The following is a 229635-nucleotide window of genomic DNA, read 5'->3' as shown; positions in this document are numbered from 1 at the left end:
AGCGAGTGGTTGCTCGACCATCTCAGGGGAAGGGACGTCACGTTGTGTTCCAGGAACCGGGCGCCCGACGGCCCTTTCTGGGAATTCCTGCCCCAGGTCCGTCCGGCCCCGTGTCAGTAGGAGCAGTGGGGTCAGCCGAAAGACTGCTCGACCGAAGAGGTCCTGTGCATGGACACTGCCGTGCTGCGTAGCCCCGGAGGCTGCTCGGTGGTGACCGCTGCCGTCTTCACCAGCGTGTGCTGGGGACTCACTGCGCTGCTGTCCGAGAACTTCGGGAACGACTGCCTCCTCTCCTTCGGTGACACCGGACCACACCCCACGGCGCCCGCCGGCGGCGAGGCGCTCGCACCGCGCGCCGGGTCAGAAGAGCGCCGTCGTCCCGCCCACGCGCCGGCCGATCGGAGCCCCGTCCGGCGGCCGCGCCGCTCCATGTCAGTGGGCGGCCCTAGGATCACGCCGATCCATGACGGAGGGGGGCGACCGTGGGCGCCAGTGGGTGGGAGTACGTCACCGCGTACGAAGGCAGTGTCGAGAAGTCGCTGGAGGCATTGCACCGGCGGGTTTTCGACGAGTTGTACGGCCACGACGACATGTACGGCTGTCTGGACGACCTCTGGGCCGACGAGGAGTTCATGGGCGAGGAGGGAACGCACTCCGTCCTCGACATCCAGCGGGTCGTCCACTCCACCGCAGCACCGACACCGCTCGCCGTCGAGGACTACGGGACGCTGCGTCCCCTGAGGCACGAGCGCGTCCTGCACCACTTCGGCACCGTCCGGCCGACACCGGCTCGCTTCTCGGAACTCCTCGACCACGCCCGCACGGCCGCCCGGTTCCCTCCCGGCCCCGGGGAGACGCTGCTGGACGAGTGCCGGATGCGGTGGACGGGTGTGTACGTCCTCCTCCACGCCGATGACCAGCCCGAGCCGACCCACCTGGGCATCTTCGGATACTCGGGTGACTGAGCCGTCCCGCGGCGCCCCCGTCGCCTCCCCGCCCTCGACAACCGACCGGAGAACACCTTGTCCTCGATACACGACCTCACGACCTGGGAGCCGCTGCTGCGGCTGGTGCGGGACGCCAACGCGGAGCAGCTCGCCGCGCCGGGTGGTTGCTTCACGGGGCAGATCACTCTCGGCAGTTGGACCCTGCCCGCGCCGCAGCCGCACCCGGTGCCGGGGCGAGCCCTCCAGGTGGCGGACATGCAGGACCAGTTCACCGCCGTGGAACGGGTCCAGGACGCCCTCAGGGCCGACGGCGCGAGCAGCGTTTCGTACATGGTCGAGACGGCGCCGGACGGGAGGACGCTGCTTCACGTCGTCGACTTGGGCCCTGCCGTGGAGCACGGCGTGATCAGCCCCTTCGTGGGAGCCCTGCTCCTGGTCGAGGGCGCCGTTCCCGAGCCCTGGCGGCGCCTGCCCGAGGAGGTCCCGGGCGCGGCGCCGGCGCCGTCGGCGGACCCGGCGCTGCTGGAGCGGACCCTGCGCGAGCGGCTCCCCGACGCCATCGGTGCCACCGAGGAGGAGATCGCGGAAACGGAGGCGCGTCTCGGTGTCGCGCTGCCCGAGGAGCTCAAGGCGCTCTACCGCGTCACCCGTGCGCAGTGGCAGGACTGGGGCGACGACTACGAGGCGGCGGGGCGCGTCGCCGACGCCGTCGGCTGCGAGCTCTTCTCCCTGGACGGGCTGTACATCGCGGACGCGGCCTCCCGTCCCTGCCCCTGGCAGTTCGCTGCCAACGACGCGGTCGTCACCGCGCCGGACGCCGCCGTGCAGGGCCTCGTCGGCTCGCCCGGCTGGATCGTCTTCGGCGACAACGGCGGTGGCGACCGGGTGGCCCTCGACCTGACGCCCGGCCCGGGCGGGCACCGCGGGCAGGTCGTCATGATCGACCACGAGCGGACCATCGGCGCCTCCTTGCGTGCCGACTCCCTCACCGACATGGTGGTCAACCGCCGTGACGCCTGGTACACGGGGCGTGAGGACAACCCGGCCGTGGCCCACGTGAACATCCGCGCCCTGCGGAGTGTGAAGGCCGCCGCCCGTCCCGAGCTGGAAGTGCTCCGCATCGGCGTGTGGGAGGGCGAGCCGATCGGCCTCGCCCCGGTCGCCGGACTTCCCCGTCTGCGGACCCTCACCGCCTACCCGGGCACGCTCGCCGATCCCCTGGAGATCGCCGGGCTGACGGGTCTGGAGTACCTGAGCCTCGGCCCCGAGGAGTGGCGCGTCCTGCTCGACGCGGGCGCGGTCCCGCGGAGCCTGTCGGCGGCCGGCATCGAGGTGCAGGGCGCACGACCCCCGCTTCCGATCCTGGACCTCGCGAACGAGCTCCTCGCCCTGTGGGACCGGCCCCTGATCACCCGGACGGTCCTCGAAGGCCGACCGGACACCGACCGGTGAGCGAGGACGCACTGGAGGAGGGGTGGGCGGCGCCGCCCGAGTACCTGGTCGAGATCGGTACCGAGCCGCTGGACCGGCCGGCCCGGAACTCGGTCGGCGGGTGGCCCTGTTTCGACGACGACCAGGAGTGGCCGCGGTGTTTCTGCGGCGAGCGGATGGCGCTGTTCTTCCAACTGGATCTGCCGGACGACATCGAGTTCTTCGGCGGAGAACACCTGTCGGTCTTCCACTGCGCCCGCCACCACGACGCGTCCGACCCGGTCACGGCCGACGGACGCCTCGTGCCACGGTTCTGGGAGGCTCCGCAGCCGCCGTTCCCGGGCTCGTTCTGGCGGGTGCTGCTCCAGCGTGACCCGGGGACACCGGAGGCGGAGCCCGAACCGGCCGTGCGGGCCCTGCCCCTGACCCTGCGGCCCTTCGTGGACGCGCACGGGCCGTTCGACATGCACTTCAAGGTGGGGGGCACGGCAGCCTGGGCGCAGGAACCCGAGTACTACCGGTGCGCGTGCGGTGCGGAGATGGCGTTCGTCTGCCAGGTACCGGAGTACCTGGAGTTCGGTGTCCGCCCCGGGGCCCCGGTGCAGCCCTACAGCATCCGGGACGATGCCTACCTTCTGTTCCTCGGCAACGAGGTCTACCTGCTCGCCTGCCCGAAGCGTTGCGACCCGGCGGCCGTCTTCCCCGTGAACCAGCACTGACCCCGGATCACTCGAGGGAGGCGACGAACGACGTCCAGGCCGGGGCCGTGAAGGTGAGGACCGGGCCGTGGGGGACCTTGGAGTCGCGGACGGGGACCACGGCGGTGTGGGCGTCGCAGACCTCCACGCAGTCGCCGCCGTCGCCGTTGCTGTAGGTGCTCTTGCGCCAGCGGGCTGCGCCGGGGAAGGCTTCGGCCACCTCGACGCAGTCGCCGCCGCTACCGTTGCTGTACGTGCTCTTGCGCCAGACGGCTGTGCTCAAGTCAATCCCGTTGCTCGCCATTTCTGCCATCCTCAGCCGCTTGCTCGATCAGGGCGAGGGACGCCTCCGGAGGTAGCGCGGCGGCCCTGAGCAGATCGTACGACCTGCGGTACTCCCTCACGAGGCCCGGATCGTCGATGGTGTCCCCGCTGTGCAGCGCCTCCGTGTAGACCAGCGGTGGCGCATCAGCAAAGGTCATGATTTTGGCTGTGCCCAACATGAACGGGTGCGCACCGCAGTTCCACGGAAGGATCTGTGGAACGATTCGATGCCGCCGGGTCAACCCTGCAATGTGATCCCACTGTTCGGCTGCCTGGTCCGGTGGAACGATCGGCTGGCGGAGCAGGGACTCGGACAGGATGGCCCAGTACACCGGAGTCTTGTGGTTCTCCTTGAAGAGAAGAGCCCGTGCCAGTCGGGCGGTGGCCTTCTCCTCCACCTCCTCGACCGGTGCCAGCGGGTGGGTCGCCCTCACCACCGCCCGCGCGTACGCCTCCGTCTGCAGCAACCCCGGGATCAGCGTCGGGCACCACTCCTCGATGGTCTCCGCGTGCTTCTCCGCCTCCAGCACCCGCTCGAAGTAGCTCGCGTGCCCCCGCCGTTTCGCCCGTCGCACGTCCTCGCAGCGCCGTCGGAAGAACCCGTCCGTGCCGAGCACCTTGTCCACGTGCTCGGCCAGTTCCGCCGGCATCCGGCGCGTGCCGCGTTCGATCTCGCTGAGGTGGCTCGGGCCGTAGAAGCTGCCCTCGACGAGCTGCTGGAGGGTGAGCCCCGCCTCCTCCCGTTTCCAGCGCAGTTCGCTGCCGTAGAAGGTCGGGACGCCCGTCGAACCGTCGATGTCCTTGCGCTGCCCCATCGTTCACCGTCCTTGGTGTGCCGTTACCGCCCGCTTCCCGGTGTTTCCCGGCCGCTACCGCCTCCCGTACCGCATCCGTGCAGTTCAGGGCCGGGATGCCGAAGGGCTGTCACGCTACGCCGACCGGCGGCAGAGTGTGAGCGGTTCGTGACACAGCGCACTGGAAGGTGTGAACCCCATGCACAGCCCCACCGAAGCCGACGCCTGCGCCGAGGAGTTGCGGGCGGCGCTCGCCGCGCACGGCATCACCCTGCCGTCCCTCGGCGTCGACCTGCCGGCCTTCGCCTCCCGCTGCCCCACCCGGCCCCTGATCGTGCTCGGCACCTGCAACCTCCTCACCGCCCGGGCCCTGACCGCCGCCCTCCGCGAGGGGGCCGAGTGATGCGGCCGACGACGACGCTGGAACTGCTCGCGACCCCGGCCGGGGTGTCCGGCGTGCGCCGGGCGCTGCGCGCCTACGGGGCCGACGTCCAGCTCTGCGCGAGCGAGCTGGTCACCAACGTGATCCGGCACCTCGGCGAGGGCGTTCCCGTCACCGTGCGGGCGGGGTGCGGCGACGGCGGACGCACGCGGCTGGAGGTCACCGATCCCGACCCGCGTGCGCTGCCCCTGCTGCGGGTGGCGGTGGGCGCCGACGAGGAGTCGGGGCGGGGGCTCGCGCTGCTCGACGCGCTGGCGGTGAGGTGGGGCGTGGCGCAGGGGCCCGGCGGCAAGACCGTGTGGTGCGAGCTGGGGGCGGGGTTGCCGGAGGACGGTGACGTCCCGGGCCGGGGTGCGGTGTCAGTGGTGTCCGTTTGAATGACGGCCATGGACGTGGTGGAGGAGTTGCTGTCGACCGTCCACCGGTTGACCGCTCAGCGTGCGGACAGGCCGGTGTGCGGGACGCACGGGCATGCGGCGGGGCACGTGTGCCTGGTCCCGCCGGCGGAGGTCGGTCTCGCGGAGCTCCAGGAAGCGATCAGTTCGCGGTTCGGGAGCCCGCGCGGCCTCGCCGGACGAGGCACCGCCGACCCCGCGGCGAGCGCGCGGACCGGGCTGCCGCTCCTGACGCCGTTCGGGGAGCGGGTCGTCGAGATGCGGGCGTGGGCGTACGGGGACCGGTGGATCGGCTGCGGTACGACCCGGACCGGGGACGGCGACGTCCGGCTCGTGGTGCTCGTCGCCGAACGGGAGGACCCGGCGGCGGGCATGCCCGAGCCGGCGTCCTGGGTGGACGGGATCGTCGCGGTCACCGGGTGGGACACGAACCGGGCGCGGACCGTCGACTGGGCGGCGGTCGAGGCCCGGCTCGGGACCGGGCTGCCGAGCGACTACAAGCGGCTCGCCGAGATGTTCGGCGGGGCGGGCGCCTTCGACGGGTACCTGCGACTCCAGGTTCCCGACGCGCCCTTCGACAGCTCGGACATCGTCCGGCACACCGAGTGGCTCGGTGAGTGGGCCCGTACGCACGGCAGCGACCTGTGGGAGCCGTACCCGGTGTACCCGGCCCCCGGGGGGCTGTTGCAGTGGGCGAGCAGCGAGCAGTCGGACGGGTTCTACTGGCTCACCGGGGACCCCGACCCGGACAGGTGGCCCGTGCTGGCGAAGGAGGACGTCCCCGACTCGTGGGAGCGGTTCGACGGCACGACCGGGGAGTTCGTCCACCGCCTGCTCACGGACCCGCAGCACCCGTTCTCGACGGCCCGCCACTTCGACGTCCACTGGTTCCAGGACTACGGCCCGGCGGCCTCGGACCAGGACCGGGCGTGACGGCACAGGACCGGCGCCAGGTAGGACACGTGCGGGCCGGTGAGGTCCGCCAGGTCGGCGTGGGAGCGGACGAGGGCCAGCCGGTCGAGTTCCGGGGTGCGGCCGAGGGCGCGTTCGGCCGCCGTGAGGGTCGCGTGGCGTTCGTGCAGCCGTGCCGCCGGACGGGGCGGGGCCTGGAACAGGACGCCGACGCTGCCGTTCGCGCCCCGGGTGACCTGCCAGGGGGTGAGGTCGTCGGCCGGGGTGTCGGCACCGGTCTCCTCGGCCAGTTCCCGGGCCGCGTGGCGGCGCAGGGCGGCCAGGTCGAGGGGTTCGCCGTCCGGCGGGGGCTCGACCGAGCCGCCCGGGAGCTGCCAGCGGCCGGGTGAGGTCGTCCAGGACGCCATCCGGCCCACGAGCAGCCGCCCGTCGTCCGCCGGCTGCGCGACCGACACGAACAGGGACGGCAGCCGTACGGTCGCGCCGGGCACCTTGCGCAGGACGTAGTACCGGTACGTCGCGCGGACCCAGGTCAGGACGAGGCCGTGGCGTTCGTCGTGTTCCAGGCCGGTGCACCCGGCCACCGGCCCGTCGAACAGGGCCGGGTTGGCCCGGACCGCGGCGTCCCAGGCGTCGTCCATGGCGCGCCGGTCCCGCGGGGACAGCCGGGGCGGCGGGGCTTCGACCAGCCGCAGCCGGTCGGCGGCGAAGAGATCCATGCCGGGACCGTATCCGTGGCCGGGAGCCGGACGCCGCACGCGGCGCCCGGTACGGCCGGTGCCTGCCGTGACTTCGGGGGGACGGCCGTCCGCGGACGCCTCCGGGAGGGAGCCGGCGTCGGCCCGGGGGACCGCCTCGCGTTCGGGGTGCGGGTCGCGGACGGCGAGGTCCGGGCGGAGCGGGGTCCGGAGTGGCTGGTTCCCGTTGCGTACCGGTATCGCCCGGACACCGCCCGTTCACCGGGGCCGCCGGGGAACGTTGGATTCCGGCGGGATGCTCCGGGCGTGAGACGGATTATGGGAATCGTCCTCGCGGTCCTGCTGGTCGGTGGCGTGGTGGCAGCCGTCGTCGCGGGCCGGGACAGCGGGGGGACGGGCACGGCAACGAAGACCGTGCGCATGGTGATCGGATCGGAGAAGGCGGAGTTCTTCGCCGATCCGGACGTGGTGGAGGCCCTCGCCGCCGAGGGCTACACCGTCGAGGCCGAGACCTCCGGGTCCTGGGCCATGGAGGGGCTGGACCTCGAGGGGTACGACCTGGCGTTCCCGTCCAGCCGTGCGCCCGCCGCCGAGCTGGCCGAGAAGTACGGGGTCCGGGGGATGCTCCCGCGCCCGTTCTACTCGCCCCTCGTCGTCGTGTCCCGCCGCGGGGCCGCCGAGGTGCTGGCCGGCAACGGGCTGGCGGTGCTCGACGGGAAGAACCCGGGCACGCTGAGGATGGACGCCTTCCTCGACGCGGCCGAGCGCGACCGCACCTGGCAGCAGCTCGAGGGGGCCGAGAAGTACGGGGAGCTGACCGGCACCCTCTACGTCTCCAGCACCGACCCGGAGAGCTCCAACTCCGGCGCGCTGTACCTGGCCGCCGCCTCCTACGTCGCCAACGGCGGCAAGGTGGTCGCGAGCGACGCCGAGGTCGAGCGCACCGCTCCCCTGCTGCGCAAGCTGGTCGGCGTCCAGGGCGCCCAGCAGTCCAGCACGGACGCGGCGTTCCGGGACTTCGTCAGCGGGGCCGGCAACCCGCTCGTCCTCGTCTACGAGTCCCAGGTGGCCGCGCTCCTCGACGAGCAGCAGAACGCCGACGACCTCGTCGTCCTCTACCCGGACACCACGGTCAACAGTGACCACACCGTCGTCCCGCTCACCGGGAACGGCCGGAAACTCGCCGAACTCCTGGGCGAGGACAGGGCGCTGCGGAAGCTGGCCGTCCGGCACGGCTTCCGCCCCCAGGGCGACGTCACCGAGTTCGCGGCGGCCACCGTGGGCCGCACCGCCTACCTCAAGCAGCGACTGACCGGCGTCCGCCAGGCGCCCGTGCCCACCTCCGCGGTGCTGCACGAACTGGCGCGACGGGCGCGCGGATAAGGGGGACCACACCAAGTGAGCACCACTGACGGCGACTTCATACTCACCCCGCCCGAGGCCGTCGCTCCCGTGCCGCGGGAGAAGGCCGGCGGACTCGTCCCGGTCGACGACGGCGTCCGCGCCGACATGGCCGCCAAGGCCGCCGCGTACGTCGAGGGCCTGGCCGCGCTGGACGCCCGCTCGCCCGAGTTCGCCGGGAAGGTCGGCGAGATCACCGCGCTGGGCGCCGGCGAGATGCGCACCGCGACCGCGCAGTCCAACCGCATGCTGGAGCGCACGGTCCGCAGCCTGCCCGGCAAGGGCGGGGACGCCCAGTCCAAGGTCGCGGGCTCGCTCGTCGAACTGCGGCGCGTGGTCGAGGACCTGGACCCGCGGGACCTGCCCGCGGGCAAGGGCCGCAGGTTCCTCTCCCGGCTGCCCGGCGGCAACAAACTGCGCGACCACGTCGCCAGGTACGCCTCCGCGCAGGGCACCCTGAACCGGATCGTGGGCTCCCTGCGGGGCGGGCAGGACGAACTGCGCCGCGACAACGCCGCGCTGCAGACGGAGCGGGTCCGCCTGTGGGAGACCATGGGCAAGCTCCAGGAGTACGTCGTGCTGGCGGAGGCCCTGGACACGGCCGTGGAGCAGCACGTCGCGGGCGTGGAGGCCACCGACCCGGCGCGGGCCGACTCGCTCCGTGCCGACGTGCTCTTCCCGGTCCGGCAGAAGCACCAGGACCTGCTCACCCAGCTCGCGGTGTGCGCGCAGGGCTACCTCGCCATGGACGTCGTGCGCCGCAACAACGACGAGCTGATCAAGGGCGTGGACCGGGCGGCCACGACCACCGTGTCGGCGCTGCGGATCTCCGTGATGCTGGCGTCCGCGCTGGACCACCAGAAGAAGGTGGTCGAGCAGGTCGACGCCCTGCGCGGCACCACCGAGGAGCTGATCCGGGGCAACGCGGAGATGCTGGCGACGCAGAGCGGGGAGGTCCAGCGCATCGCCGCCGACCCGGCGGTCGGGGCGGAGACCCTGCGGACCGCGTTCCAGCAGATCTACCGGACCCTCGACGCCATCGACACCTACAAGGTGCAGGCGACCGAGGCGATGGCGGCGACGGTGGAGAACCTGACCTCCGAACTGCGGCACGCGAGCACGTACCTGGAGCGCAGCCGGGCGCAGGGCGCGCTGGAAGGGGGCCTCGGATGAGACGGCGCTCCCTGGCCGGCCTCCTCGCCGCCGGCGTCCTGCTGACCGCGTGCACGGCCGCCCCGGACACCCGGGAGGACCCGGACCCGTACGCCGCCGAGCCGGGCACCCTGCGGGTCCTCGCCTCCAGCGAACTCGGCGACATGGCACCGGTCCTCGAACGGGTCGAGAAGGACACCGGGATCACCCTCCGGCCGACCTACATCGGCACCCTCGACGCCGTGGACATGCTGGCCGAGGGGGAGACGGACGGCAGGTACGACGCCGTGTGGCTGTCCTCCAACGACTACCTGCGGCTGCGCCCGGACGCGGCGAAGAGGATCGTCTCGGAGACGCCCGTCATGTCCAGCCCCGTCGCCGTCGGCGTCAGGCCCGCGACCGTGGAGGAGCTGGGCTGGACGCCGGAGGAGGTCACCTGGGCGCAGGTCGAGCGGGCCGTGCGGGACGGGCGGCTCAGCTACGGCATGACCGATCCCGCCCGCTCCAACTCCGGCTTCTCCACCCTGGTCTCGGTCGCCTCGGCGCTCTCCGGGGCGCAGTCCGCGCTCACCGACGCGGACGTGGCGAAGGCGGGGCCGCGGATGAAGGAGTTCTTCCGGGGGCAGAAGCTGACCTCGGGTTCCTCGGGCTGGCTGGCGAGCGCGTACGCCCGCCGCGGCGACGTCGACGCGCTCCTCAACTACGAGTCCGTCCTGAAGGGCTTCAAGAACCTGACGGTGATCCGCCCGAAGGACGGCGTCGTCACCGCCGACTACCCGCTCTCCTCCCTCGCCGCCACCGGCACCGCGACCCGCGAGGACGTGCGCCGGGTGGCCGAGGCGCTGCGCACGGACGCCGTCCAGCGGCTGATCACCGATCACACGCGCCGCCGTCCGGTCGTCGCCTCGGTGCCGCCGGCGGCCGGACTGGACACGACGAGGCGGCGCGAGCTGCCCTTCCCGGGCAGCCGTTCCGTCGCCGACGGCCTGCTCGACGCGTACGAGAACGAGCTGCGCCGCCCCTCGCGGACGGTGTACGTCCTCGACACCTCCGGCTCGATGGAGGGCGAACGCCTCAGCCGGCTGAAGCAGGCCCTCACCGACCTGACCAGCGACTTCCGCGACCGCGAGGAGGTCACGCTGATGCCGTTCGGCTCGGCGGTGAAGAGCGTGCGCACCCATGTCGTCGGCCCCGCCGATCCCGAGCGGGGGCTCGCCGCGATCCGGCGCGACACCGGGGCGCTGCGGGCCGAGGGCGAGACCGCGATCTACACCTCCCTCCGGAGGGCCTACGACCATCTGGGCGCCGATGAGGACACGTTCACCTCGATCGTGCTGATGACGGACGGCGAGAACACCGCGGGCGCCGGGGCCGGCGACTTCGACGCCTTCTACCGGGAGCTGTCCGGCGCCCGGCGGGACATCCCCGTCTTCCCCATCCTGTTCGGCGACTCCGACCGCGCGGAGCTGGAGCACATCGCCGAGCTGACCGGCGGCCGGCTGTTCGACGGGCAGGGCTCGCTCGACGGAGCGTTCGAGGAGATCCGTGGCTACCAGTAGGGCGATGGCGTACCTGGAGTCCCGCAAGAACCTGGCCGGGAGCGCGGGCGGGCTGGCGGGGCTGGTGCTGACCTTCACGGGCGTGGCCGGTCCGTACTGGCCGGTGGTGGTGGCGGGGCTGTACGGGGCGGGCGCGCTGATCGCCCCGCCGGAGCGGCCGGCGCCGCCGGACTTCCCGGACCCGTCCGCGCAGCTGGACGCGGTCCGCGCCGACTTCGCGACCCTGCGGACCTATCTGGAGGACGTCGACCTGCCGTCCGCCGCGGCCGGCGAGCTCGGCGGCCTGACGGAGCTGCTGGGCGCCCTGCTCGACCCCGGGTGGAGCGGTGAGCTGCTCGCCCAGGACCCGGAGGGCGTGCACGTCCTGGCCCGGACGGTGCGCCGGGACCTCCCGGAGGCCGTCGACAGCTACGTGCGGACGCGGTGGTGGACCCGGATGGCGCCGGGGAGCGAGTCGCCCGAGCACCATCTCGAGCGCCAGCTCGGCCTCCTGCGGGCGGAGGCGGAACGGCTGGCCCGGGTACTGCGCGAGGCGGAGGCGCGGCGGCAGGAGTCGCACACCCGGTACCTGGAGGACCGGCCGAAGTGAACGGGCGGGCGGGCCTGCCGTCGCCCGTCCCGTCGGGGCGGACGGGGTGGCGGCGGCAGGCCCGGACCCCGCACGCCGTTGTGCGGGGCCCCGCCGGTGTGTTCCGCGGCCGGCTGTGACGATCGCTGGTCAGGGCATCCTCGAACCGGCCGCGGAGTCTGTGTGCGCCGGGCGGTTCAGCCCAGGCGCTTCACCAGGGCGTGGTACTGGTCCCACAGCTCCCTGGGTGTGTGGTCGCCGAAGGTGTTGAGGTGGTCGGGGACCAGGGACGCCTCCTCGCGCCACACGTCCTTGTCGACGGTGAGCAGGAAGTCCAGGTCGGAGTCCGACAGTTCGAGGCCGTCGGTGTCCAGGGCCTCCTTGGTCGGCAGGACGCCGATCGGGGTCTCGACGCCCTCCGCCCGGCCCTCCAGGCGCTCCACGATCCACTTCAGGACGCGGGAGTTCTCGCCGAAGCCGGGCCAGACGAACTGGCCCTCGTCGTTCTTGCGGAACCAGTTGACGTAGTAGATCTTCGGCAGCTTGGACTGGTCCTTGTCCTTGGCCACGTCGATCCAGTGCGCCATGTAGTCGCCCATGTTGTAGCCGCAGAACGGCAGCATGGCGAACGGGTCGCGGCGCAGCTCGCCGACCTTGCCCTCGGCGGCGGCGGTCTTCTCGGAGGCCACGTTGGCACCGAGGAAGACACCGTGGTTCCAGTCGAAGGACTCCGTCACCAGCGGTACGGCGCTGGCGCGGCGGCCGCCGAAGAGGATCGCGGAGATCGGCACGCCCTTGGGGTCCTCCCACTCGGGCGCGATGATCGGGCACTGCGCGGCGGGGGTGGTGAAGCGGGCGTTGGGGTGGGCGGCGGGGGTGCCGGACCCGGGGGTCCAGTCGTTGCCCTTCCAGTCCGTCAGGTGGGCCGGGGTCTCCTCGGTCATGCCCTCCCACCACACGTCGTTGTCGTCGGTGAGGGCGACGTTGGTGAAGACGGAGTTGCCCCACAGGGTCTTCATGGCGTTGGCGTTGGTGTGCTCGCCGGTGCCGGGCGCGACGCCGAAGAAGCCGGCCTCGGGGTTGATCGCGTAGAGGCGGCCGTCCTCGCCGAAGCGCATCCAGGCGATGTCGTCGCCGATCGTCTCGACCGTCCAGCCGGAGATGGTGGGCTCCAGCATGGCCAGGTTGGTCTTGCCGCAGGCGGACGGGAAGGCGGCGGCGACGTACCTGGACTCGCCCTGCGGCGGCGTCAGCTTGAGGATGAGCATGTGCTCGGCGAGCCAGCCCTCGTCGCGGGCCATGACGGAGGCGATGCGCAGGGCGTAGCACTTCTTGCCGAGCAGGGCGTTGCCGCCGTAGCCGGAGCCGTAGGACCAGATCTCGCGGTCCTCGGGGAAGTGCGAGATGTACTTGGTCCGGTTGCAGGGCCAGGGGACGTCCTCCTGGCCCTCCTCCAGCGGGGCGCCGAGGGAGTGCACGGCCTTGACGAAGAAGCCCTCGTCGCCGAGCTCGTCCAGGACGGCCCGGCCCATGCGGGTCATGGTGCGCATGGAGACGGCGACGTACGCGGAGTCGGTGATCTCGACGCCGATGGCGGACAGCGGCGAGCCGAGCGGGCCCATGCAGAAGGGCACGACGTACATGGTGCGGCCGCGCATGGAGCCGCGGAACAGGCCCTTCTCACCGGTGAAGACCTCCCGCATCTCGGCGGGGGCCTTCCAGTGGTTGGTGGGGCCGGCGTCCTCCTCCTTCTCGGAGCAGATGAAGGTCCGGTCCTCGACGCGGGCGACGTCGGTGGGGTCGGAGGCCGCGTAGTAGGAGTTCGGGCGCTTGATCGGGTCGAGTTTCCTGAAGGTGCCCTTGGCGACGAGCTCCTCGCACAGACGTTCGTACTCGGCCTCTGAGCCGTCGCACCAGACCACCTGGTCCGGCTGTGTCAGGTCTGCGATCTCGTTGACCCAGGAGATCAGTCCCTGGTGGGTGGTGGGGACGCTGGGAGCCGCGATGTCGCTCGCCACGATTGCTCCTAAATGAGGGGTTTTCGGTTTGGAGGCCCCGTGGGGGCTGCGACCCGGATGCTTCCCGGTGGGATCTTCGGCGCTCATCCGGTGCCGACCGCACTCATTTGATCATCCGACGTCCGCGCCCATCTGTCCAGAGGAGCGCACAAGTGAGCAACGTGACGATGACCACGGTTTCTCCTGCCGCTTTACACGCGCGTTGGGCCGTCCTGACCGTTTCTTTGCGTGACGATTTCGTGGAGCGCTGTGAGACGATGACCACGTCGCGCGTCCAACGCGATGCCCCGAGGCATAACTTACGGTTCCGTAGGTACCATGCGACCATGACTGAGCTTGTCCCCGACGCGCCCACGGACCCGTCGGCCGAAGGCCGCGGCCCGGTGGCGACCTCCCTGCCGCATCCGGTCAAGCCCAAGCTCCGCGGCTGGCTGCACCTGGGCATGTTCCCCGCCGCCCTGGTGGCCGGACTGGTCCTGACCGCCTTCGCCGACTCACCCCGGGGCCGTCTCGCCTGCGGGATCTACGCCCTGACCGCCTGCCTGCTGTTCGGCGTGAGCGCGCTGTACCACCGGGGCGACTGGAGCCCCCGCATGGACGGCGTGCTGCGCCGGCTCGACCACGCCAACATCTTCCTGATCATCGCGGGCACCTACACCCCGCTGACCATCCTGCTGCTGCCGGACTCCAAGGGGCGGTGGCTGCTGTGGGGCATCTGGGCGGCCGCCGCCGCGGGGATCGTCTTCCGGGTCTTCTGGGTCGGCGCCCCGCGCTGGCTCTACACGCCCTGCTACATCGCCATGGGCTGGGCCGCCGTCTTCTTCCTCCCGGACTTCCTGCGCGCCGGCGGCATCGCCGTGCTCGTCCTGGTGGTCGTCGGCGGCCTGCTCTACAGCGTGGGCGGGGTCGTCTACGGCATCAAGAAGCCCAACCCGTCACCGCGCTGGTTCGGCTTCCACGAGGTCTTCCACTCCCTCACCCTGGCCGCCTTCATCGCGCACTACATCGGCATCTCCCTGGTGGCCTACCAGCACGCGTAGGCACCCCCTCCCCCCACCCCAGCCGAATCCGGGCCGCGGCGTCGACGCCGCGGCCTTTTCCGTGCCCGGCGCGCGACCGCCGCCCCGTGATCGCCGCCCCGCGGCCGCGCACGGCCGCACGCAGCCCCGATGACCGGCACGTACTCTCTTTTGAGAGTTACCTTCATTTCATGGCCACCGTCATTCCGTCGAACGCGCGCACGCCGACCCCCGCCGCTGGTGACCGCGGCCCTGACCGCGCTGTTCCTGCCGGACCCGCGCCCCGCCGCCCCGTCGGCCGGACGGACACCGCAGGAGCCGGACAGCGCCGCCCGGGCCGCCCAGGACCGCCCCGGACCGGAAGCGGGTCCCTCCCCGGCCATGGCCCGGCGGAAGGCGGATGACGGACAATGACGGCATGACCACGGCACGAACCCCCGTTCCCGAGGCGGCCCGCCACCTGGGTCTTCGTGAACGGAAGAAGATCAAGACCCGCATGGCGATCAGGGAGGCCACCTACTCCCTGATCAAGGAGCAGGGGTACGAGGCCACCACCGTCGAGCAGATCGCGGACCGCGCCGAGGTCTCGCAGAGCACCGTCTTCCGCTACTTCCCCGCCAAGGAGGACATCGTCCTGACGGACGAGTACGACCCCCTCCTGGAGAAGCTGCTGCGGCGGCGCCCGGCCGACGAACCGGTGCTGGAGTCGCTGCGCTGGGCGGTCCACGAGGCGATGGCGATGGCGCTCACCGACAACCCGGCCCACGAGCGGGACGAGATGATCCTGCGGGCCCGGCTGATGGTCGAGGTCCCCCAGGTGCGCTCGCGGCTGGTGGAGAGCATGTCCGTCACGGGCCGCCTCGTGTGCCGGATCGTCGCCGAGCGCACCGGTCGCCACGAGAACGACCTCGAGGTGCGGGTCTACGCCATGGGACTGATGGGCGCCCTGATGGAGACGCTGATCTACTGGGTCGAGGGCGACTGCCGCGACGACCTGCCGGAGCTGATCGACCGCACCCTGGCCACCTTCGAGGACCTGCCCCGCCGCTGAGGCCCGGCCGCCGGTGCCGGACGGCACGGGCCGGGCACGCGGTCCCCATGACATCCTTGGCCGGGTGAACGGTCCCGAGATCCACGTCGAGTTCGCCCCCGAGCTGCTCCTCTTCGTCCCCCAGGCACGGCCCACGGGCACCACGAAGACCGCCACCGACGGCGTCTCCAGCCTCGGCCACGTCGTCGAGTCCCTCGGTGTCCCGCTGACCGAGGTCGGCGCGCTGCTCGTGGACGGCCGCGAGGTGCTCGCCGGCCACGTCCCGGCCGCCGGCGAGTCGGTGACCGTGCGCGCCGTCGCCCACCCGCAACGGGTGCCGGGATCGCCGCTGCGGTTCCTGCTCGACGTGCACCTGGGCACCCTCGCCCGCCGGCTGCGGCTGCTGGGCGTGGACACCGCGTACGAGGCGACGGACATCGGCGACCCGGCGCTGGCCGCCCGGTCGGCGGCCGAGAAGCGGGTCATGCTCAGCCGCGACCGCGGACTGCTGCGCCGCCGCGAGCTGTGGGCGGGCGCGTTCGTCTACAGCACCCGGCCCGACGAGCAACTCCAGTACGTACTGGACCGGTTCCGTCCCGAGCTGCGGCCCTGGACGCGCTGCACCGCCTGCAACGGCCTGCTGCGCGAGGCCACCAAGGAGCAGGTCGCCGACCAGCTGAAGGGCGGCACCCACCGCACGTACGACGTGTTCGCGCAGTGCGGCGAGTGCGGGCGCGCCTACTGGAGGGGCGCGCACCACGAGCAGTTGGAGGCGATCGTGGAGCGCGCGCTGAGCCGGAACGCCCAGGACGGCTGAGCGGCCGGGCCGGTCACCGCCGGGCGGGGGCGTCCCGGGCCCGGCCCGCGGGAACCCCCGCGCCGGTGCTCCTTCCGCCGGGCGGGCCCGCCGGACCCGGGCCCCGCGCCGTCCGGGCGGCCCGGAGCGCCCGGTCCGTCCGCCCCCTCAGCCGCCCAGTGCCGCGTGCAGCCGGTCGGGATCGGTCGTCGGCGCCTCGCACGTGAAGTTGCGGCAGACGTACGCGGCCGGTTCGTCCCGGACCAGCGGCCGCCCGGCGAGCAACGGGAACTCGTCGCTGTCCGGAGTCCCGACGGCGACCACCGCTCCCGGCGCCGCGCCCAGGAGCGCCGTACGGTGCAGGGCCCTCGTCGCCGGATCGTCCGGAGCGGGACCGACCACCGCGACCTCCCGCGGCCCGTCCAGCGCCGCCTCGGCGACCGCGAGCCCCCACCCGATGAACCGCGGCACCCGCGGCCCGAGCGCCTTCACCACGCCCAACGCCCGCTCGGCGGCGGTGCGGTGGGGCTCGGAACCGGTGTGGGCGGCGTAGCTCAGCAGGGCGCCCGCGGCGGCGCTCCAGCCGGACGGGACGGCGTTGTCGGTCGGGTCCTGCGGACGCCTGATGAGCTGCTCCGCGTCGGCCGCGGTGTCGTACAGGGAGCCCGAGGCGGGGTCGGTGAAACGGGCGAGCACGTGGTCGAGCAGCAGCCCGGCGAACTCCAGCCACACCCCCTCACCGGTCACCGACGCCAGCGCCAGGAAGCCCTCGGCGACGTCGGCGTAGTCCTCCAGCACACCGGCGTTGGCGCCGACGCGGCCGTCCTTGCTGGTGCGGGCGATCCGGGCGCGGTCGTCGAGGTGCAGCCGCACCAGCAGGTCACCGGCGGCGACGGCGGCCTCGATCAGGTCCGGCCGGTCGAAGTAGGCCCCGGTCTCGGCGAGCGCGGCGATCGCGAGCCCGTTCCAGGCGGCGACGACCTTGTCGTCCCGGCCGGGCGCGGGCCGGGCGGCGCGCGCCGCGAGCAGCCGCTCCCGGACGCCGTCGATCCGCGCCGCGTCGAACACCTCGTCGCGCTGCGGCAGTTGCAGCACCGACGCGCCCTCCTCGAAGGTGCCCTCCTCGGTCACCCCGAAGTACCGCGCGGCGAGGTCGGCGTCGTCCTCGCCCAGCACCTCCCGCAGCTGCGCGGGCGTCCACACGTAGTACGCGCCCTCGACGTGCCTGCCGGTGCCGTCGTCGCTGTCCGCGTCCAGCGCGGAGGCGAAACCGCCCTCGGGCGTGCGCAGTTCGCGGACCATGAAGTCGGCGGTCCGCAGCGCCACCCGGCGTGCGAGGTCGGAGCCGGTGGCCCGCCACAGGTGGGCGTAGACGCGGCACAGCAGCGCGTTGTCGTAGAGCATCTTCTCGAAGTGCGGCACGACCCAGTCGCGGTCCACCGAGTACCGCGCGAAGCCGCCGCCGAGCTGGTCGTGGATCCCGCCGCGCGCCATGCGCTCGCAGGTGTCGACGGCCATCTGCAGCGCGCCCTCGGCGCCGGTGCGGGCGTGGTGCCGCAGCAGGAACTCGATCACCATGGACGGCGGGAACTTCGGCGCCCCGCCGAATCCGCCGCGCTGCGGGTCGTACTCCCTGGTCAGCCCGAGCAGCGCCTGCGCGAGCTCCTGCTCGCCCGGCACCTTCGCGTCCCCGTAGGAGATCTCCCGCCCGGCCAGGTCCCGCACGATCTTCCCGGCCACGTCGGTGACCTCGTCCCGCCGCTCCTCCCACGCCTGGTGGACCCCCTGGAGCACCTGGAGGAAGGACGGCATGCCGTGCCGCGGCTCGGGCGGGAAGTACGTGCCGAAGTAGAACGGCTCGGCGTCCGGCGTGAGGAACACGGTCATGGGCCACCCGCCGTGCCCGGTCGCCGCCTGCACGGCCTCCATGTAGACGGCGTCCACGTCGGGGCGCTCCTCGCGGTCCACCTTGACGCTCACGAAGTGCCCGTTCAGGTAGTCGGCGGTCGCCTCGTCCTCGAAGGACTCGTGCGCCATGACGTGGCACCAGTGGCAGCTGGAGTACCCGACGCTGAGCAGCACGGGCACGTTCCGCTCGCGCGCCTCCGCGAAGGCCTCGTCCGACCACGGCCACCAGTCGACCGGGTTGTCGGCGTGCTGAAGGAGGTAGGGGGACGTCTCGTGCGCCAGTCGGTTCGGCATGGTTCCAGTCTCACTCACCCGAGCCCCGGAAGTACGCAGGCGATCACCTGTCGTCCCGAAGCAGCGCAATCCGCTGTCGGTGGACGCAGCCGTCGCTAAGCTCGCCACGGCGGTTGCACGTTCACACGCGGGACGGTGGGGGATGAGGGTTCACATTCTGGCGGACGGCGACGAGGAATCCCTGGCCGACCTTCAGTCGTGGCTGGCCGACGATCCGGGTACCGCCGGGGTGCCGGTCACCACGGTCGGCGGCGACGGCCCCACGATGGGGGTACTGGAGTCGCTGGACATCGTCCTGGGCAACGCGGTGGACATCGCGAGCTTCGCCCTCGCCTACGTGACCTGGCGTTCCGTGAAGCACGACGAGTCGCCCGGGTCCGCCCAGGACGGAGGGGCGGGTGGCCGGCGCCTGGTGCACGGGGACAGCACGGTGGACATCGGCCACCTCTCCACTGAGGAACTGGCCGACCTGCTGCGCCGCCTGGACGACACCCCGTCCACGGAAGCGGACGAGTGACCTCCGGTACCGGGCGGTCACGGGCGGTCCTGTTCGGCGTCCACGACTTCAGCGAGCTGACCCGACTCGACGGCGTCCGGCACAACGTGCCGGCCCTGCGCGAGCTGCTCACCAGCGCGGACATCGGCGGCCTGGCGGAGGAGGACTGCACCGTCGTACCGCACGACGGGACACAGCAGCAGCTGCTGGACGCCCTGCACGACGCCGCGCAGGAGGCCACCGACCTGCTGCTGGTCTACTACGCGGGGCACGGGCACTTCGGCGGCCGGGACCGCTCGTTCCTCCTCGCCACACGTGACTCCAGCGGGCGGCGCCCCTATCACTCGGTGAAGTACAACGACATCCGGGATCTCGTCTCGGGATCGGCCGCCCGGCGGAAAGTGGTCGTCATCGACTGCTGCTTCAGCGGCCGGGCACTGTCCATGGCGGACGAGCAGACCCCGACGCAGCTGGACATGGAGATCACCGGTGCCTGCGTCCTCACCTCGGCCGCGGAGACGGAACGCTCCCTGTGCCTGCCGGACGGCAGTGTCTTCACCCTGGAACTGACCAGGCTGCTGCGGGAGGGGCTCAGCGGCGAGCTGACCGGCGGGCGCCGGGGCGAGCACATGCCCGACCTCACCATGACCGACGTCTTCAACACGCTGCACCTCAGACTGCACGGCAGGACAGTCGACGGCCTGCGTGTTCCGCAGCCCAGGATGAGCACTCGCGACCTCGGTCACCAGATCGTGCTCGCCCGGAACCGCGCGTACACGGGAGAGCCGGACGGCACCCCCGGGCACGGGACGGTGGAGCCGTCCGAGGAGCACGAGTGGGTGGCAGCGGCGCGCGATCACCCCTTGTGGAACTACGTGGCCGACGAACGCGGACTGCCCCTCCTGCGCGACACCGCGACCGCGCTCGTCGGCCGGGCCGCCGCCGCGACGGCGCCAGACGACGGGGGACTCGCCGGTGATCCCTGGCACTCGCCGTCCTTCACCGACCGACTGGCGGAGTGGACCGACAGCCTGCTGCTCGACAGCAGCCTGCGCCCGGAGGAACTGGAGCTCTCCGCCGCCGAGGTCTTCCTGCTCGTCACGCATCCCTACCTGCACGCCGCGTTCTGGCAGCACAACGCGAGCCAGTACCACGGGATCGAACCCACGAACCTGGCCGACGCGCAGAGCACGTCCCCGGCGCGGCGGGGCTACGAGTTGTTCCTCCAGAACCAGCCCCGACTGGTGCGCCGGGCCCTGCGGTGCAAGGACACCGACGCATCCGACGCGATCGGCTGGTGGCTCTTCCGCCGCTGGCTCGTCCGGCAGGCGAGACTCTACGAGCCCACCGCGGTCGAGACCCTGCTGGACCGGCTCGCGGTGCCCCTGGGCAAGCGCTCTCCGAGGGAGAAGCGGCTCATCGAGGACGTGCTGGATCCCTCACTGATCGCCCGGCTCCTGCGTGCCCCACAGTTCCCCGGACAGCCTGAGAAAATCGTCACCAGGCCCCGATCGGTGGGGGTGGCGGAGACAGCGCAGCGGGTCCGGGCGCAGCAGCTCGCGGAGCTGCTGCGCTTCGCCCACCTCTTCGCCATCGACCCGATCGCCCTGCCCGACGTGGTGGCGGACCACATCGGCATCGGCTACGCCGTGGGCCTCCCGGATCTGCACCGCACGCTGACCGGCTTCCGGTGGGAACCGAACGGCAGGACCCGGATCCTGAGCGCCACCTGCCACCACCTCGCCGTCGACCTGGGGCTGCGCCAGCACGCCGCCGCCCTGGACACGCTCCTGGCCCGGATCGACATCAGCACCGGCGACGAGGAGCGGCCGACGCTGCTGCGCAATCTGCCGTCGCACGTCACCGCCGACCAGGTGACGCCCGCGACCGAGGAGCACGGGCGCGCGGCCTACGAGTCGACCGAGCTGCGTTTCCGGCTGGCCGACGACCGCATCCAGGAAATGCTGATGGGTGAGGAGCTCTACGGGGATCCCGCTCTCGCCATCCGGGAGCTGTACCAGAACGCCCTGGACGCGTGCCGTTACCGACAGGCGCGTACGGCGTACCTGCGCGCCACCGGCTTCCGACAGGCCCCGTACCAGGGGAAGATCACCTTCACTCAGGGCGTCGACGAGAAGGGCCCGTATCTGGAATGCCGGGACAACGGGATCGGCATGGGGGAAGTCGAGCTGCGGGACGTGTTCTCGCACGCCGGAATGCGCTTCGCCGACCTGCCGGAGTACATCGAGGAGAAGGCGAGGTGGCGGGAACACGGCATCACCATGCACCCGAACAGCCAGTTCGGTGTGGGCGTGCTCAGCTATTTCATGCTGGCCGACGACATCACCGTCACCACCTGCCGCCTCACGCCCGACGGGCTGCCGGGCGAGCATCTCAGCGTGGAGATCGCCGGCCCCGGCTCACTGTTCCGCATCCAGCGGCTGGAACGCTGCCCCGACGCCTACACCAGTGTCCGCCTCAGGCTTCGCTCGCCCGACGTCGCGTCGTGCGTCGACGTACTGCGCCGCATCCTGTGGCTGTCCGACTTCGACGTCACGGCGAGCGACGACCGTGGACAGAAGCAGGTCTGGGAAGCGAGGACCCTCTGCGACGCGGCCCCGCTGGGTGCACTCGACCCCCACGACCCGAGCTCCGTTCGCGAGGAGGGAGCGGTCACGGTGGCCGGCTCCGTACCGGTGGTGTGGTGGTGCAACACGGGCGGCGCCGTACTGGCCGACGGCTTGTGGGCGGGCAAACACCTTTTCGGAGCCGTGGTCAACCTGTCCGGCGAACACACACCGCGCCTGACGGTGGACCGGCGGCGGACCATCGACCCGGACAGCGCGGAGACCGAACGGCTGCTGCGCCGGGAGATCCCCAGCCTGCTCGCCGCGAAGGACGCGGTGTTCCGACATGACTGGCTGGCGCGGGTCATCGAGGAGAACCCGGGGCTGGCCGACGACATCTTCGCCGAGGCGGTGCGTGTCCGCTTCGCGCCGTGGAGGATCGCAGGCCGCGAGGTGGACATCACCGAATGCGGTTACTTCGCCGAGGACGCCTCTACGGAGACGTCGGAAGATGGTTTTCCCAGAGGTTTTTCCACCAGTGGAAATTTGGCGTCCGTCGACAGATTCAGAGGGGAGGCGCTGACGAGGGCGGGATTTTTCCCGGGGTTCGTCGCCACCGGATCCACTTCATCGGACCTTCCGGTACCGTCCGACATCCACATCCTGATTCCGAGATGGCACAGTTCCCGCGCCTTCCTGGACTGGGGCGGGTCCGTTTTCACCCACCAGTCCGCGGTGAGCATCGGCCTGATATCACAGGCGGTGGACAGGACAGGACGAAGCGCCGAGGAAGTCGCCACCCGGCTCAGAGAACTCGGCTTCAGCACCCCTCCCGCGCCCCTGCCACGACTCAGCCACGACGACCTGCGCATCATCAGTCGCGACCTGGACGGAGAGGCGCCCTGGATCGACCCCGCCAGAACCGTGAGCATCGCCCACATCGCACAGGCCGCTCTCACGACCGGGTGCGACGCCGAGGAGGTCACTGCCCGGCTGAGAGAGCTCGGCCACCGCGTCCCCGCCACACCCCTGCCGCACCTCGACCCCGACGACTTCCTCATGATCAGCCAGCACCTGAACGGGGACCCACCCTGGCTCGATCCCGGTGCGGTGGTCCACCCCGCTCACGTCTTCCGCGCCGCCGACCGGACAGGGAGCACCCCCGCCCATGTCACCGCCCGCCTGACGCAGCTCGGCCACCGCGTCTCCGCGACGTCCCTGCCGCACCTCGGCCCCGACGACTTCCTCATCATCAGCCTGTACCTGAACGGGGACCCACCCTGGCTCGATCCCGGTGCGGTGGTCCATCTCGCCTTCATCACCCAAGCCGCTTCCGCAACGGAACGCACCACCGACGACATCACCACCCGCCTGGCACAACTCGGCTACCGCATCCCGGACAGCCATGTATCACCCCCGGAACCGGACGATCTTCTCTTCATCAGCCGTGACCTGGATGCGCAGCCACCTTGGCTCGACTATGACGAACCGGTCCAGCCGGCCCACATCCAGCGCGTCTCCCATGTCACGAGGCGCTCCCCGCACACCATCGCCACGCGTTTGACGGAGCTCGGCTACAGGTTGCCCGACTCCGTCACCCTGGGCACCGAAGCACACGCAGCGGAGCCGTCGACCGCCTCACGCACCAAACCCATCCCGGACAAAAATTTTCACGACGGGTGATGCTCCCCGGGGTGGATGACGCCGTCCGGCCGGTGATCGCCGCCCCCTCGCGCCGGCGCCCCGTCCGCAGCACACTCGTAGCCGGAGGAGTTGCCGCCGGAGGGGGACATGACATGAGGGACGGTCATCGGGCGGACGCCGAGCGGCTGTTGGCGCGGGCCGTGGAGGAGGAGGTGCGCCGCTCGGGCGGGCGCACGGACGGGAAGGTGCTGCTGGCGCGGGCGCGCGGGGCGCTGGACACGATGGCGCGGACGGCGACCGAGGAGTACGAGGCGTACACCCGCGCCCTGGACGAGGCGGCGGCCGGGCAGCTCACCTTCCGCCAGCGCTACGCCCGCGAGGGCGCCGGGACGCCGCTGCTGGTGGCCGGGGTGGCGGGGGTCGCGGCCGTGGTCGCCGACATGGCCCTGGGAACGGGCGCCGGGACGGCGCTGGGCGCGGGGGTGACCGTCGGAGTGGCCGGGGCGGCGGCGACCGTGGTGAAGGTGGCCGGCGCGCACGTGCCCGCCGTCCACCACCGGGCCGGCGCGGTGAGCCAGCCGGGCGGGCCGGAACAGCTGCGGTTGCAGTGGCTGACGGCACTGGAGGTGCGGGGGATCCGCCCGTTCCTGGACCAGCAGCGGGTGCTGACCGCGTCCACGGGGCGGAAGGGGGCCGGACCGCGGCTGCGCGGCACGGACAAGAGCGCGGTAGCGCGCGGACGGAGCGTGCTGGAGCAGTCGTTCGGGCAGCTGCCGGAGCCGCTGGGCCCGTTCGCCGGCCGGCGGCAGGAGATGGCGCGGATCCGGCAGTGGGTGCAGGCGGCCCGCGCGAGCACCCGGACGCAGCCGACGGTGGTGGTGCTGCACGGGCCCGCCGGCAGCGGCCGTACGACGCTCGCGGTGCGCGCCGCGCACGACCTGAAGGACCACTTCCGCGGCGCCTGCGTCGTCGATCTGCGCGGCGAGGACTCCGGTGAGCCGCCGCTGTCCACCCGGGACGCGCTGCTGCACCTGCTGAACCGGCTCGGGGCGCCCCGCGAGCAGCTGCTGTTCCGCGAGCGGTCCTCCCCCGAGCAGCAGGTCAGACGGCTGAGCGAGCTGTACCACCAGCATCTGGCGGGCCTGCCGGTCACCGTCGTCCTGGACGACGCCTCCGATCCGCGGCAGGTCCGCGCGCTGATCCCCGAGCGGTCCGACAGCCTGGTCCTGGTCACCGCCCGCGCGCCCCTGGGCCTGCCCGACGACCTTCCGGCCCGGGTGCACCAGCTGCCGGTGGAGCCGCTGGACGCGGCGGGCGCGGAGGAGCTGCTGGCCGCCGCCGCGCAGGCCTCCTCGGGCCGTACGACGCCGAGTCCGCCGAGCGGGTGCGGGAGCTGTGCGGGGGGCTGCCGCTGGCGCTGCGGCTGGCCGGCTCGTCCCTCGGCCCGCGGTCGCCGCGCGCCCTGGCCACGGACCTGGGCGCCTACGGACCGGTCGAACCGGTGGAGCGCGCCCTGTGGCTGCGCTACACCGACCAGCCGGAGACGGTACGGCGGCTGCTGCGCCGGCTGGCGCCGGCCGGCCGGGTCTCGCTGGGCGCCGCCGCCGCGGCGGCGGTGCTCGCCACCGACGAGGCGGAGGCCACCCGGCACCTGGAGGCGCTGTCCCGCGCGGGCCTGATCGACCGCGTGCGGCACGGCCGCTACCGGCTGCACGACCTGGTGCGCGCCTTCGCGCTGGCCCGGCTGCTCGACGAGGAGGACCCGGCCGAGCGCACCGCGGCGCAGGAGCGGCTGATCGTGAACTACGCCGAGCTGGCCGACTCGGTGCTGCGGCTGGTCGACGGCAACATGTCGACCCGCTCGGACCGGTTCGGCCCGTACGGCTTCACCTCGCTGGACGAGGCGCTGCGCTGGCTGGACGACGAGTCGAGCTTCATCACGGCGGCGCTGCGGCACGCGGAGGGCGTGGACCGGGCGGCGGTGCTGAACCTGCTGGGCGCGCTGTGCGACTACTGCCTGCTGCGCGGCGACCTGTACCGCCTCGGGGAGATCAGCGAGCTGGCGCAGGCGGTGGACGAGGGCCTGCTGGTGCGCTCGGTGCAGTGGCGCACGGGTATCGCGGCACGCCAGCTGGGCGAGCTGGACAAGGCGCGCACCACCCTGGCGTCGGTCGTGGACCTGTACCGGGAGGCGCACCACGACGCGGGCGCGGCCCGTGCGCTGACCTCGCTCGGCATCACGCTGCACCACCAGGGCAACCTGACGGAGGCGTCGGCGAGGCTGCGCGAGGCCCTCGGCCTGCAGTCCGCCCCCGAGCTGGCCACGGACCGCGCCTGGACGATGCACGCGCTGGCGGCGGTCGAGCGGGACCGCGCCCGGCTGTCGGAGGCGCTGGACCTGCTGACCGAGTCCCTGGTGCTGCACCGGGCGGGCGAGTCCGTGCACGGCCAGGCGTGGGCGCACTACCAGCTCGGCCAGCTGTGCCTGCGGATGGGCGACGTGCCGCGCGCCGGGACCGAGCTGCGCGCGGCCCTCGAGCTGTACGGCCGGACCCGCGACGCCCGCGGCGAGGCCTGGGCGCTCACCCAGCTGGCCCGGGCCCGCCTGGTGGGCGGTGACGCCTCCGAGGCGGCGGAGGAGCTGCGGCGGGCCGCCGCCCGGCACCGGGACAACGAGGACGCGCGGGGCGAGGCCTGGACGCTGTACTACCTGGGCCAGGCGCTGGAGGAGACCGGGGACCTGGACCGGGCGGTGCGCGAGCTGGAACGCGCCCGCACGATGTTCTCCCGGATGCGGGACGTCTACGGCCTGGCCTGCGCCCGGCACCACTCGGCGCGGGTGACCCGCGACCAGCGGGCGGCGCGGACCGGTTCGCTGCGCAACTCCGGTTTCGCCCGCCAGCTCCTCGTGGACGCCCGGGCCGACTTCCAGCGCATCGGCGTGGCGCACGGCGAGGCGTGGACCTGCCTGGAGCTGGCGGTCGTCGACGCGGGCAACGCCCGCACCCAGCAGGCGCTGGCCCTGTGCGACGAGGCGGTGGCCCTGTTCGCGTCCTACGGCGACCGCCGCGGCGAGGACTGGGCCCGCTTCCTGCGCTGCACCCTCCTGCCGTACGCGGCCCCGGGCGGCACGGAGGTCGGCACGGCGGTGGCCCAGGAGGAGCTGTCCCGGCTGGCCCGGGCCGCCCATGCCTCCCGCGACGGGAAGCTGGACGACTGCGTGGAGGCCTACCAGCTGCTGCTGGAGCGGGGCGTCAGCCTGGAGGCGGGCTGGCAGGCCTGGCGCCTGGGCATGGTCCCGGGCCGCCACGCGCGGGAGGTGATGGGCGTGGCCGTGGGGTCCAGGGCGTAGGACGCCGCGGGCCGGGGCACGACGGGACCACGGACGGGCGTGCGCCCCCTGCCCGCGCCCCGCCGCCGTACGGCCCTCCGGGTCCGGAGGGCCGTACGGTTCAGCCGTTCTTCTTCCGGCTCCCGCCGGAGGCGGCCGCCTCGGTGCCGCTGTCGGGCCGGCCCCGCGGGTCCTCGGCCTCGGGGAAGTCGACCCGGCCCATGTGGCGGTTCATCGACTTCATCAGGGCCCAGACGGCCAGGGCCATCACCGCGAAGACGATGAAGCCGAGGACACCGGGGGTGACCTTGTCCTCGTCGAGCTCCTTGGCCAGGGGGACGAGGTGGGTGATTGCCAGGCTTGCGCTCATGTCAGGCATTGTCCCGGATGCCCGCGAAGAGGTCGTCCTCGGGGAGGGAGGTATCGACGAGGGACTTGGCGAGCTCGTACTCCTCCGTGGGCCAGACCTCCTTCTGGACCTCCATCGGCACCCGGAACCAGCCGCCGTCGGGGTCGATCTGCGTGGCGTGCGCGATCAGCGCCTTGTCGCGGATCTCGAAGAAGTCGGCGCACGGGACGTGCGTGGTGAGCGTGCGCTCCTTGCGCTCGAACTCGCTCCAGCGCTTGAGCCAGTCCCCGTAGGGCGACTCCAGGCCGCGGTCCAGCATGGCCTGGTGCAGCGCCTCGGTGCGGGGGCGGTTGAAGCCCTGGTTGTAGTACAGCTTCAGCGGCTGGTACGCCGGGCCGTACTCCTCCTCCGGGTACTTCGCGGTGTCCGCCGCGCCCTCGAACGCCACCATCGTGATCTTGTGGGTCATGATGTGGTCGGGGTGCGGGTAGCCGCCGTTCTCGTCGTAGGTGGTGATCACCTGGGGACGGAAGGAGCGGATCCTGCGCACCAGCTCGCCGGCCGCCTTGTCGACGTCCTCCAGGGCGAAGCAGCCCTCCGGCAGCGGCGGCAGCGGGTCGCCCTCGGGCAGGCCGGAGTCGACGAAGCCGAGCCACTCCTGCTTGACGCCGAGGATCTCGCGGGCCTCGTCCATCTCCTTCCTGCGCACCTCGTGGATGTGCTCCTCGATGTACGCGTCGCCCTGCAGTTTCGGGTTGAGGATGGAGCCGCGCTCCCCGCCCGTGCAGGTCACCACCAGCACGTCCACCCCCTCGGACACGTACTTCGCCATGGTGGCCGCGCCCTTGCTCGACTCGTCGTCGGGGTGGGCGTGCACGGCCATCAGTCGCAGCTGGTCAGTCAAGACTCAATCCTCAAGTCGTCAGGCGCCCTGTGTGCGGCGGCGCAGTCGCAGGCTTCTATAGTGACCGAACCGGGGGGCGAATAATTCCGGGATCCGGGCCCGCGTCCGTGACGGGACCCGCGTTCCCCTCCGCCGAGGATTCCTGCCGAGGAGACGATCATGAGCACGGCGAGCACGCGGCTGCCCGAGGGCCGTTACGGTCGTTCCTCGGACGAGCGCGCCGACCGCACGCTCAGGGTCGTCGGCGCCGTGCTGGCCGTGGTGATGCTCGGGCTGGTCGGCTGGTTCGGCTACCACCACGTCGCCAAGAACGAGATCAGCGCCGAGGTGATCGGCTTCGACCTCTCCGAGGACGCGGTGAAGGTGCGCCTGGAGGTGCGCAAGGACGCGGGGGCGAGCGGCTACTGCACGGTGCGCTCCCAGGCCAAGGACGGCGCCGAGGTGGGCCGCGCCGACTTCCGCTTCGACGGGGACGACACGCGCATCGACGAGGTCGTCACGCTCCGCACCACCTCCCCGGGCACCACGGCCGAGCTCGTCGGCTGCCACGCGGACTGACACGGCCGGGAATACATGGCCGCTGACCTGCGCTGACATGAGTCCGGCGGCTTATGTCCTCCCCCTTTGGGCGGTCAATTGTTAGGCTCGTGGTTTCGCCCATCCGTAGAGGAACATCCTTCTGGGGAGGGGCGATACTTTGTATTCCCAGTACCTACGAGGAGCACCTGTGACCCAGACCAGCGAGAACGTCACCTGGCTGACCCAGGAGGCGTACAACAAGCTCAAGGACGAGCTTGAGTACCTTACTGGTCCCGCGCGCACGGAGATCGCCGCGAAGATCGCCGCCGCGCGCGAGGAGGGCGACCTGCGTGAGAACGGCGGGTACCACGCGGCCAAGGAGGAGCAGGGCAAGCAGGAGCTCCGTGTGCGCCAGCTCACCCAGCTCCTCGAGAACGCCAAGGTCGGCGAGGCTCCGGCGGCCGACGGCGCGGTGGCGCCCGGCATGGTCGTGACGATCGCCTTCGACGGCGACGAGGACGACACGCTGACCTTCCTGCTCGCCTCGCGCGAGTACGCGAGCGCGGACATCGAGACCTACTCGCCGCAGTCCCCGCTGGGCGCCGGCGTGACCGGCCACAAGGTCGGCGAGGACGCGGAGTACGAGCTGCCGAACGGCAAGAAGGCCTCGGTGAAGATCCTCAAGGCCGAGCCGTACAACGGCTGACCCGCCCCCGCACGTCTCCGACGGCCCCCGGCGCCCTGTGCGGCGCCGGGGGTCTCGTCATGCCGCGGCCGAGCGGTACTTGCGCACGGCGAGGGTGCGGAAGAACGCGACGATCAGGACCGAGTAGATCAGCGAGGCCCACACCGGGTGCTGCATGGGCCAGGCGTCCGAGGTGGAGACCCCGGGGTTGCCGAAGAGCTCGCGGCAGGCCTGGACGGTGGCGCTGAACGGGTTCCAGTCGGCGATGTGGCGCAGCCAGGGCGTCATGTTGCTGGAGTCGACGAACGCGTTCGAGACGAAGGTGACCGGGAAGAGCCAGACGAGTCCGCCGGAGGTGGCCGCCTCCGGGGTGCGGACCGACAGGCCGATGACCGCGCCGATCCAGGTGAACGCGTACCCGGTCAGGAGCAGCAGGGCGAACGCGCCGAGCACCTCGCCGACGCTGGTGTGGGTGCGCCAGCCGACGAGGAGGGCGACGACGGCGAGCACGAGCAGGGTGAGCGCCGTCTGCACCAGGTCGGCGAGGGTGCGGCCGGTGAGCACCGCGCCGCGTGCCATGGGCAGGGAGCGGAAGCGGTCGATGAGCCCCTTGTGCATGTCCTCGGCGATGCCCGCGCCGGCTCCGGCGGTGGCGAACGTGACGGTCTGCGCGAAGATGCCCGCCATCAGGAACTCGCGGTAGACGGAGGAGTCCGTGCTGCCGCCGATGTTCATGGAGCCGCCGAAGACGTAGGAGAACAGCACCACGAACATGATCGGCTGGATGAGCCCGAAGATGACCACTTCGGGGATCCGGGCCATGCGGATCAGGTTGCGTCTGGCGACGACCAGGGAGTCCCGGACCGACTGGGCGACGGGGTTGCCGGGTGCCGTGATCCGCACGGCGTCGGTGACGGCACTCATTTCGCGGTCTCCTTGCTGTGGCGGTGTCCCTGTCCCCCGGCGTCGCGCGCGGTGCGCTCGCCGTCGTCCTCGTCCTCGTGCGCGGTCTGCGCGACGTGTCCGGTCAGGGAGAGGAAGACGTCGTCGAGGGTCGGGCGGCGCAGGCCGATGTCGTCGATCTCGATACCGCGGGTGTCGAGCTCGCGGATGATCTCGGCCAGGAGCTTCGCTCCGCCGGAGACCGGCGTGGTGATCTTGCGCATGTGCTCCTCGACCGTGGTGTCGCCCTTGCCGGGGCCGCGCAGGCTGTACCTGTCCAGGAGGGCGGAGACGGTCCGGACGTGCTCGCGGTCGTGCACCACGACCTCGACGCGCTCGCCGCCGGTGCGGGCCTTGAGCTGGTCGGAGGTGCCCTGGGCGATGACCCGGCCGTGGTCGACGACGGCGATGTCGTGCGCGAGGTGGTCGGCCTCCTCCAGGTACTGGGTGGTGAGCAGCAGTGTCGTGCCCCCGGAGACGAGCTGTTTGATCACCTCCCACAGCTGCTGCCGGTTGCGCGGGTCGAGGCCGGTCGTCGGCTCGTCCATGAACATCACGGGCGGCGAGACGACCAGGGCCGCCGCGAGGTCGAGCCGGCGGCGCATGCCCCCGGAGTAGGTCCTGGCGGTGCGGTCGGCCGCGTCCGCGAGGTTGAACTGCTCCAGCAGCTCGTCCGCGCGGGCCCGGGCCGCCTTCGCCCGCATCTGGTAGAGCTGTCCGACCATCTGCAGGTTCTCGCGGCCGGTCAGGTACTCGTCGACGGCCGCGAACTGGCCGGACAGGCCGATGGAGCGGCGTACGGCGTCGGGCTGTCCCAACACGTCGAGGCCGGCGACCACGGCACGGCCGCTGTCGGGCCGCAGCAGGGTGGTCAGGCAGCGGACGGTGGTGGTCTTGCCCGCGCCGTTCGGCCCGAGCAGGCCCAGGACGGTGCCCTCGGGGACATCGAGGTCGACGCCGTCCAGTGCCCTGACGTCCCCGAAGGTCTTGACCAGACCTTCGGCATAGATGGCGCCTGGCATATGAGTCTCCACGTCATCGGGGAATTCTTCGGGAATGCTTGGCCTGTGCGCTTCGTCCCGCCGGGGTGCTCCTCCGCCGAGCGGGCGGGGCGGCGCGGCGGGCGACATTCACCATAACGCGATGTATCGCGTCCCTCAACGGACTTCCCCGAACGAGTGACGAGGAGTCGTGGCCCGGCCGGTGCCGGGCCGTCCGTGTCAGTCCATCACCGTGTAACCCGCGTCGCGCAGGGCCCCGTCGACCTCGGTGCAGTGCGCCGGTCCCTTGGTCTCCAGGTGCAGCTCGACCTCCACCTCCGTGAGCCCGAGCCGCGGGTCGGTCCGTACGTGGCTCACGTCGAGGACGTTGGCGTCGACCGCCGACAGCGTCCCGAGGAGCGCCGCGAGGGCGCCCGGCCGGTCCGTCAGGCGCAGCCGGACGGCCAGGTAGCGGCCCTGCGCGGCCATGCCGTGCCGCAGCACGCGCTCCATCAGCACCGGGTCGACGTTGCCCCCGGACAGCACCGCGACGACCGGTCCGTCGAAGGCGTCGGGCCTGCTCAGCAGCGCCGCGACCGGGCTCGCCCCGGCCGGCTCGACGACCAGCTTGGCCCGCTCCAGGCACAGCAGCAGCGCCGTGGACAGCTCGTCCTCGGTGACGGTGCGCACCTCGTCCACCAGCTCGTCGACGATCGCGAACGGCACGTCACCGGGCCGCCCCACCTTGATGCCGTCGGCCATGGTCACCGGGTTGCGCACCGGCACCGGACGCCCGGCCGCCAGCGAGGGCGGGTACGCCGCCGCGCCCTCCGCCTGCACCCCGACGATCCGCACGTCCGGCCGCAGCGCCTTCACCCCGACCGCGATGCCGGCGGCCAGCCCGCCCCCGCCGACGCCCACGACGATCGTCCGCACCTCGGGGCACTGCTCCAGGATCTCCAGGCCCACCGTGCCCTGGCCCGCGATGACGTCCGGGTGGTCGAAGGGGTGGATGAACACCGCCCCCGTGTCGTGCGCGTACTCCTGCGCGGCGGCCAGCGACTCGTCCACCACCTGGCCCCGCAGCCGCACCTCGGCGCCGTACTCCCGGGTCGCGCTGATCTTCGGCAGCGGGGCGCCCTTCGGCATGAACACCGTCGACCGCACCCCCAGCAGCGACGACGCCAGCGCGACACCCTGCGCGTGGTTGCCGGCGCTCGCCGCGACGACACCGGCGGCACGCTCCTCGGGCAGCAGCCCGGCGATCCGGACGTACGCGCCGCGCAGTTTGAACGACCCCGTCCGCTGGAGGTTCTCGCACTTCAGGTGCACCGGCGCGCCCACCTGCCGGGACAGGTGCCGGCTGCCCTCCATCGCGGTCGTCCGTGCCACGCCCGAGAGCATCTTCTGGGCGCCGCGCACGTCGTCGAGGGTGACGGTGCGCAAGGGGTCGGCCGTGCTGTAGCTCATGGCCCCAGCATCGCAGTTCACACGTGTCCGCGACCGCTGTGACCGACCCGCGGACTCCGCTTTGCACAGCGCCCGCACGGCCCGCCCTCCGGCCGCGTACCCTGTCCCCCACACAAGCAGCCCTCCACGAAGTGAGCCCCCGGCCATGCCCACAACACCTGAAATGTCGATGGACATGACGACGGACGCAACTGCCGTCGGTGACACCGGTCTTCTCGACACGTTGCAGCACGAGGTGGCGCTGTTCGCCCGCCGCGCCGAACAGACGCGGCTCGGCGGGGTCGGCCAGGTGCGCAACTCCATGGACCGCGCCGCCTACCTGCTGCTCAACCGCCTCGACAAAGAGGGTCCGATGGGCGTCAAGGCGCTCGCCGCGAGCATGGGCATCGACTCCTCGACGGTCACCCGGCAGGTGGCCCCGCTCGTGGACACCGGCCTGGTCAAGCGGACCTCGCACCCCGAGGACGGACGCGCGGTGGTGCTCCAGCTGTCCCCGCGCGGGCTGTCCCGCCTGGAGGAAGTGCGGGCCTCGCGGCGTCAGTTGATGGCCGAGCTGACACACGACTGGGAGCCGGAGGAGCGCGAGGCGTTCTGCGCGCTCCTGACCCGCTTCAACAGCGCGCTGTCCACGCGGATGTCGGTGCAGGGGGGACCCGGCCAGGAGGGGCAGCCGGCGTCCTGACCGCCCCGGACGTCCGTCCGGGGCGGGGTGCCCGTCGGGCGCGGGGGTGCCGCCGCGCGCGAGGGCGGCCCGGTTGCGGGGTGCGCGGCTCTTGACCACGGGGTGGACCCTGGCCTCATATGAGACCGGGTCCCCGTCGTACGCGCCCGCCGCGGGCCGTACGCGGCCGGGACCGGCTCGTTCAGGGGTGGCGGGAGGCGCGGTTGCGACCACGGCATGCGTCCCGGGATCTGCGCCGGGCCCGCGAGTTCGAGGCGTACGTCGCGGGCGCGGGCGGACGGCTGCTGCACACCGCGACGCTGCTCACCGCGGAGGCACCGGACGACAACCCGCGCGCGCGGCGCCTGCTGACCCTGGCGCTGGCCCACACGTACGCGTCCTGGGACCGGTTGCGCGGCGAGGACCCCTACGACGTCACCCGCCGGTACCTGGCGACCCGCTTCGCGCACGGCGCCTGGCACCGGCACGGCGGTCCGCTCCGCTCGCGCCCCCGCCCCGGGGGCCTCCTGGTCCGGCTCACCCCGCAGGAACGCCTGATCCTGGTCCTGCGGCTCCACGAGGGCGTCGCCGAGGAGCAGACGGCGGCCCTGCTCGGTCTGCCCGCGGAGCGCGTGCGGACGATCTGCCACCGCGCGATGGCGGTCCTCCTGCGCCCGCCCCGGGAACCGGCTCCGGCGGTCGAAGGCGCCGGGGCGGTGCCGTCATGAGGCCGCCCGGACCGGCGGGGCCCGGCGACGACGACCAGACGGGAGGCGGGGATGGCCCGGACGAACCGTGAGGCGACCGTGCGGCGGCTGCTGGAGCGGCCGCCGCCCCCGGTGCCGCCCGGGCTCCACGCGCAGGCCGTGCGCCGCGGTGCCCGCATCCTGCGGCGCAGGACGCTGGCGCGCCGCGCGATGTGGCTGCTGGTGTGCGCGGCGGCCGTGGCGTTCACGGTGTGGGCGCTGACGGCCCGGCCCTGGGCGGAGCCGCCGTCGGAGACGACGCCGCCCCTGACGGGCTGGTGAACCGGCCCGGCGCGAACCGGCTCGCGGTCCTTACTTCCCGAGCGCCTGCTGGAGGTCGTCGAGCAGGTCGTCGACGTTCTCGATGCCGACGGACAGCCGCACCAGGTCGGCGGGGACCTCGAGCGCGGAACCGGCCGCGGACGCGTGCGTCATCCGCCCGGGGTGCTCGATCAGCGACTCGACGCCGCCCAGGGACTCGCCGAGCGTGAACACCCGGGCCCGGTTGCAGACCTCGACGGCCGCCTCCTCGCCGCCCTCGACGCGGAAGGAGATCATGCCGCCGAACGCCCGCATCTGCTTGGCGGCGACCTCGTGACCGGGGTGGTCCGGCAGGCCCGGGTACAGGACGCTCGTCACGCGCGCGTGGCGGGTGAGCATCTCGGCGATCCTCGTCGCGTTCTCGCTGTGCCGGTCCATGCGGACCGAGAGCGTCTTGGTGCCGCGCAGCACCAGCCAGGAGTCGAAGGGTCCGGCGACCGCGCCCATCGCGTTCTGGTGGAAGGCCAGCTCCTCGCCCAGCTCCGCGTCGCCGGTGATCAGGGCGCCGCCGACGACGTCCGAGTGGCCGCCCATGTACTTGGTCAGGGAGTGCACGACGACGTCCGCGCCGAGCGCGAGCGGCTGCTGGAGGTACGGCGTGGCGAAGGTGTTGTCGACGACGAGGCGGGCGCCCGCGTCCCGGGCGACCTGGGCGACGGCGGCGATGTCGGTGATGCCGAGCAGCGGGTTGGAGGGGGTCTCCACCCAGACGGCCTTGGTCTTCGGGGTGAGGGCGGCCCGCACCGCGGCCGGGTCGGAGGTGTCGGCCACCGACCACTCCACGCCCCAGCGGGCGACGACCTTGGCGAAGAGGCGGAACGTGCCGCCGTACGCGTCGTTCGGGATCACCACGTGGTCGCCGGGGCTGAGCAGCGTGCGCAGCAGGCAGTCCTCGGCCGCCAGTCCGGACGCGAACGCGAGGCCGCGGCGGCCACCCTCCAGGGCGGCGAGGTTCTCCTCCAGCGCGGTCCTGGTGGGGTTGGCGCTGCGGCTGTACTCGTAGCCGCCGCGCAGGCCGCCGACGCCGTCCTGCTTGTAGGTGGACACCTGGTAGATCGGCGGGACGACCGCGCCCGTCAGGGGGTCGGCGGTGTTGCCCGCGTGGATCGCGAGCGTCTCGAAGTGCTGACTGATGTGCCTGTCGCTCATGAGCACCGAGGGTAGTGCTCGGGCGGCGCCGATGACGGATGCGGGGCGGACGGGGGGCGGAAGCGGGGCGGAAGCGGGGCGGAAGCGGGGCGGAGGAAGGACGGACGAGGGGTGGACGAGGGGCGGGTGAGGGCGGACGGGCACCGCTTCCGGAGCCGGGAGCCGGGAGTTCTCCACAGGGTCGGGCACCGGGTTGGCCAAGGGGCGGCGCGGTCTGGTTCGCTGGTGGCATGGAGATTCTCTGGGTCCTGATCGCGCTCGTCATGCTCGGCTTCGTGGTGGTGCCGTTCCTCAGGCGCCGGCCCGGCGCGGTCGGTCTGGTCCCGCCCGGCCACCCGGACGCGGCGGACCCGGCGAACTACGGCTTCGCCCGCGAGGAGGAGCTGGACATCCGCATGCCCGGCCCCGACCAGGACCTGCTGGACGTCCTGGACCTGGTGCAGCGCACGCAGGACCACCGGGCGGCACAGCAGCTGCTGGCCGGCACGGACGCGGAGGGCGAGCTGCGCTGGCAGCGCGTCCAGGCCTTCGCGGGCGCCGCCTCGCTGGAGCTGCGGCAGCGGCCCGGCGGGGCGGGCGAGGCGCCGGGCGGGCAGTGGCTGCGGGTGTGGCGGACCGAGGCCCCCAAGGACGCGGGGGGAGCGGCGGTGCACGCCGAGTTCCTGGTGCAGCAGGCGTGGCGTACGGCGACGCCCGGGACGGACGAGTTCCGGATCATCATGGAGGAGGCGAAGGAGGCGTGCGGCGAGGCGGCGCTGCTGGCTCCCGGTGACCCGGTCCCGTACATCGTGGAGCTCTCGGCGGCCCGTGGACTCGGCTACTCCCGGGAGGACTTCGAGCAGGTCTGGCTGAAGATCCTGGACCGTGCGCCGTCCCACATGGGGGCGCACCTGGCCGCGCTGCACTACTGGTGCGAGAAGTGGCACGGCTCGCGGCAGCAGGCGTACGAGTTCGCGGAGGCCGCGGCGGCCCGGGCGCCCCGGGGGTCGCTCCTCGCCGCGATGCCGCTCTTCGCGGTGTTCGAGCACATGCCCGAGGTGAACCTGGTCAGCGGCTTCTACCAGAGCGAGGTCGTCACCCGCGCGATCCACGGCGCGCTGCACGCGGTCCACTCGGCCCGCCCTGACGACCCGATGCTCGCGCACGTCCGGCACATGCTGGTCTTCTTCCTGGTCCGCGCCGAGCGCTGGGCGGAGGCCATGAACCAGCTGATACACATCGACGGCCACGTCGGCGCGCTCCCCTGGACCCTGTCCGCCGACCCCGCCGCGGAGTTCGCGGTCTACCGGGCCCTGGCGGTCGCGGGCTACGAGGCGAACGGCGGCAGCCCGGCGACCCTGCCGCACTGAGCCCGCCGCCCCCCACGGCCCGGGTCCGCCGTACCGCTTCTCCCGCACTCGTTCCGGGCGGCGGGAGGGGTGCCACGGCCACCGCGGCTGCGGTCCCTCCCCTTCCGGGCGGACACCGGCGAGCGGTGTCCGCCCGGAGGGCACGGCGGGACGCACCCCGCGGACGCGGCCGGGGGCGCGGTGCGTCAGATCGTCGCCGTGTCGATCACGAAGCGGTAGCGGACGTCGCTGTTCAGGACCCGCTCGTACGCCTCGTTGATCTCGGCCGCGCCGATCAGCTCGATCTCCGCGCCGATGCCGTGCGCGGCGCAGAAGTCCAGCATCTCCTGGGTCTCGGCGATGCCGCCGATCATCGAACCGGCGAGGGTCTTGCCGCCGCCGATCACCGAGAAGAGGTTGAGGGAGATGGGCTCCTCGGGGGCGCCCACGTTCACCAGCGCGCCCTCCGTCCTCAGCAGGGACAGGTAGGCGTTGAAGTCCAGCGGGGCCGACACCGTCGACACGATCAGGTCGAAGGCGCCCTGCAGCTCCTCGAAGGTCTTCGGGTCACCGGTGGCGTGGTAGTGGTCGGCGCCCAGCTTCAGGCCGTCGTCCTTCTTGCGCAGGGACTGCGACAGCACCGTCACCTCCGCGCCCAGCGCGTGCGCGATCTTGACGCCCATGTGGCCGAGGCCGCCCATGCCCAGGATCGCGACCTTCTTGCCGGGGCCGGCGCCCCAGCGCTTCAGCGGGGAGTACACGGTGATGCCGGCGCACAGCAGGGGCGCGGCGGCGTCGAGGGACAGGCCGTCGGGGATGCGGACGACGTAGTTCTCGTCGACGACGATCTTCTGCGAGTAGCCGCCGTAGGTCGGCTCGCCGTTCTTGTCCAGGGCGTTGTACGTGCCGACCATGCCGCTGCCGGTGCAGTACTGCTCCCGGCCGGCCCGGCAGTTGTCGCACGTGCGGCAGGAGTCGACCATGCAGCCGACGCCCACGCGGTCACCGACCCGGAACGACGTGACACCGGGACCGACCTCGGACACCACACCGGCGATCTCGTGGCCGGGGACCATGGGGAAGATCGCTCCGCCCCAGCCCTCACGGACCTGGTGGATGTCGGAGTGGCAGATACCGGCGAACTTGATGTCGATCAGGACGTCGAACTCACCGACCTCGCGCCGCTCGATGGTCGTCCGCTCCAGCGGAGCCTTGGCGGCGGGTGCGGCGTACGCGGCGACAGTGGTCATACCAGGGATCTCCTCGGAAGTCGTGCGCCCGGCTGCCTTCTGTCCGCCCGGGCACGGCATCCAGCCTGCGGCAGCGGCCGGGGACCACCCAGACCACGGCTCTGCCTACGTTCGCCGTGCGTACCACTGGCAGGGACAGGATGCTGTGCGTACGACCGGGGATACTGGAGCCATGGACGAGCGGCACACCGATCCGGCCGGCCCCGCGGGCGGCGGCCTCGACCCGCGAGCGGAACTCAGCGAGTTCCTGCGCACCCGCCGCGCCCGGCTGAAGCCGGAGGACGTGGGCCTGCCGGACTTCGGACGGCACCGCCGGGTGCCGGGCCTGCGCCGGGAGGAGCTGGCGCAGCTCGCCGGGGTGTCCGTGGCGTACTACACGCGCCTGGAGCAGGGCAACGGGCGGAACGTCTCGGCGGAGGTACTGGACTCGATCGCGCGCGCCCTGCGTCTGACCGCCGCCGAGCACGCCCACCTGACGCACCTGGCGAAACCGAAGCGGCACAGGAAGAAGCAGGGGCCCCGGACCCAGCAGACCCGCCCGGCGCTGCGGCAGCTGCTGGAGTCGATGGACACGGTCCCGGCGTACGTCGTGGGCCGGCGCTCGGACATCCTCGCCTGGAACCGGATGGCGGCGGCGCTCTTCGGGGACTGGGGCCGGATGCCGGCGCAGGAGCGGAACTGGGCGCGGCTGGTGTTCCTGAACCCGGACTACCGGAAGCTGTTCGTGGAGTGGGACCAGAAGGCGTACGACATGGTCGCCTACCTGCGCATGGACGCGGGCTGCCATCCGGACGACCCCCAGCTGTCCTCCCTGGTCGGGGAGCTGTCCGTGAAGAGCGAGGAGTTCCGCGGGCTCTGGGCCGCGCACGACGTCAAGGAGAAGAGCCACGGCGTCAAGCACGTCCGGCATCCGCTGGTCGGTGAGCTGACGCTGCTCTGGGAGTCGTTCCGCCCGGCCGGTGACGACAGCGGGCAGTCGCTGGTCACGTACTTCGCGGAGCCGGGCTCGCCGTCGGCGGAGGCCCTGCGGCTGCTGGGCAGCTGGGGCGTGGACGCGAGCCGGTCCGGAACGACGACGACCGCCTGAGACGGGAGGGGCCCGCCGGAAGCGCTGCTTCCGGCGGGCCCCTCCCTCAGGGACTACTTGCCGTGGTAGGCGTTGTAGATCGAGATCGTCGACTTGTTGCCCTTCTTGTCGGCGATCTTGGCGTGGAAGGAGATCGCCTTCCCCTTCGCCGGGTTCTTGAAGGTGACCTTCCCCTTCTTCACCTCGAGCTTCTTCCAGGTCTGGCCGTAGTCGTAGGAGACGTACACCGACAGGGACTTGAGGTTCTTGCCCTTGGCGGCGCCCTCGACGGTGACCGGGACGGTGACCTTCTTGCCGGCCGTGACCTTGCTGTCCAGGCCCGTGGCCGCGTTGAAGCGGACCGTGGAGGCGGGCAGCTGCTTGAGGTCGGCGGTCTTCTTGGAGCGGAAGGTCCAGCTCGCGTCGATGCGGGTGGAAGCCGCGGCGACCTTGGCGCTGCGCTTGACCGAGGTGGTCAGCTTGTAGGCGGCGTCACCGGAGGGGACCTTGAACTCCTGGTCGCCGAGCAGCGGGTCGTCGTTCGAGCCGACCTTCTTGCCGTCGCGGTAGAGGGTGGTGGTGACCGAGGTGAACAGCGAGGACCCGTCGTGGCCCTTGCCGTCGGCGAACAGCGGGACCAGGCCCGAGATGCTGTTGCCGTCCCGGAAGAGACCGTACTCCGAGGTCAGACGCGGTCCGAAGACGGCCGTGTTCACGGTCTCGGAGTAGTGGGCGCCGCCCTTGTAGGCCTTCCCGTAGCCGATGGTGTAACCGGCGTCGTAGACCGGCCAGCCGTCCGCGTCGACACCGCCCCGCTGCGCGAAGTCGAGGTCCCAGCGGACCCCGTTCCCGGTGGACAGGTGCAGGGTGCGGGTGCCGGGCAGGGTCTGCGGGATGCTGACGGAGGAGCCCCCGCCGCTCGTCGGCAGCCAGCCCACCGCGCCGACCTCGCCCTTCTTGCCGCTCGCCGACGCGCCGAGGCCGACCTTCACCGTGGCCAGGTCGCCCGCCTTGTAGGCGCGGTTGTAGCCGGTGGCGAGCTGCTTGACCACGCCGCCGGCGACGGTGTCGTACTGCTCCTTGGCGCCCTTGCTCCAGTGGGAGTCCCACTGCTGGCTGAGCGAGCCGTCGGTGATCTGCGGGCCGAGGTGGGCGGAGCGGAAGTTGTCGTACGAGTCCAGCCACCAGCCGAAGGCCTGGGCGGTGTTCTTCGTCTCGACGGTGTAGTCGGCCGAGGCGAACTCCGACTTGACGCCCTTGTCCGGCACGGTGATGTTCACCGGCTTGGCCTTGCGGGCGTCCAGCGTGATCGTCGTGTCCTTGGTGACGCTCAGCTTCGGCTGGGCCAGCCAGTCGGCGCCCTCGTACTTCTGCGGGTCGGGGCTGACGAAGATGCCGGTGTCCAGGACGTAACCGCCCTTGGGCACCCGCACGGTGACGGTGCCGTCGGCGTCGTAGGGCTGGTACCACTGCCCGGCGCCCAGGCCGGAGAGACCGGAGAGGTTCGCGACGTAGTTGCCGGCCGGCTTGCCCGCACGGCCGAGGAACTTCAGCGTCACGTCGTACGACTCGACCTCGCGCTGCACGGCGGCCGCCGTGCGCACGCTCTGCCCGCCGCCGGTCGCGACCACGTACGCGGAGTACGCGCCGTCGACGGTGCCGCCGAGCCGGGTGTCCACGGTGAGGTCCACGGAGGCCCTGCCGCCCGCCGGGACGGTGACCGTGGTGGCACCGAGCTCGAAGAAGCCGGCCGGGGCGGCCTTGCCCTTGGGGTCGGTGGCCGTCGACGTCAGCTTCAGCGTGACGTCCTCGGTGCCGAGGTTGCGGTAGGTCAGCTCCTTGGTGACCGGCTTGTCGTCGGTGTGCGGCCACTGCTGCACGCCGAAGCTCAGCGACACCGGGTCGGCGATCACCGTCTGCTTGACGGCCTTGTCGACCTGGACCCGGCCCGAACCCTGCTCGAACGGCGTGTACTTGCCGCCCTTCGTGGAGCCGGTGAGGGCGGCCTTCAGCTCCGTGTGGGTCCACTCCGGGTGCTGCTGCTTCAGGATCGCCGCGGCTCCCGCGACGTGCGGGGTCGCCATCGACGTGCCGGAGATGGTCATGTAGCCGGCCGGCTTCTCGCCGACCTCCCCGGCGATGTCGTTGCCCTTCGCCGAGGCGGCCGTGATGTCGACGCCCGGCGCGGTGACGTCCGGCTTGATGGCGCCGTCGCCGACGCGGGGGCCGGTGGAGGAGAAGTCGGCGAGCGCGTCCTTGTCGTCGACGGCGCCGACGGTGAGCGCGGCGTCCGCGCTGCCCGGCGAACCGATCGACTGCGGGCCCTCGTTGCCGGCCGCGATGGCGAACAGCACGCCCTTCTCGGCGGACAGCTTGTTGACCGCCGCCTCCAGCGGGTCGACCTCGGCGGTGTCCATGCCGCCCAGGCTCATGTTGACGACGTCGGCGCCCTGCGCGGCCGCCCACTCCATGCCGGCGAGGATGCCGGAGTCGTCACCGAAGCCGGAGTCGTCGAGGACCTTGCCGTTGAGGACCTTCGCGCCGGGCGCGACGCCCTTGTACTTGCCGCCCGACTTGGCGCCCGTACCGGCCGCGATGGACGCGACGTGGGTGCCGTGGCCGACCTTGTCCCCGGTGGTGGCCGCGGAGGTGAAGTTCTTGGACTCGGTCACCTGGCCCTTGAGGTCCGGGTGGGTGGCGTCGACACCGGTGTCCAGCACGGCGATGGTGACGCCCTTGCCGTCGTAGCCGGCGGCCCACGCCTTGGGGGTGCCGATCTGCGCGACGGAGGTGTCGAGGCTGGCCTTGCGCACCCCGTCGAGCCAGACGTGGGCGACACCGGAGGCGGTCCGGTCGCCGTTGGTGACGGCGTCCCACAGGTCGGGCGCGTCCTCGTGCGGCGTCTGCACCGCGTCCGCGTTCAGGGTCTTCAGGGTCCGGCGGAGCGTGCCCGCGTCGCGCACCTCGGCCTTGGCGCCCGCCGCGCTGCCCTTGTAGCCGACGATGACCTTCAGGCCCCGCTTCTGGGAGCCGCGGGTCGTCGCCTTGTTGAGTTCGGTGACGTCGAAGAGCCGCTGGTCGAGCTTGCCGCTCGCGATCAGCCGGGCGGCGTCCGCCGGCACCACGAGCGTGTGACCGCCGGTCCTGCGGACCTGGACGGGTATGTGCTCCCGGCCCTTCGCCCGCTCCAGGCCGACCACGCGGCCCTTGGCGTCCACGGCGACCCGGTCACCGGTGATCAGCGTGACGCGGTGCTTGGCCTTGGCCGCGGACGTCTTGTCGGACGTCTGCGCCCCGGCGGTCGTGCGTCCCCCGTCCGCCGACGCCGGAGCGGCCATGCCCGCCGCGAGCGCCACGGCGGCCGCCGTGGCGACCGTGGCCGCGCACGCTCTCTTCACTTGTCTGCGCAAGGTTCCCCCTAGCGAAGTTGCCGGGTGGATTACCGTCACCCGGCCGGGGGTGGTCTCGTACGTCTGCGCGCACCCCCCGGATCACGAAGTATGCCGAGGGGTGATCAAGCGCCTCAAGGGATGTCGAAGAGGGTGCCGAAGTCGACGGGTGACTGTAACCTCGCCGCCGGAACCCCGTTACGGAACCGCGCGGTTGGGCGCTTCCCGGCTCAGGCCCGGGTGTTCTCCTTCACCGTGATCCGTCCCTTGCGGATCGTCGCCAGGCGCGGGGCCTGCTTCGCGACGGCCGAGTCGTGGGTGACCATGACGAAGGTGAGCCCCAGCTCCTCCCACATGCGGACGAGCACGTCCATGATCTCGTCGCGCGTCGACTCGTCGAGGTTTCCGGTGGGTTCGTCGGCGAGCAGCACCTTCGGTTCCTTCACCAGCGCCCGCGCGATGGCCACCCGCTGCTGCTGGCCGCCGGACATCTCACCGGGCAGGTGCCCGAGCCGCTCGCCCAGCCCGACCGACGCCAGCGCCTCGGCGGCCTTCTCGCGGCGCTCCCTCGCCTTCACCCCGAGCGGTACGAGCGCGGTCTCCACGTTCTCCTGCGCGGTGAGCGTGGGGATCAGGTTGAAGGACTGGAAGACGAAGCCGATGTTCTCGCTGCGGACCCGGGTGAGCCGGGCCTCGGGCAGCCGGGCCAGGTCGGTGCCGTCGAGGACGATCTCGCCGGAGCTGGGCAGGTCGAGCCCGCCGAGCATCTGCAGCAGCGTGGACTTGCCGCCGCCCGTGGGTCCCTGGATGACGAGCCGGTCGCCGTCGGGGATGGTCAGGTCGACTCCGTCGAGGGCGTGGACGGTCTCCTTGCCGCGCGTGTAGCGCCGGGTGACGCCTCTGAGTTCGTACATGGGTCTGCTCCTGGATCGCGTACGAGGGTGGGGCCCGTCCGCTGCGGGCCCCGGGACCGGTGCCGGGCGGGCGTCAGCCGACGCGGCGGAGCGCGTCGGCCGGCCGCAGCCGGGAGGCGCGCCAGCCGCCGAAGGCGCCGGCGACGAGGCCGCCGGCCACCGCGAGGCCGACCGCGAGGGCGAGGGTGGTGAGGCTGACGGGCGCGGTGAGCGCGACGTCGAGGGTCCTGGCGGCGGCCTGCCGTCCGGGCCCGCCGAGGCCGGCGCCGCCGCCGGGCCCGCCCGTGCCGCCTCCCCCGCCGCCGAGCTGGGCCTGCAGGGTGGGGCTGACCGCGGTGACGGCGTAGGCGCCCGCCAGGCCGAGCGCGATGCCGAGGACGCCGCCGACCAGACCGTGGACCACGGACTCGCCGACCACCTGCCGGGTCACCCGGCCGGACGTCCAGCCCAGCGCCTTGAGCGTGCCGAACTCGCGCACCCGGCGGGAGACCGCCGAGGAGGTGAGCAGGCCGGCGACGAGGAACGCGGCCACGAGCACCACGACCGACAGCCACCTGCCGACGCCGGCGGCGAGCGAGGAGGCGGTGGACAGGGAGCCGGAGACGGTGTCCGCGAGGTCGGCGGAGGTCGTGACGGTCGTGCCGGAGATGTTCTTCTGTATCCCGGACTTGACGCTGTCGATCCGCTGGGAGTCGGTCGCCTTGACGTAGATGGTGGTGACCTTGTCCTTGGCGCCGGCGAGCGTCTGGGCCTGCTTCAGCGGGACGTAGAGGTTGGCCGCCGCGTCCCCGCTGGAGGCGGTGGCGATGCCGATGACCTCGTACTTCGTGCCCTTGACGGTGACGGTGTCACCGGTCTGGAGCTTCTTCTCCCTGGCGTAGGCGGAGTCGACGACGGCGACCTTCGCGTCGGTCTCGGTCGTCCTGAAGGTGCGGCCGCTGGTGATCTCGGAGGAGGTCAGCGGGCCGAGGGCGGGCTCGGTGACGTCGGTGCCGTAGACGGAGTAGCTGTTGACGTCGAAGTCGGCGCCGCCGCCCTGGACCCGTCCCTGCGGCGAGGGCTGGGCGGCACCGGGGCCGCCGCCCTGGCCGTCCTGCTGGAACCGGCCCCGCGTGAACTCGCCGCTGACCTTGACGACCTGCAGGCTCAGTCCGCCCACCGCGTCGGCGACACCGTCCTGTTCGCCGACCTTGTCCACGGTGGAGCTCGCCAGGGTCTGGAAGCCCTGCACCATGACGCGGTCGCTGCTCTGCTCCTCGCCGGAGCCGTCGTCCCGGGCGTCGAAGCGGAAGCGGGGGCGCTCGGCGGCGGTGGTGGACTCCGCGGCCTTGGTGACCGTCATGTCCGTGCCCAGCCCGTACAGGGACTGCAGGACCTTCTCCTGCGCCTTGCCCATTCCGGAGGAGACGGAGTCGACCACGACGACCAGCGCGATGCCGAGTGCGAGGCCGGAGGCGACGACGAGGGCCGCCTTTCTGCGGCGGCGCAGCTCGCGCCTCAGGTAGGTGAAGAACATGGCGGCAAGCTAGGGACGGTCCGTGATGAAGCGTTAAGCACGCCATAAGAGCCGCATGAGAAGGCCGATGCCGCCGTCCGCCCCCGAAGGGGCGGACGGCGGCATCGGCCGGGTGGGGTGAGGCGCCGCGGGGCGGCCGGCGTCAGATCGCCGAGCCCGCCTTCCACTGCTCCCAGCTCATGTTCCAGCCGTTGAGGCCGTTGTCCGGGGCGATGGTCTTGTCGCCGGTGTTCTGGACGACGACCACGTCACCGACGATCGAGTTGTCGTAGAACCACGCGCCGGGCGTGTTCGGGTCGTTCGCGCCCTTGGTGTCGGACAGGCCGACGCAGCCGTGGCTGGTGTTGGCGCTGCCGAAGATGGACTTGTCGCCCCAGTAGTTGCCGTGGATGAAGGTGCCGGAGGTGCTCAGGCGCATGGCGTGCGGCACGTCCTTGATGTCGTACTCGCCCTTGCCGTCGTCGTCGGTGAAGCCGACGGTCGCGCCGTTCATCCGGGTCTCCTTGAACTTCTCGGAGATCACCATCTGGCCCTCGTACGTCTTGTTCTCGGGCGCCCCGGCGGAGATCGGGATGGTCCGCACGGTCTTGCCGTCCTGCGTGACCTTCATCTGCTTGGTCTCGGCGTCGACGTAGGAGACCTGGTTGCGGCCGATCTTGAAGGTGACCGTCTTCTGCTGGACGCCGTAGACGCCCTCGGCGCCCTCGACCCCGTCGAGCGCCAGCTTGAGGGTGACGGTGGAACCCTCCTGCCAGTAGTCCTCGGGGCGGCAGTCCATGCGGTTGGCGTTGAACCAGTGGCAGGCGACCTCCTGACCGCTGGTGGTCGAGACGGTGACGCCCTTCTGGACCGCGGCCTTGTCGGTGATCGCCTTGTCGAAGTTGATCGACACCGGCATGCCGACGCCCACGGTGGTGCCGTCGTCCGGGGTGAAGGTGCCGATGAAGCTGTTGGTCGGGGAGACCGTGGTGAACGAGGCGTTCTCGTGCGCGGCGCGGCCCTCGGAGTCCTCGGCGGTGGCCGTCACCTTGTAGGTGGTGGCGCGCTCCAGCTGGGCGCTGGGCTTCCAGGTCTTCTTGTCGGCGGATATCTCACCGGAGACGGCGGTGCCGTCGGCGGTCGTCATCCTCACCTCGGTGAGCGTGCCCTTGGTCACGGTCACGGCGGCGGAGTTGTTGATGGAGGCGTTGTTCGAGCCGTCCTTCGGCGTGATCTCGATCTGTGCCTCGGAGCTCTTCTCGGCCGCCGCCTCGTCGACCCGGGCCTGCGCGGTGCCGTTCCCGCCGTCGCCTCCCGAGGCGTCGGCGTCCCCGCCGGAACACGCCGAGAGCACCAGCACACCACCGAGCAGAGCGGACGCGGCCGTCAGACCCCTGCGCCGCTTACCGTCCGTCATCACACGCTTCTCCATCGTTGCCGAATCCCAACCCCACGAGCACCCGGCCCGAAGCCGGGACCTCGTCCTAACCATCAACGCTACGACCGGTTGATCCGGTTCCCCATGGCCCACGGGTGTGGGGCTCACCACGTCCGCCGCGGCGGGAAGTGGCGGGTGCCGGCCGGTGCGCCGCCCGGAACGCCGTGGTCCCGGACGGCGGTCGCCGCCCGGGACCACGATCCCTCCGGGCGGCCTCAGCCGGCCCCGCCCGTCCCGCGCGCGTCGCCGTCGACGCGGTCCTCCTCGTCGCCGTCCTCGGCGACTTCGTCGTACCCGTCGTCGTAGGGCTCCTCGTCGTCCTCCTCGTCGAGGTCCCACTCCGGCGCATCAGGGTCGTAGTCGATCCGCTCGCTGCTCCACGAGGCCTGCTGGAGGTCGACCCCGGGCACCTCGCCGACCAGACCGAACGGGTCGACGAGATACGCGAGGGCCTCAGCGGTGTCCTCCCTCACAGCACTCTCGGCGTGTACCCGTTCCGCGTCCGGCATATCGCCGTCGTCCGCGATCCTGCGCAACGCGGCGTCGGTCACCGCCTTTTCGTCCTCGACCTCGAGGACGATCTCCACCCGAAGCCGGACAAAACGTGAAGTCTCTGGAGTGCTCATGCCCGGAGCGTACGGCTCCGGGCCCCTGTGACTTTCCTGTGACCCGCGCCTTTCATTAACATCGGCCCACACGGCCAATTCGCCAGCGCCACAAGGGGATCGATATTCCGTGTCATCCGCGCTCCGTCCGTTGCTGACCGCCACCGCCGCAGGCACCCTGCTGTGCGCCCTGTGGTTCGTCCCGTCCGCGAACGCGACCTCGGACGCCCCGGCGAGAGAGTCGGCCCCGGCGAGCCCGTCCCCGCAGGTCACGCAGCAGGCGAGAGTGGTGTCCCACACCACGTCCACGTCCCTGGACGGCACCGTCCAGGACGTCCGGCTCGCCGACACCGGCAGCTTCGACAGCACCCCCTACATCGTCGGCGGCACGGCCTGCCTGACGCTGGGCGCCGGGTTCGTCGTCTACTCGGTGCGCCGCGAGCGCTTCGGTCACTGAGCCGCCCGCTCCTTCCCCGGCGAGGCCCCGGGCCGCCGGCGCACGGCGGATGACGGACCGTCACCGGGGCCCCGGCGGCCCTCCGGGGCCCCGCGACGCCGGTGCGGGGCCCCGTCCGGTTCAGCCCAGCGGCCCGGTGACCGTCTCCGCGGCCGCGACCAGCCGCCCGTCGCGGACGAACGCCTCCGCCGCGGCGAGGTCGGGCGCGAGGTACCGGTCCGGTCCCGGGCCCCCCACGCCGGCTTCCCGCACGGCCTCGATCACGGCCCTGGTCGCGGGCGCGGGCGTCAGCCCCTCGCGCAGCTCCACCGCGCGCGCGGCGGCGTACAGCTCGACGGCGAGGACCCGGGTGAGGTTGTCCACGGCCGTGCGCAGCTTGCGCGCCGCCGACCAGCCCATGGAGACGTGGTCCTCCTGCATCGCGGAGGACGGGATGGAGTCCGCCGACGCCGGTACGGCGAGCCGCTTCAGCTCGCTGACCAGGGCGGCCTGCGTGTACTGGGCGATCATCAGCCCGGAGTCGACACCGGGGTCGTCGGCGAGGAACGGCGGCAGTCCGTGGCTGCGGTTCTTGTCCAGCAGCCGGTCGGTGCGGCGCTCGGCGATGGAGCCGAGGTCGGCGACGGCGATGGCGAGGAAGTCCAGGACGTAGGCGACCGGGGCCCCGTGGAAGTTGCCGTTGGACTCGACCCGCCCGTCCGGCAGCACCACCGGATTGTCGACGGCGGAGGCCAGTTCGCGCTCGGCGACCAGCCGGGCGTGGGCCAGGGTGTCCCGTCCGGCGCCCGCCACCTGCGGGGCGCAGCGCACCGAGTAGGCGTCCTGGACGCGGGGCGCGTCGTCCTGGTGATGTCCCGTCAGCCCCGAACCCCTCAGCACGGCCAGCATGTTGGCGGCGCTGGCGGCCTGGCCCGGGTGCGGCCGGATGGCGTGCAGCTCGGGGGCGAGCACCTTGTCGGTGCCGAGCAGCGCCTCCAGGCTGAGGGCGGCCGTGACGTCGGCGGACCTGTACAGGGTGTCCAGGTCGGCGAGGGCCATGATCAGCATGCCGAGCATGCCGTCGGTGCCGTTGAGGAGGGCGAGCCCCTCCTTCTCGCGCAGTTCGACGGGCCGGATGCCGTGCTCGGCGAGCAGCTCGCCTGCGGGCCGCACGCTCCCGTCGGGCCCCTCGGCCTCCCCCTCGCCCATCAGCGTGAGGGCGCAGTGGGACAGCGGGGCCAGGTCGCCGGAGCAGCCGAGGGAGCCGTACTCGTGCACGACCGGGGTGATGCCGGCGTTCAGCACGTCGGCCATGGTCCGCGCGACCTCGGGCCGGACCCCGGTGCGCCCGGAGCAGACGGTCTTCAGCCGCAGGAACATCAGGGCGCGGACGACCTCCCGCTCCACGCGCGGCCCCATCCCGGCGGCGTGCGAGCGGACGATGTTGCGCTGCAGCTGCGCGCGCAGTTCCGGGCTGATGTGCCGGGTCGCGAGGGCGCCGAAGCCGGTGCTCACCCCGTAGACGGGGTCCGGCTTGGCGGCCAGGGCGTCCACGATCCCGCGGGACGCGGCGAGCGCGGCCACCGCCTCCGCGGACAGTTCGACGCGGGCACCCCCGCGCGCCACGGCGAGCACGTCGGACGCGGTCACCCCGGACGTCCCCACCACCACAGTGTGCATATCCATATTCAGGAGCGTACGCAGTGAATTCAATGATGTCACCACTGGGGGCCCGGCCCACCCCTTACCGAATACGTCACACCCGCACCCGCACCCGCCGCGCCCGCGCACCTCACGCCGAGCCGGCACACGCCGTGCCCACCGTGCCACGACGGCACCCCCGCGGCACCCCCGCGGCACGCCCTACGGCGAGTGCCGCCCCCGGAACCGGCGCCGCTCCCCGTCCGCCGCCCGCGACGGCTCGTCCGCGAGCCGCAGGACGGGATCGTCGGGCCCCTCCCGCCCGGCGACGACGGGATGGGTGGCCCGGCCGGCCTTGGCCCGGTACTGCGCCGCGTCGGCCAGCCGGAACAGCCGCCGGGCGGACCGCACCGGCCCGACGGGGTCCTCGGTGGACGCCACCCCGCAGGCGACGCCGTCACCGATCCCCAGCTCGACGGCCCGGCGGCACACCTCGTCGGCCGCCTTGACGACCTCGTCCGCGGACGGCCCCACGGACAGCAGGCAGAACTCGTCCCCGCCGAGCCGCGCCGCCAGAGCCCCCGGCAGCATGGCCCCGCACAGCGACAGCACGGTCCCGAACCGCTCCAGCAGCCGGTCCCCGACCGCGTGCCCGAGGGTGTCGTTGACCCGCTTCAGCCCGTTGAGGTCGCACACCACGAGGCTGACGACGGCCCCGTCCCGGCGGTGCCGCTCGATCGCCTCGTCGAGCCGCGCGTCCACGGCCCGGCGGTTGGCCAGCCCGGTCAGCGCGTCCGTGTACGCCAGCCGGCGCGCCTCCTCCAGCCGCTCGGTCTGCGCGATCCCGGCGGCCACGACGGCGGCCAGGACGGTGGCGAAGTCGGCGTCGCCCCGGCCGAAGACGGGGACGCCCGCCGGCCGGGCCACGTACAGCTCGCCCCACGCCCGCCCGTGCAGCACGATCGGGGCGACCACGCAGCATCCCCGCCCGCGCCGCCGCAGCGCCGCGACCCGCTGGTGGCGGTACCCCGGCCGCCCCGCCGCCGGCCCCTCGGCCGTCTCCACCCAGGCGTCGGGCTCACCGCCGCCGGCCCACCGCTCGTGCAGGAACTCGGTGATCTCGGCGAACTGGTGCACCGGGTAGGACTCGTCGTCCGGGAACTCCTCCTCCCCCTCGGCCAGCTCCCCGACGTTCACCAGGACCCGCAGCCGCCCGAGCTCCCGCTCCCACACCGACAGCGCGGCGAAGCTCCCGCCCAGCGCCCGGCAGGCCCCGACCGCCGCGGCCCGCCAGGCCTCCCGTGAACCCTGCGCGGCGGCCATGCCCTGGGCCAGCGCCACCACGGCCGCCAGCCGGCTGTCCTCACCCATCCCTCCAGGCTAAGGAGATTCGGGGCGAACCGGGACATCGGAGACGCGAACGGGGACCGGCCGCACCGGGACGGGCCGGAGGGCGGGAGCGGGCCCCGCTACTCCCCCGGCCAGTTCGGCTTGCGCTTCTCGTTGAAGGCGGCGACCCCCTCCGCGCGGTCGCCCGAGAACGCCACCGACCGCCAGGCCGCGTCCTCGACCTCGAGGCCGGCGGACAGGTCCAGCCCGTGTCCCAGGCGCAGCGCCCGCTTGGCCGCCCGCAGCCCCACCGGGGAGTTCGCGGCGATCCGGGACGCCAGGGCCAGGGCCGCCTCCCGGTCCCGCCCCTCCTCCACCAGCTCGTCGACGAGCCCCAGCTCCCGGGCCTCGGCGGCCTCCACCCGCCGCGCCGTGAAGATCAGCTCGGCGGCGCGCGCCGCGCCCACCCGCCGGGGCAGCAGCTGCGTGCCGCCACCGCCCGGGATCACCCCGACGGACACCTCGGGCAGCCCCACCACGGCCGTGCGGTCGGCCACGATCACGTCGCACGACAGGGCCAGCTCGAAGCCGCCGCCCAGGGCGAACCCGTGCACCGCCGCGACCGTGGGCACCGGCAGCTCGAGCACCCCGGTGTACGCCCCGCGCGCCACGGGGCGCTGGCGCACCAGGTCGGCGTCGCTGAAGGAGTTGCGCTCCTTCAGGTCGGCCCCCACGCAGAACGCCCGCTCGTGCGAGGAGGTCAGCACCACCACCCGGACACCGCGGTCCTCCCCCAGCGCCGCGCAGGCTCCGGCGATCGAGCGGGCCATTCCGGTCGACACGGCGTTCATGGCCTTGGGGCGGTCGAGGACGAGCTCCGCGACATGCCCCTCCCCGTGCCGGCGCACCAGCACGAACTCCCCGAACCGTTCCTCACTCATGACACCCTCCGGTTAACGCGGGTTAACATCGCTCGCCCCGATCATCGCAGCACGGCACCCCACCGGAAAAGGGCTCACGCCCGGTTCCCCCGTCACCCCCCGCCCACCCGTTCGAGTGACATCCGGCCGACTCCGGCGGCCCTCCTCCACGGGAGCGCATAGCGTGCGCTCCACCGCGGCGCGTCGGGGGCGCGTACGCAGGGGAGGGATCGCGATGACACCGAACACGCCGGCACCACCCGCACCGGGGCCCGACGGGTCACCGGAACGCACGGGCCCGCACCCCCGGGGCCGTCACCGCAGGCCCCGCCCGCGCAAGGCCCTGCTGGCGGCCGGCGGCCTGGTCCTGACCGCGGGCGCCCTCGGCCTCGTCCGCCTGCTCTCCGGCCCGGGCGGCGAGGGCGTCGGCGCGGAGGCCGTCCCCCGCCCGCACACGTCCACCGGCCCGGCGCCCACCGTCACGGGCGGCACCCCGGCCCCACCGACTTCCGCCCCCGAGACCGGCCCTTCCTCCCCCACCGCCCTGGGCGGCCAGAACACGACCCCGCTCGCCCCGGGCACGCCGGCGTCCTCCGCACCGGCACGTTCCCCGGCCGCCGCCGATCCGGCCGATCCGGCCTCCCCCTCGGCCGTCCCACCCCGGAAACCCGCGACCCGGGCACCGGACCCGACCGCTCCCCCGCCACCGGCCCCGTCCCGCACCCGAACACCCCCGCCCGCGTCCCCGGAACCACCACCGGCCCGGCCGGACGAACCGGACCCCGACCCCAACCCCGATCCCGGTCTGTGCCTCCCGGTCATCGGCCTGTGCGTCGGCGGTGTGGACTAGACCCCGTTGCGGCGCGTGAGCAGCCAGGGCTCCACGACACCGAGACCGCGCACCGGCCGCTGCCACATCGGCTGCAGCGCGAACCGGTACGTCGGCGGCTCCTCGCCCTCCTTCTCGGCCGCGGCCACCGCCTCGGCCGCCGCCGCCTCGGAGGCGGGGGCGTCACCGGTGCGGATCAGTTCCTCGGCGAAGGCGGTGTCGACGAGCACGGCGTCCCGCGGGGCTATGGACGTGAGCCGGGAGGCCAGATTGACCGTGGTGCCGAAGACATCGCCCATCCGGGTGGTCACGGTGCCGAACGCCATGCCGACCCGCAGCTCCGGCATCGTCTCGTCGTTCGCCATGGTCTCGATCAGCCGCACGGCGATCTCCGCGGCCGTGCCCGCGTCGTCCGCGACGTACAGCACCTCGTCGCCCAGCGTCTTGATGAGCCGCCCGCCGCGCGCCGCCACCAGGTCGGCGGCGGTGGTCTCGAAGGCCTCGACGAGCTCGCCGAGCTCCTCCTCCTCCATCCGCCGGGTGAGCCGCGTGAACCCCACCAGGTCGGCGAACGCGACGGCGAGCCGCCGGTCCACCATCTCCTCGTCGTCGGCCCCCTGCACCACGCGCCCGGCCGAGGCGGCGAGCTGGCGCCGCCAGACGTACACCAGGAACTCCTCCAGCTCGGGCAGGAGCAGCTCGACGATCGGATACGTCACCTCGGTCCGGGTCATCCCCGGCTCGGGCGGCTCGGTCAGCCCCTCCAGGAACGAGTCGATCTGCCACTCGGCCAGCCGCGCGGTGGTCTGCCCGGTGGACCGCGCCACCTGCACCGCCATGGCCTCGCTCAGCAGCCCCGCCTCCACCAGACCGGCCAGCCGGCGCAGCGCCAGTACGTCCGCCTCCGTGAGCGCCTTGGCCTGACCCACGTCGGCGAAGCCCATGGCGCGCCAGAACCGCGTGGCCAGCTCCATGGTGACGCCGGCGCTGCGGGCCGCCTGGAAGGGTGTGTAACGGCGTTCGGCGCCCAGGATGAGCTGTTCGAGGCGCAGGGCGAGCGGGTCCTCGCCGGTGTCGGCGGGATGGGTGTCCCCCCGCTCGAGCGAAGCCGAGAGTGGAGGAGGCTCCACCCGGCCCTGCGCGTCCGTGCCGGAACCCGAGTCGTCGACGGTCACGCGTTGCTGCCCTTCCGATCTGCCACGGCCATGTATCGACCGGCCTCAACTCTACGGCAGGTGTGCGCCAGCTCACTCCGTTCGGTTGGGCCGGCGGTGAGGTGACCGGCGCCTTCCCGTCGCCCGGGGCCGGCGCGGGGCGCGCGGTCCGGCGCCACCGCGCCCCGGCCCGCCCGCACCCGATCCCGCACGCGCGCCGCCCGGGTCCCCGCTCAGGCGGGGCGCAGGTGCACGATGTCCCCCGCCCCCACGGGCTCCTGCACCCCCTCCTCCGTGGCGATCACCAGCCGCCCGTCCCCGTCCACGGCGACCGCCTCCCCCACCACGGACCGCTCCCCCGGCAGCTCCGCCCGCACCACCCGCCCGAGCGTCGCGCACCCCGCCGCGTACGTCTCCTGCAGACCGCACTCCGCGGGATCGCCTCCGGCCGCCCGCCACCGCCCGTACCACTCCTCCAGCGCCCGCAGCATCCCCCGCAGCAGCGGGTCCCGGTCCGTGCCGACCGCCCCGGCCAGCGCCAGCGACCCGGCCGTCGGCACCGGCAGCTCGTCAGCGCGCAGGCTCACGTTGATCCCGACCCCGATGACCACCCCGCCGTCCCCCGCCCGCTCCGCGAGGATGCCCCCGGCCTTGCGTTCCTCGCCGCCCACGGTCACCAGCACGTCGTTGGGCCACTTCAGCGCCGTGTCCACCCCCGCCGCCCGCGACAGTCCCGTCGCCACCGCGACCCCCGTCAGCAGCGGCAGCCAGCCCCACCGGGCCACCGGCACCTCGCGCGGCGTGAGCAGCACGGAGAAGAACAGCCCCGACCGGGGCGGCGCGGTCCACCGCCGGTCCAGCCGCCCCCGCCCGGCGGTCTGCTCCTCGGCGACGAGCACAGCCCCCTCCCCCGCCCGTCCCTCGGCCGCCCGCGCCACCAGATCGGAGTTGGTCGACCCGGTCCGCTGCACCACGTCCACCTGCGACCACAGCGACCCCTCCCGTACCAGCCCCCGGCGCAACGCGCCCACGTTGAGGGGCGGCCGGTCCAGGTCCGACCAACGGTTTCCGAACGGTTCTGATGCATCTCGCGGCGTCATGCAAGCCACCCTAGGTGTGGTAAACACCGCACTGCCGATGACGGGACCCCCCACTACGCTACGGATGAGTAACCGTCCCCCCTTTTGAGCAGGCAGGGAGCCGCATCCCGATGTCCGAGCCGGAAGAGCAGCAGCCTGACATCCACACGACCGCGGGCAAGCTCGCGGACCTTCGGCGTCGCATCGAAGAGGCGACGCACGCCGGCTCCGCACGCGCCGTCGAGAAGCAGCACTCCAAGGGCAAACTGACGGCCCGTGAGCGGATCGACCTCCTGCTCGACGAAGGCTCCTTCGTCGAACTGGACGAGTTCGCCCGGCACCGCTCCACCCACTTCGGCCTCGACCGGAACCGCCCCTACGGCGACGGCGTCGTCACCGGGTACGGCACCGTCGACGGCCGCCCGGTCGCCGTCTTCTCGCAGGACTTCACGGTCTTCGGCGGGGCGCTGGGCGAGGTCTACGGCCAGAAGATCGTCAAGGTGATGGACTTCGCGCTGAAGACCGGCTGCCCGGTCATCGGCATCAACGACTCCGGCGGCGCCCGCATCCAGGAGGGCGTGGCCTCCCTCGGCGCCTACGGCGAGATCTTCCGCCGCAACACCCACGCCTCCGGCGTGATCCCGCAGATCAGCCTGGTCGTCGGCCCGTGCGCGGGCGGTGCGGTGTACTCCCCCGCGATCACCGACTTCACGGTCATGGTCGACCAGACCAGCCACATGTTCATCACCGGCCCGGACGTCATCAAGACGGTCACCGGCGAGGACGTCGGCTTCGAGGAGCTGGGCGGCGCCCGCACCCACAACTCCACCTCGGGCGTGGCCCACCACATGGCCGGCGACGAGAAGGACGCCATCGAGTACGTCAAGCAGCTGCTGTCGTACCTGCCGTCCAACAACCTCTCCGAGCCCCCGGCCTTCCCCGAGGAGGCCGACCTCTCCCTCACCGACGAGGACCGCGAGCTGGACACGGTCGTCCCGGACTCGGCGAACCAGCCGTACGACATGCACACGGTGATCGAGCACGTCCTGGACGACGCCGAGTTCTTCGAGACGCAGCCGCTGTTCGCGCCGAACATCCTCACCGGCTTCGGCCGCGTCGAGGGCCGCCCCGTCGGCATCGTCGCCAACCAGCCGATGCAGTTCGCCGGCTGCCTGGACATCACCGCCTCCGAGAAGGCCGCCCGCTTCGTGCGCACCTGCGACGCCTTCAACGTCCCGGTGATCACCTTCGTCGACGTCCCCGGCTTCCTGCCCGGCGTGGACCAGGAGCACGACGGCATCATCCGCCGCGGCGCCAAGCTGATCTACGCCTACGCCGAGGCCACCGTCCCCCTCATCACCGTCATCACCCGCAAGGCGTTCGGCGGGGCCTACGACGTCATGGGCTCCAAGCACCTGGGCGCCGACCTCAACCTCGCCTGGCCGACCGCCCAGATCGCGGTGATGGGCGCGCAGGGCGCCGTCAACATCCTGCACCGCCGCACCATCGCCGAATCGGACGATCCGGAGGCGACCCGCGCCCGTCTGATGCAGGAGTACGAGGACACCCTCCTCAACCCCTACGTCGCGGCCGAGCGCGGCTACGTCGACGCGGTGATCATGCCGTCCGACACCCGCCGGCACATCGTGCGGGGCCTGCGTCAGCTGCGCACCAAGCGGGAATCACTGCCTCCGAAGAAGCACGGCAACATCCCCCTGTAGCCCGCCCCCCGCCGATCGATGGGAAGCACCATGACGATCAAGGTTCTTCGGGGCAACCCGACCCCGGAGGAGCTGGCCGCCGCACTGGCGGTGGTCCGCGCCCGCGCCGCGGCGGCGTCCGCCCCGCCGTCCGGCGCGCCCGCTCCCCGCGACTCCTGGTCCGACCCGTCCCGCATCGCGGCGAACCGCCTGCCCCAGCCGGGGCCGACGGCGTGGTCGCGGACGTACTGGCCGGGCTCGTAGCGCGGGTCCCCCGTACCGGGCCCCGGCCGGGAAGTTGAGTACGCGTACTCAGGCGCGCACCCGGGCCGGGGCCGGACGATGGAAGGCATGCTGTGGTCCGACCCCGAGAACGAGCCGCCGGAAGAACTGCGGGACACGCAGGCGATGCTGCGGCGGCTGGGCGTTCTCGTGGCGCTGGCCATGGTCCTCTCGATGCTCGTGATCGGCGTGAGGTGAGGCATCCGGGCGACGTCGATACGCTGATCGCATGACAGATCAGCCGCGCCGCCGACTCGTGCTCGCCTCCCAGTCCCCCGCCCGGCTCGGGCTGCTCCGCCAGGCCGGGCTCGCCCCCGAGGTGATCGTCAGCGGGGTCGACGAGGACGCCGTCACCGCCCCCACCCCCGCCGAGCTGGCGCTCGCCCTGGCCGAGGCCAAGGCGTCCGTCGTCGCCGCGAAGCCCGAGGTCAAGGGCGCGCTGGTGATCGGCTGCGACTCGGTCCTCGAACTGGACGGCCAGGCCCTCGGCAAGCCCGCGGACTCCGGGGAGGCCACCGCGCGCTGGAAGGCCATGCGGGGCCGCGCGGGCACGCTCCAGACCGGCCACTGCGTCTACGACACCCTCAGCGGCCGTTACGTCTCCGCCACCGCCTCCACCGTCGTCCGCTTCGGCGATCCCACCGACGAGGAGATCGCCGCCTACGTGGCCTCCGGCGAGCCCCTCCACGTCGCCGGGGCGTTCACCCTGGACGGCCGCTCGGGCCCGTTCATCGACGGCATCGACGGCGACCACGGCAACGTCATCGGCATCAGCCTGCCGCTGGTGCGCCGCCTGCTGGCGGAGCTGGGCGTGGGCATCACGGAGCTGTGGGCGCCGCCGGAGGCGTGACCGGGGAGCCGTCGCCGCCGGGGCCGCCCTCGGGGGCGGTGCCGGGGCCGGCGGGCTCCTCCGGGCGGCCGTCGTACGTCATCAGCAGCAGCACGACGAGACCCAGCACCCCCACCAGGAACACGAACGCGGCCGGGCCGACCAGCCCCCACGCGAACGCGCCCAGCAGCGCGTGCACCACCGCGGCGCTGATCAGCAGCACCCGGCCGAGGCCGGCCGGCGCCCGGTCGCGCACGGCGACCAGCAGGGCCACCAGGGCGCACAGCGCGAAGTAGAGCCCGAAGACGATCCCGCCGATCTTCGAGGACGCCGACATCACGTGCGGGTCGAGACCGGCCAGCGACATGTCCTGCCGGTCGACGACCGTCCCCAGGAGCCAGTTCAGCACCGCCACGCCGAGCGCCTCGGCCAACAGCACGAGCGCCAGGACCCACGCCACCGGTCTGCGCACCACCGGCCCCCACCCACTTTCGAGCACGACTGTGGTTACCCCGAGTATGTTGGGGCGACGTGAACGCTACTAACGGGTAAACCTCAGGACAAGAGGTCCGCGGGGGGCAAAGAATCATTGGGCCATTCGTAGGGACTCGACAAAGAAACCAAGTGGGCCGCAGCACGCTCTCACAGAGACCTTGACCACAGAGGACGGCTAGGGTTTCCGGGAGAAGTCCTGCGTACCGCGGTGTGACAAGGGATTTCCCAGGTCGAGCAAGCCTCGCATCACGCTCCGTGTGGGCAAGCTCACCACTGGGGACGGGTCGAAGTGCCGTGTCGGCAGTCCCTAAACTCGGCTTGTTTCAAGGAGGGAGCCTCAATCGTGCGCAAGGTGCTCATCGCCAACCGTGGCGAAATCGCTGTCCGCGTGGCCCGGGCCTGCCGGGACGCCGGGATCGCGAGCGTTGCCGTCTATGCCGACCCGGACCGGGACGCTCTGCATGTCCGCGCCGCGGATGAGGCGTTCGCTCTGGGCGGTGACACCCCGGCCACCAGTTACCTCGACATCGGCAAGGTGCTGAACGCCGCGCGTGAGTCGGGTGCCGACGCCGTCCACCCCGGCTACGGCTTCCTCTCCGAGAACGCGGAATTCGCGCAGGCGGTGCTGGACGCGGGCCTGATCTGGATCGGCCCGCCGCCGCAGGCCATCCGCGACCTCGGTGACAAGGTCGCCGCCCGGCACATCGCCCAGCGCGCCGGCGCCCCGCTGGTGGCGGGTACGCCCGATCCGGTGAGCGGTGCGGAGGAGGTCGTCGCCTTCGCCGAGGAGCACGGTCTGCCGATCGCCATCAAGGCCGCCTTCGGCGGCGGCGGGCGCGGCCTGAAGGTCGCCCGCACGCTGGAGGAGGTGCCGGAGCTGTACGACTCCGCGGTGCGCGAGGCGGTCGCCGCCTTCGGCCGCGGCGAGTGCTTCGTCGAGCGCTACCTCGACAAGCCCCGCCACGTGGAGACGCAGTGCCTGGCCGACCAGCACGGCAACGTCGTGGTGGTCTCCACCCGTGACTGCTCCCTCCAGCGCCGCCACCAGAAGCTGGTCGAGGAGGCCCCGGCGCCGTTCCTGTCCGAGGCGCAGATGGCCGAGCTGTACCGCGCCTCCAAGGCGATCCTGAAGGAGGCCGGCTACGTCGGCGCCGGCACGGTGGAGTTCCTGGTCGGCCTCGACGGCACGATCTCCTTCCTGGAGGTCAACACCCGTCTGCAGGTGGAGCACCCGGTCACCGAGGAGGTCGCCGGCATCGACCTGGTGCGCGAGATGTTCCGCATCGCCGACGGCGAGGAGCTCGGCTACGACGACCCGGTGCTGCGCGGCCACTCCTTCGAGTTCCGCATCAACGGCGAGGACCCGGGCCGCAACTTCCTGCCCGCTCCGGGGACGGTCACGAAGTTCGCCCCGCCGTCGGGTCCGGGTGTCCGGCTGGACGCGGGCGTGGAGTCGGGCAGCGTGATCGGCCCGGCCTGGGACTCCCTGCTGGCGAAGCTGATCGTCACCGGCCGCACCCGCAAGGAGGCGCTGGAGCGCGCCGCCCGTGCGCTGGAGGAGTTCCAGGTCGAGGGCATGGCCACGGCCATCCCGTTCCACCGCGCGGTGGTCAGGGACCCGGCGTTCGCCCCCGAACTCACCGGTTCGGCCGATCCGTTCACGGTGCACACCCGCTGGATCGAGACCGAGTTCGTCAACGAGATCAAGCCCTTCACCGCCGCCGTGGACGCGGAGGCCGACGAGGACGCGGGCCGCGAGACGGTCGTCGTCGAGGTCGGCGGCAAGCGCCTGGAGGTGTCCCTCCCGGCCTCGCTGGGCATGTCCCTGGCCCGCACCGGCCTGGCGGCGGGCGCGAAGCCGAAGCGGCGGGCGGCCAAGAAGTCCGGCCCGGTCGCCTCGGGCGACACCCTCGCCTCCCCGATGCAGGGCACGATCGTCAAGATCGCCGTGGAGGAGGGCCAGGAGGTCAAGGAGGGCGACCTGGTCGTCGTCCTGGAGGCCATGAAGATGGAGCAGCCCCTCAACGCCCACAAGTCCGGCACCGTCAAGGGCCTGAGCGCCGAGGTCGGCGCGTCGGTGACGTCCGGCGCGGCGATCTGCGAGATCAAGGACTGAGCGGCACCTCGTCACAGGGCGCCCGGCGGACCGATCGAGGATCCGCCGGGCGCCCTCGGCGTGCGGGCCCGTGGAACCTCCGTACGATGCGGCGGTGGGCGATGACGACGCCCTGTACGACGACGCGGTCCGGCGGACCGGGAAGGCCGCGCGGCTCGGCCGGACGGTGAGCGCGGGAGTGTCGGGGCTGCTCGCCCCGGCGCTGATCGCCGCGTCGGCGGACCTCCTGGCGATCGCGCTCGCGCCGGCCTACGGGACGGCCGGCACGGGGTGACCAGTACGGGATGGCCGGTACGGGGTGATCAGCACGAGGCGACCCGCCCCGCGCCCGCTCACCGCCGGCGCATGTCCGCCACCCGCGCCCCCCGTTCCTGGGGCTGCTCGGCGGCTCCGAGCGCCACGGCGGGACGCAGCCCCGGGCCCTGGCGGCGCGGCCCGGGGAGGGGCACGTCGCGGCGCTGCCGGCGCGCCGGAGGACCGTCCCCCTCCGCCGGGCCCGCGGCACCTCCCGGCGCGCCGGCGACGGCGATCTGCACGCCCTGGTCGGCGAGCGCCTGGAGCTCGGTGGCCGCGCGGTCGTCGTGGGCGGGCGGCTCGTCCGTCACGAGGCGGGTGATGAGGTCCGTGGGCACGGTCTGGAACATGGTGTCCGTACCGAGCTTGGTGTGGTCGGCGAGGACCACCACCTCCGCCGCGGCCTGCACCAGCGCCCGGTCGACCGAGGCCGACAGCATGTTGGACGTGGAGAGCCCCCGCTCGGCGGTCAGCCCGCTCCCGGACAGGAAGGCCCGGGACACCCGCAGTCCCTGGAGGGACTGTTCGGCACCGCTGCCGACGAGGGCGTAGTTCGAGCCGCGGAGCGTGCCGCCGGTCATCACGACCTCCACCCGGTTGGCGTGGGCCAGGGCCTGGGCGACCAGCAGCGAGTTGGTGACGACGGTCAGCCCGGGCACCCGGGCCAGCCGGCGCGCCAGCTCCTGCGTGGTGGTGCCCGCGCCGACCACGATGGCCTCGCCCTCCTCCACGAAGTTCGCGGCGAGGTCGGCGATGGCGGTCTTCTCGGCGGTCGCGAGATGTGACTTCTGCGGAAAGCCGGACTCCCGCGTGAACCCGCCCGGCAGTACCGCACCGCCGTGCCGGCGGTCGAGGAGTCCTTCTGCCTCCAGCGCGCGCACGTCCCGCCGTACGGTCACTTCGGAGGTCTGGACGACGCGGGCGAGCTCACGGAGCGACACGGCCCCGTTCGCTCGCACCATTTCGAGGATCAATTGGCGACGTTCTGCAGCGAACACGAAACTGACAGTAACGCCGACGACCGTCTGCTTTCAGCAGTTTGCGCTGAATAGCAGAAGTTGTTCGCACGACACCACGTCAGGTGGTATAAGGCCCGGTCCCGCCGCCCGTGCCGGCCGCACGGCCGGTGAGCGGCGGGGAGCCGTTCCCGGCCGTCAGGCCTCGCCGCCCGTCTTGCGGGTGTGCAGCTGGCGCGCCACCTCGGCGATCGAACCCGACAGCGAGGGGTAGACCGTGAAGGCGTTCGCGATCTGTTCCACCGTCAGGTTGTTGTCGACCGCGATCGAGATGGGGTGGATGAGTTCCGAGGCGCGCGGCGCGACGACGACGCCGCCCACCACGATGCCGGTGCCCGGCCGGCAGAAGATCTTGACGAAGCCGTCGCGGATGCCCTGCATCTTCGCGCGGGGGTTGCGCAGCAGCGGCAGCTTCACGACCCGGGCGTCGATCTTGCCGGCGTCGACGTCGGCCTGGGTGTACCCGACGGTGGCGATCTCGGGGTCGGTGAAGACGTTCGACGAGACGGTCTTCAGGTTCAGCGGGGCGACCGCGTCGCCGAGGAAGTGGTACATCGCGATGCGCCCCTGCATGGCGGCCACCGAGGCCAGCGCGAACACACCGGTCACGTCACCGGCGGCGTACACGCCCGGCGCCGTGGTCCGGGACACCTTGTCGGTCCAGACGTGCCCGGAGTCGCGCAGCCTGACCCCGGCCTCCTCCAGGCCCATGCCCTCGGTGTTGGGGATGGCGCCGACGGCCATCAGGCAGTGCGAGCCGGTGATCACGCGCCCGTCGGCGAGGGTCACCTCCACCCGGTCGCCGACCCGCTTCGCGGACTGCGCCCGCGAGCGCGCCATGACGTTCATGCCGCGCCGGCGGAAGACGTCCTCCAGCACCGCGGCGGCGTCCGGGTCCTCGCCCGGCAGCACCCGGTCGCGCGACGACACGAGCGTCACCTTGGAACCGAGCGCCTGGTAGGCGCCGGCGAACTCGGCACCCGTGACACCGGATCCGACCACGATGAGCTCCTCGGGGAGCTCGTTCAGGTCGTACACCTGGGTCCAGTTCAGGATCCGCTCGCCGTCGGGCCTGGCGTCGGGCAGCTCACGCGGGTGCCCGCCGGTGGCGATGAGCACGGCGTCCGCGACGAGCGTCTCCTCGGTCCCGTCGGCGGCGCGCACCACGACCTTGCGCGACCCGTCGAGGGCCTGCATGCCCTCCAGGCGCCCGCGCCCGCGCAGCACGCGCGCGCCGGCCCGGGTCACGGACGCGGTGATGTCGTGCGACTGGGCCAGGGCGAGCCGCTTCACCCGCCGGTTGACCTTGCCCAGGTCCACGCCGACCACCCGGGCGGCCTGCTCCATGGGCGGGGTGTCGTCGGCGACGATGATGCCCAGCTCCTCGTACGAGGAGTCGAAGGTGGTCATCACCTCGGCCGTGGCGATCAGGGTCTTCGACGGCACGCAGTCGGTGAGCACCGACGCCCCGCCCAGACCGTCGCAGTCGACGACGGTCACCTCCGCGCCGAGCTGCGCGGCGACCAGCGCCGCTTCGTATCCGCCGGGTCCGCCACCGATGATCACGATCCGAGTCACGTACTCCATTGTCCCGCACACCTCACGGTGCGACCGCCCGGGGGCCCGCCCGTGGCCCCGCCGTTACCGGACCGGTGCCGTGCCGCCTGCCGTACCCTTCCCCCATGTCGCTCTACGCCGCGTACGCCGGCAACCTCGACGCGCGGCTGATGTCCCGCCGCGCCCCGCACTCGCCGCTGCGCGCCACCGGCTGGCTGAACGGGTGGCGGCTGACGTTCGGGGGCGAGGGCCGGGGTCTCGCGCACCCGGGCGAGGACGAGGACCCGGGCGAGGGCGCGCTGGTGACCCTCGTCGAGGACCCGCTGGCCCAGGTCTTCGTGGCGCTGTACGACATCGCCCCCATGGACGAGGAGCGGCTGGACCGCCGGGAGGGCGTCGGCCTGGACCTCTACCGCCGCACCCGGGTCCGCGTGCACACCCTGGACGGCGAGGAGCCCGCCTGGACCTACGTCCTCAACGCCTACGAGGGCGGCCTGCCCTCGGCCCGCTACCTGGGCGGGATCGCCGACGCGGCGGAGTCCGCGGGCGCGCCCCACGACTACGTGATGGAGCTGCGCAAGCGCCCCTGCTGAGCGCGCGCCGGGGGGTTCCCCGTCGGAAACGACAAGACAACGATCGCCCCCCGCGAGCGTCGGCATCTACGCGCGTAGGCGAATACCGGCTACCCTCGTCGCGTGAACGCTTCTCTTCTTCCGGACGACATCCAGGGCGACCCCTACGCCGCAGCCGACGCCGCCGCCGCGCGCCTGCGCGAACTCACCGGCGCCGAGACCCACGACGTCGCCCTCGTGATGGGCTCCGGCTGGGCGCCGGCCGTGGACGCCCTCGGCACCCCCGAGGTCGAGTTCCAGGTCACCGAGCTGCCCGGCTTCCCGCCGCCGGTGGTCGAGGGCCACGGCGGCAAGATCCGCTCCTACCGCATCGGTGCCAAGCGCGCCCTGGTCTTCCTGGGCCGCACCCACTACTACGAGGGCCGCGGGGTCGCCGCCGTCGCCCACGGCGTGCGCACCGCCGTGGCCGCCGGTGCCAAGACCGTCGTCCTGACCAACGGCTGCGGCGGCCTGCGCGCGGGCATGCGCCCCGGCCAGCCGGTCCTGATCAGCGACCACATCAACCTCACGGCCACCTCCCCCATCGTCGGCGCCAACTTCGTCGACCTCACGGACCTCTACTCCCCCGCCTGCGCGCCCTGTGCAAGGAGGTCGACCCCACCCTGGAGGAGGGGGTCTACGCCCAGTTCCCCGGCCCTCACTACGAGACCCCGGCCGAGATCCGCATGGCCCGCGTCATCGGCGCGGACCTGGTCGGCATGTCCACGGTCCTGGAGGCCATCGCCGCCCGTGAGGCGGGCGCCGAGGTCCTGGGCATCTCCCTGGTCACCAACCTGGCCGCCGGCATGACGGGCGAACCCCTCAACCACGAGGAGGTCCTCCAGGCGGGCCGCGACTCCGCCACCCGGATGGGCTCCCTGCTGGCCCAGGTCCTCGGCCGCCTGTAGAACGGGGCGCGCCCGCCGTCGTACGGCGGGCGCCGGCCGCGACGATGGCGGGCACCCGCGCCCGGCGAGAAGGTGGAGACGGCGCCGTACGCACCCGCGGGCGCGTACGGCGGGAAGCCGGACCGAACGGCGGGCGTCCGGCGCCCGCGCACGGCGGGAAGGGGGCGGGACGGGAGCGTCCCGCCCGCCGCGGCCCGGTGCGCCGGCGCCCGCCCCCGCGCCGGTCCGCCGTGCACGCCGGGCCGGGGACGGACACCCCGTGGGCACCCCGTCCCGCCGCCGGAGCGCAGGCGCTGCGCCCGCCCCGCCGGACCCGCGGCCGCGCCGCGGGTGCCGGACCCGCGCCCCCGTCCACCCGACCGCAAGAATCCGCACCCACCCGAATCCGCACACGCACCGCGGGCACCCGCACCCGGCTCCGCCCGGCCCGCCGCAGGTGCCCGCACGACGAGAGGCTGACCGACCGTGCAAGACGACCTCATCGCACGCGCCAAGGCCTGGCTGGCCGAGGACCCCGACGCGGACACCCGCGAGGAACTCGCCCGCCTCATCGACGCCGGGGACCACGCCGAGCTCGCCGCCCGCTTCGGCGGCACCCTCCAGTTCGGCACCGCCGGCCTCCGCGGCGAACTCGGCGCCGGCCCGATGCGCATGAACCGCTCCGTCGTCATCCGCGCCGCCGCCGGCCTCGCCGCGTACCTCCGCAAGAACGGCCACGCCGGCGGTCTCGTCGTCATCGGCTACGACGCCCGCCACAAGTCGGCCGACTTCGCCCGCGACACCGCCGCCGTCATGACCGGCGCCGGCCTCAGGGCGGCCGTCCTGCCCCGCCCCCTCCCCACGCCCGTCCTCGCCTTCGCCATCCGGCACCTCGGCGCGGTCGCCGGGGTGGAGGTCACCGCCAGCCACAACCCGCCCCGCGACAACGGCTACAAGGTGTACCTCGGCGACGGCTCCCAGATCGTCCCCCCGGCCGACGCGGAGATCGCCGCGGAGATCGCCGCCGTCGCCTCCCTCACCACGGTCCCCCGCCCCACGGAGGGCTGGGAGACCCTCGACGACGCCGTCCTGGACGCCTACCTCGCCCGCACGGACGCCGTCCTGGCCGAGGGCTCCCCGCGCACCGCCCGCACGGTCTACACGGCGATGCACGGCGTCGGCAAGGACGTCCTCCTCGCCGCCTTCGCCCGCGCCGGCTTCCCCGCCCCCGACCTCGTCGCCGAGCAGGCCGACCCCGACCCGGAGTTCCCGACCGTCGCGTTCCCCAACCCGGAGGAGCCCGGCGCGATGGACCTCGCCTTCGCCAAGGCCCGCGAGACGGAGCCCGACCTGGTCATCGCCAACGACCCGGACGCCGACCGCTGCGCCGCGGCCGTCAGGGACGGGGACGACTGGCGCATGCTGCGCGGCGACGAGGTCGGCGCCCTGCTCGCCGCCCACCTGGTCCGCCGCGGGGCGACCGGCACGTTCGCCGAGTCGATCGTGTCGTCCTCGCTCCTCGGCCGCATCGCCGGGAAGGCCGGGCTCCGCCACGAGGAGACCCTGACCGGCTTCAAGTGGATCGCCCGCGCCGAGGGCCTGCGCTACGGCTACGAGGAGGCGCTGGGCTACTGCGTCGACCCGGACGGCGTGCGCGACAAGGACGGCATCACGGCCGCCCTCCTCCTCACGGAGCTGGCCTCCGTGCTGAAGGCCGGGGGCCGCACCCTCCTGGACCTCCTCGACGACCTCGCCGTGGAGCACGGCCTGCACGCCACCGACCAGCTCTCGGTCCGCGTCCAGGACCTCTCCCTCATCGCGGCCGCGATGCGCCGCCTGCGCGAGCGGCCCCCGGCCGAGCTGGCGGGCCTGCGGGTCACCGCCGCCGAGGACCTGACCCGGGGCACGGACCGGCTCCCGCCCACGGACGGCCTGCGCTACACCCTGGACGGCGCCCGGGTGATCGTCCGCCCCAGCGGCACGGAACCCAAGCTGAAGTGCTACCTGGAGGTGGTGGTCCCGGTCGCCGCGCGGAGCGACCTGCCCGCGGCCCGCGCGACGGCGGCGGAGCTGCTGACCGCGCTCAAGCGGGACCTGGCGCGGGCGGCCGGCATCTGAGGAACGCGGCGGGGCCCGTGGTCCGGAGCGCCCGGCGGGCGCTCCGGACCACGGGCCCCGGGACGGACCCGCCGCGCGCTCAGCCCACGGCCAGCAGGACCGCCAGCAGCACGGCCCCCGCGAGCGCCGGTCCCGCGATCTCGTAGGCCCACCGCACGGTCACCTCGCCCTGGGCCGCCGGCTCCTCCTGCCGGGCCTCGTGCGTCTTGCGCAGCTCGTCCATGGCCTGGTCGGTCTCCGCCCGCTTCGGCGCCTCGACGACGCCCCCGGGACCGAGCCCGAGCCCGAGGCCGGCACCGGGGCCCTGCCCGTCACGACGGCCGCCGCGCCCGCCGCGCGCGGCCTGCGCGTCCAGCCGGGCCTGGGCCCGCGACGCCTTCTTGCGGGCGCGCAGCGACACGGGCAGGGCCCACAGCTGGTACTTGGTGTCGGAGGCGTCGACGACCTCGTTGGTGAAGCCGGAGCGCAGGGAGACGACCTGCCCCCAGGGCAGCACGACGACGCGGAAGGGGTTGCGGACGCGCAGCCGGTCGTCGTTGACGAAGACCGCGGGGCGCAGGGTGTAGGCGACGACCAGGGGCACGACGAGGAGCATCACGGCGAGCGCCAGCCACGGTGTGCGGCCCTCCCCGGTGACCATCGCGTCGATGCCGAGCCACGCGACGAGGGCGAGCAGCAGCGCGCCGCCGGCGAGGGCCGCGGGCGAGCGGTAGATCCGGTCCTTGTACCGGGGCGCCGCGGGCGCCGGGGACTGCGGGGCCTTCGAGGGCTTCGTGGGCTTCGAGGGCTCCGGCGCAGGCGACTGGGGGTCGGGGGTCGTCATGCCCCCGATTCTGCACGACGGCTCCGGAAGCGCTCGTGCGCGGTGGGATCCGGGCGGCGCCGCCGGCGGGCGCAGCGGGCGGGCCCGGGGCTGTACAGCCGCTACGCGCGTAGATATGCTCGGCTTGTGACCATGCCCACCACTGCACCCCCTGCACACGCCCTGAGCGACGTCACCGCGTCCGACGGCACGCTGCGCCGCTTCCTCCACGGGCTGCCCGGCGTCGACGCGGTCGGTCTGGAGGCGCGCGCCGCCTCCCTCGGCACCCGCTCGATCAAGACGACCGCGAAGGCGTACGCCATCGACCTCGCCATCTCGATGGTCGACCTGACGACGCTGGAAGGCGCGGACACCCCGGGCAAGGTCCGGGCGCTCGGCGCGAAGGCGGTCCGCCCCGACCCGACCGACCGCACCACCCCCGCCACGGCCGCGGTCTGCGTCTACCCCGACATGGTGGCCACCGCCAAGGAGGCGGTCGCCGGCTCCGGCGTCAAGGTCGCCTCCGTCGCCACCGCCTTCCCGGCCGGCCGCGCCCCGATCGCCGTCAAGCTGGCGGACGTCCGCGAGGCCGTGGCCGCCGGCGCGGACGAGATCGACATGGTGATCGACCGCGGCGCGTTCCTCGCCGGGAACTACCTGAAGGTGTACGACGAGATCGTCGCCGTGAAGGAGGCCTGCGGCGCGGGCGCGCGGCTGAAGGTCATCTTCGAGACGGGCGAGCTGTCGACGTACGACAACATCCGCCGGGCGAGCTGGCTCGGCATGCTGGCGGGCGCGGACTTCATCAAGACCTCGACCGGCAAGGTGGCGGTGAACGCCACGCCCGCGAACACGCTCCTGATGCTGGAGGCGGTCCGCGACTTCCGCGCGCAGACCGGCGTCCAGGTCGGCGTGAAGCCGGCCGGCGGCATCCGCACCAGCAAGGACGCGATCAAGTTCCTCGTGCTGGTCAACGAGACCGCGGGCGAGGACTGGCTGGACAACCACTGGTTCCGCTTCGGCGCCTCCTCGCTGCTGAACGACCTGCTGATGCAGCGCCAGAAGCTGGCCACCGGCCGATACTCCGGGCCCGACTACGTGACGGTGGACTGAGACCCCCATGACCATGGAAAAGCGGACATCCGCATTCGAGTACGCCCCGGCGCCCGAGTCCCGCTCGGTCGTCGACATCGCCCCCTCCTACGGCCTGTTCATCGACGGCGAGTTCGCCGAGGCGGCCGACGGCAAGGTCTTCAAGACCGTCAGCCCCTCGACCGAGGAGGTCCTCTCCGAGGTCGCCGAGGCCGGCGAGGCGGACGTCGACCGCGCGGTCGGGGCCGCCCGCAAGGCCTTCGAGAAGTGGTCGGCGCTCCCGGGCGCCGAGCGCGCCAAGTACCTGTTCCGCATCGCGCGGATCATCCAGGAGCGCAGCCGCGAGCTCGCCGTTCTCGAGACCCTCGACAACGGCAAGCCGATCAGGGAGACCCGTGACGCGGACCTCCCCCTGGTCGCGGCGCACTTCTTCTACTACGCGGGCTGGGCCGACAAGCTCGACCACGCCGGCTACGGCGCCGACCCGCGTCCCCTCGGCGTGGCGGGCCAGGTCATCCCCTGGAACTTCCCCCTGCTGATGCTGGCGTGGAAGATCGCCCCGGCGCTGGCGACCGGCAACACGGTGGTGCTGAAGCCCGCCGAGACCACCCCCCTGTCCGCCCTGTTCTTCGCGGACGTCTGCCGCCAGGCCGGACTGCCCAAGGGCGTCGTCAACATCGTCACCGGCGACGGCCGCACCGGCGCCGCGCTGATCGCCCACCCCGACGTGAACAAGGTCGCCTTCACCGGTTCGACCGCCGTCGGCAAGGAGATCGCGCGCACGGTCGCGGGCACCCGCAAGAAGCTGACCCTCGAACTCGGCGGCAAGGGCGCCAACATCGTCTTCGACGACGCCCCGATCGACCAGGCCGTCGAGGGCATCGTCAACGGCATCTTCTTCAACCAGGGCCAGGTCTGCTGCGCGGGCTCCCGCCTGCTGGTCCAGGAGTCGATCCAGGACGAGCTGCTCGACTCCCTCAAGCGCCGCCTGTCGACCCTGCGCCTCGGCGACCCGCTGGACAAGAACACCGACATCGGCGCGATCAACTCCGCCGAGCAGCTGGCCCGGATCACCGCGCTGGCCGACCGGGGCGAGGCGGAGGGCGCCGAGCGCTGGTCCCCGGCCTGCGAGCTCCCGGAGAACGGCTACTGGTTCGCGCCGACGCTGTTCACGGGCGTCACCCAGGCGCACACCGTCGCCCGCGACGAGATCTTCGGCCCGGTGCTGTCCGTCCTCACCTTCCGCACCCCGGACGAGGCCGTCGCCAAGGCCAACAACACCCCGTACGGCCTGTCGGCGGGCATCTGGACGGAGAAGGGCTCGCGCATCCTGGCGGTCGCGAGCAAGCTCCGCGCGGGCGTGATCTGGTCCAACACGTTCAACAAGTTCGACCCGGCCTCGCCGTTCGGTGGCTACAAGGAGTCGGGCTTCGGCCGCGAGGGCGGCCGCCACGGCCTGGAGGCGTACCTCGATGTCTGAGCAGAACCGTCTGAGCGTCTTCAAGACCTACAAGCTGTACGTCGGGGGCAAGTTCCCCCGCAGCGAGAGCGGCCGGGTGTACGAAGTGCAGGACAGCAAGGGCAAGTGGCTGGCCAACGCGCCGCTCTCCTCCCGCAAGGACGCCCGTGACGCGGTGGTCGCCGCCCGCAAGGCGTTCGGCGCCTGGTCCGGCGCGACGGCGTACAACCGCGGCCAGATCCTCTACCGCGTCGCCGAGATGCTGGAGGGCCGCCGCGACCAGTACGTCCGGGAGGTCGCCGACGCCGAGGGGCTGTCGAAGTCCAGGGCGGCCGTCCAGGTCGACGCGGCGATCGACCGCTGGGTCTGGTACGCGGGCTGGACCGACAAGATCGCCCAGGTGGTCGGCGGCGGGAACCCGGTCGCCGGGCCGTACTTCAACCTCTCCTCGCCCGAGCCGACGGGCGTGGTCGCGGTCCTCGCCCCGCAGGAGTCGTCCTTCCTGGGCCTGGTCTCGGTCGTCGCCCCGGTGATCGCGACCGGCAACACGGCGGTCGTGGTCGCGAGCGAGCGGTCCCCGTTCCCGGCCCTCTCCCTGGGCGAGGTCCTGGCCACCTCCGACCTGCCCGGCGGCGTCGTCAACATCCTGTCGGGCCGTACGGCGGAGATCGCCGCCCCGCTCGCCGCGCACCAGGACGTCAACGCGATCGACCTGGCGGGCGCCGACGAGGCGCTGGCCAAGGAGCTGGAGATCGCCGCGGCCGACAACCTCAAGCGCGTGCTGCGTCCACAGCCTGTGGACGACTGGTCGGTCACGCCCGGCACGGACCGGATGACGGCGTTCCTGGAGACCAAGACGGTCTGGCACCCTACGGGCTCCCTGGGCGCGTCCGGCTCGGCCTACTGACCGGCCCCCCCGTACAGCCGGAGCGCCGCCCCCGCCCGTCGTCCGGGAGGGGGCGGCGCTCCGCCGCCCGCGCGCCGGCCGGTCTCAGCCGGCCTGCGCGCCCGTCACCGGGCCGGCCACCGGGAGGCCGCCGACCGACGGCGCCTGGGCGACCGGACCGGTCACCGCCCGCGAGTCCAGCGGCCGGAAGTCGGCGACCTGGGTGCCGACGCCGTTGTCGAGCGGGTCCACGCCCGTGCCGGCGAGCGGGTTGGGCCTCAGGTCCGCGACCGGACCCGTGACATGACCGGTCGTGCCGGCCGCGGTCCGCAGACCGGACTGCGGGTCGAGTGCGCCGAGCGGGGTGCGGCCCGTGTCCACCGCGCCCGGGAGCGCCCCGGAGTCCGCCGCTGCCGCCGCCGTCGCGCCCACCCCGAGCGCCGCGCCCGCGGTCGCGAGGACGGCCAGGGCGCGCCGGGCGGCCGGCGTCCTGGGTGCGTTGTGTCGGGCCATCGCTCTGCCACCTCTTGCCTTCACCGGGTAGTCGGACCGACGCGCAGCGTAGTGGACGTGTGACGCGCGCTTCAAAGCCGGAACGCGGGGTCGTCCCCCGCCCGATCGATGCCTCACACTGGTGTCCCGTGAGTTCCCAGTCGCCCGTATCCGCGCGAGTCGTGCTGCTCTGCGGCCCCTCCGGCTCCGGCAAGTCCCTCCTCGCGGCCCGCTCCGGTCTTCCGGTGCTGCGCCTCGACGACTTCTACAAGGAGGGCGACGACCCGGCGCTCCCGCTCGTGGCGGGCAGCTCCGACATCGACTGGGACCATCCCGGCTCCTGGGACGCGGAGGCCGCCCTCGCCGCGATCGACCGGCTGTGCCGCACGGGCCGTACCCAGGTCCCCGTCTACGACATCTCGCTCAGCGCCCGCACGGGTGAGGGGACCGTCGACATCGGCACCGCCCCGCTGTTCATCGCGGAGGGCGTCTTCGCCGCGGAGATCGTCACCCGCTGCCGTGAGCTGGGGGTGCTGGCCGACGCGCTGTGCCTGAGCCGCGGCCCGGTGACGACCTTCCGCCGGCGCTTCCTGCGGGACCTCAAGGAGGGCCGCAAGTCGGTGCCGTTCCTGCTGCGCCGCGGCTGGCGGCTGATGCGGCTGGAGCGGTCGATCGTCTCCCGCCAGACGGCGCTGGGCGCGTACGCCTGCGACCGGGACGAGGCGCTGGGCCGCCTGGCGGCCGCGGCGGTCGGCGGACTCGCCGCGACCGGCACCACCGCGTCCGCCTGACCGACGGCGGCAGCGGCGACAGCGGCGGCGGCGCGCGCACGCGAAAGCGGGACCGGACGGACCCCCCGGTCCTCCAGTCCCGCTCCTTCGCTCCCCCGTGGATCCCCCGTGACCCCCGTGGCCCCCCGGGGTCCCCCCGTGACCCCCTTTTGTTGCTCCCCCTCCGGCCCCCGTTCCCCGTTTCCGCGGTGACGCCCCCCGGCGGCCCCGCGGTCCCCCCGAACCTTCAGGCGACCAGTTCGCCGAAGGCGTTCTCCTCGTCACGGCCGAGGTTGAGGACCTCGTCCTCCCGCAGCCGGCGGAGCGACCGCCAGATGCTGGACTTCACCGTGCCGACGCTGATGTCGAGGATCTCCGCGATCTCCGGGTCCGTGCGGCCCTCGTAGTAGCGCAGGACCAGCATCGTGCGCTGGAGCTCGGGCAGCCGGGCCAGCGCCTGCCACAGGACCGCGCGCAGCTCGGTGCCGCGCATCGCGTCCGTGTCGCCGGCCGTCTCCGGCAGTTCCTCGGTCGGGTACTCGTTCAGCTTGCGGCGGCGCCACGCGCTGATGTGCAGGTTGGTCATGGTGCGGCGCAGGTAGCCGCCGACCGCCGCCTTGTCGCTGATCCGGTCCCACGCCCGGTAGGTCGAGAACAGCGCGCTCTGCAGCAGGTCCTCGGCCTCGAAGCGGTCGCCGGTCAGGTGGTAGGCGGTGGCGTACAGGGAGGCGCGGCGCTCCTGGACGTAGGCGGTGAACTCCGCCTCCGACAGCGAGCGGCGCTCCCCCGGGTCCTCCCCGTACGCGCTTCCCCCGTGCGTCTCCCCCCTGGGCGCGTCAACCACCGTCATGAACCCGGTGTGCTGACGCCCGGTGCCGCGAGCGCACCCCCGCCCGCTCACGGCACCGGACTTCTCGCCACCTCGGTGCACGTCGTGCAGACGCGTGACCACTGCGCTGGTGCTGGTGCCGTGCAGCGTGTTCATCTCGCGCCCCCCGTCGTGGACTTCCGGTGATCTGCTTGCCGTCCTGCTCGTGTCGAAAAGCTTGCCCGGGGGACTTCATGGCCGTGTCCGCCGACTGTCACAGGCGTGTCACAGAGGTCGGTCACGGCGCGGACACAGGTCCTTCACGGCTGTCGGTGCACGTAGGCCCCGTATGCGGGCCCAACGGGCATCTGCCGTCCACGGGTCGAACAGGGGGGCCTCCATGGGCCAGAATGAGCCCGTGCCTTCCCTGTTGCTGATCGAGGACGACGACGCCATCCGTACGGCCCTGGAGCTCTCCCTGACGCGCCAGGGACACCGGGTGGCGACCGCTGCCAGCGGAGAGGACGGTCTGAAGCTGCTGCGTGAGCAGCGGCCGGATCTGATCGTGCTGGACGTGATGCTGCCCGGCATCGACGGGTTCGAGGTGTGCCGGCGCATCCGGCGCACGGACCAGCTGCCGATCATCCTGCTGACCGCGCGCAGCGACGACATCGACGTCGTGGTCGGCCTGGAGTCCGGCGCCGACGACTACGTCGTCAAACCGGTGCAGGGCCGGGTGCTGGACGCCCGGATCCGGGCGGTGCTGCGGCGCGGGGAGCGGGAGTCCAGCGACTCGGCGACCTTCGGCAGCCTGGTCATCGACCGCGCGGCGATGACGGTGACCAAGAACGGCGAGGACCTCCAGCTGACGCCGACCGAGCTGCGGCTGCTGCTCGAGCTCAGCCGGCGTCCCGGCCAGGCGCTGTCCCGGCAGCAGCTGCTGCGGCTGGTGTGGGAGCACGACTACCTGGGCGACTCGCGCCTGGTGGACGCCTGCGTCCAGCGGCTGCGCGCCAAGGTCGAGGACGTGCCGTCGTCCCCGACGCTGATCCGTACCGTGCGCGGTGTCGGCTACCGGCTGGATCCGCCTCAGTGACACAGGAGCACCAAGGGGGGTCCCGCGGCTGGTCCGTGGCGCGCAGGGGAGTCTGGTCGCGGCTGCGCTTCACGAGCCTGCGCCTGCGGCTGGTGGTCGTCTTCGGACTGGTGGCGCTCACCGCCGCGGTGTCCGCGTCCGGGATCGCGTACTGGCTCAACCGCGAGGCCGTGCTCACCCGCGCCCAGGACGCGGTGCTGCGCGGCTTCGAGCAGGAGATGCAGAACCGGGCGGGCGCGCTGCCCGAGCACCCGACACAGGACGAGCTGCAGCACACCGCGGACCAGATGGCGAACAGCAGCCAGCGCTTCACCGTGCTGCTCGTCGCCGACGACCCCGAGGGCCGGACCGTGTACGGCAGCTCGGGCGGGCTGAACGGCTTCTCGCTGCGGGACGTCCCGGCGTCGCTGCGCGAGGCGGTCACCGAGCGGCAGAGGATCACCTCGAACAACGAGTACGCGTACCACCTGTACTGGCAGCGGATCGTCGACGGCGACACCCCGTACCTGGTGGCGGGGACACGGCTGATCGGCGGCGGGCCGACCGGCTACATGCTGAAGTCGCTGGAGCCCGAGGCCAAGGACCTCAACTCGCTGGCCTGGTCGCTGGGGATCGCCACCGGTCTCGCGCTGATCGGCTCCGCGCTGCTCGCACAGGCCCTGGCCACGACCGTGCTGAAGCCGGTGCAGCGGCTCGGGGCGGCCGCCCGGCGGCTCGGCGAGGGCAAGCTGGACACCCGGCTCAGGGTGTCGGGGACGGACGAACTGGCCGATCTGTCGCGGACGTTCAACAAGGCCGCCGAGGCGCTGGAGAAGCGGGTGGCCGACATGGCCGCCCGGGACGAGGCGTCCCGCCGGTTCGTGGCGGACATGAGCCACGAGCTGCGCACCCCGCTCACCGCGATCACGGCCGTGACCGAAGTCCTGGAGGAGGAGCTGGAGTTCGAGGGCGGCGGCTTCGACCCGATGATCGAACCGGCCGTACGGCTCGTGATCAGCGAGACGCGGCGGCTGAACGACCTGGTCGAGAACCTGATGGAGGTCACCCGCTTCGACGCGGGCACCGCCCGCCTGGTCCTCGACGACGTCGACGTCGCCGACCAGATCACCGCCTGCATCGACGCGCGCGCCTGGCTGGACGCGGTCGAGCTGGACGCCGAGCGCGGCATCCACGCCCGGATCGACCCGCGCCGGCTGGACGTGATCCTGGCCAACCTCATCGGCAACGCGCTCAAGCACGGCGGCTCGCCGGTGCGGGTGTCGGTGCGGGAGCTCCCCGACGGCGCGGAGGGCACGGAGGACACGGAGGGTGCCGCGGGGGCGGGCGCGGTGGTCATCGAGGTGCGGGACCACGGGCCCGGCATCCCCGAGGACGTCCTGCCGCACGTCTTCGACCGCTTCTACAAGGCCAGCGCGTCCCGGCCGCGTTCCGAGGGCAGCGGTCTGGGCCTGTCCATCGCGCTGGAGAACGCCCACATCCACGGCGGTGAGATCACCGCGGCCAACTCGCCCGAGGGCGGCGCGGTGTTCACCCTGCGGTTGCCGCGGGACGTGTCCGCGCCGACGGAACGGGACGCGGAGGCGGAGGACGCGCGGGAGGACGAGGGGAGTCCTTCCGGGAAGACCGGCGGCGCCCGGGGCGAGGGTGCCGAGGGGGACGCCTGATGAACACACGACGGACGACCGTACGCTGTCTGCCGGGGGTGCTCGCCGCCACCGCGCTCGGCGCCGCCCTGCTCGCCGGGTGCGGGATACGGGCCACGGAGGTGCCGACCGACTTCGGCCCGGCGCCCTCGCGGGTGCGCTGCTCGCTGGCCGAACCGAACGCCTCGGAGCAGGCGGCGCGGGGGCTGCAGGTGCAGGTGTTCCTGCTGTGCGGTTCGTCGCTGGTGGCCGTCGACCGGACGGTGCGGGTGCCGGACGGGGCGACGGACGCCGGGCGGCGCGTGGTGGTGGCGCAGGGGCTGCTGGACGAGCTCTCGGCGTCGCCGTCGGCCGCCGAGAAGGAGGCCGGCTACACGACGAGCGTGCGCGGCGGGACGACCGTGAGCGGTCCCCGGCCGGGCGACCCCGAGGACGCGCTGCGGCTGAGCACCGCGCCCGGGAGCCTCGCCTCCTCCGCGCTCGGGCAGATCGTGTGCACCTTCTCCGACTCGGCGGCGGCCGAGGGCGACGGTTCGGTCATCCTGGGCGGCCCCGACGAGGCCCCGCCGCGGCGCTACAAGTGCACGGACGAGGTCCGGACCCGTCCGGGCAGCGTGAAACCCCCCTCGGCGGAGGCCGCCTAGGGGGTGTCGTTCGGATCGGGCCGGCTCCGGGCAACGGTGCCCTGTGGACCGACCCGAGCGGGGTCTGGTGCGTGCGGACGCAAGGCGGAGGAGGGTGCCAGGGCGGAGCCCCGGCAACCGACGACAACGCCGCAGATGCGCGTGCCGGGCCCCGCGGCCCCGGCAGGATCCAAACGACACCCCCTAGGGTCCTTCGCCCGGGCCGGACCGGGCCGGGTCCGACCGGACCTGCTCGGACCGGGCCTGCTCGGGCCTGCACGGACCCGGCCCGCCCGGGCCCGGTCCGGCGGCGGGGTCCGGCGCGGCCCGGACGGGAGGCCCCGGGAGCGGGCCGGGGCGGTGCGCCGGGTTGTGGCACATGCCTCACCCGGTGAAGGGGTGACATCCCGGAACCGATCCCGCCGGACGCCGCGTCTAGGGGGGCGTGCAGCGTCAAGGCCCCATCGGCGGCACCGCCGCGATCCGCATCCGTGTGACGGGAGGTCTCCTCCTGGCCGCGTATCTCACGTTCGTCGCCTGCTTCACGCTGCGCCCCCTGGACGTCCCCTGGGTGATGCCCGCCAACCTGCGTCCCTTCGACGGCATCCGGGCCGACTTCGCGCTGGGCTGGACGGCGGGGGTCCGCCGGGTCGGCGAGGGGCTGGCGCTGCTCGCGCCGCTGGGCGTGCTGCTGCCGATGGCCGGGGGCCGGCTGACCGTGTCGCCGCTGGGTTCGCTGATCCGCACCATGGCCGCGACCGCCCTGCTGTCGCTGTCCATCGAGATGCTGCAGACCGTGGTGCCCGGTCAGGTCGTGGACGTCGACTCGCTGCTGCTGAACACCGCGGGCGCGGCGCTCGCGCACGCCCTCGTGGTGCCCGCGGGCCGTGCCCGGCTGCGCCGCCGGGCGGAGCGGCGGTCCGTCACGGCCGTGCGCGGGGAGGAGCCGGCTCAGGGGCGGACCCCGACGATTCCCAGGGTCGGGATCGCCCCGTGGAGTGACGCTTTGCCCCCTTCGTCTCCGTAACGTGGAGTGCAGACGAGGCAGCCGGCCGGGAGGCCTCGCACCACCACCGAGGAGTCACGATGAGCCGCCCCGTCCGCCCCACCGACAACCGCATGATCGGCGGAGTGTGCGCCGCGCTGGCCCGGCGCTTCGGCACCTCCGCGACCACGATGCGGGTGATCTTCCTGGCGTCGTGCCTGCTCCCGGGCCCGCAGTTCCTGCTGTACGCCGCGCTGTGGGTCCTGCTGCCCTCGGAAGGCAGGACGCGCACGGCCTGGTAGGACGCGGGACCTCCCCCGAGGACGCCGACGGGGCGCCCCGAGTCCGGGGCGCCCCGTCGGCGACGTGTCCGTCCGGCCGGGTCAGCCGAGCGGGATCCCGTTGATGTTGGAGCCCTGCGTGGGGACCCCCTCCAGCGGCAGGCCGCCGAGCAGGCCGGCGGCCTGTCCCCCGACGGCCGGCTGCTCGGCCGGCAGCGCGCCGGAGAGGTCCCCCGCCGGGACGGCCCGGGTGACGGAGTCCAGGGCCGGAGCGGCGTCCGGGACGACCGGGGCCGCGTTCGCGGCGCCGGCGCCGGCCGCGGCGAAGGCGGCGCCGAGAGCGGCGGCACCGAGGGTCTTGGCAGCAGACTGCTTCATGAAATGCGTCCTCGACATGGGGTACGGGGAGGTGATGAGCGGTCCTGCGACCGTAGACACGCGCCGCCTCCCGCCGCAAACACGGAAATGCGGACAGAATGTGAACACCGTCCGCACCTCTCCCCGCCCGTGCGTGTCCCGGTCAGTCCCCCGGTTTCACAGAACCGCTGGTGGAAGCGGTCTGCCGGAAAAGCCACTCGGATTTCAGTTCGGCGTATCCGGGCTTGATGACGTCATTGATCATGGCCAGTCGTTCATCGAAAGGAATGAACGCTGATTTCATCGCATTGACGGAGAACCACTGCATGTCGTCGAGCGTGTAACCGAACGCGTCGACGAGGTGCTCGAATTCCCGGCTCATGGAGGTGTGGGACATGAGGCGGTTGTCGGTGTTCACCGTCGCCCGGAAGTGCAGCCGCCGCAGCAGCCCGATGGGGTGCTCGGCGTACGAGGCGGCCGCGCCGGTCTGGAGGTTGGAGCTGGGGCACAGTTCCAGCGGGACGCGCTTGTCCCGGACGTAGGAGGCGAGCCGGCCGAGCTCCACCGTGCCGTCGTCGCGGACGTGGATGTCGTCGATGATGCGCACCCCGTGCCCGAGCCGGTCGGCGCCGCACCACTGCAGCGCCTGCCAGATGGACGGCAGTCCGAAGGCCTCGCCGGCGTGGATGGTGAAGTGGTTGTTCTCCCGCTTGAGGTACTCGAAGGCGTCGAGGTGCCGGGTGGGCGGGTAACCGGCCTCGGCGCCCGCGATGTCGAAGCCGACGACACCCAGGTCCCGGTAGCGGTTGGCGAGTTCGGCGATCTCCAGGGCGCGGGCGGCGTGCCGCATGGCGGTGAGCAGGGCGCCGACGCGGATGCGGTGGCCGTTCTCCTTCGCGCGCCGCTCCCCCTGGCGGAAGCCCTCGTTGACCGCCTCGACGACCTGTTCGAGGGTCAGCCCGCCCTCCAGGTGCTGCTCGGGGGCGTAGCGCACCTCGGCGTAGACGACGCCGTCCTCGGCGAGGTCCTCGGCGCACTCGGCGGCGACCCGGACGAGCGCCTCGCGGGTCTGCATGACCCCGACGGTGTGCGAGAACGTCTCGAGGTACCGCTCCAGGGAACCGGAGTCGGCGGCCTGGTGGAACCAGAGGGCGAGCTTGTCGGGGTCGGTCGCGGGCAGGCCGGTGTAGCCGGTCTCCCGGGCCAGGTCGACGACGGTGCCGGGGCGCAGTCCGCCGTCGAGGTGGTCGTGCAGCAGAACCTTGGGCGCCCGGCGGATCTGGTCCGTGGTCGGGGTGTTCGCGATGGTCTGGCTGGTCATTTCCGCACTCTAACTCCTACGCGCGTAGATCACCCGGCGCGCGCTTCCGTCGATACGCAACGGTGACCGCACGGCAGGGTGGAGTACACCCGCACTTCTGACACTGTTCTGTCATGGCACAGCAAGCGACGCCGGTTCGCAGGGCCCGGCTGGGGAGGGCGCTCGGCCCGGAGCCGACGGCGGTGAGCGGCGTGGTGCTGCTGCTCCCCGGCGGTGACGAGGTCTCCGGCCGCAGGCCTTCCCCCGTGATGGCGACCGCCTCCGTACGCGCCCTGGGGCGCCGTCTCGCCCGCGCGGGCCGGGGCGAGGGCCTGGCCACCCATGTCGTCCACTACCGCTACCGGGGCTGGAACGGCAGTGAGGCGCACCTGGCGCGCGACGCCGCCTGGGCCGCCGACGAGGCCGTACGGCGCTACGGGGACGTCCCGGTGTGCCTGGCCGGCCTCGGCATGGGCGGCCGGGCCGCGCTGCGCGCTGGCGGTCACGGGGCCGTCAACTCCGTCCTGGCGCTGGCCCCCTGGCTGCCCGAGGAGGACGTGGCCGCGCCACCCGAACCGGTGAAACAGCTCGCCGGGCGGCGGGTGCTGATCGTGCACGGCACCAACGACGCGCGGACCGACCCGGAGTTGTCGTTCCGGCTGGCGGCACGGGCGAAGAAGGCGAACCGGGACGTGTGCCGGTTCGAAGTGCACTCCGACGGTCACGGGTTGTCCCAGTACCGGGACGAAGTACTGGCGCTGGCCGAGGACTTCGTGATGGGGACGCTGTTCGGGCGGGCCTTCTCGCGGCCGGTGCAGGACGCCCTGGCGGCGCCTCCGCCGCTGGGGTTGCGGATGCCGCTCGCGGCGGGGTTCGGGAAGTCGTTGCGGCGGTAGCGGCGGCGGGACCGCCCCCGCCGGCGGGCGCGGGCCGGCCGCGGCTCGTCGCGCCCGCGCGGCGGGGCCTCGGTCCGTCACGGCCCCGCCCCCGGGGTCCGTCGCTCCTAGGCCGGCAGCAGGGTGCCCCTCCTCGAGAGGAGGAACTTCTTGAAGGCCGCCACCGGAGGCGTGTCCGGACGGCCCGCCAGCCAGGCCACGCCGATCTCCCGGACCGCCTTCGGCGCCGTGACGCCCAGTTCCACGACCCCGGGCCGGGGGACGGCCGGCGGCGGCAGGAGGGCGACGCCCAGGCCCGCGGCCACCAGACCGCGCAGGGTCTCGGCCTCCTCGCCCTCGAAGGCGACGCGGGGCCTGAATCCGGCCTGTGCGCAGAGGTCGTCGGTGATGCGGCGCAGGCCGTAGCCGGGTTCCAGGGTGACGAAGGTGTCGTCGGCGGCCTCCGCCAGGCGGATGCGGCGGCGGCCCGCGAGGCGGTGGTCGGCGGGGACGACCAGGCGCAGCTTCTGCTCGTCGAGGCGGCGGGCGACGAGGTCGGGGGCGTCCGGGACCGGGGACGTCAGGCACAGGTCGAGCTCGCCCGCGCGGAGGCGTTCCAGCATGGCCTCGCCGTAGTTCTGGACGAGGCTGAAGCGGATGCGCGGATGGTCGGCGCGGAAGGCGTGCAGCAGGCCCGGTACGGTCTCGGCGCCCATGGTGTGCAGGAACCCGAAGGCGACCTTGCCGGTGGCGGGGTCGGCGTCGGCGCGGACCGCCTCGGCGGCGCGTCCGATCTCGGCGAGGGCGCGTTCGACGGAGGCGAGGAACGTGCGGCCGGCCGGGGTGAGGGAGACGGTGCGGCCGTGGCGGGCGAACAGGTCCACGCCCAGGTCCTGTTCCAGCCGGACCATGGCCCGCGAGAGGGTGGACTGCGGCACCTGCATCTCCTGGGCGGCGCGGGTGACGTGCTCGGTGCGGGCCACGCCGGCGAAGTGGGCGAGGCGGGGCGCCAGCGACATCACCATGTCGTGTGTGTCACCGGACCGTGACAGGTACTGCTGTGAGCTCTGCTGATGCACCATGGGAACGATTATGCCGATTCCGTGCATTGGACGGATGAGCGCGGGCGTACGTAGCTTCGGGGCATGACTCCCGCCAGTACCGGGGCGTCCACGCGTGTGGGCGCCGTTCCGTCCGTTCCCCCGTCCCCGACCGCCGTCGAGTCCCGGATGTCCCCGGGCGGCCCCGGTTACCGCCGGATGAGTCTCGCCCTGTTCCTCGCGGGCGTCGCGACCTTCGCGCTGCTGTACTCCACCCAGGCCCTGCTGCCGCTGATCTCCGCCGGCTTCGCCGTGAGCGCGGGTGACGCGAGCTGGACCGTGGCGGCGGCGACCGGGGGCCTGGCGCTGTTCGTGCTGCCGATGAGCGCGCTGTCGGAGCGCTACGGACGGCGTACGGTCATGACGGCCTCCCTGGCCGTCGCGGTGACCCTCGGGCTGCTGGTCCCCTTCGCGCCGTCGCTGGGCGCCCTGGTCGCGCTGCGGGCGCTCCAGGGAGCGGCCCTGGCCGGACTGCCCGCGTCGGCGACGGCGTACCTCGCGGAGGAGGTCACGCCCAAGGCGCTGGTGACCGCGATCGGGCTGTTCGTGGCGGGCAACAGCGTCGGCGGGATGAGCGGCCGGATCATCACCGGATGGGTCGCGCAGGAGTGGGGCTGGCGGGTCGCCGTCGGCGTGGTCGGCGCGGTGGCGGTGGCGTGCGCGGTGGCCTTCCGGCTGCTGCTGCCGGCGCCGCGGCACTTCCGGCCGGGCTCGCTGCGCCCGCGCGTGCTGGCGCGCACCGTCCGGGGCCATCTCGCCGATCCGCTGCTGCGGCGCCTGTACGCGATCGGCGCGCTGTTCATGACGGTGTTCGGCGGTGTCTACACGGTCATCGGCTACCGGCTGACGGAGGCGCCGTTCTCGCTCCCCCAGGGCATCGTGGGCTCGGTCTTCCTGGTCTACCTGGTGGGCACGGTCTCGGCGTCGGCGGCGGGCCGGCTGGTGGGCCGGCTGGGCCGCCGGGGCGCGCTGTACGCGGCGGGCGGGACCACCGCGGCCGGCCTGCTGCTGTCCCTGGCCGGCTCCCTGCCCCCGGTGCTGCTGGGCCTGGTGCTGATCACGGCGGGCTTCTTCGCGGGGCACGCGGTGGCGTCCTCGGCGGTCGGCCGGGCGGCCACCGAGGGCCGCGCCCAGGCCTCCGCCCTGTACCAGTCCGCCTACTACGTCGGCTCCAGCGCGGGCAGCACGGTCGGCGCGCTCGCCTTCCACGCGGGCGGCTGGGCCGGGACGGTGGGCGTCGGCCTGGTGGCGGTGGCCGGGGTCGCGGCCATCACGCTGCTGGGCACCCGGGCGGCGCGGCTGGAACGGCGGCCCGCGACCGCGTGAGGCGGCGCCGGTGACCCGGTGGCCGTGACGCCCCGGGGACGCGCAGGACCCTCGTCCCGAACTCCGCTTTCACCCCTCTGAGCTGCGGCTTCGCGCGCCCGGAGGGCCGTTGTCAGTGCCGTGCGATAGCTTCCGAAGTGCGGGGCGCAAAGACGCGCACGACGGGAACGGCCACAGGGGTGGGTGGACGATGAGCGACACGGCGACCACGGCGGAGCTCGACTCGACGCTGGAGCGGTACCGGGTCGAGCTGACCGGGTACTGCTACCGGATGCTCGGCTCCTCCTTCGAGGCGGAGGACGCGGTGCAGGACACGATGATCCGCGCCTGGCGCAGCTTCGAGAAGTTCGAGGGCCGCTCCAGTCTGCGCTCCTGGCTGTACCGCATCGCGACCAACGTCTGCCTGGACATGCTGACGGCCGGCAACAAGCGCGCCCGGCCGATGGACCTGACGGAGTCCACGCCGCTCGCCCGGGCGGCCCTCTCCCCGCGCCCGGACAGCACCTGGCTCGAGCCGATGCCGGACGCGCGGGTGCTGCCCACGACGGACGACCCGGCGGAGGCCGCGGTCGCCAAGGAGTCGGTGCGGCTGGCCTTCATGGCCGCGCTGCAGCAGCTGCCGTCCAGGCAGCGGGCGGTGCTGATCCTGCGCGAGGTGCTGGCCTGGAAGGCGAGCGAGGTCGCCGAGCTGCTCGGCACCTCGGTCGCCTCGGTCAACAGCGCGCTCCAGCGGGCCCGGGCGACGCTCGCCGAGCGGCGGCAGCCGGGCGCCGACGCGTCGGTCTCCGACCCGCTGGACGAGGAGCAGCAGAAGCTGCTCGAGCGCTACGTGGCGGCGTTCGAGGGGTACGACATGTCGGCGCTGACCGCGCTGCTGCACGAGGACGCCGTCATGACGATGCCGCCGTTCGACCTGTGGCTGACCGGCGCCGACGACATCACGGGCTTCATGACGACGCTGGGCGCCCCCTGCGCGGGTTCGCGACTGGTGCCGGTCCAGGTCAACGGCCTGCCCGGGTTCGCGCAGTACAAGCCCGACCCGGAGGCCGGCGGCTTCACCCCGTGGGCGGTCCAGGTGCTGGAGATCTCAGACGACCGGATCACCGGGTTCCACTGCTTCCTCGACACCAGGCGGTGGTTCCCGCTGTTCGGGCTGCCCCTCCACCTCGAAGCGGAGCCCGACCAGGTCGAGCAGGGCGCATAGGGCCGGCGAGGGGTCGCGCAGCCGGATCCGCCCCCCGGCCCGCCGCGCCGTGAGCTGGAGCCGCGCGAGCAGGTTCACGGCGGGGAGCCCCGGTGGCCCGAGCCCGCCCACGTCGCACACGACGACCGCGCCGGCCCCGCTCCCGTCCAGCAGCGCCCGCAGCGCGTCGCAGGGCCCGCTCACCTCGTTCCGGGTGACGGGTCCGTGCAGCACGAGTACGGGCGGTGTCATGGCGTCCACGACCGGTAGACCCGGCCGCGGTGCGGAACTCATCGCGGGGGCCGGTGCGCGCGGGTCACGGGGGGGGGCGCCGCGAGGATCACATTGACCGGGCGCGGCCTTCCCCGGAAGGTGGGTGTATGCGCCAAAGATCATCTCCGCCCGTGGTGCCCGGTGCGGTCCGCCGCCGCGAGGAGTCGCCGTGCAGGGGGTCCTGAGCGGGTTCGCGGTGATCGCGGTCGTCATCGGCGTCGGCTACGTCCTCGGCCGCCGGGGGCACCTCGGCCGGCAGGGCAGCGAGGTGCTGACCACGCTCGCGTTCCACGTGGCGTCCCCGGCCCTGCTGTTCACCACGCTCGCCCGGGCCGACCTGTCGGTGGTCTTCTCCGGCCGCCTCCTGGTCACGGCGCTGAGCACGGCGGCGGTGGCGGGCGTCTTCACGGCGGTGGGTGTCGTGCGCCGCTGGGGCGTGGGCCGGACCACGATCGGCGCCCTGTGCGCCGGTTACGTCAACTCGGGCAACCTCGGCATCCCGATCGCCGTGTACGTCCTGGGGGACGCCTCCCTCGTGGCGCCGGTGCTGCTGTTCCAGCTCGTCGGGGTCACGCCGGTGGCCCTCACGATCCTCGACCTGACCACCGCGGGCGAGAAGGGTCCGCTGTGGCGGCGGCTGCTCACCCCGTTGCGCAACCCGATCGCGGTGGGGTCGCTGGCGGGGGTGGCGGTGTCCGCGACCGGGGTGGAGGTCCCGGGACCGGTCATGGACCCGGTGACCCTGATCGGCAACATGGCGGTCCCGGCGGTCCTGCTCGCGTTCGGGATCTCGCTGCGCGGCAGCACGCTCCCCCTGCGGGGCGGCGAGCGCGGCGCGGTGCTGCTCGCCGTGGCGCTGAAGTCGGTGGGCCAGCCGGCGGTGGCCTGGGCGCTGGCCGCGGGGGTCTTCGGGCTGCGCGGGGCGCACCTGCTGGACGTGGTGGTGACGTCGGCGCTGCCGGCCGCGCAGAACCTCTTCACCTACGCGAGCCGGTACCGGGTCGGCGAGACGCTGGCCCGGGAGTCGATCCTGGTGTCGACGGTGCTGTCGGTGCCGGTACTGGTGCTGGTGGCGGCACTGCTGGGGTGACTCAGGTCTCGGGGAACTCCGCCGTGTCGATCACGAGGTCGAAGGGCGCGGGCAGCTTGATCGGCTCGCCGAACTTCGCGGTGCTCAGCGGCCGGTGGACGTCGCCCCTCGGTTCGCCGTAGAGCGTCGCGGTCGGACCGTCGGGGGCCCAGCGGTCGACGAGGAGGGGGAGCGGGATGCCCGCGGTGGCGTAGGCGGCGGGCTTGCTGACGCGGTCGTCGCGCGCGTTGGACTTCGAGGTGACCTCGACGACCAGCTCGGCGAGGGCGGCGGGGATGTGGGTGTCCGACTCCGTGTGCTCCCGTACGGGGGCCACCACGAGGTCCGGGACGAGCATGCCCAGACGTGAGGGCACGGCAATGGCCAGCGTCTGGAAGATCTCCCAGTCCTCGGGGATCACGGAGTAGAGGCGACGCTGGATGCGGGCCGCGATCACGTTGTGGCGGTACGCGGGAGCGGGTGACACGGTGATGATCTCCACCTTGCTGCCCTCGGGCCATTCCATCCCCTCCCAGAACCGGACGAGGTCGTCCCAGCTCTGCTCGGGGTCCTGGCTCACGGTGAGTGCGCTCACGGCGGTCTCCTGTCGGTGCGTCACCGAGTCCGGCATGCCGAACGGGACCGGTGGGGGTCCGCCGGTCCCGTTCACCCGATCGGGGAAATACCAGGTCAGGCGATACGTTCCAGCACCACCGGCGACGCCGTGAAGTCCGTGCCGGGGGCGGCGACGTCGTAGGAGCCCTCGATCGCCGCGAGGGCGTACTCGAAGCGGTCCGGGGTGTCCGTGTGGAGGGTGAGCAGGGGCTGGCCCTCGGTCACCGTGTCGCCGGGCTTGGCGTGGAGCTCGACGCCCGCGCCCGCCTGCACCGGATCCTCCTTGCGGGCGCGGCCCGCGCCGAGGCGCCAGGCGGCGACGCCGATGCCGTAGGCGTCCAGGCGGGTCAGGACGCCGGAGGCGGCCGCCTTCACCACGTGCTGCTCGCGGGCCGTCGGCAGGGGCGCGTCCGGGTCGCCGCCCTGGGCCGCGATCATGCGGCGCCAGACGTCCATGGCGGAGCCGTCGGCCAGCGCCTTCGCCGGGTCGGCGTCCTTCAGGCCGGCCGCGTCGAGCATCTCGCGGGCCAGGGCGAGGGTCAGTTCGACGACGTCCGCCGGGCCGCCGCCCGCCAGGACCTCCACCGACTCGCGGACCTCCAGCGCGTTGCCGGCGGTCAGGCCGAGCGGGGTCGCCATGTCGGTCAGCAGGGCGACGGTCCGCACACCGTGGTCGGTGCCCAGGCCGACCATCGTGCGCGCCAGCTCCCGCGCGTCCTCGATCGTCTTCATGAAGGCGCCCGAGCCGACCTTCACGTCCAGGACCAGCGAGCCCGTGCCCTCGGCGATCTTCTTCGACATGATCGAGGAGGCGATGAGCGGGATCGCCTCCACCGTGCCGGTCACGTCGCGCAGGGCGTAGAGCTTCTTGTCGGCCGGGGCCAGGCCGTCGCCGGCCGCGCAGATCACCGCGCCGACGCCGTCCAGCACGGAGAGCATCTCCTCGTTGGACAGCAGGGCGCGCCAGCCGGGGATCGACTCCAGCTTGTCCAGCGTGCCGCCGGTGTGGCCGAGGCCGCGGCCGGACAGCTGGGGGACGGCCGCGCCGCAGGCCGCGACCAGCGGGGCCAGCGGGAGGGTGATCTTGTCGCCGACGCCGCCGGTGGAGTGCTTGTCGGCGGTGGGGCGGGACAGGGACGAGAAGTCCATGCGCTCGCCGGAGGCGATCATCGCGGCCGTCCAGCGGGCGATCTCGCTGCGGTTCATGCCGTTGAGGAGGATCGCCATGGCGAGGGCCGACATCTGCTCGTCGGCCACCTCCCCGCGGGTGTACGCGTCGATGACCCAGTCGATCTGCTCGTCGCTGAGTTCGCCGCGGTCCCGCTTGGTGCGGATGACGGAGATGGCGTCCATGGCCATGGGGGGCGTTCCTTCCGGGGTGCGAAGGGCACGGCCCCTCCGGTGACGGTGTCGACCGTCACTCGGAGGGGCCGCACGGAGTTACTTGGTGAGGTGCTGCGGGCCGAAGGCCTGGGGCAGCATCTCCGACAGCGGCAGGATCCCCTTCGGGGTCTCCAGCAGCAGTCCGGGGCCGCCGAACTCGTACAGCAGCTGGCGGCAGCGGCCGCACGGGACGAGTACCTCGCCCTCGCCGTCCACGCAGGTGAAGTGCGTGAGCCGGCCGCCCCCGGTGCGCTGCAGCTCGGAGACCAGTCCGCACTCGGCGCACAGGCCGAGCCCGTAGCTGGCGTTCTCGACGTTGCAGCCGGAGACCGTGCGCCCGTCGTCGACCAGGGCCGCGACGCCGACCGCGTAGCCCGAGTAGGGGGCGTAGGCGTGGGTCATGGCCTCCCGTGCCACCGCGCGCAGCGCGTCCCAGTCGACGTCGGCCGCGGGCCGGGTCACTTGCCCTGTCCCTTCCGGTACGGCATGCCGTCCGCCTTCGGCATCCGCAGCCGCTGGGCGGACAGGGCGAGGACGACGAGGGTGATGACGTACGGCGTGGCGGAGACGACCTGGTTGGGGACCTCGTTGGTGCCGGCGTACCAGGCGAAGACGAGGGCGCCGACGACCAGGGTGATCGCCGCGTGGACGTACTTCTTGCGGATCGCCAGCCAGATCGCGCCGATGACCAGCAGCAGCGCGCCGAGCAGCAGCAGGGCATGCACGTTGGCGGAGCCGCCGCGCAGGTTGAGGCTGTCGGTGTAGCCGAACAGGCCGGCGCCGATGGCGAGGCCGCCCGGCATCCAGTTGCCGAAGATCATCGCGGCGAGGCCGATGTAGCCGCGGCCGCTGGTCTGGCCCTCCAGGTAGAAGGGGTTGGCCACGATGGACAGGAAGACGCCGCCGAGGCCGGCCAGGCCGCCGGAGATGATCACGGCGAGGTACTTGTACTTGTAGACGTTGACGCCGAGGGACTCGGCGGCGATCGGGTTCTCGCCGCAGGAGCGCAGCCGCAGGCCGAACGCCGTGCGCCACAGGATCCACCAGGTGGCGGGGATGAGCGCGACGGCGATCAGGGTCAGCCAGGAGACGTTGGTGACCAGTCCGCCGAGCAGGCCGGCGATGTCGGAGACGAAGAACCAGCCCTTGGCGTTGAGGTCGCTGAGCGCGTCGGACAGCCCCGGCACGGTGAAGTGGCCGAGGGAGTCGACCGCCGGGGACTGCTTGGCGGAGCCGCCCGGGTGGCCCTCGAAGGCGAGCGGGGCGAGGTAGCGGGTGGCGCCGAGGGCGAGGATGTTGATGGCCACACCGGAGACGATGTGGTTGACGTTGAAGGTGACGGTGACGATCGCGTGCAGCAGACCGCCGATCGCGCCGCCGAGGATGCCCACGAGGACACCGGTCCACGGGCCCCACTGGAATCCGGCCCAGGCGCCGAACCAGGTGCCGAGGATCAGCATGCCCTCGAGGCCGATGTTGACGACGCCCGCGCGCTCGGCCCACAGGCCGCCGAGACCGGCGAGGCCGATCGGGACGGCGAGCTGGAGGGCGGTGGACATCTGGCTGACGTTGGTGATGCCGTCCGCGCCGGTGATGATGCGGACGATCGAGACCAGTGCCAGGGCTCCGGCGATGACCAGGAGCAGGACGGGCCACGACATGCGGCGGCCGGTCGGCGGTGCGTGCTCCAGCGACGGCTGGTTGACGTCGGTCGCTGTGGTCGGAGCGGTCATCGGCCGGCCACCTCCTTCGTGGTGTTGTTGTCGGCGCCCAGGACGTGACCGGCGGCGAGCTCCGCGCCGACCCGGCGCTGCTGGCGGCGCAGGCCCCACTCGCGGACGGCCTCGTAGGAGACGACGACCGAGAGGACGATCAGGCCCTGCATGATGACCGCGATCTCCTTGTCGTAGCCGTGGAAGTCCAGCTCGGGCGAGGCCTTGTCGAGCCAGGCCCACAGCAGCGCGGCGAAGGCGATGCCGACGGGGCTGTTGCGGCCGAGCAGGGCGATGCCGATGCCGAGGAAGCCGATGCCGGTGGGGAAGTTGAGGCTGTAGGTGTGGGTGTCGCCCATCAGGATGGGCAGACCCGCGAGGCCGGCGATGGCGCCGGACAGCAGCATGGCGGTGAGCACCATGCGCTTGGGGCTGACGCCGCTGGCCGCGGCGGCGGACTCGGAGGCGCCGGAGGCGCGCAGGTCGAAGCCGAAGCGGGTGCGGTTGAGGACGACCCAGTAGCCGATGCCGAGGAGCACGGCGAGGACGACCAGGCCGTAGATCTCGCCGGCGGCGCCCATGTCGATGCCGGGGACCCAGCCCGACTCGTGCATCTCGCCGGTGGTGTTGTTGTTGCCGACCTTGACGCCGAAGACGGTGGGCAGCCACAGGTAGCCGATGACGGAGGTCGCGATCGCGTTGAGCATGATCGTGGCGACGACCTCGCTGACCCCGCGGGTGACCTTGAGGACACCGGCGATGCCGGACCAGAAGGCGCCGGTGAGCACGGCCGTGAGGAGCAGCAGCGGGATCTGCAGGGCGGCCGGCAGGTTCATGTGGGCGCCGACGATGGCGGCCATCATGGCGGCGAGCTGGTACTGGCCGTCGACGCCGATGTTGAACAGGTTCATGCGGAAGCCGATGGCGACCGCGAGGGCGGCGATGTAGTACATCGAGGCCTGGTTGATGATCAGTACCTGGATGTCGGAGAAGCCGGCCTGCTCGAACATCAGGGCGAACGGCTCGACCGGGTTCTTGCCGGAGGCGATCAGGACGATCGCGCTGAGCACGAAGGCCACGGCGAGCGCGATGACCGGCCCGGCCACCGCGAGGAGCACGCGCTCCTTGTCGAACTTCTTCATCAGCGGGCCTCGTCTTCCGCACCCGGGCCGCCGTCGGCCGGGGTCTCTTCGTGCTCCAGGTGTCCGGAGGCGGCGCCGGTCATGGCGGTGCCGAGTTCCTCCGGGGTGATGGTGGCCGGGTCGGCGTCCGCGACCAGCTTGCCGTCGTAGATCACCCGGAGGGTGTCGGACAGGCCGATGAGCTCGTCGAGGTCGGCGGAGATCAGCAGCACGGCCAGGCCCTCGTGGCGGGCCTCGCGGATGTGGTCCCAGATGGCGGCCTGCGCGCCGACGTCCACACCGCGGGTGGGGTGGGCGGCGATCAGGAAGCGCGGCTTGTGGCTCATCTCGCGGCCGACGATCAGCTTCTGCTGGTTGCCGCCGGACAGGGAGGCAGCGGTGACGTCGATGCCGGGGGTGCGGACGTCGTACTTCGTCACGATCCGGCGCGTGTCCTCCTGGGCGGCCTTGGGGTCGAGCCAGACGCCCTTGGCGTTGGGCCGCTCGGTGACGTGGCCGAGGATGCGGTTCTCCCAGAGGGGGGCCTCCAGGAGCAGGCCGTGGCGGTGGCGGTCCTCGGGGATGTAGCCGATGCCCTGCTCACGGCGCTTGCGGGTGGGCCAGGCGGTGATCTCCTCGTCGGCCAGCCGGATGACGCCGGAGTCGGCGTGCCTGAGGCCGATGAGCGCGTCGACCAGCTCGGTCTGGCCGTTGCCCTCCACACCGGCGATGCCCAGGACCTCGCCCGCGTGGATGGTGAAGGTGATGTCGTCGAGCAGGGCCTTGCCGCCGGGGGCCACCAGGCGCAGCTTGTCGACGGTGACGACGGGGCGGTCGGTGACCGTGGACTCGGCCGTCTCGGGGGTGGGCAGCTCGCTGCCGACCATCAGCTCGGCGAGCTGGCGCGGGGTCGTCTCGGCGGGGACGGCCGTGCCGACCGTCGTGCCGCGGCGGATGACGGTGATCTCGTCGGCGACGGAGAGGACCTCGCCCAGCTTGTGGGAGATGAAGACGACCGACAGGCCCTCGGCCTTCAGCTCGCGCAGGTTGTCGAAGAGCGCGTCGACCTCCTGCGGGACGAGGACGGCGGTGGGCTCGTCGAGGATCAGGGTGGTGGCGCCGCGGTAGAGGACCTTGAGGATCTCCACGCGCTGGCGGGCGGCGACGCCGAGCTCCTCGACCAGGACGTCGGGGCGCACGCCGAGGCCGTAGCGGTCGGAGAGCTCCTTGATCTTGCGGCGGGCCCTGGCGCCGATGCCGTGGAGCTTCTCGCTGCCGAGGACGACGTTCTCGAGGACGGTGAGGTTGTCGGCGAGCATGAAGTGCTGGTGCACCATGCCGATGCCGCGGGCGATGGCGTCGGCGGGCGAGGAGAAGCTCACCTGCTCGCCGTGGATCGTGATGGTGCCCTCGTCCGGCTTCTGCATGCCGTAGAGGATCTTCATCAGGGTCGACTTGCCGGCGCCGTTCTCGCCGACGAGGGCGTGGACGGTGCCCTTGCGGACGGTGAGGTGGATGTCGTGGTTGGCCACGACGCCCGGGAAGCGCTTGGTGATCCCGGCGAGCTCGACGGCGGTCACCGATTCGTTGACCGCCGCTCCGGCCGGAGGGCTGCTGGACGCGTTGATGACGCACTCTCCTGGGGACGGGGGCCGTCTACGCGCGTAGCGCCCCTACGGCATACAAAGGGGTGGCGCACCTGACCGACGGGGTACGAGGAGCCGGGCTCCTCGTACCCCGTCGAGCGGACGCGACCCCGCGGTGGTTCAGGGGTGTCAGCTCGACTTGACCTTGATCTCGCCGCTGATGATCTTCTCCTTGGCCTTCTTGATGGCTTCCTGGAGCTCGGCGTCGTCCGCGAACTTCGGGTTGGAGTTCGACAGGCTCACCTCACCCGTCTTCAGATCGCCCTTGACGATACCGGTCGTGGGCTTGCCGTCCTCGACCGACTTCGCCAGGTTGTACACGGCCTTGGCGACGTCCTTCATCGCCGAGGTGAGGATCGAGTCCTTGTACTTGGCGAGGGCTTCCTGCTGGTACTGGTCGGAGTCGACACCGATCGCCCACACCTTGTTGGCGGCGGCGGCCTCGATGACGCCCTGGCCGGACAGGCCGGCGGCCGCGTAGACGACGTCGGCCTTCTTCTCGATCTGGCCCTCGGCGGCGGTCTTGCCCTTGTCGGGGCTGGAGAAGCCGCCCTCCTCCGCCGTCTGGGTCAGGAACTGCGAGAGGACCTTGACCTTCGGGTTCGTGTCCTTGACGCCCTGCTCGAAGCCCGCGCGGAACTTGTGGATCAGCGGGATGTCCACACCGCCCACGAAGCCGACGGTGTTCGTCTTGGTGCTCTCGGCGGCGGCGACACCGGCGAGGTAGGAGGCCTGCTCCTCGGAGAAGACCAGGTCGGCGACGTTCTCCGCCTCGATCGTGGCGTCGTCGACGATGCCGAAGGTGGTGTCCGGGAACTTCTCCGCGGCGCCCTTCACGGCGGCGGCGTACGCGTAGCCGACACCGACGACCGGGTTGTAGCCCTGCTTCGCCAGCGAAACCAGGCGCTGCTCCTTGTCGGCGTCCGTCTCGCCCTCGGTGGGCTCGACGTCGGCCGTCTCGTAGCCGAACTCCTTCTTCGCCTGCTCCAGGCCCGCGTACGCGGCGTCGTTGAAGGACTGGTCGCCCTTGCCGCCGACGTCGTAGGCGATGGCGAGGCCCTTGTCGCCCTTCGAGTCCGAGGAGCTCGAGGAGGTCGAGGTGCCGCCGCAGGCGGAGAGGGCGAGGGCCAGGGAGGCGGTCGCTGCGCCTGCGACCGTGATCCGGGAAATCCGGCGCATGAGTGGTGCTCCTAGTCGTACAAGCGCCGGACGGTTCGGCTACGGCGCTGGCTTCGCCGCAGATTAACGCGCGTAGACCTGCCTGAAAACCCCTTCTGTCCACCTTGTTATCCGGCCGTGCCCAAGCCGCCCGGGAACCCTGGTCACGGCATCGCCGACAGCGAAGGCGGGGTGGCGGTGGGTGACGTGAGGGCGCCGGCCGCGGGCACGGCGAAGCGGGCGGGCGCTCCGGGGCGCCCGCCCGCTTCGTGTTTCGTGTGATGGGTCACGGCCGGTCCGTGGACCGCGCCGCGGTCGGTTCCGTCACCCGGTCCCGGCCTCGACGGGCTACTCCGTCCTGACCTTGATCGAGCCGTCGACGATGCCCTCCTCGGCCTTGGCCACGGCGTCCGTCAGGCCGGGGACCTCGGCCATCTTCGGGTTGCTCTCGGACAGGCCGACACCGTTCACCTTGAGGTCGAACACCTGGGTGCCGGTCAGCGGCTTGCCGTCCTCGACGGACTTGGCCAGCGTGTAGACCGCGCCGCCGACGTCCTTCAGGGCGGAGGTGAGGATGTAGTCCTTGTACGCGGCGAGGGCTTCCTGCTTGTACTGGTCGGAGTCGACCCCGATCGACCAGACCTTCGCCTTGGCGGCGGCCTCGATGACGCCCTGGCCGGACAGGCCGGCCGCCTGGTAGACGACGTCGGCCTTCTTCTCGATCTGGCCCTCGGCGGCGGCCTTGCCCTTGTCGGGGCTGGAGAAGCCGCCCTCCTCCGCCGTCTGCGTCAGGTACTGCGGGATCACCTTGACCTCGGGGTCGGTGTCCTGCACCCCCTGCTTGTAGCCGGCCTCGAACTTGTGGATCAGCGGGATGTCCACGCCGCCCACGAAGCCGACGGTCTTGGTCTTGGTGGCCTTGGCGGCGGCGACGCCGGCGAGGTAGGAGGCCTGCTCCTCGGCGAAGACCAGGGAGGCGACGTTGTCGCCCTCGACCACGGAGTCGACGATGCCGAAGGTGGTCTTCGGGTACTTGGCGGCGACGGCCTTCATCGCGGGGCCGTAGGCGAAGCCGACGCCGATGACCGGGTTGTAGCCCTGGCGGGCCAGCGAGGCCAGGCGCTGCTCCTTGTCCGCGTCGGTCTCGCCCTCGGTGGGCTCGACGTCGGCGGTCTTGTAGCCGAACTCGTCCTTGGCCTTGGTGAGCCCCGCGTAGGCGGCGTCGTTGAAGGACTGGTCGCCCTTGCCGCCGATGTCGTAGGCGATGGCGAGGCCGAGGTCTTCCTTGGAGCCGCCGCCGTCGTTGTTCTCACTGCTGGTGCCGCCGCAGGCGGTGGCGGCGAGGGCGAGCGAGGCGACCCCCACCGCGACGCGGGTCAGTTTGGATATCCGACGCATCTGAAGTTCCCCATTCCTCCAAAGCCCCGCAGCGGGTGCTCGGTTCGGCGCACATTAACGCGCGTAGACACTCATGGGAACGGGGTACCCCGGGGCCGTTATCCATTCGTGCCGATGGCCGGTTACGCCCTTGTGAACCAGCCGGCCACGGAGGATCGAAAGGGGCGACCGGGGCGGCGCGCATGCCTGTGCGGCACGCGACCCACGCTGCCCCTCCCCCGCCCGCACTGCAACCGGAGGGGGCGCGGGAGGGACGGCAGGGGCCACGGGGACGGCAGGGGTCAGCGCAGGGCGTCGAGGAAGGCGGCGGCGGTGAAGAGCTCCACGCCCACCGTGATGGCGTGTTCGTCGACGTCGAAGTCGCCCTGGTGCAGGTCGCGCACGGTGCGCTCGCCGGGAGGACGGACGCCGAGGCGGGCCATCGCGCCGGGGACCTGCTCCAGGTACCAGGAGAAGTCCTCGCCGCCCAGGCTCTGCTCGGTGCCCTCGACGGAGTCCACCCCGCGCCGGGCGACCATGGCGTCGCGCAGCAGCGCGGTGGCCCCGGCCTCGTTGACGACCGGCGGGACGCCGCGGACGTAGTTGATCTCCGACTTGGCGCCGTGCAGGTTGGCCACCTCGTCGATGGCCGCGACCACGATGTCGGGGGCCTGCCGCCAGGTCTCCAGGTCCAGGCAGCGCACGGTGCCGGAGAGTTCGGCGTGCTGCGGGATGACGTTGGGCGCGTGGCCCGACTCGATCCGGCCCCAGGTCACGGCGAGACCGCTGCGGCTGTCGACGCGGCGGCCGACCAGGGCGGGCACGTCGGTGACGACGCGGGCGACGGCGGTGACCAGGTCGGTGGTCAGGTGCGGGCGGGCGGTGTGGCCGCCGGGACCGTCGAGGGTGATCTCCAGCCGGTCGCAGGCCGAGGTGATCGGCCCCTCGCGCAGCCCGATCCTCCCGGCGTCGACCCGGGGGTCGCAGTGCACGGCCACGATCCGGCCGACGCCGTCGAGCGCGCCGTCCGCGATGGCGTCGGCGGCGCCGCCGGGCAGCACCTCCTCGGCGGGCTGGAAGATCAGCCGCACGGGCCGGGGCAGCAGGCCCTGGCGGTGCAGCTCGGCGAGGACGAGACCGGTGCCGAGCACCACGGTGGTGTGCACGTCGTGGCCGCAGGCGTGCGCGCGGTCGGGCACGGTGGAGCGGTACGGGCACTCGGTCTTCATGTCGGGGATGGGCAGGCCGTCGATGTCGGCGCGCAGGGCCAGCATCCCCGAGTCGGTGCCGGCCTCGTCGTCCGTCCCGATGTCACAGATCACGCCGGTCCCGCTGGAGAGCACGCGCGGCTTCAGCCCGGCCTGCTCCAGCCGTTCCTTGATCGCGGCGGTCGTGCGGAACTCCTGGTTGCCGAGCTCCGGGTGCATGTGCAGGTCGCGGCGGAACGCGACGAGCTCGGCACGCAGGGCCTCGGGCAGCGCCCCGGGGAGGACCGCTCCGCCGGGAAGATCGACCTCGGACTCCAGTGACATCAGTGGTTTCACCCTTTGAAGGGTAGGGCTCCGGGACTGTCGACCGACCCCCGATCAAGAAAAATCAGTCCGTTAGGGGAAGAAAATCCGATCGCCCTACGCATGGCCGTCAACCGGGATGGGTAAACTTTCCGGTCTTTTGCGGAGGTGGGGACCGTGTGACCTGCCACATCGTGATGTCGATCACAGTTGCGTCGCGATTCCGGTATCCGTCCACTCCTCCACGGTTACCACGCTCGGCCCAGCCCACGCGGACCGGTTCATTCGGAGGACACGGAACCGGCCGCCCGGACGGGGCGGCCGGACGGGGCGGCTCGGGGGGACGGGGCGGCCGGCCGGACGGCCCGTCCGGCGGGGGGGCTCGCGCATCCCGGCGCAGGCGCCCGCGCGCCGTCCGGCGTGCCCGGCGCCGGGCCGGACACCCGGGGCCGGGCACGCCGGACCGCGGGGCCGGACGGGGCGGGCGTGCGGTCAGACCGCCGGCACCGCCGACAGGTGGTGGGCGTCCTTCGCCGTGCCCGTGACGTTCGACAGGAAGCCCTGGGCCCGGGGGGAGGCGTTCCGGGTCAGCCAGGCGGGGTCGATGTCGCAGACCGCGACGGTGACCTCGGTGCCGGACAGGGCGAGCGGGAGGGTGTGGACGACCGTGGACGGGAAGCTGACGACGGTCCGGCCGATGGGGCCGCGACGGGCTATCAGCTCCAGGGGGAGTTCGGGGCGGACGATCTCCAGTCCCGTCTCGACCGCCAGGCGGTGGAGCTTGTCCGTGCTCTCCCGGCGGTGGGCGAAGTAGCGCTTCGCGCCGTGCGCCCCGGCCAGGGAGCGGACGGCCGTCAGGTAGGCGTCGGCGTCCACCACGCCGGTCTCCACCAGGGAGGTGCCCACCATGTCGGCGCCCTGGGTGATGCGGGGCGGTCCGAAGCGGGCCCGGGTCCAGGCGAAGGTGTGGGCGGTGAGCGTGACGCCGGGCGGGGTGTCCTCCATCGGCATCGAGGAGAAGACCTCCACCCGGCGCTTGTCGTCCGGGGTGAGCCGGTGCCGGGCGGCGGCCGACACCGGGGCGAGGAGCAGGTCCCGGGGGCCGGGGCGGCCGCCCTTGCGGTGCCAGCGGACCAGGCGTTCGCCCCGGGCCAGCTGGCCGACGAACTCCATGGTCGCCGTGCCGTCGTCGACCACGACGAGGTCGCGGGCCCGGGTGATCGTCAGCAGCAGTTGCACGTACCGCGAGAAGGGGTCGCCGAGGACGATCCGGGAGGCGCGGCGGAGCGGTCCGGCCAGGCCGCCGATCGTCTGCAGCGGCGCTGCCGGTCCGCCCCGGGCCTCCTCCCAGCGGACCTCGTGGCCCTCCTCGCGGGCCAGTTCGGACATGCGGCGCAGCTGGCCGCGCGTCATCGGGTCGACCGGGGACAGCACCACGAGGGTGAGCCCCGCGCCGGAGGCGTGCGCGTGCGCCCACTCCAGCACGTTCAGCAGCTGTACCGGACTCTCGACGAAGGCGAGGGTGTGGGGGCCGGCCTTTCCGGCGCGGGGGCTCATCTACGTACGACCGTTCCCGTCGTAAGGGGGTGGGGGAGGGGGTGCGCTCAGACCGTCAGCGGCTCGCCCGCCGCCGTCGCGATCTCCGCCTCGGCGACCACCCCGGGAACACGGCGCAGCTTCTTCATCGGGCCCAGCTCGGACTCGTAGACCTTCTTCACGCCGTCGCCGAGGGACGCCTCGATGGTGCGGATGTCACGGACCAGGCGCTGCAGGCCCTGCGGCTCGACGGAGGCGGCCTGGTCGGAGCCCCACATGGCGCGGTCCAGGGTGATGTGGCGCTCGACGAAGACGGCGCCGAGGGCGACGGCGGCGAGGGTGGTCTGCAGGCCGGTCTCATGGCCGGAGTAGCCGATCGGGACGTTCGGGTACTCCTGCTGGAGGGTGTTGATGACCCGCAGGTTCAGCTCCTCGGCCTTCGCCGGGTAGGTCGAGGTGGCGTGGCACAGCAGGATGTTGTCGCTGCCCAGGACCTCGACCGCGTGGCGGATCTGCTTCGGGGTGGACATGCCGGTGGAGAGGATCACCGCGCGGCCGGTGGCGCGCAGGGCGCGCAGCAGCTCGTCGTCCGTGAGGGAGGCGGAGGCGACCTTGTGGGCGGGGACGTCGAACTTCTCCAGGAAGGCGACGGCCTCGGTGTCCCACGGGGAGGCGAACCAGTCGATCCCCTTCTCCTTGCAGTACTCGTCGATCTGGCGGTACTCGTCCTCGCCGAACTCCACGCGGTGGCGGTAGTCGATGTAGGTCATCCGGCCCCAGGGGGTGTCGCGCTCGATGTCCCACTGGTCGCGCGGGGTGCAGATCTCCGGCGTGCGCTTCTGGAACTTCACGGCGTCGCAGCCGGCCTCGGCGGCCACGTCGATGAGCTTGAAGGCGTTCTCCAGCTCACCGTTGTGGTTGATGCCGATCTCGCCGCAGATGTAGACGGGGCGGCCCGGGCCGACCTCGCGCGAACCGAAGGTGCGGATGCGGGAGTTGCTCATGACAGGGGGTTTCCTTACTTGGGGAGGGAATCGAGAGAGGGACCGAGGATCCAGCCGGCGATCTCCCGGATCGCGCCGTCACCGCCGGGGAGGGTGGTGACCGCGCGTGCGGCGCCGCGTACGACGTCGTGGGCGCTCGCGACCGCCACGGGCCAGCCGACGAGGGCGAAGCACGGGAGGTCGTTGACGTCGTTGCCGACGTAGAGCACGCGCTCCGGCGCGATGCCCTGCTCCTCGCACCACTGCTTCAGCGCGAGGTCCTTGCGGTCGACGCCGTGCAGCACGGGCAGCTTGAGCTTGCGCGCGCGGGCGGCGACCACAGGGTTCTGTTCCGTGGACAGGATCAGCATCTTCAGGCCGCTGCGCCTGAGGGCCGCGATGCCGAGGCCGTCCCCGCGGTGCACGGAGACGAACTCCTGTCCCTCGGAGTCGATCAGCACCCGGTCGTCCGTCTGGGTGCCGTCGAAGTCGAGGACGACCGCGTCGATGTCCTGGGCGGTCGGGAGGGCGCCGGGCCTGTCCGCGTCGAAGAGCGGGGCGAGGGCGCGGGCCCGGGCGAGGTCGTGCGGGTCGTCGATCTCCAGGACGCGGGCCGGGTCGGTGCGCACGAGTTCGGTGCGGCCGAAGAAGCGGTGCCGGTGCTCGCGGAAGCCGGCCGCGTCCATGGCGTAGGCGGCGCCGGTCTCCAGCAGGTCCTGAGGGCGGTCCTGGCGGCGGGGGCGGAAGGACTTGTCGTGGTTGACGCCGTGACCGCCCCCGGCGGTGTCCGTGTCCGCCGCGTCCGCCGCGTCCCGCCAGATGAAGCCGTGGAAGGGGGCGACGGTGACCGCGGTGTCGGCGCCCTGCTCGACGACCGCGCCGGCCACCCCGTCGACGTCCTCGCGCAGGAGGAAGGGGCTGGTGCACTGCACGAGCAGGACGACGTCCACCGGGGCGCCGTGCAGGGCCTCGTGGGACTCCATGGCGTGCAGGACGGCCGCCTCGGAGGTGGCGGTGTCGCCGGCGATGGCGGCGGGCCGCAGCACGACCTCGGCGCCGGCCTGCCGGGCGGCGGCCGCGATGGCCTGGTCGTCGGTGGAGACGACGACGTCCGTGACGTACCGGGCGGCGCGGCACTCGCGCACGGCCCGTGCCACCAGCGGTATGCCGCCGACGGGGGCGAGGTTCTTCGCGGGCACGCCCTTGGAGCCGCCGCGCGCGGGGATCACCGCGAGCACCCGGCGCACCGGGGGGACCTGGCCCGCTTGCGGGTCGGACATGGGATCAGCTCCTTGAGCGGGGGTCGGGGCGGTCACAGCTCGCCCATCCGGCGGATCACCGGGGCCACGCGCTGCACGCCGTGCCGGTAGGCGCCGCGCGCCGCCCGGCGCACGATCTGCCGGACCGGACCGGGCTCCCTGTCGGCGGCGGGGGCGCCGGGCAGCGGGGTGCCGTCCGGGCCGAGGTGGTGGCGGGCGAGGATGCCGGGCAGGTAGCCGGGCGCGGTGACGGGCGTGTAGTACGGGGTCAGCGGGGGCAGTCCGCCGGGGCGTTCCAGCAGCTTGGCGATGCGTTCGCGGGCCGCGTCGAAGGCGGTGGCGTACGAGCCGTCGGCGGCGACGCCCTGTCGCGCCACCCACGCCTCGTCGGGTTCCGGGCGGTGCCCGGCGTCGAGCTGGTCCCAGGAGGCGAGGCAGCCGGAGCCGACGAAGTGGTGGTTGCCGAGCGCCTCGCGCACCCCGAGGTCGGTGAGGACCACGGTGGGGATGCGGCGGTGCAGCGACTCCAGGGCGGCCGTGGAGCTGACCGTGACCAGCAGGTCGGTGCGGTCGAGGACCTCGCCCATGTGCCCGTAGACCAGGCGGAAGTTGGGCGGCAGGTCGAGCCGCTGGGACAGCTTCTGGTAGGGCAGTTCCTCGATGTGGGTGGTGTGCTCGCCGGGCTTGGAGCGCAGCTTGAGCAGCACCTCGCGCTCGGGGTGCCGGCGGGCGTGCTGCACCAGCCGGTTCAGCAGGTACGTGCGGTCCCTGCGGGTCTCCGGGACGGAGGGCTGGGCCGCGAAGACCACGGTGTAGGGCTCATGTTCGCCGGTGTAGGCGGCCCCGCCGAGGAAGGGCAGCGCGACCTCGGTCACCGAGGAGGCGTCGGCGCCCACTCCCTCGTACACGGCGCGGAACCGGTCCGCGTCCTGGCGGGAGTTGGCGAGCACGAGGTCGGCGCCGTGGCGCAGCAGCAGGCCGTCGGCGAGCTTCTCGTAGACGACGCCGACGTATCCGGTGACGACGACGGGGCGCTGCGGCCGGTCCTCCCAGACCCGCTTGAGACCGTGCAGCATCGCCTGCACACCGCCGCCGACCAGGGCGAGCACGAGGACGTCGTAGGACTCCTCGTGCATCGCGCGCAGGAACTCGACGGCGGTCACCTCGCGGAGCGAGTCCGCTCGGACGCCGACCTCGCCGAGCTGGCGGGCGGTGGGAGTGGCGCGGCCCCGCAGCAGGTATCCGTCCAGACGGATTTCCCGCGGCGCGACGCGGTCGGCGGTGAGCGCGCCCCATTTCCACCGGGTGTCGGAATCCGCGAGAACCGCGACCCTGAGGGGCTTCGTTGCACTTGCTGGCACGTCGAAGACGCTAGGAAGCGAATTCTAGGTACGGCCCAACCGTGAATCAACGAAAAGTTAACAACACCCCACCGAGAGCCGAACCGGCCCGCGGAAACCGGGGACGTAGGCGCGATGCACCGTACCGACACACGGAGTTCACTCCCCGTACGGATACCGGAAAGTTGTCCCGCCGGGCGGCCTCCTAGTGTTCTGCGCGTGCCAAAGCTCTCCGTGATCGTTCCGTTCTGCAATGTTCGGCAATACGCCCCGGACGCCCTCAGAAGTCTTCACGCGAACGCCCGGCCGGATTTCGAGTTCGTTCTGGTCGACGACCATTCCGACGACGAGACCCCGGCGATTCTCGAGCGTGCGGCCGAGGACCTCTCGGGCGTCGCGCAGGTGCGCTACATCCGCCGTGACAGGAATGGCGGGATCGCCGCCGCGCGCAACACCGGCCTGGACGCGGCGCGGGGCGAGTACCTGGCCTTCCTGGACGGCGACGACTGGTTCGCTCCGGGGTACCTGTCCGAACTGGTGGCGGCCGTCGAGGAGCTGGGCTGCGACTTCGTGCGCACCGACCACGTGCGGGTGACCGGCCGCGCCCGGTCCGTGCACCGGGTCCCGGTCGGCCTGCGGAACGAGGTGCTGAACCCGCGGGACGCGATCCTGCCCGCGGACCGCACGACCGCGGTGGACTACGTGTCCGTCTGGGCCGGCGCCTACCACCGGCGGCTCCTGGAGCGAGGGCTGCTGCACTTCACCGAGGGGCTGCGCACGGCCGAGGACCGGCCGTGGACCTGGAAGCTGCACCGCGAGGCGGAGTCGTTCGCCGTGGTCGGCCTGCTGGGCGTGTTCTACCGGCGCGGGGTCGCCTCCTCCCTCACCCGGATCGGCGACGTCCGCCAGCTCGACTTCATCCGCGCCTTCGACCAGATCGTCGAGGAGACGGCGGCGGACCGGGACGCCGACCGGCTGCTGCCCAAGGCGGTGCGGACGTACTGCGCGATCATGGCCCACCACCTGGCCGAGGAGGACAAGTTCGAACCGGCCGTGGCCAGGCGGCTGCGGGCGATGAGCGCGGCGGCGCTGCGCCGCATGCCGCAGGACGCGCTCGACGGCGTACTGGAGAGCATGGACATGGACCGTTCCACCCGGCTGCGGCGGCTGCGGCGCCGTGCCGGCACGCCGAAGGGGGCCGCCTGATGTCGCGCACCACCCGGATCTTCTGCGCCTCGACGCCGTACGGCCTGCTCACGCTGGCGGCGGCGATCGAGTCCGACTGCTTCCCCGAGGCGGAGCGGCGGGTGCTGCTGGTCTGCAACGACGCCGCGGTCCCGGAGGCCACCCCGGCGCCGGACGAGATGCCTGGCTTCGCGCCGCTGCGCGGCCACTTCGACGACGTGCTGTCGTGGAACGAGGCCGTCACTCCCTTCCATCCGGGGGCCTGGACGCCCCGCGCCGACGACGTCCCGCTCCTGGAACGCCACCTGCGGAAGCTGTGGGGGCTCGGCGGCGACCGCGTGGAGCTGGTCCTGGAGTCCCTGGCGGTGCCGCCGGCCCTCGCGGTGGCCCAGGTGTTCACCGGGGCCCCGGTCCACGTCTACGCCGACGGGCTGATGAGCTACGGTCCCACGCGCGGCAAGCTCGACCCGCTGGTGGGCACGCGCGTACGGCAGTTGCTGCACCTGGACCTGGTGCCGGGCCTGACGCCGATGCTGCTGACCGAGTTCGGCGTGCCGGCCCGAACGGTGCCGGCGGACGCCTTCCTGAAGGCGGTCGGCGAAGTGTCCGAGGCGGCCGAGGGGTTGCCCGCGCTGCCGGACGGCTCGGCGCTGCTGCTCGGCCAGCCCCTGTCCGCGCTCGGCGTCCTCTCCCCGGGGGAGGAGGCCGAGCTGTACCTGCGGATGATGAGGGGGGCGGCCGGACGCGGCCACCGCGCCCTCGTGTTCAAGCCGCACCCGGCCGCACCGGCCGGCCACGGCCGCGCGCTGCGGACCGGGGCGCAGGAGCTCGGGGTGGACCTCACCGTCGTCGACTCCCCCGTCCCCGCGGAGGTGCTGTTCGAGAGGTCCCGGCCCGCGCTGGTCGTCGGCTGCTTCTCGACCGCGCTGTTCACGGCGTCCGCGCTCTACGGCCTGCCGGTCGCCCGCACCGGCACCGAGCGGCTCCTGGAACGGATGACGCCCTACCAGAACGGCGACCGCGTCCCGGCCGTCCTGGCCGACGCGCTGCTGCCGGACCTGGAGTCCGGCGGCGGTGCGGACACCCCTCCCGCCGGCGAGCTGAACGACCTGGTCACCGCGCTCGGCTTCACCATGCAGCCGCAGATCCACCCGTCCCTGCGCCCGGCCGCCGAGCGCTACCTCGCCCAGCACTTCGGCCCGCGCACCCGGCACTGGTTCAAGCGCAAGCGGCTCACCTCGCTGGGACTGCCCGGCGGCATCCCCAAGCGGCTGGCGTCCCTGTCCCGCAACGCCACCGCGCGCCGGATGGTGCGGCGGGCGCGGGCACTGAAGAAGGCCGTGCGGCGCTGAGCGGGCCCACGACGCCCGGCCGGCCGTTCGAGGGGGACTGTTCACCCGTTGTCCACCCGAAAGCCACCGGCGGACCGCCGCGCTGGGGCACATTCGGCCTCCGATCGGAGGACGGTGGAAGCATGGCGAACCCCCTGGCGGGATTGTTCACGGCACGGCAGAAGGAGGCCGCCAGGCGGGATCTGTACGCCCGGGGCGTGCGCCTGTGCGGTGAGTACCTCGCGGCGCGGGACGGTCGGCCCACGGTCCGGGACGCCCGGCTCACCCGGGCGGTCGGCGTCCTCGTCGGCTCCCTCGACGCCCCGTCGGCCGATCCCTTCGACGCCCTGCTCCAGGTCGGCGAGCGCGCGCTGGAGGCCGGCGGGGACGACGGACTCGCCCTGGCCCTGGGCGTCGCGGAGACGGCGACCGGGATCCGGCAGCGCTCCAGGGGCGCGTGGCGGCTGCGCGGCCGGGCGCTGGACGGGCTCGGCCGCGACGACGAGGCGCTGGAGTGCTACGAGCGCCACCTCGCGCTGCTGCGGGACGGCGAGGCGGCCGAGGAGGTCACCCGCAGGATCGACACGCTGCGGCGCCGGCGGGCGTGCCTGCGGGAGGCCGCCGCGTTCCTCCCCGGGCCCGGCGCCGCGCCGCACGACCTGACGGGGAGGCCCACCGCGGTCGCCGCGCCGGAGTTCGCCGCCCGCGTACGGGCGCGGGTGGCCGAGCGCGGCATGGGCGACCCGGCCGTGCGGCGCCTGCTGGAGCTGTACGGCACGTACCGCCGGCTCGTCGAGCGGCCCGGGATGCCCGATCCGCTGCTCGGCGGGAGCACGCCCGTCGGCGTCGGCGGGCTGCGCAAGCTGGTGGCGGGGCGGACGGTGTGCCTGGTGTCGAACGCCGCGGAGGTCGCCGGGAGCGCGCTGGGCGCCGAGATCGACCGTTACGACCTGGTGGTGCGCTGCGACTCCTTCCGCATCCAGGCGGAGGGCACCGGCGAGCGCACCGGCCTGCACGCCGTCTCGCTGCGGGGCGACGCCCCCTGGGACGGCCCCGCCTGGACGCGGCCGGCCGGCATCCGGCTGGTGTTCGGCGACCCGGCCGCGGCGTGGCGGCGCGCCACGCGGCAGCGGCTCGTGCCCGGTGCGCAGGAGCACGTGGGCGACGCCTCCCTGCGCCGGCCCCTGAACGACCCGGCGCTGCTGGGCGAGGACTGGGACACGGGGACCACCGCCGCCTTCACCGTCCTGCGGCTCCTGGACTTCCTGGACGTCAGCCCCCGCCTGGACCTCATCGGCTTCGACAAGCCCGGCCGGCTGCGGCCGAGGGAGGCCGAGTGGGTCATGGACCGCGCGACGCACGTCGACGACAGCAAGATGAGGATCGCCCTGCGATGACCCACCCCTTGGCGGACGACCGGAGCACCGTCACCGGCAGACGCCGGATCGCCTTCGCCGTCCACACCGACTCCGACCGCCTGCCCGCCCTGCCCACGCTGCTGCGCAGCCTGGTGCTCACCAACCCGGGCGTGTGCGAGGACTTCGTGGTGCTGCACCCCGGGCTGCCGGACGCCTCGTTCGACGCGCTGCGCCGGCTGCACCCGCGCGTGGTGACGCGCCGGGCGGAGGGCCGGGCGGACGTCCTGCGGCTGGAGGGCTACGACACCGTCGTCGCCCTCTCCCCCGCCATGGTCGTGCTGGGGGACCTCGGCGAGCTGCTGCGGATGCGGCACGGCGTGGGCGCCGTACCGCAGTCGCTCTGGGACGGACGGAGCGGTGGGCGGCGTGCGGTGCTGCCGGACGGCCTGCTGGTCGTCCAGCGCGCCGACGCGGACGGCGCCGTGCCGGACGGGACCGACGTGGTGCCCGAGGACGTCCTGACGCCGCTCGACGCGCGGTACGACTTCCTCACCCACCGGCTGTACGACGACACGCCGGTGCCCGAGGGGGTCGCGGTCCTGCACTTCACCGGCCCGTTCGACGAGCCCGGGTACGGTCCGGCCACCGAGGCGCGGCGCCGCTTCGAGATGGGCGACGAGGAGTTCCGGGCCGCCTACTGCGCCCTGTCCGGCGACAAGCACCCCGACCTCCTGGCGCATCTCGCCCCTCCCCTGCTGCGGGCGCGCCCCTCCCTGGACCTCGCCCGCACGGTCGCCGACGTGTACCGCAGGCAGGGCCGCTACGACGAGGCCGTCGACGTCCTCGCCCCGGTCGTCGGCGACCGGCTGGACGCGCCGCGCTGCCAGGAGACGCTCGGCGTCTGCCTGATGGCGGTGTCTCGCTACGACGAGGCCGAGGCGCGGCTGCTGCTGGCGGCGGCGTCGCCCGACGTCGCCCCGCGCGCCTTCGCCCAGCTCGCCCGCCTGGCGTGGCTGTGCGGACGGGAGGAGGACGCGCACGCCTACGCCCGGGCGGGTCTGGAGGCCGACCCCACCGACGCCGGGTGCCACAGCTGGTACGTCCGTACCCGCGCCCGGGGCCCCGAGGAGCAGCCGGAGCCGGCTCCCGCCGCGGAGCAGCTCGCCCACGTGGCGCTGTTCGCCGAGGGCCAGGAGAACGCGGGCGACAAGGTCCTGCCCGAGGCCGTGCGGCTGTGCTTCGGCACCGACACCGGACCGCGCCGCTGGTACCAGCAGCCGGTGCACCGGCTGGTCGACGAGGCGGCGCTGGAGCGGCTGAACGCGCGGCGCGGGGTGGTCGTGGGCGGCGGCGGGCTCTTCCTGCCGGACACCTCCCCCAACGGCAACAGCCACTGGCAGTGGAACGTCCCGGACGGCCTCCTGGCCCGGCTGACCGCACCGCTGGCGGTGTTCGCGGTCGGCTACAACGTGTTCGACGGGCAGCTCTACCGCCGCAACCGGTTCGCCGAGAGCCTGCGGGTGCTCGTCGAGCGGTCGGCGTTCTTCGGGCTGCGCAACCACGGCTCGATCGACCGGGTCCGCGAGCTGCTGCCCGAGGAGCTGCGCGACCGGGTGCGCTACCAGCCCTGCCCGACCACGGTGGCGCGCCACCTCCTCCCCGGCTGGGCCGACCCGGTGCAGCGGGACGACACCGTCCTGGTCAACTGCGCGTACGACCGCGCGGGGCTGCGCTTCGGCCACGACTACGGCCACTTCCTCGCCCAGATGGCCGGCGCGCTGAAGGGCCTGCGGGACCGGGCCGACGTACGGTACGCGGCCCACATGCCCGCCGACGAGAAGTTCGTGCACGACCTGCGCCGGGAGCACGGCGTCGCCCTGCCCGTGGAGCAGCTGTACGACATGTCGAACGACGGGATCCGCGAGCTGTACCGCCGGTCGCGGCTGGTGATCGGGATGCGCGGGCACGCGGGGATGATCCCCTTCGGCTGCGGCACCCCGATCCTCAGCCTCGTCTCCCACCCCAAGCTCGCCTACTTCCTGTCCGACATCGGCCGCGAGGAGTGGGGGCTGTCCGTGCACGACCGGGAACTCGGCCCCCGGCTCACCGAGCGGGCGGCGGCGCTCCTCGACGACCACGCGGCCGCGGTGGCGGACGTGCACGACGCGCAGAAGGCCCTGTGGGAGACCACCCGGTCGAACCTCGACGAACTCAGGGGGACCTTCGGCCCGGCATGAGCCATCGCACCACCGCCGCTACGAGCTCCGAAAGAGAGAACCACGTGCCCAAACTGTCCGTCGTCGTCCCCATGCACAATGTGGAGGCCTTCGCCGAGAGCACCCTGCGCAGCCTCGCCGCCAACGCGCACCCGGACTTCGAGTTCCTGCTCGTCGACGACTGCTCCACGGACGCCACGCCCTGGGTGATCGACCAGTGGGCGGAGAAGCTCCCGGGCGCGCGGGTGATCCGGCACGAGACGAACAAGGGCATCGCCCAGGCGCGCAACAGCGGCATCGACGCGGCCGACGGCGAGTTCATCACGTTCCTCGACGGCGACGACTGGTACGGACCGCGCCACCTCGCCGGGATGGTGCGGGCCATGGAGGAGCTGGGCTGCGACTTCGCCCGCACGGATCACGTCCAGGCCACCGGCACCGAACGGGTGATCCGGCGGCCCCCGGCCGCCGTGCGCAACGCCGTGATGGATCCGCGCGACGGGATCGCGCCCGCCGACACCGAGACGATGGTCGACTACCCCTTCGTCTGGGCGGGGATCTACCGCCGCCACCTCTTCGCCGACGGCGGCATGCGCTTCGCGACCGAACTGCGCACGGCCGAGGACCGGTTGTGGATCTGGCGGCTGCACCTGAAGGCCAGGACGTACGCGTCCCTGGGGCTGCACGGGGTGTTCTACCGGCGGGGCGTGGCGACCTCGCTCACCCAGATCAAGGACGACCGTCAGCTGGACTTCATCCCGGCGTACGACACGCTGCTGCGGGACGTGCAGCAGGACCGGGAGGCCGACCGTTTCCTCCTCAAGGCCGTACGCACCTACTGCGCCATGATCGCCTTCCACATCGGCAAGGTGAACGAGTACGAGCCCGCGGCGGCCCAGCGGCTGCGGCGCGAGGCGCGGGCCGCGCTCCAGCGGATGCCCGAGCAGGCGCTGGAGGAGACCCTCAAGACCATCGACAGCACACGGAGCAGGTTGCTCAGCCGCCTGCGTGACGGGCGGAAGGCTGCCTGATCCATGCCCCACACGACCCAGATCTTCCAGGTCTCGACCCTCTACGGAGCGGCCACCCTCGCCGCGGCGCTGGACGCGGGCCTGTTCGGACCGCGCGGCGGAGCCCGGCGCATCCTGCTGGTCTCCAACAACGCCGCCGTACCGGAGACGGCGCTGCGCATGGACGAGATGCACGGCTACGGGCCGATAGCCGACCGGTTCGACTCGGTGGTCAGCTGGAACGAGGCGATCAGCCCGTACCACCCCAGCAACTGGGGTCCGCGCGGGAACGACACGGTGCTGTGGCAGCGGGCGTTCCGTCTGCTGTGGGACATCGACGAACGGGACATGATCGAGCTCGCCGTCGAGTCGATCCAGGTCAATCCGGCCCGCGCGCTGACGGCGATCTTCTCCGAGGCCGCCGTCGACGTGTACGCCGACGGCCTGATGAGCTACGGCCCGACCCGGGAGAAGCTGCCGCTCACCATCGCGCGCCGCATCCGGCGGCTGCTCCACCTGGACCTGATCCCCGGGCTGAGGCCGCTGCTGCTGTCCGAGTACGGCGTCGAGCCGGAGATCGTCCCGGACGAGGCGTTCCGCGGCGTGCTCGACGAGATCTCCCGGGACGCGGCGGACGACCCGCGGCTCGCTCCCGTCCTGGAGGAGGCGCCGACGGCCGTGCTCCTCGGCCAGTACCTGGCGGCGATCAACATCCTGAGCGCGCAGGAGGAGGAGGACCTCCACGTCCGCATGCTCACCGGGGCCGTGCGCGCCGGGCACCGGTCCGTGGTCTTCAAGCCCCACCCGACGGCCCCCGCCGGCTACTCGGCGGCGCTGAGCAAGGCGGCGGCGGACGCGGGCGTCCGGCTCACCGTGCTGGACGCGCCGCTGCTGGCCGAGACGCTGTACCACCACTGCCGTCCCGCGCTCGTGGTCGGCTGCTTCTCGACGGCGATGGTGACCGCCTCGGCCTACTACGACGTGCCCGTCGCCCGGGTCGGGACCGCGCTGGTGATGCGGCGGCTCAAGCCCTACCCGAACAGCAACCGCGTGCCGCTGGCCGTGATCGACCACGTGGTGCCCGACCTGGAGAGCGGGCAGACCCCGGCCCTCGTCGGCACGGCCCCCGAGACGCTGTCGCCGCTGGTCCGGGCGATCGGCTTCTGCATGCAGCCCAAGACGTACGCGCGGCTGCGGGAGTCGACGGCGGACTGGCTGCGCGACAACCTGGCCGGCAGCCCCGGCCACTACTTCCCCGAACTGCGGCTGGCCGAGCTCGGTCTGCCCGGCAGCCGCCCGCGCTCGCGCGCGAAGCTCCGGGTGAGCCGTGCGAAGCGCGTGGTGGGCAAGGCGGTACGGCGCGGCGTCCGGAGGGGGTGAGGCGGGCGGAGGGCCGGAGCCGACGGCAGCGGCGCCCCCCTCCGCCCCGCTCGGCCAACCGAGTCCCATCCGCCACGGCGGGGTCACCCGTTCTTCAACTCGCGTACACCGGACGCCCCGAGAGTTGCGCGGTGCCGAACGACACCGCCGTGCGCCTGCCGCAGCAGCAGAGCAGCCCCCCTTCCGAGCAGATCCCCGCCGCACCACGGGAACACCGCCTCGACATCGACCTGATGCGGCTGATCTGTTCCGCCACCATCATGCTGGGGCACGTGGGCGCCCAGTTCATCCGCTCCACCGGGAACGACCCGGCCAACGGTTCCGGGTCGTACTGGGCGGGCCACGTGGCCGAGGCGATCAACCCGTTCGCCGTTCCCCTGTACTTCGCCATCGCCGGCTGGGCCGTGCTGGTCGGCGCGCCCCCGCGCGACAGCGCCCGGATGTGGCAGAGGATCGTCCGCAACACCGTTCCGCTCTTCGTGTGGACGGCGGTCTACCTGGTCTGGGCCTGGCTGCGGGACCGCAACGACCGGCCCATGACCGAGTTGGCGACCCACTCCCTGTTCGGCTCCGTGCAGCCCGCCTACCACCTGTGGTTCATGTACACCTACATCCCGATCATCGCGCTGCTCGCCTTCGCGATGCTGATCAAGGCCGGGAAGCGGCCCTGGGGGCTGGGGGCCGCGCTGCTCGGCATCGCGGTCCTGCCGAGCGTGCTGACCACGTTCACCGAGGTCACGGGCCGGGAGACGCCGCCCGTGGCCTGGGGCTTCGGCACCTACTCGCTGGTGTACGCGGTCGGCGGCGCGCTGTTGTTCGCCCTCCCCGCCGGGGCCGTGCGGTGGCGGTGGCCGCTGTACGTCCTGCTGCCGGTCACCATGGCCGGGGCCCTGTGGTACAACACGCAGATCCACTACGTGATGCCCAACGCGCACCTGTTCGTCGCCGCCATGAGCATCTGCGTACTGCTCCTGGTCAGCAGGGTCCGGATCCCCGAGAAGTGGCGGCCGCTGCTGCGGAAGCTGGCCGGTGCCGCGCTCGGCGCGTACATGGTGCACGTGCTGTTCGTCGAGGAGATCGTCACCCCGCTGGTGTCGCCGGACCTGAGCGGACCGGTGGCGGGGCTGCTGCTGGTCGGCCTGCTGGTCGCGGTCATGGCGCTGTCGTTCGCCACCAGCCTGCTGTGGGGCAAGCTGAACCTGCGGCGTCTGCTCGGCTGACTCGTCTCCATGCGGAGTTCGCCACTTGTTCGCACGTCGCTCAACTCCGCGTCCCTTCCCCTCCGTCGGCGCCCGCCTAGCCTGTCCTCAACCCGCGAGCCGCACCACTCCCACCGAGCTTCCGACGGATCGAGGTCTCCGGTTCATGAACAGCCGCTCCCTGCTCACCAGTTCGGCATCACGGCGTCTGCTGCGGCCGGTCGCCGACCTCATCGACCGGCGCATCGAGCGCCGCATCCGCTCGGCGGCGGCCGCGGACGCGGCGGACAGGGAGCGGCTCCGGGACGCCCTCGAGGTGATGAGGCGTCAGCAGCTCACCCTCGACCTGCTGCTCGGCTCCTCCGGCCGCGGACTCTCCCGCATCGTGAGCCCCGGCCCGCTGAACCGCCTGCAGTCCGAGGTGGCGGAGCTGGCCGGGGACCGGGACGCCGCCGTCCGCAACGTCGCCACCGCGTACCGGCTGCTGGTCGGGCTGGAGTCGCTCGGGGTCGGCCGGATCGCCGGCGGCACCATGAACATCTGCGGCAAGCTCGGCACGATCCCCCTGCTCGACCCGCCGAACGACGAGATCCTCGAGATCGGCACGCTCCACGGCATGTTCTCCACCGGGCTGATCCGGATGATGGAGCGCGACGGCCGCAGTCCGAGCGTGACGATCGTCGACCCGTTCGCCGGCGTGCAGCTCCAGCCCGGCACCCCGCGGCGCTCCGACCCCTCCGGCACCCCGGTCGACGAGCACGCCGTCCGCACCAACCTCGCCCTGGCCGGTCCGGCGGGCACGGCCGCCCGGATCCAGAAGGGCTTCTCCGAGGACCCCGGCACCCGCGCGGCCGTCTCGGACCGCCGCTACGGCGTGATCGTCGTCGACGGCGACCACTCGGCCGAGGGCGTCGCCAAGGACCTCCAGTGGGCGGAGGAGATCGCCGCCCCCGGCGCGATCGTCGTCCTCGACGACTTCGGCGACCCCAAGTGGCCGGGCATCAAGGAGGCCCTGGACAAGCACCTCACGGGCGACACCCGCTTCACCTACCTCGGCAAGGCGGCGCTCTCGGCGTTCCTGCGGGCCTCCTGACACACGCGGTACGCGACGTCCACGGGCGGCGTGCCCGGGACGTCCGCCGGGCGCGAAGCCGGCCCTGGGGCGGGCCCGTTCGGCGACGCCGGGGCCCTCGCGGCGGGCGGCGGCCGCCCGGAGCCGTCCCCGCCCGGTCCGGCCGGTTCCCGGGTCCCTACGCGCTCGCCAGCGACAGCTTCGCCGCGAAGCCCAGGAACAGGGCGCCGGCCGCCGAGGTGGCCCCGGCCGCCAGCCGCCGCCTGCGGCGGAACGCGTCGGCCAGGCGGGTGCCACCGAAGATCAGCAGCGACAGGTACAGGAAGCTGGCCGTCTGGAGCAGGGCGCCGAGGACGACGAAGGAGAGCGCGGGGTAGGCGTAACCGGGGTCGACGAACTGCACGAAGAAGGAGATCAGGAAGAGGATCGCCTTCGGGTTGAGCAGCGACACCACCAGGGCACGGCGGTAGGGACGCTCCTCGGCGGACGGCACCGCGTCGGCCGCCTCGGCCGGCACCGGCTCGCCCCGCGTCTTCCACATGCTCCACGCCGAGCGCAGCATGCCGTACGCCATCCACGCCAGGTATCCGGCACCGGCGTACTTCACCACCAGGAACAGCAGCGGCGTCGTGGTGAGCACCGAGGCCGCGCCGAGCGCCGCCAGCGTCATCAGGACGGCGTCCCCGGTGAAGACACCGGCCGCCGCCGCGTAGCCGGTGCGCACGCCCCTGCGGGCGGCGACGGAGAGGACGTACAGGGAGTTGGGGCCGGGCAGCAGGACGATGAGGACCAGGCCCGCCAGGTAGGTGGGGAGATCGATGACGCCGAACATGGAGGGAGTGTCGCACGGGGGTACGACGCTCCGCTCCGGTGTTTCAGCCGTCGAGAAGGGCGTCGGCGGAGAGGTCGAGGGTGACGCCGACGGATGCGGGGATGCCGGCCTGGGCGTGACACTCGGCCTCGGGGCCGAGGTCGTCGGACCGGTCGGACGACGTGGTCTCGACGACCATGCGGAAGACGTTCGGCGCGTAGTGGTTCTTCGTGACGCGGGCGTCGCGGAAGTCCTCGTCTGGCGGTGTCGCAGCGAGCCTCCCCCGGAGAATCTCCACGCGGTGGCCAGGCAGTGCACGGGCGAGCCGGTCGGCGGCTTCGCCCGGGGTCAGCTCCTGCTGCAGCACGGCCATGGCGTGCTCCTCTTCGGGGCCCGCTCCCGACGAGCGTCACCGGGGGCGGACCGCTTCCGCCCGTGCTCACTCATACGGAGGAACGGGCCGGCTCAGAAGGCATCCGACGGCACGTACGTCCCCCAGACCTCCCGGAGGGCGTTGCACACCTCGCCCACCGTGGCCCGGGCCTTCAGCGCCTCCTTCATCGGGTACAGGACGTTGTCCTCGCCCTCGGCCGCCTTCTTCAGGGCCGCCAGCGCCGAGTCGACCGCCTGCTGGTCGCGCTCCGCGCGGAGCTTCGCCAGGCGTTCGGCCTGCTGGGCCTCGATGGCGGGGTCGACGCGCAGGGGCTCGTAGGGCTCCTCCTCGTCGAGCTGGAAGCGGTTGACGCCGACCACGACGCGCTCGCCGGAGTCGGTCTCCTGGGCGATGCGGTAGGCGCTGCGCTCGATCTCGTTCTTCTGGAAGCCGTGCTCGATGGCGTTGACCGCGCCGCCGAGGTCCTCGACCTTCTGCATCAGCTCCAGCGCCGCGGCCTCGACCTCGTCGGTCATCCTCTCGATGACGTAGGAGCCGGCGAAGGGGTCGACGGTCGCGGTCACGTCCGTCTCGTAGGCGAGGACCTGCTGGGTGCGCAGGGCGAGGCGGGCGGACTTGTCGGTGGGGAGGGCGATCGCCTCGTCGAAGGAGTTGGTGTGCAGCGACTGGGTGCCGCCGAGGACGGCCGCCAGGCCCTGGACGGCGACGCGGACCAGGTTCACCTCGGGCTGCTGGGCCGTCAGCTGCACGCCCGCGGTCTGCGTGTGGAAGCGCAGCATCAGCGACTTGGGGTTCTTCGCGCCGAACTCCTCCTTCATCACCCGCGCCCAGATCCGGCGGGCCGCGCGGAACTTGGCGACCTCCTCCAGGATCGTCGTCCGGGCCACGAAGAAGAAGGACAGGCGGGGCGCGAAGTCGTCGACGTCCATGCCGGCCGCGACCGCCGTGCGCACGTACTCGATGCCGTCCGCGAGGGTGAACGCGATCTCCTGCGCGGGGGAGGCGCCCGCCTCGGCCATGTGGTAGCCGGAGATCGAGATGGTGTTCCACTTCGGGATCTCGGCCCGGCAGTACTTGAAGATGTCGGCGATCAGCCGCAGCGACGGCTTGGGCGGGAAGATGTACGTCCCGCGCGCGATGTACTCCTTCAGCACGTCGTTCTGGATCGTGCCGGTGAGCTTGTCGGCCGGGACGCCCTGCTCCTCCGCCACCAGTTGGTAGAGCAGGAGCAGCAGCGCGGCGGGGGCGTTGATCGTCATCGACGTGGAGACCTTGTCCAGCGGGATCCCGCCGAACAGCACCCGCATGTCGTCGATCGAGTCGATGGCCACGCCCACCTTGCCGACCTCGCCCGAGGCGATCGGGGCGTCGGAGTCGTGGCCCATCTGGGTGGGCAGGTCGAAGGCGACCGACAGGCCCATCGTGCCGTTGGCGATCAGCTGCTGGTAGCGGGCGTTGGACTCCGTCGCCGTGCCGAAACCGGCGTACTGGCGCATCGTCCAGGGACGGCCGGTGTACATCGTCGGGTACACGCCCCGGGTGAAGGGGTACGCCCCCGGCTCGCCCAGCTTCTCGGCCGGGTCCCAGCCCTCGAGAGCCTCCGGCCCGTAGACCGGTTCGATGGGCAGTCCGGACTCCGACTCGCGCGCCATGGTCTGATGCCTCCCACTGAGCAGCGTTGCTCGACTCGCTCGGCCGTTACTCGTCAGTTACTCATCAGTACGGACCGACCCTCCGACGGACTGTAGCGGTGCGCGCACGGCCCGGTGGAGAGGCGCAGGCTGGGACCTTCCTCACAGCTCCGGTGGGACCCCGCTCACAGCCTCCGCCTCGTCCGCCTCGGCGGTCGTCTTCCGGTCACTCACCACCATGCACCGTGGTTCGGCCGCGGTCACGTCCGGGGAACATCTCGGTTGACGACCGGGGGCGGCAGCCGGCGGGACGACGGGGGGTTCGCGTGCGGAGGACGGGCGGGGAGGCTCGCGTGCGGAGGACGGGCGGGGAGGCCCGCGGGTGCGGGACGGGCGGGGCGGGAGCGCTCGCCGCCCTGGCGGCACTGGCGGTCCTGGCGGGCTGCACGGTGCAGCCCGCCGGCACGGACGGCGAAGGCGGGCCGCCGGTGCGCGTCGAACTGCCGGGCGGGACGCCGTCCGCGCCCCGTGCCCCGGACGGCGACGGCGCGCACGCGTCCGGGGCCGGTGACGACCGGTCCGGCACCGCGCCGGAGCAGGGGTCCCCCCGCGTGCTGTGGTCCCCCGGCGACTCCGGCCGCGACGTCCGCGAGCTCCAGGCCCGGCTGCGTCAGGTGGCCTGGCTCCTCCACGGCCCCACCGGGACGTACGACGGGCCGACGGAGGAGGCGGTGAGGGGCTTCCAGGGCAAGCGCGGGCTGCCGCGGACCGGCATGACCGACTCCGTCACCTGGCGGCGGCTGCTCGGGATGACCCGCGAGCCGGGCAGGTGGGAGCTGTACCTGATGGGCGGCCAGCCGGCCGACGCGCCCGACGCCCGCTGCCGGACCGGCCGGGTGCTGTGCATCAGCAAGTCGAGCCGCACCCTGCGCTGGATGGTCGACGGGCGGACGGTCTCGATGATGCCCGTCCGCTTCGGCTCGGAGTACACGCCGACCCGGGAGGGTGTCTTCCGCGTCTACTGGAAGTCCCGGCACCACGTGTCCACGCTCTACGACTCGCCCATGCCGTACGCCATGTTCTTCAGCGGCGGACAGGCCGTGCACTTCTCCGCCGACTTCGCCGCCCGCGGCTACGCCGGTTCCTCGCACGGCTGCGTCAACGTGCGGGACGAGGCGGCGATCGCCCGGCTGTACGCGCAGGTGCGCAACGGCGACAGGGTCGTCGTGCACTGGTGAGGGGCGCGGGGAACGGGACGGGGAGGATGCGGGCGCGGGCGGGACCGGGGGAACGTGTCCCGCCCGCGCCGAGGTGCACGAGCCGCGGGTACGGGGGGAACCCCGGCTCCGTGCGACAGCCGATGACCAGTCGGCTCATTCATTACTGCGTCACGGGCGCCGAAAACGTCACACCCGTCGGCGAGAAAATTTCAGAGGAAGGGAGAACTGCAGGTCAGAGGCGTGTGACGGGACGGTCGGGACCGTCACCACCGCCCTCACTCCCCTCGGCCCTTGCCGTTCCCGCCGTTCTTTCCGCCCTGGCCGCCCTGACCGCCCTGACCGCCCTGGCCGCCCTGACCGCCGTTCCCGCCGCCCTCGCCCTGGGCGTCGCCGTGGCCGCCGCCGACACCGTTGCCACTGCCGACACCGTTGCCACTGCCGACACCGTTGCCACTGCCGGCACCGGTGCCGCCGCCGTCGGTGTTGTCACCGCCGGTGCCGTTGCCGCCACCGTCGCCGTTGCTGCCGCTGCCCTGCCGGGCCTCGTCATCGGCGTGTTCCCGGACCGTGGGACCGGTGCCGGGGGTGGACAGGACGTCCTCGCAGTACGTGTCGACACGGGAGGGGCCGCCCGCCGCGCCCTCGACGAGGCGCCTGCGGTCGCCGCCCAGTCCCTTGCCGTCCCGGAGGTCGCGGCAGGCCGAGGCGATCTGCTTCCAGCCGCCCCGGGAAAGGGCCGCGGGGTCGTCGGCGTCCGGGCCGGACTCCCCCGACCCGGACGTGTCCTCGTCGCCCTGCGCGCCCGGCCCGTTCCGGGCGGTGCCGGCGGCGCCCCGGGAGTCCCGGTCCGGGCCGCCCCCGGGCGTGCCCTCCGTCGGCGGGGGCGACACCAGGGGACGTTCGGAAGGGGTGCCGGTGGCCGTGGCGGAGGTGGCCGGGTCGGCCCCGGGGCCGTCGGACGGGGTCGGCAGGACTCCGGTTCCGGCCAGGGCCGCGGCGCCGCCGACCATCCCGACCGTCAGCGCGGCGGCCAGCCCGACGCGCAGGGGGCGCGTCCAGCGGGGTCCGCCGAAGGTTCCGGAACGGCCGCCGCGCGGGGCGCCGAGCCGGACCGGCCCGGCGCCGGGGAGCCGGGTTCCGGCGTGGCGGCCGCCGTCCGCGTCCGGCGCGGCGCGCTCCGCGCGTTCCTCGCGCGCGGCGCGGAAGGCGGCCAGGGCGGCGGCCTCGCCGGGGAGTTCGCCGCCGGCCGACGGGGGTGGGGCGGAGAGGGCGCCGAGCGTCCTGGCGAGCCGTTCGGCCTGGTCACGGGCGACGGGGTCGGCGGCTTCGGGGAGCTCTCCGTTCAGCAGGCGCTCCGCCGTCTCACGGTCCAGCCACCTGTGCTGCTCGTCGGCCATCACATGTCCTTCTGCGTCCGCGCTCGCATCTGCGTCACACTCGCGGACGTCACCGTACGACGGCGTGGTTCTCTCTGGGGCGGAAGGGCGTCGAGCACCCCGGCGGATTCCGGACGGGCCTCCGGATCGTCACCGAGCAGCTCGGCCAGCCGTTTCAGGCCACGGTGCGCGGCCGTGCGCACGGCGCCCGGGCGCTTGCCCAGCGTCTCGGCGGCGGTCTTCGCGTCGAGCCCCACGACCACGCGCAGCACGACGGCCTCGGCCTGGTCCTGCGGCAGCCGGCCGATGAGGGAGAAGGTGCCGTCGGTGGCCAGCGCCTCGATGGCCTCGCCCGCGGTGTCGGACTGGGCGGCCCGCCCGGTGAGCTCGGTCTCGTCGCCGCCGATCGCGGGACGGCGCCCGCGCATGCGTATGTGGTCCAGCGCGCGGTTGCGGGCGATCCGGGCGGCCCAGCCGCGGAACCGGTCCGCGTCACCGGTGAACCGCTCCAGGTCACGGGCGATCTGCAGCCACGCCTCGGACGCCACGTCCTCGGCGTCGGGCTCGCCGACGAGCGTCCGTACGTACCCCAGCAACCTCGGGTGCACGGTGCGGTACACGGTCCGGAACGCGGTCTCGTCCCCGTCCTGTGCCGCACGCACCGCGGCGGTCAGCTCCGCGTCGTCCCCCAGCACCGCGCGCGCCCTTCTGCGCCTCAGCCGGCGCCGCTCTCGCGGGCCGGGTCGTTCGCCGTCGTGGTTGCCCCATTGGTGGTTGCGGTCTCCGGCCGCGGGCGGTTCGTGGTCATGTGTCCGCCGCGACCTGGCGCGAAAGGCACGTTACGACCTGAAACCTGTCTCCGTCCATGTCCGTCCAAGATGCAACTAACCCGTGACACAGCGGGGTGTGACAGAAAACGCACCCTCGGCGCTGTAGGAAGTACGGGCCGCCGCGCGGCCCGTACCGCGCGACGGCCGGGGCCTCTCCTGTGGGGGGTGGCGGCCCCGGCCGTTGCCCCGGCGGTTTCGGCGCGAGGACGTCGGCGGTGCGAGGACCTCCACGGAGGCGTTCCACGGCACGCGGGCGTCCGCACGCGCACAACCGCGCAACCTTCACTTTCTCCCGGCCACTCGCCCGTCCTCCCCGGTCAGCGGGGCGCGTCGGTGCGTTACGGGGTGCCGGCGCCCGGCCGGGCGGGCTTGCCCCGAGGGTCGCCCGAGCCGCCGTCCGCCGCGCCGGAACCGCCCGGGGCGTCGCCGGCCCCGCCCGCACCGGACCCGCCGGCGCCGGCCGAGGCGTTGCCCGGGGCGGTGGCCGGGGCCTCGTCGCGCGCGTCGCCGGAGGGGCTGTTTCCGGCCCGGCCGGTCCCGCCGGGGTTCTTCCCCGGTGCCGGGGTGCCGCCGGGCCGCGCCCCGGCGGTGGCCCGCTCCCGTCGCTCGGCGCAGTACGCGTCGACCTTCGCCTCGCCGCCCGCGGCCGCCGTGAGCCGCTTCCAGACCGTCGCGTCCAGCGCCTTGCCGCGCCCCTCGACCTGCTCGTAGGCGCGGCAGTGCGCCTCGGTGTCCCGGGCCTCGGCAGGGCGGTCCGGTCCGGCGGAGGCGGAACCCGCGCCGGCGGACTCCCCGGTGGACGGACCGGGCGCGCCGGGAGAGACCTGGGTGCGGCGGTCGTCCCGCCCGGGGCCGTCGGTGTCCGGTCCCGTCGCGCCGATCCCGGCGACCGCGACCCCGCCGAGGGTGAGGCCGCCGAGCAGTACGGAGAGCACGGCCTTCACCGAGTTGCCCCCGAGCCGCCGGCGGGACCGCCAGTCGTCCCGGCGCCGGGTGCGCGCGTGGTGCGCTCCCGCCTCCCGGGCGGCCCGGAACGCGGCGACGGCCCGCTGCTCGGCGGCGTCGTCGACGGGGTCCCGGATCAGCGCGGCGGCGAGCAGCGCCTCGAGGCCGGCGGTGTCCACGACGTGATCCCGGCCGGTGGCGGGGCCTTCCTGACCGGCCGCACGGTGCCCGGACGTCATGCCCTCAGGGTGCACACGCCGACGGCCCACCGGCCCGCCGTCGTTCTGCCGTTCACCCATGTCCGTTCCCGTCCCTGCTCGATCCACTCGGCTCGCTCGGCCGCGCCGGCCCGCCGGGCCCGGGCGGCCCGCCCGGTCCGTGCGGTCCGCACGGGCGGGCGGTCCTGCCCGGACCGGGGCATACGTTCGGCACGACCGGCCCGTTCGGTCCACCGGTCCCGGCCGGCCTCCGCGGGCCGCCGGGTCCGGCCGGCCCGGGCGGGGCGCCGTCGCCCGGCCCGCCGTGTCCGCCGTCCCGGCCACCGCTCATGTCGACTCACCCAGCGTCCGCGGCGCCTCATCCGTCACACTTTCGACGCCCAGCTGTTTGGCCAGGCGCTTCAGACCCCGGTACGCGGCCGTCCGGACCGCCCCCGGCCGCTTGCCGAGGACGCGGGCGGCGGCGGGGCCGTCGAGGCCGACGACCACGCGCAGCAGCACGGCCTCGGCCTGGTCCCGCGGCAGCTCGCCGACCAGTGCCAGGGCGTGTTCGGTGGACATCGCCTCCATGGCCTGGTCGTGGGTGCTCTGCGGACCGGGCAGCTCCAGTACGTCCTGCTCCAGGGCCGACGGCCGGGGCCGCACCCGCTGCCGGCGCAGGTGGTCCAGCGCCCGGTGCCGGGCTATGGTCGCCGTCCAGCCCCGGAACCCGGCCCCGTCGCCCTTGAACCGTCCCAGGTCGCGGGCTATCTCCAGCCAGGCGTCGGACATCACGTCCTCGGCGTCGTCCCCGACCAGCCCGCGCACGTAGGCGAGCAGTCCGGGCTGCACGAGCCGGTAGGCCGCGGCGAAGGCGGCCTCGTCCCCTTTCTGGGCCCGCGCGACGGCCGCGCCCAGCTCCCCGTCGTACGCCTGTGCGCGGCGGGGTTCCCCTCCGTGGCCCAAGAACTGTCCTCGTCCGTACCGAGTGCGTAGCGCATCCGCTGGGCGTGGGCGCGTCCGGTGGTGCCCACGCCCCCCACGGTCATCAGCGTCGGGCGCCACGAAAGTGTCACAGCTCGTCACGTGCCTCGTGCGGCACGCGCACCGGGGCGGGCCGCCCGTGCGCGGCCGCCGGGGAACGGCGGGCCCGTCCGTGCAGCACCAGGTAGAAGGTCCGGAGCGACTCCTGCGGGCCGCCGTCCGCCTCGAAGCGGTTGTGCACCTTGCCCACCGGGTTCCAGATCCGGCCGTCCGGCATCCGCACCCCGACCGGCTGGCCGAAGTAGGCGCGCTGCCCCTCGTCGAAGTCCACCCACACCGCCCCGGCGTGGCGCACGAGCACCTCACCGACGTAGGCGCCGAGCCCGAACAGCGTCTCGCGCACCCGCTCGTGGTCCGTGCCGCCCTTGCGCAGCCCGTCGACCAGGAAGTCGACGACGCGCAGGCTGGCCACGGAGTAGTCCAGCGGGAGCCGGCCGCGGGCGGTCATCCGGGCGACGAAGGCCGCCGCGTACGGCCGCATCCGCCCCGCCGCCGGCGTCCGCTCGTCCGCAGCCTCCATGGCCCCGCCCCTTCGCTTGGTCTGCCGGGGAACCCGGCCGGGTTCCCCGGCAGACCAAGCGGGCGGCGCGTCCCGGGCGTCACGGGTCACGGACGTGTCGATCGACACACGGCCGGTTCACACGCCGGGCACAACCTTTCGGCCTCCCGTACGTCCGCGAGGGCCTCCGGGCGGACGCGCGGATCCGGTGCCCGCCAGGTGATGTTTGGCCAGTTCCTCGCGCTGGGTGAGTGCCACCTGTGTGACCGGTGGTGTCCGTGTTCCTTCTTTAGGGGTGGGGTAGTTGAGTCCTCGCAGGACCCATGCGTACAAACCGCTGAGTCTCGGACGGCGGGCGTGGCTGACCGTCGGAGCCGTCGTGCTGAGCGGCGCGGGCGTCGTCACCTACGCGGTGGCCGGCCCGTCGTCCGGGCCGTCCGACACCAAGGCGAAGGCCCGCAAGCCGAGCGTCCACACGCTGCGGCTGGAGGACCGCGGCGCGGGCCGCCGGGGGCTGGACCGGCAGGCCACGGAGCGCTTCAGCGCGGTGCTCGTGACCTGGGACGACCCCGACGCCGAGGTCGAGGGCACCCCCGAGGTCCGGACCCGGGACCTGAGGACCGGCAAGTGGTCCGGCTGGCGGAAGCTGGAGGCCGAGCAGAGCCAGGCCGAGGGCGCGGAGGCCGCGCGGGCGGCGACGCGCGGCGGCACGGCCTCCGTGTGGACCGGTGGCGCCGACGGCGTCGAGGTGCGCGTGGTCGGGGCCGACGGCACCGAGGCGGGCGGCCAGCCGGCCGGCATGGACGTCAGGCTGCTCGACCCGGGCACGGACCCGGAGGGCGCCGCCCCGGCCGCGGGCGGCATGGAGCCCGCCGCGTTCGCGGCGGAGACCACGGCGCCGGTGACGGAGGACCCGGCCCCGACCGGGACGCCCACCGGCACGGCGACCGCCACCGAGCAGCCGGAGACCTCCGCCCCGGCCGGGACGGAGACGCCCACCGGGACGCCCTCGCCGACCGCCACCGACACCGCGTCCCCGACGGAGTCCCCCTCCCCCACCCCCACCGTCCCCGAGCCCCGGCCCTCGACGGTCGTGAAGCCGCCGGTCATCACGCAGGCCGAGTGGGGCGCCTCCACCGACTACGACGGCACGCCCAGCTACGGCACCGAGATCAAGGCCGCCGTCGTCCACCACACCGGCGTCGACGCCGACAACGGCGTCTCCTGCGCCGACTCGGACGCCCGGCTGCGCACCATCCAGCAGGCGCACATCGCGCAGGGCTACTACGACATCGGCTACAACTTCGTCGTCGACCGCTGCGGTCAGATCTTCGAGGGCCGCAGCGGCGGCATGGACCTGCCGGTGGTGGGCGCGCACGACGTCGGCTTCAACACCGACACGGTCGGCGTCTCCTACATCGGCAACTTCGAGAGCGCCCGGCCGAGCCGGGCCGCGATGGACTCGATCGCGCGCGTCATCGCCTGGAAGTTCGGCATGTACGGCATCGACCCGGCCGGCAGGGTCACGCTGACCTCCGGGGTGGACGCGGGCGTCAGCGGCAACAGGATCGCCAAGGGCGCGTCGGTCACCCTGCCGCGCGTCTTCGGCCACCGGGACACCAACTACACGGCCTGCCCGGGCGAGAACCTCTACCCGAAGCTCCCCCGCATCGCGGCGCTGGCCAGGACCCCGGGCATCTCGCACGCCCTGGCCACCTCCGACCACGACCGGGACGGTCTCGCCGACCTGGTCGCGGGCACCCCGAACGCCTCGAGCGGCGGCGGCAGCCTCACCGTGGTCCCGGGCGGCCTCGACGGCCCGGTCACCGGCGCGAAGAGGACGCTCACGCAGAGCAGCCCCGGCGTCCCCGGCTCCCACGAGTCCGGTGACGGCTTCGGCACCTCCAGCGCCTGGGGCGACGTCAACGGCGACGGCTACGCGGACCTCGCGATCGGCGTCCCCGGCGAGGACGACACCGACGGCGACACCGACCGCGGCGGGGTCGTGGTGATGTACGGCCCGGCGCTGGACACCGGCTTCTCGTACACCACGGCGGGCGTGGCGCAGACCGGTGCCAGGCTCGGCACCACGGTCGCCGTCGGCGACTTCGACGGCGACGGCAAGGCGGACGTGTTCGCCGCCGGCACCGGCAGGGGCGGCAACTGGAACGCCCGCCACACCGGCGGCGCCACCGAGTACGGCACGCTGACCTCGGCCACGGGCGCGGTGGCGTACCTCGACGCCGCGACCGGCGACTTCAACCGGGACGGCTACGCGGACGTCGCCCTCAACTACCGCGACACCGGCGGCGTCGGCCGCGTGCTCCGCTTCGCGGGCTCCGCGTCCGGCCTGACCAAGGCGGGGGTCATCTCCGTCAGGGGCGGCCGCTCCCTCGCCGCGGGCGACGTCGACGGCAACGGCTACGACGACATCGTCATCGGCCAGCCGGTGGGCACCGAGTCCGGCTTCACGACGCCGGGCGGCCGGATCACCATGGTCCTGGGCACGTCGACCGGGTTCACCACCACCGGCATGAAGTCGATCCACCAGGACACGACGTCCGTCCCCGGCAGCAACGAGTCCGGTGACGCGCTGGGCACCTCCGTCTCGGTCGGCGACTACAACGCCGACGGCTACGCGGACGCCCTGGCCGGCGCCCCCGGCGAGAACCTCACCCGCGACGGCGCCGGCCGTTCCGACGCGGGCAACGCGCTCCTGATCCCCGGCACGTCGGCCGGCCTCACCGGCTCCGGCTCGAAGAGCCTGTCGCAGGACACCTCCGGCGTCCCCGGGTCCACGGAGTCCGGCGACCGGTTCGGTTCCGCGGTGTCCCTGACGGACCTGTCCGGCTACGGACGCGCGGACCTGACGTTCGGCGCCGACGGCGAGGACACCTCGGACGGCGTCCTCCTGTACCTGCCGAGCAACGGCACGGGCCTCGGCTACGGCGACTCCTACGTCATCGGCAAGGGCTCCCTCGGCACGCCGACGGACGGCCGCCTCGGCCGGACGCTGACGCCGTAGCACCGCACCACCGCCCGCACGGCGACGGCCGGGGTCCCGCCCGATGCGGGGCCCCGGCCGCTTCACGTCCGCCCGTCCGCCGGCCGCCGGCGGTCCGTGGCCTCCTCGCCGTCACGCGGCGCGGCACACCGGGAGACCCCGGTGCCGCCCGTCCGCCCGTGACGGCACGGCGGGCTACGGGCGCGCTCCCCCGTCCGACGCGTCCCGGCACAGCAGCCGCAGGGACCCGTCGCCCGTGTAGCAGCGGACGGCCTCCTCGATCGGGGCCCAGAGGCGGCCGTCGGGCGTGCGGACCCAGTGGTCGCCGCCCGCGGACCACCACTCGCCGCCGGTCTGGCGGATGATCACCTCGCCGGTGTAGGCGCCGAATCCGCGCAGCACCAGCTCCACGGCGGCGTACGGGGCCTCCTCCCGGCGTATCTCCTCGATCATGCGGTCGACGCTCCACAGACTGCGCGCCGAGTAGTCGAGGCGCAGTCGTGCCCCTTCGCGCATCGCCGCCACCGCATCCGCCGCCCATCGGACCGGCTTGGCCGCGGCCGAGGGCCTGGTCTCCTGCTGTGTCGTCACAGTCGTCGCAGTCGTCACACCATCAGAAGCGCACCGGGGAAGCGTTTCGTCACCCGGCCCCGGGGGGCTTCCCACAACCGGCGCAGGACCGCCCCGACTCCGCCCCGGAACCGTCACGGCGGCAGGGCGCCGCCGCGCGGTGGCCGCCGGCCCGGGGCGGCGCGGCCTCAGTCGTTCCTGCGGCTGCGCCGGGACAGCGCGGCGCGGAGCACCCGCCGCCCCTCCGTCGACACCTCCAGCGCCCCGCGCAGCCCCGCCGGGCCGTGGGCGGACAGGAGCTCCAGGACCGCGACCTGGCGGCGCAGTTCCGCGGCGACGAGCGGCGACATGCCCTCCGTGCGGCCCTCGCGGCAGGCGTCGACCGAGTCCTCCCCGTCCTCCGCCGCGGCGGCGCCGTCCAGGAGCCGGTGGACGCGCAGCGCGGCGGCGGAGCAGGCGTCGGCCCACACCCGCAGCTCGGCGGCGGAGCGCCCGGCGGGTGCGGCGGCGAGCATCCGGTGCGCGAGCGCCGCGGCCTCGTCCCCCGCCGCCCCGTCCAGCTTGCCGCGCGCCTCCTCCAGCCGCTGGGCCCAGTCACCGGTGCCGGCGTTCTCCGCGAGGCTCGACCACAGCGGCCGCAGCACCTCGTCGTCGCCGTCCAGCAGAGGCACGCACCGATCCAAACAAGCCAACCCGCTCACGGCCAGCCCGCGCTCGTCGGCCTGTGCGATCAGTTCCACCAGGCTCATCCACGCCTCCCTCAGCGGGTACCGCAGGCCCCGGTGAGGCCCTTCACAAGCCTCTTCCCTTACGGAACCCGCACTTTCCCTTACTGCGTGCGACGGCCCGGGAATGTCACAGGGGCACCACCCCGAGCCGGTCCAGCAGGCGGAAGAAGAGGTTTTCGGCCATCTGGTCGGGGTCGGCGGTCAGCACCTCGAGCAGGTCCTCGGCGGACACGGTGTGCCCGGCCTCCTCCGCCCAGGAGACGGCGCGGTCGGCGGCGTCGCGGGGTTCCAGGAAGTAGTCCTCCAGGGTGAGCCCCTCCTGCTGGCCGCCGAGGTACCCGGCCATCGCGGTCCGGGCCAGGCAGGTCGTCCACGCCCCGCTCACGGGAGCGGCCGCCTCCACCACCGCGCAGTCGCCGTCCATGACGTACCCGAACAGCGCGGGCGCGCCGGTCTCCCGTGCGAGGTCGTTCATGTTCCCGACGTCGCCCCCGCCGCCCGGGTACTCCCAGACCTGCCATCCGTGCGGCGCCGAGGTGCGCAGGGTCATGCCCGGGGCGGCCCCGGCCAGCGCGTCCAGCTCGGCGAGCGGCCGCTCCCCGCGGCCCACGACGTAGTACCCCCAGTAGCCCATGTGCTGGCGTCCCCCGGTTCCTCGGCTCGCCGGTGCGGCCCGGCCCGCCAGAAGACCACCACAGCCGTACGGCGGTTCGCAGGCGTATGCGGCAATCCGCCCCCTCCTCGCGCCCGTCCCCACGCCCGTCCCCGTGCCGGCGATCCGCCCGCCCCCGCGCCCGCGGCCCGGGGGCGGAGCCCGCGCGGGTCAGTCCAGCTCGTCCGCCAGGGCCCGGAACTCCGGCCAGGACAGCTCCGGCCGCCGCGGGTCCCACAGCTTCTGGACGGTCGCCCGCAGCGGCAGCCGGATCCCGGACGCGACCTGGTCCTCGGTCTGGGAGCCGGCCAGGTCGCACCAGACGGCGAGGGAGCCGCCGAGGATCTGGTCGTCGTACCGGGACGGGACGGCGGTGGTGCCGCGCAGCACCCGCGGCGTCCACTGCTCGTAGATCCGCTGCCCCGTCGGGTAGACGAAGGTCAGCGGTTCCCCGAGCACGTAGTAGAGGAACTCGTCGTTGTAGTTGACGACCTCGCGGCCCTCGTCCAGGTACTCGACGGGCTGCCGGGCGCCGATCTCCTTGCCGGTCCAGTAGGCGACCTCGACGTCCCGCGCGGCCCGCACCGACGTGCCCCGGAAGAAGCCGTCGTTCCAGGCGCGGGGCGTGCGGCCGTGGGCGCGGACGGTGGCGGCCCGGTCGTTCAGCCAGCCGGTGGCCAGGTCCTCCACGGTCGCGCCGGGGCCGTACTTCTCCCGTGCGGCGGCGGCGAGGCCCGGGAACGACGCCTCGGGGTCGGACACCACCAGCGCCTGGTACTCGTCGCCGCCGAGGTGCCACCGCCCGCCGGGGAAGAGGCCCGCGTACTCGTCCAGCAGGTCGTCGACGATCTCGGCGGACGCCTCCTCGGAGATGTCGACGGCGCCGCGCACGGCGCGACCGCCGGCGTCGCGCAGCTGGAGGTCCGGATGGGCGGCGAGGACCGCGCCGAGGTGCCCGGGCGAGTCGATCTCGGGGACGACGGTGATGTGCCGGCTCGCCGCGAGACCGACGATCCGCTTGACCTCCGCCTTGCTGAGGTGCTGTCCGGAGACGATCTCCGGGTGCGTGTCGGACTCGACACGGAAGCCCTGGTCGTCGGAGAAGTGCAGGCCGAGCTCGTTGAACTTCAGGTCGCCGAGTTCGCGGATCCGGTCCTCGATCCAGCCGGCGGTGAAGTGCTTGCGCGCGATGTCCAGCATCAGCCCGCGCCGCTGCTTGGCGGGCTCGTCGCGCACCACGCCCTCGGGGGCGGCCCCGGCGCCGCGCACCTCCTGCTTGAGCGTGCGGGTGCCGTAGAACACCCCCGCCTCGCCGGGGCCGCTGACGGTCACCCGCCCGCCCCGCACGGTCATCGTGTACGACTCGGGGTTCGCGCCCGCGTCGCGGTTCAGCACCAGCCTGAGGTCCCCGGGCCGCTCGTCGTCCTTCTCACCGGCGTACGCCAGTCCCAGCTCGCCGGCTATCAGCCGCCCCTCGTCGGCCAGTGCGCCGTCGTTCACGACCACCCGGTGGGCCCGCTCGGGACGCCAGCCGGGGCCGCGCCCGGCGGTGTGCTCCCGGACGGCGGGGATGGTGCGCGGCGCCCGGGACAGGGGGTAGGACCGGCTGGGGCTCGGGCTCGCCTCCGGCGCCGTCCCCGTGGGGGCCGTCGTCGAGCCCGCCGCCGGGCCGTCGCCGTCCGAGGTCGCCCAGAGCCCGAGACCCACCCCGGACGCGGCCACCAGCGCGCCCGCCGCGGCGGCCACGACCAGCACCCTGCGCCGCCCCGCCGTCCGCCTCGCCGTCCGCGCCGCTGCCCGGCGCCCGTGCTGCCTGTGCCGACTCACCCCGCCAACCTACGGCCCGTACGGGTGAGCGGCGTCGACGAGCCGTTCCGAAACTCTGCCGTCCGGGTGAATTCGAGCCATCGATCGGACATGTCATGGACTCACTCGATAACGTGTCGCCACAACTCTCACACCATCCGCCACCGAACACACACGCGACGCCCACGAGGACCCACGCTGCCTGCGCACCGTCTCCCAGACCTCCCCGGCCGAGTCGGCATACCCGGACAGTCCCGCGGCAGACCCGGCCCCCCGTCCCCGCTGGAGCACTTCAACGCCGTCCCCGCAGAGGACGCCGAGCGCACCCTGCTGGCCTGCCTGAACAGCGTCCGCTGGGCCCTGCGCATGGCCGACCACCGCCCCTACCCCGACCTGACCTCCCTGCTCGCCGCCTCCGACGAGGCGGCGTACGACCTGACCGCGGCGGAACTCGCCCAGGCCCTGGCGGCGGAGTCCCTGCCCGCCCTGCCGGAGGGCACGTACGCGGCCGCCCACACGGCGCTGAACGCGGCGTACGCCGCCTACGAAGCCAAATTCGGACACCTGTTCGTCATCCATCTCGACGAGGTTCCGCCGGAGGAGCGCCTGGACCGCATCCTGGAGGGCATCCGGTCACGATTGGCGAACGATCCGGAGGAGGAGCGGCTCGTCGCGGCGGAGGAACTCCGCCGGCTCGCCCGGGGGCGACTGGCGGACGCCTTCAGGGACGCGGGGAACTGCGCGGCCAGCCACTGACCCCCAACCAGGCATATCCGCACGAATCCACCGCTTCCGCGGGCGCGGTAGCCCGTCCGTGCCGCTTTCCGTGCCAGTTTGATCACACCCCATCGACCCCCGCTGAGCTCAGCCGCGGCGCCTCGCTACGATGCTGGGGGCCGGTGGACCGTACCCGGCCGGGCCCGACCGACAAGGAAAGCCGGCGCGGCCCCAATCACCGCTCCCGGAGGAAACTTCCGTGCCGGCTGGAACGCTGTACCGCGGCCGGGAAGGAATGTGGTCCTGGGTGGCTCACCGAGTCACCGGCGTCCTCATTTTCTTCTTCCTGTTCGTTCACGTGCTGGACACCGCCCTCGTGCGGGTGTCCCCGGAGGCCTACGACACCGTCGTGGCCACGTACAAGACGCCGATCGTCGCGCTGCTGGAGTACGGCCTCGTCGCCGCCATCCTCTTCCACGCGCTCAACGGCCTGCGTGTCATCGCCGTCGACTTCTGGATCAAGGGCGCCCGCTACCAGAAGCAGATGCTCTGGACCGTCGTCGCCATCTGGGTCGTGCTGATGCTCGGGGCGATCTACCCCGTCCTCGGCCACGCCGCTCGTGAACTGTTCGGGAGCTGACGCCCATGTCCACGACTGAAACCTCCGCCTCGGGCGTCGGCCCCGTCGAGGGTGCCCCGGTGTACTCCGTCGACAACCCGGCGCCGGTCATCGAGCCCCCGCGCAAGCGGACCAAGAAGACCCCGAAGACCACCCGGGGCAACTTCGAGCTGGCCGCCTGGCTGTTCATGCGCCTGTCCGGCGTCGTCCTGGTCGTCCTCGTCATCGGCCACCTGCTGATCCAGCTGGTGCTCGACGGCGGCGTCTCCAAGATCGGCTTCGCCTTCGTGGCCGGCCGCTGGGCCTCGCCGTTCTGGCAGGTCTGGGACCTGCTGATGCTGTGGCTGGCGATGCTGCACGGCGCCAACGGCCTGCGCACGGTCATCAACGACTACGCGGAGCGGCCGAACACCCGGCTGTGGCTCAAGGGCCTGCTCTACACCGCCACGGTGTTCACCATCCTGCTGGGCACGCTGGTGATCTTCACCTTCGACCCGAACATCCGCTAGGCACGGGGCTGCGAGAATCATGAAGATCCACAAGTACGACACCGTCATCGTCGGCGCCGGCGGCGCGGGCATGCGCGCGGCCATCGAGTCGACGAAGCGCAGCCGCACCGCCGTCCTGACCAAGCTCTACCCCACCCGCTCCCACACGGGCGCCGCGCAGGGCGGCATGGCCGCCGCGCTGGCCAACGTGGAGGAGGACAACTGGGAGTGGCACACCTTCGACACGGTCAAGGGCGGTGACTACCTGGTCGACCAGGACGCCGCCGAGATCCTGGCGAAGGAGGCCATCGACTCCGTCCTCGACCTGGAGAAGATGGGCCTGCCGTTCAACCGCACCCCGAACGGCACCATCGACCAGCGCCGCTTCGGCGGTCACAGCCGCAACCACGGCGAGGCCCCGGTCCGCCGCTCCTGCTACGCGGCCGACCGCACCGGCCACATGATCCTCCAGACGCTGTACCAGAACTGCGTCAAGGAGGGCGTGGAGTTCTTCAACGAGTTCTACGTCCTGGACCAGCTGATCACCGAGGTCGACGGCGTCAAGAAGTCGGCCGGTGTGGTGGCGTACGAGCTGGCCACCGGCGAGATCCACATCTTCCAGGCGAAGGCCGTGATCTACGCCTCCGGCGGCACCGGCAAGTTCTTCAAGGTGACGTCCAACGCGCACACCCTGACCGGTGACGGCCAGGCCGCGGTGTACCGGCGGGGCATCCCGCTGGAGGACATGGAGTTCTTCCAGTTCCACCCGACCGGCATCTGGCGCATGGGCATCCTGCTCACCGAGGGCGCCCGCGGTGAGGGCGGCATCCTGCGCAACAAGGACGGCGAGCGCTTCATGGAGAAGTACGCGCCGGTCATGAAGGACCTCGCCTCCCGCGACGTCGTCTCCCGCTCCATCTACACGGAGATCCGCGAGGGCCGCGGCTGCGGTCCCGAGGGCGACCACGTCTACCTGGACCTGACCCACCTCCCGCCGGAGCAGCTGGACGCCAAGCTGCCCGACATCACGGAGTTCGCGCGCACCTACCTCGGCATCGAGCCCTACACGGACCCGATCCCGATCCAGCCGACCGCGCACTACGCCATGGGCGGCATCCCGACCAACGTCATGGGCGAGGTCCTGGCGGACAACACCACGGTCGTCCCGGGCCTGTACGCGGCCGGCGAGGTCGCCTGCGTGTCCGTGCACGGCGCCAACCGCCTGGGCACCAACTCGCTGCTGGACATCAACGTGTTCGGCAAGCGGGCCGGCATCGCGGCGGCGGAGTACTCGCAGACCGCCGACTTCGTCGAGCTGCCGGAGAACCCGGAGGCGTTCGTCGTCGGGCAGATCGAGCGGCTGCGCTCCTCCACCGGCAACGAGCGGGTGGCCGAGCTGCGCCGCGAGCTGCAGGAGACCATGGACGCCAACGTCATGGTGTTCCGCACCGAGCAGACGATCAAGACGGCGGTCGAGAAGATCGCCGAGCTGCGCGAGCGCTACAAGAACGTCGCCATCCAGGACAAGGGCAAGCGGTTCAACACCGACCTGCTGGAGGCCGTCGAGCTGGGCAACCTGCTCGACCTGGCCGAGGTCATGGCCGTCTCCGCGCTGGCCCGCAAGGAGTCCCGCGGCGGTCACTACCGCGAGGACTACCCGAACCGCGACGACGTCAACTTCATGCGCCACACCATGGCGTACCGCGAGGTCGGCGCCGACGGCACCGAGACCGTCCGTCTGGACTACAAGCCGGTCGTCCAGACCCGCTACCAGCCGATGGAGCGTAAGTACTGATGGCTACCCCTGTTCTGGACAAGGCGGACGCGGCCGGATCGCCCGAGCGCGGCTTCGCCGACTCCCCCTACATCACCGTCACGTTCCGGATCCGCCGCTTCAACCCGGAGATCTCGGCCGAGGCGACCTGGGAAGACTTCCAGCTGGAGATCGACCCGAAGGAGCGCGTCCTGGACGCGCTGCACAAGATCAAGTGGGATCAGGACGGCACCCTGACCTTCCGCCGTTCCTGCGCCCACGGCATCTGCGGCTCCGACGCCATGCGGATCAACGGCAAGAACCGCCTGGCGTGCAAGACGCTGATCAAGGACATCAACCCCGAGAAGCCGATCACGGTCGAGGCCATCAAGGGCCTGACGGTCCTGAAGGACCTGGTCGTGGACATGGAGCCGTTCTTCCAGGCGTACCGGGACGTGATGCCCTTCCTGATCACGAAGGACACCAACGAGCCGACGCGTGAGCGGCTGCAGTCCGCCGAGGACCGCGAGCGCTTCGACGACACGACCAAGTGCATCCTGTGCGCCGCCTGCACGACCTCGTGCCCGGTGTTCTGGAACGACGGCCAGTACTTCGGCCCGGCCGCGATCGTCAACGCGCACCGCTTCATCTTCGACTCGCGTGACGAGGCCGGCGAGCAGCGCCTGGAGATCCTCAACGACCGTGACGGCGTGTGGCGCTGCCGCACGACCTTCAACTGCACGGACGCCTGCCCGCGCGGCATCGAGGTCACCAAGGCGATCGCCGAGGTCAAGCGCGCGCTGATCACGCGCCGCTACTGAGGTACGTCGCCGTACGTCCGTGAGGGCCCCGTCTCCGCCGGAGACGGGGCCCTCTGGCATATGCCACACCACCGGGTGAACGCGCCCGGGACGGACCCGGGGGCGTCCCCCGCCCTACGATGATGGTCTCGACGCCCGCCCCCAGGAGGCACGCGATGTCCGCAGCATCTGTCGAGCGGCCCCACGACGAGCGTCCGCTGATCGCGGAGGCCAACCGTCTCATGGACCGCCTTCCGGGCTACCGCGTCGAGATCATCGAAGGCCAGCTCCTCGTGACCCCGCCACCGGACGGCCCGCACGCCCGCGCCCTGACCAAACTCATGCGTCCGTTCATCGCGGCGGGCCTCGACGACGGCGAGACCGAAGTACTCCAGGGCATCGGCCTCTGGCTGCCCACCGACACCGAGGACCACTCCATCCCGGACCTCGCGTTGGTGGACGCCGACTTCGACGACCACCTCGTCGAGAACAACTCCTACGACCCGGTCTGCTTCCGCCTCGTCCTGGAGGTCACCTCCAGTAACTGGAAGAACGACCTCAAGACCAAGGTCGCCGCCTACGCGGAGGCGAAGGTCCCCGTCTACGTCATCCTCGACCGCAAGCACCAGCGCCTCCACGTCCTGACCGACCCGGTCGAGGGCGAGTACGCCACCCACCGCCTCTACTCCCCCGGCCAGCTCGTCACCCTCCCCGACTCCATCGGCGCCAAGGTCACCCTGGACGGGGCCGGGATCCTCGAGGCCGGCCGTGCGAAGCGGGCGCCCGACCAGGGCTGAGCGCTGGAGCCGGCTCAGGATCGTCGGGTCCGTGATGGCCGTGTCGTCGGCCGGCATCATCGCCTTGCCGAGGATCACCGCCGGCGTCCGGTCGCCCCCCGTAGGGGCGGTCTGCGCCTCCGGGTCGATGCGGCGGGGCGTCCTGAGCGCGTAGCCGTTCAGGACGCGCTCGGCGTCGGTCGGCCGCACGAGTCCCTGGAACACCCCCCGGGGTCCGCGCGTTGTGCTCGGCGACCTCCTGGAACACCCGGCGCCGGATCAGCTCGCGCACCGTCAGCCGTTCCTCGGCGATCTCCAGGCCCCAGGCCGCGCGCCGCTCTCCCGTCGTCGTCTCGTCGACGAACGTCACGATTCCCCTGGCGACGACAGTACGAGCCGCCCCTGACAGTCATCGTCCGCGGCCGGGCGACGACCGTGACGAGGCCCACTCCGCAACCGAGTTGAACATGTTCAAAAGAAGGCCCTACAGTCTTCCCGTCAGCGTTTTGAACGCGTTCAAGAAAGGCTGGGGGACATGGACCGCACGGTCATCGCCTACGTCATCTACCTGCTGGTCAGCATCGCGCTGACCGTCTGGGTGGCCCGCACGCTCAGCAGCAACGGGCGGGTCTTCCTCGCCGACGTGCTGCACGGCAACGAGAAGCTCGCCGACGCCGTCAACCACCTCCTGGTCGTCGGCTTCTACCTGGTCAACCTCGGGTTCGTCGCGCTGTACCTGAGCGGCGACGAGACGATCGCCGACACGCGCGGCGTCTTCGAGGCCCTGTCGACCAAGCTCGGCGTGGTGCTGCTGGTGCTGGGCGTGATGCACCTGGGCAACGTGTACGTGCTCAACCGGATCCGGCGGCGCGGGGTCATGGAGCGGGAGCAGGTGCCGCCGGTCGCGCCGCAGGGCTGGGCGGCCCCCTCGGCCGGGGCGTGAGCGGCGTGACGGCCGCACGTGAGGACCGGGGCGCCGTGCGCGTCCCGGTCCGCCGGCTCACCGTCCTCTACGACGCCGAGTGCTCCCTGTGCTCCTTCGTCCGGGACTGGCTGGTCCGCCAGCCGCAGTTGGTGCCCCTGGAGCCGGTCCCGGCGGGGTCGCAGGCGGCACGGGCCCGCTTCCCCGGCCTCGACCACGGCGCCACCCTCGAGGAGATCACCGTGGTCGGTGACGCGGGACAGGTCTACCGGGGCGCCGCCGCCTGGATCGTCACCCTGTGGGCGCTGCGCGAGCACCGGCCGCTGGCCCACCGGCTGTCCACCTCGTCCGGCGCCTGGCTCGCCAGGGGAGCCGTCCTGGCCGCCGCCAGGTGGCGCGGGGCGCAGGGGGGCGGGGCGCGGGGAGCCGGCTGGGGCGGGCGGGCGTACCACCGGGGCGACGGCTGGACGTACGATCCGCACGAGGGCTGGAGCCACTCCCCGCCGGGCTGCGCGGACGGCTCCTGCGCCGCCCCGTAGGGCGCCTCTCCCGCGGCGCCCGGCTCTCTTTCCCTGGCGTTAGGCTCTGTTTCCGTGCCCGCGAAGAACGACGGCCCCGACGAGGGCGCCGCACCCAGCAAGTCCGAGCAGACCCGTGCCCTGATCCTCCAGACGGCCATGCGGCTGTTCCAGGAGCGCGGGTACGACAAGACGACCATGCGGGCCATCGCCAAGGAGGCCGGGGTCTCCGTCGGCAACGCGTACTACTACTTCGAGGGCAAGGAGCACCTGATCCAGGGCTTCTACGACCGGATCGCCGCCGAGCACCAGGTGGCGGTCCGGGAGGTCCTGGCCCGGGAGACCGACCTGGAGGCCCGGCTGGCCGGCGTGCTGAAGGCGTGGCTGGACATCGCCACGCCGTACCACGAGTTCGCGGTGCAGTTCTTCAAGAACGCCGCCGACCCGGACAGCCCGCTCAGCCCGTTCTCCGCCGAGTCGGAGCACGCGCGCGTGGAGGCGATCAGCGTGCACCGGGCGGTGCTGGCCGGGACGAGGACCAAGGTGCCCGAGGAACTGCGGGAGATCCTTCCCGAGCTGATGTGGCTGGCCCAGATGGGGCTGTGCCTGTACTGGATCTTCGACCGCACCGAGGGCCGCGAACGCAGCTACCGGCTCGCCGAGCGGGGGGCCCGGCTCACCGCGCGCGGGGTCGCCCTGGCCCGCTTCCGGGTGCTGCGGCCGCTCGTGCGCGAGGTGCACGAGCTGTTCACGGAGTTCCTGCCGGGGATGACGAAGGCGCTGCCGGACCCCGCGAAGAATCCCGCGAAGGGCCCGGCGGGGAAGGGGGCGCCCGCCGGTGACGGGCGCCCCGGGGACCTCAGTTGACCGCGTCCACCTCACCGGGCGTGAGCTCGACGTCGTACACCAGCGGCCCGCCGGCCACGCTCACGCGCACCGCGCGCGAGCCGTGGGGGGCGGCCGTCACCGCGAGCAGGTAGTCGCCCGGGGACGGCGCCGAGACGATGTACGCGCCGTCGGCGAGGGAGACCACGCGGTCCACCCGGCGTCCGCCCGGGGTCAGCAGGGTGACGGCCGCGCCCTCCACGGGCTCGCCGTCGGCGGTGCGGACGAAGCCGTGCACCACCGCGGCGGAGCCGCGCTGCCCGGGGAGCGCCGCGGGCGCGGGCGCCGCCGGGCCGGCGGCGTCGTCCTTCGGCTCGACCGCCAGGTGCGGCAGCCGCTTCTCCAGGGCGGCCGGCAGCCACCAGTTGGACTTCCCGAGCAGGTGCATCACGGCCGGTACCAGCGCCGTGCGCAGGATGAACGCGTCCAGGGCGACGGCGGCGGCGAGGCCCACGCCCGCCATGGCCGCGCCGTAGTCGCCGCTGAGCACGAAGGCGAGGAAGACGCAGACCATGATCAGGGCCGCGGAGTTGATGACCCGGCTGGTCTCCGCGAGTCCGACGCGCACCGCGCGGGCGTTGTCCCGGGTGTGCACCCACTCCTCGTGCATCCGGCTCACCAGGAACACCTGGTAGTCCATGGAGAGGCCGAACAGCAGCGAGAGCATGATGATCGGCAGGAAGGACGCGATGGGCCCCTCCTTGCCCAGGCCCAGCAGGTCCAGCCCCCAGCCCCACTGGAAGACCGCCACGAGGACCCCGAAGGAGGCCGCCGCCGCGAGCAGGTTCATCACGGCCGCCGTCAGCGGCACCACCAGGGAGCGGAAGGCGAGCAGCAGGAGCAGGAAGCCCAGGCCGATGATCGTGCCGACGAAGAGCGGCAGGCGGTCGCCCGTCACGGACGCGAAGTCCTTGGACACCGCGGTCACCCCGCCCACGTGGGCCTCGACGCCCGCGTCCGGGATGACGTCCTCGCGCAGGACGTCGATGAGCCGGTCGGTCTCCTCGGCCTGCGGGGAGGTGGTGGGGACGACCTGGACGACCGTGACGCCGTTCGCCGGCGGCAGGGCGGCGACCCGGGCGACCCCCTCGGTCCTCTCGACGGCCGCCACCAGGCCGTCGGCGGCCTCGCCGTCCACGACCACCTGGAGCGGGCCGTTGAAGCCGGGCCCGAAGCCCTCGGCGAGCAGGTCGTAGGCCTTCCTGGTGGTCGTGGAGGCCTCGTCGTTGCCCTGGTCCACGGTGCCCAGGCGCAGCGACAGCAGCGGGACCGCGAGCGCGGCCATCAGGACGACCGCCAGGACGGCGACGGACCGCGGACGGCGTTCGACGGAGGCGGACCAGCGCGCGGCGAGACCGCTCGGCCGCTCCGTCCCGGAGCCCCGCTCCGCGAGACGGCGCCGCTGGCGGCGGCTGAGCACCCGGTGGCCGAGCAGGCCGAGCAGCGCGGGCAGCAGGGTGACGGCGGCGAGCACGCTCAGCACCACGGTGAGCGTGGTGCCGATGACCACGCCGTCCAGGAAGCGCAGGTTCGTCACCAGCATCCCGGCGAGGGCGATGCACACCGTGCCGCCCGCGAACAGCACCGCGCGGCCGGAGGTGTTGAGGGCGGTGACCGCGGCCTCCTCCGGGTCGGCGCCGCGCAGGATGCCGCGCCGGTGCCGGGTGACGATGAACAGGGCGTAGTCGATGCCGACGCCGAGACCGATCAGCGTGGACAGCAGCGAGGCGAGTTCGGGCACGTCGGTGACGTGGCTGAGCAGCTGGGTGCCGAACATGCCGGTGCCGACGCCGAAGACGGCGACCACGATCGGCAGCAGCATCGCGAACAGCGACCCGAACGCCACGAACAGCACGATCGCGGCGGCCAGGATGCCGACCAGCTCGGCCGTGCCCGTCGGCGGCTCCTGGACGCGCGTGATGGCCTGGCCGCCCAGCTCCACCTGGAGCCCGTCGCGCGCGGCGCCCTGCGCCGTGTCGACGACGTCCTGGACCAGCTCCTTCGGCACGGCGTCCGCCTGCTCGGCGAACGTGACCTGCGCGTAGGCGGTCCGCCCGTCCTCACTGATCTGCGCCGCGCCCTGTGCGCCGTAGGGGGTCGTGACGGCGCCGACGCCCTCCATGCGCCCGATCTCCGTCAGCGCCGGCTCGATCCGGGACCGTACGGAGCCGTCCCGCACGGACCCCTCCTCGACCCTCCACACCACGGTGTCGGTGTCCCCGGCGCGTTCCGGGAACGCCCGCTCCATCAGGTCGTACGCCCGCTTGGAGTCCGTGTCCGGCAGCGAGAAGACCTCCGCGTAGTTCGTGCCCGCGCCGCTCGCCGAAACCCCCAGTCCGAACAGCGCCCCCACCCACAACAACAGGACCACCAGCCGATGCCGATAGCACCAGCGTGCCAATACCGCCACGTGTCCGCTCCTTCGTCGCTCGGTCGGTCCCCCGGGTCCTGGGCAGCAGGATCGACGGCAACGCCCGCGCGGGGACACGACCGGCGCGGGACTCTCAAGGAACTCCAAAGCGAAGACCCGTACGACCGCGGGGGGCCGCGCCGATACTTGAGGCATGACGACAGCTCCCGGCACCGTGCTGGTCGTGGAGGACGAGGAGAGCATCGCGGACGTCCTCTCCATCGCCCTGCGCTACCACCGCTTCGAGGTCATGACCGCGGGCACGGTCCGCGAGGCGCTCGCGCTGACCGAGCACACCCGCCCCGACGCCGCCCTGCTCGACGTGATGCTGCCGGACGGCGACGGCCGCGCCCTGGGGCGCGAACTGCGGTCCCGGCGGCCGGAGCTGGCGCTGGTGTTCCTCACCGCGCGGGACGCGCCCGCCGAGATCGTCGGCGCGCTCGGCTTCGGCGACGACTACATCACCAAGCCGTTCAACATCGACGAGGTCGTCGCCCGGATCACGGCGGTGCTGCGCCGCACCCGCCCGGTCGACGTCGTCCCGCAGCGTGCGCCGCTGCGCCACGGCGACCTGGAACTGGACGAGACGACGTACTCGGTGCGCCGCGCGGGCCGTTCGGTCGAGCTGACCCCCACCGAGTACGCGCTGCTGCGCTTCCTGGTGCGCAACGGCGGCCGGATCGTGCCCAAGGAGCAACTGCTGCGCCACGTCTGGCAGTACGAGCACGCACCGGCCGAGTCGACCGTCGTCGAGACCTACATCAGCTATCTGCGGCGCAAACTCGACACCCTGGGCCCGCCGGTGATCACCACCCGGCGCGGGGTCGGGTACGGCCTGACGTGAGGCTCCGACGCCGGAACCCGGGCCGCGGCTGGGGCATCCACTCGCTGCGCGGGCAGCTGACCCTGGCGAACGTGGTGCTGCTGGCCCTCGGCATCGTGGCGGCCACCGCGGTGAGCGTGATGGGCATGCGCTACTACCTGCTGGACCAGATCGACACGGAGCTGACCCGGACCCGGGACTCGCTGGGCGGTACGGAACTGACGCTGCGGCAGATCGACTCGCTGAGCGTGCTGCGCTTCTTCCGCGACCGGGTGGACCCGGACCGGAACCGGGAGGACGACCCGGACTCGATCTTCGCCGCCGTGAACACCCGGGGCGAGCCCGTCGGCGTCCTCGGCTTCGCACCGACCGACGCGCAGCGCGCCCTGGCCGACGCGGTGGGCGACGCGCGCACCCTGCTCCAGGACCCGGAACCGCACGACGTCACCGTGCGCGGCGCCGCCTACCGCGTCACCGCCACCCGGCTCGCGGACGGCACGTACATCCTGATCGCCGGCTCCACCGAGGCGGTGCACGACGGCATCGCCAAGGCGGTCAAGTTCGATCTGGCCATCGGGACGCTGCTGTTGCTGCTGCTGGCCTGCCTGACCATGTTCAGTGTGCGGCGGCGGATGCGGCCGCTGGAGGACATGGTGGAGACCTCGTCGGCGATCGCCGAGGGCGACCTGACCCGGCGGGTGCCCTCCAGCCGGGACCCGATCCTCGAGGTGGAGCAGCTGCGGCTCGCCCTCAACTCCATGCTGCACCAGGTGGAGTCGGCGTACCGCACGCGCGAGCGCAGCGCGGCCCAGCTGCGGCGCTTCGTCGCCGACGCCTCCCACGAGCTGCGCACCCCGCTGGCCGCGATCCGCGGCTACCTCCAGCTGTACGACCGGGGGATCCTGCGGGAGCCGGCGGAGCGGAAGCGGGCGTGGGACCGGATGATGGCCGAGTCCGACCGCATGGGGCGGCTCGTCGACGAACTGCTGGTGCTGGCCCGCCTGGACCAGCGGCCCGAACTGCGGCTGCGGAACGTGGACCTGTGCCGTCTGGTCCGGGACGCGGCCGAGGACCTGCGGGTGCAGCAGCCGGACCGGCCCGTGACCGTGGACGCCGACGGCTCGGTGCTGGTGCGCGCCGACGAGTCCGGGCTGCGGCAGGTCCTGGGCAACCTGCTGGGCAACGTGCGCACGCACACGCCCGCGGACGTGCCGGTACGGCTGGGAGCGGGGCGCACGGGCGAGGCGGTGCGGCTGTGGGTCGCGGACGAGGGGCCGGGACTCGCCCCCGAGGACGCGGCGCGGGTCTTCGACCGCTTCTTCCGGGCCGGCGGCGGCGCGGGCAGCGGGCTGGGCATGGCGATCGTGCAGGGCGTGGTCCGGGCGCACGGCGGCGAGGTGACGGTGCGCACGGCACCGGGCGAGGGGCTGGCGGTGACGGTGACGCTGCCCGTGCGGCCGGCACCGCTCCCGGCGGACGGCGACGCGGACGGCGACGTGACCGGCGGGGCGGGGAGCACCCCGGGAGCCGCCGGGGCGGAGGAGGCCCCCGCGTCCGGGGGGAACACCCCGTCCGGGTGAGACGCCTCGGACGGGACGGGAGCGGCCTCGGCGGCCGTCCGTCCCCCTTACGGAGCCGGAGCGTCGCCGGGCCGGTTCCCGGCCCGCTGCGCCAGGAGTTCCGCGACCGGGCGGTGCGTGCGCCGAGCACCGTGAGCCGGTCGAGCGCCGCGTGGTGCTGCGCGCCGTCCACGCTCGCGGTGGCGTCGCCGGCCACGGCCACGTCGTGGTCCAGGCGCAGCGCCGTCTCGGCCGTGGACGCGACCCCGTGCGCGGTGGACGGCCCGGCGATCACCACCCCGGTGGCCCCCGCGCGGCGCCGGATCCGTGCAGCCCGGTGCCCTCGAAGGCGTCCAGGCCGTGCCGGGTCACCAGGTGGCCGCCCGCGCGCGGCGCGCAGCCGGGGACCAGCCGGCCGGGGGCCGCGTCGACACCGCCGTCCGCGCCGTCGGCGCGTACGTACCGGACCAGGACGACCGTCCGGGAACCGGTGTCCGCGAAGTGCGCGCGGCCTCGCGCAGGCGGCGGCCACCGCGTCGCCGCCGGCCGGCCGCCACGGCATGCCGACGATCCACCGCCGCAGACCGGTCAGGACGAGTGCCGTGCGGGCGCCGGGCATCGCCTCCCCCGGGGACGGACGGCCGGCGGACCGTCGCACCCTGCCCGGGGAAGCGGTCCGCTCCGTCAGGCCCGCGTCGACGCGAGTTCGATCACCGTGATGTCCGACGGTGCGCCGACCCGGGTGGGCGGGCCCCAGGCGCCGGCGCCGCGGGAGACGTAGAGCTGGGTGTCGCCGTAGCGGTCCAGGCCGGCCAGGGTGGGGTTGGCGGCGCCGGCGACGAGGTTGCCGGGCCAGAGCTGGCCGCCGTGGGTGTGGCCGGAGAGCTGGAGGTCGACGCCGTGGTCGACGGCCTCGTGGATCTGCACCGGCTGGTGGGCGAGCAGCACGCACGCGCGTGAACGGTCCCGGTCCCCGAGCGCCCGCGCGTAGTCCGGGCCCTGACCCTCGTCCTCGCCGGCCACGTCGTTGACCCCCGCCAGGTCGAAGTGCGGGAGTTCCGTGCGGGCGTTCTCCAGCGGGCGCAGGCCGAGGCGGCGCACCTCGTCGACCCACTGTTCGGCGCCGGAGAAGTACTCGTGGTTGCCGGTGACGAAGAAGGACCCGTGACGCGCCGTCAGCCGCGCGAGCGGGGCAGCGGCCGGGCCGAGGTCCTTCACGCTGCCGTCCACCAGGTCGCCGACGACCGCGATCAGGTCGGGCTGGGTCGAGTTGATCGTGTCGACGACCTTCTGGGCGAAACCGCGGCCGAGGACCGGTCCCAGGTGGATGTCGCTGACCACCGCGATGCGGTAACCGTGCGCCGCGCGCGGCAACTTGGCGAGCGGCACGGTGACCCGCTTCACCTGCGGCCCGCGCAGCACGCCGTACGTCCCGTAGCCGACGGTCCCCAGGGCCGCCGCGGCGGCGGCCCCGCCGACGACCCGGGAGACGAACAGACGGCGGGAGGGCCCGGCGGGGGCGCCGGTGCCCGGCGTCTCCCCCGTGTCCTCGGGGCCGTCGGGGCGCGGTGAACCGGGTGCCGGGGCGGCGGGTTCGGGGGTGGCGGACTCGGTCGCGGGGGCGGGGTCCGCGGCCACCGGGCGCGCGGCCGGGGCGGCGGTCGCCGCTCCCGCCGGTACCGGCGCCGGTTCCGGCCGTTCGGCCGCCTGCGCGGTCCGCGCCCGCCGCTCCAGGACCCGTCGCAGCACGGGCCGTACGAGCTCGCCCGCGAGCACGGCCAGCAGCAGGTAGAGGGACAGGGCCAGCCACAGGAAGCCGGGCCAGGCCAGGACCTGCTGGAGCCGGAAGGGGGCGCCGCCGCGCTCGGCGACGAAGGCGGCCACCGTCAGCGCCCAGCCGCCGGCGATCACCGCCGCGCCCGCGCGGCGCACCGGGCCCGGGCCCCGGGTGGTGTCCCGGAACAGCCGGCGCCACACGTACCAGTTGCCCGTCACCAGGACGGCCAGGACGAGCAGCGCGACGAGTACGAAAACGATGGCCACGGTGCGGAGTTCCCCTGTTTCCGGTCAGGACGTCGGTGACGTCCGGCTCAGTGCGCGCAGACCGCGCAACCCGATGCCCCCGATGACCGTCCCCCATACGAAGGAGACGACGGCGAGCAGTAGATGCACCCAGAAGTACGCCGTCGGGTCCCCGTCCTCGAACGCGAGCCCGCTGCTGTCCTTGACCAGGTTCTTGACGAAAGTGATCCAGATGACCCAGCTCCACACCCCGAAGACGAGCAGGAACCAGGAGACGGGGCGGCTGAGTTTCACCAGAACAGACCTTTCGTCGCGGCGCCGGTCCCCCTCGGCCGGCCGGGAGTCCGGGGGGCGTCCCCCGGAGAAGCACGGCATGACTCCAGTATCACCGGCGCCTGTCCGGTTCCTTGCCCGGGGTGGGGACCGGGACGGGACGTCCCCAGGTGTGGCATGTACCTTTCCGACCGTGCCCGCACCCGAGAACACCGTCCGGCGATCCCTTCTGGTCGCCTCCGCCGTCCTGTTGTCCACCGCGCTGACCGCACCCGTCGCCCTCGCGGCCCCGAAACCGTCGGCCGGCCCCTCGGCCACGCCCCCGGCGAAGATGTCGACCGTGGGCGGTGCCCGGCTCGGCCTGCCGGGGACGCAGGTCGCCCTCGCGAACGGGGCGCCGGTGCTGCCGAAGGGCCTGTCCGCCCGCTCCTGGATCGTCGCCGACGCCGAGTCCGGCGAGGTGCTGGCCGCGCACAACGCGCACTGGCGGCTGGCCCCGGCGAGCACGCTGAAGATGCTGTTCGCCGACACGCTGCTGCCGAAGTGGCCCAAGTCGACGAAGCACGAGGTGGAGGTCTCCGACCTGGCCGGCGTCGGGTCCGGCTCCAGCATGGTCGGGATCAAGGAGGACGAGACCTACACCGTCCACGACCTGTGGCTCGGGGTCTTCCTGCGGTCCGGCAACGACGCCGTGCACGTGCTGTCGGCGATGAACGGCGGCGTCGAGAAGACCGTCGAGGAGATGAACGAGCACGCCGAGGAGCTCCAGGCCCTCGACACGCACGTGGTCAGCCCCGACGGCTACGACGCCGAGGAACAGGTGTCCTCCGCGTACGACCTGACGCTGATCGCCCGGTCCGGGCTGCAGAAGAAGGACTTCCGGGAGTACTGCTCGACGGTCAGCGCGAAGTTCCCCGGGGAGACGAAGAAGAACAAGAAGGGCAAGAAGGTCCGCGGTTCCTTCGAGATCCAGAACACCAACCGGCTGCTGGCCGGTGACTTCGACGTGCCCGTCTACGAGGGCATAGCGGGCGTGAAGAACGGCAACACCACCAACGCGGGCGCCACCTTCACCGGGGTCGCCGAGCGCGACGGCAAGGTGCTGCTGGTCACCGTGATGAACCCGGAGAAGGACGGGAGCAACGAGGTCTACAAGGAGACCGCGAAGCTCTTCGACTGGGGTTTCGAGGCGGCCGGCAAGGTCGAGCCGGTGGGTGAGCTGGTCCCGCCGAAGAGCGCCGCGCGGACGGACGCCCGGCCGGGCGCGTCCGCGTCCTCCGGCGAGGCCGGGGGCGCCGGGGACGGCACGGTCGTGGCGGGGGCGAAGCCGGTGGCGAGCGCCGCGGCCGGGAGCGGCGCCGGCGGCGCCGGGGTCGCGCTGGGCATCACCGGCGGGGTGCTGGTGCTGCTCGCGGGGGGTGCGTTCCTGGTCAACCGCCGCTGGCCGCTGCCGGATCTGGTGCGTCGCCGTCCGCGTCCGTGACTCCGGTCTCCTTGCTCGGCGTCGCCGTCCAGGCGGCGCAGAACAGGACCAGTTTCGTGGTGAGGTTGATCCACAGCAGCAGGGCGACCGGCACGCCGAACGCGCCGTACATGCTCTTCGTGGCGACGCCCTGCAGGTAGCCGCTGAGCAGCAGCTTCAGCAGTTCGAAGCCGACCGCGCCGGTGATCGCGGCCACCATCAGGCGGTGCCGGGTGGGTTCGACGCCGGGCAGCAGGGTCAGGACGTACAGCAGGAGCAGGAAGTCGGCGCCCACGGCGACGGCGAACGCCGCGGTCCGCAGGACGGCCCCGCCCCAGCCGCCCTCCTCCAGCCCGATGGCGTCGCTGATCCGGCCGACCAGCGCGGAGGCCACGGTGGAGGCGACCAGGGTGACCAGGACCGCGCCGCCGAGCCCGACGAGGACGCCCGCGTCCTTGCCCCTGCGCAGGACGGGGTTCTCCTCCTCGTCGGGCAGCTCCCACACCGCGCGCAGGCACTCGCGCGTGGAACCGGCCCAACTGATGCCGGTGAACAGCAGGACGGCGCCGGCGATGAGGCCGACGGTGCCGGCGTTGCGCACCAGGTCGTCGATGTTCAGCTGCTCGGAGATGCCGGGCACCTGGTCGGCGATCGTGTCCTGGAGGGTCTCCTGCTGCTTCTGGCCGAGCGTGGCGGCGCCGATCGCGGCGGCCACGGTGAGCAGCGGGAACAGCGCGACGAAGCTGGTGAACGTCATCGCGGCGGCCAGCCGCGTCCAGTGCACGCGGTCCAGGCGCTCGTACGACCGCCACGCGTGCGTGAGCATCAGCCGCGCCGCCCACGGTCCGACGACCGGGAGCCTCTTCAGCCAGTCCATGAACGGACTGTGCCCCCGCTGCGGAAGACCAATGTCCTGGTGCCCCAGAACCGGACGGCGGTGGCCGGCGCCATGCCGACCACCGCTCCGGAGACGGTGTCCGCGCGCTGCGAGGTGAGGCCGAGCCCGTAGTGGCTGACGGCCAGGCACAGCAGCTGCACGGCGGCGCCGGCGAGGTTCACCGCGAAGAACACGGCGTACGGGCGCACGCCGCGCACGCGCGCGTGGCGGTAGGTGCCGAGCGCGTTGCCGGCGTAGGCGACCGTGCAGCCGGCGACGAAGGAGAGCGCCTTGGCGGTGAGCGGGTCGAGTCCGGCGGGGCCGCGCAGCCACGTGAAGAGGGCGAGGTCGGCGGCGTAGGCGAGCAGTCCGGCGGTGGCGAAGCCGAGCAGTTCGCGCCGGTGCCGCGCCGGGCGCCCGTGGTGCGGCGGGCGCTCCTCCCGGACCGGGCGGTGCTCCCGTGCCGGGCGGAGTTCCCGTGCCGGAGCGTGTTTCACCAGTCCGCCACCGCCAGGGCGTACATCGCCGCCCACACCAGGCCGATGAGGGCGAGCGCGCGGTCGCCCAGGACCACCTCCTCGGGTTCGCCGGCGGTCCCGCGGTCGGCGAAGACGGCGTATCTGAGGACGGCGAGGACGAAGGCGACCACGGACAGCTGCCGCCAGGGCAGCACGCTGGCGTGCGGCACCCCGCCCTCCTCCAGGGCCCACAGGCAGTAGCCGAGGACGGCGACGCCGGCCGCGAGCTGCCAGACGAAGCGGAGGTAGCCGGTGGTGTACTCGGTGAGCAGCGCGCGCGTGGCGCCCGCCTCCCCGGTCATCTGCACCGCCTCGGAGTAGCGCTTGGCCGCGACCATGAACAGCGCGCCGAACCCGGTGGTGATCAGGAACCAGCGCGAGAGCGGGATGCCGAGCGCGAGCCCGCCGACCACCGCCCGCATCAGGAAACCCGTGGTGACGACGACGAGGTCGACGACGAGGACGTGCTTGAGGCTGACGCAGTACGCCAGCTGCATGCCGAGGTACGCGGTCAGCAGCGCGGCGACCTGCGGCGGGCACAGCCGGGCCGCGACGACGGGGGCGAGGATCCCGAGGGCGACGCCGGCGGCGTAGGCGACCGGGACCGGGACCTGGCCGGCGGCGACCGGGCGGTGGCGCTTGACCGGGTGGGCGCGGTCGGCCTCGGCGTCGCGGGCGTCGTTGACGAGGTACACGGCGGCGGCGCAGGCGGTGAACAGGACGAAGACCAGCGCGAGCCGGGTCAGGGCGGGCCGGGAGAAGAGCTCGCCCGCGGCGGCGGGAGCGGCGATCACCAGGACGTTCTTGACCCACTGCTTGGGCCGCGCGGTTCTGAGCAGGCCCTTGAGCAGACCGCCTCCCGGGGGCGGCGCCGCCGGCCGCCGGTCCGGGCGCCGGTGCAGGAGGGCGGTGTCGGTCACGCCGCGCCTCCCCGCATCCAGCGGGCGCCGCACCGGGCCGTGAGCGCGCCCAGGGCGGCACCGGCCACCACGTCCGAGGGGTGGTGCACGCCGGCCACCAGGCGGGAGAGGCAGACGGCCGCGGCGAGCGGGGGCACCGCGCGCGCCCCCAGCGCCCCGAAGGCGACGGCGGCGGCCGCGGCGGAGGTGGCGTGCGAGCTGGGGAAGGAGTGCCGGCCGACCGTGCCGACCAGGGGTTCGACGTGCGCGGGGCGCGGACGGCGCACGACCCGCTTCACGCCCATGCTGACGACGTGGGCGCCCGCGGTGAGCGCGGTGCCGCGCAGCCAGGCGCCGCGCCGCGGGCGGTCCGCGGCGGCTCCGGCCAGCCCCGCCGCGAGCCACAGCGCCCCGTGCTCCCCCGCCCAGGACAGGACGCGCGCGGCGCCGGCCACGCGCGGGTCGGCGCCGCACGCTCTGAGGGCCGTGCCGATCCGGTGGTCCATGCCGTGGAGACCGAGGGGGTGACGGGCGTGCCGGGAGCGGTGGGGGTCGTGCAGGTCGTCCATGGGGACCCACTGTTCACGTCCGTCGGGCCGGAACTCCGCCACCCTGGGGCGACATCCCATTAATCACCCGTTCCGGGGACGGAATTGACGTTTCGAAACCAACCACTCACATACGGGCGATACGGTCACCGTCATGCCTGCCGACACCGTTTCCGTCACGGGATGGGGCCGCACCGCTCCCACCGCCGCCCGGCTGATCCGTCCGCGGACGTACGAGGAGGCCGCCCGGGCCGTCCGGGACTGCGGCGACCGCGGGGGCATCGCGCGGGGCCTGGGACGGGCGTACGGGGACGCGGCGCAGAACGCGGGCGGGGCCGTGCTCGACATGACGGGCCTGGACCGCGTCCACGCGATCGACGCCGACGGCGGCACCGTGCTGTGCGACGCGGGCGTCTCCCTGCACCGGCTGATGGAGGTGCTGCTGCCGCTCGGCTGGTTCGTGCCGGTGACCCCGGGCACGCGCTACGTGACCGTCGGCGGGGCGATCGGCGCCGACATCCACGGCAAGAACCACCACGTCTCCGGCTCCTTCTCCCGGCACGTGCTGTCCCTGGAGCTGCTCACCGCCGACGGGCGGCTCCGCACGGTCGTGCCGGGCACGCCGCTGTTCGACGCGACAGCGGGCGGCATGGGCCTGACCGGGGTGATCCTGACCGCGACGGTCCGGCTCCAGCCGGTCGAGACCTCGCTGATGTCGGTGGACACCGAGCGCGCGGGCGACCTCGACGACCTGATGGCCCGCCTGGCGGACACCGACCACCGCTACCGCTACTCGGTGGCCTGGATCGACCTGCTGGCCCGCGGCGCGGCCACCGGCCGCGCGGTGCTCACCCGAGGCGACCACGCGCCCCTGGACGCGCTGCCCGAGGGCTCCCGCGCGCGCCGGGAGCCGCTGTCCTTCCGCACCTCCCGGCTCCCGGCGGCCCCGTCCTTCGTCCCCGAGGGCCTGCTCAGCCGCGCCACCGTGGGACTGTTCAACGAGCTCTGGTACCGCAAGGCGCCCCGCGCGCGGACCGGGCAGCTCCAGCGGATCCCCGCGTTCTTCCACCCCCTGGACGGCGTGCCCCACTGGAACCGCGTCTACGGCCGGGGCGGCTTCGTGCAGTACCAGTTCGTCGTCGGCCACGGCCGGGAGGACGTCCTGCGCCGGATCGTGCGCCGGATCTCCGAGCGCCGCTGCCCGTCCTTCCTCGCCGTCCTCAAGCGCTTCGGCGAGGCCGACCCCGGCTGGCTGTCCTTTCCGGTGCCGGGCTGGACCCTGGCCCTGGACGTCCCGGCGTCCCTGCCCGGTCTCGGCGCCTTCCTCGACGAACTCGACGAGGAGGTCGCCTCGGCCGGCGGGCGCGTCTACCTCGCCAAGGACTCACGGCTGCGCCCGGACCTGCTCGCGGCCATGTACCCGCGCCTGGACGACTTCCGCGCGCTGCGCGCCGAACTGGACCCGCGCGGGGTGTTCACCTCCGACCTGGCCCGCCGGCTCCGCCTCTGAAACCGTCGACCCCCTCCTAGGAGCTGTCGTGAAGGACGCCTTCGGCCTCCCCCAGTCCCTGCTCGTCCTCGGCGGCACGTCCGGGATCGCGCTGGCCACCGCCCGCCGGCTGATCGCCCGCCGCACCCGCACGGTGTGGCTGGCCGGCCGGCCCTCCCCCGACCTGGACCGGGCCGCCGAGCACCTGCGCGGCCTCGGCGCCGAGGTGCGCACCGTCGCCTTCGACGCGCTCGACCCCGCCGGTCACGGGGACGCGCTCGGCAAGGTCTTCGCCGAGGGCGACGTCGACATGGTGCTGCTCGCCTTCGGCACCCTCGGTGACCAGGCCCGCGACGAGCGGGACCCGCAGGCCGCGGTGCGCGTCGCGCAGACCAACTACACGGGCGCGGTCTCGGCGGGCCTGGTGTGCGCGAGCGGGCTCCAGGCGCAGGGCCACGGCTCCCTGGTGGTGCTGTCCTCCGTCGCGGGCGAGCGGGCCCGCCGCGCGAACTTCATCTACGGCTCCAGCAAGGCGGGCCTGGACGCCTTCGCGCAGGGCCTGGGCGACGCGCTGCACGGCACGGGCGTGCACGTGATGGTCGTGCGCCCCGGCTTCGTCCGCACCCGGATGACCGCCGGGCTGCCCGAGGCGCCGCTCGCCACCACGCCGGAGGCGGTCGCGGCGGCCGTCGAGCTGGGGCTGCGGCGCCGCTCGGAGACGGTGTGGGTGCCGGGCGCGCTGCGCGTGGTGATGTCGGCGCTGCGGCATCTGCCGCGGGGGGTGTTCCGGCGGCTGCCGGTCTGAGGCCCGGCGGGGACGCGGCGCGGGCCCGCGGTTCAGTGGGCGGAGACGGATCCCCGGTCCGCGTGCCCGGCCTGCGGGGGCACCACGACGGAGCCGAAGGGGAACTCCCGCAGCTTGCGCCACACCCCGTCGGCGCCCTGCTCGTAGAGCGCGAAGCCGGTGCAGGGCCACTCGGCCTCGTAGTCGGCGAGGTCCTCGAAGGCGCGGTCCAGGGCCGCCTCCTCGATGCCGTGCGCCACGGTGACGTGCGGGTGGTACGGGAACTGCAGCTCGCGGGCGACGGGGCCGGAGGCGTCGCGGACCTGCTTCTGCAGCCGGGTGCAGTCCTCGGCGCCCTCGACGATCCGGACGAACACCACCGGCGACAGCGGCCGGAAGGTGCCGGTGCCCGACAGCCGCATGGGGAAGGGCCGCCCGGCCGCGGCGACCTCGCTCAGGTGCGCCTCGACGGCCGGCAGCTCGGCGTCGTCGACCTCCGTCGGCGGCAGCAGGGTGACGTGCGTGGGGATGCCGTGCGCCGCGGCGTCGCCGAAGCCCGCGCGCAGCTGCTGAAGCCGGCTGCCGTGAGGCTCCGGGACCGCGATCGACACACCGATCGTTACGGTCCCCACGTCGTCTCCTGTCGTTGTGGTGGTGAAGCGCGGTGGTGAAGCGTGGTGCCGTGGCCCCGGCGGGCACCGGGCGAGCACCGGGTGACCGCCGGAACGGTCACCCGGTTATCGACTGTACGACCACGGCCCGGATGCGGGCAGGCGCAACCGGAGTGATGTGCAGCGCTGTGCGGTGGTACGGGTCCGCGCCGCGGGCCCGTCCGGTGCGCCGGTTCAGTGCTTGGCGGGCAGGAAGCCCACCCGGTCGTACGCCTGGGCGAGGGTCTCCGCGGCGACGGCCCGCGCCTTCTCCGCGCCCTTGGCCAGGATCGAGTCGAGCGTCTCGGGGTCGTCCAGGTACTGCTGGGTGCGCTCCTTGAACGGGGTCACGAACTCGACCATGACCTCGGCGAGGTCCGTCTTGAGCGCGCCGTAGCCCTTGCCGGCGTACCGCTCCTCCAGTTCGGTGATCCCCGCCCCGGTGAGGGTCGAGTAGATCGTGAGGAGGTTGCTCACCCCCGGCTTGTTCTCGGCGTCGTAGCGGATCACGGTGTCGGTGTCGGTGACCGCGCTCTTGACCTTCTTCGCCGTGGTCTTCGGCTCGTCGAGGAGGTTGATGAGGCCCTTCGGCGTGGACGCCGACTTGCTCATCTTGATCGCCGGGTCCTGGAGGTCGTAGATCTTCGCCGTCTCCTTGAGGATGTACGCCTTCGGGAGGGTGAAGGTCCGGCCGAACCGGCCGTTGAAGCGCTCGGCGAGGTCGCGGGTGAGCTCGATGTGCTGGCGCTGGTCCTCGCCGACCGGCACCTCGTCGGCCTGGTACAGCAGGATGTCGGCGACCTGGAGGACCGGGTACGTGAACAGGCCGACGGAGGCGCGGTCCGCGCCGTGCCGGGCCGACTTGTCCTTGAACTGGGTCATGCGGGAGGCCTCGCCGAATCCGGTGAGGCAGTTCATGACCCAGGCGAGCTGGGCGTGCTCGGGGACGTGGCTCTGGACGAAGAGCGTGCACCGGTCCGGGTCGAGCCCGGCGGCCAGCAGCTGGGCGGCGGCCAGGCGGGTGTTGGCGCGCAGCTCCTTCGGGTCCTGCGGAATCGTGATCGCGTGCAGGTCGACGACCATGTAGAACGCGTCGTGGGTCTCCTGCAGGGCCACCCACTGGCGGACGGCGCCGAGGTAGTTGCCGAGGTGGAACGAGCCTGCGGTGGGCTGGATTCCGGAGAGCACGCGGGGTCGGTCAGAGGCCATGTCCCCCATTCTCTCAGGTCCCGCGGGCCGATCAGGAACGGACCGGAAACAGGTGGGAACCGATTCGTCCCCGGCGGTGCAACAAGAGCGTGGGGACGCGGGAGGGGGGCCGCGGCAGGAGCTGCTGGACGTCTGGGAGCGGCACGCGGCGGTCCGGGACGTGACCGGACCGCCGCGGGGCGGGAAAGGGGTGGGCCCGTCGCGGGGCCCCCGGGAGGCGTCAGCCGAGGTCGATCTCGGGGTAGAGCGGGAAGCCGGCCACGAGGTCGGTGGCGCGGCGGGAGATCTCGTCCGCGATCTTCGGGTCGAGGACGTGGGCGGCCTTGGAGGGGGCGCCGGACTTGGTGGTGCCGGGCTCCGCGGTGGTGAGGACGCGGTCGATGAGGCCGGCGACCTCGTCCATCTCGGCGGTGCCCAGACCGCGCGTGGTCAGCGCGGGGGTGCCGATGCGGATGCCGGAGGTGTACCAGGCGCCGTTGGGGTCGGCGGGAATGGAGTTGCGGTTGGTGACGATGCCCGACTCGAGCAGGGCGGCCTCGGCCTGGCGGCCGGTGAGGCCGTAGGAGGTGGCGACGTCGATCAGGTTGAGGTGGTTGTCGGTGCCGCCGGTGACCAGGGTGGCGCCGCGGCGCATCAGGCCCTCGGCGAGGGCGCGGGAGTTGTCGACGATGCGCCGGGCGTAGTCGCGGAAGGACTCCTGGCGGGCCTCCGCGAGGGCGACGGCCTTGGCGGCCATGACGTGCGGGAGCGGGCCGCCGAGGACCATCGGGCAGCCGCGGTCGACCTGGTCCTTGAGGGAGTCGTCGCACAGGACCATGCCGCCGCGCGGACCGCGCAGCGACTTGTGGGTGGTGGTCGTCACGATCTGGGCGTGCGGGACCGGGTCGAAGTCGCCGGTGAGGACCTTGCCGGCGACGAGACCGGCGAAGTGGGCCATGTCGACCATGAGCGTGGCGCCGACCTCGTCGGCGATCTCGCGCATGATCCGGAAGTTCACCAGACGGGGGTAGGCGGAGTAGCCGGCGACGATGATCAGCGGCTTGAACTCGCGGGCGGAGACGCGCAGGGCCTCGTAGTCGATCAGGCCGGTGGCCGGGTCGGTGCCGTAGGAGCGCTGGTCGAACATCTTGCCGGAGATGTTCGGGCGGAAGCCGTGGGTGAGGTGACCGCCGGCGTCCAGGGACATGCCGAGCATGCGCTGGTTGCCGAAGGCCCGGCGCAGTTCGGCCCACTCGGCCTCGGAGAGGTCGTTGACCTGGCGGGCGCCGGCCTTCTCCAGGGCGGGGAGCTCGACGCGCTGGGCGAGGACGGCCCAGAAGGCGACGAGGTTGGCGTCGATGCCGGAGTGCGGCTGGACGTAGGCGTGACGGGCGCCGAACAGCTCCTTGGCGTGTTCGGCGGCGAGCGACTCGACGGTGTCGACGTTGCGGCAGCCGGCGTAGAAGCGGCGGCCGACGGTGCCCTCGGCGTACTTGTCGCTGAACCAGTTGCCCATCGCCAGGAGGGTCGCCGGGGAGGCGTAGTTCTCGGAGGCGATCAGCTTGAGCATCTCGCGCTGGTCGGCGACCTCCTGGCCGATGGCGTCGGCGACGCGCGGCTCGACGGCGCGGATCACGTCGAGGGCGGAGCGGAAGGCGGTGGAAGCGGTGGAGAGGGGCTCGGCTGACATGAGGGACCTCCGGACGTGGCGTCGGCGTTCACGGTACGGCCCAGGCGCACGGCACTCTTCCCGGACCCGTGGGGTCCGTGGGCCGCTCCCCGATGGTCGGTCCCATCCCAGCGCGCCAGTCACGGCCCGCGGATCAGCCTACCGGGAGCGGCCGGACGGCGGTCACGGCCGTCCACCATGTGGGTCGCCCGGCCGGGGCCCGGCTCCGCCCCCGGGGGCTGCGGGGGTCTCCCGGGGCTGGTGGGGTCTTGGGGAGCCGGCGAGGTCCTTCAGGACCGGTGAGGTTTTGCGGGGCTCGCGGGACGCCCCGGGGCTCACAGGATCACGTGGGGCAGGAAGCGGGCGTACTCGTCGGTCACCAGGCCGGAGGACTCGCGGATGCCGAGGCCCGCGGACTCGTTCTCGACGACCCAGGCTCCGAGGACGACGTGGTTGCCGTCGAAGGCGGGCAGGGGCGCGAGTTGCTGGTAGCAGCAGGGTTCGTCGCGGACGACGGGTGCGGCGCCGGGTTCGTGGACGGTCACGCCGGCGCCCTCGCGGCCCAGCAGGGGCTTGGCGACGTAGCCGGTGGTGGCGGCCAGGTCGCGGGGGCCGTCGAGGTGGGCGGGGAGGAGGTTGGGGTGGCCGGGGTAGAGCTCCCAGAGGATCGCCAGCAGGGCCTTGTTGCTGAGCAGCATCTTCCAGGCGGGCTCGATCCACAGGGTGGAGCCGGTGCCGCCGCCGTTGTCGAGGGTGTCGAGGACGTGGCCGGCGAAGCGGTCGGTGGTGAGCCACTCCCAGGGGTACAGCTTGAAGATGCTGCGGATGAACCGCAGCCTGTTGTCCACGAAGCGGCCGGAGAGGCGGTCCCAGCCGATCTCCTCCATGGAGATCCAGTCGGTGTCGAGGCCGGCCTGCTCGGCGGTCTCCTTGAGGTAGGCGACGGTCATGAGGTCCTCGCCGAGCTGGTCGTCGGAGGAGTGGGCGAAGTACAGGGGGCTGCCCGGCGGGAGGAGGCCGGCCTGCTTCCTCCAGGCGTCGACGAGGCGTTCGTGGAGGGAGTTCCACTGGTCGGCGCCGGGGAAGCGCTCCTCCATCCAGAACCACTGGGGCGAGGCGGCCTCCACCAGGGAGGTCGGGGTGTCGGCGTTGTACTCCAGCAGCTTCGCGGGGCCGGTGCCGTCGTAGCGGAGGTCGAAACGGCCGTAGACGGAGGGGAGTTCGGCGCGGCGGTGCCAGGCCTCGGTGACCGCGCGGACGACGCGCGGGTCGGTGATGCCGAGGTCGGCGAAGCGGCCGGCGGCGACGATGTGGCCGGCGGCCTCGAGGCACATGCGGTGCAGTTCCTCGACGGCCTCCTCCAGCGCCTCGACCTCCTCCAGGGTGAAGACGTAGTAGGCGCTCTCGTCCCAGTACGGCACCCAGGCGTCGTCGGGGAGGGGCTTTCCCGCCGCCCGGACGGGTTCGAGGGCCTTGGGGAGGGTGAGGGGGTAGATGAGTCCCTGCTCCTCGACGGTCTGCTGCCAGCCGGGGCGGGGCTCGATGGTGCGGCGTTCCACGGGGGTGTCCTCCGGTCGGCGGGGTGCTCAGCCGCCGCCGCTGCCGGAGCCCGAGCAGCCGAAGCCGCCCCGGTCGACGGCCTCGCTGCGGCTGAAGGTGCCGTGGTCGGCGTAGCCCCCGCTGACGTCGGCGTCGTAGTACCAGTCGCCGTCGCCGGAGCTCCTCCTGCAGTTCTTGTCGGCGACGATCCGGTAGCCGTTGATGTAGTCGTAGCTGTCCCGGTCCACGCAGCGCCGGTCCGGGTCCGACCCGCACGCGGACAGGGCCGTCGCGAGGACCCCCATGCCGCCGAGCACCACCGTGCTGGACCGCAGCCGCCGCCGTGTCTCCGCCATGTCCTTCGCTCCCCCTCGTGCCGCCGGTGCCCGCTGCCGGACGTCTGCTCCCCGGCTCGCGGCGGACAGCCTAGAGAGCGGCCGGACGGCGCCCGCAGGAGCCCCCTGCCCGCGGGCCCTCCCCCGCCGCCGTTTGGCGGTGTTTGCCACCGGGTGCGCCTTTGGTCCGGCCGCCGGTCAGGGCAGTGCCCTGCACAACGCCTCCAGCGTGCTCGCCCAGGCGTGGTCCGGCGGGGTCGCGTAGCCGACGACCAGGGCGTCCCCGGAGGTGGTCGCGGCGGCGGGGTGGCGGTAGCGGGAGAGGCCGTGCACGGCGAGGCCCTGCCAGGTGGCCGCGCGGACCACCGACGGCTCGGTGCCCGGCGGGAGCCGGAGGACCGCGTGCAGTCCCGCCGCGATGCCGGTGACCCGTACGTCGGGTGCCCGGACGGCAAGCGCCTCGACCAGGGCGTCGCGGCGGCGCCGGTAGCGCAGGCGGGCGGCGCGGACATGACGGTCGTAGGCGCCGGAGGTGAGGAACTCGGCGAGGGTGAGCTGTTCGAGGACGCCGACGGACCGGCCGCCGCCGTGCGCGACGACCTCCGGCACCAGCGACGGCGGGAGGACCATCCAGCCGAGGCGCAGTCCGGGGGCGAGGGACTTGCTGGCCGTGCCGAGGTACACCACGTGGTCGGGGTCGAGGTCCTGGAGCGCGCCGACGGGCTGGCGGTCGTAGCGGAACTCGCCGTCGTAGTCGTCCTCCAGGACCAGTCCGCCGGTGCGGCGCGCCCAGTCGACCACCTCGGCGCGGCGTTCGGGGACCAGGGCCCCGCCCAGCGGGAACTGGTGCGCCGGGTTGAGCAGCACCGCGTCGGCGTCGCCGGCGTCCCCCGTGCGCGTGCCGAGGTCGTCGAAGGGGAGCGGGACGGTGCGCAGTCCGGTGCGTTCGACCAGGTCCCAGTGGACGTCCAGGCCGTAGGACTCCACGGCCAGCGTCCGGGCGCCGCGGGCGCGCAGGACCGCGCAGAGCAGGTGCAGGCCGTGGGCGAAACCGGAGCAGACCACGAGGCGTCCGGGGTCGGCGCGCACGCCCCGCACGCGCGCCAGGTAGTCCGCGAGCGCCGTGCGCAGTTCGGGCCGGCCGCGCGGGTCGCCGTAGCCGAGGGCGTCGTTGGGGGCGGCGGCCAGGGCGCGGCGGGCGGCCTTGAGCCATGCGCCGCGGGGGAAGGAGGCGAGGTCGGGGGTGCCCGGGACGAGGTCGTACGGAAGCCGGCCGGGGGCGCGCCGCGGGGAGGCGGGACGGGCCGGCGCCCGGGGCACCGCGCGGTCGGCGACCCGGGTGCCGGAGCCCTGCCGCGCAGTGAGCCAGCCCTCGGCGACCAGGTCGGCGTAGGCGTCGGCGACGGTGTTGCGGGCGATGCCCAGGTCGCCGGCGAGGGAGCGGGAGGAGGGCAGCCGGGTCCCCGGGGCGAGCCGCCCGGTGCGGACGGCCTCGCGCAGGGCGTCGGTCAGGCCGCGGCGCAGGCCCGGACCGGTCGGTTCGAGGTGCAGGTCGATGCCCAAAGTGGCCCAGCGTTCCCCCATGGGAATGGACCATACCCCTGGGCTGCTTCGCTCCTAGGGTCGAGGGCATGACGACGAACACGGAAGCGACCAAGGAATTCGCCCCCGAGGCCCCGGCGCGCCTGGACTGGGCCAAGCTCGCCCCCGAGGTCTACAAGGCGATGGTCAGGCTCGACACGGCGGCCCGGCGGGGACTCGACCCGGTCCTCTGCGAGCTGGTGAAGATCCGCGCCTCCCAGATCAACCACTGCGCCTTCTGCCTCGACATGCACACCAAGGACGCGCTCGCGGCGGGCGAGAGCGTCGAGCGGATCGTCCAGCTCAGCGCCTGGGACGAGTCGCGGCACTTCTACACCGAGAAGGAGCTCGCGGCGCTGGAGCTGACGGAGGCGGTCACGGTCCTCACGGACGGCTTCGTGCCGGACGAGGTGTACGAGCGGGCCGCCCGGCACTTCGAGGAGGCCGAACTCGCCCAGCTGCTCGCCGCGATCACCGTGATCAACGCGTGGAACCGGTTCGGGGTGGCCTGCCGCAGGACTCCGGGCCACTACCAGCCGGGGCAGTACACGTGACGGCACGGACGACCCTCCTCGACGCCGGCGTCCGTTCCGCCCTCCAGGCGTTGAGCGCCACCGCCAAGAGGGGGTTCGGCGACCCCGAGCTCGCCGAGCTGGTCCAGATCCGCGCCTCGCGGCTCAACCACTGCGCGTTCTGCCTCGACCTGCACCTCACGATCGCCCGGAAGCACGGGGTCGACGAGCGCCGGCTCGACCTGCTGGACGCCTGGGAGGAGGCCGAGGACGTCTTCGACGCCCGGGAGCGGGCGGCGCTGGAGCTGACCGACGCGGTCACGGTCCTCACGGACGGCTTCGTGCCGGACGAGGTGTACGAGCGGGCCGCCCGGCACTTCGACGGCACCGAACTGGCCCATCTCATCGCGCTGGTCACCGTCATCAACAGCTGGAACCGGCTGATGGCCGGCCGGCGGATCCCGCCGGGGAGCACCGAGTGGTGAGCAGGGCGGGCAGGGGGCGGTGACGCCCCGGGTCCACCGCGCTCGGTGGACCCGGGGGCCGTCCGCGTCACGCGCGGGTCAGGGCAGCCACTTCCTCCAGGTGGACTCGTGGCCGGCCACCCACTTCCGCGCCGCCTCCTCGGGGGACAGCTTCTGCTCGGCGATCATCAGGGAGACCTCGTTCTGGTCCTCGGTCGTCCACCTGAACTTCCTGAGGAAGTCCGCCGCCTCGCCGCCGTTCTCCGCGAAGTCCGCGTTGAGGTACTTCTGCAGCGGGGTGTGCGGGTAGGCGCAGGCGACCTTCTCCGGGTCGGCGTCGCAGCCCTCCTCGTACGGGGGCAGCTTCACCTCGGTCATCGGCACCTTCTCGAACAGCCACTGGGGCGTGTACCAGTAGGTGAGGAAGGGCTTCTCCTCCTGGGCGAACTGCTTGATCTGGGTGATCTGCGCGGCCTCGGAGCCGGCGAACACCACCTTGTAGTCCAGCTTCAGGTTCCTCACCAGTGCCTCGTCGTTGGTGACGTAGGACGGTGAGCCGTCCATCAGCTGGCCCTTGCCGCCGCTCTCCGGGGTGCGGAACTCCTCGGCGTACTTGTCGAGGTTCTTCCAGTCCGTGACGTCCGGGTGCCGCTTCGCGAAGTACGTCGGCACGAACCAGCCGATGTGCCCGGTGACGCCGAGGTCGCCGCCGTTCACGATCGTCTTCCTGTCCTCGACGTAGCGCTGCTCCTGTTCGGGGTGGCCCCAGTCCTCCAGGATGGCGTCGACCCGGCCCTGGCTGAGCGCGTCCCAGGCGGGCACCTCGTCGATCTGCACGGTGTCGACGCGGTGGCCGAGCTCGTGCTCCAGCAGGTACCGGGCGACGGCCACGTTGGCCTGCGCGCCGACCCAGGACTGCACGGACAGGGTGACCGTCTTCGCGCCCCGGGCGTGGGCGAACGGCGAGGCCTGCTCGGTCATGTCGGCGGCACCGCAGCCGGTGAGCAGCAGGAGGGCGGTCACGCCCGCCGCCGGTGTCGTACGACGTCGCATGTCACGCCCCCTCCTCGGTGCGGCGTCCGGTCGGCTGGGTCACCCGGTCGAGCATCAGGCCCAGGCAGACGATCGCGGCCCCGGCCGTCAGGCCGGTCGCCAGGTCTCCCTGGGCGAGGCCGAAGACGACGTCGTAGCCGAGCGCGCCGCCGCCGACCAGGCCGCCGATGATGACGACGGCGAGGACCAGGACCACGCCCTGGTTGACGGCGAGGAGCAGGGCCGGGCGGGCCAGCGGCAGCTGGATCTGGCGCAGCTGCTGGCCGCCGGTCGCGCCGAGCGAGCGGGCCGACTCCAGGGCGGCCGGGTCGACCTGGCGCAGGCCCTGGGCGGTGATGCGGACGACGGCCGGCAGCGCGTAGACGATCGCGGCGGCGACGGCCGGGGCGCGGCCGACGCCGAACAGGGCGACGACCGGGATGAGGTACACGAACTGCGGCATCGTCTGGCACACGTCCAGCACCGGCCGCAGCAGCCGTTCGAAGCGGTCGCTGCGGGCGGCCGCGATCCCGGTCGCGAAGCCGAGGACGAGGGTGACGGCGACGGCCGCGAGGACCTGCGAGAGCGTGTCCAGGGACGGCTTCCACACCCCGAGCACCCCGGTCGCGGCCATGGCGAGGACGGCGGTGAGCGCGGTGCGCCAGGTGCCGATCAGCCAGGCCGGGGCGGCGACCAGGAGCAGCACCGCCCACCAGGGCAGCCACTGCAGGCCGTCGCGGAGCGGGTCGAGGACCCAGGTGGTGAAGCGGCCCGCCCAGTCGGCGGTGCCGCCGACGACGGGGACGCCCGAGTACAGGTGGGCGGTCATCCAGTCGACGGCGCGGTTGACCGGCTCGGCGATGCCGACGACCCACCCGTCGGGCCACTCCGGGCGGCCCGCGAGACGTCCGGCGACCGTCACGGCCACGGCGGCGGCGACGGCGTACGCCCACAGCGCGCGGGAGTTCGGCGCGGGCGCCTGTCCGAGCCGGGCGCCGGCCGCGCCGGTCACCCGGTCGAGGACGACGGCGAGCAGCACGATCGGGATGCCGGCGGTGAGCGCCGCCCCCACGTCGACCGAGGCGAGCGCCTGGTAGACGCGGTCACCGAGACCGCCGGCGCCGATCACCGAGGCGATCACGGCCATGGACAGCGCCATCATGATCGTCTGGTTGAGGCCCAGCAGGAGTTCCTTGCGGGCCAGCGGGACGCGGGCGGTCAGCAGGCGCTGGCGGGCGGTGGCGCCGAGCGACTCGACCGCCTCCAGCACCTCCTTGTCGGCGCCGCGCAGGCCGAGCGCGGTGAGCCGGGCCATCGGCGGCGCGGCGTAGACGACGGTGGCCAGGACGGCCGCCGGGACGCCGATGCCGAAGACCAGCACGACCGGCAGGAGGTAGGCGAAGGCCGGGAGCACCTGCATGGTGTCCAGGACCGGGCGCAGCGCGCGGTGCGTCCGGTCGGACAGCCCGGCGGCGAACCCGAGCAGCGCGCCGACGGCGACCGACGCGGCGACCGCGACGACCATCAGGGCGAGCGTCTGCAGGGTCGGCACCCACATGCCGAGCAGGCCGCAGGCGAGGAACGCGGCGCCCGTGCCGAGCGCGAGCCGCAGGCCCGCGGCCCGCCAGGCGACGAGCGCGGCGACGGCGGTGACCCCGGCCCAGCCGACGGCGAGGAGGGCGAGGTAGACGGCGCGTACGGCGATGACGACGACGTTGCTGACGTGGCCGAAGAAGTACAGGAAGAGGGGGTGGGAGTCCCGGTTGTCGATGATCCAGTCGCTCGCCCCGCCCAGCGGCCCGGAGACGTCGACGGTCAGCCCCTCGGGCCAGCTGCCGCTCGCCCAGCGGGCGGCGGCGAACGGGACGAGGACCGCGGCGACGAGCGCGAGCACGAGGAGCTTGCGCAGGGCGCGGTGTCCGAGGACGCCGGGCAGGCCGGCGCGGGGGGCGGCCGTGGTGATCGTCGCCATCAGACCGCCTCCTCGGACGGCTCCGTTCCGGCGGACGGCTCCGTTCCCGCGGGAAGCTCCGGTCCGGCGGGCGGCTCGGTACCGGCCACGACCGACAGCAGCGCATCGGAGTCGACGACGCCCACACAGCGGCCCGCGTCGAGGACCCGGGCCGGGCCGCCCGCGCGGGCGACGGCCTCGATGGCCTCCGACACCGTGGCGTCGGGGCGCACCGCCGGGCCGCTGCCGGCCTCCTCGGCGGAGCCGGCGGGGCGCATGGCCGTCCGGACGGTCATGACCTGCTCGCGCGGGACGTCCCGGACGAACGCGCGGACGTAGTCGTCGGCGGGCGAGCCCACGATCTCCTCGGGGGTGCCGAGCTGGACCACGCGGCCGTCGCGCATCAGGGCGATGCGGTCGCCCAGCTTCAGGGCCTCGCCGAGGTCATGGGTGATGAAGACCATCGTGCGGCCCTCCTCGCGGTGCAGCCGGACCACCTCCTCCTGCATGTCGCGCCGGATGAGCGGGTCGAGCGCGCTGAACGGCTCGTCGAACAGCAGCACCTCCGGGTCGACGGCGAGCGCGCGGGCCAGTCCGACGCGCTGGCGCTGACCGCCGGACAGCTGGGCGGGCCGGCGCTGCTCCATGCCCTCCAGGCCGACCTTGGCGACGACCTCGGCGGCCCGTTCGCGGCGTTCCGCCCTGCCGACGCCCTGGATCTCCAGGCCGTAGGCCACGTTGTCGAGGACGGTGCGGTGCGGCAGCAGGCCGAAGTGCTGGAAGACCATGGCGGCGCGGTGACGGCGCAGCTCGCGCAGCCGTGCCTTGTCCATGGCGCGGACGTCCTCGCCGTCGATGGCGATGGTGCCGGCGGTCGGCTCGACCAGCCGGGTCAGGCAGCGCACCAGGGTGGACTTGCCGGAGCCGGACAGCCCCATGACGACGAAGACCTCGCCCTTGCGGACGTCGAAGCCCACGTCCCGGACGGCGGCCGTGCAGCCGGTGCGGGAGCGCAGCTCGGCCGGACCGAGGGCGGCGAGCTCGGGATCGCCGGGGACGCGGTCGGCCTTCGGGCCGAAGACCTTCCACAGGCCGTCGACGGAGAAGACGGGGGTGTGGCCCGCGCCGGCGGTGGTGGTGGAGGTACCCATCACGCACCACCCCCGATCAGGTCGACGGCCCGCTCACCGACCATCAGCACCCCGATCATCGGGTTCACGGCGGTCATGGTCGGGAAGACGGAGGCGTCGGCGATCCGGATGCCCTCCAGGCCCCTGATCCGCAACTCGGGGTCGACCACGGCCTGTTCGTCGTCCGCGGCGCCCATCCTGCAGGTGCCGGCCGGGTGGTAGACGGTGTGGGCGACCTTGCGGGCGTACTCGCTCAGCTCCTCGTCGCCGGTGACGTCCGGACCGGGGCACACCTCGCGCTTGAGCCAGCCGGCCAGCGGCTCGGTCCTCGCGATCTCCCGGGCGATCCTGATCCCGTCGACGAGGGTGCGGCCGTCGTAGTCGTCCTCGTCGGTGAAGTAGCGGAAGTCGAGGGCGGGCTTGACCCCGGGGTCGGCGCTGGTGAGGTAGAGCCGGCCGCGGGACCGGGGCTTGGGGACGTTCGGGGTCATGGAGACGCCGAACTCCGGCCGCCGGTAGCCCAGTCGCTCCGGGTTGTCCGTGAACGGGATCTGGTAGAAGTGGAACATCAGGTCGGGGCCCGCGTGCTCGGGGTCGCGGCGCACGAACAGGCCGGCGTCGGAGTCCATCGCGGAGTTCTCCGGGATGGGTCCGTTCGTCTCCCAGACGATCACCGACTCGGGGTGGTCGAGCAGGTTCTCGCCGACGCCGGGCAGGTCGTGGGCCACGGGTATGCCGAGCGCCTCCAGGTCGGCCCCGGGGCCGATGCCGGAGTGCAGCAGCAGCCGGGGCGAGTCGACGGCGCCGGCGCAGAGGACGACCTCGCCGCGCGCCCTGACGAGGATCTCCTCGCCGTCCCCGGTGCGCACGTGGACGCCCTCGGCGCGGGTGCCGTTCAGCTCCAGCCGGTACGCCCAGGTCTCCAGCATCAGCGTCAGGTTGGGGCGCTCGTCCATCACCGGGTGGAGGTAGGCCACCGACGCCGACGAACGCTTGTTGTCCTCCGGGTGGTAGGCGAGGTCGAAGAAGCCGACGCCCTCGGTGAACGGTTTCCGGTTGAAGCCCTCGACGCGCGGCACGCCGAGCGCGGCCTGCGCGGAGTCGACGAAGTCGCGGGCGATGGCGTTCCGGTCCTTCTCGTCGACCGGGACGATGTTGTTCTTCAGCCGGGCGTAGTACGCCTCCATCTGCACGGCGCCCCAGCCCTTGGCGCCGGCCGCCTCCCACTCGTCCCAGTCGGACGGCAGCGGCTTGAACGCGATGAGCGTGTTGTGCGAGGAGCAGCCGCCGAGGACGCGGGCGCGGCTGTGCCGGATGTGCGAGTTGCCGCGCGGCTGCTCGGTGGTGGGGTAGTCGTAGTCCAGTTCGCCGCCGAGCAGGCCCATCCAGCGGCGCAGGGTCAGCACGTCCTCGCGGCCGACGTCGCTGGGGCCGCCCTCGATGACGGCGACGGTGACGTCCGGGTTCTCGGTCAGCCGGGAGGCGATGACGGAACCGGCGGTCCCGCCGCCGACGACGACGTAGTCGTATTCCTGTGCGCGGGTGTGGTCGGACATGGGGGTGGTACTCCTCCGGGGACTCGGGACAGGTGGGCGGATGACGGCTTCGGCGGAGGCGGCGCGCGGGTGCGCGCGGCACGCACTCGGGTGCGCGCCGGCGCCCTGCGCGCCGCCGCCGGGTGTCACGGGCGCGCCCTCACGCCCGTACGCACCGTCCGGTGGTCGCGGCTCAGCCGGCGAACCAGCGCACCGGCTTCGGTGCCAGGTTCTGGTAGACGTGCTTGGCCTCGCGGTACTCGGCGAGACCGGCCGGGCCGAGCTCGCGGCCCACCCCGCTCTTGCCGAAGCCGCCCCACTCCGCCTGCGGGAGGTAGGGGTGGAAGTCGTTGATCCACACGGTGCCGTGGCGCAGCCGTCCGGCCACGCGGCGGGCGCGGCCCGCGTCGGCGGTCCAGACGGCGCCGGCCAGCCCGTACTCGGTGTCGTTGGCGAGGGCGACGGCCTCGTCCTCGGTGCGGAAGGTCTCGACGGTGAGGACCGGCCCGAAGACCTCCTCGCGCACGACCCGCATCCCGCGGTGGCAGCGGTCGAGGACGGTCGGCTCGTAGAAGTAGCCCCCCTCGGGGCGCTCGGCGGACGGCTCCGGCCGCTTGCCGCCGCAGCGCAGCACCGCGCCCTCGGCGAGCGCGGAGGTGACGTACGCCTCGACCTTCGCGCGCTGCTGCGCGGAGACCAGCGGTCCGCACTCGACGCCCTGCTCGGTGCCCCGGCCGAGCCTGATCCGCTCGGCGCGGCGGGCGAGTTCGGCGACGAAGCGGCCGTGGACCGACTCCTCGACGATCAGCCGCGCGCCCGCCGAGCAGACCTGGCCGCTGTGGATGAACGCGGCGTTGAGGGCCTGGTCGACGGCGGTGTCGAAGCCCTCCTCGGTGGCGCAGGCGTCGGCGAAGACGACGTTCGGGTTCTTGCCGCCGAGTTCGAGGGCGACCTTCTTCACGCCCGGGGCGGCGGCCTGGGCGACCTTGGTGCCGCTGACCAGCCCGCCGGTGAAGGAGACCAGGTCGACGTCGGGGTGCTCGGCGAGCCGGGCGCCGACGGTGTGGCCGGGCCCGGTGACGATGTTGGCGACCCCGGCCGGCAGGCCCGCCTCGATCAGCAGCCCGATGAGCGCGACGGTGGTCAGCGGGGTGATCTCGCTGGGCTTGACCACGAAGGTGTTGCCCGCCGCGAGGGCCGGGGCGATCTTCCAACTGGCCTGGAGCAGAGGGTAGTTCCAGGGCGTGATCAGCGCGCAGACGCCGACCGGCTCGTGCACGACGACGCTGTGGACGTCGGGCGAGCCCGCGTCGACGACCCGTCCGGGCGCCTCGGCGGCGACCAGGCCCGCGAAGTAGCGGAAGGCGTCGGCGACGCAGTCGATGTCGACGCGCCCCTCCTCGACGGTCTTGCCCGCGTCCCGGCTCTCCAGCAGGCCGAGCTCCTCCCGGTCCCGCACGAGCAGTTCGGCGACGCGGTGCAGCAGCGCGGCCCGCTCGGCGGCGGGTGTGCGCGGCCACGGCCCCTCGTCGAAGGCGCGCCGGGCGGCGGCCACCGCGAGGTCGGTGTCCTTCTCGTCGCCCTCGGCGACCACGGCGAACGGCAGGGCGTCCGCGGGGTCGAGGATCTCGCGCGTGGCCCCCGAGAGGGCCGCCCGCCATTCGCCCCCCGCGTGGATGGTGTCGCGTGCCTGGAGTTCCGTGCTGTCCGCCATGATCGGTTGTTTGCCTTCCGTTCCTGTTCGGCGCCCGTGAGTCACAGGGATGTCACCCACGGGACCGGGAGCGCCTGCCCTTGGGCCCCGGATGCATGCGCGATCCACGGCCGAGAGTGCGCCGCGTCACGGAACACGGGGACATGGCGGAAGAAATCACCCTCCCCGTGAGCGGCCGGTCACGGGTGCCGGGCGCGGCCGGGAGGCGCCGGACCGCGGGCTCAGCCGGCGCCCGTGCCGGTGCCGCAGGCGGTGTGCGGCGGGCAGAAGCGGGCGAGCGCCGTCCGCAGCAGCTCGCGTTCGTCCTCGCGGCCGTCCGCGTCGGCTCCGTAGGCGGCGACGGCGTAGATCCTGCCGTCGGCGGCCAGGAAGCGCTCGTCGACCACGTGCCAGGTCCCGACGTCGGGCTCGCCCTCGATGGAGTCCACGAGGTACTCCAGCCGGGAGCGGGCGGGGCCGCCGTCGTCCGGGCTCTCCAGGGAGAGCCGCGTGAACCCCGGGGCCTTCGCGACGGTGTCGGAGAGGAACAGCTCGTGCGACGCGCCCGGGGACGCCTCCGACACCTCGAAGACCTGCAGCCGGTGCCCACCGTCCGGGCTGCGGTAGTGGACCACGTCGATGCCGTGCAGGGAGGACCCCGCGGTGCGCGTCCAGCCCGTGGGGCGGGCGAGGGTGAAGCCCTCGGGGTCGGTGTACGGCTCGTAGCCGGCGGGGAGGCCGTCGGCCGGGGTGGACGGCGGGGACGTCTCCTCGGCGGGGGTCTCCCGCGGTCCGGGCGCCGGGGATCCCGGGGCCGTGGTCCCGGGCGTCCGCGACGCGCTCGCCGGGACCGCCCCGTCGTCCGCACGGCCGTCCCGTCCCTCACCGTCCCCCGGCACCAGGGTCAGGACGAGCCCCGCGACCGCCCCCACGGCGGCGGCCCCGCCCACCACGGACCACACGCGCCGACGGCCGGTCCCGCGGGGACCGGCGGGCACGGGCGCCGGGACGCCGGGCGGCCGGGAGGGGGCGCGGGGCGGCTCGGGCACGGCCCGGGGGGCGGGCACGGGAGACCGCCCGGCCGCCGTCACGGCTCCCGGCCGCCGCACGTCCGTGAGGGTCGGCGCGAAGGGCGGGACGCCGGGGTGCGCCGGGTGCGGAGGGACGCCCGGGGCGGCGTCGGCGCCGGGCCCGGGGCCGACGGCGGGCGGCGCGGCACCCGGCACCGCTCCGCCGGCCGGAGAAGGGGCTCCCGCTCCGTCCGCGCCCTCGGGCGTCGCCTCCGCCGACGGGGCCCCGTCCCCGGGCGAGGGGACGCCCGCCGTGTCCCCGCCCGTGGCCGGCGGGGCATCCGGGCCGGTCCCGGCGGCGCCGGGAACACCTTCCTCGGGCTCCTCCCAGCGCTGGGACTCCTCGTTCCAGTAGCGCGGTCCCCCGGTCATCGCACTCCCCCTCGTCTCGGTGGCCGCCGGCCTCACATGCCGAGCAGCCCCGCCACGGTCCCGGCCGAGGCGAGCACCGCCGTGACGGCCTGGGCGTCCGTGAGCAGTTCCCGTACCCGGCGCAGGCGGCCCTCGCCGGCCGTGCCGGTCCGGCTGATCTCGTCCTCGGTGTCCGCGAGCGCCTCGTCCAGCTGCGCCGTCTGCTCGCTCTGCCGCAGCCGGGGCAGATCCGCCCGCAGTGCGCGTACCGCCTCCAGCAGTTCCTCGGCGGCCGCGTCACGCTGCGCCGGGACCCCGTGGTGGCCCTCGGCCCGCGCGTGGCGGCCGATCGCGAAGGTGCTGTGCGAGACGTCACCGATCCGGACGTTCGGTTCATCGTGGGCCATGGCCGGGGTTCTCCTTCCGCGGTGCGGCACCGCCGGAGGCGCTCGCGTGCTCGCCGATGGCGAAGGTCGAGCCCTCGACCCGGTCGATGTGCACGGCGCCGTTGCTGATGTTCACGATCTTCTGCACGAACTCGCCGGTCTCGTAACCGGCGTCGGCCAGGGCCTGCCGCACCCCGCGTCCGATGCGGTCCTGAACGGTCCGCAGGTAGCGGGTCACGTCCATCTCCTGGAAGGTGGACCCGCTGTCCACCGCTGCCAGTTCCCGCACGGAGAGGGCGGGCCCGTCGGGCAGCGCGGCCGCGTGACCGCCGGTCAGCAGCCGCCACGCGAAGTCGGCGCCCCGGACCAGGGCGGCCAGGGAGCGGCCCGCCGAGCCGGGCACCAGGGCGAGGGCCCCGACGGCCTTGCCGAGGACGTTGTCGTGGAGCAGCCGGTGGGAGGTGCGGTCGGCCTCCTTGAACTCGGCGCGCACCGGGTTCAGGACGTGCGGGGCGACCTCCAGCATGAGCATGCGGCCCTGGGTGTGGACCCGCACGAAGACCGTGACGACCAGTTCCTCGTCCCAGCCGCCGATCCGGATGCGCAGGAAGTGCCGCCGCTTCTCGCCGCCCTCCTCGACGGCCCGCACCCGGTGCTGCTCGAACTCCTGCGGCGAGTAGGGGGCCTGGTCGCGGTCGGCCAGTCCCTCGGCGGGGAGGAACACGCACTCGTCGATCTCGAGCCGGCGCAGCCGGTCGCGCACGGCGGGGCCCGCGTACTCGGCGGGCACCCGCAGCTGTTCGAGCAGGGGGCGGATCCGTTCGAGGAACGCCCGGTTGCTGAGCGGCTGCTGCTCGGCGTCCTCGTCGGGCCGGAGTTCGACGGCGAGCACCCAGGTGTCGTGCGCCGTTCCGGCGCCGCAGAACGGGCGGGCCTCGTCGTACATGACCAGCGGGGCGTGCTGCTCCCGCCGGATGCGCCGCACCAGGCGGGAGAGGCGCTCCCCCTCGGTCCGTTCGGCGGGGTCGCTCGCGAGGTCCGGGAAGCGCTTCGGGGACAGTTCCGCGGCGAACGCCCGGGCGAACCGGTCGCGCCGGGCGGCGGCGCACAGGGCGATGAGCGCGAGCACGCCGAGCCCGAACCAGGCCTGCCACGGTTCGGTCGACTCGAGCAGCGCCCCGCCGAGGGAGTCCGGATCTCCCGGGCTCCCGGAGCCCGACGAGCCGGAACCGTAGGAGCCGTAGGGGTCGTAGGGGTCGTACGACGAGCCGGACCCGGACGCGTCCCCGGAGCCGGCGCCGAACGCGGTGGTGACCACGAGGACCAGGGTGCCGACGAAGAGGAGGCGCCCCTGCCAGCGCGCGACGAAGGCGGCGAGGAGGCGGTACAGGGGCGGCTGTTCGGCGCTCCCCCTGAGCCAGGGGGCCAGGGCGAGCAGCAGGCTGGCCAGCGCCAGCAGGCCCAGCAGCCGGAAGCTGATCGCCAGGCCCACCGCCCAGAGCCCGACGACGGCGGCGGACCACAGCAGTTCCTGCCGCCGGGACCGCAGCGCGTGCGCGAGGACGCGGGTCGCGTCGAAGCCGAGCGACGGGGCGACGATCCGCTGTTCGTTGAGGTAGAGCTGCTCGATGACGCGGTCCCGGTACTCCGCGTCCTGGTAGGTCCCCGCGCACAGCAGCCGGGTCGCCTCGCTGGCGTGCGGCGGGGTGGGCGGTGGTTCCGGGGGTGCCGGGGCGTGCTGTTGCCGCGGCACGTATGCGGTGCTCATGCCGATCCCCCGTGTGGATGGGTCAGTGGTGACCGTCGAGGTGAAGGGCCGTCAGCATAGGGGAGCGGGAAGAGCAAGGGAAATCGTTATGTCAAGAGGATCTTGATGTGATATGCGTCAATCCTTGGCTTCGGGCGGAAGGCGAAGGGCCCCGCACCGGCCGGAAGCCGGTGCGGGGCCCTGAGCGGGTCGGATCAGATGAGGCCGAGGCCGCGGACCGCCTCGCGCTCCTCCTCGAGCTCCTTGACAGAGGCGTCGATGCGGGCGCGGGAGAACTCGTTGATCTCCAGGCCCTGGACGATCTCGTACTTGCCGTCCTTCACGGTGACCGGGAAGGAGGAGATCAGGCCCTCCGGGACGCCGTAGGAGCCGTCCGACGGGATGCCCATGGAGACCCAGTCGCCCTCGTCGGTGCCGTTGACCCAGGAGTAGACGTGGTCGATGGCGGCGTTGGCGGCGGAGGCGGCCGACGACGCGCCGCGGGCCTCGATGATCGCGGCGCCGCGCTTGGCGACGGTCGGGATGAAGTCCTCGGCCAGCCACTTCTCGTCGTTCACGACCTCCGCGGCGTTCTTGCCGGCGACGGTGGCGTGGAAGATGTCCGGGTACTGGGTGGCGGAGTGGTTGCCCCAGATCGTCAGCTTCTTGATCTCGGAGACCGGGACGCCGGTCTTCTTCGACAGCTGGGTCAGCGCGCGGTTGTGGTCCAGGCGGGTCATGGCGGTGAACCGCTCGGCCGGGACGTCCGGGGCGGCGGCCTGGGCGATCAGCGCGTTGGTGTTGGCCGGGTTGCCGACGACCAGGACGCGGATGTCGTCCGCGGCGTGGGCGTTGATGGCCTGGCCCTGCGGCTTGAAGATGCCGCCGTTGGCCTCGAGGAGGTCACCGCGCTCCATGCCCTTGGTGCGCGGGCGGGCGCCGACCAGGAGGGCGACGTTGGCGCCGTCGAAGGCGACGTTCGGGTCGTCCGTGATGTCGATGCCCTGCAGGAGCGGGAACGCGCAGTCGTCCAGCTCCATGGCCGTGCCCTCGGCGGCCTTGAGCGCCGGGGTGATCTCCAGCAGGCGCAGCTTGACCGGCACGTCCGCGCCGAGCAGCTGGCCGGAGGCGATGCGGAAGAGCAGGGCGTAACCGATCTGGCCGGCCGCGCCGGTGACGGTGACGTTCACGGGAGTGCGGGTCATGGCGTTCTCCGTATGACAGCTGGCGGTGGGGCGGTCCCTGCCCCGGGGTGCGGATCCCCGCCGCCGGTTCACGATGAGCGGTCGCCGGAACGAGTGGTCCGGCACCCGCTCGCCGTGATGATCGATCACGGTACGGATGATCGATCTCTTGGCGTCAAGAGAGATCCAGCGGTCAGGCTATCGCGGCATCCGTGACCGCGGACGGCAGGGATCCCTGTGGCCCGCCCCACAGGGCGACCCGTCCGGCGCACGGACGGACAGGGGGTGGGCAGGGGAGAGGCGGCCGCCCGTCCGGGAGAGGTGGGGACTGGGGCGGCCGCCGTCGGGAACCGACCGTGCCGGGATCCCGTGGGGGTACGTTCCGCGTGCCCGGCTTTCAGCCAGCCATACCGGCCCGTCACGAATTCCCCACGAATTCTGCCGAGGAAGCACGCAAGGAGGCCGGATCCACCCCCGAACGGGCGAATGTTCCGTGTGCCCGGCCTACTCCGTGCAGCCCTGCTCGCCGGAGGCGAGCACCGCGCAGGCCTTCGCCTGCGTCGCGCCCTCGACCGCCACCATCGGGGTGTACGCGACCGGGTCGCCGGCCTCGGTGATGGTGTCGCCCTGCTTCGCCCCGCCCGCGCTGATCTCGACCTTGTCGCCCTGCGCGGCCTGGGTGATGCGCCCCCACGCCGCGCCGCAGGTCTCGCTGTAGCGGACCTCCACGGTGGTGGCGCCGACGGTCGCGGTCCGGGCGGTGGTCACGAGCTCGCCGCTGCACCCCATGGCCTCGGCGTCCTTGCCCGTGCAGCTGTCGCCGCTGCACTTCACGCCGGCGGGCAGGTTCGCATCGGCGGTGGCGGTGGGCGAGGGGGTCGTGACGGCGTCGTCCTTCTTCTTGCCGTCCTCGGTCCCGGTGACGTAGAGCGCGGCGGCTATCACCACCAGCGCACCCACGGCACCGGCGATGAACGTCGAGGTGCGCCGCCTGCCGCCGGAACCGCCGGCGCGGCCGGCCGTGCCCCGGGGCGGCGCGGCCCCGGCTCCGGCGCCGCGGCGGCCCGGCCGCGGCGGCCCGGCGGGCCCGTCGGCGCCCCACGCGTGCGCACCGGGCGAGCCGCCCCGCCCGGCGTCCTGCCGGACACCGCCGGAGGCGTCGCGGACGTCGGCCGCGGTCGGCTGCGGCGGCACGCTCGGCGAGACGCCGGCCGGTCCCGCGACCCCCGGACGGACCGCGGCGCCCCCGCGGGCCTTGCCGCCCGCGCCCGTCGGCGGACCGGCGAGCTCGCTGAGCGCGGCGCGCGCCTGCGAGATCCGGATCGCCTCCATCGTCATGTCGTGACGCATCTCCGAGCGGCTCCAGGCGCGCTCGGCGAGCTCCCACATGGTGGTCAGGTGCATCGGGTTGGTCCCGGTGACCTCGGCCAGGGCGACGATCGCGCGCTTGGGCGCGAGCAGCCGGCCGTTCAGGTAGCGTTCCCAGGACGTCTTGCTGTAGCCCGTGCGGTCGGCGACCGACGCGACGCTCAGGCCGCTGCGGTCCACCACCCGCCTGAGCTGGCTCGTGAACTCCCTGATCTGCGGATCGAGTTCATCCGGCAAGGCCTTCCAACGAGGCATTGCTTCCCCCCTCTTCCCCCCGGTTCGTGCTGGTGTTTCCCTCGCGCATGGTGCCCTCTGCCGAGTCCCGTTCTGGCTACCCACAGGGATGCCGCCGGCCAGGGTCTCAGTTCCCGGGGTGGGGGCGCACGGGAGCATCAGGCCGCGGGCGCGCGCCGTCGCGCACCCGCTCGTACTAGCTTGCGGTCCAGTGTCCCACCGGTCACCCCCTCGACCGAACAGAACCCGGCACGGGCCCGGTACGGGCCTGATACGGACCCGGCGCGAGGCCGCCGCGGGCCCGCCCCGGCGCCCGGGACCCCCGGACCGCCCCGGTCGCCCACGCTAGCCCCGCGGTTCCCCCGTCCGTACGCGGATGCGCGAACTTGTCGACACATCGGCACACGGCGACCACGAAGGCGGTCCCTGCGGCCCCGGCGACCCCACGGAGCCCACCGGTTCCGCCCGTCCCGCGGGAGGGAAGTTCCCGAAGCGGTCAGGGGATTCCGGAGCACGTAGCGGAACGGTCACTTCCGTGCCACAGCGGCCGGACAGCCGTTGAACAGGCGCTTCGCCGTGCAGGAGGGTTGTTCCCGGCGGCGGCCCGTCCTCTCACGGGGGTGAGGACGGGCCGCCGTACGCGGCGGTCCGCCCCTCGGCTAGCCGCTGACCGTGAAGTGCAGCGTGTCCTTCAGGAACGGGATCTCCAGCAGCGGGTCCGGCTGCACCATCAGCGCCAGCAGCGCGATCGCCAGGCCCAGCGCGCCGTACGTGACGATGTCCGTGAAGCGGGAGCGCACCGCGAGCATGCCGACGTCCGGCACCAGCCACCGCAGCACGGCCCCGGCCAGCAGCGCCGCGCCGACCAGCAGGGTGCCGAGCCGGGACAGGTCGAGCGCGGTCAGCAGCAGCCCCAGTCCGACCGTGAGCAGCACGGCGAGGATCGGCCACTGGCGGGCGGGCGCGGGGGCGTCGCCGGGGGCGGCCCGGCCACCGCCCTCGGGGCGCGCGGTGTCCCGGGTGAACAGCGGGAACCGGCGGGTGGCGCGGCGCGGCCGGCCCTCGGCGTCCGGCGCGCTGACGGGGTCGCGGACCGTGATCTCCTCGTCCCGCTCCCCGGCTCCCGGGGCGTTCTGCTCAGGCGACACCGCGCTCCGCCGCCTCGACCACGTTGACCAGCAGCTGGGCCCGGGTCATCGGGCCGACACCGCCGGGGTTGGGGGCGACCCAGCCGGCCACCTCGGCCACGCCCGGGTGGACGTCGCCCACGATCTTGCCCTCGGCGCTGCGGGAGACGCCGACGTCCAGGACGGCCGCGCCGGGCTTGACGTCCTCCGGGCGGATCAGGTGGGCCGAACCGGCGGCGGCCACGATGATGTCCGCCCTCCTCAGGTGGGCCGACAGGTCACGGGTGCCGGTGTGGCACTGGGTCACGGTGGCGTTCTCGCTGCGCCGGGTCAGCAGCAGCGGCATCGGACGGCCGATGGTCACGCCGCGGCCGACGACCACGACCTCGGCGCCCTTGATCTCCACGCCGTGGCGGCGCAGCAGGGTGATGATGCCGTTGGGGGTGCAGGGCAGCGGGGCCGGCTCGTTGAGGACGAGGCGGCCGAGGTTCATCGGGTGGAGACCGTCGGCGTCCTTGCCCGGGTCCATCAGTTCGAGGATGCGGTTCTCGTCGATGCCCTTGGGCAGCGGCAGCTGGACGATGTAACCGGTGCACGCCGGGTCCTCGTTCAGCTCGCGGACGACCGCCTCGATCTCCTCCTGCGTCGCCGTGCCCGGCAGTTCGCGCTGGATGGAGGCGATGCCGACCTGGGCGCAGTCCCGGTGCTTTCCGGCGACGTACTTCTGGCTGCCGGGGTCGTCCCCGACGAGGATCGTGCCGAGGCCGGGCGTGACGCCCTTCTCCTTCAGCGCCGCCACGCGGGCGGTCAGATCGGACTTGATCTCGGCTGCGGTGGCCTTGCCATCGAGAATCTGGGCGGTCATGGCCCCCATCCTCGCGGATGACCGGCCCCTGGTTCCAATCCGCCCGCATGACGGGCGGCCGTGACGCCCCTCCCCCGCCCCGGTCGCGTATCGCCCGTTTCCGGCCAAGATCAGTGATGTTGCACTTGCACAACACATAGGGAATGCGGCTGGACAAGGGAGAGACCGGTCAAGAACGATGAGTCGCACAGTGCCGCGGGCAGAACCGGGGGGACGGGCCGCATCTGTAGAACTTCCTTCCGCGCCGTGCCTCGCGTCGTCCCCGCACGTGCAGCGACAACGGAGGAAGAACCGCCATGAGCTTCGGCGACCCGAACAACCCCTACGGGCAGCCGCCCCAGCAGCCCCCGGCCGGCCCCGGCTACGGCTACCCCCAGCAGCCCGGCGCCCCGCAGGGGTACGGCTACCCCGCGGCCCCGCCGGTGTCCCAGCCGTACGGCGGCGGCTACGCGCCCACGCAGATGCCGGGCATCACGCGCGCCGCGCAGATCATGCTCGGCGTGATCGTCCTGGCCCACGCCGTCATCGCGGTGATGTACGGCTACGCGCTGTCCCAGTGGGACGAGACGATGGCCGAGGCCGGCATCACGGGTGACTCCGAGGCCGAGCGGTTCGCGGACCTGGGCAAGGGCGTCGTCGTCTTCTTCCTGGGCCTGGCCACCGTCTTCGCGATCCTCGGCCTGGCGCTGCTGCTGCAGTACGCCAAGGGCGGCAACGGCGTCCGCGTCTGCTCGATCGTGTACGGCTCGTTCGCGATCGTCACCGGCATCTTCACGATCGCCGCCTACGGCCTCGGCCTCCTGATCATGACGATCTCGATCCTGCTGATCGTCTTCGCCGCGAAGCGGCCCAGCGCGGAGTGGTTCAAGCGACCGAGGTACTGACCGGAGGGGGCGGACCGCGCCCTTCATGCCCGGGGGCCGTGTCCCGCCCGAGTGAGGGGGGACACGGCCCCGGTGCGTCGCCCCGGTCCGGCCGGGGCGGCCTCCGGGCCGGGAGGGCCCGGACGGACCGTCAGTGGAAGAAGTGGCGCGTCCCGGTGAAGTACATCGTGACGCCGGCCTTCTTCGCGGCCTCGACGACCAGCTCGTCGCGGACCGAACCGCCGGGCTGGACCACGGCCTTCACGCCGGCCTCGGTGAGGATCTCCAGGCCGTCGGGGAACGGGAAGAACGCGTCCGAGGCGGCGTAGGAACCGGCCGCGCGCTCGGCGCCGGCCCGCTCGACGGCCAGCTTCGCGGAGTCGACGCGGTTGACCTGGCCCATGCCGACGCCGACGGAGGCGCCGTCCTTGGCGAGCAGGATCGCGTTGGACTTCACCGCGCGGCAGGCCTTCCAGGCGAAGACGAGCTGCTGGAGCTCCTCCGCGCCGAGCGCCTCACCGGTCGCCAGCGTCCAGTGCGCCGGGTCGTCGCCCTCGGCCTGGAGCCGGTCGGTGACCTGGAGCAGCGCACCGCCGTCGATGGCCCTGACCTCGACCGGGGCGGACGGGCGGTCGGGGCAGCGCAGCACGCGGATGTTCTTCTTCTTGGTGAGGGCCTCGAGGGCGCCCTCCTCGTAGTCCGGCGCGACGATGACCTCGGTGAAGATCTCCGCGACCTGCTCGGCCATCTCCTTGCTGACCGGCCGGTTCACGGCGATCACGCCGCCGAACGCGGACAGCGGGTCGCAGGCGTGCGCCTTGCGGTGCGCCTCGGCGACGTCCGCGCCGGTCGCGATGCCGCACGGGTTGGCGTGCTTGATGATCGCGACGGCCGGCCCGTCGTGGTCGTAGGCGGCGCGCAGGGCGGCGTCGGTGTCCGTGTAGTTGTTGTAGGACATCTCCTTGCCGTGCAGCTGCTCGGCCTCGGCGAGGCCGCCGGTGCCCGAGACGTACAGCGCGGCGGGCTGGTGCGGGTTCTCGCCGTAGCGCAGGGTGTTCTTGCGCTCCCAGGTGGCGCCGAGGAAGTCGGGGAACTGCGAGTCGTCCACGGGGGCGTAGTCGGAGGCGAACCAGGAGGCGACCGCCACGTCGTACGCGGCCGTGTGCCGGAACGCCTCGGCGGCCAGCCGCTTGCGGGCGGCGAGGTCGAAGCCGCCGTCCTTCACCGCGGCGAGGACGTCGCCGTAGCGGGCGGGGCTGGTGACCACGGCGACCGAGGGGTGGTTCTTGGCGGCGGCGCGCACCATGGACGGGCCGCCGATGTCGATCTGCTCCACGCACTCGTCGGGCGTCGCGCCGGAGGCGACGGTCTCGCGGAACGGGTAGAGGTTGACGACGACCAGGTCGAACGGCTCCACGCCCAGCTCGGCGAGCTGCCGCCGGTGGTCCTCCAGGCGCAGGTCGGCGAGGATGCCGGCGTGGACCTTCGGGTGCAGGGTCTTGACGCGGCCGTCCAGGCACTCGGGGAAGCCGGTGAGCTCCTCGACCTTGGCGACGGGGACGCCCGCGGCGGCGATCCTCGCGGCGGTGGACCCGGTGGAGACGAGCTCCACGCCCGCCTCGTGCAGGCCGCGCGCGAGGTCCTCGAGGCCGGTCTTGTCGTAGACGCTGACGAGCGCCCGTCGGATGGCCCGCTTGTTGCTCTCGGCGGTCACTGGATAACTACCTTTCGTCCCTCAATGCGATAGCCGTTGCGGGCGAGCCGCCCCACGACCTCGACGAGCAGCCTTCGCTCGACTTCCTTGATGCGCTCGTGCAGAGCGCTCTCGTCGTCCTCGTCCCGGACCTCCACCACGCCCTGCGCGATGATCGGCCCGGTGTCGACGCCGTCGTCGACGAAGTGGACGGTGCAGCCGGTGACCTTGGCGCCGTACGCGAGCGCGTCCCGCACACCGTGGGCTCCCGGGAAACTGGGCAGCAGGGCGGGGTGGGTGTTGACGAACCGCCCGCCGAAGCGCGCGAGGAACTCCTTCCCCACGATCTTCATGAACCCGGCGGACACCACGAGGTCCGGCTCGTGGGCGGCGACGGCCTCGGCGAGCGCGGCGTCCCACTCCTCGCGGGTCGGGTGGTCCTTGACCCTGCACACGAAGGTCGGCAGCCCGGCGCGCTCGGCGCGGGCCAGCCCCTCGATGCCCTCGCGGTCGGCGCCGACGGCCACGACCTCGGCCCCGTACGCCTCGGCGCCGGTGGCGGCGATCTCGTCGAGGAGCGCCTGCAGGTTGGTGCCGGATCCGGAGACCAGCACGACGAGACGCCTGGCGCGCTCGGCCACGGGCTTGGCGGCCACGGTGGGGCCCTTTCTCGGGGAGCGTCTGTACGGCCGGCGGCACAGCGCTTTGTACATTCCTACGAATGCTTCGCGTCCCCTGATACGGGGAAGCCTACGAAGCGGCCGACCGTCAGCAACGATACCGGCACACCGGGCGGCCCCCACGGGACGGGGGCGTGGCCGGAAGGTAGCGTCTGGGAAGAGCCGGTTCGGGAACGTCCGGGCACGGGGGAACGCCACCTGTGCGCCAGGCGTTCACCCGATGACGGACCCGGGCTCCAGAGCCGACGGGAACGCGCCGGCTCACCAGCCCAGTCGTAGTCGATACGTCGTGCGAGGCGGCAGCGCCGGACCACGCCGTGCTTCATTAAGGGGAAGACGCTCACTTGATGTCGGACCGCAGCCTGCGATTCCTCACGTTCCCCCAGCAGTCGGCCCAGGGAGGGGAGCGGGGCGCCGTGCTGCTGCGGGAGCGCCCCGCCTCACCGCCCGACGCGCCCCGGGGCGAGGGCGGGGGTGACGACCGGCGCCGCGACTCCCGGGCCCCGCAGGACCCCCGGTCCTCCCAGGACGACAATCCGTTCGCACCGCCGCCGGAGGGCGCCCCCGACCGGCCCTGGCAGCCGAGGCACCCGTCCGGCGGCGAGGGGGCGACGGTTCCCGGGGGGACGGCGGCCGCTCCCCCTGGGGCCGCAACTGGAGCGACCGGCAGCCCGGCCGCTCCCCCGGCGGCTTCGGCGAGCGCCCGCGCGGTCCCGAGGGCCAGGGCGGCGGACCCCAGGGTCCCGGCCCGCGCTGGGACCCCACCGACCCGGCCCAGCGCCGGGCGCGCTACGCGCTGCTGGCCGGCATGTGGGCCTTCTTCTTCGCCCTCTTCAGCTGGCCCTACGTCGCGCTGCTGCTGGGCGCGTTCGCCCTGTACTGGGGCATCAGCGCCCTGCGCGCCAAGCCCCGCACGCCCGACCCGGACTCCGCGGCGCCCCGGCCGCAGGGCCGCCCGCAGACCACGGCCGCGGTGAGCGGCCTGGTGACGGCCTCCCTGGCCCTCGCCCTGGTCGCCGCGTCGTTCACGGCCCGGATGGTCTACCACGACTACTACACGTGCACCAACGACGCGCTCACCCAGGAGGCGCGGCAGTCCTGCAGCGACCTCCTGCCGGAGGAACTGCGCGACCTCCTGGGGACGTCCGGCTGACACCGGCGGTGACACCGCGGGCCTCGGGCCCCGTCCGGCCGCGGCGTCCGCCCGCGTCCGGGCGCGGCCACGGCCCCGGGGCGCCGTGCCACGGCTGACCCCGGTCACGGACACTGCCGGTCCCCGGCCGGGTCGAGCGCGCCGGGAGGGGGATCCACGGGCAGGAAGTCGTAGGGACCGCAGTCACCGCCTTCCCCGCCCGGGCCCTTGTCCGCGGCCGGTGGGGCCTTCGGGGCCCACGCGGCGCGGGCGCCCGCGGTCCGCGCGAGACGCCATGCCGCCCGCAGCCTCGCTCCCCGGCCGTCCGGGGTCCCGCTCGCGGCCGCCCGCTGCTCCGGGGCCCGCGCCGGGCGGGCGCCCACGGCCCGGGCCGGATACCGGAGCGCCCGGATCCGCCGGCCGCCCGCAAAGCCTGTGGACGCCGTGCCTCCCGTGGAGCTCGTGGAGCCGTCCTCCTTCGGCCCGCCTCCGTACGGGTGCTCCTCGCGCGGCCCGCCGATCCGCCCCGCCTGTCCCGCCCGCCCCGGCCGCCCGCCACGGGACGTGCGGCACCGCCAGTCCCGTACCGCCAGGGCCGTCACGGTCGCCACCAGTCCGATCCAGACCAGGGTCGCGGCTCCCACCTGCCACCCCACCGGCCCGAACCGGGAGAGCGAGGCCACCCCCAGCGGTCCGCCCGCGAGCGTCGCGAGCACCGTCAGCAGGGCCGCGCACAGCACGGCCGCCAGTGCCGCCGCGCCGGCCGTCCGGCCGCGCGACCAGGGCGCGGCGGGCGCCCGCCCGGGCCGTGCGCCTGCCGGTCCTCCGCCCTCCCCGCCCGCCGCGGCGCCCCGGCCCACGCACCACCCCGCCACCGCTCCGGCCAGCACCGGCACCGCCCCGGCCGCCCAGTTCAGCGGCGTCCCCTCCCCCGCGTCCGGCACCGCAGCGAGCAGCGGGAACGGCGGCAGCAGCGGGGCCGGCGCGGAGGAGAACGGGGTCACGAGGGTGCCGGTGCCGAGGAGGAAACCGGGGCCGAGGGCGTACGCCGCCGCCCACACCGCGGCGTTCGGCACCAGCGTGACGCCGAGCAGCAGCACCGCCAGCCGCCCCGACCAGCCCTCCGTGAGCCCCAGGAAGGCCCTCCGGGTCTCCCCGCCGTGCCATCCCAGCGAGGCCACCAGCAGCAGCGCACCGCCGCCGGCCAGCACCGCCGTCCCGGCCGCCGCCGCCCGCGCCGCGACCCCGGGGCGGCCGTCCGGGCCGAGGACCAGGTGCCGCGCCCCCCTCGGCAGCACCCTGCCCAGCGTCCGCTCCAGCGGCCCGCTCGGGCGGCCGTACGCCGTCCACACCCCCGCCCCGGCCGCCGCCACGGCGACCAGTGGCACGCACACCCCGGTCGACGTCCACGCGGGCCGCAGCGCGCCGCCCGCGGCGTAGAGCGCGGCGGGCGTGCCGACGGCGAGGTAGCCGAGGACGACTCCCGTCCAGACGGTCCGGCCGGGGGCGGGCGGGGCGCCGCCGGCCGCGCCCCCGTCCGCGGCGTCCCGGGCCACCCGGTGCAGCAGCCACACCGGCAGCGCGAGGAGCAGCAGCGGCGGGACGCCCAGGGGTGCGGGGACGCCGGAGAGCGTGTCGGTGCGGATCAGCTCGGCGCCGTGCGCCAGCAGCCACAGCGCCGCGGCGATGTGCAGCGCGCCGTCCGCCCCGCTGTCGGGGTAGGGCGAGCTGATCCACAGCAGGATCACGAGCATCGCGAACGCCGCGAGCCCCAGTCCGGCCGCGAGGGCGCCGCCGAGGAGACCGGCGGCCAGTCCGGGCGAGCGGTCGCGCACCCGGGTGAGCAGGAGGGCCGGCGTCGATCGGCGAACGGTCGTCTGGATCACGCCCGCCATGCTCCCAACGACACGCGCTTTCCCGGCGTAACGGGCGAAGCATCGTTGTGTCGCCCAATATACGTTTATGTTCTTTTTTGCATGGAGGGGTGACCGGTGACGCGGAGGTCTGCCCTCCCCCTCCCCCCGCCCGAGGAACGCCGGCGCCTGCGCGAGGCGAACGCGCTGACGCCCGGTCAGCTCGCCGCGCGCGCGGGCGTCGACACCGGGACGGTGCGGGCGTGGGAGTCCGGCCGGACCGCACCGCGGGGCCGGAAGCGGGAGGCGTACGCGAAGCTGCTGGCCGCCCTGGCGGAGTCCGCGGCGCGGGCCGGGACGCGGGAGTCCGCCCCGGCCCGTCACCGGGAGGAGCCGGACGCGGGCACGGTGACGGCGCGTCCGCAGGAGCCCGTCCTGGGCGGCCGCCGCGGCCCGGTCGCGCCGGAGCCGTCGGCGTTCGCGCAGGCGCCCCCGCCGTCCTCGCCGAGGGACCCCGCACCGGCCTTCCCGCCCGGGGAGCAGGACTCCCCCGGCCCGGCGCACGGCCTGACGCCGGCTCAGGCCTTCGACGCGCTGTACGCGTTCTGCGCCCCCGCCCTGGTCCGGCAGGCGTACCTGCTGACCGGCCACCGCGACCTGGCGCGCGAGTCGGTGGAGCGGGCGTTCCAACGGGCCTGGGAACACTGGCCCGAGGTGGCCCGCGACCCGGACCCGGCCGGCTGGGTGCGCGCGGCGGCGCACGAGTGGGCGCTCTCCCCCTGGCACCGGTTCCGCCTCCGTCACCGGCGCTCCGGACCCCCGCCCCCCGACCCGTCCGACCGGGCCCTGCTGGAGGTCCTGCTGCGGCTCCCGCCGCCGTACCGCCGCACGCTCCTGCTGTACGACGGGATCGGCCTCGACCTGCCCGACGTGGCCGCGGAGACCGAGGCCAGCACCCCGGCGACCGCCGGCCGGCTGCTGCACGCGCGCGAGGCCGTCGCCGCCCGGCTGCCGGAGCTGTCGGATCCGCGGGTGCTGCACCGGCGGCTGGCCGAACTGGCCTCCGCCGAGCGGCTGCGGGCGGCCCGGCCGACGGCGGTGCGCGACGGCGGCGAACGCCGGGCCCGCTTCTGGACCCGGACCTCCCTCGCCTTCACGGCCGCCCTGATCGGCACCACGGCGTACGCCCTGTACACCGCCCCCGACGGCTACGAACCGCCGGTGCCGCCGGGGGAGAAGGTCCGGGGCGTGCCGCCGCGGGTGGCTCCCGGCCCCCTGTCGAAGGACCAGCAGGAGCTGCGCTCCAAGCTCCGGCGGGAGTTGCTGCACGGGCCGGACCGGCTGGCACCGCAGCCGCGGTGAGGCTCCGCACCTACCCCGGAACGCGGACGGGCCCGTCCCCCCGGGGGGGACGGGCCCGTCCGTGCCGTGCGGTGGCGCGACCCGCGGGGCCGGGCTCAGCCCGCGAGGACGGCGCGCGCCAGCTTCGCCGTCTCGGTCGGCGTCTTGCCGACCTTGACGCCGGCGGCCTCGAGGGCCTCCTTCTTCGCCTGGGCGGTGCCGGAGGAGCCGGAGACGATGGCGCCGGCGTGGCCCATGGTCTTGCCCTCGGGCGCGGTGAAGCCCGCGACGTAGCCGACGACCGGCTTGGTCACGTTCTCCTTGATGAAGGCCGCGGCCCGCTCCTCGGCGTCGCCGCCGATCTCGCCGATCATGACGATCAGGTCGGTCTCGGGGTCGTCCTGGAAGGCCTTCAGGGCGTCGATGTGGGTGGTGCCGATGATCGGGTCACCGCCGATGCCGACCGCCGTGGAGAAGCCGATGTCGCGCAGCTCGTACATCATCTGGTACGTCAGCGTGCCGGACTTCGAGACCAGGCCGATGCGGCCCGGCTTGGTGATGTCGCCCGGGATGATGCCGACGTTGGACTGGCCCGGGGTGATGATGCCGGGGCAGTTCGGGCCGATGATGCGGGTCTTGTTGCCCTTCTTGCCGGCGTACGCCCAGAAGGCGGCCGTGTCGTGCACGGCGATGCCCTCGGTGATCACGACGGCCAGCGGGATCTCGGCGTCGATGGCCTCGACGACCGCGTCCTTGGTGAACTTCTCCGGCACGAAGATGACGGAGACGTTGGCGCCGGTCTTCTCGATGGCCTCCTTGACGGTGCCGAAGACGGGTACCTCGGTGCCGTCGAAGTCCACGGTCTGACCCGCCTTGCGCGGGTTCACGCCGCCCACGACGTTCGTGCCGTCACCGAGCATGAGCTTGGTGTGCTTCATGCCGGTGGCACCGGTCATGCCCTGGACGATGACCTTGCTGTCCTTGTTGAGCCAGATAGCCATGGTGTGTTGGTGTCCTCGTCCTGAGTGCTTACTTGGCGGCGTGGGCCAGCTCGGCGGCCTTGTCGGCCGCGCCGTCCATGGTGTCGACGCGCTGGACCAGCGGGTGGTCGGCGTCGGTGAGGATCTGCCGGCCGAGCTCGGCGTTGTTGCCGTCGAGGCGGACGACCAGCGGCTTGGTGACCTGCTCGCCGCGGTCCTCGAGGAGCTTCAGGGCCTGGACGATGCCGTTGGCCACCTCGTCGCAGGCGGTGATGCCGCCGAAGACGTTGACGAAGACGGACTTGACGTCCGGGTCGCCGAGGATGATCTCCAGGCCGTTGGCCATGACCTGGGCGGAGGCGCCACCGCCGATGTCCAGGAAGTTGGCCGGCTTGACGTTGCCGTGCTTCTCACCGGCGTACGCGACGACGTCCAGGGTGCTCATCACGAGACCCGCGCCGTTGCCGATGATGCCGACCTCGCCGTCGAGCTTGACGTAGTTGAGGTTCTTCTCCTTGGCGGCGGCCTCGAGCGGGTTGGCCGCGGCCTTGTCCTGGAGCTCCTCGAACTCGGGGTGGCGGAACTCGGCGTTGTCGTCCAGGGACACCTTGCCGTCGAGGGCGATGACGTCACCGGAGGCGACCTTCGCGAGCGGGTTGACCTCGACCAGGAGGGCGTCCGACTTGACGAAGGTGTCCCACAGCTTGACGAGGACGTTCACGACCTTGTCGGCGACCTCGGCCGGGAACTTGGCGGCCTCGACGATCTCGCGGGCCTTGGCCTCGTCCACACCGTCGATGGCGTCGATGGCGATCTTGGCGACGGCCTCGGGGCGGGTGGCCGCGACCTCCTCGATCTCCATGCCGCCCTCGACGGAGGCGATGGAGAGGAAGGTGCGGTTGGCGCGGTCGAGGAGGAAGGAGACGTAGTACTCCTCGAGGATCTCCGGGGCCGTCTCGGCGATCATGACCTTGTGGACCGTGTGGCCCTTGATGTCCATGCCGAGGATGTCCGTCGCGCGGGCGACGGCCTCGTCCGGGGTGGCGGCCAGCTTCACGCCACCGGCCTTGCCGCGACCACCGACCTTCACCTGCGCCTTGACGACCGACTTGCCGCCCAGACGCTCGGTGATCTCGCGCGCCGCCTCAGGCGTGTCGATGACTTCACCGGCCAGCACCGGTACACCGTGCTTGGCGAAGAGGTCCCTCGCCTGGTACTCGAACAGGTCCACGCGCTTCCGTCCCTATCAGTGATCTCGCGGTTCGTTGGATGCGTGGGCGTGCCGCGAAGGGCAACGTGACGTCCGCTGTGTCACAAGGGAGGCGCACACGGTGTCCGAGCGCGCGGCATGTCCATCTCGCAGGTTATCGCCGCACGGCGGGCCTCTCTAAATCGCGAGTCACACGTGAGCGGTGATACCTGTCACATGATGCCGCCCTCCCTGGCACGGCGTGCCGGGGGTGAGGGGCCTCACCGGGCTGGGGTTGACCCGGTGAGGCCGCTGGAACAGCCCGGAGGGACGACGAGCGCCCCGCTCTCCGGGCTGCGGGGAGCGGCCCCCACCCCAATGAGGGCCGCTCCCCCGTCCGCGGGGTTCCGATCGGACGCGCCGACGGATTTCGGCGGTCCCGGGACCGATGCCCCGCGGAGTCTCTTGTTACTCGCGGGTCAGATGTGGTTCCACCGCGGGGCGGCCGACTCGGCGACGCCCTCGGCTCCGGTGACCGCGTGACCGGCGAGCGCGCCCGTGTCGGCCCGGACGGTCCCGGACAGGTCCCGCGCGAAGGGCGCGGCCTGTCCGCCGGCCCCGTGCACGAACGGGCCGGCCTCCGCGGCCACCCCGCCCGCGAAGAGCCGGACGTCCTCGGCGACGCCGTGCGCCAGCGCCGCGGTGCTGCCGCCGACCCCCTCGGCGACCGGTGCGACGGTCCCGGTGACGGCGTCCACGACGGGCCGGACGGCCCCGGTGACCCCGGCGGCGAACGGCGGCACCTCGTCCGCGACGCCCTCCGCGAACCAGCCCGCCCGCCCGGCCGCGCCGTGCGCCACCGGCGGCACCTCCGCGACGACACCGCCGGTGAAGGACCGGACGTCACCGGTGACGCCGTGCGCCAGTGCGCCCGCGTCCGCGACGGCCCGCCCGGCGACGGGCACCGCGCCGTCCACGGCCGTGTCCACGACCGGCGGCAGCACCGCGCCCGTGACGTCAGCGGCGGCCCATCCGGCCAGACCGGTGGCGTACGGCGGCACGTCGCCGACGACCCCGCCGACGGCCGGCCGCACGCCGTCCACGGCACCGGTGGCGACGGACGCCGCCTCGGCGACCGCGCCCCCGGCGGCCGACCGCGCGTCGGCGGCCGCGCCGGCCGCGACCGGCGGCACGTCCCGCACCGGGCCGTCCACGACCGGCCGGACGTCACCGGCCAGGCCGTACGCCGTCGCCGCCGCGGCGCCGACGGCGTGCCCCGCGGCCCGCCCGGCCCCGCCGGCGGCGTGTCCGGCGACCGGGGTCACGCCGTGGGCCGCGTCCGCGGCGGCTCCCGCCGCTCCGGCCGCGAGGCCGCCGGGGACCGGAGCGACGCCGGCGAGGGTCCCCTGCCCGGTGTACGCGACCGCGGCCACCGCCCGCTCGGCGACCGGTGCGGCCCCCGCGACGGCCCGCCGGGCGATCGGCGGGACGGCGTCCCGGGCGGTCTCGTCGGCGATGACGGTGGCGTGCCCGGGGACGGCGGAAACGGTGCCGGTGAGGCCGGACGCACCGCCCCGGGCCCGGTGGGCGGTGTCCTGGGCGGTGGCGAGGTCCTGCCGCTCGAGCTCGGGGGCGAAGGCGGAGAGGGGACCGAAGAGGTAGTCGACGGTGTCCCGCGCGGTGACGGCGGCGTCGGTTCCGGCAGCGGATTCGGCGGCGGAGCCGAGGGCGTCGGCCGTCGCGGTGACGGCGGCACCGGCGTGGGTGCGGGCGTGGGGCTCGCCGAGGGAGTCGGTGAGGGTGCCGGCGGCGTCGGCACCGGTCTCGGCGGCCGTTTCGGCTGCGGTCTCGGCGGCGGTCGCGTCCGGGGCCGAGAGGGGGAGCGAGGGCGGTTCCTCCGCGCTCGCCGAGGCGGAGCCGAGGGCCCAGGCCCCGGTGACACCGGCGGCTATGACGAGGGAACGGCGGATGTTCTTGTTCATCTGTGCGTCAGATCCTTGGATCCTGGGGTTCCGAGGCCCGGACGTGATCGGGCGGGCCCGGAAGCCGGGGGACGTGTTTCCGGCCGCCGGGCCGGGGTCCGCGGGGTGCGCGGAAGGCTCCGGCGGCTTCCGCCGGGACACGGAGGGTGTCCGGACGGGCAGGCCTGCTCCGCCCCCGCGCGCACGCGCGGCGGGGGGAGCGGCCGCCCCTAGGCGGGGGAGACGGGAACGTCCCGGTACCGGTCCCGTGTCCCGGTCGCCTCGGCGCGCTCGGTGGCGCCGGGGACGAGCCGGAGCGGCGGCCGGGGGCACGGGGTCACGGCGTGTGCGTCGCCGTGCCGCGGCGTGCCGTTGTCCGCGGTCGAACGGCTGCCCGCCGTCCCGTCCGGCTGACCGGCGGGGGCGTGGGGCGCCGGGGCCGGCTCGGCGTGCACGGCGTCCCGCGGGGCGCCGTGCCCGTCGGCGCCGCGCGTCGCGCCGTGGGCGTCGACGGCCACCGGGCCGAGGGCGACGGGCGCCACGGCTCCGGTGCGTCCGTCCGGGACGGACGCACCGGCCGCCGTCGGAGTCGAGGCGGTCGGGTCCTCCGGCCGCGGAGCGGGTGACCCCGCCCCCGGGTCGGACGTGATCGGCGCGGGAAGGGTGTGTCCGGGAACGACGGGCCCGGGAACGGCGGGTCCGGGAACGGCGGGTCCGGGAACGGCGGGCAGCCCCGGGAGGTCCGGCCGCGGGAGGGGCCGCGTCGGACCGGGCAGCTCGGGCAGCGTGGGCAGCTCCTCCGGCGACACGACCGACCGGCCCGTCACCGTGCCCACCGCCTCCCCGACCGGTCGCACGATCCGCTCGTCCACGGTCCGGACCAGGGACTCGGTCAGCGGGCGGAACGGGTCGGCCGCCCACGGGGCCTGCACGGTGCCGGCGGCCGTCGGCCCGGTGGCCGAAGTCCCCGGCTCGCTCGCCGGGGCCTCCGCGGCCTCCGGGCGGCCCGGACGGCGGGTGTCGGCCGGCGGGACCTGGCCGGCGGCCCGCCGGGCCTCTCCGCCCGGCCTCTCCGCCCGGACGCCGTTCACCGGAGCGGACACCACGGCCCCGACCGTCCCGGTGGTGCCGGTGAAGGGGGAGTCGGAGAGGGAGAGCGAGGACGTCTCCGCCTGCACGCCGTCCGCCGCCTGCGCCCTCTCCCCGCACAGCATCCCGAGCACGAACACCGCGCCCACCAGCAGCGCCACTTCGAGCGCACGCCGCCCGGCCGCCGTGCGCATCGCGCGCAGGGCGGCACCGGGCAACGCTGCTGACCAGGTCAAGGGGGGAGGTTCCTCCCGGACGGCGGGACGGGCGAGGACGCATCGCGCGTCGCATGAGGCGTGAGGCGTCGAGTGAGGCGTCGGGCATGGGGAGCGCCTCGTACGCCGAAATCGAACGGCGCCGATCCTCGCACGCGACTCCCGAGGTTGCGCAAGCCCCTCGTCACCGATGGCCGGTCATGTCCGTTTTGGCCGCCGCGAGCCGGACGGTGACGGGTCGGCAGGCAGCCGCCGGCCCGTCCCGTCCGTCCCGCTCGCCTCGGTTCACACCGCGTCCGGTACCGGCAGCGGCCGCTTCTCGATCGCCGCCGCCATCACCTCCGGGAACAGGTCGGGCGTGCAGGCGAACGCCGGCACGCCCAGTCCGGCCAGCGCCGCCGCGTGCTCCCGGTCGTACGCGGGCGTCCCCTCGTCGGACAGTGCGAGCAGCGCCACGAACTGCACCCCCGACGCCTTCATCGCCGCGACCCGTTTGAGCATCCCGTCGCGTATCCCCCCTTCGTAGAGGTCGCTGATCAGCACCACCACCGTCTCCGCGGGCCGGGTGATCCGCGACTGGCAGTACGCCAGCGCCCGGTTGATGTCCGTACCGCCGCCGAGTCGGGTGCCGAAGAGCACGTCGACGGGGTCGTCGAGCCGGTCGGTGAGGTCGGCGACCGCCGTGTCGAAGACGACGAGCCGCGTGCTGATCGACCGCATGGACGCGAGCACCGCCCCGAACACCGACGCGTGGACGACGGACGCCGCCATCGATCCGGACTGGTCGACGCAGAGGACGACCTCCTTCTTCACCGACCGCGAGGCACGCCCGTAGCCGACGAGCCGCTCCGGCACGACCGTCCGGTGCTCCGGGAGGTAGTGCTTGAGGTTGGCCGCGATCGTGCGGTTCCAGTCGATGTCGCGGTGGCGCGGCCGTTCGATGCGGGCGCTGCGGTCGAGGGCGCCGGTGAGGGTGGCCCGGGTGCGGGTGGCGAGCCGCTTCTCCAGGTCCTCGACGACCTTGCGCACGACCGCGCGTGCCGTCTCCCTCGTCGTCTCCGGCATCGCCTTGCCGAGCGACAGCAGCGTGCCGACGAGGTGGACGTCGGCCTCGACCGCCTCGAGCATCTCCGGTTCCAGCAGGAGGGTGGACAGCCCGAGCCGGTCGATGGCGTCGCGCTGCATGACCTGGACGACGGAGGAGGGGAAGTAGGTCCGGATGTCCCCGAGCCAGCGCGCCACCGACGGCGCCGACGCCCCGAGCCCCGCCGAACGCTCCCGCCCCGCCTGCGGCTTGTCGCCCTTGCCGTAGAGCGCGGAGAGGGCGCCGTCCATCGCGGCGTCCTGCCCGGACAGCGCGTGTCCGGTCCCGTCGGCCGCGTCCCCGCCGAGCACGAGCCGCCACCGCCGCAGCCGCTCCCGCGCCGGGTCCGTCGCCGTGGTCGTCATGTGCCTCTCCCCCTGGTGCCGCCGGTGTCGTGGTGCCGCTGTGTTCGCGGTCCCGTCATCGCGCCGCTCCCTGCGGACCGGTGCCGAGCGCTTCCCCGTCGTCCCCGCCCGGTCCCAGCAGCAGCCGCACGACCGGCAGCACGGCGTCCGCGCGCGCGGTGTCGAGGTCGGGCGCGAAGCCGGGTGCGCCGGAACCGGCGGCCACCGTGCTCCCGCGCGCCCCGGGCCCGCGCCGGACCAGTTCGCCGAGGGTGCGCCGCACCCCCGCCTCGTACGCCGAGAACGTCCGCCGCAGCAGCGGCAGTACGTCCGTGAACGCCTCCGCCGGCACCCCCGTCAGCCACGCGTCGACCAGCCCGAACAGCCGCTCGTCGTGGACCAGGAGCATCCCGCCCCCGGAGCCGCCGCCGACGAAGCCCTCGATCCACGCGGCCGCGTCCGCCGGCGGTGTGCCCGGCGACAGCACCAGGCCCATCAGCCGCGCCGCCTCGTCCCGCGCCAGCTCCCCGCCGTCCAGCAGCAGCCGCACGGACCGCCCCCGTACGACGCCGGGCACCGTGTCCCGCGCCGACAGCGTCCGCAGCACCGACTGCCAGCGGGCGCGCAGGTCCGCGTGCCCCGGTGCCGGGGCGTCGCCGAGGAGGCCCACCGCCCCGTGCACCGCGTCGAGATGGCCCCGCATCTCCTCGGCGGCGTCCGCGTCCAGCCCGGCGCAGGCCGGCGGCAGTCCGACGAAGACCCGCTCGGCGAGCCCGGCGGCGACCTCGGCCAGCGCCGCGGTGTCCGTGCCGCGCACGTCGCCGTAGCGCAGCGAGCGGACCAGGGCGGGCAGCGCCTGGGCGAGGTGGCCGACGTCGGTGTCCAGGGCCGCGCGGTCGGCGAGGATCCGCATCACCGCGGGCAGTGCGCCGGGCAGTCCGGCCAGCAGGCAGCGCTCGGCCAGCCCGGTGACCTCGGCGAGGCCCTGCGCGGCGACGGCGTCCGCCTCGGCCCTGGCCGTCGCGGCGGCGCGTACGGTCGTCCCCCACACCCCGGCCTCGGCGACCCGTACGGACAGTTCCGGCTCCCAGCGCAGCCGCCAGGTCTCCCGGAAGGTCCCCGTGCTCCCGCGCGAGGCGGCCGGCTCGCCCCATGCGACGCCGAGCAGCCGCAGCCGGTGCAGCAGCCTGCTGCGCCCGGCGTCGGTCTCCCTGCGCAGGTCGAGCTCCAGCTCCCGCTCCGCGGCCTCCGGTCTCAGCCGCAGCCGGCGCTGGATGCGCGCGAGGTCCCGCTGCAGCGGCACGGCGGGCGCCGTCGCCGGCACCTCCCCCAGCACGTCCCCGACGACCAGCCGGTCGTGCACCAGCGCCAGCGGCACGTCGGAGCCCTCGCACATCACCGCCCGGACCGCGTCGGTCGTCTCGCCCAGTCCGGGCAGCGGACGGCCCCGCATCGCGGCGAGCGTCCCCGCCAGCCGCACGGCCTCGATGACGTGCGCGGACGACACGATCCGGTCCTCGTCCCGCAGCAGCCCCGCCACCTTGGTCATCCACCGCTCGACCGGCCGGTCGGGGGCGCCGAACAGGTGCCCGTACCAGCCCGGGGAGTCGACGCCCGCGCCGTATCCGCTCATCCGGGACAGTCTGCGGTTGGTCCAGGGCACCCAGGTCATGTCCGTCCTGACCTTGGGCAGCCCCTTCAGCACGGCCCGGTCGGCGGCGACGGTGGTCCTCCGCCGCAGCGCGGGCACGTGCCAGGCCCCGCACACCACGGCCACCCCGTCCTCGAACTCCCGCTGCGCCGCCCGGATCCGCAGCCGCATGTGCGCCTCGCGCACCAGGTCCCGGTCGTGTCCCCCGCTGCCGTACGTCTCCCGCAGCGCCGTCATGGCCTCTTCCAGCGCGGTGAACGGCGCGAGCGCGTCGCCCTTCCCCACGCCCCGGTGCTCGACGACGTCCTCCCACCACCGCTCGGGATCGTCGTACCCGGCGGTCCCGGCGAGCACTCCCAGCGGGTCGACCCGCACGTCGGCGTCCGGGGCGGCGTCGTCCCCGGACCTGGACCCCTCCGCGGCGCCGGGGCCGGGAGCGGTACCGGGGCCGGGGCCGGGCCCGTCCGCCCCGCCGGTCCCGTCGTCCCCGTCCTTCCCGTCCTCCCCCTCCGCCTTCCCCCACGCCAGCGTGTGGGCGGCCGGCAGGTCGATGAAGCGGGCCGGGACCCCGTGCTCCAGCGCCCAGCGGATCGCGACCCACTCCGGGGAGAACTCCGCCAGCGGCCAGAAGGCCGAGCGGCCGGGCTCGTCCACGGCGTGGGCGAGCAGGGCGACCGGCGGCCGCATGTCCTCCTCCGCGGCGAGCGGGATCAGCGGGTCGGCCTCGGGCGGGCCCTCGATCAGCACGGCCCCCGGCCGGGCCTCCTCCAGCGCCGCCCGCACCGCCCGTGCCGACCCCGGCCCGTGATGCCGCACCCCGAGCAGCAACGGCCCCGCCGGCCGCCCGCCGCCGGGCCTGTCCACGTCCGTCACGCCGTCCCCCTCGAAGCGCCGCCGGGCGGCCGCGCCGGTCCCCGGCACGCGTCCCTCGCCCCGCCGTTCACGCGCTGACCTCCCGGCAGGCCCGGTAGAAGTCCTTCCAGCCGTCACGCTCGCGGACGACGGTCTCCAGGTACTCCTGCCAGACGACGCGGTCCGCCGCCGGGTCGCGGACGACCGCGCCGAGGATGCCCGCGGCGACGTCCCCGGCCCGCAGCACGCCGTCGCCGAAGTGGGCGGCGAGCGCCAGCCCGTTGGTGACCACGGAGATCGCCTCGGCGGTCGACAGCGTGCCGCTGGGCGACTTCAGCTTCGTCCGGCCGTCGGCGGTGACCCCGTCGCGCAGCTCGCGGAAGACCGTGACGACACGGCGGATCTCGTCGATGCCGTCGGGCACGGCCGGCAGGTCGAGGGAGCGGCCGATCTGGTCCACCCGGCGCGAGACGATGTCGACCTCCGCCTCGGGGGTCTCCGGCAGCGGCAGCACCACGGTGTTGAAGCGGCGGCGCAGGGCGCTGGACAGGTCGTTGACCCCGCGGTCGCGGTCGTTCGCCGTGGCGATCAGGTTGAAGCCGCGGACCGCCTGCACCTCCTGGCCCAGTTCCGGTATCGGCAGGGTCTTCTCCGACAGGATGGTGATGAGCGTGTCCTGGACGTCGGCCGGGATGCGGGTCAGCTCCTCGACGCGGGCCGTCATCCCCTCCGCCATGGCCCGCATCACCGGGCTGGGCACCAGGGCGTCGCGGCTGGGGCCGTGGGCGAGCAGCCGGGCGTAGTTCCAGCCGTAGCGGATGGCCTCCTCCGGCGTGCCGGCCGTGCCCTGCACCAGCAGGGTCGAGTCCCCGCTGACCGCCGCGGCCAGGTGCTCGGACACCCACGTCTTCGCGGTGCCGGGCACGCCGAGCAGCAGCAGGGCGCGGTCGGTGGCGAGGGTGCTCACGGCGACCTCGACGATGCGGCGCGGACCGACGTACTTCGGTGTGATCACCGTGCCGTCCGGCAGCGTGCCGCCGAGCAGGTAGGTCGCGACGGCCCACGGCGAGAGCCGCCAGCGGGCCGGACGCGGGCGGTCGTCCCGCGCCGCCAGCGCGGCGAGCTCGGCGGCGAAGGCGTCCTCCGCGTGCGGCCGCAGCGCCTGTGGTCCGGGGGCGGGACGGGCGGCGTCCGTGCCCGGGTGCGCGGACGCGGAGCCGTCCCGGGCCGGGTCGGCGGACATCGGTTCAACGGACGCGGACATGGCTGAGTCCCCCTCCAGCTCGGCCGGTTCGGATCTGCCACCTACCGTGCACCACGCCACTGACAATCGCCCCGGCCCGCGGAAATGCACTCGTCGGACCGATTGTCAGTGCCGGGACGTACCTTCGGCGGCATGACTCAGCAGGGGGCGCGCTGGACCGCGGACCGGGTGCTCGCACTGGCGCCTGACACCGCCTCGCGCGAAGCGGGGAGCAGACTCGGCGCGGCCGGTCCGTGGTCCGGGGCCGGCCGGTCCGGCGAGGGGGCGCTGTGGGGGCTGTGCGAGGGCAGCGGCAGCGAGCCGTACCGGACGGTCGTCGACCTCGCGGACCCCTCCGGACCCGCGTGCGCGTGCAGCTGCCCGAGCCGTCAGGTCCCGTGCAAGCACGCGCTCGGTCTGCTGCTGCTCTGGGCGGGCGGGGACGGGGCGGTGCCGCGGGCGGAGGCCCCGGAGTGGGCGGAGCGGTGGCTCGCGGGCCGGCACGGGCGCGCGGAGCGGCGGCGGACCGCGCACTCCCCGGATCCCCCGGACTCCCCCGGCTCCCCGTCCGGGTCCGCCGGTGCGGAGGCGGCGCGGCGCAGGGCGGAGCGCCGGGCCGAGCGGATCACCGCGGGCGCGCTGGAGCTGGAGCAGCGCCTGGCGGACCTGCTCCGCGGCGGCCTGGCGACGGCGGAGCAGTCCGGGTACGGCCTGTGGGAGGAGACGGCGGCCCGCATGGTCGACGCCCAGGCACAGGGGCTGGCCGCCCGGGTGCGGGAGCTGGGGGCGATCCCCGGCACCGGGCCGGGCTGGCCGGTGCGGCTGCTGGAGGAGTGCGCGCTGCTCCACCTCCTCGACCGGGGCTGGCTGCGCCGGGAGCGGCTGCCGGAGGGCCTCGCCGCGACGGTCCGCTCCCGCGTCGGCCTGCCCGCCTCGGCGGACGGCCCGCCGGTGCGGGACCGCTGGCTGGTCCTCGCCCAGTACGACACGGCGGACGCCCGTCTGACGACCCGCCGCATCTGGCTGTACGGCACGGACTCGCGGCGCACCGCCCTGCTCCTCTCCTACGGCGCCGCGGGCCGCGCCCCCGAGATCGCCCTGCCGGTCGGGACGGTCCTGGACGCGGAGCTGTCCGCCTATCCGGGCGCGGGGCAGCCGCGGGCGGCCCTGGGCGAGCGGTTCGCGCCCCCCGCGCCGACGACGGCGCGGCCGCCGGGGACGACGCCGGCCCGGGCGGTCGCCCGCTACGGCGAGGCGCTGCGCGACGACCCCTGGCTGGAGTCGGTTCCGGTGACGCTGGACCGGGTGGTCCCGGTCCCGGACGGTGACGGCTGGCAGCTGGCGGACGCCGACGGGGACACGGCCCTGCCGATCACCCCGGCCGCGCGGTCCCGGCCCGGCCTGTGGCGCCTGGTCGCCCTGTCGGGCGGCGCCCCGGTCACGGTCTTCGGCGAGTGCGGCCACCGGGGATTCACCCCGATGGCGGCATGGCCGCAGGGGCCCGGCGAGGCGGTGCCGCTGTGCTGAACCACGCGTTCCCTCCCGTTCCCTCCCGTTCCCTCCTGTTCCTCCGGTCTCAGGAATTTTTCGGGCACCACTGGACACTCGGTGCGCGTGGGTCTTCGACCGTGCCGGGCCGCCCGACGGAAAGGAAGCTCATGAGCAGGACCACCGTCGCCGTGGACCCGTCCCTCCCGGACGCCTGGGAGGACCTGGTCACCACGGCCCTGCTGGGCACGGACCGGCGCACACCGGCGGGCTGCGCCCCCGGCCCCGAGGCACCGGTGGCGCTGCTGGACGCGGCGGCCGCGGCGACCGTACGGCGGCGCGCCGGGCTGCGGCCGGCGCGGGCGGCGAGGCGCCCGGAGCCCGCCCCCGAGGACCCCCGTCCGCCGCTGCCGCCCGCCGCCGCCCGTCGGCTCACGCTGCTGCTCTCCGACCGCCCCGGCGCCTCCGGCGGCGGCCGCCGGGGCACGGCCCCGGATCTCATGGAGCTGCTGCCCCAGTGGCTGGCGGCGGCGAACGCCCGCGGTTTCGCGGCGCCCCCTGCCGCGCTGCCCGCCCTGCTCGACGCCGCGCGGGGACGTACGGACCTGCGTCCGGCGGCCCTGCGGTTCGCGGGGCCGCGCGCCCTGTGGCTGGCCCGGCTCAACCCGGACTGGCGGTTCGCCCTGCGCTCGGCACGGGGCGCGTCCGTGCCCGGTCCCGACGACCCGGAGGGGATCGAGCGGCTCTGGCGGGAGGGCCTCTTCGCCGAGCGGGTCGCACTCCTCACCGCCCTGCGCTCCCGCGAGCCCGCCGCCGCACGCGACCTCCTCGCGACGACCTGGGCGACGGAGCGCGCGGAGGACCGGCTCATGTTCGTGGACTCCCTGCGCACCGGCCTCGGTCCGGACGACGAGCCCTTCCTGGAGCGGGCCCTGGCCGACCGCAGCCGCAACGTGCGGTCGACGGCCGCGGAGCTGCTGTCGGCGCTGCCCGGTTCGGCGCTCGCGGAACGGATGGCGGTCAGGGCCGGGGCGTGTGTGGCCGTCGACCACACGAGGGACGTGCCGACGCTCGTCGTCGAGGCACCGCACGAGTGCGACGCCGGCATGGAGCGCGACGGCGTGACGGCCAAGGCCCCCGCGGGACGGGGCGAGCGGTCCTGGTGGCTGGGCCAGCTGGTGGAGGCGGCGCCGCTCGGCAGCTGGTCGCGGCGGCTCGGCGGGCGCACGCCCCGGGAGATCGTGGCCCTGCCGGTGGCGGACGACTGGCAGGGCGAGCTGCACGCGGCCTGGTGCCGGGCGGCGGTGCGGCAGCGGGACGCCCAGTGGTCCCGGGCGCTGCTCGGTGAGCCCTCCGCGCCGGAGGCCGGCGGCCCGGGGGCGGTGTCCCTGGCCGAACGCGCCAGGCTGCTCGCCACGCTGGGCGCCGCCGAACGGGCCGAGTGGGTGGCCGGGTTCATCGAGACGCACGGCCTGTCCGAGGCCTTCCAGCTGCTCGGGGTGTGCGCGGTGCCGTGGGCCGCGCCGCTCGGACGGGCCGTGGTCGACGCGCTCAACATCGCGCGGGACGCAGGGAGTTATCCATGGAGTTTCAGCGGAGTCATGGGCTTGGCCGAGCGCTGCCTCGACCCCTCCGGGGCAGGTCACCTCGACGCGCTCCTGGCGGTACCGGACGAGCCGGAGAACGCGGCGCCGGGAGCCGGCGGCTACTGGGCGGAGGCCTTCCAACGCCTGGTCGCGACACTGCGCCTGCGCGCGGTCATGCTGGAGGAGCTGACCCCGGCGCGAGCCTGAACACCGCGGCCCCGAGCGTCGCGGGTCCGGGCCCCGGGGCCCCGACGAGCCGGTTCCGCACCGGCACCCCGGCGCACGGGACCCGCCCCGCCGTTCCGGCCGGCCGGCCCGGCCCCCGGGCCCCGGCCGGTCGTGCCGGCCGGACCGGCCCCCTCGGGCCGGCCGACGGGGACCGGCGCCTAGGCCTGCGCGGGCTGGCGCACGTTCGCGCGCACCCAGTCCACGATGGACGCCGTGGTCGCGCCCGGGGTGAAGATCTCCGCGACGCCCTTCTCCTTGAGCGGGGCGATGTCCGCCTCGGGGATGATCCCGCCGCCGAAGACCAGGATGTCCGCCGCGTCCCGCTCCTCGAGCAGGTCGATCACCGCCGCGAAGAGCGTGTTGTGCGCGCCGGAGAGGATGGACAGGCCGATCGCGTCGGCGTCCTCCTGGATCGCGGTGTCGACGATCTGCTCGGGGGTCTGGTGAAGCCCGGTGTAGATGACCTCCATACCGGCGTCGCGCAGCGCCCGCGCGATCACCTTGGCCCCGCGATCGTGGCCGTCGAGCCCCGGCTTGGCCACCACCACGCGGATCGGACCGGCTGCCACACCCATCACTGCCTCCATGAAGCGACTACATCCATCCGTACCGACAAGTACCGCACACACGGGCCGTGCCGCACACGCCGCGCACGCCGTGTGCACCGCACGTCCCGCCGCCCACTGCGCCGGGTGTACCACCGCGGCACGGACACCCCGGCCCGGACCGGCCGGGGAAGTGAACGAACGTTATCTCCAGCATCCCGCAACCGGCCGTTTCGCGGTGCGCAGGGAGGGGGAAATCACACGGTGGGACACGTTCACCGCGCAGCGTTCCGGGGCTCCGCGGCCCCCGCACCACATGCCCGTGCGCGGCACGGGCGACGGTGGGACCATGCGCACAAGGGATCCGCGACGAGGCCGCCGTACCACCGCACCCCCTCCACACGTCGCACGCGCGCACCGTCGACCGCTCTCGTCGCGGTTCCCCATGAGGGCACACGGGGGACAGAGCCGTTCCTCCGCGTGCCGACAGGAGGTCGGCCATGAAGGTCACCCAGGCAGCTCTTCCCCTGTTGCCGTTCTGCCGGCGTCTTCTGCCGAGCCGGCTGGCGGATCTCTCCCTGGCGCTGCTGAAGGCCACCGCCCTGGAACTCGCGATCCTGGCGGGCCACCTCCTGCTCTATCCCGCCGGCATCGTCCAGGAGCGACGGGGCCCGGCCTCCTCGCTGCCCGCACCGGACGGCACCGCGCAACTGCCGGTGGAGGCCAAGCCCCCGGTCGTGCTGCTGCACGGCTTCATCGACAACCGCTCCGTCTTCCTCCTGCTGCGCCGCAGCCTCGTCCAGCACGGCAGGCGGCAGATCGAGTCCCTCAACTACTCGCCGCTGACCTGTGACATCCGCATCGCGGCCGAACTGCTCGGCCGCCACATAGAGCAGGTCTGCGAGCGCACCGGCAGCAACCGCGTCGACGTGGTCGGGCACAGTCTGGGAGGGCTGATCGCGCGGTACTACGTGCAGCGACTGGGCGGTGACGCCCGGGTGCGGACGCTCGTCACGCTCGGCACCCCGCACTCGGGCACCCGCGTCGCGCCGCTGGCCAACGCGCACCCCATCGTCCGGCAGATGCGCCCCGGCTCGCCGGTGCTCGAGGAACTCGCGCTGCCCGCACCCGGCTGCCGGACGCACTTCTTCGCCTTCTGGAGCGACCTCGACCACATCATGGAGCCGCTGGAGACGGCCTGCATCGAGCACCCGGACCTGATGGTGCAGAACGTACGGGTGAGCGGCGTCGGCCACCTCGCCCTGCCCGTGCACCCGGCCGTGGCGACCGGCATACGGCAGGCCCTGGACGCGGCGCATCCCGGAGAGCCCTCCACGGACCGCGCGGAGGGCATGACGGTCGCCTGACGGCGATCCGATCGCGGCCCGACCACCGCCCGACGGCGATCCGATCGCGGCACGGCGGCGCTCCTGCCGCGGTCCGGCCACGGCCCGCGAAGGCCCGGGCCCGGCACGGCGGCCTCACGGCCGTCCGGCGGGGACGGCCGTGAGGGGCGCACGACACGCCCGGGCCGATGACACGCCCGTGACCTCGACGGCGCGGCGTCCCCGTCCGAACAGCGACCGCCCGGCGCGGCCCACTTGTGCCGCCGCCCCACGCGTCACCTCGAACAAACATCGAACACAGGGCCAAGGACGCGCCCGCAGTCCGCCAAAACACGACCGATTGCCCGTTTCCTGCGTGCGTGAAACCTGCCGAAGATTGTCGTGCCCGCGTACCGCCGGGTACAGTCGCCGCACTGCTCTGGCAGCCCCTGTTGTCGAGGCGAAAGAGAAGTTGGTGAACGACCGTCACCCGTCGGGGACCATGGCCCCGGCCCCGGCTTCCGACGCCGCCTCGGCGCACTACGCGTCGTACGGCACCCAGGAAGCCCAGTACGGCGACTTCACCTCGTACGGCGGCCACGACGCCGCCGGTTCCGCCCCCACCGGCTTCGGCACCGGCGGCCACACCTTCGCGGGCTTCGCCACCGACCCCCTCTTCGGCGACCTCCCGGGCGGCGGCCACGACACGGGGGCGTACGACACCGCGCACTGGTCCGCGGGCGGCCACGACACCGCGCAGTACGACGCGTACGCGGCCCAGCAGCACACCGGCTACGACACCGGCGCCTACGACGCGACGGCGTGGACCACCGGTCAGCAGCACGTGCCGCCGATCCCCCAGCAGGGCACCGCACCCGACGTCAGCGGTCAGTGGGACGCGGGTGCCTGGCTCCAGCCCGACCAGTCCGGGAACCCCGTCGACCAGACCCAGCACTGGGACTGGGGCACCCAGGCCTTCGACACCGGCGCCTACGACGCCACGCAGTGGAATTCCGACGGCGGCACCGCCCCGGCGACCGACGCCTACGGGCAGCAGGGCGAGTCCTTCGACCAGCAGGCCACCGCCACGTTCGAGCAGTACGAGGACCCCCGGTCGTCCCCGGCCTTCCCCTCCCAAAACTCCGGCTCCCCGGCCCCGGAGGAACAGGACTCCCACGCACAGGACCCCCACGACGACCCCGCCCAGGGCGACCCGGACGGCACGGGCGAACTGCCGGCGGTGCACCTGCTCGAGGAGCAGGAGGAGGTCGTTCCCGTCCCGTCGCCGCGCGCGGCCTCACGCGGCGGGTCCCGTTCCCGCCGCCGCACGCCCCCCAAGCGCTCCGCGCTGCTGACGGTGGCCGTGCCCTCCGCGTGCGTGATGGGTGTCGCGGGGATCGCCGCCGCCTCCGTCGGCAACCTGACCGACGACGGCGGGGAGACGGCGACCACCGCCGCGGACGCGCAGCCGGTGAAACCGTCCGTCGCCAACATCGAGCTGGACACCCAGCTCGAGAGCCTGGCCGCCGGGGCGGACGACTTCGCCGACCGGGCCAGCCGCACCCAGGAGCGCATCGACCTCAGGGCCCAGCAGGAGGCCGAGCGGAGGCGGGCGGCGGAGGAGGCGGCCCGCAAGGAGCGGTTGCGCCCGAAGTTCGCGCTCCCGGTCGCGCAGCACGGCCTCAGCGCCTACTACGGCCAGTCCGGCACCAACTGGATGTCCGTGCACACCGGCATCGACTTCCCCGTGCCGTACGGCTCGACCGTGATGGCCGCGACCGACGGTACGGTGCGCACCCAGTTCAACGTCTCGTACGGCAACATGATGATCGTGACCGCGAAGGACGGCACGGAGACGTGGTACTGCCACCTCTCCAGCTACCGGGTCGCTCCGGGTACGACCGTGAAGGCCGGCGACCCGATCGCGTTCTCCGGCAATTCGGGGAAGTCGACCGGACCGCACCTGCACTTCGAGGTGCGGCCCGGCGGCGGCTCCACGATCGACCCGCTCGCGTGGCTGCGCAGCCACGGCCTCAACCCGTCGTAGCACCGGCCCGGCCGGACCGGGGAGCCCCGCCGCACCGGCGGGGCTCCTGCGTGGTTCCTACAGCTTCTCCACCGGCGCGTACCGCAGCAGCAGCCGCTTCGGCTTGGCGTCCCCGAAGTCGATGGTCGCCTCCGCGTTCGCGCCCGTGCCCTTCACCGCGACCACGGTGCCGAGACCGAACTGGTCGTGCGTGACCCGGTCCCCGACCGCCAGCGACACGGCGGACTGCTGCTCCGCGGCCCGGCGGGTGGCGAAGCCGGAGGCGCCCGCCGCCGACGAGCGGGAGCGGGAGGACGACAGCGAGGCCGCCACCCCGGAGACCGGCCCGGCGGGCGCGGATGAGCCGCCCCCCGTCCGCTTCCACTCCATGTGCGCGGCCGGGATCTCCTCCAGGAAGCGCGAGGGCGGGTTGTACGACGGCTGTCCCCACGCGCTGCGCATCGTCGAGCGGGTGAGGTACAGCCGCTCACGCGCGCGCGTGATGCCGACGTACGCCAGGCGCCGCTCCTCCTCCAGCTCCTTGGTCTGGCCGAGGGCGCGCATGTGCGGGAAGACGCCGTCCTCCATGCCGGTGAGGAAGACGACCGGGAACTCCAGGCCCTTGGCGGTGTGCAGGGTCATCAGGGTGATGACGCCGGAGCCGTCCTCGTCCTCGTCGGGGATCTGGTCGGAGTCGGCGACCAGCGCGACCTGCTCCAGGAACTCGGCCAGGGTGCCGCCCGGGGCGCCGGCCCCCGGTGCCGCCGCCCCCTCGCCGCGCTCCTGCTCGAACTCCAGGGCGACGGCCGCGAGTTCCTGCAGGTTCTCGATCCGGGTCTCGTCCTGCGGGTCGGTGGAGGCCTGCAGCTCGGCGAGGTAGCCGGTGCGCTCGAGGATCGCCTCCAGGACGGTGGCCGGGCCCGCGCCGGACTCGGCGATCGTACGGAGGTCCTCCATCAGCGTGTTGAACCGCTTCACGGCGTTCACCGACCGCGCGGCCATGCCGTACGCCTCGTCGACGCGCCTCAGCGCCTGCGAGAAGCTGATCCTCTCGCGCTGGGCGAGGGCGTCGATCATGGCCTCCGCGCGGTCGCCGATGCCCCGCTTGGGGACGTTGAGGATGCGGCGCAGCGGCACCGAGTCCTCGGGATTGGCGAGCACCCGCAGGTAGGCCAGGACGTCCCGGACCTCCTTGCGCTCGTAGAAGCGGACGCCGCCGACGACCTTGTAGGGGAGGCCGACGCGGATGAAGACCTCTTCGAAGACGCGGGACTGGGCGTTGGTCCGGTAGAAGACCGCGACGTCGCCCGCCTTGGCCTGGCCCGCGTCCGTGAGGCGGTCTATCTCGTCGGCGACGAACTGCGCCTCGTCGTGCTCGGTGTCTGCGACGTATCCGGTGATCCGCGCGCCGGTGCCGGCGTTGGTCCACAGGTTCTTCGGGCGGCGGGACTCGTTGCGCTCGATGACGGCGTTGGCCGCGCTCAGGATGGTCTGCGTGGAGCGGTAGTTCTGCTCGAGCAGGATCGTCGTCGCGTCCGGGTAGTCCTCCTCGAACTGGAGGATGTTGCGGATCGTCGCGCCGCGGAAGGCGTAGATCGACTGGTCGGCGTCGCCCACCACGCACAGCTCGGCGGGCGGGACCTCGGCCTCCGGCGACGCCCCGCCGGGCTGCTCGGAGGTTCCGACGAGCTCCCTGACCAGGGCGTACTGGGCGTGGTTGGTGTCCTGGTACTCGTCGACCAGGACGTGGCGGAAACGGCGGCGGTAGTGCTCGGCGACGTCCGGGAAGGCGCGGAGCAGGTTGACCGTCGTCATGATCAGGTCGTCGAAGTCGAGGGCGTTCGCCTCGCGCAGCCGCGACTGGTACAGGGCGTAGGCCTGGGCGAGGGTCTTCTCGAAACCGTCCGCGGCCTGGGCGGCGAAGTCCTCCTCGTCGATCAGCTCGTTCTTCAGGTTGCTGATCTTCGCGCTGAAGGACTTCGGCGGGAAGCGCTTGGGGTCGAGGTCCAGGTCGCGGCAGACCAGGGCCATCAGCCGCTTGGAGTCGGCGGCGTCGTAGATCGAGAACGACGACGTGAAGCCGAGCTTCTTGCTCTCGCGGCGCAGGATGCGCACGCACGCGCTGTGGAAGGTCATCACCCACATCGCGTTCGCGCGCGGCCCGACGAGCTGCTCGACGCGCTCCTTCATCTCGCCGGCGGCCTTGTTGGTGAAGGTGATCGCGAGGATCTGGCCGGGGTGGACGCCCCGCTCGGCGAGCAGGTACGCGATGCGGTGCGTGAGCACACGGGTCTTGCCGGAACCGGCGCCGGCCACGATGAGCAGCGGGGAGCCGGAGTGCGCGACGGCGGCGCGCTGGTTGTCGTTCAGCCCCTCCAGGAGGGCGGCGGGGTCGATCACCGGGCGTGGGGCGCCGTCGCGGTAGTAGGTGTCCCGCTCCGGCGGCACGTCGAACTTCCCGCCGAACAGGTCGTCCGGGATCGGCTCCGGCACGTGGTCGTCCTCGGGCGGCGGCGGGGGCTCGTCCGCGGGGCCCTGCCGGGCCTGGAGGTCCGCCAGGAAGCTTTCGTCAAAGAGGCTGCTCATCGCTCTCCGAGTCTAGGGCGCTTCACCGACAGCCCGCGGCCACCCGGAGAACATCCCCGGGATTCCACGGTCCGCGCGGCGCCCCGCCCCGGCCGTCGCACCCCGCGCGTCCCCGCACACCCGCCGACATCGCCGCATCACCCTGGGTGACGCGACACCCGAGGTCACGAAAATGTATCGGGCATATCACCCATCAACCTTCACAGGTGCCGCACGAGTTGGCTACGGTGCGGGCGGGCCGCTCGACCCCCACCGGCGAACCTCGCCGGGCCGCGCGGCCTCCGCCGAGTCCGTCACCGCCGCCGCGGCGGCCGGAGCCGGGGACCCAACCGAGACCTTGGGGTGAATCGGCCCACTCCCTCGCGGAGCGGCCGTAGGGCAACCCTTCCGATCCACCCGCCCGAACCCGACAGCTAACCCGGTAGGCGGACCACTGGAAGGAGTCGCCTCCCTTGGCGTCGCACCGCAAGTCGCGCACCCCCGGCACGCGCGTGGCCGGCATACGGACCCCCGCCCTCGCCACGGCGGCCCTGACCTCCGTGGCCCTGCTGTCCCAGACGGCGAACGCCGCGCCCTCGGACGACGGCAGGCCGAGTCTGGAGGAGGTCGAGAAGAAGGTCGACGACCTCTACCGCCAGGCGGAGTCGGCGACCGAGAAGTACAACGCGGCCAAGGAGAAGACCGCCAAGCAGCGCAAGCGCGTCGACACCCTCCTCGACGACGTGGCCGAGCGCACCCAGAAGCTCAACGAGGCGCGGGAGGAGCTGGGCACCTTCGCCGCCGCCCAGTACCGGACCGGCGCCGGCGTCCCCGACACCGCGACCTTCCTGCTCGCGGACTCACCGCAGGACTTCTTCGACCGCAGCCAGCTGATGGACCGGATGACCGGCCGCCAGAAGGAGGCGGTCGACGACTACGTCACGCAGCAGTCCGCGACGATGGAGAAGCGCCGGGAGGCCACCGAGAGCCTCCGGACGCTGACCGAGTCGCAGGGCGACCTGAAGGCGGCCAAGGCGACCGTCCAGAAGAAGCTCGCGGACGCGCGCGAGCTGCTGTCGGAGCTGACCGCCGAGGAGAAGGCGCGGCTCGCGGCGATCGAGAAGAAGAAGCAGGAGGAGGCCGCCCGCAAGGCCGCCGAACTGGCCCGGCAGCAGGCGGAGCAGCAGCGGGCCCAGGAGGAGGAGGAGGCCCGGCAGGAGAGCGGCGCCCCGGACGCGTCCGGCACGACGGAGTCCACCGGTTCGACCGCCCCGCCCGCCTCGTCGGCCGACTCCTCGTACGCCGCCAAGGCCGAGAAGGCCCTGGCCTTCGCCCGCGCGCAGATCGGCAAGCCGTACGTCTGGGGCGCCACCGGCCCCGGCTCCTACGACTGCTCCGGCCTCACCCAGGCCGCCTGGAAGGCCGCCGGCGTCACCCTCCCCCGCACCACCTACGACCAGGTGGACGCCGGCACGACGGTCCCCGTGTCCCAGGCGCAACCCGGCGACCTCGTCTTCTTCTACGACGACGTCACCCACGTGGGCATCTACATCGGCAACGGCAAGATGATCCACGCCCCCAAGCCCGGCACCTACGTCCGCGAGGAGTCGGTCTACTACGACGGCGAGTCCTCGATCCACAGCGTGGTGCGCCCGGCCTGAGACGCGGCGGGGCACGCCGCGCGGTGCTCACCGCCGGCACGCGGCGTGCCCGCGGGGGACGGGGTCAGGTCCACAGCACGGCGATGAAGACGTTCGCCGTGGTCAGCAGCCCGACGAGGCCGAACAGGCCCTTGTCCACCTTCTCCTCGTCCCGCTTCACGTAGACCAGGCCGAGGATCACGATCAGCAGGGCCAGCTTCACCCCGATCTTGATGTTGTTCACGGAGTAGTCCTGGGCCTGGTTGAGGCCGACCAGGACCACGCCGGTGACCAGCATCGTCAGCGCGCCGTGCAGCATCGCCGGGGTGAACCGGGCGGTGCCCTCGCCCATCGCCTTCATCTGGGTGAGGAAGCCACCGAGCAGCGACGCGATGCCGATGATGTGCAGACCGACGAAGAGGTGGAGGAGTACGTCCATGAGGCCGGAGCCTAACCAGGCCCGCCGGCCCCTCCGACACCGGCCCGGCGGGCCCGCCGCAACGGCGGCCCGCCCTCCGCGCGCACCGCATAGCACCACGGCCCCTCCCCCTTCCCGTGTTCGGCACATCGGTCATCGCTCTGCGTGAAGGGAACGGCGCCGGGAGGGGAAAGCGGTCACTTACGGTCACCCGGCGGTCCGCTCGCGCCACTTCCGCACAACCCGTCACCGGGGCCGCACGGCCGGGTCTAGCGTCCTCGACCAGGTGACCGGCTCCCACCGCCGCCCGGACCGGGGGCGGCGACCGGACACCCGTGCCGAGAAGGTCCGGCGGTGGACTGCTCCCCCGTACGCCGCCGGACCGGCACCGTCCCCGCACGGTGGCCGCGGGCACGGACCAGGCGGTCGTCGGAGAGGACGGGATCCCGGGTGGCAGCGCACCGCAAGTCCAGGCCGCGCCCGGCGGGCGGCGCCACGGCCCGCGCGGCCGCCGCCGTCGCCCTCGCCGGCGCGGCCACCGCGACCGGACTCGGCGGAGCGGCACACGCCGAGCCGCAGCCGGCACCGGGCCGGGTCAAGGCCGAGGTGGACAAGCTGTACCGGGAGGCGGAGGTCGCCACCGAGAAGTACAACGGCGCGCGGGAGAAGGCCCGGTCGGCCGGGCAGCGGCTGCACGCTCTGCAGGACGAGGCGGCCCGCAGGCAGGAGCGGCTCAACACGGCCCGCCAGGCGCTGGGTTCGGTGGCGGCGGCGCAGTACCGCGGCGGCGGCCTCGATCCGTCCCTGCAGCTCCTCCTCTCCTCCGACCCCGACGGCTACCTGGACCGTGCCGCGTTCGCCGAACGCGCGGGCAGCCGCCAGAGCGCGGCGGTGGGGCGCGCCCGGGCCCAGCTCCGGGAGATCGAGCGGCTGCGCGGGGCCGCGCGCGTCGAGCTGGCGTCCCTGGCCTCCCGGCAGGCCGAACTGAAACGGCACCGGAAGACGATCACCGGAAAGCTGGACGCCGCGCGCGACCTGTGGTCCCGGCTGACACCCGCGCAACGCGCGGCGCTCACCGACGGGACGGACCGCGCCGCACGCTCCTCGACGGGCGACCGGAACGGCCCGGCGGCCCCCGGATCCGCTCCTCCCCGGGCACCCGGCCCCCGCGCGGCGAGGGCCGTCTCCTACGCCCACCAGAAGATCGGCAGCCCTTACGTCTGGGGCGCGAGCGGCCCCAACGCCTTCGACTGCTCGGGCCTCGTCCAGGCCGCCTACCGCTCCGCCGGTATCTCCCTGCCCCGCACGACCTACGCGCAGATCGCCGCGGGCCGCCGCGTCTCCCGCTCGGAACTCCTCCCCGGTGACCTGGTGTTCTTCTACTCCGGCATCAGTCACGTCGGCATCTACGTCGGTGACGGCCGCATGATCCACGCCCCGAACCCGTCGGCCCCGGTGCGCCTGGCCCCGATCGACGAGATGCCGTTCGCGGGCGCGACGCGGGTGACTTGAGGCGTCCGCCCGTCACACGAGCCGGCGCGCCGTCGCCCAGCGGGTCAGTTCGTGCCGGTTGGACAGCTGGAGCTTGCGCAGCACCGCCGAGACGTGGGACTCGACCGTCTTCACGGAGATGAACAGCTGCTTGGCGATCTCCTTGTAGGCGTACCCGCGGGCGATCAGCCGCAGCACCTCGCGCTCGCGCTGGGTGAGACGGTCGAGGTCCTCGTCGACCGGCGGGGCGTCGGTCGAGGCGAAGGCGTCGAGGACGAAGCCGGCCAGGCGCGGGGAGAAGACGGCGTCGCCCTCCTGGACCCGGAAGATCGAGTCGATCAGGTCGGTCCCGGTGATCGTCTTCGTCACGTACCCGCGGGCACCGCCCCGGATCACCCCGATCACGTCCTCCGCCGCGTCCGACACCGACAGGGCCAGGAAACGCACCGGCCGCTCGGTGTCCCCCATCAACGGCGCACAGCGGCGCAGCACTTCGACGCCGCCGCCACCGGGCAGGTGCACGTCGAGGAGGACCACCTCGGGCCGGGTCGCGGTGATGACCGTGACCGCCTGGTCGACGTCCGCGGCCTCGCCGACCACCTCGACGCCCGTCTCCTCGGTCCGCCCGATCTCGGCCTGCACGCCCGTGCGGAACATGCGGTGGTCGTCGACGAGGACGACGCGCACACGACGTCCGCCGGCGCCGCCGGCCGACTCCGCGGCCCCGGCCGCCCGTGCCGGTCCCGCCCCTGCGTTCGCCTCGGTCGGCTCGCTCATGACGTCTTCTCCGCCCTCTCCATCTCCAGCTCGACCTCCGTGCCGCCGTCCGGCACCGCACGCAGCCGCGCCGTGCCGCCGTTGCGCTCCATGCGGCCGATGATCGATTCTCTGACACCCATGCGGTCGGCGGGTATCGAATCGAGGTCGAAGCCGGGGCCGCGGTCCCGGACGGACACGAACACCGTCTTTCCCTCGACTTCGGCGTAGACCTGAACGGCACCCCCCTCGCCACCGTACTTGGCGGCGTTCACCATCGCCTCGCGCGCGGCCTGCATCTGCGCGCCGATCCTCTCGTCGAGCGGGCAGTCGCCGACGACGACGACCTCGATGGGGACACCGTGCTTGTCCTCGACCTCGGCTGCGCTGCGCTTCACGGCCTCGGCGAGGGTGGCGGGCTCGTCGTCCTCGTCCTTGCCGGTGCCCTCGGGCTTGTAGAGCCAGGCGCGCAGGTCGCGCTCCTGGGCGCGGGCGAGGCGGCGCACCTCGCCCGCGTTGTCCGCGTTGCGCTGGATCAGGGTGAGGGTGTGCAGCACCGAGTCGTGGACGTGGGCGGCGACCTCCGCCCGCTCCTGGGCGCGGATGCGCATCAGGCGCTCCTCGGACAGGTCCTGGGTCATGCGCACGAGATAGGGGCCGGCGAGGAGCGTGACACCGACGAGGACCGCCAGGGCCGCCTGCAGCAGGGAGCCGAGGTGGGCACCGGAGCCCTGCAGGACGAAGATGCCCGAGACCCCCGCGGTCACCAGCAGCACGCCGGCGACGGCCCGCAGCAGGGTGACCGTGCGCCGGCGCCGGCCGACCTCGGCCCAGCGGGCCCGGCGGGCGTTGTCCGCCTGCCGCCAGACCAGGGCCACGCCCGCGCCGACGAGCACGGTCGGCCAGAGGTAGGCCCTGGTCCCGTTGGTGAGGTCCACGCTGCCCACGAAGATCATGGCCACGACGACCATGAGGAGCAGGGCGACGATCTGTCCCTTGTCCGGTCTGCGGGTGACGAGTCTGCGCCGGCCGTCCGGCGAGGTCTCGGCGGTGACCAGCGAGGGCGGTTTCTGCGCGTCCACGCCGCCGACGCCGAGCGGTACGAAGAACCAGAACGCGGCGTACAGCAGCGCGCCGAGGCCGTCGGCCATGAACAGACCGACGAAGACGAGCCGTACCCAGATCACGGGCAGCCCGAGGTGTCCGGCGAGCCCCCGCGCCACACCACCGAGCCAGCGTCCGTCACTGCTGCGGTAGAGCTTGCGCGGCGGCCGCGGCTCGGCGAGGGGCGCTGCTGCGGCTTCCGACATGCCAACGATGGTCACACGCCCGGACTACCGGGGCATCAGGGTCCGTCCCGGAGACTCCCCTGATCTCCGCGGCCCGGCTGCGTCGAACAGCTCCCGGTCCCGGCCTCAGGGGCGATATCAGGGTCCGGCCAGGGTCGTACCGACTGCCGCCGCGGCGGTTCGCCCGTCACCATGGACACATGACCGATCACCAGCACGCCGCACCGGGTCCGGGACCCGGCTCCGGCCCGCGCCCGGCTCCGGGCACCGCGCCGGAGGACGCCGCGCCGGGCGCGGGCCCGGCACGCGGCGCCGCGGCCCACGAGCGCGCGCACGAGCACGCGGGCGCGCGCGAGAGGGAAGGAGGGACCGCACCACGGGACCCGGCCGAGGAGGCCGCGGCCGAACCTCCCCACCTCTTCCGGCGCGACCGCCGGCACAAGCTGCTCGGCGGGGTCTGCGCCGGGCTCGGCCGGCAGTGCGACATGGACCCGGTGATCTTCCGGATCACCCTCGCGGTGCTCTCCGCCACCGGCGGCGTCGGCCTCATCTTCTACGGCTTCGCCTGGCTCCTCGTGCCCTACGACGACGAGGAGGAGGAGAACGAGATCCGCAGGCTGCTGACCGGCCGGGTCGACGGCCACACGCTGACGGCCGTGCTGTTCGCGCTGGTCGGCTGCGGTGTCTTCCTCACGATGCTGAACAACGGCGGCGTGCTGAGTTTCGCCGTCATACTCTCCCTGCTGCTCGCCGGCGCCGGCTACTGGTCCCGGCGGCGCGGCGCCCCCGGCCCCGACCCCATCGCCGCCCAGGCCGCCGCGGACGCCCCGCCGGAGCCCCAGGCCCCGCCGGCGCCCACCGCCTTCCCCTCCTGGTGGCGCGACCCCATCGTCAAGGACGGCACCCACGTCGGCGGCACGGGTTATCTGTGGGGGCCCCGGGACTCCCGCGACGCGGACGTGGCGGCCGCCGTCACCATCGGCCTCGGCACCCGTGCCGGCGTCCGCGACGACGCACACGCCCCGGACCGTCGACCGCCCAGACCGCGCGGCCCCCGCTGGATCGGCGGCTGGATCTTCCTGCTCGCCCTCCTCGCGGGCGGCCTCGGCACCCGCCTGGCCTGGGACGAGCACCCCCTCGGCACCAGCCTGCAGACCGGCCTGGCCTGCGCGCTCGCCGTGTTCGGCATCGGTGTGGCGATCAGCGCGTTCCTGGGCCGCACCGGGGCCGGATCCATCGTCCTGGCGGTCGTCACGGCGGGTCTGCTGGCCGGCTCGGCCGCGATACCCAAGGACATCGGCACCGAGTGGATGCGCACGACCTGGGAGCCCGCCTCGGCCGCGCAGATACGCCCGGCCTACGACGTGGGCACCGGCACCGGCACCCTGGACCTGTCCGGCATACGGGTGCCCGCGGGGGAGACCGTGTCCACCCGCGCGGACGTCGGTCTGGGCCGGATCCATGTGATCGTCCCCGAGGACGTGACCGTGAGGCTGAGCATCGAGGTGGGAGTCGGCGACATCCAGTTGCCCGGCGACGGGAAGAAGGACGTGGACGTGGCACCGGGCAAGCACAAGGAGCTGACCCTGGATCCGCCCGCGGGCGTCGAGAGGGCGGGCACGCTCGACCTGGACCTCCAGGTCGGCGCGGGACAGGCGGAGGTGAGCCGTGCTGCGTCATGAGTTCCAGCCCGGCAGGCTGGTCGCGGGCGTCTTCCTCACCCTCGCCGCCGTGCTCTACGCCGGTGACGCGGGCGGCGCCTGGGAGACCCCCTGGTTCGTCATGATCCCCGTCGTCACGGGCGGCCTGTGCCTGGCCGGCGCGGTGGCCCTGCTGGCGGGCCGGGTACGCCGGCGCCGGGCTCGACGCCCCCGGGACACCGTCTCGGACACCACGGCCTGACCCCTACCGGTACGCCCCCGTGCGCCGCCGCCTCCGCGCGCGAAGGGCCGCGTCCACGGACAGCAGCGGAGCACCCGCCAGCACGAGCGGGGTCCAGGCCATGAGGTAGGGGAGGTCGTTCCCGTAGTAGTAGGGATCGGAGGCCCAGCTCACGGTCAGCCACAGGCTGAGGGAGATCAGCGCACCACCGAGGGCGGCCAGACGGGTGAACAGTCCGAGCAGGGTCCCGATCCCGACGGCCAGTTCCCCGAGGGCGATGGCGTAACCGAACGCCACGGGGCTCTCCAGCGCCATGTCGACCAGCGCGGGAACGGCGGACGAATCACGGACGGCACGCATCATGTCGCCGACGGACCCGGCCCCGGCCTCCTTCATGAACGCGCTGTCGGTGAGCTTGTCCAGGCCGGCGTACAGGAAGGTGAGGCCCAGGAAGATCCGCAGAGGTACCAGGGCATACCGGGTCGCGAGGTCCCGCCAGTCCCTGTCGCCGTCGAAGTGGGGGCTGTACGTGTCCGTACGCGTACCTTGGGTCATCGCCGCCTGCCGCCTCTCACCACCATGCCGAGACCGCCTCGTCAGACGATACGTACGACATTCGACCCCGGCTCAATCCTGATGAACGGTTTTTTCTCGACCGTCCGGTAGCCGCGCACGGCGGGAGACCGACGACGACAGCAGGCTTCCGGCGGCCGTCCGCGGCGGGGCGGCCCGCAGCGCGGCCCCCATGGCGGGGCCGCCCTCGGCGGGAAGAAGGACGGGGCAGGGGTGTCCATCCGCGGCGGCCGGCGCGTCCACGGCCGGGCCCCGCCGGGTGACCGACTCCGTGGCGGACCGAGGACGGGCACCTCCGACGCGGGCCGCACCCGCACCCGGACCTGAACCCGCACCCGCACACACGCCGCAGACGACCACAGGCGCCCACAGGCACCCGCAGGCAGGCGCCCGCGGACGCACGTCTACTCCGTCACGTCGATCACGTACCGGTTCGTCTCCACCCCCGCAGCCGTCACGACCTGCACCTCCACCCGCCCCGGCTCCACCTCCGCCGGTACCGGCACCGTCAGCGACGCGTCCGTCGGGTTGGCGAACCCGCCCGTCACCGGCACCAGCGGCACCTGCACGTTCACCGCCCCCACCCGGACGACCATCCGCGCCAGCCGATCGGCCCCCTGCGCACCCGCCGGCACGAACCCCGCCCCGCGGATCTCGATGTCGTCGCCGGTCCGGATCGGCGCGTCCAGGTCGCCGGCCTCCCGCGCCCGCACCACCGACAGGATCACCGGCCGTCCGCCCTCCGCGTACTTCCCCGCGAGGTACGTCGCCGCCGACACGAGCACCACCACCGCGAGCCCCCACGGCAGATCCGGCAACCGGTCGGGCCGCCGGGCGAGCCGCACCGCCGCGAACGCCAGGGCGACGGCGCTGATCACGACGTACTGGATGTCGGCGAACGTCCCCCGCCCCGCGTCGTCGGTCAGCAGGTCCGCCGCCCGGGGACGGTCCGCGCGCACCTTCTGCAGCCGCTGCCCCAGCACCCGCAGTCCGACCACCCGCCGCACCAGCACGGCGATCCCGCACACCACGGCGAGGACGGTCACCACCCCCGCGCCCCGGGCGAGGTCGAACCCGGCGATCAGCGCGTCGCGCTCACGGTGCCCGGAGGCCGCCGCCAGCCGCCCCACCAGGACCAGCACCGCGTACGCCAGGAACAGCACCCAGGCGGCGGCCACCGCGCGGGACGTGGAGAGGCGGTTGTCCTCCCCGATCACCGGCGCGAGCACCCCACCGCGCGTCCGGTGGAACCACGACGCCGCGGTCAGCGCGCCCGCGACGACCAGCGCGGCCGTCAGCCCCGCGGTACGCGCGGTGGTCCACCCCGCGCCGATCGCCGTGAGCGACTGTCCGAGGAGCAGCAGCACGACCCCCGCCCACACCACGACAGCGGTCCGACGCCACAGGAGGGCCAGCCATGCCGCGCCCTCGGCCCGCCCGCGCTCGGCGACGGCCTCCGCGGCCTGCGCCAACTCCTCCGAGACCCACTGCCGCGAGGCGGAGGCCGAGTGGGCCACCGCGGCCGGGAGCCCCTGCCCGGCCGCGAACTCGTCCCGCTTCAGCAGGAACGCGGCGACCGCGCGCCGATGCCCCTCACGCGCCCCGTGCGGGCAGTCCCCGCAGGTGCAGCCGCCCTCGTGCGGGACCGCGTCCGCGCCGTCCCGTCTCGCCTCCTGCACCGCCACGCCCGAAGCCCGCCTTCCCCGCACACCCGACCAGGACCACAACCACGCGCACGCCCGCTGACGCACACCCGCACTCCGACAACTCCCCCGCGACGAGAGCGAATTGTGCCCTACGCCACGCCCTCCCCGTTCGGCAGGTCCGGTCGGACGGGTGAACTTCGACGCGCCGTGTTGACCCGGCCGCGCGAACTCCCCTGCGGCCGAGGTGATCCAGCGCGACGGGACCCGGGCCTTCGACGGCACCCGGTCCGGACCGGATCCGGCCCGGACCGGATCCGGACCGGTCCGGACCGGCCTGCCACCCCCGTCCGAGGGACGCCGCGGATGCCCGACACAGGATGTCCGGTATCCGCGCCACACTCTCCCCATGAACACGAACTGGGAGGCCTTCGCCGCGGCCGAACCCGACCTCGCGAAGACCGTCGAGGCCCGTTTCCGCGCGTACACCCACCACGTCCTCGCGACCCTGCGCAGGGACGGCTCGCCGCGCACCACCGGCCTGGAGGTCCGCTTCCTGAACGGAGAGCTCTGGTTCGGCATGATGCCGAACTCGCTCAAGGCCCTCGACCTGCGGCGCGACCCGCGCTTCGCGCTCCAGGCGAACCCCGGGGAGGGCACGGGCATGGGCGGCGGCGACGTCCGGATCAGCGGGCGGGCGATCGAGGTCGAGGACGCGCGGACCAGGGCCGAGTACGCCGAAGAGGTGGAACCGCCGGAGCCGTTCCACCTCTTCCGCACCGAGTTGACGGAGGTCGTGCGGACCTACGTCGAGGACGACAGGTACCTCGTCGTCCAGGTCTGGAAGCCCGGAGAGCCGGTGCGCGCTCTCAGGCGGACCTGAGCCCCGTCGCGGACGGGACTACTCCCACTCGATGGTCCCCGGCGGCTTGGAGGTCACGTCGAGGACGACGCGGTTGACGTCCCGCACCTCGTTGGTGATGCGGGTCGAGATCTTCGCGAGGACGTCGTACGGCAGCCGGGACCAGTCGGCGGTCATGGCGTCCTCGCTGGAGACCGGACGCAGGACGATCGGGTGGCCGTAGGTCCGGCCGTCACCCTGGACGCCCACCGAGCGCACGTCCGCGAGCAGGACCACCGGGCACTGCCAGATGTCCCGGTCGAGACCGGCCGCGGTCAGCTCCTCACGGGCGATGGCGTCGGCCTCGCGGAGCAGGTCCAGCCGCTCCTTGGTCACCTCGCCGACGATGCGGATGCCGAGCCCCGGACCGGGGAACGGCTGGCGCTGGACGATCTCCTCCGGCAGGCCGAGCTCCTGGCCGACCATCCGGACCTCGTCCTTGAACAGCTTGCGCAGCGGCTCGATCAGCTTGAACTCGAGGTCCTCGGGGAGGCCGCCGACGTTGTGGTGGGACTTGATGTTGGCGGTGCCGGTGCCGCCGCCGGACTCGACGACGTCCGGGTAGAGCGTGCCCTGGACCAGGAACTCCACCGCCGGGCCCTCGTCCGCGATGATCTCGGCCTGGGCCTGCTCGAAGACCCGGATGAACTCGCGGCCGATGATCTTCCGCTTCTCCTCGGGGTCCGAGACTCCCTTGAGCGCGGTGAGGAACCGCTCCGACGCGTCCACGACCTTCAGCTGGACGCCGGTCGCGGCCACGAAGTCCTTCTCGACCTGCTCGGTCTCGCCCTTGCGCATCAGGCCGTGGTCGACGTACACGCAGGTCAGCTGGGAGCCGATGGCCTTCTGGACGAGGGCCGCGGCGACGGCGGAGTCCACGCCGCCGGACAGGCCGCAGATGGCGCGCTTGTCGCCGACCAGCTCGCGGATCGCCTCGACCTGCTCGTCGATCACATTGCCCGTGGTCCAGTTCGGGGACAGGCCCGCGCCCCGGTACAGGAAGTGCTCCAGCACCTGCTGCCCGTGCGTGGAGTGCATCACCTCGGGGTGGTACTGGACGCCGTAGAGCTTCTTGTCGTCGTTCTCGAACGCGGCGACCGGCACGACGTCCGTGGAGGCGGTGACGGTGAAGCCCTCGGGGGCGGCGGAGCAGGCGTCGCCGTGCGACATCCAGACGTCCTGCTCGTCCGGGGTGCCCTCGAAGAGGGTGGAGGACGTCCTGGAGACGTGCAGGTCCGTACGGCCGTACTCACGGGCGCCGGTGTTGTCCACCTGGCCGCCCAGGCTCTGGGCCATGAGCTGGAAGCCGTAGCACATGCCGAAGACGGGGACGCCGGCCTCGAAGATCTCGCGGTCGAGGCGGGGGGCGCCCTCCTCGTACACGGACGAGGGGCCGCCGGACAGGATGATCGCCGCGGGGTTCTTGGCGAGGATCTCCTCGACCGGCATGGTGCTCGGCACGATCTCGCTGTAGACCCGCGCCTCGCGGACGCGACGGGCGATGAGCTGGGCGTACTGTGCGCCGAAGTCGACGACCAGGACGGTGTCGGGCGCGTTGGCAGCGGGAGTCGCTGATGACACGAGGTGCCTTCCGGCGGTGGGGCGGGGGTCTTGTGTCTCCCGATTCTACCGGGGTGGGCGTGGACGCCCGCCCGCGCTCCCGGGGCGGCACCGCACGGCACCGCGCGGATGCGCGTCTCACCATGCGATCCGTGTTGGACGCTCCGCGAAGGCGCGGCATACTGGGCGCCATGCTCACGCACCCGACCTTCCTCTTTACCTATGGCAACCGGCCCGCCGGCTGCCATGGTCGTGCTGCTTGAGCAACTGACAAGCGACTTCCCAGGCGCCCCGGGCCGACAAGGTCCGGGGCGCCTGGCGTTTCCCGGGTCCTGTCGCTCCGGGGCACCCCGCACCCGCCCACCGAGGAGCCCCGACATGACCGTCACCGCCGCCACGACGAGGTCCACGCCGGCACGGCCCGCCGAGAGGACCGGCGCCCGCACCGCCGAGGCCGCCGAGGTGATCACCGGCGCCCGCGAGCGGATCGACGCGCTCGACGACCGGATCATCGGCCTGGTGCAGGAACGGATGGCCGTGTCGGCCGTCATCCAGGAGGAACGGATCGCCTCCGGCGGCCGGCGCGTGAACCTCTCCCGCGAGATGGAGGTCCTCGCCCACTACCGGGACGCGCTGGGCAAGCCGGGCACCACGCTCGCGATGACCCTGCTGGAGCTGTGCCGGGGCAGGATCTGAGCCGGCGGGCGGCACGGGGACCGCGTTCCCGTCCTCCCGTTCCCGGTACAGACGTGCGCATCGCCTCTCACCCGTACGGCGCGTGACCGGTCCGGAACCGCTTCGTTGGTACCGGTGTCCGTGCCGGCCAGGGGCGGGCCCGAAAGAACCACGCGTGGCTCACCGGAGCGATGAGGCGTACGGATCGTGCCGTACGTCGTGGGACCTCGCTCCGGAGGAGTGACCGGACGGCAGGGGACAGCAGCCCGGTCACCCGAGAGAACGGCCGGTCCCGGGGACGCCCGGGGCCGGCCGGCGGGAACCGCACCCGTCCGGGCCCGAGGACCGCGGAGGGCCACGGAGGGCGCACCCGTCGCACACGAGGCGCGGCGGCCCCGCGGCGGCCCGGGTCCCCCACGGACCACCGCGTCGTCCCGCGCCCGCACCGGAAGACCAGCGGCGTTCCCCCCGGCGCCGCTCCCCGGCACCGACGCCGCCCTGACGTCGGTGCTGACCGGGGAAGGGCCCCGCGGTTCCGTCCCGCGGGGCCCTTCTCACCCCGTACGGCACCCGTACGGCCCCGCACCGGTGCCGGTGTCAGGAGCGGGTGACGACGCCGCACCCCGCGTCGTCGTCCCCGGTCACCCCCCGGCTGCGGTCGTACGGGTCGACCACCTCCCCGGTCGGCTCGGGGCCGGTCCGCCGGTCGGCGAGGAACTGCGGGCGGATCACGCCGTCGCCGTCCCGGCAGTCGTCGTTGGAGATCTCGCCGTCGACGGCGTGGATCCAGAGGTACCCGTCGGTCGCCCGGTACCTGGCGGGGTCCATGACGTCCACCTCGACCACCCGGCGCACGATGGCCCGGGCCACCTCGTCACCGCCGTCGGCGCGGGTCGCCGCGTACACGAAGGTGTAGTCGGCCTTGATCACGGCCCTCCCGGCGGTTTCGCCCACGGGCTCCACCGTCATGCGGCCGCGGACCCGTACGTCGTCGACGAGGTCGACCTCCTCGGGGTCGAACCGGGTGAACGTCCACACCGGGTCGTTCTCCTCGGCGGGCTCGCGCAGCGCGGCGCGCAGGTCGGAGAGGTAGTCCTTCTCCAGGGGGTCCACGAGGGCCAGCGCCTTCTCCGGTTCGCCGCCCCTCAGCACCTCGGGGTCGAGGTTGGAGGCGGCCAGGAACTCCTTCGTCCGCCGCAGGGCCCCCTCGATCCGGTCGGCGGGGATCCCGTTGACGGCCTTCGCCTCCGGCAGCCGGATGGCGTTTGCCCCCGACTCCCAGCGGGCGGCCGGGGATCCGGCGAAGGGCCGCTCGCGGGTGGGGGTGCCGGCGGGGGCCGCGGAGGGCGCGCCGCTGGGGCGGGCGGTCTCGGGGGCGAGCGGCGCCGGGGACCGCGTGGCGGTCGCGTCCGCGCCGCCGGTTCCGTCACCGAGTCCGCCCGGCAGCCAGGACAGCGCGGCGGACGGGTCGACGGCGACGACGGCCAGGGCGGCGGCCAGCACGCCCACGACGCTCCAGCCCCTGCGGCGGCGCGAGGCCCGGCCGTCCGTCCCCCGCGGGGCGGGACCGGTACGCCAGCCCTCCGGCCGGGCGGGCGCGGCGGCCCTCTTCCCGCCCCACCGGCGTCCGCCGCCACCGCCCCTCCTTGCCTGTGCCTCGTCCATGGCCCGCAGCCGTCCGGTCACCATGCGGGCCCGGGCGGAGGGCTCCTTGGGGGCGGAGGCGCGGATGTCCCGCTCGCTGTCCCGGACGAACTTCTCCCACACCTCGTCCGGGAGGGAGGAGGACTCCGGTCTGGGCTCTTCGGACGGCTGCTCGGCCACGGGGTCGCGGACTTCCTCTCGGCGGCGGTGGTAGGCCGCCGAGCGTACGCCGGCGACGATCACCCCTCACCAGTGACCCACGTCACATAAAAATTCTGTGAGGGGCAGGACAACCATCCGCGGACGTCGTTGATCGAACTCACTGAACACTCACGGACCACACCCGTGCGCCCCACACGGAGGCGCCTGCCCACGCGTACCGCCACCGCGGTACACCGGACTTCCCGAGGTCTTCATGAAGCTTCGCCGTGCCATGGCCGCAGCGGCCGCGACGGCAGTGATAGCCCCGGTCGCCCTCCTCACGGCCCCGGCCGCGTACGCGACCGACCCCACGGACGCGCCGAGCGTCTCCACGACCGAGTCCTCGGGCAGCGGTGAGACGGCCGGGACGTCCCCCTCGCCGTCCGCGCCGGAGACGACCGCGCCGACGGAGTCGCCCGACGAGACCACGCCCGGCACCTCCCCGAGCCAGTCGGCCCCGGCGACGGAGACCACCTCCCCGGCGCCCTCCAGCCCGGCGCCGAGCACGTCCGCGCCGGAGGAGACGGAGTCCCCGGACCCCGAGCCGTCCGTGTGCGAGGACACCAAGGTCGACGTCGGCATCACCGGCCTGCCCGGCAAGATCTCCGCGGGCAGCGGCTGGCACAAGTTCTCGCTGAACGTGGTGAACAACTCCGACTCCACGCTCCAGGACCTGGACTTCTTCGCCGGGGCCTCCTCCGACGCGGACGGCACCGACCTCTTCACGAGCAAGCAGGTCCGGCTGCAGGCGTGGGACCCGGACAGCGAGAGCTGGGTGGACCTCGACGAGGGCGGCTACGCGGTCGGTTACGTCGGCTCCACCGACGAGCTCGAGCCGGGCTACGAGGTCGCCATTCCGCTGCGGGTCAACGTGAAGGCGTCCGCCCCGGTCGGCGCCGGCTTCTCGCTCGGCGCGACGATCTACGGCGACGCCGACGGCGAGTGCACCGGCTTCGGTGACGTGTCGTACCGGTTCCAGATCGTGGCCGCCGGTACGGACACCGACGGCACCGAGCCGCAGGAAGGCGGCAAGGCGCCCGTGACGGACAAGGAGCCGAGCGCCGACACGCCGAAGGTCACCGGCAGCCTCGCCGAGACCGGTTCCAGCTCCGCCCTTCCGATGATCGGCCTGGTCGGCGGTGCCGCCGTCGTGGCCGGTGCCGGGGCGGTGTTCGTGGTGCGTCGCCGCAAGGCCGGCGCGGAGGCGTAAGGACGCCTGACGGCGCCCCGCGCGGGACACCGCGCGGGGCGCCGCACAGGACAAGGGAGAAGGACCTGGGCTCGGAGGGGGGCACAGGTCCTTCTCCCTTGTCCGGCCCCGCCTCTTCCGTCCCTTCCGTCCCTTCCCTTCCGTCGCCTCGGTCCGGTCGCCTCGGTCCGGTCACTTCTTCGGCGGCACCGTCGGCATGCCCAGGAACGGCAGCTTCAGCGCGCCGAACGCGTCCGCCGGGACCGCCGGGGACTTCGGCTCGACCGGCTGGAGGCGCCGGTAGGCGGCGCCCTGCTCCGGACGCGGGTCGGCCTCGCCCTTGTTGGGCCAGTACGACATCGCCCGCTCGGCCTGGGCCGTGATGGTCAGGGACGGGTTCACCCCCAGGTTCGCCGAGACCGCGGCACCGTCCACGACCGAGATCCCGGAGTGGCCGTAGAGGCGGTGGTACGGGTCGATCACGCCGGTCTCGCGGGAGGCGCCGATCGGGCAGCCGCCCAGGAAGTGGGCGGTCAGCGGCATCCCCGTCAGCTCACCGACGTTGGAGCCCGCGAAGCCGTTGATCTCGGCCGCCAGCGCCGACGCGCCGTCCGTGGCCGCCTTGATCTGCTTGGGGTTGGGCGCGCCGTGCCCCTGCCGGGCGGTGAGCAGGCCGCGGCCGATCCCGGACGGCTTCAGGTAGGTCGTCAGGGAGTTGTCCAGCGACTGCATCACCAGGCCGATGATGGTCCGCTCCGACCAGCGCCGGTTGGAGAGGGAACGGAGCATCAGCCAGGGGTGCCTCGCCGCGTTGCCCAGCCAGCCGAGCACCCTGGCCGCGCCCGAGCCGCCGCCCGCGTACGGGACCTGGAGGATGGACAGGGAGCCCATCGAGTTGGAGCCGCGGCCGTAGCGGACCGGCTCGATGTGGGTGTTCTCGTCCGGGTGGATGGAGGACGTGATGGCGACGCCGCGGGTGAAGTCCACCTTCGGCGCGCCGGTCGCCCTGCGGTAACGGCGGTCGTCGGTCTGGGCTCCGACCAGCGCCTCGGAGTTGGTGCGGGTCAGCTCGCCCAGCCGGTCCGACAGGTGCGGCAGCAGGCCGCCGGCCTTCATGCGGTGCAGCAGCGTCTGGGTGCCGTACGTGCCGGCCGCCAGGACGACCCGGCGGGCCCGGAAGGTGCGGCCCCTTCCCTTGCGGCGGTCGTCGGTCGGGAGCGTGGCGACGGCGTAGCCGCCCCGCGAGTCCTCCGTCACCGACACGACCGTCGTCATCGGGTGGACGACCGCGCCCGCCTTCTCGGCGAGGTGGAGGTAGTTCTCGTTGAGGGTGTTCTTCGCGCCGTGCCGGCAGCCGGTCATGCACTCGCCGCACTCGGCGCAGGCCCGCCGCGACGGCCCCGCCCCGCCGAAGTACGGGTCGGGGACCTCCTGCCCCGGCTTCGCCCTCACCGTCCCGTCCGCGTCCCCGCCGTCGCCGAAGAAGACGCCGACCGGGGCCAGGTGGAAGGTGTCGCCCACGCCCATCCGCTCGGCCGCCGCCTTCAGGTGCACGTCCGACGGGGTCGTCGTCGGGTTGATCCGGACGCCGAGCATGCGCCGCGCCTGGTCGTAGTACGGCGCCAGCTCCTCCTGCCAGTCCGTGATGTCACGCCACTGCGGGTCGTCGAAGAAGGGCTTGGGCGGTACGTACAGGGTGTTGGCGTAGTTGAGGGAGCCGCCGCCGACGCCCGCGCCGGCCAGGACCATGACGTTGCCCAGCAGGTGGATGCGCTGGATGCCGTACATGCCGAGCCTGGGCGCCCACAGGTAGTTCTTCAGGTCCCAGGAGTTCTTCGGCAGGGACTCCCGGGTGAAGCGGCGGCCCGCTTCCAGGACGCCGACGCGGTAGCCCTTCTCGGTGAGGCGGAGCGCCGAGACCGAGCCGCCGAAGCCGGATCCGACGACCACGACGTCGTAGTCGTACGCGGAGTCGTCGTCCCGTTCGTCGCCCGGCTCTTGGACGGAGTTCTCCTGTGACACGTGCTCTCCTCGTCGAAAGCTGCGGTGCGGGTGCGGTGCGGTGGCTGTCTCAGCGGAAACGGAATGCCTTCATCAGGCGCAGGCTCCGGCTCATGAACGCCGCGTACTTCTCGTCGTCCATGCCGAGCGAGGGGGCCATCGGCAGCAGCCGCTGGTGGGCGACGGTCTGGGCCTCGGTGTACTTGAGGATGCCCTCGGAGCCGTGCCGGCGGCCGAGTCCGGAGTCCTTCATGCCGCCCATGGGCGACTGGACGCTGCCGTACGCGGACGCGTAGCCCTCGTTGATGTTCACCGTGCCGGTGCGCAGCCGGGCGGCGATCTCGCGGCCGCGCCGGGCGTCCTTCGTCCAGACCGACGAGTTCAGGCCGTACGGCGTGGAGTTGGCGCGTTCGACCGCCTCCTCCTCGGTCGAGAAGCGGTAGACCGACACGACCGGGCCGAAGGTCTCCTCCGTGCAGACGGTCATGGGGGCCTCGACGCCGTCGAGGATGGTCGGCTCGTAGAAGTACGGACCGATGTCGGGGCGGGCCACACCGCCGGCGACGACCCGCGCGCCCTTGGCGACGGCGTCCTCCACGTGCTCCTTCACGGTCTCCAGCTGCTGTCCGCTGACCAGTGAGCCCATGTCCGCGCCGTAGGCCAGGGCGCTGCCCAGCCGCATCGCGCGCGTGCGGGCCGCGAAGCGGTCGAGGAAGACGTCGGCGACCGACTCGTGGACGTACAGCCGCTCGATGGAGACGCACAGCTGGCCGGCGGAGGAGAAGCAGGCGCGCACGGCGCCGGCCGCCGCCTTCTCGATGTCGGCGTCCTCCAGGACCACCATGGCGTTCTTGCCTCCCAGTTCGAGGGAGACGCCGACCAGGCGGTCCGCGGCGACCGTGGCGACCTCGCGGCCGGTGCGCGTGGAACCGGTGAAGGAGACGTAGTCGCCGCGCTTGACGACCTCGGGTCCGACGACGGGTCCGAGGCCGATGACGGCCTGCAGGACGTCGGCCGGCAGACCGGCCTCGATCAGCAGGTCACGGGCCCACAGGGCGGTCAGGGCGGACTCGGTGTCGGGCTTCATGACGACCGCGTTGCCGGCGACCAGCGCGGGCAGCGCGTCACCGACGGACAGTTCGAGCGGGTAGTTCCAGGGGACGATCTGTCCGATCACACCGCGCGGGTGGCGCAGTTCGGTGACCTTCGTGAGGGCCGGCACGGCGCCCGCGTGCCGCTTGGGCCTCAGGTACGCGGCGGCCCGGCGGCCGTAGTGGCGGGCGGCGACGGCGACGGCCTGGACCTCCTCGTGGGCGTGCAGACGGGCCTTGCCGGTCTCCAGCTGGATCAGGTCGAGCACCTCGGCCTGGCGCTCGAGCACGAGGTCGTGGAAGCGGAGCAGGACGGCCGCGCGCCGGCGCACCGGGATCTGCGCCCACACGGCCTGGGCGGCGCGGGCCGCCTCGAAGGCCTTCGCCACGTCCTCGGGCGTCGACTCGGGCAGGTCGGCCAGCTTCTCGCCGGTGAACGGCGTGTGGCTGGCGGTGTGCCCGGAACCGACGACCCCCTTGGTGAGCCGGGCCACCAGTTCGGGGGTGACCACGTCGGCGGCGGTGCGGGCGCCCTCCGGGGCGGGGGCGAGGGGATTGGTGCCGGTGGTTTCCCGGGTCTGCGCGTCCGTCATGAGCCGCAGGGTATGCCCGGGCGAACGCTTTGTGTACCCGTCGGTAACAGATTTACCGGCCGCTCACATCGCGCCAGTGAACGCTGGCAACGAATGCCCTGATCAGGACGTTGACGGCGAGACGGTCCGGATCACCGCACTCCCATCTCGAGCCGGTCACGGACGCTCCGGAACACCGCGGTGCCCTTCTCCCGGGGCGTTCCCCCGGGCAGGTCGACGCGGAGTTCGTACATGCGGCCGTCGTCGGTGCGGATCACCAGGCGCAGGACGCGCGGGGGGTTCCCGTCCTGGCCGTAGATCGTGTCGGCCAGGGCGGCCTCGTGGCCCCGGACGCTGGTGCGCGTGTAGCGCGTGCGCGCGTCCCCGTCGCGGTCGTCCCCGCCCGCGTGCGCGTCCCGTGCCTGTGCCATCGGGGAGCCGGGCGCCCTGTCCCACCGGGCGAGGCGGACCCGGACGCCTCCGTCGCCCTCGTAGACCACGGACCCGGGCCGGCGGCCCGTGCCGTCCTCGCGGGCGGCCTCCCGGTACCCGGGCGGCAGGAAGAGGACGGCGTCCAGGGCGGCCTCGCGGTGGGCGGTCCAGCCGGTGGCTCCCGGACCGGCGGTGGCTCCCGGGCCGCCCATGTCCGCCGGACCGGACGTGCCCCTCGGACCGGACGTGTCCCCCGGACCGGCGGTGGGGGTGACCCGGGCGGTCCGTCCGGCGGCCGTTCCGGCGTCCGGACCGCCGGGGGAGGTGGCGGACCAGAGGCCACCGGCGAGGAGGAGCACCCCGAGGGCCGCGAGGGGGACGGGACGGAGCGGGCGGCGTCCGGAGCGGGCGGCGGTGGGGGAGGTGGCCGGGGCCGTGCCGGCGGAGGCGTCCGGGGGTGCGGGGGCGGCGGGCGCCGGCCCGGACCGGGGTATCCGCTCCGGCGTCCGTACGGGACCGGGTCCGGCGGCGGAGTCCGGCCGTACCGTTTCGGTGCCCTCCCCCGCCTCCCGCGCGCCGGGAGCGTTCGGGCTCTGCACCGCCGATTCCTCCGGCGCCGGCCGGCCGCCCGCCGCGGCCTCCAGCGCCGCGGCCGCCTCCTCCGCGTGCGGGCGCTCCTCGGGGGCCTTCGCCAGCAGCCGTACGATCAGCGGCCCGAGCTCCCCCGCCCGCTCCGGCTCGGGCGGGTCCGCGGTGACGACCGCGGCGAGCGTGGACTGCGCGGTGGTACGGCGGAACGGGGACCGGCCCTCGACCGCGGCGTACAGCAGAACGCCCAGCGACCACAGGTCGGAGGCGGGTCCGGCGCTGCGGCCGGACATCCGCTCGGGGGCGACGAACTCCAGCGAGCCGATGGACTCCGCACCGGCCGTCGGGGATTCCTCGCCCCGGGCGTGGGCGGTGCCGAAGTCGGTGAGGACCACCCGCCGAGGGGACTCCCCCCGCCCGAGCGCATGCGGGAGCGGGGGAGGTCCGAGCAGGACGTTGGCGGGCTTCACGTCGCGGTGCACGATGCCGACGGAGTGCGCGGCACGCAGGGCGCCGAGGACCGCGAGACCGATCCGCGCCGCCTCGGCGGGCGGCAGGGGACCGCGCTCGAGCACCTGGTGCAGGGACTCCCCGCGGACCAGCTCCATGACGATCCACGGGAGCCCGCCCAGTTCCTCGGGCCCCTCCGGCCCGTCCTCCTCGACGACGACGTCGTGGACGAGGACGGCGGCGGGGTGGTCGACGCGAGCCGCGGCGCGGGCCTCCCGGTAGAACCGGTGGGCCGCCCTCCGGTTGCGTTCGTCCCCCGGTTCGCCCGGTAACCGGGGCTGCTTGACGGCGACTTCGCGCTTCGTCCGTTCGTCGAGCGCCCGCCAGACCGTGCCCGTTGCGCCGGAGCCGATGCGCTCGATCAGCCGGTACCGTCCACCGATCAGCCGGCCCCGGGCACCCCCCGCGCCACCGTCGTTGCTCATGCCCCATCCCTACCGCGCGGAACGCGTCGTTGTCGACGCGCGGACCCGTGTCCGGCGCGGTCGGTTCAGAGTCGCTCGATCTCCCAGGAATCGAAGACCGTGCGGGCGATCTCCCGGCCGTCGTCGGCGAAGTAGCCCTTGCCCGGGTACACGACCCAGAGCCGGTACATGTCGCCGTCCTCGTTCCGGTAGTACATGACCTGCGCCTCGCGCACCAGCGGCGTCGGCGTGCCGGTCGTCGTGTAGACGATGGTGTTCGTGGCCGCCTCGCGGTCCTTGTACGTGGTCTGGCGCGGACGCCCCCTGGGCGCCGGTGTGTCGGCGATGCCCCAGCTGTACTCGCCGTCCTTGAGCTCGCCCCAGTGCGCGAACGCCTCCTCCGACGCCGAGGCCTCGAGCTCGCCGTTCTCGTCCTCGGACTTGAGGTCGCGGTCGGTCTCGATCCGCACCAGTCCGCTCGGGTCGGTGAAGGAGGCGACCGTCCCGTCCGAGTCGGCGGCGGGTTCGTCCTTCACGAAGCCCTCCGGCACCGCGAGGCGGACGCCCACCCGGTCTCCGAGGTCGTGCTGCTTCCAGCCCTCCGGCAGGGGCCCCGCGAACGGGTCCACGACCGCGAGGCAGGCCGCGACCGCCCCCGCCACGACCGCCGCGCCGAGCCCGATCAGCGTCTTGCGGCCGATGCGGATCCCCTTGCCGCCGGACCCGGAGCCGGGAACGGGGACCTGGGCGATCCGCGTGGGCTGCGGCTCGGGCGGGTTCGCGGCCGCCTCCAGCAGGGCGCGGACCCGGGCGGCGTCCGGACGGTGTGCCGGGTCCTTCTGCAGCAGGCCGGTGACGACCTCGGCCAGCGGCCCCTGCGCGGAGGCGGGCGGCGCGGGCGTGGCGTTGAGGACCGACTGGAGCGTGGCGGGGGTGTTGCTGCGGCGGAACGGCGAGACGCCTTCCGTGGCCGCGTACAGCACCACCCCGAGCGACCACAGGTCGGAGGCGGGACCGGGACGCCGGCCCAGCACCCGCTCGGGGGCGATGTACTCGGGGGAGCCGACGAAGCCGCCGGTGTCGGTCAGGTTGGTCTCGCCCTCGATCTGGGCGATGCCGAAGTCGGTGAGGACGACCCGGTCGTGCCGGCCGAGCAGCACGTTGTCCGGCTTCACGTCGCGGTGCAGGACGCCCGCCGCGTGCGCGCACTCCAGCGCGCCGAGCACCTCGAGGCCGACCCGGGCGGCCTCACGCGCGGAGAGGGTGCCCTCCTCCTGCAGGACGGCGCCCAGCGAACGGCCCTGGACCAGTTCCATCACGATCCACGGCTGACCGTCCACGACCGCGACGTCGTGCACGTCGACCACCGCCGGGTGGTCGAGCCGGGCGGCGGCGCGGGCCTCGCGGCGCATGCGCTCGAAGACGTTGGAGCGTTCCCGTTCGGGAAGGTGGTCCGGGACGCGGGGCTCCTTGACGGCGACCTCGCGGTCCACCGTCTCGTCCTTGGCCCGCCACACCGTGCCCATGCCGCCGTGCCCGAGCCTGGCGAGCAGCCGGTAGCGGCCGGCGATGAGCCGCCCGGTGCCGGGGTCGTGCGGCGTCCGGGCCTGGTGCTGCGCCTGCTGCGGAACCACCTGCGTGGGGGTCGCGTACGGGTTGCCGGGGTGCGGCACGGCCACGGGCGGGTTGCCCGAATGCGGCACGACCGCGGGCGGGTTCGGCGGTTGCAGACCAAAACTGGTGGGCTCGTCGGCCCCCTGGCGGGCTCCCCCGTCGTTGCTCATGGTTCATCCATATCGCGCCGTGCCGCCGCACATCCACCCGGAATGCTCACCGGTCACAGACCCGTGACGCTCACCGGGGCTTATCTCCCTTTTACGCGACTATGCGGCCGGAGGCGGGGACGGGGAACCGGTCGCCGCGGGGGTGGCCGAGGGAGTCGGCGACGGGGTCCGGGACGCGGAGGGCGATGCGCCCGCGGGCGGCCTGCTCACGGGCGACTCGCTCGCGGGCGACTCGCTCACCGGTGTCCCGGGCGCCGTGCTCGTCGGCGTGCCGCCCCCGTCGCCGCCCCGGTCCTGCATGAGCAGCGCCGCCGCGGAGATGCTCGCTCCCGCCATCGCGGCGACCGCCAGCGCGGCCACGAGCACGCTCCTCGGGGGCTGCCGCCGTGCGGTGTCCTCCCCGGTCCCGGGCAGGGCCGGTGGGCGCCCGCCCCCTTCCGCCCGCCGTGCCGGGAGCCGGCGGCGGGACGGGCCCCGCTCGGACGGCAGCGGTTCGAGCGTCACGGACTGGGGCGTACGGCCCGTCTCGAGGAAGGCCCGCAGCATCCGTTCGGCCCGGTCCGCGTCCAGCCGCCGGTCGGGGTCGCGCTCCAGCAGACCGCGCACGACGGGCAGGATCGGCCCGGCCTCGGCGGGCGGCCGCACCTCGTCGACCACGACCGCGTGCAGGACACCGCCGAGCGAGTCGCGATGGAACGGCGACTCGCCGCTGAGCGCCGTGCACAGCAGCGCGCCCAGCGACCACAGGTCGGCCTCCGGCCCCGTCCTGGCGCCGGACATCCGCTCGGGGGCGGTGTACTCGGGTGAGCCGACGAAGGAGCCGCTCTCGGTGAGCGTCGTGGAGCCCGCGACCCGGGCGATGCCGAAGTCGGTGAGGACGACCCGGCCGGTGCCGTTCTCCAGCAGGACGTTGGCGGGCTTGAGGTCACGGTGCAGGACACCGGCGGTGTGGGCGGCCCGCAACGCGCCGAGCAGGTCGATGCCGATCCGCGCGGCCTCGGCGGCACCGACCGGACCGTGCGCGGCGATGCGGTCGGCGAGCGAACCGCCGTCGATCAACTCCAGGACGATGTAGGGGCGTTCGTCGTCCTCCACCACGTCGTGGACGACGATGATGTGCGGGTGGCTCAACTGGGCGAGGGCGCGCGCCTCGCGCAGGGTGCGCTCCCGCTGCCGCCGGGCCTCCGCCGCGGAGAGCGTCTCGTCCAGGGGGAGTTCCTTGACGGCGACGCCCCGCCCGAGCAGTTGGTCGGTGGCCCGCCAGACCACGCCCATGCCGCCGCGCCCGAGCCTCGCCTCCACGCGGTAACGGCCGGCGATGACCCGGGCGTTGGGCCACACGGTCCCGTTCTCGGCGTCCCCCTCGGTCCCCATGGGCCCATCATGCCCCACCGGATGTGCCCGCTCCGGTACGGTGATTCGGCCAAGCGGCGTACGTTCGCGCACGCCAGGCGCCGGACCGCCGGTCCGTCGGGGGTGCCGGGCGCCCCGGGCGCCCCGGGTGCGTCAGGGTTCGCGCCAGCCCCGCAGCACCGTCTCGAACTGCCGGCCGGTCACGGCCCAGTCCTCGGCCGGCCCGGACATGTAGATCGCGTACTCGCTCCCGTCCCGCGAGATGTACATCTGGTCGACCGCCCGGCGCGGCCCCGGGAAGTCGGTGTCCTTGGCCAGCGCCGTCCAGGTGTACTCCAGCCGGGCGCTGTCGCGGTCACGGTAGACGCGGCGTTCCAGTCCCACCCGCCGGTAGTCGACCAGGCGGCGCTCTATCTGCCGGTCCAGATCGCTCAGGTGCTCGTACGGGTCGTCGAAGTCGGGGGAGTCGTCGGCGGCGATGCGGATGAAGTGCCTGCCGCCGTCGGGCGTGTAGTCGACCTGCCGGGTCTCCTCGTCGAAGACGACGCGCTCCCAGTCCTCACCGGGCAGGGCGATGCTGAAGCCGTAGGGGTCGGTGCGGCGCACCCAGCCCGCCGGGAGACCGCCCGCGGACTCGGTCCCGCCGGTTCCCGTGGCGTCGGGCGTGGGCACCGGGGTGCCGGAGGCGGTCGCGGAGACATCGCCCCTCCCCGTGCCCCCGTCGCCCTGCTGCAGCACCACCGCGGTTCCCCCGCCGACGATCGCGGCCACGGCGACGACCAGGGCGGTCAGGCGGCCCCGCCGTCGGGGCGCGGCGACGGCGGGCGCGTGCGGCGGATGCACGGCCGTGGCGCCGGTCGCGGGCGGGACCTGGGGCGGCAGGGCGGTGTCCGGCCGGGTCTCGTGCGGCAACGGCACCCGGGCGGTGACGGCCTGCGCCGGCACGTGCGCCTGCGCCGCGTCCGGCCGGCGCCCCTCCGCCGCCTCGGCGAGCATCCGCTCGGCCCCGGCCGCGTCGGGCCGGGTGGCCGGATCCTTGCGCAGGAGTGCGCTGATGACGGGCGCGAGCGGGCCGGCGTGCCGCGGTTGCCCGGCCTCCTCCTCGACGACCGCCTGCATGGTGGTCAGCGGCGAGGTGCGGCGGAACGGCGATCTGCCCTCCACCGCCGTGTACAGCGTCGCGCCGAGCGCCCACAGGTCGGAGGAGGGTCCGGGGTCGTGGCCGCGGACCCGCTCGGGCGCCAGGTAGTCGACCGAGCCGACGACCTCCCCGGTGCGGGTGATGGCCGTGTCGCCGTCGATCTGCGCGATGCCGAAGTCGGTGAGCAGCACGCGGCCGTCCCGGCCGAGGAGGACGTTGCCGGGCTTGACGTCACGGTGCAGGACGCCGGCGGTGTGCGCGGCGCGCAGCGCGCGCAGCACCCACAGGCCGATGCGCGCGGCCTCGCGGGGCTCGACGCGGCCCTGTTCCTTCACCGCGTCGGCCAGCGAGCGCCCCTCGACCAGCTCCATCACGATCCACGGCCGGCCGTCGTGCTCCAGCACGTCGTGCACCGTGACGACGGCGGAGTGGTTGATCCGCGCGGCCGCCCGTGCCTCCGCACGGGTGCGCGCCAGCAGCATGGCCTGCTCGCTGTCGGAGACGTAGAGCGCGGCGGTCAGCTCCTTGACGGCCACGGATCGGTGCAGCACCTCGTCGTGCGCACGCCACACCCGGCCCATGCCACCGCTGCCGATGGCGTCGCCGAGCCGGTAGCGGCCCGCGACGAGCAGGCCCTGCATCTGATTCACGTTGCCCCGCAATGGTCTTGACAGGGCCAGGGTAAGTACCCGGTCCCTTCCTGGGAACCGACGGGGTGCCATGGAGACCGCACTGTGATGGTTGTCGCGTCGTGGGCCGGGAGGCGACCACAGCGCGTACGGAAGCGTACGGGCGCCCGCGGCACGGCCCCGTCAGCCGGTGAACCGGTACGTCGCCGCCGCCTGCTCGAACAGCCGCGTCACCTCGTCCCGTTCGGCCTCCGGTCCGCGCACCTGCACCACGTGGTACCGGCCCTCGATCAGCGCCGCGAGGTTGCGGACGTACAGCTCGCCCCCGTCGCCGGTCCAGGTGAACTGCCCCTCGGCCATGGTCCGTCCGCCCACCTCGATGGTCTTCAGACCGGTGGAGGTGGCCCAGCTGGAGTCGCGGTACGGCTGGAGCTCGCGCTCGTCGTCCCGCTGGTAGGCCATGGGGTCGCTGCCGTACTCCTGCGCGCTGTCCCGGCCGGGCACGACGATGAGTTCGAAGTCCCCGCGGGAGTAGACGACCTGCCCGCTGCCGTTCTTCGCGGTGCGCTCCCAGTCCTCGGCGACGGCGACCCGGAAGCCCTCGGGGTCCTCGCGCAGGGTGAAGCCGTCGGCGACCTCGGGCCCGGTGGTCTGCGTCTCGGGGGAGGCGTCCGACTCCTCGGAGGTCTCCTTCGAACCGCCCCCGGAGCCGTCGTCCGGCTCGGACGAGGTCCCGCCGTCCCCCGCCCCACCGCCGGTGTCCGGGGAGCTCGGCGCCCCGCCGACCTCACCGGCCGCTCCGGTGCGGTCGGTGGCACCGGCGCCCGGGTCCCCCTCGCCGGCCTTCGGCATGAACAGCATGGCGTACGCGATCGCCGCGGCCAGGGCGAGCAGCACCAGCAGGAGCAGGACGCGGCCCAGCCGGCGCGGTGAACCGGCCTCCTGCTTGGCCCGCTTGTGCCGTCCGTGGTGCGCGGGCAGTGCGGCGCGCCGCCTGCGCACCAGCTCGCCCCGCCGCCGTACGACCGGCAGCCGGCTCGCGTCGACGGGCGGCGCCGTGACGACGTGCAGGCCGGCCTCCGGCTCGGGCGCCGACCGCACCAGCGAACGCAGCCAGCCGCGCAGCTCCTCGAAGTCGGGCCGCTCGGTCGGGTCCTGACGCAGCAGCGACTCCACGACCGGCCTGAGCGGACCGCACTCCTCGGCGAACGCGGGCGGCTCGGCGCACACCATCTGCACCAGCTCGGCCGTCGACTCCTCCGGGTACGGCGCGTGTCCCTGGACGGCCCGGAACAGCAGCGCGCCCAGCGCCCACAGGTCGGTCGCGGGGCCGATCGGCGCGGCCAGCTGCCAGTTCTCGTGCACGGGCCCGGCCTGTTCCGGCGCCCACCGCTCCGTCACGGGTCCGACGACGGCCATCCGCGTCTGCCGCGCCCGCTCGGCGGCCAGCGCGGTGGTCGGGCCGCGGCGCGCGGGGGTGCTCGCCGCCAGGTCGTCCCAACGGGCGGGCGGGGTGGCTCCGCCGGGTCCCGGCGCGGCGGCCGCGGGACCGAGGGCTCGGCCGGCCGCGGGGCCGCCGGCCGGAAGGGACGTGCGCGGCTGTTCGCCACGCGCGGCGCCGGCCGCCGGCGTGCTGCCGGTACCGGGGCGGGGCGCGGCGCCGTACCGGCCGGCGCCGCCCACGCCGTAGGGGTCGGCTATCCGTCCCGGGGGAACCGCACCGGCCGCCGTGCCCGTGCTTCCGCCGCCCTGCTCCGGGACGTACGGCGGCTGCGCGGGGCCGTCGCCGTGCGGGGCGGGGGCCGGGGCGTCGCCCTCCGGGGCGGGCCGGGCTCCGGGCAGGGCGGCACGGGCGCTCTGCTGGGCCTCCTGCACCCGGGCGGCGGCACGGGCGCCCGCCCGGTACGCGGCGATCGCGCCGGCCCGCGCCGCCCGCACGTCCCCCGCGCTGTCCAGGGCGCGCGGGGCCGCCGCGGCGGGGACACCGCCTGCCGTGTCCGCACCGCCCGCGGGCAGCCGGCCGGCCCGTGCCTCGATGGCGGCCCGTCGCGCGGCGTCGGGATCGCCGGGCACGGCGGGGTCCCGGGGCGGGGCGGGGGCGGCGAACCCGGGGGGCCAGGACGGTCCGCGCCCCGGGTCCGGCGTTCCCGCGGGCGCCACCGGGGCCAGGGCCCCGGCCGCTGCCGGGTGCGGTCCGGTCCCCGCCTGCGGGTCCTCGTCCGCGGCCGGCACCGGGTCGTAGCCGCACAGCGCCTCCTCCGCCGCGCCGACCGCGAGACCGGTCAGCATCACCCGTCCGTCGTCGCAGACGAGCACGGTGCGCGCGGTGATGTTGCGGTGCACCCAGCCGTGGGAGTGCAGCACCCGCAAGGCCGTCAGCACGTCGGAGGCGACCTCCGCCGCCCGGTACGGGGACAGCGGCTTCTCGGCGAGCAGGGCCGACAGCGGGCGCGCGGCCACCAGCTCGCTGACGATCCACAGCGAACCGCCCTCCGCGAACACGTCGAAGACCTGGTCCAGCCGCGGATGGTCGGGGATGGCGGCCGCCGCCTGCGCGGCCTCGACCGCGCGCCGCACGACCGGATCGGTGGGCCGCCGCGTGCCCGCGCGCGCGGGCCCGGAGCCGCGTCGCGCGCCGCCGTCACGGGCCGTGAAACCGTCGGGCAGTCCCTCCGCGTCGAGCACCTCGGCCTCGACGACCTCCGGCAGCGGAATCTGCCTGACCAGGACCTCCTGGCCGCTGTAGGTGTCGAAGGCCCGGGTCTCGGTGAGTTCGTACTCGTCGGAGGGCGGCAGCGGCAGGCGGTAGCGGTCGGCGAGCACCCGTCCCGCGTAGTCCTCCACGTTGCCTCCCCCGGCCGTACGGTCGGTCAGTTCCGTTCGCCCAACGGGCCGTTCCAGCTTCGTACGGTCCGCAAGCACTCACGATACGTGCCGGAGGCAACCCGCAGAGAGGGGATGCCACATCTCACTGCCCACGACGGGGAACGCCCATGCTCAGGACTTGGGTTCGAACGACTTCGTCAGCGTCCGCCAGGTGTCCCTGCGCTGCTCGCTGTCCCACCGGGCGGCCTCGGCCGTGTACATCAGCCCGTACCCGAGCCGGTCGCCGACGACGAACCCCCGGTCGACGGACCGGTACTTCGTCCCGTTCTCCACATAGGTGAACTCCCAGTCGGCCGTGTTCCAGCCCCGGTAGTCCACCTTCTCGATGCGGATCCTCTGGTACTGGGCGCGCACCATGCCGCGTTCCTGGTTCTTCCAGTCCGCGACCGGGTCGTCCTTCGGGGTGGTGGTCCAGCCGATGAGCAGCTTCTGCCCGTCGGGCCCGGTGAAGCGGTCTCCCGCGGCCCCCGTCGACCGGTACTTCCAGCCCTCGGGCAGTCCGATCGAGTACCCCTGGTTCCCCCGGTACGTCTCCTTCACGGAGGTGCCGTCGCCGTCCTCCGCCGAGTCGTCCGAGCCGCCCGGGCCGTCCGTCTCGCCGTCCTCGGCCCCCGGGGTGTCCGCCGCACCGGCTCCCGCGCCCGACGACTCGGTCGCCGATGCGGTCGCCGCGCCGTCGGTGCGGGTGCCGTCGCTCCCGTCGCTGCGGGTGTCCGCGCTGGGCGTCCCGCCGGTGACGGCCCGGTCGCCCCCGCCGCCCTTCGCCCCCTGGCCGCCCTCGTCGTCGCCGCCGAGCGTGAGGGCCAGCACGGCGCCGAGGACGGCGAGCACCACGGCCACCGCGATGACCACCAGCGTCCGCCGCGGCACGACATCGGTGAGCGGCGCCCTCGGCGCGGGCCTCGCCGGCAGGTCCGGCGGGGGCACCACCGGCCACCCCGAACTCCGCCCGCCCGAGGCCGGCGCGCCCTGCGCGGCCGTCTGCGCCCCGGACCCGGTGCCCGCCCGCGAACCGGGGGCCGCGGCCGGGGCGGACGGGGACGACGCCGTGCCCGCCGCCCGGGTCCCGCCGGCCGCCGAAGGCGTGCCCGTGCTGCCGGACTTGGCGCGTGCCGCGGCTCCGGCCGAGCCGGCGGCCACCGCCGCCTTCCGCACGGAACGCAACGCGCCCCGCAGCCTCTCCCCGGCCTCCTCGCCCCGCTTGCCCCCGGCGTCGTCCCGCCCGCCGGGCTGCCCCGGCAGCGGCACGA

Annotated in this window: 193 protein-coding genes, 3 pseudogenes and 2 riboswitches (1 of these 198 only partly in view); of the genes and pseudogenes, 87 read left to right on the top strand and 109 right to left on the bottom strand. The window is 73.6% G+C overall.

Annotated features, from left to right (window positions below; all coding sequences use genetic code 11):
• The first annotated feature begins 482 nt into the window (after window positions 1–482).
• Genes GL259_RS24780 through GL259_RS24770 form a run of 3 tightly spaced genes read left to right on the top strand, consistent with a single transcriptional unit; the run spans window position 483 to window position 3097 of the window.
• Window positions 483–965 (top strand): hypothetical protein, encoded by a 483-nt coding sequence (locus tag GL259_RS24780; RefSeq protein ID WP_159535529.1) that lies wholly within the window; start codon window positions 483–485, stop codon window positions 963–965.
• A 57-nt stretch (window positions 966–1022) separates the two neighbouring features.
• Window positions 1023–2399, top strand: a complete 1377-nt coding sequence (locus GL259_RS24775; RefSeq protein ID WP_159535528.1) for an SMI1/KNR4 family protein — start codon at window positions 1023–1025, stop codon at window positions 2397–2399.
• A complete protein-coding gene (locus tag GL259_RS24770; RefSeq protein ID WP_243762380.1) occupies window positions 2396–3097 on the top strand; it encodes a hypothetical protein in 702 nt (233 codons plus the stop codon). Before GL259_RS24775 ends, GL259_RS24770 begins: the two co-directional genes overlap by 4 nt.
• Before the next feature lie 7 nt (window positions 3098–3104).
• Here GL259_RS24770 and GL259_RS24765 read toward each other — a convergent pair whose 3' ends face one another.
• The gene (locus GL259_RS24765; RefSeq protein ID WP_159535527.1) at window positions 3105–3380 is read right to left on the bottom strand and encodes a DUF397 domain-containing protein; all 276 of its coding nucleotides are present in this window, start codon (window positions 3378–3380) and stop codon (window positions 3105–3107) included.
• The gene (locus GL259_RS24760; RefSeq protein ID WP_159535526.1) at window positions 3361–4215 is read right to left on the bottom strand and encodes a helix-turn-helix transcriptional regulator; all 855 of its coding nucleotides are present in this window, start codon (window positions 4213–4215) and stop codon (window positions 3361–3363) included. The genes GL259_RS24765 and GL259_RS24760 overlap by 20 nt, the downstream gene beginning before the upstream one ends.
• Window positions 4216–4393: 178 nt before the next feature.
• Between GL259_RS24760 and GL259_RS24755 the strand changes: the two genes are divergently transcribed.
• The 3 genes from GL259_RS24755 to GL259_RS24745 are packed head-to-tail and all read left to right on the top strand — an operon-like array spanning window position 4394 to window position 5964.
• Window positions 4394–4597 (top strand): hypothetical protein, encoded by a 204-nt coding sequence (locus GL259_RS24755; RefSeq protein WP_159535525.1) that lies wholly within the window; start codon window positions 4394–4396, stop codon window positions 4595–4597.
• Complete coding sequence (locus GL259_RS24750) at window positions 4597–5013, top strand: ATP-binding protein (RefSeq protein WP_159535524.1); 417 nt, start codon at window positions 4597–4599, stop codon at window positions 5011–5013. Before GL259_RS24755 ends, GL259_RS24750 begins: the two co-directional genes overlap by 1 nt.
• On the top strand, window positions 5014–5964 hold the full coding sequence (locus GL259_RS24745; RefSeq protein ID WP_159535523.1) for a hypothetical protein: 951 nt from the start codon (window positions 5014–5016) through the stop codon (window positions 5962–5964).
• On the opposite strand, the gene GL259_RS24740 is transcribed toward GL259_RS24745, so the two are convergent.
• Complete coding sequence (locus GL259_RS24740; protein WP_159535522.1) at window positions 5928–6662, bottom strand: NUDIX domain-containing protein; 735 nt, start codon at window positions 6660–6662, stop codon at window positions 5928–5930. The two genes, GL259_RS24745 and GL259_RS24740, sit on opposite strands and share 37 nt — an antisense overlap.
• Window positions 6663–6947: 285 nt before the next feature.
• Here GL259_RS24740 and GL259_RS24735 point away from each other — a divergent pair, with 285 nt between their 5' ends.
• From GL259_RS24735 to GL259_RS24720, 4 genes are read left to right on the top strand one after another with little or no spacing between them, the layout of a single operon-like run.
• Window positions 6948–8024: a substrate-binding domain-containing protein gene (locus tag GL259_RS24735; RefSeq protein WP_159535521.1), complete on the top strand. Its 1077-nt coding sequence runs from the start codon at window positions 6948–6950 to the stop codon at window positions 8022–8024.
• A 15-nt stretch (window positions 8025–8039) separates the two neighbouring features.
• A complete protein-coding gene (locus tag GL259_RS24730) occupies window positions 8040–9215 on the top strand; it encodes a toxic anion resistance protein (protein ID WP_159535520.1) in 1176 nt (391 codons plus the stop codon).
• Window positions 9212–10753 carry a VWA domain-containing protein gene (locus tag GL259_RS24725; RefSeq protein WP_159535519.1) on the top strand — a complete coding sequence of 514 codons (1542 nt, stop codon included), beginning with the start codon at window positions 9212–9214 and terminating at the stop codon, window positions 10751–10753. Before GL259_RS24730 ends, GL259_RS24725 begins: the two co-directional genes overlap by 4 nt.
• A complete protein-coding gene (locus tag GL259_RS24720; protein ID WP_243762379.1) occupies window positions 10740–11342 on the top strand; it encodes a hypothetical protein in 603 nt (200 codons plus the stop codon). The genes GL259_RS24725 and GL259_RS24720 overlap by 14 nt, the downstream gene beginning before the upstream one ends.
• Window positions 11343–11518: 176 nt before the next feature.
• On the opposite strand, the gene GL259_RS24715 is transcribed toward GL259_RS24720, so the two are convergent.
• A complete protein-coding gene (locus GL259_RS24715; RefSeq protein ID WP_159535518.1) occupies window positions 11519–13339 on the bottom strand; it encodes a phosphoenolpyruvate carboxykinase (GTP) in 1821 nt (606 codons plus the stop codon).
• A gap of 326 nt (window positions 13340–13665) precedes the next feature.
• Between GL259_RS24715 and GL259_RS24710 the strand changes: the two genes are divergently transcribed.
• The 3 genes from GL259_RS24710 (at window position 13666) to GL259_RS24700 (ending at window position 16205) form a co-directional block, all read left to right on the top strand.
• Window positions 13666–14379: a hemolysin III family protein gene (locus GL259_RS24710; protein ID WP_159535517.1), complete on the top strand. Its 714-nt coding sequence runs from the start codon at window positions 13666–13668 to the stop codon at window positions 14377–14379.
• Window positions 14380–14776: 397 nt separating this feature from the next.
• Window positions 14777–15409, top strand: coding sequence for a TetR family transcriptional regulator (locus GL259_RS24705; RefSeq protein WP_159535516.1), 633 nt, complete (start codon window positions 14777–14779; stop codon window positions 15407–15409).
• 64 nt (window positions 15410–15473) lie between these two features.
• Window positions 15474–16205 carry a Mut7-C RNAse domain-containing protein gene (locus GL259_RS24700; protein WP_159535515.1) on the top strand — a complete coding sequence of 244 codons (732 nt, stop codon included), beginning with the start codon at window positions 15474–15476 and terminating at the stop codon, window positions 16203–16205.
• Between the two features lie 147 nt (window positions 16206–16352).
• Here the strand turns inward: GL259_RS24700 and GL259_RS24695 are convergent, their stop codons facing one another.
• Entirely contained in the window at window positions 16353–18386 is a 2034-nt protein-coding gene (locus GL259_RS24695) for a thioredoxin domain-containing protein (RefSeq protein WP_166461550.1), read from the bottom strand.
• Window positions 18387–18528: 142 nt separating this feature from the next.
• On the opposite strand from GL259_RS24695, the gene GL259_RS24690 reads away from it, so the two are divergent.
• From GL259_RS24690 to GL259_RS24680, 3 genes and pseudogenes are all read left to right on the top strand, one after another.
• Window positions 18529–18903, top strand: a complete 375-nt coding sequence (locus GL259_RS24690; RefSeq protein ID WP_159535513.1) for a hypothetical protein — start codon at window positions 18529–18531, stop codon at window positions 18901–18903.
• A complete protein-coding gene (locus GL259_RS24685; RefSeq protein WP_159535512.1) occupies window positions 18900–23132 on the top strand; it encodes a caspase family protein in 4233 nt (1410 codons plus the stop codon). The genes GL259_RS24690 and GL259_RS24685 overlap by 4 nt, the downstream gene beginning before the upstream one ends.
• Before the next feature lie 113 nt (window positions 23133–23245).
• Window positions 23246–26445 (top strand): annotated as a pseudogene (locus GL259_RS24680) (tetratricopeptide repeat protein).
• 100 nt (window positions 26446–26545) lie between these two features.
• Here GL259_RS24680 and GL259_RS24675 read toward each other — a convergent pair.
• On the bottom strand, window positions 26546–26803 hold the full coding sequence (locus GL259_RS24675; RefSeq protein WP_208026514.1) for a hypothetical protein: 258 nt from the start codon (window positions 26801–26803) through the stop codon (window positions 26546–26548).
• Window positions 26796–27677 carry a mycothiol conjugate amidase Mca gene (gene mca / locus GL259_RS24670; protein ID WP_159535510.1) on the bottom strand — a complete coding sequence of 294 codons (882 nt, stop codon included), beginning with the start codon at window positions 27675–27677 and terminating at the stop codon, window positions 26796–26798. The genes GL259_RS24675 and mca overlap by 8 nt, the downstream gene beginning before the upstream one ends.
• Before the next feature lie 159 nt (window positions 27678–27836).
• Between mca and GL259_RS24665 the strand changes: the two genes are divergently transcribed.
• Both GL259_RS24665 and greA read left to right on the top strand, forming a co-directional pair.
• The gene (locus GL259_RS24665) at window positions 27837–28235 is read left to right on the top strand and encodes a DUF4307 domain-containing protein (RefSeq protein ID WP_159535509.1); all 399 of its coding nucleotides are present in this window, start codon (window positions 27837–27839) and stop codon (window positions 28233–28235) included.
• Between the two features lie 169 nt (window positions 28236–28404).
• Window positions 28405–28902, top strand: coding sequence for a transcription elongation factor GreA (gene greA, locus GL259_RS24660; protein WP_159535508.1), 498 nt, complete (start codon window positions 28405–28407; stop codon window positions 28900–28902).
• A 57-nt stretch (window positions 28903–28959) separates the two neighbouring features.
• Here the strand turns inward: greA and GL259_RS24655 are convergent, their stop codons facing one another.
• The 3 genes from GL259_RS24655 to ilvA form a co-directional block, all read right to left on the bottom strand.
• Entirely contained in the window at window positions 28960–29805 is an 846-nt protein-coding gene (locus GL259_RS24655) for an ABC transporter permease (protein ID WP_159535507.1), read from the bottom strand.
• On the bottom strand, window positions 29802–30845 hold the full coding sequence (locus GL259_RS24650; RefSeq protein WP_159535506.1) for an ATP-binding cassette domain-containing protein: 1044 nt from the start codon (window positions 30843–30845) through the stop codon (window positions 29802–29804). The genes GL259_RS24655 and GL259_RS24650 overlap by 4 nt, the downstream gene beginning before the upstream one ends.
• A 198-nt stretch (window positions 30846–31043) precedes the next feature.
• Window positions 31044–32273: a threonine ammonia-lyase gene (gene ilvA, locus GL259_RS24645; RefSeq protein WP_159535505.1), complete on the bottom strand. Its 1230-nt coding sequence runs from the start codon at window positions 32271–32273 to the stop codon at window positions 31044–31046.
• Between the two features lie 163 nt (window positions 32274–32436).
• On the opposite strand from ilvA, the gene GL259_RS24640 reads away from it, so the two are divergent.
• From GL259_RS24640 to GL259_RS24630, 3 genes are all read left to right on the top strand, one after another.
• Window positions 32437–32955 carry a MarR family transcriptional regulator gene (locus GL259_RS24640; RefSeq protein WP_159535504.1) on the top strand — a complete coding sequence of 173 codons (519 nt, stop codon included), beginning with the start codon at window positions 32437–32439 and terminating at the stop codon, window positions 32953–32955.
• A gap of 203 nt (window positions 32956–33158) precedes the next feature.
• Window positions 33159–33662, top strand: a complete 504-nt coding sequence (locus GL259_RS24635) for a sigma factor-like helix-turn-helix DNA-binding protein (RefSeq protein WP_159535503.1) — start codon at window positions 33159–33161, stop codon at window positions 33660–33662.
• Window positions 33663–33713: 51 nt separating this feature from the next.
• The gene (locus GL259_RS24630; RefSeq protein WP_159535502.1) at window positions 33714–33962 is read left to right on the top strand and encodes a hypothetical protein; all 249 of its coding nucleotides are present in this window, start codon (window positions 33714–33716) and stop codon (window positions 33960–33962) included.
• Window positions 33963–33992: 30 nt separating this feature from the next.
• Here GL259_RS24630 and GL259_RS24625 read toward each other — a convergent pair whose 3' ends face one another.
• Window positions 33993–35150, bottom strand: coding sequence for a cystathionine gamma-synthase (locus GL259_RS24625; protein WP_159535501.1), 1158 nt, complete (start codon window positions 35148–35150; stop codon window positions 33993–33995).
• A gap of 230 nt (window positions 35151–35380) precedes the next feature.
• Here GL259_RS24625 and GL259_RS24620 point away from each other — a divergent pair, with 230 nt between their 5' ends.
• Complete coding sequence (locus tag GL259_RS24620; RefSeq protein ID WP_159535500.1) at window positions 35381–36499, top strand: hypothetical protein; 1119 nt, start codon at window positions 35381–35383, stop codon at window positions 36497–36499.
• Window positions 36500–36684: 185 nt separating this feature from the next.
• On the opposite strand, the gene GL259_RS24615 is transcribed toward GL259_RS24620, so the two are convergent.
• A complete protein-coding gene (locus tag GL259_RS24615) occupies window positions 36685–37728 on the bottom strand; it encodes an NAD(P)-dependent alcohol dehydrogenase (protein WP_159535499.1) in 1044 nt (347 codons plus the stop codon).
• Window positions 37729–37900: 172 nt separating this feature from the next.
• Here GL259_RS24615 and GL259_RS24610 point away from each other — a divergent pair, with 172 nt between their 5' ends.
• On the top strand, window positions 37901–38815 hold the full coding sequence (locus GL259_RS24610) for a helix-turn-helix transcriptional regulator (protein ID WP_159535498.1): 915 nt from the start codon (window positions 37901–37903) through the stop codon (window positions 38813–38815).
• 53 nt (window positions 38816–38868) lie between these two features.
• On the opposite strand, the gene GL259_RS24605 is transcribed toward GL259_RS24610, so the two are convergent.
• The 5 genes from GL259_RS24605 to GL259_RS24585 all read right to left on the bottom strand — a co-directional run bounded on the left by GL259_RS24605 (window position 38869) and on the right by GL259_RS24585 (window position 46656).
• On the bottom strand, window positions 38869–42192 hold the full coding sequence (locus GL259_RS24605; RefSeq protein ID WP_159535497.1) for a S8 family serine peptidase: 3324 nt from the start codon (window positions 42190–42192) through the stop codon (window positions 38869–38871).
• Between the two features lie 221 nt (window positions 42193–42413).
• The gene (locus GL259_RS24600) at window positions 42414–43097 is read right to left on the bottom strand and encodes an ABC transporter ATP-binding protein (RefSeq protein WP_159535496.1); all 684 of its coding nucleotides are present in this window, start codon (window positions 43095–43097) and stop codon (window positions 42414–42416) included.
• A 73-nt stretch (window positions 43098–43170) separates the two neighbouring features.
• Window positions 43171–44613, bottom strand: a complete 1443-nt coding sequence (locus GL259_RS24595; RefSeq protein ID WP_159535495.1) for an ABC transporter permease — start codon at window positions 44611–44613, stop codon at window positions 43171–43173.
• 142 nt (window positions 44614–44755) lie between these two features.
• A complete protein-coding gene (locus GL259_RS24590; protein ID WP_159535494.1) occupies window positions 44756–46009 on the bottom strand; it encodes an Ig-like domain-containing protein in 1254 nt (417 codons plus the stop codon).
• 236 nt (window positions 46010–46245) lie between these two features.
• Complete coding sequence (locus GL259_RS24585) at window positions 46246–46656, bottom strand: hypothetical protein (protein WP_243762378.1); 411 nt, start codon at window positions 46654–46656, stop codon at window positions 46246–46248.
• A gap of 109 nt (window positions 46657–46765) precedes the next feature.
• Here GL259_RS24585 and GL259_RS24580 point away from each other — a divergent pair, with 109 nt between their 5' ends.
• The gene (locus tag GL259_RS24580; RefSeq protein WP_208026512.1) at window positions 46766–47092 is read left to right on the top strand and encodes a hypothetical protein; all 327 of its coding nucleotides are present in this window, start codon (window positions 46766–46768) and stop codon (window positions 47090–47092) included.
• A gap of 120 nt (window positions 47093–47212) precedes the next feature.
• On the opposite strand, the gene hutH is transcribed toward GL259_RS24580, so the two are convergent.
• The 3 genes from hutH to GL259_RS24565 all read right to left on the bottom strand — a co-directional run bounded on the left by hutH (window position 47213) and on the right by GL259_RS24565 (window position 50982).
• Window positions 47213–48751, bottom strand: a complete 1539-nt coding sequence (hutH, locus tag GL259_RS24575; RefSeq protein WP_159538938.1) for a histidine ammonia-lyase — start codon at window positions 48749–48751, stop codon at window positions 47213–47215.
• A gap of 183 nt (window positions 48752–48934) precedes the next feature.
• Window positions 48935–50083: a GGDEF domain-containing protein gene (locus tag GL259_RS24570; RefSeq protein WP_166461549.1), complete on the bottom strand. Its 1149-nt coding sequence runs from the start codon at window positions 50081–50083 to the stop codon at window positions 48935–48937.
• Between the two features lie 98 nt (window positions 50084–50181).
• Complete coding sequence (locus GL259_RS24565; protein WP_159535493.1) at window positions 50182–50982, bottom strand: enoyl-CoA hydratase-related protein; 801 nt, start codon at window positions 50980–50982, stop codon at window positions 50182–50184.
• A 214-nt stretch (window positions 50983–51196) separates the two neighbouring features.
• Here GL259_RS24565 and GL259_RS24560 point away from each other — a divergent pair, with 214 nt between their 5' ends.
• A complete protein-coding gene (locus GL259_RS24560; RefSeq protein WP_208026511.1) occupies window positions 51197–51811 on the top strand; it encodes a hypothetical protein in 615 nt (204 codons plus the stop codon).
• Here GL259_RS24560 and GL259_RS24555 read toward each other — a convergent pair.
• Both GL259_RS24555 and GL259_RS24550 read right to left on the bottom strand, forming a co-directional pair.
• Window positions 51808–52965 (bottom strand): adenylate/guanylate cyclase domain-containing protein, encoded by a 1158-nt coding sequence (locus tag GL259_RS24555; RefSeq protein ID WP_159535492.1) that lies wholly within the window; start codon window positions 52963–52965, stop codon window positions 51808–51810. The two genes, GL259_RS24560 and GL259_RS24555, sit on opposite strands and share 4 nt — an antisense overlap.
• Window positions 52966–53177: 212 nt before the next feature.
• On the bottom strand, window positions 53178–54044 hold the full coding sequence (locus GL259_RS24550; protein WP_159535491.1) for a biotin--[acetyl-CoA-carboxylase] ligase: 867 nt from the start codon (window positions 54042–54044) through the stop codon (window positions 53178–53180).
• Window positions 54045–54154: 110 nt separating this feature from the next.
• On the opposite strand from GL259_RS24550, the gene GL259_RS24545 reads away from it, so the two are divergent.
• The 4 genes from GL259_RS24545 to GL259_RS24535 all read left to right on the top strand — a co-directional run bounded on the left by GL259_RS24545 (window position 54155) and on the right by GL259_RS24535 (window position 56855).
• Window positions 54155–55744, top strand: coding sequence for an acyl-CoA carboxylase subunit beta (locus GL259_RS24545; RefSeq protein WP_159535490.1), 1590 nt, complete (start codon window positions 54155–54157; stop codon window positions 55742–55744).
• A 30-nt stretch (window positions 55745–55774) separates the two neighbouring features.
• A complete protein-coding gene (locus GL259_RS24540) occupies window positions 55775–55987 on the top strand; it encodes an acyl-CoA carboxylase epsilon subunit (RefSeq protein WP_159535489.1) in 213 nt (70 codons plus the stop codon).
• Between the two features lie 87 nt (window positions 55988–56074).
• Window positions 56075–56203: a hypothetical protein gene (locus GL259_RS39360; protein WP_279578630.1), complete on the top strand. Its 129-nt coding sequence runs from the start codon at window positions 56075–56077 to the stop codon at window positions 56201–56203.
• A gap of 31 nt (window positions 56204–56234) precedes the next feature.
• Entirely contained in the window at window positions 56235–56855 is a 621-nt protein-coding gene (locus tag GL259_RS24535; protein WP_159535488.1) for a nucleoside triphosphate pyrophosphatase, read from the top strand.
• Here GL259_RS24535 and GL259_RS24530 read toward each other — a convergent pair.
• Window positions 56824–57333, bottom strand: coding sequence for a hypothetical protein (locus tag GL259_RS24530; protein WP_243762377.1), 510 nt, complete (start codon window positions 57331–57333; stop codon window positions 56824–56826). The two genes, GL259_RS24535 and GL259_RS24530, sit on opposite strands and share 32 nt — an antisense overlap.
• 339 nt (window positions 57334–57672) lie before the next feature.
• Between GL259_RS24530 and GL259_RS24525 the strand changes: the two genes are divergently transcribed.
• Both GL259_RS24525 and GL259_RS24520 read left to right on the top strand, forming a co-directional pair.
• Window positions 57673–59445: a biotin carboxylase N-terminal domain-containing protein gene (locus tag GL259_RS24525; RefSeq protein ID WP_159535487.1), complete on the top strand. Its 1773-nt coding sequence runs from the start codon at window positions 57673–57675 to the stop codon at window positions 59443–59445.
• A gap of 94 nt (window positions 59446–59539) precedes the next feature.
• On the top strand, window positions 59540–59719 hold the full coding sequence (locus GL259_RS24520) for a hypothetical protein (protein ID WP_159535486.1): 180 nt from the start codon (window positions 59540–59542) through the stop codon (window positions 59717–59719).
• Window positions 59720–59777: 58 nt separating this feature from the next.
• Here GL259_RS24520 and GL259_RS24515 read toward each other — a convergent pair whose 3' ends face one another.
• Window positions 59778–60737: a DeoR/GlpR family DNA-binding transcription regulator gene (locus GL259_RS24515; RefSeq protein WP_159535485.1), complete on the bottom strand. Its 960-nt coding sequence runs from the start codon at window positions 60735–60737 to the stop codon at window positions 59778–59780.
• A gap of 156 nt (window positions 60738–60893) precedes the next feature.
• The gene (locus tag GL259_RS24510; protein ID WP_159535484.1) at window positions 60894–62342 is read right to left on the bottom strand and encodes an NAD(P)H-quinone dehydrogenase; all 1449 of its coding nucleotides are present in this window, start codon (window positions 62340–62342) and stop codon (window positions 60894–60896) included.
• Between the two features lie 95 nt (window positions 62343–62437).
• Between GL259_RS24510 and GL259_RS24505 the strand changes: the two genes are divergently transcribed.
• The 3 genes and pseudogenes from GL259_RS24505 (at window position 62438) to GL259_RS24495 (ending at window position 65928) form a co-directional block, all read left to right on the top strand.
• The gene (locus tag GL259_RS24505; protein WP_159535483.1) at window positions 62438–62905 is read left to right on the top strand and encodes a gamma-glutamylcyclotransferase; all 468 of its coding nucleotides are present in this window, start codon (window positions 62438–62440) and stop codon (window positions 62903–62905) included.
• Window positions 62906–63007: 102 nt separating this feature from the next.
• A pseudogene (locus GL259_RS24500) lies at window positions 63008–63831 on the top strand (purine-nucleoside phosphorylase).
• 465 nt (window positions 63832–64296) lie between these two features.
• Window positions 64297–65928 carry a phospho-sugar mutase gene (locus GL259_RS24495; RefSeq protein ID WP_159535482.1) on the top strand — a complete coding sequence of 544 codons (1632 nt, stop codon included), beginning with the start codon at window positions 64297–64299 and terminating at the stop codon, window positions 65926–65928.
• A gap of 79 nt (window positions 65929–66007) precedes the next feature.
• On the opposite strand, the gene GL259_RS24490 is transcribed toward GL259_RS24495, so the two are convergent.
• Window positions 66008–66751, bottom strand: coding sequence for a PH domain-containing protein (locus tag GL259_RS24490; protein ID WP_159535481.1), 744 nt, complete (start codon window positions 66749–66751; stop codon window positions 66008–66010).
• A 132-nt stretch (window positions 66752–66883) separates the two neighbouring features.
• On the opposite strand from GL259_RS24490, the gene deoC reads away from it, so the two are divergent.
• The 3 genes from deoC to GL259_RS24475 are packed head-to-tail and all read left to right on the top strand — an operon-like array spanning window position 66884 to window position 70188.
• Complete coding sequence (gene deoC, locus GL259_RS24485; protein WP_159535480.1) at window positions 66884–67843, top strand: deoxyribose-phosphate aldolase; 960 nt, start codon at window positions 66884–66886, stop codon at window positions 67841–67843.
• A gap of 13 nt (window positions 67844–67856) precedes the next feature.
• The gene (locus tag GL259_RS24480; RefSeq protein WP_159538932.1) at window positions 67857–69302 is read left to right on the top strand and encodes an aldehyde dehydrogenase family protein; all 1446 of its coding nucleotides are present in this window, start codon (window positions 67857–67859) and stop codon (window positions 69300–69302) included.
• A complete protein-coding gene (locus GL259_RS24475) occupies window positions 69295–70188 on the top strand; it encodes an aldehyde dehydrogenase family protein (RefSeq protein WP_159535479.1) in 894 nt (297 codons plus the stop codon). The genes GL259_RS24480 and GL259_RS24475 overlap by 8 nt, the downstream gene beginning before the upstream one ends.
• A gap of 84 nt (window positions 70189–70272) precedes the next feature.
• Here the strand turns inward: GL259_RS24475 and GL259_RS24470 are convergent, their stop codons facing one another.
• On the bottom strand, window positions 70273–70680 hold the full coding sequence (locus GL259_RS24470; protein ID WP_159535478.1) for a hypothetical protein: 408 nt from the start codon (window positions 70678–70680) through the stop codon (window positions 70273–70275).
• Between the two features lie 128 nt (window positions 70681–70808).
• Between GL259_RS24470 and GL259_RS24465 the strand changes: the two genes are divergently transcribed.
• The gene (locus GL259_RS24465; protein ID WP_347814624.1) at window positions 70809–71450 is read left to right on the top strand and encodes a uridine kinase; all 642 of its coding nucleotides are present in this window, start codon (window positions 70809–70811) and stop codon (window positions 71448–71450) included.
• Window positions 71451–71676: 226 nt separating this feature from the next.
• On the opposite strand, the gene GL259_RS24460 is transcribed toward GL259_RS24465, so the two are convergent.
• Window positions 71677–72414 carry a SigE family RNA polymerase sigma factor gene (locus GL259_RS24460; protein WP_159535476.1) on the bottom strand — a complete coding sequence of 246 codons (738 nt, stop codon included), beginning with the start codon at window positions 72412–72414 and terminating at the stop codon, window positions 71677–71679.
• A 241-nt stretch (window positions 72415–72655) separates the two neighbouring features.
• Between GL259_RS24460 and afsQ1 the strand changes: the two genes are divergently transcribed.
• The 5 genes from afsQ1 (at window position 72656) to GL259_RS24435 (ending at window position 76886) form a co-directional block, all read left to right on the top strand.
• Window positions 72656–73333 (top strand): two-component system response regulator AfsQ1, encoded by a 678-nt coding sequence (gene afsQ1, locus GL259_RS24455; RefSeq protein WP_006133375.1) that lies wholly within the window; start codon window positions 72656–72658, stop codon window positions 73331–73333.
• Window positions 73330–74997 (top strand): HAMP domain-containing sensor histidine kinase, encoded by a 1668-nt coding sequence (locus GL259_RS24450; RefSeq protein ID WP_159535475.1) that lies wholly within the window; start codon window positions 73330–73332, stop codon window positions 74995–74997. Before afsQ1 ends, GL259_RS24450 begins: the two co-directional genes overlap by 4 nt.
• On the top strand, window positions 74997–75620 hold the full coding sequence (locus tag GL259_RS24445) for a hypothetical protein (RefSeq protein ID WP_166461548.1): 624 nt from the start codon (window positions 74997–74999) through the stop codon (window positions 75618–75620). Before GL259_RS24450 ends, GL259_RS24445 begins: the two co-directional genes overlap by 1 nt.
• 424 nt (window positions 75621–76044) lie before the next feature.
• Window positions 76045–76626: a VanZ family protein gene (locus tag GL259_RS24440; protein WP_159535474.1), complete on the top strand. Its 582-nt coding sequence runs from the start codon at window positions 76045–76047 to the stop codon at window positions 76624–76626.
• A gap of 59 nt (window positions 76627–76685) precedes the next feature.
• On the top strand, window positions 76686–76886 hold the full coding sequence (locus GL259_RS24435) for a PspC domain-containing protein (RefSeq protein WP_159535473.1): 201 nt from the start codon (window positions 76686–76688) through the stop codon (window positions 76884–76886).
• Between the two features lie 81 nt (window positions 76887–76967).
• Here GL259_RS24435 and GL259_RS24430 read toward each other — a convergent pair whose 3' ends face one another.
• Complete coding sequence (locus tag GL259_RS24430; RefSeq protein WP_159535472.1) at window positions 76968–77243, bottom strand: ATP-binding protein; 276 nt, start codon at window positions 77241–77243, stop codon at window positions 76968–76970.
• Between the two features lie 142 nt (window positions 77244–77385).
• Window positions 77386–78543, bottom strand: a complete 1158-nt coding sequence (locus GL259_RS24425; RefSeq protein ID WP_159535471.1) for an adenosine deaminase — start codon at window positions 78541–78543, stop codon at window positions 77386–77388.
• A gap of 113 nt (window positions 78544–78656) precedes the next feature.
• Between GL259_RS24425 and GL259_RS24420 the strand changes: the two genes are divergently transcribed.
• On the top strand, window positions 78657–79418 hold the full coding sequence (locus GL259_RS24420) for an alpha/beta hydrolase (RefSeq protein WP_159535470.1): 762 nt from the start codon (window positions 78657–78659) through the stop codon (window positions 79416–79418).
• Between the two features lie 107 nt (window positions 79419–79525).
• Here GL259_RS24420 and GL259_RS24415 read toward each other — a convergent pair whose 3' ends face one another.
• Window positions 79526–80479 (bottom strand): LysR family transcriptional regulator, encoded by a 954-nt coding sequence (locus GL259_RS24415; RefSeq protein ID WP_159535469.1) that lies wholly within the window; start codon window positions 80477–80479, stop codon window positions 79526–79528.
• A 63-nt stretch (window positions 80480–80542) separates the two neighbouring features.
• On the opposite strand from GL259_RS24415, the gene GL259_RS24410 reads away from it, so the two are divergent.
• On the top strand, window positions 80543–81823 hold the full coding sequence (locus tag GL259_RS24410) for an MFS transporter (protein ID WP_159535468.1): 1281 nt from the start codon (window positions 80543–80545) through the stop codon (window positions 81821–81823).
• A 190-nt stretch (window positions 81824–82013) separates the two neighbouring features.
• Window positions 82014–83027, top strand: coding sequence for a sigma-70 family RNA polymerase sigma factor (locus GL259_RS24405; protein ID WP_159535467.1), 1014 nt, complete (start codon window positions 82014–82016; stop codon window positions 83025–83027).
• Here the strand turns inward: GL259_RS24405 and GL259_RS24400 are convergent.
• Window positions 82911–83300 carry an STAS domain-containing protein gene (locus GL259_RS24400; protein ID WP_159535466.1) on the bottom strand — a complete coding sequence of 130 codons (390 nt, stop codon included), beginning with the start codon at window positions 83298–83300 and terminating at the stop codon, window positions 82911–82913. The genes GL259_RS24405 and GL259_RS24400 overlap by 117 nt on opposite strands.
• Window positions 83301–83448: 148 nt before the next feature.
• Here GL259_RS24400 and GL259_RS24395 point away from each other — a divergent pair, with 148 nt between their 5' ends.
• On the top strand, window positions 83449–84369 hold the full coding sequence (locus GL259_RS24395; protein WP_159535465.1) for an AEC family transporter: 921 nt from the start codon (window positions 83449–83451) through the stop codon (window positions 84367–84369).
• Between the two features lies 1 nt (window position 84370).
• On the opposite strand, the gene GL259_RS24390 is transcribed toward GL259_RS24395, so the two are convergent.
• The 13 genes from GL259_RS24390 to GL259_RS24330 form a co-directional block, all read right to left on the bottom strand.
• Window positions 84371–84943: a Uma2 family endonuclease gene (locus tag GL259_RS24390; protein WP_159535464.1), complete on the bottom strand. Its 573-nt coding sequence runs from the start codon at window positions 84941–84943 to the stop codon at window positions 84371–84373.
• 95 nt (window positions 84944–85038) lie between these two features.
• Complete coding sequence (locus tag GL259_RS24385) at window positions 85039–86316, bottom strand: thymidine phosphorylase (RefSeq protein WP_208026627.1); 1278 nt, start codon at window positions 86314–86316, stop codon at window positions 85039–85041.
• 87 nt (window positions 86317–86403) lie between these two features.
• Window positions 86404–86808, bottom strand: coding sequence for a cytidine deaminase (locus tag GL259_RS24380; RefSeq protein WP_159535462.1), 405 nt, complete (start codon window positions 86806–86808; stop codon window positions 86404–86406).
• Window positions 86805–88079, bottom strand: a complete 1275-nt coding sequence (locus tag GL259_RS24375; protein ID WP_159535461.1) for an ABC transporter permease — start codon at window positions 88077–88079, stop codon at window positions 86805–86807. Before GL259_RS24375 ends, GL259_RS24380 begins: the two co-directional genes overlap by 4 nt.
• Window positions 88076–89200: an ABC transporter permease gene (locus tag GL259_RS24370; protein WP_159535460.1), complete on the bottom strand. Its 1125-nt coding sequence runs from the start codon at window positions 89198–89200 to the stop codon at window positions 88076–88078. The genes GL259_RS24375 and GL259_RS24370 overlap by 4 nt, the downstream gene beginning before the upstream one ends.
• Window positions 89200–90759 carry an ABC transporter ATP-binding protein gene (locus GL259_RS24365; protein WP_159535459.1) on the bottom strand — a complete coding sequence of 520 codons (1560 nt, stop codon included), beginning with the start codon at window positions 90757–90759 and terminating at the stop codon, window positions 89200–89202. The genes GL259_RS24370 and GL259_RS24365 overlap by 1 nt, the downstream gene beginning before the upstream one ends.
• Window positions 90760–90954: 195 nt before the next feature.
• Entirely contained in the window at window positions 90955–92004 is a 1050-nt protein-coding gene (locus GL259_RS24360; protein ID WP_159535458.1) for a BMP family ABC transporter substrate-binding protein, read from the bottom strand.
• A 327-nt stretch (window positions 92005–92331) separates the two neighbouring features.
• Entirely contained in the window at window positions 92332–93381 is a 1050-nt protein-coding gene (locus GL259_RS24355) for a BMP family ABC transporter substrate-binding protein (protein WP_159535457.1), read from the bottom strand.
• Window positions 93382–93662: 281 nt separating this feature from the next.
• Window positions 93663–94892 carry an amidohydrolase gene (locus tag GL259_RS24350; protein ID WP_159538928.1) on the bottom strand — a complete coding sequence of 410 codons (1230 nt, stop codon included), beginning with the start codon at window positions 94890–94892 and terminating at the stop codon, window positions 93663–93665.
• Between the two features lie 471 nt (window positions 94893–95363).
• Entirely contained in the window at window positions 95364–96428 is a 1065-nt protein-coding gene (locus GL259_RS24345) for a hypothetical protein (protein WP_159535456.1), read from the bottom strand.
• Window positions 96429–96475: 47 nt separating this feature from the next.
• Entirely contained in the window at window positions 96476–97411 is a 936-nt protein-coding gene (locus tag GL259_RS24340; RefSeq protein WP_159535455.1) for an N-acetylneuraminate synthase family protein, read from the bottom strand.
• Window positions 97412–97425: 14 nt separating this feature from the next.
• Window positions 97426–98670, bottom strand: a complete 1245-nt coding sequence (locus tag GL259_RS24335; RefSeq protein ID WP_159535454.1) for an N-acylneuraminate cytidylyltransferase — start codon at window positions 98668–98670, stop codon at window positions 97426–97428.
• Window positions 98671–98702: 32 nt separating this feature from the next.
• A complete protein-coding gene (locus GL259_RS24330) occupies window positions 98703–100010 on the bottom strand; it encodes a DUF6716 putative glycosyltransferase (protein ID WP_159535453.1) in 1308 nt (435 codons plus the stop codon).
• A 198-nt stretch (window positions 100011–100208) separates the two neighbouring features.
• On the opposite strand from GL259_RS24330, the gene GL259_RS24325 reads away from it, so the two are divergent.
• From GL259_RS24325 to GL259_RS24290, 8 genes are all read left to right on the top strand, one after another.
• Window positions 100209–101195, top strand: a complete 987-nt coding sequence (locus GL259_RS24325) for a glycosyltransferase family 2 protein (protein ID WP_159535452.1) — start codon at window positions 100209–100211, stop codon at window positions 101193–101195.
• Complete coding sequence (locus GL259_RS24320; protein ID WP_159535451.1) at window positions 101195–102526, top strand: polysialyltransferase family glycosyltransferase; 1332 nt, start codon at window positions 101195–101197, stop codon at window positions 102524–102526. Before GL259_RS24325 ends, GL259_RS24320 begins: the two co-directional genes overlap by 1 nt.
• 122 nt (window positions 102527–102648) lie before the next feature.
• Window positions 102649–103902 carry a tetratricopeptide repeat protein gene (locus GL259_RS24315; protein WP_159535450.1) on the top strand — a complete coding sequence of 418 codons (1254 nt, stop codon included), beginning with the start codon at window positions 102649–102651 and terminating at the stop codon, window positions 103900–103902.
• The gene (locus GL259_RS24310; protein ID WP_159535449.1) at window positions 103899–106100 is read left to right on the top strand and encodes a polysaccharide pyruvyl transferase family protein; all 2202 of its coding nucleotides are present in this window, start codon (window positions 103899–103901) and stop codon (window positions 106098–106100) included. The genes GL259_RS24315 and GL259_RS24310 overlap by 4 nt, the downstream gene beginning before the upstream one ends.
• A 44-nt stretch (window positions 106101–106144) precedes the next feature.
• Window positions 106145–107110: a glycosyltransferase family 2 protein gene (locus GL259_RS24305; RefSeq protein WP_159535448.1), complete on the top strand. Its 966-nt coding sequence runs from the start codon at window positions 106145–106147 to the stop codon at window positions 107108–107110.
• A 3-nt stretch (window positions 107111–107113) separates the two neighbouring features.
• Window positions 107114–108469, top strand: a complete 1356-nt coding sequence (locus tag GL259_RS24300) for a polysialyltransferase family glycosyltransferase (RefSeq protein ID WP_159535447.1) — start codon at window positions 107114–107116, stop codon at window positions 108467–108469.
• Between the two features lie 131 nt (window positions 108470–108600).
• On the top strand, window positions 108601–109689 hold the full coding sequence (locus tag GL259_RS24295; protein WP_159535446.1) for an acyltransferase: 1089 nt from the start codon (window positions 108601–108603) through the stop codon (window positions 109687–109689).
• A gap of 145 nt (window positions 109690–109834) precedes the next feature.
• Window positions 109835–110761, top strand: coding sequence for a class I SAM-dependent methyltransferase (locus tag GL259_RS24290; protein WP_159535445.1), 927 nt, complete (start codon window positions 109835–109837; stop codon window positions 110759–110761).
• A 157-nt stretch (window positions 110762–110918) separates the two neighbouring features.
• Here GL259_RS24290 and leuE read toward each other — a convergent pair whose 3' ends face one another.
• The 3 genes from leuE to GL259_RS24275 form a co-directional block, all read right to left on the bottom strand.
• The gene (gene leuE, locus GL259_RS24285) at window positions 110919–111572 is read right to left on the bottom strand and encodes a leucine efflux protein LeuE (RefSeq protein WP_159535444.1); all 654 of its coding nucleotides are present in this window, start codon (window positions 111570–111572) and stop codon (window positions 110919–110921) included.
• Window positions 111573–111615: 43 nt separating this feature from the next.
• Window positions 111616–111924 carry a hypothetical protein gene (locus GL259_RS24280; protein ID WP_159535443.1) on the bottom strand — a complete coding sequence of 103 codons (309 nt, stop codon included), beginning with the start codon at window positions 111922–111924 and terminating at the stop codon, window positions 111616–111618.
• A gap of 92 nt (window positions 111925–112016) precedes the next feature.
• Window positions 112017–113597 (bottom strand): methylmalonyl-CoA mutase family protein, encoded by a 1581-nt coding sequence (locus GL259_RS24275; RefSeq protein WP_159535442.1) that lies wholly within the window; start codon window positions 113595–113597, stop codon window positions 112017–112019.
• A gap of 404 nt (window positions 113598–114001) precedes the next feature.
• Between GL259_RS24275 and GL259_RS24270 the strand changes: the two genes are divergently transcribed.
• Complete coding sequence (locus tag GL259_RS24270; protein WP_159538926.1) at window positions 114002–114814, top strand: L,D-transpeptidase family protein; 813 nt, start codon at window positions 114002–114004, stop codon at window positions 114812–114814.
• Window positions 114815–115071: 257 nt separating this feature from the next.
• On the opposite strand, the gene GL259_RS24265 is transcribed toward GL259_RS24270, so the two are convergent.
• From GL259_RS24265 to GL259_RS24245, 5 genes are all read right to left on the bottom strand, one after another.
• Entirely contained in the window at window positions 115072–116193 is a 1122-nt protein-coding gene (locus GL259_RS24265) for a hypothetical protein (RefSeq protein WP_159535441.1), read from the bottom strand.
• Window positions 116193–116867, bottom strand: coding sequence for an RNA polymerase sigma factor (locus GL259_RS24260; protein WP_159535440.1), 675 nt, complete (start codon window positions 116865–116867; stop codon window positions 116193–116195). The genes GL259_RS24265 and GL259_RS24260 overlap by 1 nt, the downstream gene beginning before the upstream one ends.
• 473 nt (window positions 116868–117340) lie before the next feature.
• Window positions 117341–118186, bottom strand: coding sequence for a hypothetical protein (locus GL259_RS24255; protein ID WP_159535439.1), 846 nt, complete (start codon window positions 118184–118186; stop codon window positions 117341–117343).
• A 306-nt stretch (window positions 118187–118492) separates the two neighbouring features.
• Window positions 118493–119110, bottom strand: a complete 618-nt coding sequence (locus GL259_RS24250; protein WP_159535438.1) for an RNA polymerase sigma factor — start codon at window positions 119108–119110, stop codon at window positions 118493–118495.
• A 106-nt stretch (window positions 119111–119216) separates the two neighbouring features.
• A complete protein-coding gene (locus tag GL259_RS24245) occupies window positions 119217–119708 on the bottom strand; it encodes a hypothetical protein (protein ID WP_243762374.1) in 492 nt (163 codons plus the stop codon).
• A gap of 283 nt (window positions 119709–119991) precedes the next feature.
• Here GL259_RS24245 and GL259_RS24240 point away from each other — a divergent pair, with 283 nt between their 5' ends.
• The gene (locus GL259_RS24240) at window positions 119992–122712 is read left to right on the top strand and encodes an FG-GAP-like repeat-containing protein (protein ID WP_159535437.1); all 2721 of its coding nucleotides are present in this window, start codon (window positions 119992–119994) and stop codon (window positions 122710–122712) included.
• Between the two features lie 174 nt (window positions 122713–122886).
• Here GL259_RS24240 and GL259_RS24235 read toward each other — a convergent pair whose 3' ends face one another.
• The 4 genes from GL259_RS24235 to GL259_RS24220 all read right to left on the bottom strand — a co-directional run bounded on the left by GL259_RS24235 (window position 122887) and on the right by GL259_RS24220 (window position 126393).
• Window positions 122887–123282: a hypothetical protein gene (locus GL259_RS24235; RefSeq protein WP_166461547.1), complete on the bottom strand. Its 396-nt coding sequence runs from the start codon at window positions 123280–123282 to the stop codon at window positions 122887–122889.
• A 167-nt stretch (window positions 123283–123449) separates the two neighbouring features.
• Window positions 123450–124010, bottom strand: a complete 561-nt coding sequence (locus tag GL259_RS24230; RefSeq protein ID WP_159535435.1) for a hypothetical protein — start codon at window positions 124008–124010, stop codon at window positions 123450–123452.
• 106 nt (window positions 124011–124116) lie between these two features.
• Window positions 124117–124623 (bottom strand): hypothetical protein, encoded by a 507-nt coding sequence (locus GL259_RS24225; RefSeq protein ID WP_159535434.1) that lies wholly within the window; start codon window positions 124621–124623, stop codon window positions 124117–124119.
• A gap of 189 nt (window positions 124624–124812) precedes the next feature.
• Complete coding sequence (locus tag GL259_RS24220; RefSeq protein WP_159538922.1) at window positions 124813–126393, bottom strand: glycoside hydrolase family 20 protein; 1581 nt, start codon at window positions 126391–126393, stop codon at window positions 124813–124815.
• A 294-nt stretch (window positions 126394–126687) separates the two neighbouring features.
• Between GL259_RS24220 and GL259_RS24215 the strand changes: the two genes are divergently transcribed.
• The 9 genes from GL259_RS24215 to GL259_RS24175 all read left to right on the top strand — a co-directional run bounded on the left by GL259_RS24215 (window position 126688) and on the right by GL259_RS24175 (window position 133907).
• The gene (locus tag GL259_RS24215; protein WP_243762598.1) at window positions 126688–127203 is read left to right on the top strand and encodes a 2-oxo-4-hydroxy-4-carboxy-5-ureidoimidazoline decarboxylase; all 516 of its coding nucleotides are present in this window, start codon (window positions 126688–126690) and stop codon (window positions 127201–127203) included.
• Between the two features lie 220 nt (window positions 127204–127423).
• A complete protein-coding gene (sdhC, locus tag GL259_RS24210) occupies window positions 127424–127804 on the top strand; it encodes a succinate dehydrogenase, cytochrome b556 subunit (protein ID WP_159535433.1) in 381 nt (126 codons plus the stop codon).
• A gap of 5 nt (window positions 127805–127809) precedes the next feature.
• On the top strand, window positions 127810–128292 hold the full coding sequence (locus GL259_RS24205) for a succinate dehydrogenase hydrophobic membrane anchor subunit (protein ID WP_159535432.1): 483 nt from the start codon (window positions 127810–127812) through the stop codon (window positions 128290–128292).
• 19 nt (window positions 128293–128311) lie between these two features.
• On the top strand, window positions 128312–130066 hold the full coding sequence (gene sdhA, locus GL259_RS24200; protein WP_159535431.1) for a succinate dehydrogenase flavoprotein subunit: 1755 nt from the start codon (window positions 128312–128314) through the stop codon (window positions 130064–130066).
• Window positions 130066–130845 (top strand): succinate dehydrogenase iron-sulfur subunit, encoded by a 780-nt coding sequence (locus GL259_RS24195; protein ID WP_159535430.1) that lies wholly within the window; start codon window positions 130066–130068, stop codon window positions 130843–130845. The genes sdhA and GL259_RS24195 overlap by 1 nt, the downstream gene beginning before the upstream one ends.
• 155 nt (window positions 130846–131000) lie before the next feature.
• Complete coding sequence (locus tag GL259_RS24190) at window positions 131001–131621, top strand: Uma2 family endonuclease (RefSeq protein WP_159535429.1); 621 nt, start codon at window positions 131001–131003, stop codon at window positions 131619–131621.
• Window positions 131622–132135: 514 nt separating this feature from the next.
• Window positions 132136–132543 (top strand): hypothetical protein, encoded by a 408-nt coding sequence (locus GL259_RS24185; RefSeq protein ID WP_159535428.1) that lies wholly within the window; start codon window positions 132136–132138, stop codon window positions 132541–132543.
• A gap of 5 nt (window positions 132544–132548) precedes the next feature.
• Window positions 132549–133061, top strand: a complete 513-nt coding sequence (locus GL259_RS24180; protein ID WP_159535427.1) for a DCC1-like thiol-disulfide oxidoreductase family protein — start codon at window positions 132549–132551, stop codon at window positions 133059–133061.
• Between the two features lie 54 nt (window positions 133062–133115).
• The gene (locus GL259_RS24175) at window positions 133116–133907 is read left to right on the top strand and encodes a TetR family transcriptional regulator (RefSeq protein WP_159535426.1); all 792 of its coding nucleotides are present in this window, start codon (window positions 133116–133118) and stop codon (window positions 133905–133907) included.
• Here GL259_RS24175 and GL259_RS24170 read toward each other — a convergent pair.
• The gene (locus GL259_RS24170) at window positions 133900–136326 is read right to left on the bottom strand and encodes an MMPL family transporter (RefSeq protein WP_159538918.1); all 2427 of its coding nucleotides are present in this window, start codon (window positions 136324–136326) and stop codon (window positions 133900–133902) included. The genes GL259_RS24175 and GL259_RS24170 overlap by 8 nt on opposite strands.
• Window positions 136327–136489: 163 nt before the next feature.
• Here GL259_RS24170 and GL259_RS24165 point away from each other — a divergent pair, with 163 nt between their 5' ends.
• Window positions 136490–137179: a response regulator transcription factor gene (locus tag GL259_RS24165; protein ID WP_159535425.1), complete on the top strand. Its 690-nt coding sequence runs from the start codon at window positions 136490–136492 to the stop codon at window positions 137177–137179.
• On the top strand, window positions 137176–138738 hold the full coding sequence (locus GL259_RS24160; protein WP_159535424.1) for a HAMP domain-containing sensor histidine kinase: 1563 nt from the start codon (window positions 137176–137178) through the stop codon (window positions 138736–138738). Before GL259_RS24165 ends, GL259_RS24160 begins: the two co-directional genes overlap by 4 nt.
• Window positions 138739–139401: 663 nt before the next feature.
• On the opposite strand, the gene GL259_RS24150 is transcribed toward GL259_RS24160, so the two are convergent.
• The gene (locus tag GL259_RS24150; RefSeq protein ID WP_159535423.1) at window positions 139402–140760 is read right to left on the bottom strand and encodes a metallophosphoesterase; all 1359 of its coding nucleotides are present in this window, start codon (window positions 140758–140760) and stop codon (window positions 139402–139404) included.
• Between the two features lie 24 nt (window positions 140761–140784).
• Window positions 140785–141033: a hypothetical protein gene (locus tag GL259_RS38910; protein WP_243762373.1), complete on the bottom strand. Its 249-nt coding sequence runs from the start codon at window positions 141031–141033 to the stop codon at window positions 140785–140787.
• A 172-nt stretch (window positions 141034–141205) separates the two neighbouring features.
• Here GL259_RS38910 and GL259_RS24145 point away from each other — a divergent pair, with 172 nt between their 5' ends.
• Entirely contained in the window at window positions 141206–142495 is a 1290-nt protein-coding gene (locus GL259_RS24145) for a D-alanyl-D-alanine carboxypeptidase (protein ID WP_243762372.1), read from the top strand.
• On the opposite strand, the gene GL259_RS24140 is transcribed toward GL259_RS24145, so the two are convergent.
• The 4 genes from GL259_RS24140 to GL259_RS24125 form a co-directional block, all read right to left on the bottom strand.
• Complete coding sequence (locus GL259_RS24140; RefSeq protein WP_159535422.1) at window positions 142443–143351, bottom strand: YihY/virulence factor BrkB family protein; 909 nt, start codon at window positions 143349–143351, stop codon at window positions 142443–142445. The two genes, GL259_RS24145 and GL259_RS24140, sit on opposite strands and share 53 nt — an antisense overlap.
• Entirely contained in the window at window positions 143339–143743 is a 405-nt protein-coding gene (locus tag GL259_RS24135; RefSeq protein ID WP_159538914.1) for a GtrA family protein, read from the bottom strand. The genes GL259_RS24140 and GL259_RS24135 overlap by 13 nt, the downstream gene beginning before the upstream one ends.
• A gap of 101 nt (window positions 143744–143844) precedes the next feature.
• Entirely contained in the window at window positions 143845–144789 is a 945-nt protein-coding gene (locus GL259_RS24130) for a decaprenyl-phosphate phosphoribosyltransferase (RefSeq protein ID WP_159535421.1), read from the bottom strand.
• On the bottom strand, window positions 144786–145337 hold the full coding sequence (locus GL259_RS24125) for a phosphatase PAP2 family protein (RefSeq protein ID WP_166461546.1): 552 nt from the start codon (window positions 145335–145337) through the stop codon (window positions 144786–144788). Before GL259_RS24125 ends, GL259_RS24130 begins: the two co-directional genes overlap by 4 nt.
• Before the next feature lie 133 nt (window positions 145338–145470).
• On the opposite strand from GL259_RS24125, the gene GL259_RS24120 reads away from it, so the two are divergent.
• Together GL259_RS24120 and GL259_RS24115 are read left to right on the top strand one after the other, a co-directional pair.
• On the top strand, window positions 145471–146826 hold the full coding sequence (locus tag GL259_RS24120; protein WP_159535420.1) for an FAD-binding oxidoreductase: 1356 nt from the start codon (window positions 145471–145473) through the stop codon (window positions 146824–146826).
• Between the two features lie 28 nt (window positions 146827–146854).
• A complete protein-coding gene (locus GL259_RS24115) occupies window positions 146855–147610 on the top strand; it encodes a decaprenylphospho-beta-D-erythro-pentofuranosid-2-ulose 2-reductase (RefSeq protein WP_159535419.1) in 756 nt (251 codons plus the stop codon).
• A 32-nt stretch (window positions 147611–147642) separates the two neighbouring features.
• Here the strand turns inward: GL259_RS24115 and GL259_RS24110 are convergent, their stop codons facing one another.
• From GL259_RS24110 to GL259_RS24085, 6 genes are all read right to left on the bottom strand, one after another.
• A complete protein-coding gene (locus GL259_RS24110) occupies window positions 147643–148221 on the bottom strand; it encodes a 2'-5' RNA ligase family protein (RefSeq protein WP_159535418.1) in 579 nt (192 codons plus the stop codon).
• Between the two features lie 213 nt (window positions 148222–148434).
• Entirely contained in the window at window positions 148435–149448 is a 1014-nt protein-coding gene (gene trpS / locus GL259_RS24105; RefSeq protein WP_159535417.1) for a tryptophan--tRNA ligase, read from the bottom strand.
• A gap of 220 nt (window positions 149449–149668) precedes the next feature.
• Window positions 149669–151117: a glycine hydroxymethyltransferase gene (locus GL259_RS24100; protein ID WP_159535416.1), complete on the bottom strand. Its 1449-nt coding sequence runs from the start codon at window positions 151115–151117 to the stop codon at window positions 149669–149671.
• A gap of 31 nt (window positions 151118–151148) precedes the next feature.
• Window positions 151149–151250, bottom strand: a riboswitch (ZMP/ZTP riboswitch).
• A 181-nt stretch (window positions 151251–151431) separates the two neighbouring features.
• Window positions 151432–152655 (bottom strand): glutathionylspermidine synthase family protein, encoded by a 1224-nt coding sequence (locus GL259_RS24095; RefSeq protein ID WP_159535415.1) that lies wholly within the window; start codon window positions 152653–152655, stop codon window positions 151432–151434.
• A gap of 27 nt (window positions 152656–152682) precedes the next feature.
• Entirely contained in the window at window positions 152683–152991 is a 309-nt protein-coding gene (locus tag GL259_RS24090) for a hypothetical protein (protein ID WP_159535414.1), read from the bottom strand.
• 177 nt (window positions 152992–153168) lie between these two features.
• Window positions 153169–154554 (bottom strand): PLP-dependent aminotransferase family protein, encoded by a 1386-nt coding sequence (locus GL259_RS24085; RefSeq protein WP_159535413.1) that lies wholly within the window; start codon window positions 154552–154554, stop codon window positions 153169–153171.
• 47 nt (window positions 154555–154601) lie between these two features.
• On the opposite strand from GL259_RS24085, the gene GL259_RS24080 reads away from it, so the two are divergent.
• Window positions 154602–155105 carry a carboxymuconolactone decarboxylase family protein gene (locus GL259_RS24080; protein ID WP_159535412.1) on the top strand — a complete coding sequence of 168 codons (504 nt, stop codon included), beginning with the start codon at window positions 154602–154604 and terminating at the stop codon, window positions 155103–155105.
• The gene (locus GL259_RS24075; protein WP_159535411.1) at window positions 155102–155548 is read left to right on the top strand and encodes a carboxymuconolactone decarboxylase family protein; all 447 of its coding nucleotides are present in this window, start codon (window positions 155102–155104) and stop codon (window positions 155546–155548) included. Before GL259_RS24080 ends, GL259_RS24075 begins: the two co-directional genes overlap by 4 nt.
• 78 nt (window positions 155549–155626) lie before the next feature.
• On the opposite strand, the gene GL259_RS24070 is transcribed toward GL259_RS24075, so the two are convergent.
• From GL259_RS24070 to GL259_RS24015, 12 genes are all read right to left on the bottom strand, one after another.
• Window positions 155627–156580 (bottom strand): ABC transporter substrate-binding protein, encoded by a 954-nt coding sequence (locus GL259_RS24070; protein ID WP_159535410.1) that lies wholly within the window; start codon window positions 156578–156580, stop codon window positions 155627–155629.
• A gap of 1 nt (window position 156581) precedes the next feature.
• Window positions 156582–158531 carry an ABC transporter permease subunit gene (locus GL259_RS24065; protein WP_159535409.1) on the bottom strand — a complete coding sequence of 650 codons (1950 nt, stop codon included), beginning with the start codon at window positions 158529–158531 and terminating at the stop codon, window positions 156582–156584.
• On the bottom strand, window positions 158531–159661 hold the full coding sequence (locus GL259_RS24060) for a glycine betaine/L-proline ABC transporter ATP-binding protein (protein ID WP_159535408.1): 1131 nt from the start codon (window positions 159659–159661) through the stop codon (window positions 158531–158533). Before GL259_RS24060 ends, GL259_RS24065 begins: the two co-directional genes overlap by 1 nt.
• Window positions 159661–161196, bottom strand: coding sequence for a GMC oxidoreductase (locus GL259_RS24055; protein WP_159535407.1), 1536 nt, complete (start codon window positions 161194–161196; stop codon window positions 159661–159663). Before GL259_RS24055 ends, GL259_RS24060 begins: the two co-directional genes overlap by 1 nt.
• 172 nt (window positions 161197–161368) lie before the next feature.
• A complete protein-coding gene (locus tag GL259_RS24050; RefSeq protein ID WP_159535406.1) occupies window positions 161369–162889 on the bottom strand; it encodes an aldehyde dehydrogenase family protein in 1521 nt (506 codons plus the stop codon).
• 221 nt (window positions 162890–163110) lie between these two features.
• Complete coding sequence (locus tag GL259_RS38905; RefSeq protein WP_159535405.1) at window positions 163111–164310, bottom strand: hypothetical protein; 1200 nt, start codon at window positions 164308–164310, stop codon at window positions 163111–163113.
• A 32-nt stretch (window positions 164311–164342) separates the two neighbouring features.
• Window positions 164343–164696: a hypothetical protein gene (locus GL259_RS24040; RefSeq protein WP_159535404.1), complete on the bottom strand. Its 354-nt coding sequence runs from the start codon at window positions 164694–164696 to the stop codon at window positions 164343–164345.
• Window positions 164683–166443: a hypothetical protein gene (locus tag GL259_RS24035; RefSeq protein ID WP_159535403.1), complete on the bottom strand. Its 1761-nt coding sequence runs from the start codon at window positions 166441–166443 to the stop codon at window positions 164683–164685. Before GL259_RS24035 ends, GL259_RS24040 begins: the two co-directional genes overlap by 14 nt.
• Window positions 166444–166637: 194 nt before the next feature.
• Window positions 166638–167627, bottom strand: coding sequence for a malate dehydrogenase (locus GL259_RS24030; protein ID WP_159535402.1), 990 nt, complete (start codon window positions 167625–167627; stop codon window positions 166638–166640).
• Between the two features lie 483 nt (window positions 167628–168110).
• Window positions 168111–169211: an XRE family transcriptional regulator gene (locus GL259_RS24025; RefSeq protein ID WP_243762371.1), complete on the bottom strand. Its 1101-nt coding sequence runs from the start codon at window positions 169209–169211 to the stop codon at window positions 168111–168113.
• Window positions 169212–169867: 656 nt separating this feature from the next.
• Window positions 169868–170356 carry a DUF3017 domain-containing protein gene (locus GL259_RS24020; protein ID WP_159535400.1) on the bottom strand — a complete coding sequence of 163 codons (489 nt, stop codon included), beginning with the start codon at window positions 170354–170356 and terminating at the stop codon, window positions 169868–169870.
• A complete protein-coding gene (locus GL259_RS24015; RefSeq protein ID WP_159535399.1) occupies window positions 170346–171200 on the bottom strand; it encodes a bifunctional methylenetetrahydrofolate dehydrogenase/methenyltetrahydrofolate cyclohydrolase in 855 nt (284 codons plus the stop codon). The genes GL259_RS24020 and GL259_RS24015 overlap by 11 nt, the downstream gene beginning before the upstream one ends.
• Window positions 171201–171496: 296 nt before the next feature.
• On the opposite strand from GL259_RS24015, the gene GL259_RS24010 reads away from it, so the two are divergent.
• Complete coding sequence (locus GL259_RS24010; RefSeq protein WP_159535398.1) at window positions 171497–172084, top strand: hypothetical protein; 588 nt, start codon at window positions 171497–171499, stop codon at window positions 172082–172084.
• Between the two features lie 130 nt (window positions 172085–172214).
• On the opposite strand, the gene purH is transcribed toward GL259_RS24010, so the two are convergent.
• Together purH and purN are read right to left on the bottom strand one after the other, a co-directional pair.
• On the bottom strand, window positions 172215–173777 hold the full coding sequence (gene purH / locus GL259_RS24005) for a bifunctional phosphoribosylaminoimidazolecarboxamide formyltransferase/IMP cyclohydrolase (RefSeq protein ID WP_159535397.1): 1563 nt from the start codon (window positions 173775–173777) through the stop codon (window positions 172215–172217).
• On the bottom strand, window positions 173774–174412 hold the full coding sequence (gene purN / locus GL259_RS24000) for a phosphoribosylglycinamide formyltransferase (RefSeq protein WP_159535396.1): 639 nt from the start codon (window positions 174410–174412) through the stop codon (window positions 173774–173776). Before purN ends, purH begins: the two co-directional genes overlap by 4 nt.
• A gap of 371 nt (window positions 174413–174783) precedes the next feature.
• Here purN and GL259_RS23995 point away from each other — a divergent pair.
• A pseudogene (locus GL259_RS23995) lies at window positions 174784–175589 on the top strand (hypothetical protein).
• 104 nt (window positions 175590–175693) lie between these two features.
• Here the strand turns inward: GL259_RS23995 and GL259_RS23990 are convergent.
• A complete protein-coding gene (locus tag GL259_RS23990; protein ID WP_159535395.1) occupies window positions 175694–177463 on the bottom strand; it encodes a DUF6350 family protein in 1770 nt (589 codons plus the stop codon).
• Window positions 177464–177559: 96 nt separating this feature from the next.
• Here GL259_RS23990 and GL259_RS23985 point away from each other — a divergent pair, with 96 nt between their 5' ends.
• The gene (locus tag GL259_RS23985; protein ID WP_159535394.1) at window positions 177560–178783 is read left to right on the top strand and encodes a helix-turn-helix domain-containing protein; all 1224 of its coding nucleotides are present in this window, start codon (window positions 177560–177562) and stop codon (window positions 178781–178783) included.
• Window positions 178784–178878: 95 nt separating this feature from the next.
• On the opposite strand, the gene sucD is transcribed toward GL259_RS23985, so the two are convergent.
• The 7 genes from sucD to GL259_RS23950 form a co-directional block, all read right to left on the bottom strand.
• Complete coding sequence (gene sucD, locus GL259_RS23980) at window positions 178879–179763, bottom strand: succinate--CoA ligase subunit alpha (RefSeq protein ID WP_159535393.1); 885 nt, start codon at window positions 179761–179763, stop codon at window positions 178879–178881.
• A gap of 28 nt (window positions 179764–179791) precedes the next feature.
• Window positions 179792–180973 carry an ADP-forming succinate--CoA ligase subunit beta gene (gene sucC / locus GL259_RS23975; RefSeq protein WP_159535392.1) on the bottom strand — a complete coding sequence of 394 codons (1182 nt, stop codon included), beginning with the start codon at window positions 180971–180973 and terminating at the stop codon, window positions 179792–179794.
• A 437-nt stretch (window positions 180974–181410) separates the two neighbouring features.
• Window positions 181411–182913 (bottom strand): hypothetical protein, encoded by a 1503-nt coding sequence (locus GL259_RS23970; protein WP_159535391.1) that lies wholly within the window; start codon window positions 182911–182913, stop codon window positions 181411–181413.
• 209 nt (window positions 182914–183122) lie between these two features.
• Complete coding sequence (locus GL259_RS23965; protein WP_159535390.1) at window positions 183123–184217, bottom strand: hypothetical protein; 1095 nt, start codon at window positions 184215–184217, stop codon at window positions 183123–183125.
• Between the two features lie 264 nt (window positions 184218–184481).
• Complete coding sequence (locus GL259_RS23960; protein ID WP_159535389.1) at window positions 184482–185645, bottom strand: VWA domain-containing protein; 1164 nt, start codon at window positions 185643–185645, stop codon at window positions 184482–184484.
• Between the two features lie 55 nt (window positions 185646–185700).
• Window positions 185701–188148 carry a DUF5682 family protein gene (locus tag GL259_RS23955; protein WP_159535388.1) on the bottom strand — a complete coding sequence of 816 codons (2448 nt, stop codon included), beginning with the start codon at window positions 188146–188148 and terminating at the stop codon, window positions 185701–185703.
• A gap of 67 nt (window positions 188149–188215) precedes the next feature.
• Window positions 188216–189391, bottom strand: a complete 1176-nt coding sequence (locus GL259_RS23950; protein ID WP_159535387.1) for an AAA family ATPase — start codon at window positions 189389–189391, stop codon at window positions 188216–188218.
• Between the two features lie 132 nt (window positions 189392–189523).
• Between GL259_RS23950 and GL259_RS23945 the strand changes: the two genes are divergently transcribed.
• Both GL259_RS23945 and GL259_RS23940 read left to right on the top strand, forming a co-directional pair.
• Window positions 189524–190897 (top strand): SWIM zinc finger family protein, encoded by a 1374-nt coding sequence (locus GL259_RS23945; RefSeq protein ID WP_159535386.1) that lies wholly within the window; start codon window positions 189524–189526, stop codon window positions 190895–190897.
• Between the two features lie 131 nt (window positions 190898–191028).
• Window positions 191029–192651 (top strand): DUF5691 domain-containing protein, encoded by a 1623-nt coding sequence (locus GL259_RS23940; protein ID WP_159535385.1) that lies wholly within the window; start codon window positions 191029–191031, stop codon window positions 192649–192651.
• A 179-nt stretch (window positions 192652–192830) separates the two neighbouring features.
• On the opposite strand, the gene GL259_RS23935 is transcribed toward GL259_RS23940, so the two are convergent.
• A complete protein-coding gene (locus GL259_RS23935) occupies window positions 192831–193247 on the bottom strand; it encodes a cobalamin B12-binding domain-containing protein (protein WP_159535384.1) in 417 nt (138 codons plus the stop codon).
• Window positions 193248–193717: 470 nt separating this feature from the next.
• Here GL259_RS23935 and GL259_RS23930 point away from each other — a divergent pair, with 470 nt between their 5' ends.
• Together GL259_RS23930 and GL259_RS23925 are read left to right on the top strand one after the other, a co-directional pair.
• The gene (locus GL259_RS23930) at window positions 193718–194584 is read left to right on the top strand and encodes an alpha/beta fold hydrolase (protein WP_159535383.1); all 867 of its coding nucleotides are present in this window, start codon (window positions 193718–193720) and stop codon (window positions 194582–194584) included.
• A 433-nt stretch (window positions 194585–195017) separates the two neighbouring features.
• A complete protein-coding gene (locus tag GL259_RS23925; protein WP_159535382.1) occupies window positions 195018–196589 on the top strand; it encodes a M23 family metallopeptidase in 1572 nt (523 codons plus the stop codon).
• Window positions 196590–196646: 57 nt separating this feature from the next.
• Here the strand turns inward: GL259_RS23925 and pcrA are convergent, their stop codons facing one another.
• Window positions 196647–199154 carry a DNA helicase PcrA gene (pcrA, locus tag GL259_RS23920; RefSeq protein ID WP_159535381.1) on the bottom strand — a complete coding sequence of 836 codons (2508 nt, stop codon included), beginning with the start codon at window positions 199152–199154 and terminating at the stop codon, window positions 196647–196649.
• 287 nt (window positions 199155–199441) lie between these two features.
• Window positions 199442–199599: riboswitch (cyclic di-AMP (ydaO/yuaA leader) on the top strand.
• A gap of 7 nt (window positions 199600–199606) precedes the next feature.
• Here pcrA and GL259_RS23915 point away from each other — a divergent pair.
• A complete protein-coding gene (locus GL259_RS23915; RefSeq protein WP_159535380.1) occupies window positions 199607–200794 on the top strand; it encodes a C40 family peptidase in 1188 nt (395 codons plus the stop codon).
• A 64-nt stretch (window positions 200795–200858) separates the two neighbouring features.
• Here the strand turns inward: GL259_RS23915 and GL259_RS23910 are convergent, their stop codons facing one another.
• A complete protein-coding gene (locus tag GL259_RS23910) occupies window positions 200859–201212 on the bottom strand; it encodes a hypothetical protein (RefSeq protein WP_159535379.1) in 354 nt (117 codons plus the stop codon).
• Window positions 201213–201641: 429 nt separating this feature from the next.
• Here GL259_RS23910 and GL259_RS23905 point away from each other — a divergent pair, with 429 nt between their 5' ends.
• Entirely contained in the window at window positions 201642–202703 is a 1062-nt protein-coding gene (locus GL259_RS23905) for a C40 family peptidase (RefSeq protein WP_159535378.1), read from the top strand.
• Window positions 202704–202715: 12 nt separating this feature from the next.
• On the opposite strand, the gene GL259_RS23900 is transcribed toward GL259_RS23905, so the two are convergent.
• Both GL259_RS23900 and GL259_RS23895 read right to left on the bottom strand, forming a co-directional pair.
• Entirely contained in the window at window positions 202716–203459 is a 744-nt protein-coding gene (locus GL259_RS23900) for a response regulator transcription factor (RefSeq protein ID WP_159535377.1), read from the bottom strand.
• The gene (locus tag GL259_RS23895) at window positions 203456–204748 is read right to left on the bottom strand and encodes an ATP-binding protein (protein WP_159535376.1); all 1293 of its coding nucleotides are present in this window, start codon (window positions 204746–204748) and stop codon (window positions 203456–203458) included. The genes GL259_RS23900 and GL259_RS23895 overlap by 4 nt, the downstream gene beginning before the upstream one ends.
• A gap of 179 nt (window positions 204749–204927) precedes the next feature.
• On the opposite strand from GL259_RS23895, the gene GL259_RS23890 reads away from it, so the two are divergent.
• Both GL259_RS23890 and GL259_RS23885 read left to right on the top strand, forming a co-directional pair.
• Window positions 204928–206409: a PspC domain-containing protein gene (locus GL259_RS23890; protein WP_159535375.1), complete on the top strand. Its 1482-nt coding sequence runs from the start codon at window positions 204928–204930 to the stop codon at window positions 206407–206409.
• Window positions 206396–206629: a hypothetical protein gene (locus GL259_RS23885; protein ID WP_159535374.1), complete on the top strand. Its 234-nt coding sequence runs from the start codon at window positions 206396–206398 to the stop codon at window positions 206627–206629. Before GL259_RS23890 ends, GL259_RS23885 begins: the two co-directional genes overlap by 14 nt.
• Window positions 206630–206632: 3 nt before the next feature.
• On the opposite strand, the gene GL259_RS23880 is transcribed toward GL259_RS23885, so the two are convergent.
• Together GL259_RS23880 and GL259_RS23875 are read right to left on the bottom strand one after the other, a co-directional pair.
• Window positions 206633–207163 carry a DoxX family protein gene (locus tag GL259_RS23880; protein WP_159535373.1) on the bottom strand — a complete coding sequence of 177 codons (531 nt, stop codon included), beginning with the start codon at window positions 207161–207163 and terminating at the stop codon, window positions 206633–206635.
• A gap of 422 nt (window positions 207164–207585) precedes the next feature.
• Window positions 207586–208866 carry a hypothetical protein gene (locus GL259_RS23875; RefSeq protein WP_159535372.1) on the bottom strand — a complete coding sequence of 427 codons (1281 nt, stop codon included), beginning with the start codon at window positions 208864–208866 and terminating at the stop codon, window positions 207586–207588.
• A 367-nt stretch (window positions 208867–209233) separates the two neighbouring features.
• On the opposite strand from GL259_RS23875, the gene GL259_RS23870 reads away from it, so the two are divergent.
• A complete protein-coding gene (locus tag GL259_RS23870) occupies window positions 209234–209707 on the top strand; it encodes a pyridoxamine 5'-phosphate oxidase family protein (protein WP_159535371.1) in 474 nt (157 codons plus the stop codon).
• Window positions 209708–209725: 18 nt separating this feature from the next.
• On the opposite strand, the gene guaA is transcribed toward GL259_RS23870, so the two are convergent.
• A complete protein-coding gene (guaA, locus tag GL259_RS23865) occupies window positions 209726–211306 on the bottom strand; it encodes a glutamine-hydrolyzing GMP synthase (RefSeq protein WP_159535370.1) in 1581 nt (526 codons plus the stop codon).
• A gap of 357 nt (window positions 211307–211663) precedes the next feature.
• Between guaA and GL259_RS23860 the strand changes: the two genes are divergently transcribed.
• Window positions 211664–211981, top strand: a complete 318-nt coding sequence (locus tag GL259_RS23860) for a chorismate mutase (protein ID WP_159535369.1) — start codon at window positions 211664–211666, stop codon at window positions 211979–211981.
• 576 nt (window positions 211982–212557) lie between these two features.
• Here the strand turns inward: GL259_RS23860 and GL259_RS23855 are convergent.
• On the bottom strand, window positions 212558–213784 hold the full coding sequence (locus tag GL259_RS23855; RefSeq protein WP_166461545.1) for a hypothetical protein: 1227 nt from the start codon (window positions 213782–213784) through the stop codon (window positions 212558–212560).
• A 235-nt stretch (window positions 213785–214019) separates the two neighbouring features.
• Here GL259_RS23855 and GL259_RS23845 point away from each other — a divergent pair, with 235 nt between their 5' ends.
• Complete coding sequence (locus GL259_RS23845) at window positions 214020–215015, top strand: LAETG motif-containing sortase-dependent surface protein (RefSeq protein WP_208026509.1); 996 nt, start codon at window positions 214020–214022, stop codon at window positions 215013–215015.
• Between the two features lie 171 nt (window positions 215016–215186).
• Here GL259_RS23845 and GL259_RS23840 read toward each other — a convergent pair whose 3' ends face one another.
• The 8 genes from GL259_RS23840 to GL259_RS23805 form a co-directional block, all read right to left on the bottom strand.
• Window positions 215187–217016 carry a GMC family oxidoreductase gene (locus GL259_RS23840; protein ID WP_159535365.1) on the bottom strand — a complete coding sequence of 610 codons (1830 nt, stop codon included), beginning with the start codon at window positions 217014–217016 and terminating at the stop codon, window positions 215187–215189.
• Window positions 217017–217065: 49 nt separating this feature from the next.
• Entirely contained in the window at window positions 217066–218679 is a 1614-nt protein-coding gene (locus GL259_RS23835) for a succinic semialdehyde dehydrogenase (protein WP_159535364.1), read from the bottom strand.
• Between the two features lie 131 nt (window positions 218680–218810).
• A complete protein-coding gene (locus GL259_RS23830; protein ID WP_159535363.1) occupies window positions 218811–220613 on the bottom strand; it encodes a serine/threonine-protein kinase in 1803 nt (600 codons plus the stop codon).
• A 65-nt stretch (window positions 220614–220678) separates the two neighbouring features.
• Window positions 220679–222376, bottom strand: a complete 1698-nt coding sequence (locus GL259_RS23825; RefSeq protein ID WP_159535362.1) for a serine/threonine-protein kinase — start codon at window positions 222374–222376, stop codon at window positions 220679–220681.
• Window positions 222377–222475: 99 nt separating this feature from the next.
• Window positions 222476–223750, bottom strand: coding sequence for a serine/threonine-protein kinase (locus tag GL259_RS23820; protein ID WP_159535361.1), 1275 nt, complete (start codon window positions 223748–223750; stop codon window positions 222476–222478).
• A 132-nt stretch (window positions 223751–223882) separates the two neighbouring features.
• The gene (locus GL259_RS23815; RefSeq protein ID WP_159535360.1) at window positions 223883–225511 is read right to left on the bottom strand and encodes a serine/threonine-protein kinase; all 1629 of its coding nucleotides are present in this window, start codon (window positions 225509–225511) and stop codon (window positions 223883–223885) included.
• 171 nt (window positions 225512–225682) lie between these two features.
• Window positions 225683–228343 carry a protein kinase gene (locus GL259_RS23810; RefSeq protein ID WP_159535359.1) on the bottom strand — a complete coding sequence of 887 codons (2661 nt, stop codon included), beginning with the start codon at window positions 228341–228343 and terminating at the stop codon, window positions 225683–225685.
• A gap of 153 nt (window positions 228344–228496) precedes the next feature.
• Window positions 228497–229635: the 3' portion of a serine/threonine-protein kinase gene (locus GL259_RS23805; RefSeq protein WP_159535358.1), read on the bottom strand. Its footprint extends 895 nt past the window's final position; the window shows 1139 of its 2034 coding nt (coding positions 896–2034); its start codon lies beyond the right edge, outside the window — the gene reads right to left on this strand; the stop codon is at window positions 228497–228499.

This window comes from Streptomyces sp. Tu 3180, from assembly GCF_009852415.1.
Lineage (GTDB): Bacteria > Actinomycetota > Actinomycetes > Streptomycetales > Streptomycetaceae > Streptomyces.
The sequence above is the reverse complement of the archived record's forward strand: the minus strand, read 5'-3'. Positions and strand labels throughout refer to the sequence as shown.

Excerpts from the sequence above, each read along its gene's own strand:
- GL259_RS24765 (WP_159535527.1), bottom strand. The coding sequence starts at position 3,380 with ATGGCGAGCAACGGGATTGACTTGAGCACAGCCGTCTGGCGCAAGAGC.
- GL259_RS24760 (WP_159535526.1), bottom strand. The coding sequence starts at position 4,215 with ATGGGGCAGCGCAAGGACATCGACGGTTCGACGGGCGTCCCGACCTTC.
- GL259_RS24755 (WP_159535525.1), top strand. The coding sequence starts at position 4,394 with ATGCACAGCCCCACCGAAGCCGACGCCTGCGCCGAGGAGTTGCGGGCG.
- GL259_RS24750 (WP_159535524.1), top strand. The coding sequence starts at position 4,597 with ATGCGGCCGACGACGACGCTGGAACTGCTCGCGACCCCGGCCGGGGTG.
- GL259_RS24745 (WP_159535523.1), top strand. The coding sequence starts at position 5,014 with ATGACGGCCATGGACGTGGTGGAGGAGTTGCTGTCGACCGTCCACCGG.
- GL259_RS24740 (WP_159535522.1), bottom strand. The coding sequence starts at position 6,662 with ATGGATCTCTTCGCCGCCGACCGGCTGCGGCTGGTCGAAGCCCCGCCG.
- GL259_RS24725 (WP_159535519.1), top strand. The coding sequence starts at position 9,212 with ATGAGACGGCGCTCCCTGGCCGGCCTCCTCGCCGCCGGCGTCCTGCTG.
- GL259_RS24710 (WP_159535517.1), top strand. The coding sequence starts at position 13,666 with ATGACTGAGCTTGTCCCCGACGCGCCCACGGACCCGTCGGCCGAAGGC.
- GL259_RS24705 (WP_159535516.1), top strand. The coding sequence starts at position 14,777 with ATGACCACGGCACGAACCCCCGTTCCCGAGGCGGCCCGCCACCTGGGT.
- GL259_RS24695 (WP_166461550.1), bottom strand. The coding sequence starts at position 18,386 with ATGCCGAACCGACTGGCGCACGAGACGTCCCCCTACCTCCTTCAGCAC.
- GL259_RS24690 (WP_159535513.1), top strand. The coding sequence starts at position 18,529 with ATGAGGGTTCACATTCTGGCGGACGGCGACGAGGAATCCCTGGCCGAC.
- GL259_RS24675 (WP_208026514.1), bottom strand. The coding sequence starts at position 26,803 with ATGCCTGACATGAGCGCAAGCCTGGCAATCACCCACCTCGTCCCCCTG.
- GL259_RS24665 (WP_159535509.1), top strand. The coding sequence starts at position 27,837 with ATGAGCACGGCGAGCACGCGGCTGCCCGAGGGCCGTTACGGTCGTTCC.
- GL259_RS24655 (WP_159535507.1), bottom strand. The coding sequence starts at position 29,805 with ATGAGTGCCGTCACCGACGCCGTGCGGATCACGGCACCCGGCAACCCC.
- GL259_RS24650 (WP_159535506.1), bottom strand. The coding sequence starts at position 30,845 with ATGCCAGGCGCCATCTATGCCGAAGGTCTGGTCAAGACCTTCGGGGAC.
- ilvA (WP_159535505.1), bottom strand. The coding sequence starts at position 32,273 with ATGAGCTACAGCACGGCCGACCCCTTGCGCACCGTCACCCTCGACGAC.
- GL259_RS24640 (WP_159535504.1), top strand. The coding sequence starts at position 32,437 with ATGTCGATGGACATGACGACGGACGCAACTGCCGTCGGTGACACCGGT.
- GL259_RS24630 (WP_159535502.1), top strand. The coding sequence starts at position 33,714 with ATGGCCCGGACGAACCGTGAGGCGACCGTGCGGCGGCTGCTGGAGCGG.
- GL259_RS24625 (WP_159535501.1), bottom strand. The coding sequence starts at position 35,150 with ATGAGCGACAGGCACATCAGTCAGCACTTCGAGACGCTCGCGATCCAC.
- GL259_RS24620 (WP_159535500.1), top strand. The coding sequence starts at position 35,381 with ATGGAGATTCTCTGGGTCCTGATCGCGCTCGTCATGCTCGGCTTCGTG.
- GL259_RS24615 (WP_159535499.1), bottom strand. The coding sequence starts at position 37,728 with ATGACCACTGTCGCCGCGTACGCCGCACCCGCCGCCAAGGCTCCGCTG.
- GL259_RS24610 (WP_159535498.1), top strand. The coding sequence starts at position 37,901 with ATGGACGAGCGGCACACCGATCCGGCCGGCCCCGCGGGCGGCGGCCTC.
- GL259_RS24600 (WP_159535496.1), bottom strand. The coding sequence starts at position 43,097 with ATGTACGAACTCAGAGGCGTCACCCGGCGCTACACGCGCGGCAAGGAG.
- GL259_RS24595 (WP_159535495.1), bottom strand. The coding sequence starts at position 44,613 with ATGTTCTTCACCTACCTGAGGCGCGAGCTGCGCCGCCGCAGAAAGGCG.
- GL259_RS24590 (WP_159535494.1), bottom strand. The coding sequence starts at position 46,009 with ATGACGGACGGTAAGCGGCGCAGGGGTCTGACGGCCGCGTCCGCTCTG.
- GL259_RS24585 (WP_243762378.1), bottom strand. The coding sequence starts at position 46,656 with ATGAGCACTCCAGAGACTTCACGTTTTGTCCGGCTTCGGGTGGAGATC.
- hutH (WP_159538938.1), bottom strand. The coding sequence starts at position 48,751 with ATGCACACTGTGGTGGTGGGGACGTCCGGGGTGACCGCGTCCGACGTG.
- GL259_RS24570 (WP_166461549.1), bottom strand. The coding sequence starts at position 50,083 with ATGGGTGAGGACAGCCGGCTGGCGGCCGTGGTGGCGCTGGCCCAGGGC.
- GL259_RS24565 (WP_159535493.1), bottom strand. The coding sequence starts at position 50,982 with ATGAGTGAGGAACGGTTCGGGGAGTTCGTGCTGGTGCGCCGGCACGGG.
- GL259_RS24560 (WP_208026511.1), top strand. The coding sequence starts at position 51,197 with ATGACACCGAACACGCCGGCACCACCCGCACCGGGGCCCGACGGGTCA.
- GL259_RS24550 (WP_159535491.1), bottom strand. The coding sequence starts at position 54,044 with ATGACGCCGCGAGATGCATCAGAACCGTTCGGAAACCGTTGGTCGGAC.
- GL259_RS24545 (WP_159535490.1), top strand. The coding sequence starts at position 54,155 with ATGTCCGAGCCGGAAGAGCAGCAGCCTGACATCCACACGACCGCGGGC.
- GL259_RS24540 (WP_159535489.1), top strand. The coding sequence starts at position 55,775 with ATGACGATCAAGGTTCTTCGGGGCAACCCGACCCCGGAGGAGCTGGCC.
- GL259_RS39360 (WP_279578630.1), top strand. The coding sequence starts at position 56,075 with ATGCTGTGGTCCGACCCCGAGAACGAGCCGCCGGAAGAACTGCGGGAC.
- GL259_RS24535 (WP_159535488.1), top strand. The coding sequence starts at position 56,235 with ATGACAGATCAGCCGCGCCGCCGACTCGTGCTCGCCTCCCAGTCCCCC.
- GL259_RS24510 (WP_159535484.1), bottom strand. The coding sequence starts at position 62,342 with ATGGAGTACGTGACTCGGATCGTGATCATCGGTGGCGGACCCGGCGGA.
- GL259_RS24505 (WP_159535483.1), top strand. The coding sequence starts at position 62,438 with ATGTCGCTCTACGCCGCGTACGCCGGCAACCTCGACGCGCGGCTGATG.
- GL259_RS24490 (WP_159535481.1), bottom strand. The coding sequence starts at position 66,751 with ATGACGACCCCCGACCCCCAGTCGCCTGCGCCGGAGCCCTCGAAGCCC.
- deoC (WP_159535480.1), top strand. The coding sequence starts at position 66,884 with ATGCCCACCACTGCACCCCCTGCACACGCCCTGAGCGACGTCACCGCG.
- GL259_RS24480 (WP_159538932.1), top strand. The coding sequence starts at position 67,857 with ATGGAAAAGCGGACATCCGCATTCGAGTACGCCCCGGCGCCCGAGTCC.
- GL259_RS24475 (WP_159535479.1), top strand. The coding sequence starts at position 69,295 with ATGTCTGAGCAGAACCGTCTGAGCGTCTTCAAGACCTACAAGCTGTAC.
- GL259_RS24470 (WP_159535478.1), bottom strand. The coding sequence starts at position 70,680 with ATGGCCCGACACAACGCACCCAGGACGCCGGCCGCCCGGCGCGCCCTG.
- GL259_RS24460 (WP_159535476.1), bottom strand. The coding sequence starts at position 72,414 with ATGAACACGCTGCACGGCACCAGCACCAGCGCAGTGGTCACGCGTCTG.
- GL259_RS24445 (WP_166461548.1), top strand. The coding sequence starts at position 74,997 with ATGAACACACGACGGACGACCGTACGCTGTCTGCCGGGGGTGCTCGCC.
- GL259_RS24435 (WP_159535473.1), top strand. The coding sequence starts at position 76,686 with ATGAGCCGCCCCGTCCGCCCCACCGACAACCGCATGATCGGCGGAGTG.
- GL259_RS24430 (WP_159535472.1), bottom strand. The coding sequence starts at position 77,243 with ATGAAGCAGTCTGCTGCCAAGACCCTCGGTGCCGCCGCTCTCGGCGCC.
- GL259_RS24425 (WP_159535471.1), bottom strand. The coding sequence starts at position 78,543 with ATGACCAGCCAGACCATCGCGAACACCCCGACCACGGACCAGATCCGC.
- GL259_RS24420 (WP_159535470.1), top strand. The coding sequence starts at position 78,657 with ATGGCACAGCAAGCGACGCCGGTTCGCAGGGCCCGGCTGGGGAGGGCG.
- GL259_RS24415 (WP_159535469.1), bottom strand. The coding sequence starts at position 80,479 with ATGGTGCATCAGCAGAGCTCACAGCAGTACCTGTCACGGTCCGGTGAC.
- GL259_RS24410 (WP_159535468.1), top strand. The coding sequence starts at position 80,543 with ATGACTCCCGCCAGTACCGGGGCGTCCACGCGTGTGGGCGCCGTTCCG.
- GL259_RS24405 (WP_159535467.1), top strand. The coding sequence starts at position 82,014 with ATGAGCGACACGGCGACCACGGCGGAGCTCGACTCGACGCTGGAGCGG.
- GL259_RS24400 (WP_159535466.1), bottom strand. The coding sequence starts at position 83,300 with ATGAGTTCCGCACCGCGGCCGGGTCTACCGGTCGTGGACGCCATGACA.
- GL259_RS24385 (WP_208026627.1), bottom strand. The coding sequence starts at position 86,316 with ATGGACGCCATCTCCGTCATCCGCACCAAGCGGGACCGCGGCGAACTC.
- GL259_RS24375 (WP_159535461.1), bottom strand. The coding sequence starts at position 88,079 with ATGACCGCTCCGACCACAGCGACCGACGTCAACCAGCCGTCGCTGGAG.
- GL259_RS24370 (WP_159535460.1), bottom strand. The coding sequence starts at position 89,200 with ATGAAGAAGTTCGACAAGGAGCGCGTGCTCCTCGCGGTGGCCGGGCCG.
- GL259_RS24360 (WP_159535458.1), bottom strand. The coding sequence starts at position 92,004 with ATGCGCCGGATTTCCCGGATCACGGTCGCAGGCGCAGCGACCGCCTCC.
- GL259_RS24355 (WP_159535457.1), bottom strand. The coding sequence starts at position 93,381 with ATGCGTCGGATATCCAAACTGACCCGCGTCGCGGTGGGGGTCGCCTCG.
- GL259_RS24350 (WP_159538928.1), bottom strand. The coding sequence starts at position 94,892 with ATGTCACTGGAGTCCGAGGTCGATCTTCCCGGCGGAGCGGTCCTCCCC.
- GL259_RS24345 (WP_159535456.1), bottom strand. The coding sequence starts at position 96,428 with ATGAGCCCCCGCGCCGGAAAGGCCGGCCCCCACACCCTCGCCTTCGTC.
- GL259_RS24340 (WP_159535455.1), bottom strand. The coding sequence starts at position 97,411 with ATGAGCAACTCCCGCATCCGCACCTTCGGTTCGCGCGAGGTCGGCCCG.
- GL259_RS24335 (WP_159535454.1), bottom strand. The coding sequence starts at position 98,670 with ATGTCCGACCCGCAAGCGGGCCAGGTCCCCCCGGTGCGCCGGGTGCTC.
- GL259_RS24320 (WP_159535451.1), top strand. The coding sequence starts at position 101,195 with ATGTCGCGCACCACCCGGATCTTCTGCGCCTCGACGCCGTACGGCCTG.
- GL259_RS24315 (WP_159535450.1), top strand. The coding sequence starts at position 102,649 with ATGGCGAACCCCCTGGCGGGATTGTTCACGGCACGGCAGAAGGAGGCC.
- GL259_RS24310 (WP_159535449.1), top strand. The coding sequence starts at position 103,899 with ATGACCCACCCCTTGGCGGACGACCGGAGCACCGTCACCGGCAGACGC.
- GL259_RS24300 (WP_159535447.1), top strand. The coding sequence starts at position 107,114 with ATGCCCCACACGACCCAGATCTTCCAGGTCTCGACCCTCTACGGAGCG.
- GL259_RS24290 (WP_159535445.1), top strand. The coding sequence starts at position 109,835 with ATGAACAGCCGCTCCCTGCTCACCAGTTCGGCATCACGGCGTCTGCTG.
- leuE (WP_159535444.1), bottom strand. The coding sequence starts at position 111,572 with ATGTTCGGCGTCATCGATCTCCCCACCTACCTGGCGGGCCTGGTCCTC.
- GL259_RS24280 (WP_159535443.1), bottom strand. The coding sequence starts at position 111,924 with ATGGCCGTGCTGCAGCAGGAGCTGACCCCGGGCGAAGCCGCCGACCGG.
- GL259_RS24275 (WP_159535442.1), bottom strand. The coding sequence starts at position 113,597 with ATGGCGCGCGAGTCGGAGTCCGGACTGCCCATCGAACCGGTCTACGGG.
- GL259_RS24265 (WP_159535441.1), bottom strand. The coding sequence starts at position 116,193 with ATGGCCGACGAGCAGCACAGGTGGCTGGACCGTGAGACGGCGGAGCGC.
- GL259_RS24255 (WP_159535439.1), bottom strand. The coding sequence starts at position 118,186 with ATGACGTCCGGGCACCGTGCGGCCGGTCAGGAAGGCCCCGCCACCGGC.
- GL259_RS24245 (WP_243762374.1), bottom strand. The coding sequence starts at position 119,708 with ATGGAGGCTGCGGACGAGCGGACGCCGGCGGCGGGGCGGATGCGGCCG.
- GL259_RS24230 (WP_159535435.1), bottom strand. The coding sequence starts at position 124,010 with ATGAGCCTGGTGGAACTGATCGCACAGGCCGACGAGCGCGGGCTGGCC.
- GL259_RS24225 (WP_159535434.1), bottom strand. The coding sequence starts at position 124,623 with ATGGGCTACTGGGGGTACTACGTCGTGGGCCGCGGGGAGCGGCCGCTC.
- GL259_RS24205 (WP_159535432.1), top strand. The coding sequence starts at position 127,810 with ATGTCCACGACTGAAACCTCCGCCTCGGGCGTCGGCCCCGTCGAGGGT.
- sdhA (WP_159535431.1), top strand. The coding sequence starts at position 128,312 with ATGAAGATCCACAAGTACGACACCGTCATCGTCGGCGCCGGCGGCGCG.
- GL259_RS24195 (WP_159535430.1), top strand. The coding sequence starts at position 130,066 with ATGGCTACCCCTGTTCTGGACAAGGCGGACGCGGCCGGATCGCCCGAG.
- GL259_RS24190 (WP_159535429.1), top strand. The coding sequence starts at position 131,001 with ATGTCCGCAGCATCTGTCGAGCGGCCCCACGACGAGCGTCCGCTGATC.
- GL259_RS24185 (WP_159535428.1), top strand. The coding sequence starts at position 132,136 with ATGGACCGCACGGTCATCGCCTACGTCATCTACCTGCTGGTCAGCATC.
- GL259_RS24165 (WP_159535425.1), top strand. The coding sequence starts at position 136,490 with ATGACGACAGCTCCCGGCACCGTGCTGGTCGTGGAGGACGAGGAGAGC.
- GL259_RS24140 (WP_159535422.1), bottom strand. The coding sequence starts at position 143,351 with ATGGACTGGCTGAAGAGGCTCCCGGTCGTCGGACCGTGGGCGGCGCGG.
- GL259_RS24125 (WP_166461546.1), bottom strand. The coding sequence starts at position 145,337 with ATGGACGACCTGCACGACCCCCACCGCTCCCGGCACGCCCGTCACCCC.
- GL259_RS24120 (WP_159535420.1), top strand. The coding sequence starts at position 145,471 with ATGCCTGCCGACACCGTTTCCGTCACGGGATGGGGCCGCACCGCTCCC.
- trpS (WP_159535417.1), bottom strand. The coding sequence starts at position 149,448 with ATGGCCTCTGACCGACCCCGCGTGCTCTCCGGAATCCAGCCCACCGCA.
- GL259_RS24100 (WP_159535416.1), bottom strand. The coding sequence starts at position 151,117 with ATGTCAGCCGAGCCCCTCTCCACCGCTTCCACCGCCTTCCGCTCCGCC.
- GL259_RS24090 (WP_159535414.1), bottom strand. The coding sequence starts at position 152,991 with ATGGCGGAGACACGGCGGCGGCTGCGGTCCAGCACGGTGGTGCTCGGC.
- GL259_RS24085 (WP_159535413.1), bottom strand. The coding sequence starts at position 154,554 with ATGGGGGAACGCTGGGCCACTTTGGGCATCGACCTGCACCTCGAACCG.
- GL259_RS24080 (WP_159535412.1), top strand. The coding sequence starts at position 154,602 with ATGACGACGAACACGGAAGCGACCAAGGAATTCGCCCCCGAGGCCCCG.
- GL259_RS24070 (WP_159535410.1), bottom strand. The coding sequence starts at position 156,580 with ATGCGACGTCGTACGACACCGGCGGCGGGCGTGACCGCCCTCCTGCTG.
- GL259_RS24065 (WP_159535409.1), bottom strand. The coding sequence starts at position 158,531 with ATGGCGACGATCACCACGGCCGCCCCCCGCGCCGGCCTGCCCGGCGTC.
- GL259_RS24060 (WP_159535408.1), bottom strand. The coding sequence starts at position 159,661 with ATGGGTACCTCCACCACCACCGCCGGCGCGGGCCACACCCCCGTCTTC.
- GL259_RS24055 (WP_159535407.1), bottom strand. The coding sequence starts at position 161,196 with ATGTCCGACCACACCCGCGCACAGGAATACGACTACGTCGTCGTCGGC.
- GL259_RS24050 (WP_159535406.1), bottom strand. The coding sequence starts at position 162,889 with ATGGCGGACAGCACGGAACTCCAGGCACGCGACACCATCCACGCGGGG.
- GL259_RS38905 (WP_159535405.1), bottom strand. The coding sequence starts at position 164,310 with ATGACCGGGGGACCGCGCTACTGGAACGAGGAGTCCCAGCGCTGGGAG.
- GL259_RS24040 (WP_159535404.1), bottom strand. The coding sequence starts at position 164,696 with ATGGCCCACGATGAACCGAACGTCCGGATCGGTGACGTCTCGCACAGC.
- GL259_RS24035 (WP_159535403.1), bottom strand. The coding sequence starts at position 166,443 with ATGAGCACCGCATACGTGCCGCGGCAACAGCACGCCCCGGCACCCCCG.
- GL259_RS24030 (WP_159535402.1), bottom strand. The coding sequence starts at position 167,627 with ATGACCCGCACTCCCGTGAACGTCACCGTCACCGGCGCGGCCGGCCAG.
- GL259_RS24015 (WP_159535399.1), bottom strand. The coding sequence starts at position 171,200 with ATGACCGCCCAGATTCTCGATGGCAAGGCCACCGCAGCCGAGATCAAG.
- GL259_RS24010 (WP_159535398.1), top strand. The coding sequence starts at position 171,497 with ATGAGCTTCGGCGACCCGAACAACCCCTACGGGCAGCCGCCCCAGCAG.
- GL259_RS23990 (WP_159535395.1), bottom strand. The coding sequence starts at position 177,463 with ATGGCGGGCGTGATCCAGACGACCGTTCGCCGATCGACGCCGGCCCTC.
- sucD (WP_159535393.1), bottom strand. The coding sequence starts at position 179,763 with ATGGCTATCTGGCTCAACAAGGACAGCAAGGTCATCGTCCAGGGCATG.
- GL259_RS23970 (WP_159535391.1), bottom strand. The coding sequence starts at position 182,913 with ATGAACAAGAACATCCGCCGTTCCCTCGTCATAGCCGCCGGTGTCACC.
- GL259_RS23960 (WP_159535389.1), bottom strand. The coding sequence starts at position 185,645 with ATGACGACCACGGCGACGGACCCGGCGCGGGAGCGGCTGCGGCGGTGG.
- GL259_RS23950 (WP_159535387.1), bottom strand. The coding sequence starts at position 189,391 with ATGTCCGCGTCCGTTGAACCGATGTCCGCCGACCCGGCCCGGGACGGC.
- GL259_RS23945 (WP_159535386.1), top strand. The coding sequence starts at position 189,524 with ATGACTCAGCAGGGGGCGCGCTGGACCGCGGACCGGGTGCTCGCACTG.
- GL259_RS23940 (WP_159535385.1), top strand. The coding sequence starts at position 191,029 with ATGAGCAGGACCACCGTCGCCGTGGACCCGTCCCTCCCGGACGCCTGG.
- GL259_RS23935 (WP_159535384.1), bottom strand. The coding sequence starts at position 193,247 with ATGGGTGTGGCAGCCGGTCCGATCCGCGTGGTGGTGGCCAAGCCGGGG.
- GL259_RS23930 (WP_159535383.1), top strand. The coding sequence starts at position 193,718 with ATGAAGGTCACCCAGGCAGCTCTTCCCCTGTTGCCGTTCTGCCGGCGT.
- pcrA (WP_159535381.1), bottom strand. The coding sequence starts at position 199,154 with ATGAGCAGCCTCTTTGACGAAAGCTTCCTGGCGGACCTCCAGGCCCGG.
- GL259_RS23910 (WP_159535379.1), bottom strand. The coding sequence starts at position 201,212 with ATGGACGTACTCCTCCACCTCTTCGTCGGTCTGCACATCATCGGCATC.
- GL259_RS23900 (WP_159535377.1), bottom strand. The coding sequence starts at position 203,459 with ATGAGCGAGCCGACCGAGGCGAACGCAGGGGCGGGACCGGCACGGGCG.
- GL259_RS23895 (WP_159535376.1), bottom strand. The coding sequence starts at position 204,748 with ATGTCGGAAGCCGCAGCAGCGCCCCTCGCCGAGCCGCGGCCGCCGCGC.
- GL259_RS23890 (WP_159535375.1), top strand. The coding sequence starts at position 204,928 with ATGACCGATCACCAGCACGCCGCACCGGGTCCGGGACCCGGCTCCGGC.
- GL259_RS23880 (WP_159535373.1), bottom strand. The coding sequence starts at position 207,163 with ATGACCCAAGGTACGCGTACGGACACGTACAGCCCCCACTTCGACGGC.
- GL259_RS23870 (WP_159535371.1), top strand. The coding sequence starts at position 209,234 with ATGAACACGAACTGGGAGGCCTTCGCCGCGGCCGAACCCGACCTCGCG.
- GL259_RS23860 (WP_159535369.1), top strand. The coding sequence starts at position 211,664 with ATGACCGTCACCGCCGCCACGACGAGGTCCACGCCGGCACGGCCCGCC.
- GL259_RS23845 (WP_208026509.1), top strand. The coding sequence starts at position 214,020 with ATGAAGCTTCGCCGTGCCATGGCCGCAGCGGCCGCGACGGCAGTGATA.
- GL259_RS23835 (WP_159535364.1), bottom strand. The coding sequence starts at position 218,679 with ATGACGGACGCGCAGACCCGGGAAACCACCGGCACCAATCCCCTCGCC.
- GL259_RS23830 (WP_159535363.1), bottom strand. The coding sequence starts at position 220,613 with ATGAGCAACGACGGTGGCGCGGGGGGTGCCCGGGGCCGGCTGATCGGT.
- GL259_RS23825 (WP_159535362.1), bottom strand. The coding sequence starts at position 222,376 with ATGAGCAACGACGGGGGAGCCCGCCAGGGGGCCGACGAGCCCACCAGT.
- GL259_RS23820 (WP_159535361.1), bottom strand. The coding sequence starts at position 223,750 with ATGGGGACCGAGGGGGACGCCGAGAACGGGACCGTGTGGCCCAACGCC.
- GL259_RS23815 (WP_159535360.1), bottom strand. The coding sequence starts at position 225,511 with ATGCAGGGCCTGCTCGTCGCGGGCCGCTACCGGCTCGGCGACGCCATC.